Origin of the sequence: Streptomyces violaceus (assembly GCF_036014075.1) — a bacterium.
Classification (GTDB): Bacteria; Actinomycetota; Actinomycetes; order Streptomycetales; family Streptomycetaceae; genus Streptomyces; species Streptomyces violaceus.
Window position 1 is genome coordinate 1,019,433 of sequence record NZ_CP107911.1, and the last position, 230,686, is coordinate 1,250,118.

Sequence of the window (230,686 nt, forward strand, 5' to 3'; positions counted from 1 at the left end):
ATCGACGGGCTGAAGTTCGACACCCGCTTCTTCGACGAGAAGTGCGCGCCGCGCGAGGGCCACCAGGCCACGGACTACCAGAAGCTCGGCACACAGCTCGCCGACGAGTTCGACCTCCAGGGCGCGGGCATCCGGGTGCACTGGAACCAGACGGCCCACGAGGCCGGCTTCGTCACCCGCCAGGTCGACAAGGGCACCGGCTGGGACTCCCTGCGCGCCTCCGCCACCCAGAACCTGGCGATCTCCACCATCGGCTACCCGTTCGTCGAGTCCGACATGATCGGCGGCTCCGGCGGCCAGCCGGCGCCGACGAAGGACGTGCTGGTGCGGTGGGCGCAATCCGCCTCGCTGATGCCACTGATGTACGCCTCGACCTCCCCGGTCGACACCAACGACACCACCACCGGGCAGAAGGTGGACTACGACCAGGAGACGGTCGATCTCTACCGGCAGGCGATCAAGACCCACGAGAAGCTCGCCCCCTACATCTGGGACCAGGTGCAGAGCACGCTGAAGACCGGCGATCCGATCATGCGGCCGCTGTTCTTCGACTTCCCGAAGGACGAGGCGAGTTACACGGTCACCGACGAGTGGATGCTCGGCCCGGCCGTGCTGGCCGCGCCCAAGCTGAGCACGGGCGCCACCCGCTCCGTCCATCTGCCGCCGGGCACCTGGTACGACGTGAACCAGGGCACCGTGATCCGTGGCCCCAAGACGCTGAAGGGGTACGCGGCGCCGCTCGGCGTCACCCCGGCCTTCGTCAATCTCAAGGCCGAGGGCGCGGACAAGGCCATCAAGGCGCTCAAGCGCGACAACGCTCCGGCCGCCTCCGTCCTGATCACCCCGGACGCCCCGTCCACCGACGCCGGCAAGCCGTTCGAGGTGACCACCGAGGTGACCAACTGGGGCGCCCGGACCATCGAGAACGCCAAGGCGGCGCTGGACCTGCCCGAGGGCTGGACGGCGAAGGCGACCGGCCCGACCACCGCGGACTCGCTCAAGAACGGCGCCAGCCTCACCACCACCTGGACGGTGACCCCGGCCGATGACGCCCGATGGGGCAGCCACAACCTCACCGGCACCGCCACCTACAACGGGTCGACGAAGGTGTCCGACACCGTGCAGGCGCAGGTGAAGGCCGCCCCGGGCAGTGTGCGGGAACCGTACCTGACAGCCGATACCACCTCCGAGGACCCGCAATACGCCCAGGCCGGCGACCAGTTCGCCATCTGGGCGGGCGGCCAGGACCTGTCCGGGTGGAAGGACGAGAAGGGCGTCATCTACCGCGACGACGCGGCCGGGGAGAAGGCCACGGTGCAGGCCCAGCTGGTCTCCCAGGACAGCGCCTCACCGGTCGGCAAGGCGGGCATCGCCCTCGCCAACGACCTGACGGCGCCCGAGAAGGGCGGTTACGCGGTGCTGGTCATGACCCAGAGTTACGGACTGGAGTTCATGACCGACAGCGACGGCGACGGGAAGCTCGACACCTGGGCGGGCGGTGGCTCCACGTACCACCCGGCGTATCTCAAGCTGACCCGGGACGGCGCCACCTACACCGCCTACTCCAGCAAGGACGGCGAGAACTGGTCGCAGGTCGGCACCGCCCAGGTGCCGTCGGCCACCGGCACCGGTGACGCCGGGATGGTCGCCAGCGCGGCCAACGTCAACTACCCCGGCGAGAACATCGAAGCCGTCTTCAGCGGATTCTCCGTCACTTCCTGACGCCAACGGCATCACCCCGCTTCCCGGCAGGCCTTCCTCCCTTGAGGGCCTGCCGGGGACCCGACCCGTCCTTGCACGGTCGTAAGAGAGGGAACCCACCCATGGCACGTACATCCTCAGCCGTCGCCGGCTTCGTGGCGGGCGTGGTCGTGGCCGCCAGTACCACCGCGATCGCCGTCACCGGTACGACGACCACCGACAACGACGTCAATTCCAAGGCCACCACCACCTGGCTGACCGTCAAGGTCGCCGACGCCATGGGCACCAGGGACACCATCACCTGGGTTCCCACCGGCTCCTTCGCCGGCTCCGCGGAGGAGCGGGTCCCGCGCTACCCGATGACCACCATCCAGGGCAAGGACACGAAGGAGCTCAAGCTCTCCGCCGTGCGCAACGAGCAGGTCTCGGCGCAGCTGGCGATCGCCTCCGGCCAGAACCTCGACGACGTCAAGGCCGCGGTCGGCGACCTCACCGGGCCCGGCGGCGCGAAGCTGTCAGGTGCCGACACCCAGGTCCGGTTCGTCAAGTACGTGCCCGTGCAGCGCTCCAAGAGCGAGGTCGACTGGTCCGCCACGATCGACCAGGTCAGCTCCGGCAAGGAGGTGTCCGGCGACCGCAACCCCGACGTGGTCGGCGACGCGCTCGAGGAGCGGTCCTCCGTGGACGTACCGGCGTACGCGGCGCAGCCGCTGTGGTTCACCTTCCACATCCCCGAGACTGCCAAGCCCGGCACCTACACCGGCACGGTCAAGGTCAACGCCGACGGCCGCACCCAGACCACTTACCCGCTGACCATCGAGGTCGCCGACGCGAGCGTGCCCGCCCCGAAGGACTACAAGTTCTTCCTCGACGTATGGGCACAACCGGAGACGATCGCAAAGAATCACGGCGTCAAGCTCTGGTCCGACGACCACTGGAAGCTGATCGAGAAGTACAACCGCGACCTGGCGTCGCGCGGCCAGAAGGTCATCAACACCACCATCGTCGACAACCCCTGGCACCACCAGTGGTCACTCGGCACCCGGGAATCGCAGACGGCCACGCCGTACACCAGCATGGTGGGCTGGAGCTGGAACGGAAAGACGTTCTCCTTCGACTTCAGCCGCTGGGACAAGTACGTCCAGACCGCCAGACGCGCCGGTCTCGGGCCGGACATCGGCGCCTTCTCCATGCTGGCGTTCCAAGACCAGGAGCACCTCACCTACACCGACACCAGCACCGGCAAGACCGTCTACGAGAACGTCGATCTGGGCGGCGACCGCTGGCGGGAGGCGTGGGGAGCGTTCCTTCCCGCCTTCGAGAAGCACCTGAAGGAGAAGGGCTGGCTGGAGAACACCTGGCTGTCCTTCGACGAGCGGCCCATCAACACGATGACGGTCGTCAAGGACTTCGTCCACGAGGTCGCGCCGACCTTCGACAGCCGTATCTCCGTGGCCGGTTCGATCAGCACCGAAGGCGTCGCGTCCAACCTGTCCGTCGACTGGGGCGGCATCGACGCGATGACGAAGGAGAAGGTGGCGGAGCGGCGCAAGGCCGGCAAGATCACGACCTTCTACGTGTACGGCGCGCCGGCCCACCCCAACACGCTGTCGTTCTCGCCCGCGATCGAGTCGCGGATGCTGCCGTGGATCTCCGCCCAGCGGAACCTGGACGGCTTCCTGCGCTGGTCGTACAACAGCTGGACCAGCGACCCCTTCAAGCAGCCGGTGCACATCTTCACGCAGGGCGACGAATACCTGGTCTACCCGGGCAAGGACGGCCCGATGTCCAGCATCCGCTGGGAGCAGCTGAAGGAGGGCATCGAGGACTACGAACTCATCGCCCAGCTGCGGAAGAAGGACGGCGGCGCCGACAGCGACGCCCTGACCGAGGCACTCACGACCGCGACCCGGAACCTCGACGGCCGGACGAAGGACGTGGGCGACATCGAGACCGCGCGGGCGGCAGTCGTGAAGGGGCTGACCTCATGAAGGGCAAGTGGAGATCTCTGCTGCTCGCCGGAGCGCTGACTGTCATGCCTCTGGCCGGCGCGGGGGTAGCGGCACCGGCCGAGGCCGAGCCCAAGGCCCCGCACACCGTCACCTACGACCAGTACTCCGTACGGGTCGACGGCAAGCCCCTGTACATCTGGGGCGCCGAGTTCCACTACTTCCGACTGCCCAGCCCCGACGCCTGGCGCGACGTCCTGCAGAAGATCAAGGCGGGCGGATTCAACGCGGTCTCGCTCTATTTCGACTGGGGCTACCACTCCCCCAAACCCGGCTCGTACGACTTCACTGGTACCCGTGACGTGGAGCGGCTGCTCGACGAGGCCGAGCGCGCGGGCCTGTATGTGATCGCCCGCCCGGGCCCGTACATCAACGCGGAGGTCTCCGGCGGCGGCATGCCCGCCTGGCGCAAGACGCAGGCCGGTGTGAACCGCACCTCCGAGCCGGAGTACCTGAAGGCGGCCCGGGAGTGGATGAGCCGGATCAACCCGATCATCGCGCGCCACCAACTCACCCGTGGTACCGGGTCGGTGATTTTGTACCAGGTCGAGAACGAGTACCAGGGCGGCCGACAGGACGCCGACTACATGCAGACCCTCATCGACTGGGCGAAGGAAGACGGCATCGATGTGCCCACCTTCGTCAACGACGGCGGCGCCAACAAGAACTGGGTGAACGGCAAGGGCGCCCCCGACATCTACGGCTTCGACGCCTACCCCCAGGGCTTCGACTGCAAGGACCCCGACACCTGGAGGAACCTGCCCGACTACTCGTACGTCAACGAGTGGAAGCCCGAGTCCCCGCTGATCATCCCGGAGGCACAGGGCGGCGCCTTCGACCCCTGGGGCGGCACCGGATACCAGGACTGCGCCAAGCTCACCGGCACCGACTTCACCCGCGTGTTCAGCAAGATGAACATCGCCGCCGGGGTGAGCGGCCAGTCCTTCTACATGACGTACGGCGGCACCAACTGGGGCTGGCTCGCCGACCCCAACGCGGTCTACACGTCGTACGACTACGGCGCTCCGATCAACGAGTCCCGTCAGCTGACGGACAAGTACCAGGAGTTCAAGCGCCTCGGATACATGGTCAACTCCGTCACCTCGCTGGCGCGCACCGACAAGGCCGAGGCCCCGACCCCGTCCGATGACGCCCTGCGCATCGACCGGCGCGTCAACCCCGACGACGGCACCCAGTTCTTCACCGTGCGGCACGCCGACACCCGGGTGAAGGACAAGGACGAGACCACCCTGTCCCTCTCGGGCAAGGACGGCGACTACCCGCGCGTACCGCAGCAGGGGGCGATCACCGTCGACGGCCGGGACGCCAAACTCCTGGTAGCGGGATACGACTTGGGCGAGAAGCAGCGCCTCGTCTACTCCACCTCGGAGATCATGACGCACGCCCGGATCGCCGGCCGGGATGTGGCGATGCTGTACGGGCGTGCTGGCGAGGCCGGCGAGACCGTGCTGCGGTACGCCGAGCGGCCTGAGGTCAAGGTCCTCGACGGCGATGCCACCAGCACCTGGGACGCCGTTCGCGGTGACCTGCGCCTGAACTACACGCACAAGGGCCTGGCCCGGGTGCTGGTGAACGGCATGGAACTGCTGATCGCCGACACCGCCGAGACCGCCCACTGGTGGCGGCAGGACACCGCCTCGGGACCGGTCCTCGTACGCGGACCGTCCCTCGTCCGTACGGCCGAACTGGCGGACGGCACCCTGAAGCTGACCGGTGACTCCACCAAGGCCGCGAAGATCGAGGTCATCGCGGACGCCAAGAAGGTGACCTGGAACGGCAGCGAGGTCGCCGTCACCCAGGCGCCGCGCCCGGTTCAGCTGCCCGCGCTGACGACGTGGAAGTACAAGGAGGAGGCACCGGAGTCCGCTCCCGGCTTCGACGACTCCACCTGGACCACCGCCGACCACCTCACCGCCAACAACCCGGAGCTGGCCGGGTCGCTGCCGGTCCTCGCGATGGACGAGTACGGCTTCCACCACGGCAACGTCTGGTACCGCGGCCGGTTCAAGACCACCGGTGCCGCGACCGGGCTCGCACTCGACGCCAAGACCGGTAACACCGGCCAGTACGCGGTCTGGCTCAACGGCCGCTACCTCGGCAGCTCCGGCAACGGCGCGCACACCTTCGACATCCCGGCGGGCACGCTGAAGTCCGCCGGAGACGGCGGGGACAACGTCCTCTCCGTCCTGGTGGAGAACGCGGGCCACAACGAGGAATGGGGTCACGACTACTCCAAGGAGCCGCGCGGTCTGCTCGGCGCCGAGGTGATCGGCGGAGCCTCCACCCTCACCTGGAAGATCCAGGGCAGCCGCGGCGGCGAGGACCCGGTCGACACCGCCCGAGGCGCGTACAACAACGGCGGGCTGTACGGGGAGAGGGCCGGCTGGTCGCTGCCGGGATACTCCGAAAGCAGTTGGAAGAGCACCACCCTCTCCGGGCAGACCGGGAAGACCGGGCCCGGCGTGCGCTGGTACCGCACCTCCGCGCGGCTCGACCTGCCTCAGGGCCAGGACAACGCGGTCGCGCTGGACCTGGCCGAGGCCGAGGGCGGCAGCACCGGCTACCGCGCCCAGATCTTCGTCAACGGCTGGCTGATCGGCCGCTACCTGCCGGACACCGGACCGCAGACACGGTTCGTCGTCCCCAAGGGCATCCTGCGCGAGCAGGGCACCAACACCATCGCCCTGGCCGTGTGGTCCACCAAGGCCGGCGCGGGCCCGGGTTCGGCGAAGCTCGTCGGCCTCGGCGCCTCGGCGGGCGGTATCAAGGTCGGCACGGTGGCCGCGCCCTCGTACAACGCCACGACGTACGCCATGCCGGAATCCGGCGCCCGTGTCACCGTCGACGCCGAGCCGTTCCTGGGCACCGGCACCGCCGCGAAGGTCCCCGTCACCCTCGGCGTGCCGAAGGACGCGCCGACCGCCTCGAAGGTCGAGCTGGCGCTGAAGGTCCCGGACGGCTGGACCGCGACCACCGACGACACCACCCGTTTCGACCAGGTGCGGCCCGGCGACACCGTGACCGCGGACTACGCCGTCACCCCACCGGGCGACCCGGTCCACTACGCCGTCCTGACCGCGACCGCCAAGCTCACCCAGCCCGGCCACCCGGGCACCGTCACCGGTGTACGGGCCGTGCAGGTGCCACCGCCGGGGCTGTCCGCCGACGCCTATGTGAGCGACCTGACCCTGGTCAAGGCGGTCAACGGCTGGGGTCCGGTGGAGAAGGACACCTCCAACGGGGAGAACGCGGCGGGTGACGGCCGCCCCCTCAGCATCGGCGGCACCACCTACGCCAAGGGCCTCGGCGTGCACGCGAACAGCCAGATCCGGGTCTATCTCGGCGGCGGCTGCACGCGCTTCACCGCCACCGCCGGGGTGGACGACGAGGTCGGCGACGGCGGCAGCGTCTCCTTCAAGGTGATCGCCGACGGCCGCTCCCTCGCCACAACCCCGGTGGTGCGCGGCTCCGACGGCGGTACCGACATCGACGTGGATGTGACCGGCGCGCGCTGGCTGGACCTGCTGGTCGACGGGGACGGCGATGTCTCCTCGGACCACGCCGACTGGGCCGACGCCAAGCTGACCTGTGGCGGTGCCTGATGCCCAGCCTGAGCAAGGGGCGTCACACGCATGGGAGACGCGGCAGGCTCGCGGCTCTGCTCCTGGCGGTCTCGGCCGCCGTGGCGGGGACGCTGGCGCCCGCCGAGGCCGGTCAGCAGGACGATCGGCGCGCCTGGACGGGGACCTGGGCGACCGCGGCCAGCGAGCACTACGAGGTCTCGGGGATGTCCGAGGTGACGGTGCGGATGCCGGTGCACACCAGCGTCGGCGGCTCATCCGTACGCATCCGCCTGACCAACGCCTACGCCACCGACCCGGTGACGATCGGGCACGCGACCGTGGGCCTGCGCGACGGCGGTTCCGCCGTGGCCCGCCCCTACGACCTGCGGTTCGGCGGGCAGCGCGCGGTCACCATCCCGGCGGGCGGCCAGGCTGTGAGCGACCCCGTCGGACTCGCCGTTCCGGCCCTGGCCGACCTGGTCGTCAGTCTCCATCTGCCCGGCCAGGTCACGCACATCACCGATCACTGGTGGGCGCAGCAGACCGTGTACTGGACGGATTACGGGGCGGGCGACCACGCCGCCGACACCTCCGGTGACGCCTACACCTGGACCACCACGAGCTGGCCGTTCCTCAGCGGCGTCGACGTGACCGCGCCGAGAACGGGGTCGGTGGTGGCACTCGGCGACTCGATCACCGACGGGTCCTTCTCGACGGCCGACACCAACCAGCGCTGGCCCGACCTCCTGTCCGCCCGGCTGAACGCCTGCCTGCCCGGCGCCGGAGTGCTCAACGCGGGCATCACCAGCAACCGCATCACCGCCGGTACCCCGACCAACCCCTCCGCCCTGGACCGCCTCGAACGGGATGTGCTCTCCCAGCCGGGGGCGAAGACCCTGATCCTCTTCGAGGGCATCAACGACCTCGGCGGGGCGAGCGCCGAGCAGATCATCGCCGGGATGACGGAGATCGCCGACCGGGCGCACCAGCGCGGCATGCGGGTCGTCGGCGCCACGATCACCCCGTACAAGGACTTCACCTGGGGCGGTTGGAGCGAGGAGACCGAGGGGCGGCGACAGCAGGTCAACACGTTCGTCCGGGACTCCGGCGGGGTCTTCGACGATTACGCCGACTTCGACCGGGCGGTCCGGGATGCGGCGGATCCGCGCCGGCTGGGCGCGGCATACGACTCCGGTGACCATCTGCATCCCAACGACGCAGGGATGAAGGCGTTCGCCGACTCCATCGATCTGACCGCGCTCGGCCTCGGCCGCCCGTGTTCCTGAGGAGGACCCGTGTCCAGAACGCTTGAACACCTGCGTGGACGCCGAAGATGCGCGGCCCTTGCCACAGCCTTGGCGGCGACCTTGGCAGCGCTGCTTCCGGCGGCGCCGGCCGCGGCCGAGACCACGCAGCCGGGGTGGACGGGGACTTGGGCGACCGCGCAGCACGCCTCGTACGACCCGGGCACCTCGGAGGTGACGGTGCGGATACCGGTGCGGGTGAGCGCCGGCGGGTCGAGCGTACGCATCCGCCTGAGCAACGGCTTCACCACCGAGCCGGTGACGATCGGACAGGCGACCGTCGGACTTCGTGAGGGCGGTTCCGACGCCACGAAGCCGCAGAAGCTGCGGTTCGGCGGGAAGAGCGAGGTGACGATCCCGGCCGGTGAGCAGGCGGCCAGCGATCAGGTCCAGCTCACCGTGCCCGCCCGCAGCGACCTGGTCGTCAGCCTGTACTTCCCGGGCCGGCTCACCCACATCAGCCAGCACTGGATGGGCCTCCAGACCGTCTACTGGACACCCGACGGCGGCGGCGACCACGCCTCGGACGCCGACGGGGACGCCTTCACCAGAACCGATTCCACCTTCCCGTTCCTGACCGGTGTCGACGTACAGGGCGGAAACGCGGCGGGCGCCGTGGTGGCGCTCGGCGACTCCATCACCGACGGGGCGTCCTCCACGGCGAACGCCAACCGGCGTTGGCCCGACTATCTGGCGGGGCGGCTGTCGGCCTGCTCGTCGGCCGCCGGGGTGCTGAACGAGGGCATCAGCGGCAACCGGATCACGGCCGGTGTCGACGGCAATCCGTCGGCGCTGGACCGGCTGGAACGCGATGTGCTGTCGCAGCCGGGCGCCCGGACGGTGGTCCTGTTCGAGGGTGTCAACGACCTCAGCTGGGGCGGCGCCACCGGTGATCAGGTGATCGACGGCATGAAGGAGATCGTGCGCCGCGCCCACGAACGCGGGCTGCGCGTGATCGGCGCGACGGTCGTGCCGTATCGCGGCTGGGGCGACTGGTGGACCGAGGCCAAGGAGGCGGACCGGCAGAAGGTCAACACGTTCGTGCGCGACGGCAGCGTCTTCGACGACTACGCCGACTTCGACAAGGCCGTACGGGACCCGGACGACCCCACCCGCTACGCCGCCACGTTCGACTCCGGTGACCATCTGCACCCCAACGACACCGGGATGAAGGCGTTCGCCGACGCCGTCGACCTCACCACCCTCGAGGCGGCCCGCGACTGCCCGTCGGCCCGCGTACGGCTCACCCCGTACCGGCCGACCCTGCAAGCCGGCGGCGACGGCACCCAGATCACGTCGACCGTCACCAACACCGGCACCAAAACGGTCACCGAGATCAGCACGCGCCTCGACCTCCCCGACGGCTGGTCCGCCGAACCGGCCGGCAGCGCGCGGACCCGCACCCTCGCCCCGGGCGACAGCGCCACCGTCACCTGGACGGTGACCCCCGCGGCCGACGCGGCCTGGGGCACCCACGAGATCGGCGTACGCACCTCCTTCCTCCAGGACGGCCGGACACGCCACGACTCCGACAGCGTGGACGCGACGGTGACCCCCGCTCCGTCCGGGGTGCGCGCGCCGTATTTGACGACCGCCACCACCACCGAAGAGGCCCGATACGCCCAGAACGACGGCCAGTTCGCCATCTGGGCGGGCGGCCAGGACCTGTCCGGCTGGAAGGACGAGAAGGCGGCGATCTACCTCGCCGACGCCGCGTCACCGTCCGGCACCGTGACCGCCCGGGTGGCCGCCCAGTCCGGCAGCGGCCCGTCCGCGAAGGCCGGGATCGCCGTCGCCAACGACCTGACCGCGCCCGAGAAGGGCGGTTACGCCGTGTTCACCATGTCCGCGAAGTACGGACTGGAGTTCCTGACCGACAGCGACGGTGACGGAAAGCTCGACACCTGGGCCGGCGGCGGCAGTTCGTACCACCCCGCCTGGCTGAAGCTCGTCCGCGACGGCTCCGCCTACACCGCGTACGCCAGCTCCGACGGCACCGCCTGGCAGCAGGTCGCGGCAGCCATCGTGCCGTCGGCGAGCGGCACCGGGGACGCCGGGATGGTCGCGAGCGCCGTCAACCTCAACTATCCCGGCCAGACCACCACCGCCGTATTCGACTCCTTCTCCACCACGAAGTGAGAGGTCTCCCCATGGCAGTCAATCGCAGGCAGTTCATGACCACGGCGGCCGCCGTCGGCGGCGCCGTGCTCCTCGCCCCGCCCGGGACCGCCCAGGCCCTCGCCGGCGCGGCGGTGCCGGGCGGCTCCGGCATACCCGACTACCAGCCCACCAAGGCGTCCCTCGACACCCATCCCGTGGCGCGCTGGTACAAGGACGCCAAGTTCGGCATCTTCGTCCACTGGGGCATCTACTCGGTGATCGCCGGCGCGACGCCGAGAAGCGCCTCCGAGTGGTACCTCTGGTACCAGAGCACCAAGGACACCGCCGAGTGGAAGTATCACCGCGACACCTACGGCGAGGACGTCACCTACGACGACCTCATCCCTCAGTTCAAGGCCGAGAAGTACGATCCCGACGCCTGGGTGAGGCTGTTCGAGCAGGCGGGCGCCGAGTACTTCGCGCTGACCAGCAAGCACCACGACGGATTCGCCCTCTACCCCAGCAAGGTGACGGACCGTCACTCCGTGGCGTACGGCCCGAAGCGCGACCTCGTCGGTGAGCTGATGACCGCGGCCCGCAAGCGCGGCACCGTGCGCCCGGGCCTGTACTACTCGCTCGGCGAGTATTTCAACCCGGCGATCGGCCGGCCGATGCGCAATTTCTACACCGACGAGGAGATCCCGATGACCGGCTACAAGCCGGTCGAGGACTACATCGGCGACTACGAGCTCAAGCAGCTCTACGAGATCATCGACCGCTACGACCCGGAGCTGCTGTGGGCGGACGGGCAGTGGTTCCGGCCCACCGGCAACCCGCCGTGGCGCAGCGAAGAATCCATGGCCCACTACTACAACCAGGCCAAGAACCGTGAGCGCCCCAAGGGCGTGGTGATCAACGACCGGTTCGACACCCACTTCGACTTCGCGACGTACGAGCAGCGCACCAACCCCACGATGGATCCGCAGAAGTGGGAGTGCTGCATGACCATGGGCTACTCCTGGGGCTACAACAAGCACGAGCCGGACGAGGACTACAAGACCTCCGAGTTCCTGATCCAGCTGCTCGCCGACGTGGTCAGCAAGAACGGCAACCTGCTGCTCAACATCGGGCCCAGGGCGGACGGCACGATCCCCGAGATCATGCAGGAGCGGCTGCGGGACATCGGCGCCTGGCTGAAGGTCAACGGCCCGGCGATCTACGGGTCGACGCCCTGGGTGCGGGCGGAGGAGGAAGGCAGTTCGCTCGGCATCCGCTACACCGTCTCCCCGGGCAAGTTCAACATCATCGTGCTGGGCGCGCCCAGCGGCACCCTCTCGGTGCCCGGCGACATCCCCATCAGCGCCACGTCCCGGGTCCGGCTGCTCGGCACGAGCGGCAGCCTGAGGTGGACCCGCCGTGACGGAAAGATCAACATCACCGTCCCGTCCTCCCTGCCCAGCGACATCGCCAACGTCTTCACCGTCGACTGGGCCCGGTGACCGGCATGGGAATCAGTACCGGTACCCAGTTCGACACCCTGGGGCCCACGCTCACGGTCACCACGGAACCCGCCGAACCGGCCGGCGGCGACACGGTCACCGCCACCGCGGTCCTCACCAACGACTGCCCCTTCCCGCTCCGCAACGCCGTGCTCCACCTGATCGACCCCGGCGCCACCGCGGCGGCGAAGACCATCCCGCTCGGCGACCTGCGGCTGGGCGCGAAGACGACCCGGCGCTGGGAGACGGCGATGCCGGCCGACGTGGCCGGGAACGTGTCGTTCACCGCGCACGTGGTCTTCGACGTCGACGGGCGCAGCAGCGACTGCGCGCGGTCCGCGAAGACGTTCACGGTGCCCTACGAGCCCAACGTGGTGCGTGATCCGTACCGGACGTTCGCCACCACCGACGACGCCGAGTTCGGCCAGTACGGCAGCCAGTTGGTGATCTGGGCGGGCGGCCGCGACTTCTCCGGCGGCACCGACGAGAAGGGGGGCATCCTCCTGCCCGGCTCGGCCGCCGAGTCGAGCGTGGTGCAGGTCAAGACGGTCAGCCTCACCGGCAGCGACAACCCCACCGCCAAGTACGGCATCGCAGTGGCCAACGACCTCACCGCGCCGGAGAAGGGCGGCTACGCCGTCCTCACCATGTCGAAGTCGTTCGGCCTGGAGTTCATGACCGACGGCGACGGCGACGGACACCTCGACACCTGGGCCGGCGGCGGCGGTTCCACCCACCCCGCCTGGCTGCGCCTGGTCCGCGACGGCACGACGTACACCGCGTACAGCAGCACCAACAACGGCCTCTCCTGGACCGAGACCGCGCGGGCGACCGTGCCGTCCGCGAGCGGCGCCCTGGACGCCGGCGTGGTGGCGAGCGCCGTGAACCTCAACTACCCCGGCACGACGGTCCAGGCCGTGTTCGACCGCTTCACCGTGGAGGAGTCATGAACACCTACCGCCCCGAACAGGACTTCCTCCCGCCACCCGTCTCCCTCACCGTCACCCCGGCCACCCCCGAGCCGGGCCAGACAGTGACCCTGACCACCACCCTCAAGAACACCACCGGTATCACCCTGCGCGGCACCGTTCTCTACCTCGCCGTGGGCGACACCGCGGACTCGGACGACCTGGGCGGCATCGCGCCCGGACGGACGGTCACCCGCACCTGGAAGACCCGGCTCCCCGACGACGCCGAGGGAGTGGTCCCCTGCATCGCGCACGCGCTCTTCGACGTGCACGAGGACGGATCCGACTGCACCCGCACGACCTCGTCGCTGAAGCTGCCCTACAGGTCGCTGGCCAGTGCCTTCGACAACGCCGGCATCTCCTCCGACGACGCCACCACCACCGCCGACATCGACGGCTCGCGTTCCAGCCTGTCCGCCCAGGCGCTGGCCTCGGTCGGACTGACTCCCGGAGCCTCGGTCACCTACGGCGGGACGACCTTCACCTGGCCGGACACCGAGCCCGGGGCCAAGGACAACGTGGTGTCCTCCGGGCAGACCGTACGACTGTCCGGCACCGGCTCACGGCTGGCCTTCCTCTCCACCTCCACCTGGGGCGACGGCAAGGGGCCCGGGAAGGTCGTGTACGCGGACGGCACGGAGCAGGCCTTCTCCGTCGAGGTCCCCGACTGGTACTGGGCGAACCCCGCGGCCGCGGTGGTACTGCCGTACCGCAACACCCCCTCGGGCCAGGACAGGAACCCGATCAGCCTCTACACCTTCGGCGTCGATCTGGAGAACAAGGAACTGCGCTCCGTCGTGCTGCCGAAGGTCAGCGACGGCCTGCAGAGCGGTGGTCCCGCCCTGCACATCTTCGCGATGACCGTCGCCTGATCCTAGAAGTTTTGAGAGGACGTTCATGACAGGCAACCAACCGTTCCTAATGACCGAGCGGGAGTGAGTCCTGTTGCCAGGAATCATGCTCAGCCGAACGCCCCGAGCGGTGTTGGGCGTTCTGGTTGCCCGCGTTCGCTCCGCAGTCCGGTGGCACGGATCGTGTCCGTGGTCCGGGAACGGGAGGGCGGGGTCCCTCACGCCCGAGGGCACGCCGGTCGGCCTGGACGGTCCGATGCCCGTGCACATCACTCTGGTGTGCAGGGGGCGGTGTCGTCCGTCGCCGGATCGGGTGTCCTTGGGCGCGCCGTCCGATCGCCACGGCGGCAGCCTCGTGGCGAGTGGTCTTCCTGTTTTCGTGGGTGAGGGGCTTCTGCCAGTGCTGGGCGCCCCACTTCGAGGTGTAGGCCGGGTCCACCGCGATGATCGCGATGCCGGTCTGGTCGGCCATCGAGGTCAGCCGGGCGCGAAGCCGTCCGGTGGGCATGCCGGAGATCAACTGCCGGAATCGCTTGCGGCGGCCGTGCTTCTCGCGGGTCTTCTCCGCGGCGAAGTCCAGATCCTCCACCGCGATGGCCTGCACGCCGCAGGCGCGGGCCCAGTGCAGCAGCCGGGTCAGGGCGTGGCGGACGTGGGCATCACGGTGCTCGGCGGTACCGGACAAGTCATAGAAGAAGCAGCGGGGATGGCCGGTCGGGTTGCCGTGGACGTCGAGGCGCCAGGCGGCCAGGTGGTCGGCGTTCATGTCGACGCCGATCACACCGTGCGCGAGGGCGTCGGCCATCGGGACGGTCTTCGACACCGGAAGCTGCCAGCAGGCGGTCACATACCAACGCCCGCGTACCACGTCGAGGTGGATGCGGTAGGCGACCGCGCGGTTGGCCTCCACCCGGTCCGCCCACTCCTGCCCCCGGTGCGGGAAGCGCACCTGCGCGGCGAGGACGTACCGGCCATGCGGGGCATTGGCCAGCCGGGCGAGCGGCGTCGGGAGCTTGATGCTCACCTCGCCGTCCGGGCTGACGCGGATCGTCTCGTTGCCGTAGCGCTTCCCGGACTCGCCGTCCGCCTGCAGGAACCAGCGCGACGCCTCCCACCGCCGCCGCCACTGAGCCTCGGTCAGCTGGGCGGCGGGCAGTTGGTGGCGGGTGCGGGCCAGCCGCTTGTCGCCGCGCACCACGTGCACGGTCCCAGTCTCCCAATCGGCCCGCGCCCGTTCCAGCCGGTCTTCGAGGATGTGCAGGCGGCGGGTCTTCGCGTGCCACTCCCGCTTGCTGCGGTAGCCGCCCGGCACCTGTTTCGAGCCCTTCGCGCCGACCGGCAGCGACAGCCGGTGCGCGAGCGTCCGGATGCCCGCCTCAAGGGACTGGATGTGGGCGAGCTGGCCGCGCCGTGCGAGCGCCCACTGATCATGGCTGGCTTTGGTGAGCGACCCGGCCCACCGGGACGACGACATAGCAGTCAGGCCCCGCTTGCGGGCCGCCCAGGTCTGCGCGCAGTGCTCCAGACCGTCCGCGCACCGCACCTTCAAGTCCCGGGAGGCCAGCGAACCGAGGTGCGCGCCAACGAGGGCGAGGACCTTTTCATCGGCGGGCGTGAGCTGCTTGAGCCGGGTCCGGACCGTCGCGCCTGAGGGACCGGGCACCACAAACGACGCCGCAAGCTCCCGCAACCCGCCCACCCCACATCCCTACACGGTCCCTCGAAAACCCGCTCATCACACCCAACGAGCCCCACCCGGAAAGGTCACACATGCGATGAACGAACTCCCATTCCCCTCCCGAGACAACAGCACCCAGCCGCCCACCAAGCCCCTCCGCACTCACTCACACACGCCAGAACGCACTCGTACGCACTCAAATCCCAGTAGTTCCCAACCCCTCAGCCGCAGACGCCTGCTGGCCGGAGCGGCCGCGTTCGGCTCAGTGGTGCTGCTGACGCCACCGCAAGGTGCCCACGCCGCACCAGCAGCCGCGGACCAGGACGCGAAGCCGTTCGACACGGCCCCGGCATCGGTCGCGCTGCAACGGCTGCTGCCCGACCACCACCGGCAGGTGACGCTGCGCGCGCTGAGCGCCGGCAGCGCCGACCGGTTCAAGGTCACCGGCCGGGCCGGGGCGATCACCGTGCAGGGCACCAGCCCGGCGGTGCTGCTCACCGGCCTCAACACATATCTCGCGCGGGCGGCGACGGCCGACATCTCCTGGAACGGCGAACAGCTGAACCTCCCCAAGTTGCTGCCCGCCCCGAAGGGGGAGATCGCCGGATCGGCGAATGTGCCGCACCGGTTCGCCCTCAACGACACCAACGACGGCTACACCGGCCCCTACCGGCACTGGGACGCGTGGGAGCGCGAGCTGGACGTGCTCGCGCTGCACGGCATCAACCGGGTGCTTGTCTACACCGGCGGCGACGCCGTCTACTACGACACCTTCCGGCAGTTCGGATATTCGGACGCCGAAATGCGGGCGTGGATTCCGGCACCGGCCCATCAGCCGTGGTGGCTGCTGCAGAACATGTCGGGGTTCGGCGGCCCGGTGTCCCGGCAGCTCATCGAGCGCCGGGCCGAGCTGGCGCGGAAGATCGCCGACCGGGTGCGGGACCTGGGCATGACGCCGGTGCTGCCCGGCTACTTCGGCACCGTGCCGGACGACTTCGTCGCCAAACACGGCGGGGACGCGGCCGTGGTCCCCCAGGGCGACTGGGGCGCCTTCAAGCGACCCGACTGGCTCGACCCGCGCACGACGGCCTTCGACGAGGTGTCCGCCGCCTTCTACCGGGCCCAGTCGGAGCGGTTCGGCGACAGCACGATGTACAAGATGGACCTGCTGCACGAAGGCGGCAACCCCGGTGACGTTCCGGTGGACGAAGCCGCGGCAGCCGTCGAAGGGGCGCTTCAGAAAGCTCACCCGGGCGCGATCTGGGCCATCCTGGGCTGGCAGTCCAACCCGTCCAGGGAACTGCTCGACGGCGTCGACAAGTCCCGGATGCTGATCGTGGACGGTCTGTCGGACCGCTACACCACCGTCACCGACCGGGAGAGCGACTGGGGCGGCACCCCGTACGCCTTCGGCAGCATCTGGAACTTCGGCGGCCACACCCCCATCGGCGCCAACGCCCCGGACTGGGTGGAGCAGTACCCCAAGTGGCGTGACAAGAAGGACAGTTCGCTCGCCGGTATCGCGGCGATGCCGGAAGCCGCCGACAACAACGCGCCCGCCCTCGCCCTCCTCACCGAGCTGGCCTGGACACCCGGCACCGTCGACCTGGACGACTGGTTCGCCGCGTACGCCCTCTCCCGCTACGGCGGCCCGGACCGGCATGCCGCCGCGGCCTGGCAGACGATCCGCGACACCGCGTACAACATGACCCGCGCGGACGGCTGGAGCGAGGCACCCGACGGCCTGTTCGGCGCCCGTCCCGGCCTGAACGCCAACAAGGCCGCCGCATGGGGCCCGGAGAAGGACCGCTACGACACCACCGCCTTCGACACGGCACTCACCGAACTCCTCGCCGTTCGAGCGGAGTTGAGAGACAGCTCGGCCTACCGGTACGACGTCGTCGACGTGGCCCGGCAGGTCCTGTCCAACCGCAGCCGGGTCCTGCTGCCGCAGATCAAGGCCGCACACGAGGCCGGGGACAAGGCCCTGTTCGGCAAGCTGACCAAGACCTGGCTGGACTGGATGGACCTCCTCGAGGACCTGCTGGCGACCTCCGGCCCGCACCTGCTCGGGAGGTGGCTCGCCGACGCCCGCTCCTGGGGCGCCGACCGGGCCGAGAAGGACCGCCTGGAGTACGACGTCCGCTCCCTCATCACCACCTGGGGCGGACGCGCCAGCAGTGAGGAGGGGCTGCACGACTACGCGAACCGGGAGTGGTCCGGGCTGGTCGGCGGCCTGTACCGCACCCGCTGGAACACGTACTTCGACGCGCTCACCACGGGCAAGGACCCGTCGGCGATCGACTGGTTCGCCCTGGAGGACCGCTGGGCGCACGCGCACGAAACGCACCCGACCGAGTCCCAGGGCTCCCCGTACACCCTGGCCCGCCGCGTGCGCGACCTGCTCGCCGCCACTCCCCATCAGGCGGTCCTCACCGCGGGGACCGACCGGGGAGCCGTGGCCGAGGGCACACCCGCGACGGTGACGGTCACCTTCTCCAACAGGAACGGGTTCGCGGCGGCCCGCGACGTGGCCCTCTCCGTCACCGCTCCCGAGGGCATGGCGGTGAAGCCGCTCGATCCGGTGCGCACGGCGTCGGTGGCGTCCGGCAAGACGTTCGCCGCTCGCTTCGAGGTCTCCCTGGCGGGGGAGCCGACGGAACTGGTCGGCCGGGTCGTCGCGGGGGCGGCGTACGCGGGCGGCGGGAAGGCGGTGGCGCCAGTACGGCTGATGGCCGCGGCCGGGATCGGTGACCCGTACCGCACGGTCTCCTACAACGACGCGGTGTTCGGCCAGGCCGGCGACGAGATCGCCATCGAGGGCGCGGGGGCCGACCTGTGGGGCGGCACCAACGAGTTCGGGGCGGTGTACCGGGCGGGCGCGTACGGCGACAAGACGGTGGCCGAGGTCACGGTCACGTCCCAGGACATGACCGGGGGCTGGGCACGGGCGGGCCTCGTCGTCCGCAACGACCTGGGCACTCAAGGGAGCGCGGGTTACGTGAACCTGGCGGTCACTCCGTCCAACGGCTGCGCGCTGAGCTGGGACGCCGACGGTGACGGCCGTTTCGACTCGATCGAACTGTCGGGCTCCTTCACCGCGCCGGTGCGGCTGCGGCTGACCAGGTCCGGCGCCTCGTACACCGGCCAGGCCAGCACGGATGGCGTCACCTGGACGACGGTGGGCACGGCCACGCCGGGAGGCGCGGCCGCCGCACAGGACGTCGGGGTCTTCATGACCGCGGCCAACGGCTGGACCGACGGACGGGGCATCGCCACGTTCGACGGATTCACGGTGACCTGATCTCCGTGATTCTCCCTCGTGCGCCAAGTGGAGTTCACGTCGTGCCCGGGTCGCGGTCGTGGAACTCCGGAACCCCCGCGCCCCCGCCCCAGTTGGAGGGCACAGGCCGACCGACCCCCACCGCTCCTTGCGGTGGGGGCGGAGGCACGTGGCTCAGAGCCTGACCTGACCTCCTATTCGGTGCGCAGGGCCGTGGCGGTTCGGGTTCTGGCGGCCCAGCCGGCGGGCAGGAGCGCACCCAGCGTGGCGATGAGCAGTCCGCCGAGTGCGAGCGGGAGCAGTTCGGCCCCGTCGTAGACGGCGATGACGGAACCGGGGAGACGGAGCCCCACGCTGTCGCCCATCGCGGGGAGGACCCAGCCGTGCAGGGCCACGCCCAGCGGCACGCCAGAGCGCCCGCGACCAGTCCGGTCACGACGACCGAGGTGAGGACCATCGCGACGGTCTGCCGGGGGGTCATGCCGAGCGCCTTGTGGACACCGATCTCCCGCACGCGCTCGCGGGTGTCGAGCAGCACGCCGTTGAGCACACGCGCGGCGACGGCGACGAGCATCAGCGTGAGGATCGCGGACAGCGCGTTGAGCGTGACGACCATGTCGCCGCCGGCGTCGAGCCCGCCCACCTGAGCGGTGGGCCCCTGCGGTGCAAGATCCTTGTTCAGCGCGTCGACGTAGCCGGCGGCGTCAGTGCCTGGCGTGACCGCGATGTGGTGGCTCGTCTCCGTCAGGTCGGGGTGTGCGGCCGTGAGGGTCGAGGCGTCGGTGAAGACCTGCATGCCGTCGTTGCGGGGGTCGAGGACCTCACCGACGATCCGGACCGTGACCGGCTCGGCCAGGCCGTTCAGGGTGACGGTGTCGCCGATGCGGGCACCGGTGGCGGCCAGGAAGGGGGTCGGGACCACGGCCTCGCCGGGCCTGTCGATCCAGCGGCCCGAGACCAACGCGAAGCCGCCCCAGGAAGCGTCGCCGGTGAAGGCGATCACGTCGATGGTGCCGGTCAGGCCGGACACGGTCGCCCGTACCGTCGCGGCACTGTAGTACTTCCCGGTTCCGGCGGCGGCCTCGACGGCCGCGGCGACCGCGGCGGGATCGGCTTTGGGCTGCTTCTCTGGGCCGAGGCCGGGGCCTTGGGGTCCGAAGTCGGGCAGAGGCCCGGGCACGACGACATCGGCGGCGTCGTGGGCCTTGGCCTTCATCACCTGGCCGAGCGAGGCGCCCATCCCCACGGTGAACGTGACGGCGATGGTCCCGAACAGGATCGCCGTGCCCATGGCCAGCGCGCGGGCGGGCCGCGCGAAGGGCCGGACCAGGCCCAGGGCGAGGGGTTGCGCCAGCGGGAGCCGTCCGGCCAGGCGGGCCGCCCACCGGCCATGCCCCGCCGAAGCGGTACGCCCTACGGCGAGCGCATCGACCGTACGCAGCCGGCCGGCCCGCCAGGCACTCGCCCACGCGGTCGCCGCCACCAGGCCGAGCACCCCGGCGATCACCGCCAGGTCGACCCAGGGGGCGATGCCCAGGGACGAGGTGCCGTAGACCTCCTCGGTCTCGGCCAGTACGGGGACGGCGAGCAGGTGGCCGACCAGGACACCGAGGGCCGTGCCGGCTGCGGCCGGGATCAGCACCTGGCCCACGTAGGCCCGCACGACCTGGGCCGGGGTGAGGCCGACGGCCTTGAGGATGCCGATGCGGCGCGTTCCCGTGCCGGCAGCCGACGCGACGACGTTGCCGACGATGAGCACCGAGATGACCAGGCCCAGGGTGCCGAACGCGATGAGGAACGGGACGTAGACGGCGGTGTCCCGCTCGGCGGTCTTCTTGACGGAGAGCCAGGACTGTTCGCCGACGGCCGTTCCCGGCGGCAGGGATGCCGTCACGGCCTTGCCGCCGACGGTGACCTGCGCCGCGGTGCCCGCGTCGGTGAGGCGGTACAACATCTGGTAGCCGCCGTCGCCGGGCGTGGTGAGCGCGGGCATCTGGGACGGGACCACCCAGGCGTCGGCGGTCTGTGTGACCGAGCGGGCCACACCGACCACCGTCAGTGTCGGACCGCCGGAAAGACCGGGGAAGGCGATCTTCATGCCCATGGTCGGGATGAGCGAGGAGTTGGCGGACAGCACGATCTCACCGGAGCGCGTGGCCCACCGCCCGTCGAGCAGCGCCAACTCGTCCACGTCCCGGCCGGGATCGCCCCGTCCGACCACGGTCATCGGCCACCCGGGGACCGCCCCGTCCGACCGTGGGTGACCGTCGCCGTACGGAACGGCCCGGCGGCGCTGCTCACCCCTTCGTTGTCCTTGGACTTCGACAGTTGCCGGGCACTCGCCTTGCCCGCGTCGAACTGCACGGACAGGTGCGCGCCGTGCTGCTTGGCGAATGCGTCGTCGAAGGGCGCGCCGGACACCACGAGCAGCGTTCCGCCGAGGACGGAGGCGGCCACCGCCATCATCGTGGCGAGCCCGATCACCAGCGTCTGCACCCGGCGTCGTCCCACCCCCGAGCGCACCACCCTGCCGAGCGCGCTCACCGGACGGCCTGCGAGGCTACGGCGTCCGAGGCGACGGCGCGGCTGGCCTGCGACCCGAGGCCTTCGGTGATCCGGCCGTCGGCGATCCGGACCGTGCGGTTCGTGCAGGACCGAGCCAGAGCCAGGTCGTGGGTGACCACGACGATGGTCTGGCCCTCGGAATTGAGGCCGGCGAGCAGTCTGCTGACGTCCTGTCCGGCGGCCGTGTCCAGGGCCCCGGTCGGCTCGTCGGCCAGGAGCAGCGCCGGCCGGTTCATCAACGCCCGTGCCACCGCGACGCGTTGCCGTTCGCCGCCGGACAGCCGCCCCGGGTAGGCGCGGGCGTGCCGGTCGATGCCCAGCAGTTCCAGGAGTTCCGCCGCCCGGCGGCCTGCCCGGACCACGTGCACCTACCACTCGAACGCCAGGCGCTGTACTCGGGAAACGCTGTGTAGAGGCCGCCGAGCAGAGCCGAGGGGGCGGTGGCGTCCGGTGCGAGCCGTGCCAGGCGTCCCGCCTCAGATGCCGCGGAATTCCGGTGCCCAGATCAGCTTGATACCGACGGCTTTGGCGATTTGCATTGCCAGGCATGCCCGGGGAAAGCACGCGAACGACGAGGGATAGGCAACTGCGCCTGGAACCGGCAGGCCGACCGCCGGGTTCGCCCGGGTTGGCCGGCGAGCGCCGCCGACCCGCCGTCGCATGCCCAGGGGCGCGACGAGGAACTCCGGCCCCCAGAAGGCAATTTAGGTTAGGCTAAGCTAAATTTAACTCGCTGGAGTCCGGACCTTGCTGCGTGATCGGGGGAGAGTCGTCTATGGGCTTGCCGGCCATCGGCTCCTACCCCATGCCGGATCGCTCCGCGATCCCCCGGTCGCACGTCTCCTGGCGGATCGACCCGGCGCGTGCCGCGCTCCTGGTCCACGACATGCAGAACCACTTCGTCCGGGCCTTCCCCGCCGGCCGCGCCCCCGTGGTGGAACTCGTCGACAACATCGCCGCGCTCCGGGAACTCGCCGATACCCTGGACATGCCGGTCGTGTTCAGCGCTGAGCCGGCCGGACAGCCGCCCGCGCAGCGAGGGTTGGTCGGTGACATGTGGGGGCCGGGGATAGGGGACGAGCCGGACGCCGCGGCGATCGTCGCGCCCCTCACGCCCCGCCCCGGCGAGCATCTGCTGGCGAACGTGCGCCACAACGCGTTCCTGCGCAGCCACCTCGGCAGGCTGCTGCGCTCCCAGAACCGGGACCAGTTGATCATCTGCGGGGTGCACGCGCACCTCGGCGTCCTGCTGACCGCCGCGGACGCCTTCATGAACGACATCCAGCCGTTCGTCGTCGCCGACGCGGTGGCCGACTTCTCCGCCGAGGAGCACACCTTGGCGCTCCGGTGGGCCGCGCGCACCGGAGTGGTCTGTACGACGGACGGTCTGCTGCGGGCCCTGCTCCTGCACCGGGAGCGGAGGAACGCGTGACGCCCGCGGCGCGGAGCATCGGTGCCTTCCTCGACACACCCTTGAATGGAGTGACTCCGTGAGCGTGACCCAAGCCGACTCGGTCGCGACCCGCTCTCCCCGCCTTCCCCAGCCGCCGGGAGAACTCCTGGGCAGCGCCGTAGTCGTCAAGTTCGGCGGCAACGCCATGGTGGACGCGACTCTGCAGCAGGTCTTCGCCCAGGACGTCGTGGAGCTGTGGCACGCGGGTCTGCGCCCGGTCGTCGTGCACGGCGGCGGGCCGCAGATCAGCGCGATGCTCGACCGTCTGGGCCTGGAGACCCGTTTCGAGGCGGGCCTCAGGGTCACCACCCCGGAGACCATGGATGTGGTGCGCATGGTGCTGACGGGCCGGGTCCAGCGGGAGCTGGTCGGCCACATCAACGCCCATGGGCCCTTCGCGGTGGGCCTGACCGGCGAGGACGCGCACACGATGACCGCCGTGCGGCGACCGGCCCGGGTCGACGGCAAAGCGGTGGACATCGGTCTCGTCGGCGACATCGTGGACGTGAACCCGGCGATGGTGCGCGCGTTGCTGGAGCAGGGGCACATCCCGGTCGTCTCTCCCGTGGCACGCGGTACGGACGGGCAGGTCTACAACGTCAACGCCGACCTCGCGGCGTCGGCCCTCGCCGTCGCCCTCGACGCCGAGCGGCTGGTGATGCTCACCGATGTCGAGGGGCTGTACGCGGACTGGCCGCGCAGCACCGAGGTGATCGGACGGCTGACGGCCGGTGCGCTGGACGGGCTGCTGCCCGGGCTGGCGAGCGGGATGCTGCCGAAGATGGAGGGCTGTCTGCGGGCCGTCCGCGGTGGCGTGCGCAAGGCACACGTACTGGACGGCCGGGTGCCGCACGCGGTGCTGCGCGGCGTTCTGGCGGAGACCAGCCCGGGCACGACCGTGGTTCCCGACGCGGTGCCCGGCGTGCTCACCAAGTCCTGACCAGGATCCGGGCGTTGCGCTGCGGATCCAGGGACTGCGCCCAGGGCGCCGGCGCCTGACGGGCGGTCGTGTGCGTGAAGCCGTAGCGGAGGAACAGGCCCGCGCCTCCGGTCGTCGCCGTGAACAGAGCGGTGAGTGACCGGGCGTGGGCCTTGGCCAGCACCGCGCGCAGCAGCCCGGCCCCCGCCCCGCTCCCCTGCCGTTGCGCCGCCACGCAGAAGTTGTAGACGACACCCGCGGGTCCGGCGCCTTCACCCCCTTCGGGATACGCCCGCATGCCCACGCAACCTTCCAGGGTGCCGTCCGGTGCCTCCAGCACGAGGAAGTCCGCGGCATGGGCGGCGTAGAGGGAGACGGGGCGTTCGCGCAGCGCACCCGAGCGTACGAAGGGCTGGGACAGGGCCGCGAGCGCGGCAGCCTCGTCCGGGCGGGCGGTGCGCACCGAGGACGACGGCGCGAGAAGAGCGTGCGGCAGCGCGGCAGGGCGCGGCGTAGCCGTGGTCAAGGGATTCCTTCCTCGGTACCGGAGCCGGGATCAAACACGCGGACGGCGCGGGCGGCCGTCGACGTACGTCTCCACGACCTCGATGTCTCCGATGCGGGAGGTGTCGACGCGCCGGGGATCGTCGCCGAGCACGACCAGGTCTGCGCGTTTGCCGGGGGTCAGACTCCCCAGGCTGTCCTCCCAGTGGCAGGCGTGGGCGCCGGCGACGGTGTACGCGTGCAGGGCCTCGTCGACGGTGATGCCCTCGTCCGGGCCGATGACCTGCCCCGAGGTCGAGGCGCGCTCGACCATGAACTGGACGGCCCGCAGGGGCGATCCGTCGGCGACGGGACGGTCGGAGCTGCCCACCAGCGCGATGCCGTGGTCCAGGAACGCCCTGCCCCGGTACAGCCACGGTGCGCGTTCGCCGCCCATGATCGACGCGTAGTCGTCGCCGAAGTACCGCAGGAAGTTGGGCTGGACCACCGCGCTGACGCCGAGTCGTGCGAAGCGCGGGAGCTGGTCGGGCCGGATCAGCCCGGCGTGTTCGATGCGGTGGCGGGCCTCGGGCCGGGGCCGGAGGCGCTGGGCACGGTCGAGGGCGTCCAGGGCCACGTCGGCCGCGCGGTCGCCGATCGCGTGCACGGCGAGCTGCCAGCCGGCGAGGTGGCCGTCCACGATGAGGTCCGTGAGAATCTCCGGGTCGTCCTGCAACTGCCCGGTGTGGTCGAGCCCTTCGTACGGGCTGGTCAGTGCGGCCGTACGGGCCATCATGCCGCCGTCGGTGTAGATCTTCAGCGCGCCCACGGAGAGCCGGTCGTCGCCGAACCCGGTGCGCAGGCCGAGGTCGAGGGCCCGCGGGATGCCGTCGGTCTCGTGCGCGGAGACCGGCCGCAGCCGGTCTCCGGACACCATGAGCTGCACGCGCAGCGGCAGCAGCCCCTTGTCCCGGGCGAGTTGGTAGGCGCCGAGTTCGACGGGGCTGTGGCCGAAGAGCGTGCCGCCGATGCCCGCTTCGGCGCAGGCGGTGACGCCCTCGGCGAGGCAGGTGCGCGCCGCTCGGCCGATCGCCTCGGCCAGGTCCTCCTGGGAGTGCGGCAGGCGCAGGGCACGGGCGGCACCCATGGCCTGCTCGGCGAGGAAGCCGGCCTCGTGCGGGATGTCGGCGGGCAGCAGGTCCAGGACGGCGGTGTTGACGACACACCCGTGGCCGGAGTCGTGCAGCAGGAAGATCTTGCGTCCGTCGCTGACCTTGTCGAGGTCGGCGGCGGTCAGATGGCGGCCCAGGGCCCGCTGGTCGTAGCCGGCGATGCTCACCCAGTCGCCGGGCGCGCGGGTGCGGGTGACGGCTTCCGCGACGACCGCGAGTACGTCGTCGATCCGGGTGCGGCCGGCGATGCTCGGGGTGTTCTGCTTGAACCCGGTCCAGGCGAGGTGCACATGGGCGTCGATGAACCCGGGCAGCACGGTGGCGCCCTGCAGGTCGATCACCTCGCGGGCGGGCAGGGAGGTCACGGCCTCGTCGAGGCCCGCGATCCGGCCCTGCCAGATGCCCACGTCATGAGCGACCGGGTGGTCCGGGTCCATGGTGAGGAAACGGGCGTTGGTCAGCCTGGTGCACAGCATCGGTGAGGTCAGACGTCCATCGTCGCGGCGAGGGACCGGGGGCGCAGGTCCGTCCAGTGGGTCTCGACGTACTCCAGGCATGCTTCCCGGGTGTTCTCGGCGAAGGCGATCGTCCATCCCCCGGGCACCTCGGCGAACGACGGCCAGAGTGAGTGCTGGCCCTCGTCGTTCACCAGGACCAGGAAACGGCCTTCGTTGTCGTCGAAGGGGTTGGTGCTCATGCTCGATGCCTCCCTGGAAGGCCAAGATTAGGTTAGGCTCGCCTAATTGAATGGAGCTTAGCCTTTGTCCCTTCCCTCTCACAAGGAGACATTCATGCGCCTGGTCGCGGCCGACATGGAGGACGCCGACGCCTTCGCCGGGTTCGGGCTGCCCAGCGCACCCGGCACCGACGAGTTCTGGGCCGCCGCGGGCGCACCCGCCACGAAACCCGCCGAGGGCGGCGGTTGGGTGACCCTGTTCCTGTGGCGTGGGTCGGAGGCGAGGGTCGGCTTCGAGAGCTGGTCGGAGCCGGTCCCCCTGCGCCGCTGGGCCGACTCGGACTGCTGGTACGCCGAGGTGCGCATGCCCGAGCGGCTGCGGGTGACCTATCAGTTCCTGGTGGACGACGCGGCGTACGCCGACCCGCTCAACCCGGCCGGTGCGGGCGGTGACCGGTCCATCGTCGCGACGCCGGACGCCCCGGAGCAGCCGCACTGGCCGCTCATCGGCGCCGACGAGGTACTGCCACTGCCGCGTACGCGGATCCGCTGGGCCAGTGAACGGCTCGGGGGGCGGCGCACCGTGCGGGTCCATCCCGTGGGCGGCGGTGGGCCGGTGGTGCTGCTGCTCGACGGGGACGACTGGCTGTACCTGCATCCGGCCGTGACCGCGTTCGACTCGGCCGTGGCCGCGGGTGAGTTGCCGCCGGTCACGCTGGTCTTCCTGCCGGCGAAGGACAGGGAGGCGGAGTTCACGTGCCGGCCCGAGTTGTGGGAGGCGGTGCGGGACGAACTGCTGCCGCTGGTGGCGGAGTCGGGGGTGCGCGCCGATCTCGACCGGCTGGTGGTCGCCGGGCAGAGCCTCGGCGGGCTGAGCGCGCTGTACGCGGCACTGGAATTCCCGGACCTGGCGACCCGCGTCGCCTGCCAATCGGGGTCGTTCTGGTGGACACCCGACGCCCTGGGCCTGGCCGACCCCCTGGGCGGCCCGGTCGGCGGCACCATCGCCGCGCGCCTGCGGGAGCGCCCGGACCTGTCCGGTCTGCGGGTCGCGTTCGACGTGGGGGAACACGAGACGCGCATGCTGCCCCACTGCGAACTGACCGAGACCCTGGCAGAACGGGCCGGCGCCACCGTACGGGTCTCCCGGTCAGCGTCGGGCCACGACCGGGCGGGCTGGCGTCACGCCCTGCTCAGGGATGTCGCCTGGGCGCTCGCTTGAGGCGTGCGGGCCGGCGGGCAGTACGCAGAGTTCGGCAGCACGCCCGCAGCCCACGGCCCTCGTCACCCCCGCTGCTGCGGGACCAACGCTGACACGGGGGCCAGTTCCCGGCCACCGTCCTGGCCGTCGGGGAGCGCCGCGTCGTGCACCGGAGTGTCGTCCCGTATCAGGTTCTCGCGGATGAGGACGGCCGCGGTGGCGCCGCCACTCTCCGAGGGGCGCAGTTCGACTCTCAGGCCCTGCCGGGCGGCGATGCGGTTGACCACGAAGAGTCCGATCTGCTTGGCGTCGAGCAGGTCGACGTTCTCGGACTGGATCTTGCGGTTGGCCTCGGCCATCGCCTCCTCGTCCATGCCGAAGCCGCTGTCCTCGATCTCGATGAGGAGGCCGTCGCGCAGCCGGGCGGCCCGCAGCCGGACCTGGGTACTGGGCGGTGAGAACGAGGCCGCGTTCTCGACGAGTTCGGCGAGCAGGTGGATGACGTCGGCGACGGAGCCGCCGTTGACGGAGACGGGCGGTACGGGCCAGATCTGGACCCGTCCCGGCTGCTCGATCTCCGCGACGGCGGACCGCAGGACGTCCGTCAGCGGGATGGGGTCGCGCCAGCCGCGTCCGGGTGCGATGCCGGACAGGATGAGCAGGCTCTCGGAGTGGCGGCGCATCCGGGTGGCGAGGTAGTCGACCTGATACAGCTCCTGCACCTCGGCCGGGTCGCGTGGGCGCTGCTCCAGCTGGTGGAGCAGGTCGAGCTGGCGGTGCAGCAGCACCTGGCCGCGGCGGGCGATGCTGACGTACACCCCGGAGATACCGCTGCGCAGTTCGGCGCGCTCGGAGGCGGCCTTGAGCGCGGCCCGCTGCACGGCGGTGAGTGCGGTGCCCACCTGGGCGAGTTCGTCGCCGACGAGGCGGCGCATCGGGGCCTCGGCGTCGATGTCCACGCCGTGCCCGGCGTGCAGTCTGCGCATGGCCTGCGGCAACCGGCGCCCGGCGACCTCCAGGGCGGAGTTGCGCAGGTCGAGCAGTTCGACGATGAGTCCGCGGCCGACGCCGACGGACACCAGCAGCGACAGGAGCACACCCACCAGACCGAGGATGACGGCGATGCCGGAGGCGCCCAGCGTGTCCCAGCCGAACGGGTCCGCCTTGGCCGTGGCGCCCGTGCCGGCGTCCGACTGGGCCTCGGCGAGGTCCTTGAGCACGGCGTCGGCGCCCGTGTCCCAGTCCCTCAGGAAGCCCGCGGAGACGACCGTGGCGCCGGGTCCGGCGTTGCGCACCCGATCCTCACCGGCCGCGAGCCCGTCGTAAGTCCCGCTGTCCAGTACCGCGTCGTACGCGGCCCGGTGCGCCGGCTTCAGGTCGGCGACCGCGGGCTTCAGCAGCTCCCGCTGGGTGGCGACGGCCCCGACGAACAGCGTGTACTGCTCCGTGGTGAGCTTTCCCGCCCCGCTCCCCGCGGCGAGGAGGGACTGTTCCTGGGCCACCGCCTCGCGGGCGCGGGCGAGTTCGAGAACGACCCGGGCCTCGGATGCGGCGTGGGTGCCGTTCTCGCCGGTGAGCGCGCCGGTGACGGCGAAGGCGTCCTCGATGATGGTCGAGTACCCCGTGAAGGCCGTCTGGGCGGCGCCCTTCGTGTCGGTCCGCGCGCGCAGCGCTGTGAGTCCGCGTGTGCCGGCTTCCAGGCGGTCGATGCGGGCGGGCAGGCCCGCGTCGAGGAGCTCGGCGTCCGCGGCGGCGGCGTCGGCGCCGTTACGGACGGCGGTGGCGGCCTCGTCGGTGGCCGTCCGGGCCTCCTCGATCGAGTCGAGACCGGCCGAGTCCGGCGCGGCGGCGTGGCGGGTGACGGCGGTCCGCTCGGCCTGCAACGCGGTGACGAACTCGTCGACCGGGGCGAGGAGTTCGGCGTTGACGTCCTTGACCCGCTCGGTGTCGCCGATGCTCGAGGCCGTGGTCACCGCGGCGAAGCCCCACAGGGCCATGAGGGACACGATGGGCAGCATGAGCAGGGCGACGATCTTGGCCCGGACCGATCTGGGGCGCAGCCGTTCCGTTGCACGGGTGACAGGCATGGATTACCTCTTCGAGGGTGTGTGCTGTGCGGCTCTGCGGACGTACGGCTCAGACGGTCGTGGTCGCCGTGGTGGTGGGCGCGGGCGTGTCGGCGGTCGCGGTGGAGAGCTCGACCTCGCGCAGCAGTTCGGCGGCGACGGACTCGGCGCGCTTGCCGGTCGGGGAGAGCGCGACGTACGCGGAGGCGAGGAAGAGGAACGAGCCGAGCACGACGGCGAGCGGGAAGAGGAACTCGGTGGCCGTGGCCCCGGGCAGCTCCGCGCTGCTGGGCGCGAGGCTGACGTCGACGGCGTACATGGCGGTGTAGTGCATGCTGCTGACCGCGAGCCCCATGACGAGCGCGGCGACGGCTGCGAGGGCGGGGCCGCGCACGATGAGGGTGAGGGTGAGCGCGGCGGTCGCGGCGACGACGGCGATCGCGACGGAGGCGAAGACGAGGAGCGGGTCGTAGTCGACGCTGCCGTGCAGGTTGAGCGCGGCCATGCCGGCGTAGTGCATGGCGGCGACGCCCAGTCCGGTGCCGAGCCCGCCGAGCGCCACCGACGTGATGCGCGAACGCCCGTACCCGGCGGTGAAGACGCCGGCGCTGACGACGGCGATGGCCATGACGAGGCTGAGCACGGTGAGCGGAACGTCGTAGCGGATGGGGGTGCCCTCGACACTGAAGCCCATCATCGCGACGAAGTGCATGGTCCAGATGCCGGAGCCGATCGCGAACGAGGCCAGCACCAGCCAGTTCCGTTTCGAGGCGCCGTCGGCCTCCAGGGCCCTGACCGTGCACCGCAGGCCGAGCGCCGAGCCGACACAGGCCATGACGTAGGAGAGGACGGGGGTGACCCATCCGGCGCTGAAGTGGTCCATGTGTCCCACGGGGAAACCCCTCTCGCCCGCCGGGCGGAGAGCTCAGCGCGCACGTAAGTACCGCCGCTAACAGAGACCCGGGGGAACGAGATCGCGCCACTGCTTACCGAAGGTCGGTGAGGATTAAAGTACTGCCGTGTGGGTTACGGACTCGTTTGCGCGCAAGTGCTTCACATACCCCTTACGTCGCCTGTACTTTCACCGCCGATCGGCCCGTCCGCCCCGTGCACCACCGAAGCGGCTGCCACCTGGGGCAACGGAACGTCACGGGACAGCAGCGCTCCGCACGCCGCGAGCATGGCCGAAAAGTGCTCAAGAAGCGGTCACCGGGACCCGGTCGGCCGCGACGGCCGTCCGCTGCGGCGGGTCACCGGGACACCGCCAGGCAGTAGTCCTCGTCCGTGGCCAGGAGGTTGCGATGGGTGCCCTCGCCGGTGATGACTCCGTCGTCCAGGACCAGAACCCGGTCGGCGGCATCCAGGAACGCCGGGCTACTGGTGATCACTACCGTCGTACGGCCTCGGCGTAGCTTCGCCACGTTGCGGGCGATGAGCTGTTCGGTGACCGCGTCGACCGCCGTCGTCGGGTCGTGCAGGACGAGGACGTCGGTGTCGGCCGCCAGTGCCCGGGCCAGGGACAGCCGCTGGCGCTGGCCTCCGGAGAGGTTCGCGCCCCGGTCGCGGACGCCGTAGTCGAGGCCGTCGCGGTGCAGGGCGACGACATCGGTCAGCATGGACGCCTCGACGGCCTCGGGGACCGTCCGGCTGGTGCCCGAGGGGTCGATGTTGGTGCGCAGGGTGCCCGCGAAGATCTCCCCGTCGTACGGGTTCACGAGGATGTGCTCGCGGACCGCCTCGACCGACAGGTCCGCCAGCTCCTGCCCGCCGATCCGGACGGCTCCCTCGTATGTGCCGGGCGGGACGTTCACGGCCAGGACGGCCGCCAGGTCGGCCGCGGCGCGCGGCTGGTAGGCGGCGATGGCGACGAACTCGCCGGCCGCCACCTGGAACCTCACCTTGTTCAAGGACCCGTGGCGGACGCAGTCGATCTCCAGGTCCGCCCCCGGGGCCGGTCGCCCGGACCCCGGGGTCGTGACCGGCGGCGCCGACAGCACCAGCGCCATCCGCTCGGCCGACGCGCGCGCGATCATCACGTACTTGGGCATCTCCGAGAACAGCTTCAGCGGTTCCATGATGAACTGCGCCAGGCCCACGGCCATGACGAGTTCCCCGATGGTGATCCGGCCCTCGAACGCCAGCCAGCCCGCAGTCAGGGTCACGGCACCGGCGAGGACCGCGTTGAGGGCCAGCGCGGTGCCCGCGTACACGCCGTTCACCTTGGCGACGACGATCGACTGGTGCCTCGCCTCGGTGCTGACCTTCCGGTAGGAGCCGAACGCCGCGTGGTTGCCGCCGAATCCGTGCAGCGGGCGCAGGCCGGTGATCAGGTCGGCGACCTTCGCGCCCGCCCGCGCCACCCGGGCCTGCTGTTCCTGGGTACTGCTGCCGATCCGCCGGGACATCACGCTCAGGATCGACAGGATCGCGACGGTGCCCACGATCACCAGGAGGCCGAGCCGGATGTCGGCCAGGCCCAGCGCGATCGCCGCGACCAGTACCGCGACCAGCGAGCTGATCAGCAGCGGCACCACTTCGATGATGTCGGCGGTCTGATCGGCGTCCTCGGTGGCGATGGTCAGGACCTCGCCGGACTTGAGGTCGACGTCCCTGGCCACCGGTTGCAGGCCGCAGGCCGCGACCTTCACCCGCCAGCGGTGTGCCTCGGTCGTGTTGGCCTTCTGCAGGATGCGCATGCCGAACCGCCACGACAGCGACACGGTCGTGATGATCACGGCCAGTGCGGCGATCGACAGGGCGAGCGCGCCGAGGCTCCGGCTGTCCCGCATCGTGTGCTCGACGATCATGCCGAGCGCGATGGGGAAGGCCGTCTCGCCGGCCTGGTACAGGCCCATGAGGACGGTGCCGCCGGCCATGGCGCCGACGTTGCGGCGCAGGGCGGTGCGGAGGATGGCGGCCCCGGCGCGGGGCCGTTGCGTGTCAGTTGTCATCGAGGTGGCGGGCAATCGCTTCGGGGGTTCGCAGGGTGAACAGGTCTCGGATGGTGATCACTGGACCGTACTCGCGGCGGAGCAGGCCGATCAGCCGCACCGCCAGCATGGAGTGTCCTCCGAGGGACACGAAGTCGCTCACCGCGCTCACCTCGTCGTCGTCCAGGTCCAGTGCCTCGGCGAAGTACTCGCACACCACGGTCTCGGTCTCGGTCGCCGGGCCCCGCTCCCCCACCGTGGTCAGCGCGCCCAGCGGCTTGGCCTCGGGCAGCGCCTTGGTGTCAGCCTTCCCGTTCACCGTCAGCGGGATGCTGTCGACCTGGGCGTAGTGCGTCGGGCGCAGGAAGTCCGGCAGTCCGGCGCCCACTTCGGCGGCGACGGCGGCCAGATCCCCGCCGTCCAGCACGAGATACGCGGCCAGCCGGTAGGCGCCGTCGACCTGGGGGTCGGGCTGGGCGACGGCGGCGACGAACCGTACCGCCGGGTGCGCGGCGAACACGGCCTCGACCTCGCCGAGTTCGACCCGGTGGCCCCGGATCTTGACCTGCTGGTCGGTGCGGCCCAGGTACATCAGGTTGCCGTCGGGCCGGCGGACCACCAGGTCCCCCGTGCGGTACATGCGCTCGCCGGGCTCGCCGAACGGGCAGGCGACGAAGCGGTGCGCGCTCTGGGCGGGCTGCCCGAGATAGCCGCGCGCGATGCCGATGCCCGACACGTACAGCTCACCGGGCACCCCGTCGGGCAGCGGCCGCAGCCACGGATCCAGCACGTACACGTCCGTGTTGTCGATGGCGACGCCCACCACCGGGTCCTCGCACTCGAAGGTGCCGACGCCCAGGGTGTTGATGGTGTACTCGGTGGGCCCGTACAGGTTGTAGCCGACCGTACCCTCGGTCTCCGCGAGCCGCTGCCACAGCGTCGGGGTGACGGCCTCGCCGCCCAGCAGCACCAGCGCCGGCCGGCGTTCCGGGTTGTCCAGCAGGCCCTCGGCCACCAGCTGCTGCGCGTAGGTCGGGGTCACGTTGATGACGTCGATCCCGTGCTCCAGGCAGTACTCCACCAGCGCGGGCGCGTCGCGGCGCAACTCCTCGTCGCAGATGTGCACTTCATGGCCGTCGGCCAGCCACAGCAGTTCCTCCCACGACATGTCGAACGCGAACGACACGGTGTGCGCGATCCGGAAGATCCGGTGGCCGTGCTCCGCCAGCACCGGTTCGAAGATCCGGCGCTGATGGTTGATCAGCATGTTGGTGAGCCCGGCGTACTCGGTCACCACGCCCTTGGGCTTTCCGGTCGACCCGGAGGTGTAGATCGTGTACGCGGGGTGCCGCAGCCGGTCCGGGTCGTCCGGCGTGAACGTCACGTACGGCTCGGCCTCGGGAAGGGGCCGGTCCAGTTCGATGAGGTCGCCGGTCAGCCGGGGCGAGACGGCACTCACGGTGAGGATCACGTCCGGGCGGGCGTCGTCGACGATCGCGGCGATCCGCTCGTCCGGGTGGTCCAGCTCCAGCGGCACGTAGGCGGCGCCGACCCGCAGGACGGCGAACAGCGCCACGATCCAGTCCAGGGAGCGCGGGATCGCGAGACCCACGGTCGTCTCGGGACCGATGCCGCGTCCCGCGAGCACACCCGCGACCGCGCGGCTGCGGTCCCGGAGCTCGGCGAACGTCATCGTCGCGCCGTGGGCGACGAGCGCCACCCGCTGTGGATCACGGTCCGCGGCCTGGTCGAACCGGTCGACGACGGTGTCCGTACCGACATCCGTACGCTCACCCGGCGCAGGCTCCGGGCCCAGCCCCCGCAGGGCGCCCACCGGCCCGGTCGACCGGGCCAGGTCCTGGAGCACGCTCAGGAAGTCGTCGAGGAGACGGCGGGCGCCCGCGGTGTCACCGTCGCGGTACTCCAGCTTGACCGTGAGCCGGTCGCCGGGGGTGACGACCCAGGTGAACGGGTAGTGCGTGGAGTCGTCGGCCTGCACCGAGGTGATGCCGTGCCGGGCGTTCATCTCGGCGAACGCGTCCATGTCCAGGAAGTTCTGCAGCACGAACAGGTTGTCGAACAGGGTGTCGTGCCCGCTGGCCCGCTGTATCTCGCCGAGCCCCAGGTGCTCGTGCTCCATCGCCTCGACCCGTGCCGTCTGTACGGCCGACAGGTACTCCCGGACCGACTCGTCCGGCCGGGCCCGCGTCCACGTGGGCACGGTGTTGAGCAGCACACCGACGATGCCGTCCAGGCCCTCGCCGTCGCGGCCGGAGACGGTCACGCCGAACACGGCGTCGCTGCGGCCGGTGTGCGCGCCGAGCAGGAGACCGAACGCCCCGGTCAGCACCGAGTTCAGCGTGACGCCGTGCACCCTGGCCGCGTCCCGCAGCAGCTCCGACTGCTCGGCGGACAGCGTGTGCACGAGTGCGCGCGGCAGGTCGTCCGAGAGGGCCGGCGCCGGTCCGGCGAGCAGCGTCGGGCCGGGGAGGCCCGCCAGGTGCTCCGCCCAGAAGCGTTCCGATACGGCGGGGTCCTTGGCGTCGAGCGCCCGGGCGTACTCCTCGAAGCTCGGCGTGGCCGGCATCGGGTCGAGCGGCTCGCCCGCGAGGACGGCACGGTAGGCGTCGAACAGGTCCCGCAGGACGATCTCGCGGGACCAGCCGTCCCACAGCAGCAGGTGGTAGCTGAGCAGCAGGCCGTCGCGGTCGTCGGGCAGCCGCACCACGGTCAGCCGGATCAGCGGCGGCTCACCCGGGTCGAATCCCGTGTCGCGGTCCCGGGCGCGCAGGGCGTCGACCTCCGCGTCCGTCGACAGGGTGACCGTACGGACGTCGACGCGCCGGCCCGCCTTGAGGACCTGGACCGGGTTTCCGTCGTCGTCCGTGCTGAAGCCGGCGCCCACGACCGGGTGCCGTGCGATCACGTACGTCATCGCCTCGGCCAGCGCCTCGGTGTCCAGGCGCCGGTCGAAGGTGAACCAGCTCTGCGCGACGTAGTGTCCGGCCGTGCCCGCCATCTGGGCCTGGAAGAACAGGCCGCGCTGGAGCGGGGTGACCGGTGCGGTGCGCTCGGCCGTCGTGGCGGCGTCCGCGATGTGCTCCAGCGCGCCGCGCCAGTGCTGGGTGATCTCGTCGGGTATGCCCTCGGCGAGGGTGAATTCGGCGAGCAGGCTGCCGGTCGCCTCGTCGGTCCAGGCGTTGACCTCGACGGCGTACGGGCTGCCCTGGTCACCGCCGGTGAGGTGCAGCGCCTGGGACTCGCTGCCCCGGCCGAGGTAGTTGAACAGCACCTGCGGGCGGGCGGTGAGCAGCGGGGCCGTCTGCGGGTCGAGGTACCTGAGCTGTCCGTAGGCGACGTGGGCGCGCTCGTCCGGCTGGCGTTCGGCGACCTCGCGGGCCGCGGCGACCGGGTCGGTGTGCGGGGTGAGCCGTACGGGTGCGATGGAGGTGAACCAGCCGACCGTACGGGTGTAGTCGTGCTGTTCGAGGACCGGGACCCGGCCGTGCCGCTCCAGTTCGATCGCGAGATCGGTGGGCGACTGCTGGACGCGGGTCAGCGCGGTGCGCAGCGCCCCGCACAGCAGCTCGGTGAGACCGACGCCGAGTGCGGCGGGCGCGGTGCGGGTGAGGCGGTCGCTCACGTCGGGGGCGAGCACGACCGTGGTCTCGCGCAGTCGGCCGACCGTGGGCAGCAGTTCGGGCGCCTGGAGCGTGGTGGTCCAGTGGCCGAGGTCGTCGAGCGCGTGGGTGGAGTGGAGCTTCAGTGCTTCGGCGTACTCGGCGTACGACGTGGTCGGCGGCGCGAGCGTGTCGCCGCGGAGGGCCACGGCCAGGTCGTCCAGCAGGATCAGCCAGGAGACCGAGTCGACGGCGAGGTGGTGCACGGTGACCACGAGGGTGCGGGTGGCTTCCAGCCAGGCGAAGGCGATGACGTTTCCGGACTCGGGGTCGAGCTGTGCGGCAGCGTCGTTCGCCACGGCCGTGGCGTCGGTGGTGTCCGGTCGTACGACGGTGACTTGGTGGGCCGGTTCGGTGCGCAGGGCCCATACGCCGTGCGTGGTGCGCAGGCACAGGCGCAGGGTCGGGTGTGCTGCGACGACCGCGTTCGCGGCGCGCTGGACGTCCGTGAAGGCGGTGCCTTCGGGGGCCTGGAGGGTTCTGGCCTGGGCGAATCGGGTGAGGGAGCCGCCGAGTTCGCGTTGGCGCAGGATGATCGGGGTCGGGGTGAGGGGGCCGTCCTCGCGGCGGGCGGGGGCGGGGGCGGATGTCTGCGGTGTGCTCGTCGCCAGGTTGTCGGCCAGTGCGCGGGGGGTCTTGAACAGGAAGACGTCCCGGGGGGAGATCTGCAGGCCGAGGGTTCGGGCCCTGTTCACGACCGTGATGGCGACGATGCTGTCGCCTCCGGCGTGGAAGAAGTCGGTGTCGGCGTCGACGGCTGTGCCGGGCAGTGTTTGAGTGAAGATCTCGATGAGTGCGGTGACTGCTGAGTTCTTGTCTACGGGTGCGTTGGGGCTGGTCGCGCCCCGCGGCGGAGCCGCATATGGATACAGCCCCGCGCCCCCAGAGGGCATGGCCGCACGCTCGGTCAAGATCTTCCGGTCCAGCTTGCCGTTCACCGTCAACGGCAGCGCGTCAACCGACAGCACCCGGCCCGGGACCATGTGCACGGGAAGCTTCGTGGACAGCAAGTCGACGAAGTCGCCCGGCACGCTGCCCACCACATGCGCGACCAGGTGATCGCCGCTCTCCGCCACTGTGACGGCCACGTCCACCACACCGTCGAGTTCCCGTACGGCGGACTCGACCTCGCCCAGCTCGATGCGGAAGCCCTTCAGCTGTACCTGGTCGTCAGCGCGGCCGGTGAACTGGAGCTCGCCGTCGAGGGTGCGGATGGCCAGGTCGCCCGTGTGGTACATGCGGGAGCCGTCATCCGCGAACGGGTTCGCCACGAAGCGGCCGGCGGTGAGTCCGGGCCTGCCGAGGTAGCCGAGCGACACCTGGTCGCCGGCGACGTAGATGGCACCGACCTTGCCGGGCGGCACCGGGCGGAGCCGGTCGTCGAGCAGGTAGGTGACCAGGCCGGGGATCGGGCCGCCGATCGGGCTGGCGTCGTCGCCGGGGCGGAAGTCCTCGTCGGTGAGCACCCGGTGGGTGACGTGGACGGTCGTCTCGGTGATGCCGTACATGTTGACCAGCTCGGGCGCGCCCGTGCCGTGCCGCTCGACCCAGCCGCGCAGCCGCCCGAGGTCCAGCGCCTCGCCGCCGAAGATGATCCGGCGGAGTGCGGGCAGCGGCTCGTCGGCGAGCCGGTCGGCCTCGATGAACTGGTAGAACGCCGACGGGGTCTGGTTGAGCACGGTGACTCCGCGCTCGCGGACCAGCCGGTGGAAGTCGACCGGGGAGCGCGTCAGCCCGTACTCGGGCACCAGCAGCTCACCGCCGTGCGCCAGCGCGCCCCACAGCTCCCAGACCGCGAAGTCGAAGGAGAAGGAGTGGAACTGGACCCACACGTCCTGCGGGCCGAAGTCCATGTCGGGCTGGGTGTTGGCGAGCAGTGTCACCACGCTGGAGTGCGGGACGGCGACGCCCTTGGGCCTGCCGGTCGACCCGGAGGTGTAGATCACGTAGGCGGGGTTGTGCCAGCTCACCTCGGGCTCGGTGGTGTCCCCCGCCGGCGGTTCGTCGCCCTGCACGAGCACCCGGGCCGGGACGCCTGCCCTGGCCAGCAGCTCCGTGAAGCGGTCGCGCTGCTCACGGTCCACCAGGACGACCTGGGGTGCGGCGTCGGCGAGGATGTACTCCAGCCGGTCGTCCGGGTAGGCGAGGTCCAGCGGGACGTAGGCGCCGCCCGCGCTGACGATGGCGACCAGGGCGACGACCTGTTCCAGGGAGCGCGGGACGGCCACGGCGACCCGCGTGCCCGGCCCGACCCCGGCCGCGCGCAGGGCGGCGGCCAGTTCGTTCTTGGTGTCGGCCAGTTCGCCGTAGGTCAGGGACCGGGTGCCGCCGTCGAGGTCGCACTGGGTGACGGCGGTGGCGGCGGGGTCGCGGCGCGCGGCGGCGTCGAACAGGCCGCCCAGCGTCGTCGGGGTGATCGGTGCGGGACGCCGCTCGCTCTCGGGTGCCAGGTCGTCGACCAGGGCGTCCGGCCGGGTGAGCAGGCCGGTGAGGGTGTGGGTGAACGTGTGCAGGATCGACTGTGCGGTTGTCTCCCGCAGTAGTTCGCCGTCGTAGATCAGGTTGAAGCGCGGCCTTCCGTCGAGCGCGCGCTCGACCACCAGCGTGAGCGGGTAGTGCGGGGCGCCCTCGTTGACGAGGTCGGAGACGACCAGCGTGTCGTCGGGTCGTCGCAGGGCGGCGACATCGGTCGCCACGTCGAAGACGACGAGGGTGTCGAACAGGGAGCCGGCGCCGGACTGGCGGCCGATCCTCGCCAGGGAGACGTGCTGGTGCGGCAGGACCGCGCTCTGGTGCTCGCGTACCGAGGCGAGCAGGTCGGAGGAGGTGGTTCCACCGGCCCAACGGGCGCGTACGGGGATGGTGTTGATGAACAGGCCCACCATGTCCCCGATGCCGGGAACCTCGGCGTCGCGGCCGGAGACGGTGGAGCCGAACACCACGTCGCTGCCGTGCAGGATGCCGCCGAGCGTCACGGCCCAGGCGCTGTGCACGGCCACGCTCAGGGGCACGCCGGCTTCGCGGACGGCGGCGTCGAGGTCACCCTCAGGCTCCGCGGCGGTGTCGGCGAAGCGGTCGGACGGGATGTGGTCCTCGGCGACCAGCGAGGGGCCGGGCAGGCCGGCGAGTTCGGCGTGCCAGACGCGGTCGCTCTCGTCGTCGTCGCGTCCGGCGTGCCAGTGCACGTAATCGGTGAAGCCGCCGATCGGGTAGACGGTCCCCGGGGCGTGGTATTCGGCCAGCAGTGCGCGGAGCATCGGCGGCACGGACCAGCCGTCGGCGATGATGTGGTGCACGGTCTGCACCAGGACGTTTTGGCCGGAGCCGGCGCGGACCAGCGTGTACCGCATCAGCGGGCCGGTGGCCAGGTCGAAACCGGCGCGGCGGTCCCGCTCGGCGAGGGCGCGTATCTCCTCGTCGGTGATGCCGGGGCGGTCCAGTGTGGTGAAGGGGGCCTGGACGCCGCTCTCCAGCACGGAGACCACGCGGCCGTCGGCGAGGGCGGTGAACCGGGCGGCCAGGTTCGGGAAGAGGGTGAGCAGGCGGGTGGCGGCCGCCGCGAGCCGGTCGGCGTCCACCTCGCCGTCCAGGGTCAGGAGTTGCTGCTCGACGTAGGCGCCCGCCGAGTCGTCGTCGAAGACCGAGTGGAAGTACAGGCCCTCCTGCAGCGGGGTCAGCGGCAGGATGTCCCGCAGCGCCGGGCCGTCCAGGGCGTCGACGTCGGTCTGGGTGAGAGGCACCAGGGGGAAGTCGCTGGGCGAGTGGCCGCCCTGGTCGAGTGCGGCGAGGGAGGCCAGGGCCGACCGGAAGTAGTCGCCGAGGGCCGTGATGTCCGCGTCGGTGAACAGGCCATCGGGCCAGGAGATGGTGGTGACGAGCTCGTACTCGCCGGTGGCGGCGGGTTCGGCGATCGCGTTGAACTCCAGGGCGCGCGGCAGGCGCATCTCCGGGTCGCGCTTCTCGCCCAACTGGCCGGTGGTGCCAGCGAGTTGCCAGTCGCCGGAGGCGCCTGCGGCGAAGCGGCCCAGGTAGTTGAAGAGCACCTGCGGTGCGGGGGCGTCGAACTCGCTGCCGGTGAGGTAGCGCAGGGCGCCGTAGGAGACGCCGTTGTCCGGTACCCGGGCGAGGTCCTCCTTGACCGCCTTGAGGGCGGCGGTCAGATACGCCGGGGTGGTGAGGTCGGCCGCCGTGCCGGGGTCGACGGTCACCGGGAAGAGGGTGGTGAACCAGCCGACGGTGCGCGACAGTTCCGGATCGAAGCCTGCGGAGCCCGCGACGAACTGTCCTTCGCGGCCGTGGCCTTCGAGTTCGATGTGGGCGAACGTCTGGTCCTGGCCGAGGTCGCGGCGCCGGCGGGCGAGGGCGACGGCGAGCGCGGTCAGCAGGACGTCGTTGACGCCCGCGTGGAACTTCGCGGGGATCTCGCCCAGCAGGGCGGCCGTGATCTCGGGGCCGACCGAGACGGTCCGCAGCCGCTCGTGCGCGACGGTGTCGGCCGCGGACAGGGCGCGCCTGCCGACCAGTTGGTCCTCGCCCGGCAGGGGGCGCCAGTAGTACGAGGCGTCCGCGTCGAACGCGGCGCGTTCCAGCAGCTGGGTCCAGCGCCGGAACGACGTGCCCACCGGGGGCAGTTCGATCGGTGTGCCCGAGGTGAACTGCCGCCAGGCGGTGGCCAGGTCCTCCATCAGGACCCGCCAGGACACGCCGTCGATCACCACATGGTGGGCGACCAGGACCAGTTGCCGTGCCTCACGGCGCCAGACGGCACGCAGCATCGCGCCGGCGTCCGGGTCCAGCCCCTCGGTGGCGAGCCCGACGCACTCCTCGACCGGCAGATCACTCTCCTGCCAGGTCACGAACGCCCCGTCCGCCTCCGGGATGTCGAAGCTCCAGTCGTCTCCGCGCACCAGCTTGGCGCGCAGCATGTCGTGGTGCCGGACGAGGGCCGAGAGGATCTCGTCGAGGGCGTCCGCCGTCAGGTCCGCCGGGGTGTTGAGCACGACCGACTGGACGAAGCCGTCGACGGCGTCCGTGGTCTCGCCGAGCCACTGCACGATGGGCGATCCCACGACGGTCCCGGTGGCGACGTCGCCGTGGTCCGCGGTGGAGACGTCCTCACGGCTCGCGACCGCGGCCAGTGCGCCCACGGTGCTGTGGGTGAAGATCTGCCGTGCCGTGACGTGGAGGCCCTCGTCGCGCAGGGCGCTCAGCAGGGAGATCGCCAGGATGCTGTCGCCGCCGAGCTGGAAGAAGTCCTGGTCGACACCGACCTCGTCGAGCCGCAGGACCTGCGCGACCGCGGCGCACACCGCGCGCTCGTCGTCGGTGGTGGGCCGGACGAGCGAGCCCGTTTCGATCGTGGGCTCGGGCAGGGCGTTGCGGTCGAGCTTGCCGTTGGCGGTGAGCGGGAACTCCTCCATCACGACGAGGTGGGCGGGCACCATGTACTCGACCATGTGCTCGGCGGCCCACGCCTTGACCTCGTCCGCCCGCAGGTCCTCGCCGCCGGCGGCCGGGATGACGTAGCCGACCAGGTAGGTGCCGCCCGCCGTGTTCTTCTTCGCGACGACGCAGGTGTGCCGGACCCGGGGGTGTTCGGCCAGGCCGGCCTCGACGTCCTCGATCTCCAGCCGCATGCCGCGGATCTTGATCTGGTTGTCGGCCCGGCCGAGGAAGTCCAGTGATCCGTCCGGGGCGAACCGCGCGAGGTCACCGGTCCGGTACAGCCGGGAGCCGTCGTTCGCGAAGGGGTTGGCCACGAACCGGGAGGCGGTCAGGCCGGGGGCGCCCACGTATCCGCGGCCCAGCAGGAAGCCGCCCACGTACAGTTCGCCGCCGACCCCGACCGGTACCGGGCGCAGCTCCTCGTCCAGGACGTACAGCTGGGTGTTGGGGTTGGCCTTGCCGATCGACGTCGACAGGCGTTCCGCGGCGCCCCGGTAGATGACGTGCGAGACGCCGATCGTCGTCTCGGCGGGGCCGTAGCCGTGGTACATGGGGATGTCGAGCTTGGTGCGGAACCGCTCGTACAGCTCGGGGGTGAGCACCTCGCCGCCGCACCACACGTGCCGCAGGCTGTCCAGACGGCCGGTGTCGCCCGCCATCTCCAGCAGCACGTCCAGCATGGACGACACCAGGTAGGTGAAGGTGACGCGCTGCTCGGCGATGACGCTCAGCAGATGGTGCGGGTCGCGTTCGCCGCCGGTGCGCAGGACCACCAGCCTGCCGCCGGAGACCAGGGGCAGGAAGATCTCGTTGATGGATATGTCGAAGGACAGCGGCGCCTTGAACAGCGACGCGTCGTCGTGGCCGAAGCCCAGGATCTCGTTCACCTGCCACAGCAGGCGCTCGCTGATCGCCTCGTGCCGGATCATCGCGCCCTTGGGCCGCCCGGTCGAACCGGACGTGAAGATCACATACGCCAGGGCGTCGCCGAGGACGGTGACGCCGGTGCCCTCGGCCGGGTAGGAGGCGTACCCCCAGTCGCCGAGGTCGACGGCGACGGCCTCCGGTTCGGCCGGGTCGTGTTCGCCCGAGGCGTTGAGCTGCAGGACGACCCGGGCGTCCTCGATGACGACGGCCCGGCGCGCGGCGGGCCACTGCGGGTCGAGCGGCACGAACGCGCATCCGGCCTGGAGTGCGGCGAGCAGCCCGATCACCATGTCGGCGGAGCGGGCCAGGGAGATACCGACGACCTGTTCGTGGCCCAGTCCGCGTGCGATGAGGTGATGGGCCAGCTGGCTGGAGAGCTCGGCCGCCTGGCGGTAGGTCAGCGACCGGTGCTCGTCGACGACGGCGACGGCGTCCGGTCTGGCCAGCGCCTGTTCCCGGAACATCTCGACGATGGTCGGGCGGTCCCGGTCGGACTCGTTGTCGTTCCACTCGGCCAGGGTCCGGAGCCTGGCGGCCACGCTGGACGGGCCGATGGTGCCGAGGGGCCGGTCCGGGAAGTCGGCCAGGTCGTCGAGCGCGAGCTGCGCGTCGGCAGGCGCGACACCGTCCGGGACGGTGATGCTCCGGCCGTCCGGGCTCACGTCCCAACCGCCGGGCACCGTACCGCCGTTGTCGACCCATCCGAGGACGTCGGCGAAGAGCGTGCCGGGCGCGAGGTCGATACCGTCGGGGCTCTGCCCCGTGGCCCAGTACGACAGACCGATGGCGCAGGCTTCGGCGATGGTCCTGTCCGGGTAGTCACCTGCGCGTCGGCGGACATCTGCCAGGCGGGTGGGAGAAAGCAGTGCGAGACGAGCGCGCGGTTCCAACATCGAAGACTCAGCGTCCCTTCCAGAATGTGGAGTTAGGCTAACCTAAATAAGGGTTGCCTAACTACCCTCTCGCCAGGCCCGCCACAGTCGCGCGTAGCGGCCGCCCAGAGCCACCAGTTCCTCGTGCGTGCCCTGTTCCACGACGCGTCCCGCGTCCAGCACGGCGATCCGGTCGGCGGCCATCGCCTGCGTCAGCCGGTGCGCCACGAACAGTGTCGTCCGGCCCGCGCACGCGGCCAGTACGGCCCGCTCCAGCTCGGCGGCTCCCTCGCTGCCGGCCTCCGCGGTCGACTCGTCGAGCACCACCACCGGCGCCCGGCCCAGCACCAGCCGGGCCAGGGCGATCTGGGCGACCTTGGTGACGTCCAGGCGCTCGCCGCCCTCGCCGACCGAGGTGTTCAGCCCGTCGGGCAGCGCGTCGACCCAGCCGTCGGCACCGACGGTGCGCAGGGCGTCCATCAGTTCGGCGTCGGTCGCCTCCGGCGCGGCCAGCCGCAGGTCCTCGGCGAGCGGACCGGAGAACACATGCGTCTCCTGCGTCAGGATGCTCACCAGGGCCCGCGCTCCGGCCTCGTCGAGGTCGGCGAGATCGGTCGGCCCGACCCGCACGGACCCGGCTTCCGGGGTCCCTATGCCGGCGATCAGCGCGGCCAGGGTCGTCTTGCCCGCGCCCGTCGCCCCCACCAGGGCGAGCGAACCACCGGCGGGAATGGTCAGGTCGACGTCCCGCAGCACCGGATCCTCGGAGCCGGGGTAACGGAACGTCAGCCCCCGCACCGCCACCGGGTACGAACCGGCCTGTGCCGCCGGCACGGACTCGTCGCCCACCAGCCGCTCCTCGGCGGCCTCCCCCAGCACCCCGACCAGACGGGTCAGGCTCGCGCCCGACTTCTGCGCCTCGTCGAAGGTGAACATGATGGCGCCCAGCGGGGTGAACAGCCGGTGGAACAGCAGCGGAGCCGCCGACACCTCGCCCAGGCTGGCGGCGTCGGCCTCCAGCAGGGCGTATCCCACGAGGAGGATCAGGACGAGACCGATGAACTCGGCGCGGTTCTCCCGGCCGACGAACCGGCCGAAGAACCGGAACACCTCGATGCCGAGGTCGCGCACCCGCCACGACTCGCTGGTGACCTTCTCGCGGAAGGCGCCCTCGAGGCGGTACGCCCGGACCGTGTCGATGCCGTTCAGGCCGCTGATGAACGCCTGCGCCCGGTCGGCCTGGGCCACCCGCTGCTTCCGGTAGAGCGGAGCGGACCGGGGCAGATACCAGCGCAGGGCCAGGGCGTAGGCGGGCAGTGCGCCGGCGCCCGCCAGGCCGAGCCGCCAGTCCAGACCGAACATGCCGAGGGTGGCGATGACGACCAGCACGCCCGCCGAGAACACGGTGGGCACGGCCGTGCGGATGCCCTTGGACAGCACGGCCACGTCGTCACCGACCCGGGAGAGCACGTCTCCCCGGCCGACCTGCTCGATCCGGGCGCTCGGCATCCCGAGCACCGCCCGGACTGCGCCTTCGCGCAGCCGGGCGAGCAGATCCGCGCCCAGCCGCCCGATCAGGTAGGTCGAGACCGCGGTGGCCGCCGCGCCGAGCAGCGCGGCGGCACCGATCAACACCCCGATCGTGACCAGGATCGATCGTTCTTCGCCCCCGACGACCCCGTCGACCACCCGGCCGAGCAGGAGCACCGGGAGCACCTGGAGCGCCGCCCCCGCGACCGTGGTGAGCACGGTGGCGGCCGTCAGCCAGGGCATCTCACGGCAGTGCGCCGTGACCCATCGAGTGGCCTCGCGTCCGGTCGTCGTGCGCAGGGTCGCCGGGGCGAGGCGCGTTGCGGTGGTGCTCACTTACTGATCGACCGACTTGACGAGCTCGTCGATCGCGTACGGCATGGACAGCAGGGTGCCCTGGGAGATGGCCGCGCCGACCGCAGGCCCTTCACTGTCCAGCAGGTACGACACGTTGCCCTTCTTCACGGCGTCCAGGTTGGCGAAGAGCTTGAACTTCTTCAGCGCCTCGGTGTCGGCCTTGTCGTTGATGACGAAGATGTGGTCGACGTCGACGAGGTCGACGCGCTCCGGCGAGAGCCTGGTGTAGAAGCTGCCGCCCGCGACCTTGTCGATCTCGGTCTGGTACTTGAAGCCGATACCCGTCACGAGCCGGCCGCGCACGTCGGTGGAGGTGAACGGCGCCACGGAGTCCTCGTACCAGGACAGCGCGACAGCGGTCTGCTTGCCGAGCTCCGGGTGGTCCTTCTTGGCCGTGTCGAGCTGGCCCTGGATGTCCTGGACCATCTTCTCGCCCTCCTTCGCCTTGCCGAGGGCCTTGGCGATGTGGAGCGCGTTGTCCTGCCAGGGGGCGCTGAAGGGCTCCTTCTCGGCCTTGGTGCGCGCCACCGTCGGGGCGATCTTGGACAGCTTGTCGTAGGCGGCCTTGTCGATCTCGGAGTAGACCCCCACGATCAGGTCCGGGCGCAGGGCGGCGATCTTCTCGTAGTTGGGGCCGGAGTCGCCGTTCTTCATGACGACCTCGGGCTTGGTGTCGCCCCACTTGTCCTTCACCCAGGGCCACTGGGTGTTGATGTCAGGGCTCTTGCCCGGAGGGTTGGGGTACTGGTCGACCATGCCGACGGGCTTGATGCCGAACGCCAGGATGGTCTGGTCGTCGGTGTAGCCGACGGAGACGACCCGCTTGGGCGCCTTGTCGACCGTCGTGGATCCGAAGGCATGCTCCACGGTGACCGGGAAGGCACCGGCGGCCGCGGCCTGCGTGCCGTCGTTCTGCTGGTCCGTCTTGTCCGCCGAGTCGGAACCGCATCCCGTGAGGAGACCGACGCCGAGGGTGGCGGCGGCCAGTGTCGCCGCCATACGCCGCCAGGGCCTTCTGAGCGTCGTTCGATGGAGGAGCATCCAAAACCCCTTGCTTTCGCGCTAGTTCGCTGCACCCTCGCCTAAGGGCAGGCAAACCTTACCGTGAGGGAATGAGGTTAGCCTAGCCTTACTTCTCCGTCTTTATCGGGATGTGTCCAACTGGACGTGCGTGCGACCGATCGGCACGATGAGCGGCCGGTCCCCCACCGGGTCGTCGATGACCTGTGCGCGCAGCCCGAACGCCTCGTGCAGCAGCTCGGCGGTGATCACGTCGCGCGGGTGGCCCTGCGCCAGGATCGAACCCTCCCTCATCACCACGAGGTTGTCGCTGTAGCGCGTGGCCAGGTTGAGGTCGTGCAGCACCATGACGACGGTGCAGCCCGACTCGTGCAGGTCGTCCACCAGGTCCAGGACGTCGATCGCGTGCGCCAGGTCCAGATAGGTCGTCGGCTCGTCCAGCAGCAGCAGATCGGTGCCCTGAGCCAGCGTCATCGAGATCCAGACGCGCTGGCGCTGCCCGCCGGACAGCGCGTCGACCGGGCGGTCCGCCAGATCGGACACGCCCGTCATGGCCAGCGCGCGTTCCACCACCTCGGCGTCGTCCGAGGACCACTGCCGCAGCCAGCTCTGGTGCGGATGGCGGCCCCTGGCGACAAGGTCGGCCACCGTCAGCCCCTCCGGCGCGACCGGCGCCTGCGGCAGCAGGCCGAGCTTCTTCGCCACGTCCCGGGTCCTGAGCCGGCCGATGTCCTCGCCGTCCAGGACGACGGTTCCCCCGGTCGGCTTGAGCAGCCGCGACAGCGTCTTCAACAGGGTCGACTTGCCGCAGCCGTTGGGGCCGATGATCGTGGTGACCACCCCTGGCGGTATCGCCACGTCGAGCCCGTCGATGACGACCCGGCCGCCGTACCCGACCGTGACACCCCTGGCTGCCAGCCGCGAGGCGTCATCGACCCCGGCCTTCGCCTCGGTGATGGACTGTGCGACCACAAGCCCCCCTTACTTAGGTATGCCTGACTCTTGTACACCTATCTGAGGTTCGCCCGCACCAGCAGATAGACGAGGAAGGGGCCGCCGATCGCGGCGGTGACCACGCCGACCGGGAGCGAGACCGGCAGTGCCGTACGCGCGACCAGGTCCGAACCGATCAGCAGCAACGAGCCCACCAGACCCGACGCCACCATCGGCGGTGTCGGGCACCGCGCCAGACGCATCGCCACCTGCGGCGCCACCAGCGCGACGAAGGGGACCGGACCCGCCGCGCTCACCGCCACCCCGGCCAGCAGCACCGCGCACAGCAGCAGGACCGCCCGTACCGCCGCGTACCGGACGCCCAGGCCGGCGGCGACCTCGTCGCCGAAGTGCATCGGCTTGAACTGGAACGCGACGAAGGACACCACGACGAGGAGGACGAGCGAGCACCACAGCGCCACCCGGACCTCGCCCCACGCGCGGTCCTCCAGCGAACCGACGAGCCACGCCTGGGCCTTGGCCACGTCCCTGATGTCGGCCGTGACGAGCAGCCAGGTCGTGATCGCCTGCATCACGGCGCTCACGGAGATGCCGATGAGGATGAGCCGGAAGCCGTCGATCCCGCGCCGCCAGGCCAGGAAGTACACCAGCAGGCCCGTGCCGAGCCCGCCCGCGAGCGCCGCCGCCGACAGGCCCACGGAGTTGACGATCGCGGCGGCGGTGCCACCCGACACGGTCACCAGGAACACCGCGACCGCGCTGGCGCCCGAGGTGATGCCGAGAACATCCGGGCTGGCCAGGGGATTGCGGGCGATGGACTGCGTGATCGCCCCGGAGACCCCCAGCGCGATGCCCACGACGAGCCCGGCCAGGGCCCGCGGCATCCGCAGGTCCATGATCACGAACTGGTCGACCTGCTCGCCCCGCCCGAGGATCGTCGCGATCACCCGCGACAGGCTGATGGGGAAGTCCCCGACGCCGACGGACAGACAGAACACCAGGAAGGTCGCCGTCGCCAGCAGCAGCGTCACGCACAGGATCCAGGGCCGCCAGACGAACGACACACGGCCGAGCCGCACGCCCGGCATCACCGACGGCTTCACATCTGTCACGTTCATGCTTTCCTGAACTTTCCGCGCCACACCAGAACCGCGAAGAACGGCGCGCCGAGGAGCGCCACGACGACACCCGCGTCCAACTCGCCCGGCCGCACCACCAGTCGGCCCACGATGTCGCAGACCAGCAGGACGACGGCCCCGAGCAGACCGGCGTACGGCACCAGCCAGCGGTAGTCCGGCCCGGTCAGGTACCGGGCCACGTGGGCCACCATGAGCCCGAGGAACGCGATGGGTCCGCAGGCGGCCGTCGCCGCGCCGGCCAGCAGGGTGATGGCGGCGATGCCGACGGTCCGGCTCAGCGCGATGTTCACGCCCAGTCCCCGCGCGACGTCGTCACCCAGGTTCATCAGGTTCAGGGAAGGCAGCGTGGTCAGGGCCAGCACGAGACCGGCGGCGATGAAGGCGGTGACCGGCCAGATGACGTCGAAGCCGGTCCCGTTCAGCGAGCCCGAGTTCCAGAACCGCAGGGCGTTCAGGGCCTGCTGGTCCGAGAGCGCGACCGCCGTGGTCATCGCCGCCAGGAACACCGTGACCCCCTGTCCGGCCAGTGCGAGCGTCAGCGGGTTGCCGGCCCCCCGGCCGATGCTCGCCAGCCCGAACACGACGACACCGGCGATCCCCGCCCCCAGGAAGGCGAACCAGACGTACTGGAACGGGTTGCCGAACCCGAACACGGAGATCGCCACCACGACCGCGAACGAGGCTCCGGAGTTCACGCCCAGCAGGCCCGTGTCGGCGATCGGGTTGCGCGTGTATCCCTGGATCAACGCCCCGCCGACGCCAAGGGCGATGCCCGCCACGACCCCGAGAACCGTCCGGGGCACCCGCACGGTCCGCACGATGAGCCGGATCTCGGTGAGCCGCTGGTCGGAGTCCGGGTCCGCGAACAGCCCGTGCCACACGTCGGCGGGACTCAACGCGCGAGCGCCGACGGCCAACGACAGCACCGTGGCGATCACCAGGAGCGCCACGAGGGTGCCCAAGCCCACGGCCCGCCGCCGACGGGCCTTCGACGTGCCCCTGGGCGTGGGGCGCTCAACTGCAGCAGTCGTGCCCATGTCGACGTACGTTATCCCTTGTGCGGTCGGCGACTTGACCTGGCGGTGTCTGTTCCCGCCCTGAAGTGGCGCGGGGCTGTGTCGATATGCGGTCCGCCGCGTGGGCGCGATCGGCCATGGCGGCGGCGCGGCCGGTCGACGACCGGTCTCGGCCCCCGCGGCGGAGCGCCTAGCGGGCGGGGCTGCCGGTGTCGTCGGCGAGCGTCCGGGCGTCCTCGGCGGCGGGTCCGGAGCCATGGCCGAGGAGCGAGTCCAGTATCTCGCCCACCCTGATGGCCGTGTTGGAGAGCAGGGACGACGTGATGCCGTGGGTGTGCTCGGTGCCGCCCTGCAGGTAGATGCCGCAGCGCAGGCCGGGGTCGGTCGCGATGCGGTAGTCGCGCTCGACGCGCACGCGGCCCTCGTCGTCGCGGGCGCAGCGGTCGGCGACCTCGCCGAGCAGGCCGGTGGGGTCGGCCTGGCTGTAGCCGGTGGCGAAGACCACGACGTCCGCGTCCAGGTCGGTCTCCTCGCCGGTGACGAGGGACGTCACGGTGGCCCGGGCGCCGGTTGGCGTCTCCTTGACGCCGGTGAGCCTGGAGACGTTGAGGAAGCGCAGGCGCTCGGCGCCCAGGACCTTCTCCCGGTACGACTGCCGGTAGAGGTCGTCGATCAGGTCGATGTCCACCACGGAGTAGTTGGTGTTGCCGTGGTAGTCCATCAGCCGGCGCTTGACGTCCTCGGGTGCCGAGAAGTACTCGTCGACCGCCTGGGGGTCGAAGATCCGGTTGGCGAAGGCGCTGTCGTCGGCGGGGCTGTAGCCGTAGCGGGAGAAGACCGCGCAGACCTCGGCCTCGGGGAAGCGACGGTGCAAGTAGGCGACGTTCTCGGCGGCGCTCTGTCCGGCGCCCACGACGACGAACCGGGAGGGTGACGTGCCCTCGAGCTCGTCGACCTTCGCCAGCAGTTCGGAGTTGTGCCAGACGCGGTCGCCGCGCTCCACACCCTCGGGCATGAGGGGGCGCAGCCCCGTGCCGATGACGAGGTTGCGGGCCCGGTGGACCTCGAGCCCCTCCCCCGACCGGACGGTCACGTCGAGGTACTCCACGACGCCGTCTCGGGTCACGGGCGCGACGCCGACGACCTCGTGGCCGTAGGAGACCATGTCGTCGACCTGGGACGCGGCCCACTCGAAGTAGTCGTGGAACTCCACGCGCAGCGGGAACAGGTTCTTGTGGTTGATGAAGTCGATCAGCCGGCCCTTGCTCTGCAGGTAGCAGAGGAAGCTGTACTCGCTGGACGGGTTCCGCAGCGTCACCAGGTCCTTGAGGAAGGAGACCTGCATGGTGGCGTCGTCGATGAGCATGCCGCGGTGCCAGCCGAAGCGGGGCTGCTGCTCGAAGAAGTGAGCGGTGACTGCCTCCTGCCTGCCGACGCGCGCGTTGTGCTCGCGGAGCGCGATAGCCATGGCCACATTGGACGGTCCGAAGCCGATGCCAATGAGGTCGTGGACCGGTTGTGCGTCACCAGGAAGAACCTGCGACATGTCACTCCCATCGTGCGGGGCAGCCGCGTGTCAGGTGTGGAGAGAACGAAAGGCGGGCATGCCAACGAAACGGCACGCCAGGGAACTTAGGTGAGCCTAAGCTAAACCCATCACGGTGTCGACTGGACAAAACGGACAGCCTCCGGATGGCACCTCACCAACTGGGGCACTATGCACACCCGTTGCAAACTAAGGTAAGGCTTGCTTTACTTACGTCGGCCATACCCTTGCTCTGAGGAGGAACCCCATGCGGGTCGTCATGTTCGGTTACCAGACCTGGGGGCATCGCACCCTGCAAGCCCTCCTGGAGTCCGAGCACGACGTCGTGCTGGTCGTGACGCACCCCAAGAGCGAGCACGCGTACGAGAAGATCTGGAGCGACTCGGTCGCCGACCTCGCCGAGGAGCACGGCGTGCCCGTGCTGATCCGCAACCGCCCGGACGACGACGAGCTGTTCGAGCGCCTCAAGGAGGCCGACGCGGACATCATCGTGGCCAACAACTGGCGGACGTGGATCCCCCCGCGCATCTTCGACCTCCCGCGCCACGGCACGCTGAACGTGCACGACTCGCTGCTGCCCAAGTACGCCGGCTTCTCCCCGCTGATCTGGGCCCTCATCAACGGCGAGCCCGAAGTCGGCGTCACGGCGCACATGATGAACGACGAGCTCGACGCCGGCGACATCGTCCGGCAGGAGGCGGTGCCGGTCGGTCCCACGGACACCGCCACCGACCTCTTCCACAAGACCGTCGACCTCATCGCCCCCGTAACCATCGGCGCGCTCGGCCTCATCGCCTCCGGCCAGACCGAGTTCACCAAGCAGGACCGCTCCCAGGCGTCCTTCTTCCACAAGCGCGCCGACGAGGACAGCCGCATCGACTGGACCTGGCCGGCGGCGGATCTGGAGCGCCTGGTCCGCGCCCAGTCCGAGCCGTACCCCAGCGCCTACACCTTCCACCGCGGCAAGCGGCTCGACGTCCTGGCCGCCTTCGTGTCCGAGGGCCGCTACGGCGGCACTCCCGGCCGCGTCTTCTACCGCGAGGGCGACGGCGTGGTGATCGTCGCCGGTGCCGACGCCCGCACCGGCCGCAACCAGGGCCTCGCCATCACCCGCGTACGGACCGAGGACGGCCGGGAACTGCCCGCGGCCGAGTACTTCACCTCCATGGGCGGCTACCTCACCAACCGCCCCTGACGTGCCGGCCCCGGTACGGTCCCGGGGCCGGCCACACATCGCCGCCGCGCGGACTTCGGTCCGCGCGGCGGCGATCGCGTGCTCCCTCCGGGTCACAGGACGAGGCTCCTGAGGCAGTCGCGCCACGCCAGGACGAGAAGCACCAGCAACACGGCGTAGCAGACAGCGGGGACGGTGATCCAGGCGTCCATGTGACGGGTCGCCTTGGCGAGCAGCAGGGCCGTGTAGGCGAGGTATATGAGGCCCACGCCTCCATAGGCCAGGAGGATCACCGCGCGCTGCGAGGTCGTGGCGGTGTGGAGGTTGGAAGCTCGTTCGCTCGCCGCGACACCGATGACGTCACGGTCCAGCGTGCTGCCGGGCGACTCGACCGCGTCGAGGAGGGTCCGTTCGAGGATGAGGATGGAACGGGCCCGGACTGCGGCGAGATTGACCAGGTGGGCCTGGAAGGCGGCGACACAGAAGAGCGGGGACGGCAGGAGGCAGATGGTCCACCCCAGGAGGTCGAGTTTGTCGTAGAACGCGATGGTGCCGATGAGGTAGGTGACGGCGGCGGCGACGGTGGCGAGGCTCACCGTGAGAGCGGTGGAGCGGTCGGAACGGTCCGACTGGTAGATGGCGGTGAGTACGTGCAGACGGTCGGACAACTCCACTCCTTGGCTGACCGGCGGTCGGGGCGCCGCGGCGGCCCCGTGTGAGCTCACTCCTGGTCGGACGGGTCGCCCAGCACGTCGATGAGGGCGTTGATCGCGGCCACGTGGTCCGGTGCCGCGCGCGCCGCCCAACGGGCCAGGTTCACGGCCCGCGCCCGTCGCTGGATCGGCGTGGCGACGGCCGCACCGGCCCGCATCTCCTGTACGGCCGACTCGAGATCCCCTTGGTCCAGGTCCAGAGCCGCCCGCAACACGAAGCCGGCGCCTGGTTCGTCCAGGGCGGCCGGGTTGGCGTCGGTGAGCAGCCTCAGCCGCGCCGGATCCGCCCGCTCCAGCGCCTCAAGGGCATGGTCCGCGGCTGTCGCCGCGTGGGTGACGAGTCCGGCCACCGTCTGCATGGACATCGTCCTGGCCAGAGCGGCCACCGCCGCGTGTTCTCCCGCGGAAGGGGCGGTCGAGGCGGCGAGGACCTCGGCCGCCGCGTCGGCGCACAGGTGCCCGCGGTGCCTTTCGAGATATCCGAGCCACTGCTCCCGGGTGGGCTGGTCCATCCAGGCGCGTACGAGCTCCTCGACGGCGTGCCGCTCGCGGCGTTCGGCGAGTACGGCTTCGAGGCCCTGGCGTTCGACGGCGCACACGAGCTCCCGCAGCTGCCGCAGACTGTCGTCGTCCGGGCGCAGCATGACGTGAATGTCCACGCCGGCGGCGACGGTGGAGCCCGTGACCACATCGGCCCGGGCGCGCAGCACTGTCTCGGCGTCCGGCCAGTCCGGGGCGGCCCGCCAGGAGCGGATCAGTTCCAGGTCGGCGTCGGGGACCGGGCTCACCGCCCACTCGGGCAGTCCGGACGGTGGAGCTTCGAACGACAGCGCGACAGTGCGGATCTGCTGCCGGACCCGGCGGGTCAGATACGCGGGTGCGAGGTCGTCTTCACGGTGGGCAAGCTCCGCGGCACGGACCAAGTCCTCGGCCGCCGCGGGCCCCTCGCCCCGGCTCGCGTACCAGTCGGCCGCGCCCGCCCGGACTTCCGCGCGCCCGTGGCCCTCGGGAACGGCATCCGCCGAGGCCTCCCAGACGGCGGACGCCTCGGCGGGCGACCGGATCATGAGCAGCTCCGCCAGGTCCCAGGTGGCCACGGCCAGTTCCGGAGTGAACGACGCCGGATCGTCGCCCGCGAGGTCGCGAAGAAGCTCCACGCCCTCCTGGCCGGCCGCCAGCGCTCCCTCGAAGTCCTGTGTGAGGTAGAGCGCCGAGGCGAGGGTGCCCAGCGTGACGGCCAGGTCGAAGGCGAAGGCGGGCTCGGCCAGGACCAGGGCGCGAAGCAGTTCCGCCGCCTCCCGGACCGCTTCCAGTGCCCCGCCGCGGTCCCGCAGGGCCAGTCGGGCGGAGGAGACGTTGTTCAGCGCCTTGCACAGGTCCGGCACGAGGGCCGTCGGGTGGGCCGCCATCGACGCGCGATACAGACGCACCGCTTCCTCCGCCGAGTCGAGCGCCCCCTGGTGGTCCTCGGTGTCCGCCCGGACAGCGGACAGGTTGTTCAACGCCCTGGCCAGATCGGCGGTGAACGCGTCGCCTCTCTCCGTCACGGCCTCCCGGTACAGACCGACCGCCTCCTGAGCCGCGGACACCGCCTCGGGGAGGTTCTCCGACTCGTAGCGGCACCGGGCCAGGTTGTTCACCGCCATGGCGAGGTCAGGGAGGAATCCCTCGCGGTTCACCGTGGCCAGTTCGCGGTAGAGGCCGACGCTCGCCTCGGCGGCTTCTGACGCCCGCTCGTGGTCACCGGCTTCGGTCAGCTTCACGGACCGGTTGTTGAGCGCGCCGGCGAGACCGGGATTCCAGGCGTCCCCGTTGATCCTGGCCAGCTCGCGGAAGAGCCCGATCGCCTCCTCGTCGAGGATCAGGGCACGTTCGCGATCGCCGGCCTCGCCCACCAGAACCGACAGGTTGTTCACCGCGGCGGCCAGATCCGGCAGCACGGCCGCCCTGTTGACCGCTGCCAGGCGGCGGTACGACGCGACGGCCTCCTCCCCCGCCTTCGCCGCCCCCGGGCGATCGCCCACCAGCCAGAGGCGGTGGGCCAGGTTGTTGAGCGAGATCGCCAGCTCACGGGTGAAGGCACCGGGTTCGGCCGATGCCAACTGCCGCCGTATGGCGACCGCTTCCCGGGCGACGGCGAGCGCACCCGTCTGATCGCCCGCGTCCGAGCGCCGGAGGGACAGCGTGTTCAGCGCCCGGGCCGTTTCGGCGGCGAAAGCGCCGCCCTTCGTGTCCGACGCGTGCCGGCACAGCCGGGCGGCCTCCTCCGCCGCCTCCAACGCGCCGCCGGTGTCTCCGTCCGCCGCCCGGCCGGCGGACAGGTTGCCGAGCGCCCCGGCGAGGTCGAGGACGTACACGTCCTGGTCCTCGTCGAACAGGCCCCGGTACAGGTCCACCGCTTCGCCGGCCGCCGCCACCGCCCCCTGGCGATCGCCCGTCTCGGCACGCCGGTTGCCCAGTGTGTTCAGCGACATCGCCAGGTCGGCGGCGAACACGTCCGCGTCGTCCGCGGCCAGGGCGCGGTACAGCGCGGTGGCCTCCTCGGCGTCGTCCAGGGCCGCTTCCGAATCGCCGGTGCGGGAGCGGCACACCGACAGGTTGTTCAGTGATGCCGCCAGCTCCTCGGTGAAGACCGCGCGGTTGACGACCACCAAGTGCCGGTACAGGGCGGTGGACTCAACGGCCGCCTCCAGAGCGGCGGCGTCGTCACCGGCAGCGGAACGGTGTCCGCTCACATTGTTCAAGGCGTGCGCCAGGTCGGCGGCGGTGTCGTCGGTCTGCCCGGACAGCAGCCCGCGCCGCAGGGTGACCGCCTCCTCCCCCGCGGCGCGTGCTCCCTCCCGGTCCTCCATCGCCGAGCGGCAATGGGAGAGGTTGCCGAGGGACACCGCCAGATCGGACACGTAGGCGTCGCGCAGGCCCTGCGAGGTGGCCGTGCGCACGAGGTTCCGGTGGATCCGCACGGCCTCGTCGGCTGCGGACAGCGCGCCGGCCCGGTCGTCGGTCGCGGCCCTGCTGGTCGCCAGGGTGTTCAGCGATCTCGCCAGGGACTCCTCGTGTTCCGGCCCGAGTTCGGCCACGAGCCTGCGCTGCAGCCGCACGGCACTCTCGGCCGCGTCCACGGCACTGTACCGATCGCCCGTGGCGCCACGGTGGGTGGCCAGGTCGTTGAACGCGCCCGCGAGGTTGGGGAGATGCAGTCCGGGATCGAGGAGAGCGAGGTCGCTGTAGAGGGGAACGGCCTCCTCGATCGCCTCCAGGGCGCCGGAACGGTCCCCTGCGTCGTCACGGCGCCGGCTGGCCAGGAACAGCAGTTCCCCCAGCTCGTCCGGCTCCGCGCCGCCGGCCCGGCCGTCCTCCAGCCTGCGTTCCTCGACGATCAGGGCCAGCCGCCACAGGCTGGCGGCCCCGAACGGAAGGGCCGCGGAGATGTCGTCCAGAGGGAGAGGGGTGTCGGAGGCGGCGGCGAGTTCCTCGAGCACGGTGCGCGCGGCGCCTCCCAGCGCCGCGGCCACGGTGGCGGCCAGCGGCCAGCGCCCCGGCTCGGACCGCAGCAACGCCTCGATGTGGGCGGCGGCGGCCGGTTCGTCGTTGCGTCCGGCGCGCGTCAGCACGGTGAGGGCGCTGCGCAGCCCCTCTCCGAGGTCGTCCTCGTCGAGCAGCGAGCCGACACGCAGGCAGCGCTCCAAGAGGTCCGGACGTTGTTCGAGGGTGGTCAGCAGATGGTGGTCTCCCACCGGATCGGGCCGGATCGCGACGTACTCCCCCGGCCCGGGGTCCATACAGGTGACGAGGGTCTCGGCGATCTGCTGCCGGAGGGCGTCGGCTTCGGCGAGCCGGGCCACGGCGGTCAGGGCTTCGGCGGCCCGGTGCGGGGCGGGGGTGAGGAGGGTCAGGCATGCCGCGGCCTCGGCGATGAGGCCGGTGTACCGCAGGGGCGTGCCGGTGCGGTGCTCGAAGGTGGTGTTCCAGTACCGGCGTTCGTGGCGCAGCACCTCGTCGTACAGGGCGGCGGAGGTGACCGGCAGCGTGTCCTGGCCGCGGGCCGCGAGCCAGCCGAGCAGCACCAGGTCCAGGCTGGTCCACCGGGTTCCTCTGTCCGGGTCCGGCAGGCGGGGCGGGCCTGCGTGGGGGCCTTGCCGGACCGCCGCGCACGTGTGCCGGAAGAGATCCTCGGGCCGCGGGTGGGCGTCCGGCAGTTCGATGTTCTCCAGCCGGTGGGGGTGGGCGTCGGACTCCAGCGCGTCGGTGATCCGGGTCAGCCACTCCCCTTCGCGTTCCCTCGCGGTGAGCACGACGACCGCCGGGCGGGGTCGGCGCGCCACCACGCGCAGGAGGTCGATCGTGGAGCCGGCTCGGGCGTCGGCGTAGTCGACGAGGACGAGCAGGGGTGCGGTGACCTCGGCCAGCCACTCCCACGAGCGGCCCGACCCGGCCTGCTCCCGCAGGACGCCCGCGTACCAGCCGGCTCGGGCCGTCCGGTCGACCAGCTCCAGACCGAGCCGGGTCTTCCCGGAGCCGCCGCGACCGGTGATGACGGCGATCGTGGTGTGCGGACCGCGGAGCGTGTCCTCGCACAGCCCAGACAGCACGGTCAGCTCGTCACGGCTCTGGAAGGGCGTGACCTGGAATTCGGCCCTCAGCAGGCGCAGTGCCGACTCGGCCGTGCCCGGTTCACGGTACGGGTCCCGCAGCGGCAGCACCGCGGGCAGCGCCGCGGGGGTGTAGGGCGTCACGTCCGGATCGGCGGGCACACCGACACGCCAGCGGTAAGCGTTCGAGGTGAGCTGGGCGTATCCCGTCGCCGCGGCTGTGGCGAGGTCGGTGTCCGTCCCGGGTCCGGCCACGCCCACGGGGTGGGAGATCCCGTTCGGGTCCAGGACCAGCATGCTGCGTGGCGGGCCGTCCAGCCCGGTCTGTACCTCGTCCGGCAACTCCCGTGGTGGAGCGGACCATACGCCCTCGCCGGGCAGTCCGGCCGGCCACGTACCGGCCGGCGCGACCGCCACCAGGGCATGCCCGGGCCGCCCCGGTTCGGCCGCGTCCAGGACCACGACCGCCGTCCGCAGCCCCGCGTGCCGGAAGGCGCCGGCGAGCAGGACGGCGAGGTCGAGACACGTGCCGTTGCGGGGCGCTACGAGCACCTCGGCCGGGGGCCTGATCCACTGCCCGTCCGGCCCGCTGTCGACCGGCTCGTGCGCGTAGCCGATCCCGGCCTGTCGCAGCCGGTCCCAGACGACCCGCACCCGCTGCAGGACCGGAGCATCCGAAGGCCCGGGAATCCGCGCGTGCATGCGTACGGCGTGGGGCACGACGTAGCGGGCCAGGTCGGCGGGAGCCGCGTCGGCCGACCAGGGCGGCCACGCGGTCCGGCGGTCACTCGAGGCCGGTGTCATCGAGCACCTGCACCGTCTGAACGGCGGTCGCGTCGGTCAGGTCCCGGGCGACGACGCTCACCTTCACCAGGCCGGGCGGCAGTCCGGGCAGCCGGCCGTGGAAGGCGCGCTGCCCGGCGTCCCACTCCAACCGGACATCGATGCGGGCCCAGGGCGGCCGCCCGTCCTCCGTCACCGGTTCCGCTCCGGCCCACACCGTGGCCCGTGCGGCGTCGACACGTTCTCCGGCGAGGGTCAGAGGGGTGACGGCGACGGTGATCGGCCGGTCGCGCAGCTGCAGTTCGTCCAGGTCCAAACCGAGGGCGACCGGGCTCTCCCGCCGGGCCCGGTACGCGGAGAGAGCCGCATCGCTCCGGAAGGCGTCGAGCAGCTCCGCGGTCTCCCTCAGTTCCGCGATGGGGCCGTGACGTCGGTGGACGTGCAGATGGGTACGGGGGTAGTTGTCCATCTCCACGGGCAGGCCGCAGAACGCGGGGACGGTGCCGTCGCCGAGCCCGGTACTCCAGCCGCCGAGCTCGGGGCCCGGGGGGACGTCCTTGGTGACGGTCACCTCACTGCCGTCCCAGGAGCAGGACCGCAGGGTGGCGTGGCCGAATCCGATGCGGGGCATGACCGCCGGCGGGACACGGAGGTTCTGCCAGCCCTGTTCGATCTTCCGGTGCATGGTGTGGGCCCGTCGGGCCGGCTCGCGCAGCCAGGGCAAGGGCAGTTGGTGCGGCCGGAGCAGGCGGGGCGGGCGAGGAGGACCGTCGCCGCTGGACGGGCGCACGGCGTCGAGGGCGCTTCGGTCGTCGACGGCGCGGTAGCGCGGCAGCAGGTCCGCCAGTCCCTGCCAGCCGCGCACCACCTCGACGGGCCGTGTGATGCGGAAGGGTCCGACGGGCAGTCCGTGCGCCATCACCTCGAGGGCCTTCGGTGCGCCCCGGTGGGGAGTGCCGAGGGTGATGACGCCGCGGCACCAGCGGGCACCGCCGAGTACTGCGGCCCAATAGCGGGCCACCAGGCCGCCCATGGAGTGGGCGACGATCACGACGCGGGCCTCGCGGGCCTCCTCGTCCGGCCAGAGGTGCTCCAGCCGTGGGAGCAGTTGGGCGTCCAGTGTCCGCGCGGCATCGGCGACTCCGAGGCGGAAGTCGTAGCCGACGGCGACGATGCCGGCGTCGAGGTCGGGTTCCGGCGCGGTCCCGTCGTCGACGACGGCTCCGGCTCGCGTCCCCAGCCGGGCAAGGAGGCGGTCGTAGCCGGGAACCACGGTCCACAGCCCGAACGCCCTGGTGGCCCGGACGAGTCCCGCGGGGGCGAGCCGCGGGTACCTGTCGGTACTCAGCTGCTCCGGGTCCCGCAGCACGTCGAGGTCCTTCCCGAGAGTGCCCCAGACCGACTCCCCGCTCGGGCGCCCGCGTCGGTCGGGGACGGCGAGGACCGTTCCCCCCAGCCCCGGCAGGACGACGACCAAGTGATCGCAAACCCCCAACGCGCTCCCCCTCGCTACGAGTCACCGTCCTCCAGGACTGTACGAATGGTAATCGGACCGTCGCCCACCGTGCCGCGCCTTCTGCTGCGGCACCGGATCACAGCCGGCGGCCGTAGCGGCGTTCCGGCCGCCCCGCCGCGCCGTACCGCAAGCTCACCTCCACGCTCCCGGTGCTGTGGAAGTACTCCAGGTAGCGGCGGGCGCTCACGCGGGAGATGCCGGTCAGGGCCGCGCACTCGGTCGCGGACAGGGTGCCGTCCGTCTCGCGCAGGGCCCGCTCGACCAGTTCCGCGGTCTCCACACTCATGCCCTTGGGCAGAGTGAGGGCAGGGGCGGGGACGATCGCGCCGGCCAGGACGCGGTCCACGTCGGCCTGGCCCCGTACGACCGTCGTCAGCAGGCGGCCCCGCTGGGCGGCGTAGCGCTCGAGGCGGGGGCGCAGGTCCTCGAAGTCGAAGGGTTTGAGGAGGTAGTCGACGACGCCTCGGCGGACGGCGCCGCGGACCGTGCCTGCCTCCTGCGCGGCGCTGATGACCATGACGTCGCAGTCGTGGCCTGCGGTGCGCAGCCGGGGGATGACGTCGAGGCCGAAGAGGTCGGGGAGATACAGGTCGAGGAGGACGAGGTCGGGGCGCAGTTCGCCCACGGCCTCGATCGCCTGCCGGCCCGTGTGGGCCACGCCGACGACACGGAACGGCTGGACGCGTTCGACGAAGGTGCGGTGGACGCGGGCCACCATGAAGTCGTCGTCGACCACCAGGACGTCGATCGTGCCCGCCTTGTCGCGCGTCCCGGGGATCATGGGGCCGCTCCTTCCGTCAGTGTGCCGGTGAGCCGGCCGACGGTCATGCGTGCGGTGAACACCGCTCCGTCGGGGGTGTTGGACACCGAGATCTCGCCCCCGTGCCGTTCGCAGACCAGCTTGGTCAGGGCCAGTCCGATGCCGCGCTCGCCCTCGCGCGCGGCCTTGGTGGTGAAGCCGTGGGAGAAGACCTCGTGGGCCAGTTCGGGAGCCACGCCAGGACCGGAGTCGCGCACCACGATCTCCACGCTGGAGGCGTCCTGCCGCAGCGCCACCTCGACCCAGCGCTGCCCGTCGGGCGCGGCGGCGTCGACGGCGTTGTCGACCAGGTTGCCCACCACGGTCGCGACGTCGGCGGCGTCCTCCGGGGCCAGCCGTTCCAGTGCGGTGTCGTCGGAGATCCGCAGGCTGACCTTCCGTTCGGCCGCGAGGGACGCCTTCGCCATCAGCAGGGCGGCCACCGCCGTGTCGCGGACGCGGCGGCTGAGGGTGACGTCCAGGGACTGGCGGCGCTGGTTCAACGCGCGGATGTAGCACACGACTTCGTCCTGCTCGCCGATCTGGATCAGTCCGGAGATGGTGTGCAGCTGGTTGGCGAACTCGTGCGCCTGTGCGCGCAGCAGCTCCGAGGAGCTGCGGAAGGAGCCGATCTCCCGCTCCAGCCGGGCCAGTTCGGTGCGGTCGCGCAGGGTGGTGACGGAGCCGAGGAGCCGGCCGTCCTTGGTGACGGTCATCCGGTTCATCACCAGCACCCGGCCGCGGCGTACGACGACCTCGTCCCGTTTACCGGCGGTGGTTCCGGCCAGCACGTCGCGCAGCCGTCCGTCGATGCCCAGGCCGTCCAGGCTCTGGCCCACGCAGTCCTCGGGCAGATCGAGCAGGCGGCGGCCCATGTCGTTGACGAGGGTGAGCCGGTGCTGCGGGTCCAGGGCGATCACACCCTCGGCGATCCCGTAGAGCATCGCCTCCCGGTGCTCGGCGAGCCCGGCGATCTCCCGTGGTTCCAGCCCGAGGGTCTGCCGCTTCACGCGCCGCGCGAGCAGCCAGGAGCCGGCCACGCCGAGCCCGCTGGCGATGCCCAGATAGGCCAGCAGGTACGAGGAGGCGCCGCTGAGCCGCTGCCACACCGTCGGATCGGCCTCGCCGATCATCACCGTCCCGAGGATCCGGCCGAGGTTCTCCTCACTCGCCCCGAGGACGGGGACCTGGGCGGCCAGCTGGCGGTTGCCGTCCAGTGTCAGCTGCCCCGACCAGCCCCGCTCCCGGGTGGTGCCCGGCCCGAGCGGCAGCCGCTCGCCGACGACCGTGGGGTTCGTGGAACTGACGATCCGGCCGGCGGCGTCGGCCACCGTCACCGAGGTCACCCCGGACTGCGCCTGCGTGGAGTGCACCAGCGGGGCGAGCGTCTCCCCCGATGCGGGACGCACCAGCTGGCTGCGCACCAAGGGGTTGGCGGCCAGTTGTTCGGCCAGCGCGCTCACCCGGCGTCCCTCGACCCGGGTGAAGGTGGCCTGCGACTGGGCGAGGGAGACCGCGGCGACCGCCAGCAGCACCACCACGACGATGGCGAGCTGGAGCACCAGCATCTCGCCCGCGAGCGAATGGCGACGAAAGGTGGCGACCACAACGAACTCAATCTTCTATGCCGACACAAGCGGGGCGGCTCAGGTGCCGAGTCGGACAATCATGACGCCCACCAGTGGAAATCGAAAGGGAGGCGTCATGAGGGGCCCGGCACGCGCCTTACCCGGCGCCTTCGCCGTCCTGGCGCTGCTGGTGGTCTGCGCATGCGGGGCGTGGCCGGGCGGCGGCAACGCCGCGAACCTGCGGCTCATGGTGCCCAACACGCCCGGTGGCGGCTACGACACGACTGCCCGTACCGCGGCCCGGGTGCTGGAGGAGACCCAGATCGCGTCGGGCGTGCAGGTGTTCAACCTGCCGGGTGCCGGCGGCACGGTGGGTCTGCAGCGCATCGTCGACGAGAAGGGCAACGGCGAGCTCGCGCTGCAGATGGGGCTCGGGGTGGTGGGCGCGTCACACGCGGCGGGCTCGAAGGTGGCCGTCACCGACACCACCCCGATCGCCCGGCTGATCGAGGAGGCCGGCGCGGTCGTGGTCCGCGCGGACTCGCCGTACCGGACGATCGGTGCCCTGGTGGCCGCCTGGCGCGAGGACCCGGGGCGCCTCAGGGTGGGCGGCGGCTCCTCCGCCGGCGGCCCCGATCATCTGCTGCCGATGGAGCTGGCACAGGCGGTCGGCATCGACCCGCGGAAGGTGGCGTACGTCCCGTACGACGGCGGCGGCGATCTGCTGCCCGCGCTGCTCGACGGCAGGGTCGACGTCGCCACCAGTGGGTTCGGCGAGTTCCTGGACCAGAAACGCGGCGGCCGGCTGCGGGTCCTCGCCGTCACCGGAGAACGGCCGGTCGGTGTCCTGCCCGGTGTCCCGACCCTGAGGTCCTCCGGGATCGACCTGGTCTTCGACAACTGGCGGGGCATCGTGGCCCCGCCCGGCATCAGCGACACCGAGCGGCGGCGCTGGGTCGACGCGCTGACCGAGCTGCACGGCTCCCGCCGGTGGCGGGCCGAACTCCGCCGGCACGGCTGGACCGACGTGTTCGCCACCGGCCGCGCCTTCGAGACCTTCCTCGCACGGCAGGACGCACAGGTCGCCGGCCTCGTCCGCCGTCTGGTCCCGGAGTGACGTCAGGAGGGGTTCGCGGAGGGGCCGATGCCCTGCAACTCCTGAACGGTGCCGCCGAGTTTGGCGCGGAGGTGCTCGTACATGCCCGGCTTGGCGCTGACCACCCAGCGCATGCCGACGAGGTACTTGCCCCCGTACACACGGGCCGACTCCAGCCAGGTCTCCTTGAGCTTCTCCTCGGGGAAGGTGGTGATGAGGAAGTCGCCCTTCTTGGTGTGGCACACGCCTTCGCGCAGCTCGTCCGCCTCGGTGCGGATCTTCGCCTTGCAGCCGGCCAGCCCGGCGATGACCTCCACCTTCGCCGGGGCGACGACACCGGCGGCGGGAGCGGCGGACCCGCCCGGCGTCGCCGCCTCGCCGCTGCCGGCCGGCTTCCTGTCGTCACCGCCGCCGCAGGCGGTGACCAGGGGGAGCACGACCAGGGCGCCCACCGCCGCGGCGGCGCGCAGCCGGTGGGCGCGGGACGGGGTCCGGCGGTTGGATGGTGCGTGCGGTTGCTGCTGGGACACGTGCCTCTCCGGATGCGCGCTGTTCTGCCCTGGTGGGCAGGCTGGAGTACTCGGAAGAGGTACGGACGCGCGCCCGGAGCCGTTCACACGCTGTCGACGACCGTGCGCTCCGTCTCGCTGAACTGCGTGCGGTACAGCTCCGCGTACCGTGCGCCCGCCGCCAGTAGTTCCTCGTGCGTGCCCCGTTCCACGATCCGGCCGGCCTCGACGACCAGGATCTGGTCCGCCGACCGGACCGTGGACAGCCGGTGGGCGATCACGACCGCCGTCCTGCCTTCGAGGGCTTCGGTGAGTGCCTCCTGCACGGCGGCCTCGGAGGTGTTGTCGAGGTGAGCGGTGGCCTCGTCGAGGATGACGATCCGTTGGCGGGCCAGCAGCAGCCGGGCGATGGTCATGCGCTGGCGTTCGCCGCCGGAGAGCCGGTAGCCGCGTTCGCCGACCACGGTGTCGAGGCCGTCGGGCAGGGACCGTACGAGGTCGTCGAGGCGGGCCCGGCGCAGGGCGTCCCACACCTCCTCCTCCGCCGCCGCGGGGCGGGCCAGCAGGAGGTTGGCGCGGACGGTGTCGTGGAAGAGGTGCCCGTCCTGGGTGACCATGCCGAGGGTCTCCCGCAGGGCCCGGGCGCTCAGGTCGCGGACATCGACGCCGCCGACGCGTACGGCGCCCTCGTCGGCGTCGTACAGGCGGGGCAGCAGTTGCGCGACGGTCGACTTGCCCGCGCCGGAGGACCCGACGAGCGCCACGGTCTGCCCCGGTTCGGCGCGGAAGGAGATGCCGTGCAGGACCTCGTCGCCGCCCCGTCGGTCCAGGGTCGCGACCTCCTCCAGGGAGGCCAGGGAGACCTTGTCGGCCGCGGGGTAGCCGAAGCGGACCTTCTCGAACTCGACCGCCACGGGCCCGTCGGGCACCCCGCGCGGGTCCGGCTTCTCCTCGATGAGCGGCCGGAGGTCGAGCACTTCGAAGACCCGCTCGAAGCTGACCAGTGCGCTCATCACCTCGACCCGGGCACCGGCCAGGGCGGTCAGCGGCGCGTACAGCCTGGTCAGGAGCAGTGCCAGCGAGACGACCGCGCCCGGTTCCAGGGCGCCGCGCAGGGCGAACCAGCCGCCGAGGCCGTAGACCAGGGCCAGGGCGAGGGCGGAGACCAGGGTGAGGGCGGTGATGAAGGCGGCCTGGGCCGTGGCCGTCCGGACACCGATGTCCGCGACGCGGCGGGCGCGTTCGGCGAACTCCCGCGACTCCTCCTCGGGCCTTCCGAAGAGCTTGACCAGGGTGGCGCCGGGTGCGGAGAAGCGCTCGGTCATGCGGGTGCCCATCGCCGCGTTCAGCGTCGCCGCCTCCCGCTGCATCCGGGCCATACGGCTGCCCATGCGCCGGGCAGGGATCACGAACACCGGCAGCAGCACCAGCGCCAGCAGGGTGATCTGCCAGGACAGGGTCAGCATCACGACGAGGGTGAGCACGAGCGTGACGAGGTTGCTGACCACGCCCGACAGGGTGTTGCTGAAGGCGCGCTGGGCGCCGATGACGTCGTTGTTGAGCCGGGAGACGAGGGCGCCCGTACGAGTGCGTGTGAAGAACGCCACCGGCATCCGCTGCACATGGTCGAAGACGGCGGTCCGCAGATCGAGGATGAGGTGCTCGCCGAGCGTCGCCGACAGCCTCCGGCCGAGGATGCCGAGCGCCGCCTCCGCCACCGCGATCAGCGCGATGAGCAGGGCCAGGCGTACGACTCTGTCCTCGTCACCGGCCGAGACGATCACGTCCACCACGCTCCCGGCCAGGACGGGGGTCGCCACGGCGAGCAGGGCGGTCCCCACGCCGAGCAGGACGAAGAGGGCGATGCGGCGCCGGTGCGGGCGGGCGAACGCGCCGATACGGCGCAGGGTCGCCAGGGCGAAGGGGCGGCGTTCCTGCTCGGCGTTCATGACGCTGTGCAGCTGTGTCCACGCTGTGGTCTCCATGCTCATGGCACAGAAGGTAGAACCTCAAGCAATCTTGAGGTCAAGGCGCTCGCGCATCGCCCCCGACATCCCGCACAATCAGCCCGATCCCCCTCTTCCCGTCCCCAGCGCGAAGGCCCCGATGACGATCTCCTCCCAGCCGCTCCCCGCACGTAAGCCCCAGTCCCCGCTTCCGCAACCCGCCGTTGGCACGGCATGGGAAGCCTCTGCGGATGTGACAGCGGTACAACTCCCCGAACTCCGCCCGGGACGACTCCCCCGTCGCGTCCCGGTCCGCCGCCTGCGTCAGATCCTGTGCCTGCTCCCGCTCCTGCTCGTCACCGTGGTCGCGGTGCAGCACCGGTCGGTGCTGGCCGAGGGCTTCGCGCACCTGGGCACCGCCGAGTGGCCATGGCTGCTGGCCGCGGTCGGCGCGACCTGTCTGACCTGGGTCGCCGCCGCCTGCACCCGGCAGGGCGCGGTCGTCGAACCACTGCCCAAACGGCGGCTCCTCGCGACCCAGTTCGCGGCGGGCGCGGCCAACCACCTGCTGCCGACCGGGCTCGGCGCGAGCGCGGTCAATCTGCGGTTCATGACGGTGTGCGGGCTGCCGCTCGCCCGCTCCTCGGCCGCCCTCGCCCTGTACCTGCTGGCGGAGAGCATCGGCCGGGTGGCCCTGCTGGGCGCCCTGTTCCTCGCGTTCCCCGACGCGCTGAGGCTGAGCACCCTAATTCCGGAGACGGCGTTCGGCCCGCTGCTGGCCGGTGCCGGCGTGGTGCTCGTGGTCGCGGCGGCCGTGGTCGCCCTCGTCCGGCGGGTGCGCTCGGCCCTGGTCTCCTTCCTGCGTACGGCACTCGGCGAGGCGCGCTCGGTGCACACCCGCCCGGCCCGGGCCCTGGCCCTGTGGGGCGGGTCCTTCGCCTTCCCGGCGTTGCAGGCCTCCGTGCTGGTGCTGGTGGGGCAGTCGCTCGGGCTGGACGTGCCGCCCGCGCACATGGCGGTGGCCTACCTGGCGGCCACCGTCGCCGTCGCACTGGTGCCCACCCCGGGCGGGCTCGGCTCGGTGGAGGCGGCGCTGGTCGTGGCGCTGGTGGCCGCGGGCGGCCCGGCCGCGGTGGCCACGGCCGTGGTCCTGGCCTTCCGGGTCATCACCGTCTGGCTGCCGCTGCTGCCGGGCGCCGTGACGCTGGGGGCACTGGTGCGGCTGAAGGTGATCTGACCCGGGTGGCGTGCGGCTGTCGTCCGCCTGCGGGCCGGTGGGGGCTGTTCGCGCAGTTCCCCGCGCCCCCAGAACGGATCGTTCACGGACCTGTGAGCGAGGCGGATGTGCGCGAGGCGGATCCGGCGCACGCGACGGCACGTCATGTGCAGTAACTCACCCCCCGCTCACCCCTGTCTCCGGTACGAAGCCCCGTGCGGGATGCGGCAGGATGAACGATTGCGCCGACCCCGGGTCAGGGTGGTCGGGCGCGATCGGACTTCCCCCCGAAAACGAGCAGGTGACTACGTGACGAGACTTCACATCCGGCCGTCGACGAAGGCGTTCGCCGCGGTTCTCCGCCCCGGAGGTGACCGGTGAACCGGGCGCTCACGGTGGACGACCTGGTCTTCGCCGGCATCGCCCTGGCGTCGGGCCTGCTGGCGGCCTTCGCGCTGCGCATCCTGCTGCGCTGGCTGGGCGGACACGCAGACCGCACCCGCTGGAGCGGGGACGACGTCATCGTGCACGCGCTGCGGGCCGTGGTGCCGTGGGCCGCGGTCGTGGGCGGTGCGGCGGGCGCGGCGGCGGTGCTGCCGCTGACCCGGACGGTGCAGCACCACACCAACCAGGTGCTGACCGTGCTGCTCATCTTCGTCGCGACGGTGTCGGCGGCCCGGGTGGTGGCCGGCCTGGTGCGCACGGTCACCCAGTCCCGTTCCGGTGTCGCCGGATCGGCCACGATCTTCGTCAACATCACCCGGATCCTGGTCCTCGCGATCGGCTTCCTGGTGGTGCTCCAGACACTGGGCATCTCCATAGCCCCGATGCTCACGGCCCTGGGCGTCGGCGGTCTGGCGGTCGCGCTGGCGCTTCAGGACACGCTCGCCAACCTCTTCGCGGGCATCCACATCCTCGCCTCCAAGACCGTCCAGCCCGGTGACTACATCCAGCTCAGCAGCGGCGAGGAGGGCTACGTCGAGGACATCAACTGGCGGCAGACGACGATCCGCAACCTGTCCAACAACCTCATCGTGCTCCCCAACGGTCAGCTCGCACAGGCGAACATGACCAACTTCATGCGCCCCGAGGAGCAGCTGACCATCCTGGTCCAGGTCGGAGTGGCCTACGACAGCGACCTGGAGCACGTGGAGCGCGTGACCAACGAGGTCATCGCCGAGACCATGACCGAGGTCGAGGGCGCCGTGCCGGACCACGAGCCCATCATCCGGTTCCACACCTTCGGCGACTCCCGCATCGGTTTCACCGTCATCCTGGGCGTCGGCGAGTTCAGCGACCAGTACCGGATCAAGCACGAGTTCATCAAGCGCCTGCACAAGCGCTACCGCGCGGAGGGCATCCGCATCCCCGCCCCGGCCCGTACGGTGGCGCTCCAGCAGGGCGCGGTCGCCATTCCGCAGCAGCGGAACGGCGAGTTCGAGCCGGGCGACATGACGTCCGCCCGGCTCGACTGAGACATCTCGCCTGAGATCTCGGCTGAGACATCCGGCCTGAGACATCTCGGGTGAGAGCTTCTCCGCCGCGGCTCCTACAGCGTCGCGGAGTTGTCGTGGTGGCGGCTGTCCCTCCGGCTGCGCGGTGCCGCGAGGGACGGCTTCACGGGCGTCACGGTCCAGTCCGGGTGGCCCGGCATCCGGGGCGTCTTCGTCCCGTACAGCCAGTCCCGCAGGAAGCCGGTCAGGTCCTGGCCCGAGACCTCCGAGGCAACGGCGATGTAGTCATCCGTTGACGCCGAGGAGTCGCGGTAGCGCTCCAGGAAGGTGCGCTCCAGGGCTGTGAAGGCCGCCTCGCCGACCTGCTGGCGCAACGCGTACAGGACGAGCACGCCGCCCAGGTAGCGCTGGCTGTCGAACAGGGTGGCCGCGGTGGGTGCGGCGACCGGCCCGGAGGTGTGGCGCCACTGGTCGCCGAGGGCGTAGGTGTCCTTCATCCGGGCTTCCATGGTGGTCATGCCCTTGGAGTCGGGCCAGCCGCGCTCGTAGCGGTACAGCAGCCCGTAGAAGTCGGCGTGGCCCTCGTTCAGCCACAGGTCGGCCCAGGTGGCGGGGCTGACGCTGTTGCCGAAGTAGGAGTGGACCAGCTCGTGCATCATGTGCGAGCCGATCTTGCTCTCCTCCTGGAGGAGGTAGTTCGGCTTGTAGATCGTGAGGGTCTGGGTCTCCAGGCCCGTGAAGTCGAAGGCGTCCGGGGCGTCGTTGTTGCAGGGCAGCAGGCCGTACGTCTCGAAGGGGTACGCGCCGAGCCGCTGCTCGACCCACGACACCAGCGCCGGGGTGAGCGCCAGGGCGGGCTCCAGGGCGGCGGCCCGGGCGACGGGGACGACGTCCCGCAGCGACAGGCCGTGCGGGCCCTGCCGGTCCTTGATCACATAGTCGCCGACGGTGATCTGCACGACCTCGGTGGCGATCGGCGAACGGGAGCGGTACGTGTACGCGGTCCGGTCGCCGGACAGCTGCTCGGTACGCACCAGGCTGCCGCTGGCGACGCCCCGCAACCCGGCGGGCACGGTGAGGCGGAACGTGAAGTCGGCCTTGTCGGAGGGGTGGTCGTTGCAGGGGAAGACGGTGTGCGCCAGGTCCGGCTGGCAGCACACCGCGAATCCGTCCGGGGTGGCCACCCAGCCGCCGGCGGGCGGCGGGGTCCGGCGCGGGTCGGCGCCGTAGGCGACGCACACGGTGACCCGGGCCTTCGCCGCGAGCTGACGGGCGGGGGTGATCCGCAGCTTCTCGGCCACCTGCTCGAAGGCGGCCGGGCGGCCGCCGACCCGGACGGAGCGTATGTCCAGGCCGCGCGCGTCCAGGGAGAAGCGGCTCAGAGCCTGGGTGGTGCGGATGGTCAGGGTCGCGGTGGCCTCGACGAGCTTGGTCGTGGCGTCGTAGGCGAAGTCGAGGTGGTAGGCCGAAACGCGGTATCCGTCATTGCCGAGGGCGGGGTAGACGGGGTCACCCAGGGTCTCGGCGCCCGGGGTGGCGCCGGTGCCGGGGGCCGCCTGGGCCGGAATCCCCGTGGTGAGTGCCGCCGCCGTGCCGATCAGGGCGGCCGCAGGGGCCGTCACTCTGGTGCGATATCTCATGGTCCGCTTTCGCTCGGACGGCCGGGTGGTCAGGTCCGGCCGTGTCATGGAGTGAGTGATCTCTCTCCATGACAAAGGAGCGGGCCGATCGGTTGCCCGAAACTGGCGGCGGACCCCTGTCGAGACGAGGCCGGTCAGGAGATATCTTGATGTCGAGCAATGTTGCAGACGTGGAGCGGAGCACCCGGTGACTGACTCGACCATCATCTATACGCACACTGACGAGGCCCCCGCACTGGCGACGTATTCCTTCCTGCCGGTGGTCCGGGCGTACGCCTCGCAGGCGGGTGTCGCTGTGGAGACCCGCGACATCTCGCTGGCCGGGCGCATCATCGCCGTGTTCCCGGAGTACCTGACCGAGGACCAGCGCATCCCGGACGCCCTGGCGGAGCTCGGCGAGCTGGCCAAGACGCCCGCCGCCAACATCATCAAGCTGCCGAACATCTCGGCGTCCATCCCGCAGCTCAAGGCCGCGATCGCCGAGCTCCAGGGCCAGGGCTACGCGCTGCCGGACTACCCGGACGACCCGAAGACCGACGAGGAGCGCGAGATCGGCGCCCGCTACGACAAGATCAAGGGTTCCGCCGTGAACCCGGTCCTGCGTGAGGGCAACTCCGACCGGCGCGCCCCCGCCTCGGTGAAGAACTACGCCAAGTCCCACCCGCACCGCATGGGCGCCTGGACCTCCGAGTCCAAGACGAACGTGGCGACCATGGGCCAGAACGACTTCCGCTCCACCGAGAAGTCCGTGGTGATCGCCGAGGACGGCGCGCTGCGCATCGAGCTCGTCGGCGACGACGGCTCCACCACCGTGCTGCGTGAGTCCGTACCGGTCCTCGCCGGTGAGGTCGTCGACGCCTCCGTGATGCGGGTCGCCGCGCTGCGCGAGTTCCTGACCGCGCAGGTCGCCGAGGCCAAGGCCCAGGGCGTGCTGTTCTCGGTGCACCTGAAGGCGACGATGATGAAGGTCTCCGACCCGATCGTCTTCGGCCACGTGGTGCGCGCCTTCTTCCCGAAGACCTTCGCGCAGTACGGCGACAAGCTCGCCGCGGCCGGTCTGACCCCGAACGACGGTCTGGGCGGTATCTACAAGGGCCTGGAGGCCCTGCCCGAGGGTGCCGAGATCAAGGCCTCCTTCGACGCCGAGCTCGCCGAGGGCCCGGAGCTGGCGATGGTCGACTCCGACAAGGGCATCTCGAACCTGCACGTCCCGTCGGACGTCATCGTCGACGCCTCCATGCCGGCCATGATCCGCACCTCCGGCCACATGTGGGGCCCGGACGGCCAGGAGGCCGACACCCTCGCGGTCCTGCCGGACTCCTCCTACGCGGGTGTCTACCAGGCCGTGATCGAGGACTGCCGGGCAAACGGCGCCTACGACCCGTCGACCATGGGCTCGGTGCCGAACGTCGGTCTGATGGCGCAGAAGGCCGAGGAGTACGGCAGCCACGACAAGACCTTCGAGGTCCCGGTCACGGGCACGGTCCGGCTGGTCGACCAGAACGGCACCGCGCTGATCGAGCAGACGGTCTCGGCCGGTGACATCTTCCGCGCCTGCCAGACCAAGGACGCGCCGATCAAGGACTGGGTGAAGCTGGCCGTCACGCGCGCCCGCGCCACCGGTGACCCGGCCGTGTTCTGGCTGGACGAGACCCGTGCGCACGACGCCAACCTGATCGCCAAGGTCAACGCCTACCTCGCGGAGCACGACACCGAGGGCCTGGACATCCGGATCCTGTCCCCCGTCGAGGCGACGAAGCTGTCGGTGGAGCGCATCCGCCGCGGCGAGAACACGATCTCGGTGACGGGCAACGTCCTGCGCGACTACCTGACCGACCTGTTCCCGATCCTGGAGCTGGGCACCAGCGCCAAGATGCTGTCGGTCGTCCCGCTGATGGCGGGCGGCGGCCTCTTCGAGACGGGCGCCGGTGGCTCCGCCCCGAAGCACGTCCAGCAGCTCGTCAGGGAGAACTACCTGCGCTGGGACAGCCTGGGTGAGTTCTTCGCCCTCGTGCCGTCCTTCGAGCAGCTGGCGAAGGTCACGGGCAACGCCCGCGCCCAGATCCTGGCCGACACGCTCGACCGCGCCACGGCGACCTTCCTCAACGAGGACAAGTCCCCGACCCGGCGCGTCGGCGGCATCGACAACCGCGGCAGCCACTTCTTCCTGTCCCTGTACTGGGCGCAGGAGCTGGCCAAGCAGACCGACGACGCGGACCTGGCGAAGACCTTCGCCCCGCTCGCCGAGACGCTCTCGGCCAACGAGCAGAAGATCGTCGACGAGCTGATCGCCGCCCAGGGCAAGCCGGTCGAGATCGGCGGCTACTACCAGCCCGACCCGGCGAAGGCCGCGCAGGCCATGCGCCCGTCCGCCACGTGGAACGAGACCCTGGCGTCCCTGTCCTGACGCCCGGGCCCGCATAGATCCACTGACTCCGCCCCGACCGGCACTCCTGCCGGCCGGGGCGGAGTTCTGCATGGGTCAGGCCTTGATCCTTCCGCACGCCGCTGACAACCCCCTGGAGCCGCCCCATGACCGACGCCCCGCACTCCTTCGAGCTGCTGGCCGGGGCCGGCCGCTCTCCCGTGATCCTGCATGTCCCGCACTCCGCACGGGTGATACCGGATGACGTGCGCGCGGGCATCGTGCTCGGCGACGAGGAGCTGGAGCGGGAGCTCGGGCACATCACCGACGCGCACACGGCGGAGATCGCCGAGGTGGCGGCCGGGCTCGCGGGGGTGACGCCCTGGCGGTTCGTCAATCGGCTGTCGCGGCTGGTCGTCGACCCGGAGCGGTTTCCGGACGAGCGGGAGGAGATGCGGGCCGTCGGTATGGGCGCGGTGTACACGAGGACCACGCACGGCGGTGTGCTGCGGCCTGCGGACATCGATCCCGAGCCGCTCGTCGAGCGGTACTTCCGGCCGTACGCGCGGGCGATGACCCAGGCCGTGGCGGACCGGCTGGCGGCCACCGGGCGGGCCGTGATCATCGATGTGCACTCCTACCCGAGCCGGAGGCTGCCGTACGAACTGCACGGGGGCGGACCCCGGCCGGCGGTCTGCCTCGGAACCGACCCGTTCCACACCTCGCCCGGCCTGCTGGACGCCGCCCGGGAGGCGTTCGGGGAGACAGGGCTCGACAGCCCGTTCAGCGGGACGTATGTCCCCCTGGAGTTCTACGGGAAGCAGCCCGAGGTCAGCGCGCTCATGGTGGAGATCCGCCGCGACACCTACATGACCGAGCCGGGCGGTCCCGCCGGTGCCGGGCTGGAGCGGCTGGCCGGCGCGCTGGCCCGTCTCGTCGACGCCGTGTCCCGTTGAACGCCGCACGTCACCGGCTGGAGCACTCCCGCGCGACAAGCGGCAGGGGCCCGGCGAGGGTGGGTGCATGACGGAGGAGACCACCACGCTGACCGGCCAGTCACCGCCCCCGGTGCGGGACTGGCCCGCCCTCGACCTGGACGGAACGGAGTTCGACCCGATCCTCGCGGAGCTGATGCGCGAGGGGCCACTGACCCGGATCCGGCTGCCGTTCGGCGAGGGATGGGCGTGGCTGGCCACCCGCCACGACGACGTGAAGCTGATCACCAACGACCAGAGGTTCAGCCGCGCGGAGGTGACCGGACGTCAAGTGACGAGGATGGCACCGCACTTCAAGCCGCGGCCCGGTTCGCTGGCCTTCGCCGACCAGCCCGACCACAACCGGCTGCGCAAGGCGGTGGCCGGGGCCTTCACCGTCCGTGCGATGAACCGGCTGCGGCCGCGTGCGCAGGAGATGCTCGACGAGCTGGTGGACGGGGTCGTACGGGACGGGCCGCCGGCCGACTTGATCGAGCGCGTGCTCGAACCGTTCCCGATCGCCCTGGTCAGCGAGGTGATGGGCGTGCCCGCCGCCGACCGGGAACGGGTGCACACCTGGACCCGGCAGATCATCTCCACCTCGGGCGGGGCCGAGGCCGCCGACCGGGCCAAGAACAGTCTGTACGGATGGATCACGGACACGATCCGCTCCCGCGCCGGCAGCACCGGCGAGGACGTGTACTCCCTGCTGGGCGCAGCCGTGACGCGTGGTGACATCAGCGAGACGGAGGCCGTCGGCCTCGCCGGTCCGCTGCAGATCGGCGGCGAGGCCGTCACCCACAACTGCGGGCAGATGCTCTGTCTGCTGCTCACCCGGCCCGAGTTGCGGCAGTGGTGGCACGAGCGGCCCGAGGCACGCGACGCGCTGCTGGACGAGCTGTTGCGCTTCATCCCCCACCGCAGCTCCGTGGGCTTGGCGCGGATCGCCCTGGAGGACGTCGACCTGCACGGCCACCGTATCCGCGCGGGCGACCCGGTGTACGTCTCCTACCTCGCGGCCAACCGCGACCCGGACGTCTTTTCCGAGCCGGACCGGATCGACCCCGGCCGCGACTCGAACCCGCATCTGGCCCTCGGCAACGGACCGCACTATTGCACCGGCGCCGTCCTGGCCCGCCTGCAGACCGAACTGCTGCTCGGCACCCTGCTGGACCGGCTGCCGGGCCTGCGGCTCGCGGTCCCCGTCGACCAGGTCGAGTGGCGGCGCAGGACGATGATCCGGGGGCCGCGGACACTGCCGTGCACCTGGTGACCCACGGCGGCCTTCGCGATGGGCGCCGAGGGCGTCGCGTGGGCGGCAGCGCGCCGACCCTCCTGCGCCTCGGGCAGGCGCCCGCGGTGCGGCATCGCACCGGGGCTCACCCCCGGTGCCCGGCCCGCCCGCCGGGTGGGCGCGCCCGGCGGCCGGTGGCCTTAGCCCCCGGTCCCGGCTTGGCTTTTCAGACGAGCGGCCATTCCGTCCCCACCACGCTCCGATAGGTCCGCCGCCGCGGCTCGTCCCCCGGCGGCCGATCCGGCGAACCCGAGAAGACACCCAGCGCCCCGTCCTTCAGCGCGCCCGGCGGCCAGCCGCCCAGGCTCGCCCGCAACCGGATGGCTAGGCCCGCAGCCACTCCGTCACCACCACGCTCCGGCCGGTCCGCCGCCGCGGCTCGTCCCCCGGCGGCCGGCGGCCGATCCGGCGAAGCCGAGAAGACGCCCAGCGCCCCGTCCTTCAGCGCGCCCGGCAGTCAGCCGCCCAGGCGCGCGCCCGCAACCGGATGGCTAGGCCCGCAACCACTCCGTCACCACCACGTCCCCGCCGGTCCGCAGCCGTAGCGCGAACGGGCCGGAGAGCGGTACGTCGCCGGTGAAGCGACCCAGGTCGTCGGCCGTGAGCGTGGAGCCGGGCCGCGGGCCGCCCAGGACCTCGATCCGGGCCGGTTGCGGGGGCAGCACCTGTCCCAGGAGTCCGTGCGTGGTCACCTCGACGTCGACGGTCACCTCGCCCGCCCGGAAGGTCAGCATCCGGGGCGTGTCGGTGACGCCCCGGACCGGGAGGGCGTCGACCAGAGAGTCGAAGGTCAGCTCGGCGATGCGGGCGTCGAGGTCGTGCAGCGCGTACGCGTCGACGGCGATCTGCTGGAGCTCCGCCGGCACCGGGTCCAGGACGGCGGCGGCCTGCCGCAGCTCCTCCTCCAGCAGCCCGGCGTCGAACTCGTCGTCCTCCCAGCCGTCCTCGTCGAACGCGTCGTCATCGTTCATGCCGTTCATGCCGTTCACGTCGCTCATATCGCCCCCCGTGCCTCGAGCCGGGCCCGCAGACGCCGCAGACAGCGCTGGCGCAGCGGCCCGATGCTGCCCACCGCGATGCCGAGCGCGGCGGAGACGTCCTGATAACTGGGCGGCGGCGTGGCCATCAGCACGCGCAGCAACTGCCTGCATCGCTCGCCCAGTTCCTCGAACTCCTGCCACAGCCGCCGTACACGTTCGCTCTGGGCGGCGGCCTCCTCGGAGTCGAGCAGCGACTGTTCCGGCGTGCCCTCCTCGCTGACCCGGTCCAGGAGCCGCGGATCGTCCGTCAGGGTCAGCCGTTGCGAACTCCGGATGACCTTCAGGCACTCGTTGCGCGCCGTGCTCGCCAGCCACGCGCCCGCCTTGCCGGGTTCGCGGATCCGCCCGAGGTGCTGGGCGAAGCGGAACCACGCGGTCTGGTACACCTCATGGGCGTCCGCGTCGGAGAGCCGGTGGGCCCGCACCACGGACCACACCAAAGGGCTCAGCCCCTCCACGAGCGCCTTCCAGGCCGCCGCGTCGCCGTCGGCGGCGGCCTGGACGAGCGCGCCGGCATCAGTACGGTCCACGGCAGCCCCACCCCTCGAGTACGGCAGGTCATGGTACGCCGTGGAGGGGGCGGCTTCGGCCCTCACGAGCCGGGGACCAGGCGCACGACCGGGACCGGGCGCCAGGTGGGCGGACGCAGCGCGGGAACGGGCGCCCCGCGCACTTCGGCGAGCCCGGTGTTGGCGTCGAGCAGTTGCTGCCTGGCCGCGCGCGGGTCGGTCTCCTTGTGCGCCGTCATATGGGCGGCGACCATGCCCGCGGTCACGGGGGTGGCGAAGGAGGTGCCGCTCCACTGCGCGTACCCCTCGAACATCACCTGGTCCGGCTTCGCGGCGCCGTTCTCGTCGCTCAGCACTCCGGTGTGGCGGGGGTGCCGGCAGGTGCAGCCGTAGCGGAAGCCGTAGCGGCAGGCGTCGTACGTGGAGTGCTGGTACACGTACGGGACGGGTGTCTCGAAGCCGGTGAGGGCGCTGGTGAGGCGCTCGCCGGGGGCGTAGACCCGTACCCAGGAACCATGGTTGGTGAAGCAGGCGCCGAACTCGCCGTCGCTGCGCAGCGCGCCGACCGACAGCACGGAGTCCTCCCAGCCGGGCAGGTCGGCGTAGGCAGCGGGCCAGAACGGCGTGGCGCTGCCGTTGTTGCCCGCGGCGGCGACCAGCAGGGTGCGCTGCTCGCGCAGTTCCCGCATGAAGTTCTCCACGCCCAGCAGGCCGTCGGTACGGCCGTTGGAGGTGCCGGCGGAGAGGCTGAGGACGTCGGGCCAGCCGCCGGCGTCGACGGCCTCGAAGAGCTTCTCGCCGAACTCCGACTCCAGGATGGCGCCCGCGTCGTTGAGGCTGCCGCGCACGGTGATGTCGGTGTTGGGCGCGACGGCGGCGACGAGTCCGGCGATGAACGTGCCGTGCCCGACGTACTGCTGGAGGATGCCCTGGTCGTCGCACTCCTGTACCTGGGCGTCGCCGCCGGTGTGGGACAGCAGGCCGCAGGAGCGGTAGTCGTTCATCAGCCCGGTGTCGACGACGAGGACGCCGACGGCGGTGTCCGGGTCGTACGCCGTGTCGGCGGCCGCCGGGTTGGGGGGCTCGCTGAGCGGGACGGGGACCGGTTCGTCGCCGGGGCAGGCGTTGACCGCGATGTGGACGACATGGTTGCGGGCGGCCATCCGGTGCCCGGCCCGGACCTCCCGTTCGCGTACGGACCGCAGCGCCCGTGCGACGGCGCGGTCGGCTTCCCGGCCGCCCTCGCCGGGGTCGCCGACCCGGATCCGGATGATGCCGCTGCGGTTGGTCTGCGGTCCGGCCCGGCGGACCTGGTCCTGGTCGAGGTCGGGTGCCGCCGTGAAGTGCGCCCGTACGGTGTCCTCGACGATGCCGGCCTCCTCGCCGTCGCGGACGAGGACGACGCCCTTCTCGTACATGAACTCGGCCGAGTCGTCCGGCCCCATCGCGAGGGGGACGTCCGGCATCGAGCGCTGGATCTGGTCGAACTGCTCGTGGAATCGCTGAGGTGCCATGGCGGGTCCTCCCACTGGGCGACGGCGTCGATCGGTGCGGCGGAGCGGTCGTCGGTACGCGCCGATCCTCCTCGACATGAGCCGCCGGGCGGTCATTTGATACAGCGCCGAACCTGTGTGGTGTGGTCGGGGGCCACTACCATCCGAGGAGTGACAGCGGGAAGCGACTCGGTGGCGGCGCTGCTGCCGATGGTGTTCGCCGATCCGGGCGAGGCTCTCGCCAGGGCCCGGGCGCTGCTCGACGCCGATCCCGACCCGCTGCACGCCTCCGTCGCCCACCAGGTGATCGGCATCTGGCAGCGGGACTTCGGCGATCTGCGGCTCGCGCTGCACCATCTGCGACGCGCCCGGGAGTTGGCGGCGCGCGCGGACTCGGCCGACCGGGAGGCGGACGTGCTGGCCACGCTGGGCGTGGCGCTGGTGCACGCGGGCCGCACCCGGGAGGGCCTGGCGGCGTTCGAGCGGGGGGCGGCGCGGGGCGGGGGGCACACGCGGGCGCGGGTGCTGTACCGGCGGGCCTACGTGTGGTGGGTGCTCGGCCGGCATCGCGAGGCGCTGGAGGACGTACGCCGGGCGGTTCCCGTGCTGCGGCAGGCGGAGGACGTGATCTGGACGGCGCGGGCGCTGACCCTGCGGGCGACGGTGCATCTGGCGCTGGGGGCGGTGGAGCGGGCCGAGGCGGACTTCACCGCGGCCGAGGCGCTGTGGGAGACCACGGGCCAGGAGCACGACAAGGCGGACGCGGTGGAGAGCCGGGGGCTCGCCGCTTTCCGGTCCGGTGACGTGCCGGTGGCGCTGCGGCTGCTCGACGAGGCGGAGGAGCGGTACGCGCGGCTCGGCACGCCGACGTTCATGCTGAACATCCGGCGCTGCGAGGTGCTGATGGCGGCCGGTCTCGCGCCCGAGGCGCTGGCCGAGGCGGACGCGGCGATCAAGAAGCTCGACGGGATCGGCGGGCAGTCCACGCGCAAGGCGGAGCTGCTGCTGGCCGCCGCGCGGGCCGCCCGGCTGGCCGGGGATCCGCACACCGCGATCGCCCGTGCCGCTCTCGCGGTACGGCTGTTCGCCGGGCAGCGGCGCACGTGGTGGGAGACGCACGCCCGGCTGGTGCTGATCGAGGCGCGGCACGCGGCGGGGCGCGGGTCGGGCCGGCTGGTCGCCGACGCCGCCGCGGTGGCGGAGAAGCTGGCCTCCTTCGGCGCACCGGCCGCGCCGGAGGCGTCGCTGCTCGCGGGCCGGATCGCGCTGGGCCTGGGCTGGACGGCGGACGCGGAGCGGCATCTGGCCGTCGCCGCCCGCAGCAGGCGCGGCGGTCCGCCGCTGGCGCGGATGACGGGCTGGGCGGCGCAGGCTCTGCGGGCGCGGGCCGCCGGGTCGGGCCGTGGTGTGCTGGAGGCCTGCCGGCGGGGTCTGGACGTGCTGGACGATCACCGGATGACGCTGGGTGCCTCGGAGCTCAGGGCGCGGGCCACCGAGCAGGGCGCGGAGCTGGCGGCGCTCGCCCAGCGGGCCAGTCTGGTCTCGGGCGGGCCGCGACGGCTGCTGGTGTGGAGCGAGCGCTGGCGGGCCACCGTGCTGTCCACGGCGCCGACCCGGCCGCCCGCCGACCCGGAACTGCTCAGCGGTATGACCGCGTTCCGCGAGATCGCCTCCCGTGCGGAGGCCGCCCGGATGGAGGGGCGGCCGGTTGTGGCGCTGGAGCGTGAACAGCGGCGCCTGGAGCGGGAGATCCGGTCCCGCACCCTGCACATGCGGGGCGAGGCGCCCGGGGACGGGGACCGGTTCGATGTCGGCCGGCTGCTGGAGCGGCTGGGCGACGAGGTACGGCTGGTGGAACTCGCCGTGCTCGACGGGCGGGTGCAGGTGCTGCTGTGCGGGCAGGGGCGGGTACGCAGGTTCGAGGCCGGGCTGCTGGCCGAGGCGGAGACGGAGGCCGAGCACGTACAGGCCGGGCTGCGGAGGCTGGCCCATCCCGGGGCCGAGGCGCGCCTTCCGGTGGTGGAGGCGGCCGGGCGCCGGCTGGAGGAGCTGCTGCTCGGCCCGGCGGCGGCGCAGCTGGGCAGCGGCCCGGTGGTGGTGGTGCCGCCGGGGCGGCTGCACCGGGTGCCGTGGGCGCTGCTGCCGTCGCTGCGGGAGCGGGTGCTCAGCGTGTCGCCGTCGGCGGGCAGTTGGCTGCGGGCCGGGGAGACCGCGCCGCCGCCCGACGGCTGCCATGTGCTGGTACGCGGCCCGGGCCTGGCGACCGGCGGCGCCGAGGTGCCCGAACTGGCCGGGCGGTACGGCTGCGCGACGGTCCTGGAGGACGGCGAGGCGCGCGTACCGAGGGTGCTGGAGGAGCTGGACGGGGCCGCGCTGGCGCATATCGCCGCGCACGGCACGTTCCGAGCGGACAGCCCGCTGTTCTCCTCCCTGCGGATGGCCGACGGGCCGATCGTCGTGCACGACTTCGAGCGTCTGGACCGCAGCCCGTACCGGATCATCCTGTCCTGCTGCGACACCGCCCGCCTCGCCTCCGTCGGCGCCGACGAACTGCTCGGCCTGGTCACCGCGTTGCTGCCGCTGGGCACGGCCGGGGTGGTGGCGTGCAGCGCGCCCGTCAACGACGCCGCGGTGGTGCCGCTGATGCTCGCGCTGCACAAGGGCCTCGACGCCGGCCTGTCCCTGGCGGAGGCACTGCGCGACGCCCGGTCCGCCCTGCCGGGCGACGCGCTGCACCAGGCCACGGGGTGGGCGTTCTCTGCGTTCGGGGCGGCCTGACCCGTCCCCTGTGCGGGTCAGGCCGCCGGTCCGGGACGGCTCAGGCGGGCTGGGCCTCCGGCATTTCGGTCAGCCACGGCAGGGCGCCGCGGTCGTTCGCGCCGAGCCGGGCGTAGGCGCTGTACAGGTGGTTGCCGACGGTGCGGATCGACAGGGTGAGGCGTTCGGCGATCTGCCGGTTGCTCAGTCCCGCCGCCGCGAGGGTGACGATCTGCCGCTGCCGGGTGGTGAGTTCGCCGAGGACCAGCCCGGACAGCGCCGGTGTGCGGGCGCCCTGGCAGCGCCGGGCCAGGGCCACGGCCCGGGTACGGGAGTGCCGGGCGGCACGGGGATCGCGGTGTGCCCCCACGGCCTGGGCGTGCGCCTCGGCGGCGAACAGCGCGAAGCCGCGCCGCTCCAGCTCCTCGGCGACCTCGTCCAGGGCCGGGCCGTCGGCGCGGGTGAGCGCGTCGGCGTGCCGGGCGAACACGCCGGTGAGCCGGTCGATGACCTTCTCGGGGGCGCCGAGGCGGACGGCGTCGTAGGGGTCGGCGAGGTTCGCGAGGGCGTCGAGGTCACCCCGGATGTCGACTGCCGGTTCTCCCAACCAGGCGGAGGCGCGGTCGAGTTCGTCCTGGCACGACGCGTCCGAGGGGGTGCCGCGCAGCCCCTCTCTCGCCCAGGCCGCCGCGTCCCGCAACTCCCCGCGCAACCGCGCGAACCGGGCGCGTACGGCGGCGTACCCGCACGGCAGCGTGCACCCCTCGGCGACCAGCCACTCCCCCACCGGCGTGGGCACGGCCCGTACGTCGGCCAGGTCGATCCGGTGCGCCAGGGCGGCCGACTCGGCGTCGAGGGCGGCGGCGTACACGTCCGGTGTCCGGGCCAGCCGGCGCGCCCGCAGCCGGCCGGCCGCGGCCCTGAGCACCGGGCCGTGCAGGGGGTGCGCGAGGCGGACGGTGCCCGCGTCGTCGACGCGGATCAGGCCGTCGGACTCCAGGACTTCCAGGGCCCCGATGTCCGCGTCGTCCAGATGCAGCGGCAGGGGTTCGGCGAAGGCGACGCGGTCCAGGGTCTCGCGTTCGCGGGGGCAGGCGCGGTCGAGGACGCGGGCGGTGCGCTCACGCACGGCCGTGGTCAGCGGCACCGGGCCCCGCCACGCGCGTTCGCCGGTGCCCGGGACGTGTGTGAGCCGCCCCCGCACCGCGCCCAGCAGGTCGCGCAGCAGCCGCAGATCGCCCTGGCTCAGGCGGTGCAGCCGGCCGGCCGTGAGCGGGTCGAGAGGGCCGGCACCGGCCGTGAGGAGCTGTGCGATCTCCTCTTGGGCCGGCGGCTCCAGGGTGAGGCGCGGCAGGAGCTCGCCGGTCCACAGCCGGGAGACCGCGCCGGGCGCCGGGGTGCCGTCCGTGGCGACGACCAGCAGACGGGTGCGGCCGTGTACGGCGAGTTGGTGGACCAGGGCGGCGGAGGCGTCGTCGAGGAGGTGTGCGTCGTCCACGACCAACGTACGTACGCCGGCCAGGAGCTGGACCGCGCGGTGCAGGGTGACCGTCTCGGGCAGCAGATGGGCGAACGCGGCGAAGGGAAGGGCGCGGCTCTCCGGCGTACCGGCCGCCCGGGCGCAGTCGGTGCCGCGGACCGCCTCGGTGACGAGGCGGGTCTTGCCGCAGCCCGCCGGGCCCGTCACCACGATGCCGCGGCGTCCGCCGGTCAGGGCCCTGCGGACCAGCTCCAGTTCGTCCTCCCGCCCGGCGAACGGCCAGGGCAGCTCCAGGGGCGTCGCGTCCCTCTCGTAAGTCGTCACACAGACATGAGCGCGGCTACTCACTTCTGATACAGGGCGACTTGAGTAGTCCCCGACTCAGGCGCCCGGGAGGGTCCGCGGGGCAGGCTGTGGCCATGACCGCACGCTACTGCTCGCTGGCTCAGGCGCCGGCGCCCGCCCTCGCACCGGGGCTGGCGGCCGAGCGGCTCAGCGCGCTCGCGAGCGGGCGGCGGATGTGGGTCAACGGCACTGTGCTGCACTACTGGTTCTTCGACGGCGACACCGACGCGTCCGTCATCCCCGTGCCGGGGAGGGGGATGACGCGACGCGTGTCGTGGGCCGGCGCCGAGGAGCAGCGGGACGTGGTGCGCGCGTGCTTCCGGGAGTGGCAGGGCCTCGGCGCGGGGATCTCCTTCGCCGAGGTCGACGACCGCTCGGAGGCCGAACTGCGCATCGGCTTCCAGCTCGGCGACGGCTCCTGGTCGGCTGTGGGACGCGACGCGCTCCTGGCCGGCCGGCACGAGCGCACCATGAACTTCGGCTGGGACCTGACCGCGCCCGGGGAGCGCGGGACGGCCCTGCACGAGATCGGGCACGCGCTCGGCATGCTGCACGAGCACCAGAGCCCGTTCGCCGGCATCCACTGGGACGACGAGGCGGTGTACGCCGAACTGGCGGGCCCGCCCCACCACTGGAGCAGGGAGAGGACGCACTACAACATTCTGCGCAAGCTCGATCCGGACGAGGTCAACGGCTCCGTCTGGGACCCGCAGTCGATCATGGAGTACCCGTTCTCGTCCGGGCTGGTCCTGGAGCCGGAGCAGTACCGCGCGGGTCTGAACCCGCCCGGCACCCTGTCCGCCGCCGACAAGGAGTTCGTGCTCCGCTGGTATCCGCCGGCGGATGTGCCGGGGCCGCCCGCGCTGGTGCCGTTCTGCTCGGCCCCGCTCGGTCTCGGCCCGGGCGAACAGGCCGACTTCGTCATCGATCCGCCGGAGACCCGCACCTACACGCTGGGCACCTTCGGCGACAGCGACGCCGTCGTCGTGGTCTTCGAGGAGCGGGACGGGGAGCCCCGTTACCTCGCCGGTCAGGACGACGGAGGGACACCGCAGAACGTCACGATCAGCGCCCGGCTCGTCAAGGGCCGCCGCTACCACGTCCGCGTACGCCTGTACTCCGCCTGGGGTTCCGGCGAGACGGCGGTGATGTGCTGGTGACAGCACCGACGCGCCGCGCGGACACCTGAGCCACAGTCCGGCACCGGGGGAGCGGTCGAGGACGTCGCCCATGGGGGTGGGTGACGTCCTCGACCACGCCATGTCCTGGTTCACGGCCGGGGCGGGGGCGCACGATCGACAGACGCGTTGCCGTCGAGGGTCTCGCCGAGGGCGGCGGGGCGGACGCGGGGCGCACCGGCCCGGCGCCGTGGATCCACCCCAGGGGTGAAGAGCGTTCATCGGCAGCCGACATGGGGCATCGTGCAAGGGAACGGCTGGCAATGGCGTTACGCCGTCCGAGTATTGATGCCTACGCTTGATTGCTCTCGCGGCTGCACGTCCGTACCGGAAGACCCACGAGGTGCCGGCGGCCCGACTACGCTCGCGGCGTAACACCGGGGGATGGGGGGGAGCAGGTGGAGACGTCCCGACGCGACCGTGCCCGGCGGCCGAAGCTGCCGGCGGCGGTTCCTGCCGTCCTGCTCTGGGCGCTGGGCGCTCTGGTTCTGGGAACGGTGATCGGCCTGGCGGCGGACCCGTCGCGCCTGGTCGGCACCACCGGGTACGTCTTCGCCACCGGACTGCTGCTGGCCGTGGGCCTGTACGGCAGCACGTACGGCATCGACCTCGCCGATCTGCGCCGTGACCTGCGCGGTGTGGTGGCGGCGGTCACGCTGGGAGTCGTCCTGAAGGCGGGGATCGTCTCCGGCGTCATGGTCTGGGCCTTCGACCGCCCGGAGTATCTGATCCTCGGCATCGTCGTCGCCCAGATCGACCCACTGTCGGTGGCCGCCCTCGGCAGGGACGGGCACATGTCGCAGCGCGCCCGGTCGCTGCTCACGGCGTGGGCGTCCTTCGACGATCCGATGACGGTCCTGCTGACGCTGTACGTCGCCGGGTACGCCTACACGGCCGCGGGGCACCCGGGTGCGCCGTCGGTGGTGGGCGGCGGAGCCCGTGGCTACGCCGTGGGACTGGCGTTCAACGCGCTGCTCCTGGCCGGTGCCCTGGTGCTGTGGTGGGCGGGCGGCAGGCTGTGGCCGGCACGGGCCCGAAAAGAGTCCGCGGAGCCCGGCGAACTCGACGGCCCCCGGCGGCCGGTGACGCCGCTCGGTGCTCTGCTGGTCGTGGCCATGCTCGTGCTCGCCGCGGCGAACATGCTGATGCTCGCCGTGGCGGTGGCCGGACTGTTCCTCCGCACGCGGGCGTTCGCCCGTCCGCTCGCGCGAGCGGTCACCAGCGCCTTCGTGCTCGCGACCGTTCTGCTGGGCCTGTTCGCCGCCCAGGGGGTGTCGCTCGGCCCGGGGGTGCTGCTCGGCGCCTCGGCGTTCGGGGCACAGGCGGTGGTGGCCGTGCTGCTGATGCCTCTCTTCGTCCGCGGCCTGTCCCGAAGGGACCGGATCCTGCTGGGGATCGGCCAGCAGAACGGCCTGACGGCGGTGCTGCTCGCCCTCACACTCGAACGCGACTTCCCGATGACGGTCGGCATCGTCGCCCCGGCCGTGGTGACCGTCAACCTGCTGCACTACGGGGCACAGATCGCGTTCGGCTGCTGGTCGCGCCACCGGTCCCGCACGAACCGGCAACCCTCGGGCGGGCAGCAGCGTCTCCCCCGGCATCCGGCGGCCGACGACGGCAGGGCGAGCGAGGCACCGACGGCCACCGACGGACTGCGGTCCTCCGCGTAGCCGAATGTCGTGCGGCGGCCCGGACGGGTCGCGGCCAGGGGAACGGGGGAGGCCGGATGGATGAGCGGAGAGAGAGCCGTGCCAGGCGTCCCTGTAAGGGACCGCGCTGGAAGCCCGTGCTGCTGCTCGGCGCACTGACGCTCCTCCCCGCGACCGCCGGGCAGGCCGCCGCTGACACGGGCAGGAGCGATGTCCGGCTGGTGTACTGCCTCGCCGACGAGCACCGGGGCGACCTCGGGGACGCGGCGGTGCGGCTCGGTGTGGTGCGGCGGGCCCCGGGTCCGGTCGGCGGTGCGGACGCCGTACGGGTGCCCGGCCGCAAGGGCGGCGTGATGTCGCTCGACGACTGGGCCGCCCGTCGCCCGGGCGACTTCGAACGGGTCTGCGACGCGGTCATGGCCGCCGCGGGCGACCCGCCGGGGGCGTCCGCGGACAAGGGCGGCGGTGGGCTGGGCGGGTTTGCCGACGGTGCTCTCCTGCTGGCGACCGGCGCCGTGCTCACCGTACTCGGACAGAAGACAGAACGGATCTCGGCGGAGCGGCGCACACACGGCCGGCAACTCGCGGCGGCCGTGCTGGAATTCCGGAGGATCGCATGGCTGTATCTCGCGGAGTACGAGCAGGTGGCCGAGACGGACCACGCCGAGGTGTCGCGGGCCCGGGAGACGCTCAGCGGCCTCCTCGCTCTGGTGCCCGGCCCGGCCCCACGCCGCTCGGCGGCCCGGCTGCTGGCGGGCTCCCTGCCCCTGGCGGACAGACTGCCGCGCAGCCGGGACGGGCAACTCCTGCAGCCGCACGACAGAAAGAGCGAGGCGGACGCCGTGCGCACCACCCTGGAACGGCAGACACGGGAGGTGGGGGATCTGCTGCGCCCCGCACCCGTCTGGTGGCTGCGCGGATCACGACACAGCGGCCGTCCCACAAGCGCCGGAGGGCAACACGGATGACCAACTCCGACTGGGCTAACCCCTACGGAGTGCGCAAACCGTACGGATCGAACGGCGCGGGCACGGGCGACGGCCGTGACAACAGCGCGAACGGTTCCGCCGCGCTCAGCGCCGACCACCCCCTGGTGCCGTGGAAGCAGCCGGACCACATGAATCAGTGGGTCGATGTCGACCACTCCCGTGACGAACTGGACCGCTTCGAGGAGGACTGGCCCACCCTCGGCGAACTCCTCGACTCGAGCTCGGGGCACGGCCGGGTGGTGGTCGTCAGCGGACAGCCCGGGATGGGCAAGACCTCGCTCATCCACCGGTGCATCCACGAGGCACGCCGGCGTGTGGCAGCGGCCGCGCCCGCGGCCGGGAACCCGCTCGTGCTGTTCGCGCCGACCGCGGGGCTCGACAACGACGGCCGCCGGATCAGCGTTGACCCGGACGGCCGGTCGTTCGCGCCGACCCGGCTGATCAACGCCCGCATACGCCGCGAGATCGCCAAGAAGCTGCTGCTGCACGAGTTCTCCGAGTCCCGGGTGCAGGCGATCATCGCGGAAGAGGACCCGTTCCAGGCCTACAGCGAGATGAGCGACCTGCTCATCCAGCACAACGCGCTGCTCTTCGTGGTGATCCCGCACATCCGGTGGAACGACGCTCATCTCCGGGCGGCATTTCTGCGCACCTGTCTGAGCCCCGCGCACCCCAGGATCGTACTTTTCGTCGAAGTGAGCCACGGCGCCGCGGAGACGCCGAGGGAAGTGACCGCCGCCCTCAGCGGATCGGCGGCGGTCACCCATCTCGCGCTGCGCGAGCTGGACTCCGAGGACATCTGGAGGTTCAGTCACAGCGCCCGGGCCGCCGACGGCGGACCGCACGGCCTGGTCGAACCCGACAGGAGTTCCCTGATGGCAGCACACGACGAGTGGAAGCCCTCCGACGTACGCGAACTGCGGAAGGTCTTCCACTCGGCGGCGAACGCCCTGCGCAGCGCGCCTCACCCCTGGCCGATCGACGCCGACGCGCTCAGACCCCACTGGGAGAGCCGGCGGGCACGCCGTGACGCCCTGCTCCGTGAGCCGATCCTGCCCCGCCCCGGCGGCTGATGCCCGCCGCCACCCCGACCGCGCCTCTCCGGACCCGCAAGGAGTGCCATCGTGGCCGCAAGCAGCGCAGACACCTGGTACAGCAACCCCTTCCCCCTGGTGCCGGTCGTGCGGCTCGGCCCGTCGGCAGACCTGGGTGAGGCACCGGTCGAGGCCGCGGACTCGGGCAACGCCCATGTCTCCACCCAGTTCCTCGGGGACCTCGAGGGCCTGGTGCGCGACTACCTCCGGGACCGGACCCGGGGCGGCCGGCGCGGCCGGGCGATCGCCGTGGTGGGAGAGTTCGGCCTGGGCAAGAGCCACGCGGCGCGCGAGGTCTGCAACGGGCTCGCCCGTCCGGACGGCCCTGCCATGTGGATCGTCGACGAACCGGTGCAGGACTTCGGCCGCATGTACCGCGACCGGCTGCGGGGCCCCGCCGACACCCCGGAGGGCAGGGCCGCGTTCGAGGAACTCGTCCGGGACTACTACGCCTATGTGACGGCGGCCCGGGTCGGCGAGCAGAGCTCCGATTCGCGGCCGGGCCGGGCGGACGACATCCCGCTCGGCGACATCGCCCTCGACGACATCGCCACCGGGCTGCGCGACCGCGTCCTGGACCCGGACAAGGTGGTCTCCGCCCTGCGCTACGACCCCGAGGTGATGCACGCCGATCTTCGGGTCACCCTCGGCGAGGTCACTGAGCACAGGAGGTTCGCCACCGCGTTCGCCCTGCTGCAGGACCCCCGGTTCAGCTCGATGGTCTGGGCGTGGCTGACCGGTGACGAGCCCGCCCCGCAGTTGCGGGAGCGCGGCATCAAGGACGCCGTCACGGGTATCGACCCGGTCTTCGACGCGCTGGCCGTCCAGGGCTTCCTGCACGGCCGGGTCGGCAAGCCGTACGTCCTGCTGATCGACTCGCTGGAGAAGGTGCTGGACTGGCCGGAGGACTCCCGGCGTACGTTCGTCGACGCGTTCGAGCGCCTGGTCAACGTGTATGTGAGCCGGGGCGGGCTGCTGGTGTTCTGCACCTCGCCGAGCGGGCTCAACGCGTTCCGCCCGAGCCTGCACGAGCGGGTGGTGCAGCTGTGGCCGAACCGCTTCACCGCGGAGCTGACGGCGGATCTCGTCGCCGAGTACATCGGTTCGGGTGCCCGTCCGGGCCCTGCCCTGGACGCGGGCGCGATCGAGCGGTGGCCCGCGCCCTTCGGCTCCGAGTCGGTCGCGATCCTCCAGGAGCTCAGCGGCGGGGTGCCGCGGGAGATCCTCAAGGCCTGCCATCATGCCTGGCAGTTGAGCGAGGACGGCGGCGGGGCGGTCCGGGAGGTGACCGCGGCGACCGTGCTGCGAGCCGTGCGCGATCTGCACGACAACGTCTCCGAAGACCAGGTGCTCTCCACGATCCATGACGCGCTGGCCCTGGGGCAGTGGCGCATCGCCTCGGTCGACCCGGTCCCGGCGCGGGGGCCGGCCGCGGACGGGCCGCTGGTGGTGGCGTACTGGCTGGAGCCCTTCCCGAACGCCTACATCGCGATCGTGGTCACCCCGTCGGTGCTGGTCGCGGACGACCAGGAGCGCATCACCGCGCGCGTCCGGGCGCTGCGCGGCGCACTGCATCCGGCCCGGGCCGAGGTGCTGCTGGTGGTCAACGGCCTTGTGTCGCGGACCATGCGGGACCGGCTGGCACGCTCGCTCGGCTCACAGCCCCTGCTGTACCGCCCGGGTGACTTCGAGCGGGCCGTGAACGAGGCCCTGGACCGGCTGCGCGCCCGGCTCACGCAACTCCGCCAGGAGGCCGATCTCGCGGAGCTGACCAGCGAGCTGCGCGGTGCGCTCGGCGAGCACAGTTCCCAACTGGGCCGGCTGCGCCGGACGGTGAGCGATCTGGCCCGGCGTGATCTGGTCGCGGCCGCGCCCGGCCCCGCGCGCACGGCACTGCCGGAGCCGGTCGAGGGCCGGTTCGAGGAGGTGTTCTCGCTGCTCGACGCGGCCGTGGAACGGCTGGCCGCCCGTTCCTCCGGCGGTGGCACGGGCGAGAGCCCGCCCCTGCGGGCGGGGCGGGCCGATCTGACGGCGCTGGGCTGCGCCACCCTGGTCCGGCAACTGACGGAGAGGTTCCGCACGGGCGCCGACGCCTGGTTCCGTGCCGCCTCGCCCGGCGCGCCGTCCGAGGAGCAGTGGGCGGGGCTGCGCCGGGTCTGCCGGGAGTACGAGACGGCGGTCGAGGTGCTGCCCGTGCAGTCCCTCGGCAGTTCCGGCCCGGCCCACCGGCCGAGCGCGGCGCGTGCGGTGGAGGCGCTCGCCGACGAGGTCTGGGGCGGGCTGGTCAGTGCGGTCCGGGCTCCGTGATCTCACGCAGGGCGCCCGCCAGTCGGTGCAGCCGGCTCTCCGCGTGGGCGACCTGCCGCTGGTCGAGCGTCACCCCGAGGACGTAGTCCCGCGGCGACAGCCAGGTCACGTACACGGCTCCCTCCTGGACGTCCAGGACCAGACGGTCGGCGGGCGGCTGCACCACCAGCCGCAGCGCGTCGGTCAGCCGGGCGAGATGGCCGCGCAGGCCCTGGGCGAGGTCGCGGTACCCGGTGCGGCGTGAGCGCACGCTGGTCTCGAGGAAGCGAGGGCCGAGCTCGGCGTTCTCGAAGACGTCTCCCGCGCAGACGAGTTTCCAGTCCCGGTAGAAGGCGGCGTAGTGCAGGTCGAGGGTGTTGAGGTGACCGCCCCACACGGCCCGCAGTCGCATTTCGGACAGGTTCTCGTGCTCGGCCGCCGCCGTACCGAAGTCGATGCGCAGCTTCTCCTTGTGTTCCGGCAGCGGGTCCGGAGGGTCCGTCATGCCACCGGGCAGTTCGTCGGGCAGGTGGTGCACCTGGGTGCGGATGGTGGAGACGAGGGTGTTCATGGCCGCGTCGGCGGCGGGCATCCCGCCGGGCGTGTCGGTGAGCGCGGCCAGGTACTCCCCCGGTTTGACGCGACCGCCCCACAGGCCGCCGCGTGCGTTGGCGACCACGACGCGCATCAGGTCGCCGGTGCCCAGCGGCCGCATCAGCGCGCCCAGGTCCTGGGTGCACAGCAGGAGCCGGCTGCCGGGCAGGGCCTCGTTGGCGATGTCCTCGCCGCCCACGGTGACCAGGCTGGACAGCGGGGCGCAGCCGCTTCTGCGGAGGACGAAGTCGATGATTCCGCTGCTGTAGTGGGACACCGACCTGAGAGCGGGGACGCCTGCGAAGGCCCCTTGGCACAGCTCGGTTATTCGGCCGTGGCCCTCCGGGAACCAGTGGGACTCGGTGAAGAGCTCGGTCTCCGGGTGCGGGGCTGCTGCCACGTACGCTCACCTTTCCGTCGGGGGAACCGTCCGGGTGCCGGGGCCGGTGTCCGGCCCTAGATGCCGGGCAGTTCCAGATCGATGTCGAAGTCCCTGGCCGTTGCCGTGCGGGCCGTGGGGCGGGAGGTGAGCCAGGCGTGGTGCGCGCGCACCCGCCGGCCATCGGGCCGATGCCCCATGTCCAGGTCCCGCAAACGGCGCAGGGCGCGCTCGGCGAGTCCGGTCGCCTCGTCCACGCGTCCGGCCGCGGCCAGGGTGGCCGCGAGGGAGTTCTCCGCGGCGGAGATCCAGGGGTGGCTGTCGCCGAGCCGGTCCTCCAAGAGGTGCAGGGCGGCCCTGCCGGTGGCCTCGGCCTCTTCCAAGGCGCCGGTGGCCCGCAGGTACACCGCGTGCCGGACCCCGGCCAGTCCGGCGTAGGGGTGCCAGGCGCCGAGGGTGCTCTCCAGGGCGTGGCCGCACTGGCGGGCCTCGTGTTCGGCCTCGTCGTGCTTGCCGAGCGCGTGCAGGTCGGCCGCCAGACTGAAGCGGCAGCGCAGGGTGTCCAGGTGGTCGGCGCCGAACCGGCCGGTGGCTTCGGCGAGCACCCGCCGGTCGCGCTCCAGTGCCTTCTCGTAGCCGTAGACCGTCTCGTGCGAGCGGGCGGAGTTGTAGGTGATGCGCCGTTCGCTGACGGCCAGGCCGAGTTCGATGCTCAGCCGGGTGCCGGTCGCGACGTCGCCGTGCCGGTGCAGCCACTGCCGCAGCAGGTCCTGGGACTCCGCGTCGCGGCCCAGCGTGCGGTAGACCCAGGCGAGCAGGTCGGCGGACCGCCAGACGGCCGGGTCGTCCTCGCCGCCGACGGCCTGGCGGTAGCGGAACCGGGCGAGGAGCCGGGCCAGCGAGTCGGGAGCGCGTCCGCTGAGCGCCTCCGTGAACGCGAGGTTGTGCTCGGCCTGCACGGTCGCGCGGTGCCGCGGTCCGAGCAGCAGCGTCAGGCCCTCCAGCACCGGCCTGGCCTGGAAGAGCGCGTCGGAGAACCTGCCGAGGGAGCGCAGCACGGCGCCGTAGGAGTCGGCGGACAGCAGCGTCCTCGGGTGCAGGGGGCCGAGCAGTCTGCGGTGGCCGCGCAGGGCCTGTTCGGAGAGCCAGCGGGCGTGTTCGTAGGCGCCGTCGAGGCGGTGGGCGCGGGCGGTGAGGTTGAGCAGGCGCAGATACTCGGGTGACGGGTCGTCATCCTGCGGGCTCCAGGCCTCCTGCGCGCGTTCGGAGATGTCGAGCAGCCGGGCCAGGTCGGCGGTCTCGCCGCGCTGGCTCAGGGCGTTGAGATGGCGCAGCAGGGAACGCCGGACGCGGGGGCGGTCGTCCTCCCACAGACGCAGCGAGTACACCTCGCGTGCCCAGTCGGCGGACAGGCCGCGGTTCTCGTCCGGGGTGAACTCGGCGAGGGTGCCGCGCAGCACCTGCTCGATGCGGGCGCGCTCGGCCGGTTCCATGCCGTCGCGGAGGGCGTCCCGTACGGCGTGGTGCTGCCCGAGGGGCTGGTCGGGCCGGTCGAAGTCGACCTCCAGGAGCCCGACCCGGGACAACGCCCACAGGGCGACGCTCACCATGTGCTCGTCGGGCAGCCGCAGGTCGGCCGGGGTGCGGCGCGCGCCGGGGTTCCGGGCGCTCGTGTCGTCGCGGGCCAGCTCCGAGAGGATGTGTCTCGACCTCAGCAGTTCGAGTCCCATGCCCCGGCCGGTGAGCAGCGAGGCCGCGTTCAGCAGCCAGCCGAGGGCGTCGCTGGTGCGGCTCTCGGCGCGCCAGGCGGCGGCTCCCGGGGTGTGCAGCACGGTCTGCCGGGCCACGCGCACCATGACCGCCACGGGCGGGGCCGCGCCCTCCCGTTCGAGCAGGGCCTCCTGGGCCGTGCGGTATTCGGCGAGCAGGTGTGCGACGGCGGCACGGGCCGCTGTCTGGTCGCCCATGCTGTCGTCGCGCCGGTGTGCCGCGGCGCGCTCGGCGAGGCAGAGGGCGGCGATGCGCACGGCGAGCGGGACGAAGCCCAGGACCTGCCCGACCCGCTGGGCCTGCTCCTCGTCGATCTCCGCGAGCCGTTCGCCCAGGACGGCCCGGCATTCGGCGGGCGACATGGGCGGCAGGGCGAAGGCCGCCATGTCCTCCGTGGCGGGGGCGGTGCGGCTGGTGATGAGGACGTGCCCGCGGGCGTGGGGCGTGGGCAGCAACTCCCGCAGCCCGTCGGGGGACTCGGCCCCGTCGTACACGAGCAGCCAGCTCTGCGTGTCGGCGCGGGAGAGGTGGTCGAACAGCGCCGGGGAGGCGCCGTCCCCCGTCGTGGCCAGGTCCAGCCGGCCGGCGAGCCGGTTCAGGCCGCGGTGGGCGCGGGGGACCTCCCAGGAGCGCACCCACCACACCACGTCGTAGGCGGAGCCGAAGCGGTGGCACAGCTCCCGCACGGTCTCGCTCTTGCCCCAGCCGCTCGCGGCGTGCACGACCAGCGGGGTGTGGTCCCGGCCGGCCGTGTGCAGTTCCTCCCAGAGACCGCCGAGGACGTCGTCCCTGCCGACGAAGCCGCTGTAGCGGGGGGCCACGTTGGTGACGGCGGGCAGCCGCGGGAACCGCGCGCCGGGCGGGCCGTCCGCGGGTGGCGGGGCGCCGAGGCCGAGTCCGGCGTACAGCCGCCGCACGGCCTCGTCCTCGTCCGTCCCGCGCAGGTCGATGCGTTCGTGGTGGGCGGCGCCCGCGTCCGGGAAGGGCTCGTCGGCCAGGACGATCCGGACGTCGGGGTGGGACAGCGAGGCGAGCTGGGCCAGCGCCGCGTGGTCCATGTCCGCCGGAGAGAGGAACAGCAGCGCCGTGCCGGGGGCCGGCCGGTCGCCGGAGTAGGCGTCCTGGGCGCGCAGCTCGGTACGGATGCCGCCGCGCCGGAACTGGTCCTCCAGCCAGGCGGCCCAGGGGGCGTGGCGCTGGGAGTGGACGAGGGTGACCCGGCTGAGCGGCACCGGCCGCCGGTTGCGGAGCCAGTCGGCGAGCCGTTCGTAGTAGGGGCGCAGCCCGGTCACCGAGCCTTCGGGCTCGCTCTCGACGGCGAGTTGCCGGGTGTCCAGGTAGAGCGGGTGGTACGGGATCTCCAGGAAGGCGACCTCGGATGTGCGGGAGGTGCGCGAGAGAGGGCCGAACTTGCGGCGGACCCGTTCGCGGGCGCCGCGCAGCCGGTCGTGCGACTCGACGTTGCTCTTCAGGCCGAGGGCCAGCAGCGGAACGGGCCGGTCGGCGCGGCCGCCGCTCAGCTGCTCGGCGAGGGCGGCGGCGCCGTCGATGGACCAGGCCGTCATGGCGAAGCAGAAGACCAGCGAGTCGGCGAGGGACCCGAGTCTGCCCTCGGGCGGTGCGCCGGGCGCGTCGGGCAGCGGGGCTTCGACGAGGACGTGGTCGTGGCGCAGGGCGTCGGGGTCCGAGGCGAGGGCGAGGAGGGAGGCGGCGTCCGGGCGGGTCACGGAGGCGATCCGGCCGGGCACCGGCTCGGGCACCGGTGCGCCCGGCGGTGCGCCGGTGGCGCGGCCGTCCACGATGAGCACGCTGCGGTTGCTCGCGGCCAGCAGGTCGGCGACGTTGCGTACGGTCGTGCTGACGCCGAGGTTCTCCGCGGTGGAGCAGAAGAGGGCGAACCGTCCCGAGCGGTCGGCTGCGTGGGTGTCGGGCATGGCCACTCCGCTTCGGACGGCAGGTGCTGGACGGTGGTGCACGACAGTCAGGGACGGTCAGTATAAGGCGAGTTGCCCCTGATCAGGCGGTTTCGCGCTCGACGGTGGCGTCGCCACGCGGTGCCGGTCACTGGCTCTCGCTGAACCCGGTGACGAAGGGATCTCCCGCCGTGCGCCCGGTGCGCAGCCGGCGCAGGGTCTCCCCCAGCACCGAGGGCGGCAGTGCGGCGAGGTCGTCCAGCGGCACGTCGGTGAGGTCCAGCACGACGGACTCCAGGGTGGCCTCGCCCTGCTCGGCACCCGCTTCCTCGAGCTCTGCCATGGCCCATCCTCCGCGGATTGTGTCCAGTGTTGACGTCCCCACCGGGTGGCTTCCGAAACCGGCTACTTTCGGGCGGGGGCCGCGGGGACGACGGAATCTCGATGTTGACGGTCTGTCACCGGCACCGAATACTGGGCCAAATGGCGTGGCCGGCCGGGTGGGCACCGGGCCGGCCGGCATGCGAACCGGGGGGTACGTATGAATCGACTGCGCCATGCGGAGCCGCCGTGGCCGGTCGCGGCCGACGTCGTGGCGAGGGAAGCCGCCGGATGGGTGCCCGCCCCGTTCCACTCCTTCGTGCTGAAGACGCACAGCCGCTGCGACCTCGCCTGCCGCTACTGCTACATGTACCGCTCGCACGACACGAGTTGGCGTGAGCAGCCGCGCGTCATGGCGTCGGACGTCCTCGACCGTACGGCCGAGCGCATCGCCGGACATCTGGCGGCGCACGGGGTGCGCGAGGCCGGGGTGGTGCTGCACGGAGGCGAGCCCCTGCTCGCCGGGGAGGCCGCGCTCGGCCGTGCCGCCTCGGTCCTGCGCGCCGCCGTCGGTCCCGGGGTACGGCTGCACCTCGCGCTGCAGACCAACGGCGTACGGCTGACCGAGCGCTGGCTCGACCTGTGCGCCGCGCACGGCATCCGCGTCTCGGTCAGCCTGGACGGCGACCGCGCGGCGCACGACCGGCACCGGCGCGGCGCCGACGGGCGCGGCAGCCATGCCCGGGTCGCCGCCGCCCTGCACCGGCTGGCCGACGGGCCGCATCGCGAGCTGTTCGCGGGCCTGTTGTGCACCATCGACCTGCGCAACGACCCGGTCCGCTGCTACGAACACCTGCTGACGTACCGGCCGCCGGCGGTGGACTTCCTGCTGCCGCAGGGCAACTGGCACACTCCCCCGCCGGGGTTGCGGCCCGGCCTGCCGGGCACGCCGTACGCGGACTGGCTGTGGCGGGTGTTCGAGCGGTGGTACGGGGCCAGCCGGCGGGAGACCCGGGTGCGGCTGCTCGAGGACATGATGGCGCTGCTGCTCGGCGGCGCCCCGGAGACGGAGGCGCTGGGCCTGGCCCCGGTGCGGTACGCCGTGGTGGAGACGGACGGCTCCCTCGCCCAGGACGACACGCTGCGCACCGCCTATCACGGCGCCGCGCGGACGGGTCTGCACGTCGGGCGTGACTCCTTCGACGCGCTGCTGCGCCATCCGGGCGTCGCGGCCCGCCAGTGGGGCGCCGACGGACTGTCCAAGCAGTGCCGCGACTGCCGGCTGCTGCGGGTGTGCGGGGGCGGCCACTACGCCAACCGCTACCGGCCGGCCACCGGGTTCGCCAACCCCAGTGTCTACTGCGCCGATCTGACCGCTCTGATCGACCGGGTCAGGGAGCGGCTGGCCGGGGACCTGGACCGGCTGCGCGGCGCCCCGGCGGAAGCCGCATGAGGCCCGTGCCGCTCCGTGTGCCCGGCAGGGTCTTCACCGCGGTCGCGACGGGCGGCGGCGGGGCCGAGGCCCTGGAGCTGCTCGCCCGCGCGGAGTACAGCCGCCGTCTGGCCTGCGCCCACGCGGTCACCGAGGCCGCCCGTGACATCGGCGGCCGCGTGGCCGATACGGCCGGACAGGCCTGGGAACTCCTCGCCGCCGCCCACCGGGCCGATCCCCGGGAGGTGTCGGCGGTCCTGACGCACCCGTCGGCGGGCACCGCGCTGATCGGCCTGCTGGCCCGTCTCGACCGCGTCGTCGAGGGCGAGGCCGAGGCCGGTGCGGCGGGCGGGCTTCCGGTCCACCGGTTCAGCGCCCTCGCCGCGGCCGCGGCGGTGCGCGCGGGGGTGTCCGCACGGGTGCGGTGGTCCCTGACGGCGGACCGGGTCTTCCTGCCCTCGCTCGGTGGCGCCCGCTTTCCCGGTGCCTGCCCGGATGACGTGGCCGAGGTGGTGGTCGGTGCCGACGGAGCGGCCCGGATCGGGGTGGCGGGACGGAGTTCCGTGCCCGGTCCGGTCGACGTGCCGGAGGCCCCTGACGCATCCGAACCGACGGGACGGTGGCAGTCGGCACACCGGCTCCTGGTACTGGACACCGGCGCGCCGCTGCTCCTGGACGACGTCGACCCGCTGCGCTTCCCGGGCGTCCCGGAACAGCCCCTGGGCCTAACGGCGGACGATCTGCGCTGGTGGAAGGCCACGACCCGGGAGGCCTGCGACACACTTCGGTCCCATCACCCGGGGACCTACGCCGAACTCGCCGCCGGCCCCCGCACCCTGGTCCCCCTCGACAGCACCGGCAGCTTCAGCGGCAGCAGTGCGGAGGCGTTCGGCTCCATGGCGCTGTCCCGGCCGCGCACCGGGCGCGGTCTCGCCCTGTCCATGACCCACGAATTGCAGCACAGCAAGTTCGCCGCCGTACTCCACCTGTTCGATCTGTTCGAGCCCGGCGGTGAGGAGCGCTACTACGCGCCCTGGCGTCCCGACCCCCGGCCGTTGCTCGGACTCTTCCACGGGGCGTACGCCCATCTTGGCGTGACGGACTTCTGGAACCGCCACCGGGCCGTGGAGCAGGACGCCGAGGAACTCGCCCGGGCCGAGGCCCAGTTCGTCCGCTGGCGCACGGGCGCCCGGGAAGCCACGGAGGTCCTGCTGGCCTCCGGCCGCCTCACGTCCCTGGGGCAGCACTTCGCTGGGACCATGCTGAACACCCTGGACGGCCTGTGCCGCCTCCCGGTACCGGCCGAGGCCCGGCGCCGGGGGCTGGCCCTGGCGGCGGAGCACCGGGCGGAGTGGGTACGGAGGAACGGGGTGCCGGAGGCGCTGCTGATCTGAGGGGACGACCAAGAGGCCGTATCGGAACTTTCCGATACGGCCTCTCCGACCTGCTTTCGCCGGCGCGCCCGCAGGGCTTCCTCAGGACTGCGGACGGCTGCCGTGGTTCGCGCCGTTCTTGCGGCGGGCCTTCTTCTTGCGACGTCGCTTCGAGGACATCGAACCTCCTCTTTCTGGCTTCTCGGTCACTATCCACCGGATTGTCGCATCCGGTGATCACAGAGCGCCTTTCCAGCCGTCACTACGGCAAACACACCCGCTGCGCATGCACATGGGTGGCCTACGTCACGGTGGTGGCGTGGGCGGGATCGCGCCCTGTCGGTGCCTCGTCAGTCCGCCCGCACTGGATGCGTGAGGTTCGCTCCGGTCGCCGGGTCGAACACGTGAGCCTTGGCCATGTCGACCCGCAGCTCGACCGGTTCTCCCTCGCGGGCACGCGTGGCGGCGTCCAGGCGGGCCACGAGGTGACTGGTGTCGGCGCCGGTGTCGCGCAGGCCCGACTCCTTGGCGAGCTCCTCCAGTTCGGTGGTCGTCGCGGGCCCGCCCTCCGCGGCGAAGTAGACATACGCATCGGAGCCCAGCGACTCCAGTACCTCCACGGTGGCGGTGAAGACCGGGCCCGTCCGGGCCCGGTCATGTGACAGGGCCACGTCCTCGAAGGCCTCCGGCCGCAGCCCGACGATGACCTCGCGGGGCGCGTTCTGGCGTTCCAGCGCCTGCCTCGTACGGTCGTCGAGGGTCAGGTCGCCCAGGGACGAGCGCAGGGCACCGCCCTCCAGAGTGGCGTTCAGGAAATTCATCGCCGGGGAGCCGATGAAGCCGGCGACGAAGATGTTGCGCGGCAGGTCGTACAGCTCGGCGGGTGTGCCGATCTGCTGGACCAGGCCCTGTCTCATGACCACGACGCGGTCGCCCAGCGTCATCGCCTCGGTCTGGTCGTGGGTGACGTACACGGTGGTCGTGCCGAGGCTCCGCTGCAGCCGGGAGATCTGGGTGCGCATCTGTACCCGGAGTTTGGCGTCCAGGTTGGACAGCGGCTCGTCCATCAGGAACGCCTTGGGATCACGGACGATCGCCCGTCCCATGGCCACCCGCTGGCGCTGACCGCCCGAGAGGTTGGCGGGCTTGCGGTCCAGGTGCTCGGTGAGGTCGAGGATCCGGGCGGCGTGCGTCACCTTGGCGTCGATGGTGTCCTTGTCCACCTTGGCCAGGCGCAGCGGGAAGCCCATGTTCTCCCGGACGTTCATGTGCGGATACAGGGCGTAGCTCTGGAACACCATGGCGACGTCGCGTTCCTTGGGAGCCAGGTCGTTGACGACTCGGTCTCCGATGCGCAGGGTGCCCTCGGTGATGTCCTCGAGTCCGGCGATCATGTTCAGGGTGGTGGACTTGCCGCATCCGGACGGACCGACCAGGATCACGAACTCGCCGTCTGCGATGTCGAGGTCCACGTCCTTCACGGCGAGGGCCCCGTCGGGAAAACGCTTGGTGACTCCCTCGAGGATGATCTCGGCCATGGGTGGTGCCTCCTTGCCTTCCCCGTTCAGCCCTTGACTGCCCCGGAGGTCAGTCCGGCGACGATCCGCCGCTGGAAGAGCAGGACGAAAACGATGATCGGGATGGTGATCACCACAGCGGCGGCGGCGATCGACCCTGTGGGCTGCTGGAACTGGGAGCTCCCGGTGAAGAACGCGATAGCGGCCGGCACGGTGCGCGCGGACTCGGTGGAAGTCAGCGAGATCGCGAACAGGAAGTCGTTCCAGCAGAAGATGAACACGAGAATGGCCGTGGTGAACACGCCGGGCGCGGCCAGCGGCGCGATGACCAGCCGAAAGGCCTGCGCGGGTGTCGCCCCGTCGACCTTGGCGGCCTTCTCCAGATCCCAGGGGATCTCCCGGAAGAACGCCGACAGGGTGTAGATCGCAAGCGGCAGGGAGAAGGTCATGTACGGGATGATCAGCCCGATCCAGGTGTCGAAGATCCCGATGATCCGCTCGATGTTGAACAGCGGTGACACCAGGGAGATCGGCGGGAACATGGCGATCAGCAGTGACATCCCGATGAGTACCCGCTTGCCGGGGAACCGCAGCCGGGCCACCGCGTAGGCGGCCATGGTGCCCAGTGCCACCGCGATCACCGTGGCGATCAGGGCGATGCCGATCGAGTTGATCAGCGCGCGGGTGAACTCGGCGGTCTCGAAGATGCCCCGGTAGTTCTCCCAGGTCCAGTCCCTGGGAATGTAGTCGCCGTCCGTGAGGGTGCCGGGGTCCTTGAACGACAGCGCGGCGATCCACCACACCGGGAACAGGGCGTACAGCACCACCACCACGTTCAGGACACCCCATCGGGCGGCATGTGTCTTTCCCACCGCGGCCATCAGCGCTTCACCTCCGCGCCGGGTGCGGCGGTGCCGAACAGTTTGACGAAGGTGAAGGCGATGATCCCCACGCAGATGAAGATCAGGACCGAGATCGCCGACCCGATACCCAGGTTCAGCGCGGTGAACAGGTTGTCGTACCCGAGGATCGACAGAGAGCCGGTCCCCTGGGCGCCCGCGGTCAGGATGTAGATGTTGTCGAAGATCCGGAACGCGTCCAGGGTGCGGAAGAGCAGTGCCACCAGGACGGCCGGCTTCATCAACGGCAGCATGATCTTGGTGAAGCGCTGCCAGGCGGTGGCACCGTCCACCATGGCCGCCTTCAGGGTCTCCTCGGGAACCAGCGCGAGTCCGGCGAGCAGCAACAGGGCCATGAACGGCGTCGTCTTCCACACCTCGGCGAGGATGATCAGCCAGAGGGCGGGCCACTGCTCGGTCAGCGGAGCCTCCCCGCTGGGCAGCAACTCGGCGAGGTATCCGAGATCAGGGGTCCAGGCGTACTGCCAGGAGAACGCCGCGACCACGGTGACGATCCCGTACGGAATGAGGACCGACGTGCGGACGACGCCGCGCCAGAAGATCGTGCGGTGCATCACCAGGGCGAGCCCCATGCCGAGGACCAGCTCGATCGCCACGGACACGGCGGTGATGAAAAGCGTGACCCAGAACGCGTCCCACCAGAACGGGGAGGACAGCACCGCCCCGTAGTTGCTCAGGCCCACGAACTCCGCCCGTCCGGGAAAGCGCAGGTCGTACCGCTGGAGGGACAGATAGACGGCGTACCCGATGGGGTAGGCGGTCACGGCGGTCATGACGACGACGGCGGGCGCGCAGAGCAGCCAGCCGAGCCGCCGCTCCTGCCTGGCGCCCGCCGAGAGTGCCGCCCGGTCCGGCCCCGCCTCCGTCGCCGGCTCGGGGGGCGGCGGGGCTCCGGCCGCCTGTGCCCTCGTGCTCATCTCGGGCCGCCCGAGGACGAGGCCCGCGCACTACGGCGCCGGCCGACGGGGTGCTGCGGGAAGAGATGGCTCACGGGATCACACCCTCGGATCGCAGGGCATCGTCGATCTGCTCCCTGATGGTGTCGACGGAGCTCTCCGGTTTGATCCCGGACGGCGGAGACAGAGTGTGGGAGACCGCGATCGACACGTTCTGGTAGACCGGAGTGATCGGGCGCACGCTCGCCGACTCCAGGGCGGCCAGCACGTCCTTGGAGAAGGGGTACTCCTTCATGAACGCGGGCTCGTCGTACAGGGCGCGCAGGGTGGGCGGCAGACCGCCCTCGAGCGCGGCGGTGAGCTGGTTCTCCCGGTTGCGCAGGCACAGCGCCGCCTCGAAGGCCAGGTCGGGGTAACGCGAGTAGGCGCTCACCGCCAGATCGATGCCGCCGATGGTGGGCCGTGCCGGGCGGTTCGCGTCGACGCGGGGGTACGGCGCCCAGCGGAAGTTCTTGAACAGCTCCGGGTTGTTCGCCTTCATCGACGGAAAGACGAACGGGTAGTTGAGTTCGAACGCCGCCACCCCCGACTCCATGGCGAGGCGGTTCTGGTCCTCCATCTGGTTGGGCAGGGAGGGGTCCGCGGCCGGGGACTTCGCGAGATCACGCATGATCCCGGCGGCCCGCACGGCAGGAGGACCGAGGGAGGGCTCGGTCGCGCTCGCGTTGAGGATGGAGCCGCCCGCGCTGTTGATCAGCGTGTTGAACCAGGCGGTCAGGCCCTCGTACTGGGCGCCCTGGATCTCCACGAAGTGCGGTTTGCCCTGCCGCGCGAGGGCGCCGGCCATGTCCAGCATCTCGGCCCAGGTCCTGGGCGGGGTGGGCACCAGGTCCTTGCGATACCACAGGAGCTGGGTGTTGGTGTTGTACGGGACGGCGTACAGCTTGCCCTTCCAGGTCGAGGTCCGCAGCGGTACGCGCAGGGTGCCCTCGACTGCCTGCCGCTTCGCCGTCCCCGTCCACTCCCGGATCCAGCGCGCCTCGGCGAACTCCGCCGCCCAGGTGACGTCCAGGCCCAGGATGTCGAGCGAGTCGTCCTCGGCGGCGAGCCTGCGGACCATCTGCTGACGCTGGCCGTCGGCGGCGCGCGGAAGCTTGTTGTAGCTGATGCGGTAGCGGCCGCCCGACGCCTGACCGCACCGGTCGGCCGCTTTCTGGAGCGCACCGGAGTCGTCCGGGAAGTTGTACCAGTTGAGGGTGGGCCTGCCGGAGCCCTCGTCACCGCCACACGCGGCGAGCACGGACGCCAGCAACGGCAGTACGGCGAACGCCCGCAGCCATCGCGTCCCTCGGGGACGTCCTTTCTGACCCGAAACGGGCCGGCAGCCGCACCTCGCGTGCACGCGCTCCACACCTCGCTTCCGGACGGTGGCACGGACTCGGACCTCGCAGCATTTCCCTCCCGGCGAACACTAAAGACCACATAAAGCAACATCAAGGACATATCGCATCTAATCGTTCACAGCCCCGCTAGTGGCGGCCCGGCCCGTTGTCCGTGCTCAGCCGGCGCCACGCGGGGCGGCTTGTGCGAGCAGGCCGTAGACGAACGTGCGGAGCCCCTCGGGGTAGATGTCCCGTGCGGCCAGCGCGGCCCATCGGACGCCGATGGCGGCCAGGTGGGGCACATGGGACGGGTCCAGGTCGTCGCGGTAGGCGAAGGGCCGGCCCTCGCCCAGCCGGCGGGCGGAGTGAGCGCGGACGAGGACCTCACCGACGGTGTAGTACCAGATGTTGCGGAAGACGTCGACGCTCTGTTCGGGTGTGCATCCGTGGTCGCCGGCGCCGGCCACGATCGCTTCGACCATCCACATCGCCGATTCGTCGAGGAGACCGACGAACCCGTCGGCCGAGAGAACCTCCGCGGCCCATGGCCACGCCGCGAGGGCGTCGTGCAGCGCGGTGGCGGCCGTAATGACGCGCTCCCGTGGGTCACCGGGCAGTTGCGGGCGTTCGATCTGCTCGATGTGGTGATTGAGCAGGAGGAGCAGCAGGTCGTCCTTGTTCCGGATGTGGTGGTAGAGGGTCGTCGTCCCGATGCCGATCTCGGCGGCCAGGCGGCGGATCGTCAGCTTCTCCCAGCCGTCCTGGTCGATGAGCCGCCGGGCGGCCACCAGGATCTGCGCACGGGAGGTCAGGGGTGGCCGGCCGGTGCGGCCGTGCGGTGCGGGCGCTCGGGACATCGTCCCATCATGCCGCCCCACCGCCCTCCGCCTCGAAACGGGTGCGGTTCGGCTTTCGTGTTCACGGCGGCCTGACCCGTGCTACTTTCGGAACGTGTTCGAAAAGTCAAAAGGCAGCGTCAGGAGGGGAGTTCGTGATGACGAACAGTTCCGGTGCTCGGCCAGGTCTCACGCTCGGCGCGGTGGCCCTCGTGCAGTTCATGGTGTCGCTGGACCTGTCGGTCGTGAACGTCGGACTCCCGCAGATCGCCGCCGGTCTCGGCTTCAGCGCGGTGGGCCTGACCTGGGTGATCCACGCCTACGCCCTCACCTTCGGCGGGCTGCTCCTGCTGGGTGGCAAGGCCGCCGACCGGTACGGCCGTAAGCGGATCCTGCTGCTCGGGCTCGGCCTGTTCGGGCTCGCCTCCCTCGTCGGCGGCTTCGCCCAGGAACCCGGCCACCTTGTCGCCGCCCGAGCGGCACAGGGCATCGGGGCCGCCGCGCTGGCTCCGGCCGCACTGGCGCTGCTGACCACGACGTTCCCGGCGGGCAGGGCCCGCATCCGGGCCTTCGGGGTATGGAGTGCGACGAACGCCGCCGGAGGCGCCCTCGGCGTCCTGTTGGGCGGCCTGCTCACCGAGTACGCCAACTGGCGATGGGTCATGTTCGTGAACGTGCCGATGGCCGCTTGTGCGCTGGCGCTGGCCTGGCGCGGCGTCGCCGCCGGCCCGCCGGCCGCTCGCGGTGGCCGTCCGGACGTGCTCGGTGCAGTCCTGGTCACGGCGGGCATGACCCTGCTGGTGTTCGGCGTCGTCCGCACGGATCAGTATGCGTGGACCTCGCCGGTCACCCTGACGACTCTGGCGGTCGCCGCCGCACTGCTGGCCGCGTTCATCCATGTCGAGCTGACCACCGCCCGCGAACCTCTGGTCCGGCTCGGCCTGTTCGCCAACCGCTCGGTCACCGGCGCGAACGCCTACACGCTCCTGATCGGCGCGGCCATGACCCCCTGCTTCTACTTCGCGTCCCTCTACCTCCAACACGTCCTCGGGACGGGGCCGGCCCGGACCGGGATCATGTTCCTGCCGTTCGCCCTCGCAGTGGTCGCCGGCTCCGTGCTCGCCGTCACATTCGGCTACCGTCTCGCCCCCCGCACCCTTCTGGTCATCGGTGGACTCCTGGCTGCGGCCGGGCTCGCCTGGTTCGGCCTGATCAGCCCCGATGGCGCCTTCACCACCGACGTCCTCGGGCCCTCGATCGTCACCGGCGGCGCCTTCGGGCTCTGCCTCGGACCGGTCGCCTCCCTCGCCACCGCCGGCGTCGCACCCCACGAGACCGGCACCGCCTCAGGCCTGCTCAACAGCTCACGCCAGATCGGCGCCTCACTCGGACTCGCCGCCCTCGGCGCCGCGGCTCACCACCGCACCGGCCGGACCGCCACACCCGAGGCACTCAACGACGGATACGCGCTCGGGCTGACCCTCAGCGCCGCGCTCCTGGTCGCCGCGGTCATCGTCGCCCTCGCCGTCCTGCCTCGAACAAGTCCACCGTCACGGGTCGAGCGGACCGATGACCTCGGCTCGGCTCCGGGCCCCGTCGCGAAGAGAGAGTCGAAGACAGGAGGATCATGACATCACCACCCGATGCCGATTCCACGGTGGGACGGAACATGGCGGGGCTGCTGCGCCCCTATTACTTACGCTTCGCTGCCCTGGTGACCCTTCAGGTCATAGGCGCCCTCGCGGGTCTGATGCCGCTGCTGGCGGTCGTCGAACTGGGGCGCTCTCTGCTGGCGCCCGGCCCGGTCGATCACGGTCATGTCTGGTTCGTCGTGACCGCGGGTGCGGTCGGCTTGTTCCTCCGACTGCTGTTCACGGCCGCGTCGTCGGGAATCGGGCACATCCTCGACGGTCAGGTGCAACTGACGTTCCGCCGGCAACTGGCCGCGCAGCTGGGGCGCGTACCGATCGGCTGGTTCTCCCGGCGCGGGACCGGCGAGCTGGCAAAGGTGGTGGGCGAGGACGTCAGCGCCGTGCATCCGTTCATCGCCCACACCCCCGGCGAGCTCGTCTCCGCCTTCGTGGTGCCGCTGGTGTCGCTGATCTACCTGTTCACCATCGACTGGCGGCTCACACTGGTCACGCTGATACCGGTCCTGCTGGCAGTGGCGCTGGTCCCCCTGATGATGACCCCGACGCGGCTGCGTGAACAGGAGGAGTTCGACGCCGGCATGGGGCGGATCGCGAGTTCGGTCGTCGAGTTCGTCCAGGGCATCTCGGTGGTCAAGGCGTTCGGCGGAAGCGAGCGGGTCCACCGTAGGTTCCTCACGGCCGTGGACGATTTCGTCGGCAGCTTCTTCCGGATGGTGCGCGGGCTCGCCGGGATCGCCGCCGGGATGCAGGTGGCGCTGTCGCCGCCGTTCGTGCTGCTGGTCGTGCTGATCGGCGGTACGGCTCTCATCACCGCCGGTGACCTGGCCGCGGCCGATCTGCTGCCCTTCCTGCTGCTCGGATTGGGCCTGACCGCTCCCGTGGCGGCCCTGGGCCACGGCTTCGACGACATGCAGGCCGCCCGGCGCGCGATCGGCCGGATCCGGGACGTGCTCGAGGTGCGGCCGCTGCCCGAGCCCACGCACCCGGCCACGCCCCAGGGGCACCGCGTGGAGTTGCGTGACGTCCGATTCGGCTACGAAGCCGGTCACGAGGTGCTGCGCGGGATCGACCTGGTGCTCGAACCGGGGACGGTCACCGCGATCGTCGGGCCGTCGGGGAGCGGGAAGTCCACGCTGGTGCAGCTGTTGCCGCGGTTCTTCGACCCGACCCACGGTTCGGTCGCCCTCGGCGGCGTCGATCTGCGCGAGCTCGGCAGCCGGGAGCTCTACCGAAAGGTCTCCTTCGTCTTCCAGGACGTCCGGCTGCTGCGCGCGTCGGTCGCGGACAACATCGCGCTGGCAGTACCGCACGCCGACTTCGACGACGTGGTGCGCGCCGCCCGGCTGGCGCACATTCACGATCGGATTCTCACACTGCCCCGCGGCTACGAGTCGGTGATCGGCGAGGATGCCGGGCTGTCGGGTGGCGAGGCACAGCGGATCTCCCTCGCACGCGCACTGCTCGCCGACACGCCGGTTCTCGTGCTCGACGAGGCGACCGCCTTCGCCGACCCGCAAACCGAACAGGCGGTGCGCCGCGCACTGGCGACGCTGGAGGGAACCCGGACGATCCTGGTCATCGCCCACCGCCTGGAGACGATCGCTGAGGCCGACACCGTCGTGATGCTGGACAACGGGTCGATCGTCGAGCGCGGCAAGCCCGCCGAACTGCTGGCACGGAACGGAAGGTTCGCCGCGTTCTGGCAAGCCCAACGGTCGGCGATCGCCGACCGGACCGAAGCCCACAGTGGCGTACAGCGAGGAGGTGAGCCCCGATGATTCGCATGCTGCTGCGCGTGCTGGGGCACGAGTACGCCCGGCCGGTGCGTCGCACCGTGGCCCTGATGACGACGACCGCCCTCGTCGAGGGTTTGTCCTACGCCCTGCTGGTTCCCGTGCTGCGGGCGCTGTTCGGGAACACACCCGAGGACGCCTGGCCCTGGCTGGTCGCGTTCGGGGCCGCGGTCGCCGTCTACGCGGTGCTGCGCTATGTCAGCGATCGGTTCGGCTTCCTGGCCGGGACCACGCTGTTGCGCGGCACGTACCACCGACTCGGCGACCATCTGGCCCGACTGCCCATCGGCTGGTACGACGCAGGCCGCCTCGGGGAGGTATCCGTCCTGGCCAGCCGCGGCGTCCTCCAGGCGATGAGCGTGATCGCGCATCTGTTGGCACCGTTCATCTCCGCCTGTGTGACCCCCCTGACGATCGTCGCCGTCATGCTCGCCTTCAACTGGCAGCTGGGCCTGGCCGCGTTGGCCGCCGTTCCGGTCGTGGCGGCGATCCAGATGCGGACGGGACGCTCGATGGCCGCCACGGACATGGAGCGCCACGAACGCGACCACGAGGCCACCGGGCGAGTCATCGAATACCTCCAGGCCCAGCCGGTGCTGCGCGCCGGCGGCCGGACCGTCGAACGCTTCCGGGTGCTCGACGACTCGCTGCGAGAAGTCCGGCGCGCCTCCCGCCGAACCGCGCTGTCGGCGCTGCCCGGCGTGGTGGGTCTGGCACTCGCGGTGCAGACGATGTTCACCATCGTGCTGGCCCTGGGCGCCCATCTCGCACTCGGCGGGAACATCGGTGCGGCGGAGGTCCTGGCGATCCTGGTGCTGGCCGCCCGCTGCGCGGATCCGCTGCTGTCGCTGTCGGACATCGGCGGCCAACTCCGCGGCGCTCGACACCAGTTGGCGCGGCTCGACACGGTATTGCGCACCGAGCCGCTGCCGGAACCAGCCGAACCGATCCAGCCGGTACGCCATGACCTGGAGTTCGAGTCCGTCGTCTTCCGGCAGGGCGACCGCACGGTGATCGACAACGCGTCGTTGTCCGTGCCGGAGGGACAGCGGCTTGCCGTTGTCGGACCGTCGGGTGCGGGCAAGAGCACACTGCTGCAACTGATCGCGCGGTTCCACGACGTGCACTCGGGTGCTGTGCGCGTGGGAGGGGTGGACGTGCGCGCCATCGACACGGAGGTGTTGATGGCGCGGATCGCCATCGTCTTCCAAAACGTCTATCTCTTCGACGGCACGATCGAGGAGAACGTACGCCTCGGTCGTCCCGACGCCGACGAAGCCGAGGTGCGGGCGGCGGCGACCGCTGCGCGACTGGACGAGGTGATCGAGCGGCTGCCGGGCGGATGGGCGGCGCATGTCGGCGAGGGCGGCGCACTGCTGTCGGGCGGTGAACGCCAGCGTGTCTCGATCGCGCGAGCACTGCTGAAGAACGCGCCCATCGTGCTGCTGGACGAGGTGACCTCCGCATTGGACCCGGTGAACGAGGCAGCCGTCCACGAGGGCATCGAGCGCCTGATGGCCGGCCGGACGGTGGTGATCGTCGCGCACCGGATGCGGACCGTCCAACGCGCCGATCACATCGTCTTTCTGGACGGCGGCCGGATCGTGGAGAGGGGCACCCACGACGAGTTGCTGCGGCGCGGCGGCCGCTACGCCGATTTCAGCAAGGCGGACGGCTCGGTCTTGTCGTAGCGACCGGCCAGGCCGCGCCACTGCTCGAGTCGTCGTCGGGGTGCGGCGGAGCTCGGTGCTGTCCGGCTGGTTCGGCTGGGAGATCGCCTCACCCCGCATCGAGATCATCAGGGCATGAGGCCAGTCGCCACCCGCGTGGAAGGCATGGCAGGATCGCGGCCATGTCTCTCAGCGTTCCTCGCCTCTGGATCGGCTCGACCGAGATCATCGCCCTCGCCGACGGCGAGGGCCCGTTCTTCTCCCCGCGCGCCGAGGCCTTCCCCGAGGCCACGGCCGCTCAGTGGGCCGAGGCCGACCGCTACGACCCGGGCTCGGTCGACGCCGAGGGCCGCTGGCGGCTCCAGTTCCGCGCGTACGCGATCCGCGGTGACAAGGGCCTCACCGTCGTGGACGCCGGGATCGGTCCGGCGGACAGCCCGGCCGGCTCGTGGGCGCCCGTGCCCGGTGTGCTCCCCGAGTCGCTCGCCGCCGCGGGCATCGACCCGGCCGAAGTCGACACCGTGGTGCTCACCCATCTGCACACCGACCACGTCGGGTGGGCGGTCGTGACCGAGGCGGCCGTCCCGTCAGCGGGCGGCGCGGTGGACGGAAACACTTCGGCCGGCGGCCGCCGCCCTTACTTCCCGAACGCCGAATACCTGCTCCAGCGGGCCGAGTTCGACGCCCTCGACGCGCTCAACCCGCAGCTTCGCGAGACCCTCACCGACCCGCTCGCGGCCGCCGGCCGGCTCCGGCTCCTCGACGGGGACACGCCGCTGCGCGCCGGGCGCGCGGTCGCCACGCCCGGTCATACGCCCGGACACCAGAGCGTGCTGGTCTCCGACGGGCGTGAGCTGGCGCTCGTCACCGGCGACCTCCTGGTGCACGCGCTCCAACTGCTCCACCCCGAGCTCGCCTACGCGCACGAGTCCGACTTCGAGCAGGCCAGGCACTCGAGGCAGCGCATGCTCGGCCGCGAAACCGGCACCACGCTGCACCTGGCGACGCCGCATTTGACGGAGCCGTTCCACTCGGCGTGATCGCGGAGTTCGGCTGGTCACGGCTCAGCGCGAAGACGCGAAGAACAGCTGCAGAAACGATCAAGAGGTCGTGCCGGATTCCTCCGATACGACCTCTGACCTGCGACTCTTACGAGTCGGGACGACAGGATTTGAACCTGCGACCCCTTGACCCCCAGTCAAGTGCGCTACCAAGCTGCGCCACGTCCCGATGCGTCTCGAGCGGGTGAACCGCGTGATCACGCAGGTCAACCCTACCGCACCTGGGGAGGAGTCTCAGCCTCGCGGCCCTCGCACCGGCAGGTGCTCGGGGTGGGCCGCGCGGTGCGGGTGCGTGCCGAGCATGTGCTCACCGGAGTCCGGGGGCTCGTCCCGGGGGCCACGGCCGATCTGGGCCCCGGTCCGGCCGGCGAGGCCCGCGGTCGAGACGGCGACGGCGAGGACGGCCCACCAGGGGATCTCCGCTTTGGTCGCGTGTCCGGCGCAGGCCGCGACGGCCAGGAGCGCCGGGACGGCACCCCCGATCAGTCCGGCACGCCGGACGGGCCGGTGCCGCGTCTCGTCCACGTCGTGGTCCCCCTTCGCCTGCGCGATCGCGCGCCCTGGGAAGCTCAACCCCCGGGCATATGCCGCAAACAATACGCTAAGTCGACGGCAACTCCGTACCAGGGCATACGGGTTGAGACGGACACCGGGCAGGTACTCAGTCAAGGAGGGCTTCGGTGAGCACGGTCGCCAGGGTGAACCTCGTGATGTCGGCGAGATAGCCGTAGTCGAGCGTGTCCGGAGCGTCGGAGGTCCGGTGGTAGTGCGGGTTGCCATCCCCCTCGTAGGCACCGATCGCCACGTCGCCCCGCGCTTCGAAAGGCATGTAGTCACTGGCGTAGATGGGCCCGAGGCGCACCGGCAGCGCCGTGTGGTCCGCCGCCGCCTGCGCCATGACCGCGCCGAAGGCGTGCGAGGCGGCGTCATTGCCCGGCACGGCGTTCCCCAGGTCGCGCTCCACCGTCACGGTGCCGTCCGCGGGAGGTCTGCCCACCATGTCCAGGTTCACCACCCGGCAGGCCGAGGCCCCCGCGGCCCGCAGCGCCGCCGCGTACGCCGTGGCTCCCCACAGTCCCTGTTCCTCGCCCGAGAAGGCCACGAACCGGACCGTGCCGGCCAGGGCGACAGGGGCGAGCAGGCGGGCGATCTCGAGTGTCGCGGCCACCCCGCTGGCGTTGTCGTCCGCGCCCGGCGCGCGGGCTGTGGCATCGTCCGGGTCCTGCATGCGGCAGTCGTAGTGGGCGCACAGGATGATGACGGGCCCGTCGGCCGCCGTGCCGGGCTTGGTGCAGATCACGTTGTCGGCGCTGTGACCGGCATTGGTCCAGGCGCGTCTGGTCACCTCCGGGTATCCCGCCGCCGACAGCCGGCCGACGACCTCGTCGGCCGCCGGTGCGATGAACGGCGAGAAGGTGTGCCGTGTCGGGAAGTTCGCCAGTGCCTCCACGGTGTCGCGCAGCGCGTCCGCCGACACCGACGCGACGAGCGGGGCGATCGACTCGTCCGCCCGCTTGCCCGTCAACCCGCGTTCCGCCGGCACGAAGGGTTCGGCGGGGCTGGGCGGGTGCCCCTTGAGCGGTGGCGCCAGGGGCAGGCCCTCGAGTACGTCGCGGTCCATCTCCTGCCTCCTCAGCCGGCGTGGAGGGCGGGCTGGCAGTAGGCACAGCCGTTGTAGCCGCGGGCGAGTGCGTCCTCGGCGCGCAGGAAGGGCACCTTGCTGCCGGCACCGAGCCTGGACCAGTGCGGGCAGGTGGAGACGTGCAGTTCGCCGCTGCGCGGGTTGCCGAAGAAGAAGTCCTCCAGTTCCCTCACGGCCGTGATCTGGATGGTCATCCGCCCCGCGATCAACCCGTCCTGGTACTGGGTGGCGACGAAGGGATAGAGCCGGAGGTGCTCCGCGTGCTGGGAGAAGTCGATCGTGATGTCGGCCGCCACCCGGTCGTCGGGCTCCAGCGTGAACCCGTCGACGACGGCCGTCCCGCCTCCGGGCATCTCCAGCGTGGAGCGCACCGCGCCCGTCTCGCTCACGGTGCAGCCGGTCAGCTCCGCGTCCTGCGTGACGCGGGTCAGCGTGCGGATCGAGACCCGGGTGTCGTCCGGCAGGGCGGTCGCGTCCAGCTGCCAGGAACCGGTGGTCTTGGCGAGACCGCCGCGCAGCGTGATCGACATGTGGGTCTTGCCGCCCGGTGCGGCCAGCTGCGGCGCCACGTTCCGCTGCGCCACGTTGTTGTCGAACCGCACCAGGAGACCGTGCGGCACAGGGCCGTTGAGGGTGGCGGTGATGGCGGGGTCGGGGGCTCCGTGCACGACGGCGACCAGGCATTCGTGGTGGGCGATCTGCGGGGTCCACGCCAGCGGCCCCACCCGCACCGCCCCGCCCGCGGGGATCGGCTGGTCGATCACCACAGTGCCCAGCGACCGGAAGTGCGTCGGCCAGAGCATCCCCGTGCCCGGATCGCACCGGAACGCCTCCACCTGGAACGCTCCGCTCGCGGCCTCCTGGGTCCCTCGGTTGTGCACCCGCACATAGAGGTAGTTGGGCCGGTCGTTGACGGGCGGCTCGTGGCCGAGCTCGGGATTGTCGCCGGTGCTGATGTCGTTGTTGCGGACCCAGATGTCCGGCGACGTCCAGTACGGGACGCCGCTCGGCACTGTGCCGAGGTCGGCGGGGTTGTCCCCGATGTAGACGTCCACCGGCCGCGGCGCCCACAGTCCCTGGTTCACGAAGGCCTCGTCCATCACCTTGCTGTAGAGGCCGCCGGTGAGCGTGGAGTCGGCGGTGATGCAGCCCCTGGCCATGCTCACGGCATGGCTGCGCGCCGAGGAGGTGTCGTCCGGCACGATGAGCAGCATCTCCAGCATCGTCCTGTTGATCGCGTCGGCCGCCGCGATCCGTACGGCGGCATCGGGCGAGTCGCCTCCCATACCCAGGTAGCACCGCCACAGCGCGGTGCCGAGCATCGAGTTGCGCAGGTTGAAGTCGAAGCCGTTGAACGCCGGTGCGTCGAAGCGCTGGGGGAGGTCGAGCCGTCGCACGGCGCTCCACCGGTCGGTCGCGTTGTTGTCGAAGGGGAACGTCTCCGTGCGCCGGTGCCCGTCGGGGTTGAACCGGTCGCGGTAGATGGCGGGCAGGGCGTCGCAGACGCTGTGCTCGTACGACGAGGAACCGCCGTGCTCTGCGCCGAGCCACTGGAACACGCCGTGGGTGTACTCGTGGCCGATGACCCCGAGGTCGCCCGAGTCGGGTGCGCCGCCCTCGCCGAAGCGGATCCGCGGGGGCGTCGCCGAGCCGAGCCACGAGCTCTGGTCGGCGCCGTTGTGGGCCTGGGCGTCCACGTCGACCTTGACCATGTTGGTGTTGAGCGCCGTGTTGCCCAGACTGCGCAGATAGCGCGCGAAGGAGTCGAGCCAGTAGTAGGCGTTGGCGCTCAGGAAGGCACGGTCGGCGGGGTAAGTCTCGTAGGAGAAGTCCGGCGACGTCTCCTCCGGCTGGGGGAAGGTCGGGCTGTCCCGGTCGATACACCTGAACCAGTCCCCGTCGAGCCGGAACCTGCCACCGACGGCGGGAGCGACCTCCGCCCGGACGTCGTGGCAGAGGGCGTCGAGGGTGGCCGTGCTGGAACGGCCGTGCACCGTGCCGTCGTCGGACTCGGTCACGGGGTCGGGCATGAAGACTCTGAGGCCGGCTGTCACGTATTTCCCCGCGAGGGCGAGCCAGAGCAGTTTGCCCGAGACGGCGTCCATGACGACCCGGAAATGTTCGAAGGGGCCGGTGGTCTCGACGAGCAGATCGTGGACGAGATGGAGGGCGCCGTCGGGCTTCTGCCCCTTTTTCAGCAAGGCGATCGACGCTGTGGGATAGTCGGTTTCCGGCAACGCGGGCCTGGCCGTGTCCCGCAGGTACACCAGCTCGTCCCCGACGATTCCGGCGGATGCGAAATCGCCCTGGAACGGCGCGAGGGCGTTCTTCCGCACGGCTTCGAGCGGCTGGGCCGTGCCGGGGTCGGGGGCATCCGCGACATCGACCTCCGCCGTGTGATCGACCTGGATGACGGCGGCCTGTTTCACATCGGCCACGGCCTGAACGGTGGCGCCCACGATCGGCAGATCGTGGTGGAACTGCTGGTAGCGCACGCGCAGTGTCGCCGCGCCTTCGGCGGAATCCACCTCGCGCAGGTCGATGCGGTCGGTCCTGAGGTCATGGGAGCGCGCCTTCATGAAACGGTCGATCGCCTTGCGAGCCGTCGGCGCGCGGGTCAGGGTCGCCCCGGGATCCACGTAGGCCCGCAGGACACCGTCGGCGTCCGCGTGTTCACCCACATCGGGAGCCATTCTCAGCGGCTTGTCGGCCTCCGGGCCCGGCATGTTCCTCTGCTGTCCGGTGTGGTGCGCATTCATGAGATGCCTCCTCCAGCGAACGTGGAGGGAAAGAGAAGAAAACGCCAAGCCGCCTTGGCACTCTCGGATTTGGGGTGTCGGGATAAATTCTAGTCCCGCGTACCAGGGGCGGCGACTTGGGAAATCCCGCCGGAATCAGCCTCGTTGAAAACGAAACGTCGTCCCCCGGACTTCCAGCGTCGGCGTCGCGAGGTGTACACGCCCCTCTCCCCCGGGCCGTTCGAACCGGTCGAGGAGGAAGCGGGCGGCGCGGCGGCCGACCTCGTGGCCGGCGTTGTCGACGGTGGTGAGCCACAGATGGCGCAGCCGGGAGATGCTGGTGTTGTCGTAGCCGACGAGGGACACGTCGTGCGGGACGCGCAGGCCGAGTTCCTCCGCCGCCGAGAGGGCGCCGACGCAGGTGATGTCGTTGACGGCGAAGACGGCCGTGGGCCGGTCGGGGCGGTTGAGGAGGCGGACGGCGGCGCGGTAGCCACCCTCCTCGGTCATGTCGCCGGTCTCGACGACGGCCCGGTCCGCCAGGCCGTGCTCCCGCATCGTCGCCTCGAAGCTGCGGCGGCGCAGTTCGCCGACGGCGCCGTAGCCGGCGAGGTGTGCGATGCGGCGGTGGCCGAGGCCGATGAGGTGCTCGGTGACCAGCCGGGCACCCTTCTCGTCGTCGCCCGCGACCTGGTCCACCCCGGGCGGCACCGGCTCGCGGGCGCCCGCCAGGACGACCGGCATCCGCGCGGCGACCGCGCCGAGGGCCGCGGGGTCGGGCAGGGTACCGACCACGATCAGACCGTCGACGCGCAGGTCCAGCAGCGGGTCGGCCGGGTCCTGGCCGGTGCGGCGGTTGAGGCGGGCGTCGGCCAGCAGCATGTGCAGGCCGTGGGCGTGCAGCAGGGAGTTCAGGCCGTCGAGGAGGTCGACGAACCAGGGGTTGCGCAGGTCGTTGAGGAGGACGCCGACCGTGCGGGTGCGCTGTTCGCTGAGACTGCGGGCGGCGGCGTTGGGCCGGTAGCCGAGCTCCCGGGCGGCCCGGAGCACGGCTTCCCGCTTCTCGGGTCGTACCTGGTCGGAGCCGCGCAGCACCAGGGAGACCAGCGACTTGGAGACGCCGGCCCGTTCGGCCACGTCACGGATCGTCGGCGGTCTCATGACATGGACCGTTCCATACGGGTCGGCGGCTTGTCAAAAGCTTGACATCCAGGGGAAACCGCGCTCAGGGTGGGCTGGATAGGTTCTGGAACGGTCCAAAGAGGGGCTCTCATGGTGGACACGCTCGGCGTCGCCGTCATCGGATTCGGCTGGATGGGACGGGTGCACACCCAGGCGTACGCGCGCGTGCGGCACCACTACCCGCGGCTGTCCCTCGTTCCGGAGCTGGTGACGGTCGCCGAGGAGGTTCCGGGCCGGGCGGAGGAGGCCGCCGCGCAGTTCGGGTTCGCCTCGACGACGCGGGACTGGCGCGAGGTGGTGGCCGACCCGCGGATCAAGGCGGTCAGCATCACCGCGCCGAACTTCCTGCACCGCGAGATCGGCGTCGCCATGGCCGAGGCGGGCAAGCACATCTGGATCGAGAAGCCGGTGGGTCTGACCGCCGAGGACGCCGGTGCGGTGGCGGACGCGGTGACCAAGGCGGGCGTGCAGGGCACCGTCGGCTTCAACTACCGCAACGCGCCAGCCGTCGAAGCGGCCCGCGAGCTGATCGCCTCCGGGGAGATCGGCACGGTCACGCATGTCCGCATCCGGTTGTTCAGCGACTACGCGGCTCATCCCGAAGGTGCGCTGACCTGGCGGTACGAGCGGGAGCGGGGCGGCAGCGGGGTACTGGGCGACCTGGCCTCGCACGGCACCGACCTGGCCCGGCATCTGCTCGGTGACATCACCTCCCTCACCGCCGACACCGCGATCTTCCTGCCCGAGCGGGCCCGCCCGACCGGCGCCACGGCGGGCCACAGCCGCGCCTCCGGCGGGGAAATCGGCCCCGTCGAGAACGAGGACTACGTCAGCTGCCTGCTGCGCTTCGCGTCGGGGGCGCGCGGTGTCCTGGAGGCCTGCCGGGTCTCGGTCGGCGAGCAGAACAACTACGGCTTCGAGGTGCACGGCACGAAGGGTGCGGTGTTCTGGGACTTCCGCCGCATGAACGAACTGGGCATCAGCCGCGGCACCACGTACCAGGACCAGTCCGTCACCACGGTGTACGTCGGCCCGGGCCACGGCGAGTTCGCCGCGTTCCAGCCCGGTGCGGCGAACTCGATGGGGTACGACGACCTGAAGGTCATCGAGGCGTACCGCTTCCTCCGGTCGGTCGCGGAGGGCACCCCGCACGGGGCGACGCTCACGGACGCCGTGCACAGTGCGGCCGCGCTGGACGCGATGGCGCGGTCCGCGTCGAGCGGTGCGTGGGCGGAGGTGACCGTGGGTGCCTGACGTTCAGCCGGCCTTCTCGAGGCGGCGGCCCAGGACGAACCTCACCGGGACGAGGACGAGCCACAGCCACATGGCCGGGGCCCCGGTCACCAGGGCCAGCGGGACGGTCACGGCGAACACCACCACCATCGTGGCGCTCTCGAGGAGGTAGGGCGTGCTGCCGGTATCGGAGGGGGTGCCGTCGCGGAGCCAGGGGCGCTTCGCTAGGACGGCGGCCAGTGCCAGATGGCAGGCGCCGAGGGCGGCGACCGCCGCCGCGTAGACGGCGACCGACACGGGCTCGTCGCCGTACTCCGCCAGCAGCCTGGTCGGGAAGGGCACCAGGGCCGCGACACCCAGGCCGGTGAGGGACAGGATGATCACGTGCCCGTCGACCTCCCGTACGTCACGGAAGATCCTGCGGTGGTCGCGCCAGAAACTGCCGAGCACCGCGACGCTGAGCGCGTAGGCCCCGAGGTCCGGGAGCAGCCGGTGCAGGGCCGCCTGGTACCGGTCCGCGTCCAGTCCCCGCGGGACGTAGAGGTCCAGGACCAGCAGCGTGATGGCGATGGCGAACACGCCGTCGGCGAGTGTCAGCAACCGGTCGGGCCGGCCGTCCGGGCGCGATGTCCACATGAGGACGACGGTAGGGGGCCGTGGCGCACGACGTTCCGGATACACGCCGGGGCCCCGCCCGCGACACCGCCCCGGCTCACACGGCCGTCGCCTGCGGCGGCATGTTGTACGGCGTCACCACCTGGATCGCCGACGGCAGGGTCGGTCCCGCCGGCGGCAGCGCGTCGTGCGCCCGCATCACGGTGTGGCAGGCCTCGCGTACGTCCTGGCGCAGGTCGTGGTGGAGCACGGCGGACAGACGGCGCTCGCGCAGCAGCCGGGTGTTGTCGTGGTCGAGGTCGTGGGCGACGAACACGGCGCACTCGCGGCCGAGGTCCTCGAACGCCCTGAGCGTGGCGATGTTGCCGCCGCCGATCGAGTACACCGCGCGGATGTCCGGGTCGCGTTCCAGCGCGGCCCGCACGAGGTCGTACTGGGTGGCGTCAAGGCCCTGCCCCTCGGCGATCTCGACCAGCGTGCGCTCGGGGTGCCGGGCGCGCATCCCACCGCGGAAGCCCATCTCGCGCTCCTCCTCGTTGCGGAAGAAGCCGCTGCTGAGGCTGGTGAGGATGTTGCCCGGGCGGTCGCCGAGCCACTGGCCCATCAGATACGCGGCCGTCGCCCCCGCCGCCCGGTCGTCTATGCCGACATAGGCACGGCGGGCGCTGGCGGGCAGGTCGGTCACCAGGGTCACGACCGGAATGCCGGCGGCTTCGAGCCGGCCGACGGCCGCGGTGATCTCGGGGACGTCCGGGGCCTTGAGGATGACGCCCTGCGAGCCGCGCCGGGCGATCCGGTCCAGGGTCCGCACCAGTTCCCCGACCGGGCCGGTCTCGCGGAAGTGGAAGCGGGAGCGCAGTACCGCCGGGTGCAGGGACGGCAGCTCGGCCTCCAGTGCGGCGCGGATCGCCGTGGTGAAGCGCTCGGGTGCCTGCATCACGATGTCGACCATGAACGTCCGGCCGACGAGCCGGACCTGCGTGCGCTGCCGGTCCAGGTCGGCTATCGCCCGGCGTACCTCCCGCGCGGTGCTCTCCCGCACCCCGCCCCGGCCGTTGAGCACCCGGTCGACGGTCGCCTCGCTCAGGCCCGCCTGACGAGCGATCTCCCGGATCGGGAAGGGGTGGCCCATGCGCCGGCTCCTTGAGGGGTTTTTGATGGCTGCCTGCTGGTTGTTCGAGGGGTTTGTACTGACAAGAATGACAGGGCTGCGTCGCTCCGTGACCCCGAAGGGACGACGATGTCCTTCACTTCCGTACACCCCCGTGCCTGGCTGTCCGAGCACGACTGCGATCTCGACGCGTTCCGCGCGCTGGTCGAGCAGTCGACGGACCCCGCCGACTATCCGCACGCCTCCGCCGTGGAGCGGAACGTGCCGGTCTACGACACCGGCCTGCTCGAGGGCGACCGGGTGGTCCAGGCCGAGCTGGTGCGCGCGCTCGCCGACGGTCCCGGCATCGTCGTCTTCCGCGGTGCCTTTCCCGACTCGGACGTCGTGGACCGGGCCACCGCCGTGTTCGACGCCCTGATCGCCGAGCAGCGCGCCTCGGGTGCGACGGCCGGTGACCATTTCGCGCAGCCCGGCGCCAACGACCGGGTGTGGAACGCGCTGGAGAAGGCGGCCCTGTACGACGCGGAGGCCTTCGCCGACTACTACGCCAACGAGGTGCTCGCGCTGGTCGCCACGGCCTGGCTGGGCCCCGGCTACCAGGTCACCTCCCAGCTCAACGTGGTCAACCCGGGCGGCGCCGCGCAGAGCGTGCACCGCGACTACCACCTGGGCTTCCTGTCGAACGAGGTCGCCGCCGCCTACCCCGCGCACGTGCACCGCCTCTCCCCCGTGCTGACCCTCCAGGGCGCGGTCGCGCACTGCGACATGCCGGTGGAGTCCGGGCCGACGATGTACCTGCCGCACTCGCAGAAGTACGAGCCGGGGTATCTCGCCTGGCGGCTTCCGCGGTTTCGGGCGTACTTCGAGGCGCACCAGGTGCAGCTGCCACTCGCGAAGGGCGACGCGGTGTTCTTCAACCCGGCCCTCTTCCACGCCGCCGGCACCAACCGCTCGGCGGACATCCGGCGCATGGCCAACCTGCTGCAGGTCTCGTCCGCGTTCGGGCGCGCGATGGAGACGGTGGACCGGGAGGCCGTGGCGAACGCGGTGTACGCGGTGCTGCTCAAGCGCGGGGCCGAGGGTGCCGACCAGGCGTGGCTGGACCGGGTGATCGCGGCGAGCGCCGAGGGCTACCCCTTCCCCACCAACCTCGACAGCGACCCGCCGGTCGACGGGCTGGCCCCGCCCTCACAGGCGGATCTCCTGCGGCGGGCGCTGCGCGAGGAGTGGACACCGGAGGCGCTCCGCGCGGAGCTGCGTGCCGGTACCGAACGGCGAGAGAGCTGAGGAACTCGATGGGACTTCTCGACGACAAGGTCGTCCTGGTCAACGGCGGCAGCCAGGGGGTCGGCGCGGCGATCGCGCGGGCCGCGGTCCGGGAGGGGGCGGTCGTGGCCGTCACCGGGCGGCGCCCCGAGCCCGGCGAGGCTCTGGTGGAGGAACTGATCGCCACGGGCGGCAAGGCCCTGTACGTACGGGCCGACCTGTCGGACGCCGAGCAGGCGAAGGCCTCCGTGGCCCGGGTCGTCCAGGCGTACGGCCGCGTCGACTGCCTGGTGAACTCCGCCGGGCTGACCTCCCGCGGGACGCTGCTGGACACCACGCCCGAGCTGTTCGACCAGCACATCGGGATCAACCTCAAGGGACCGTTCTTCGCCATGCAGGCGGCGGTCGCGGACATGGTGGGGCGCGAGGCGCCCGGCACGGTCGTCAACATCATCACGTCGTCGGCGCACGGCGGGCAGCCGTTTCTCGCGCCGTACGTCGCCGCGAAGGCGGGGCTGATCGGGCTGACCCGCAACGCCGCGCACGCGCACCGGTGGGACCGGGTCCGGATCAACGGGCTGAACATCGGCTGGACCGCGACGGAGGGCGAGGACGCCACGCAGCGGGCCTTCCACGGGGCCGGGGACGGCTGGCGTGAGCAGGCCGCCGCGAAGCTGCCGATGGGCAAGTTGGGTCAGCCGGACGAGATCGCCGAGTTCGTGGTGTTTCTGCTGTCCGATCGGTCCGGGGTGGTCACCGGGTCGATCATCGATTGGGATCAGAACGTGCTCGGTGGACTCGACTGAGGAACAAAGCGCGTAGCAGCACCCCCCGTTTACACCTAGGAGCAATACCCATGCGTATCGGAATCCTCGGCCTCGGCCGTATCGGCGCCTTCCACGCCGAGACCCTCTCCGGGCTCGATGCCGTCGAGTCGCTCGTCGTCACCGACCCTTTCGCGGGTGCCGCCAAGGCCGCGGCCGAACGGTTCGGCGCCGAGGTCGTGGACTCGCCCGAGGCCCTGCTGGCCGCCGGCGTGGACGGCATCGTCGTCGCGGCGGCGACCGACGCCCACCCGGCGCTGATCCTGGCCGGGGTCGAGGCCGGTGTGCCCGTCTTCTGCGAGAAGCCCGTCGCCAAGACCATGAGCGAGGGCGTCGAGGTGCTCAAGGCCGTCCGGGGCAGGGACGTGCCGATCCAGATCGGCTACAACCGCCGTTTCGACGCCGGGTTCGTCGCCGCGCGGGCCGCCGTCCAGGCCGGTGAGCTGGGCAAGCTGCACACCGTGCGGTCGACCACGCTGGACCCGGCGCCGCCGCCGGCCGCGTACATCGCCGCCTCCGGCGGCATCTTCCGCGACTGCTCGGTGCACGACTTCGACATCATCCGCTGGGTGACCGGCCGTGAGGTGACGGAGGTGTACGCCGTGGGCGGCAACCGCGGCGCCGACTTCATCAAGGAGGCCGGCGACGCCGACACCACCGGTGCGATCCTCACCCTCGACGACGGCACGATCGCGGTGGTCTCCAACTCCCGCCACAACGCCCGTGGTTACGACGTCCGCATGGAGATCCACGGCTTCACGGACTCGATCGCCGTCGGCCTGGAGGACAAGCTGCCGCTGCGCTCGGTCGAGCCGGGCGTGACGTTCCCGGCGGGGACCCCGCACGACTTCTTCATGGACCGCTTCACCGAGGCCTACCGCGCCGAACTGACCGCGTTCACCGAGGTCGTCGCCGGCACCCGCCCCTCCCCCTGCACGATCGAGGACGCCCTGGAGGCGGGCTGGATCGCCGACGCGTGCACCCTGTCGCTGCGCGAGCACCGTCCCGTGACCATCGAGGAGGTACGGGCGGTCTGACATGGAGGCCGCCGCGGCTCACACACCGCGCCAGACGTTGGCGAACGCCTCGTCCTCGATGGTCCGCCGACGGCGGACGGCGTCCAGCTCCGTCACGGCGTCGACCACCGCGGCGAACACGGCCTGGGCCGCGTCGTCGGGCACCGGAAGGTCCTCGGGCACCTCGTCGCGCACCCCGACGGCGGCCGCGAGTGTGGCGAGCACCGGCTCGTCGGTCGCCCGGCGGTGCCAGGCGCGCTGCCGGGCAGGGGACTCGACCGGTGTCGGCCAGGTGGCGCGGCGGAAGGGGAGCCAGGAGGCCCGGGGCCGTGCGACGAGCCCCTCTTCCTGGAGGACGGTCATGTACTCCTCGGCCAGTCCCCGGCCCCTGCGCCACAGCCAGTCCTCGATCGGCTCGTACGGCGCGTCGCGCACGAGCGCCGCCGCGGCCTGCTCCAGCAGGGGGTCGTCGAGCGGCGGCGCCGGGCGGGACACGATGCGGTCCCCCTCCAGCGTCACCACTTCGGCACCGAGCAGGTCGATCACCTCGGCACCGGCCAGCCCGAGCGACAGGTCGCCCTGCGTCACCGGCCGGCCGGTGGCCGCGTCCATCGCCACGATCATCAGGTCGCGTGCTGTGCCCATGGCAGCTCCCCTCGAAGGCACTGATCACGCTACGCCGCTGCCGCCCGCGGGGCGACCAGGATCTTTGTGCACACTGTCGACGCACGAGCACCGTCCCGTGACGAACGAGGAGGAATGGCGGGCATGAGCGAACCAGGCCGGGAACCCCTGCGCATAGGACTGCTGGGAGCCGCGCGGATCACCGAACGCTCCCTGATCGACCCGGCCCGGGCGACCGGCCACCGCCTCGTCGCGGTGGCCGCCCGCGACCGCGCCCGCGCCGGGGCGTTCGCCGCCGGGCACGGCGTGGAGCGGGTGGCGGGGTCGTACGCCGAGCTGGTGGCCGATCCCGAGATCGACGTCGTCTACAACCCGCTGGCCAACGGCCTGCACGGCCCGTGGAACCTGGCCGCCCTCGCGGCGGGCAAGCACGTCCTGTCGGAGAAGCCGTCGGCGAGCAACACGCAGGAGGCGACGGAGGTACGGCAGGCCGCCCGGGAGGCCGGGACGGTCTTCATGGAGGCCTTCCACTACCTCTTCCATCCCGTCACCCGCCGCCTGCACGAGCTGCTGGACTCGGGCGAACTCGGCGCACTCCGGCACGTGGAGGCCATGGTCGCCATCGCCGCGCCGCCGGACACCGACCCGCGCTGGTCGCTGCCGCTGGCCGGCGGCGCCCTGATGGACCTGGGCTGCTACAGCCTGCACGCGCTGCGGATGCTGGCCCCCTGGGCGGGCGGCGCACCGCGTCTGGCCGGGGCCCGGGGCGGGGAGCGGGCGGGCGCGCCCGGGGTCGACGAGTGGCTGGACGCCGATCTGGAGTTCCCCGGCGGTGCGACGGGCTCCGCCCGCTGCCACATGGCCTACGACGGGCTGGAGATGAGCATCCGGATCGTCGGCTCCCGGGGCGAGGCGACGGCCCCGAACTTCGTGCTGCCCCAGCTGGACGACCGGATCGTGGTCCGCACTGCGGAGGGCGAGCGCACGGAACGGCTCGGGACGCGCTCGTCGTACACCTACCAGCTGGAGGCGTTCGCCGCCGCGGTGCGGGACGGTGCGGCGTTGCCGCTGGACGCGGACGACGCGGTGACGACGATGGCGCTCATCGACGACTGCTACCGCGGGGCGGGGTTCGAGCCGAGGCCGCGTACCCGGAGCTGACAGCACTGAAGCCGTGCCGCCTCGCGGCGGCACGGCTTCGGCACATGCGCTCACGCGTACAGCGCGGGCTTCTCCACCAGTTCGACCTCGACCCGGCCGCCGTCCTCCAGCGCCCGTACGCCCGCCTCGCACACGGCCGCCGCGGCGTAGCCGTCCCAGACGCCCGGGCCGGTGACCTCTCCGCGCCGGGTGGCGTCGACCCAGGCCTGGATCTCGTGGTCGTAGGCCGTCTCGAAGCGCTCGGTGAAGTCCTGGGCGATGGTTCCGCCCCAGCGGCCGGCCATGTTGGTGACCAGGGCGTGGCCGTCGCCGATACGGGCGGTGCCGCGTTCGCAGACCACCTCGGCCTGGACCTGGTAGCCGAAGCCGCAGTTGACGAAGATCTCCACGTCGGAGAGGGCGCCGCCGTCGGTCTCGAAGACGACGAACTGCGGATCGCGCAGCCCGTCGGGGGCGTTGGCGGAGGAGGTCGGGCGCAGCACCGTGACCGCCGTGATCTCGTGGTCCAGCAGCCAGCGGGTCGCGTCGGCCTCGTGGGCGACGGAGTCGGTGACGAGCATGGTGCTGGTGAAGAAGGGCGGGCTGGCCGCGTTGCGGTGCCGGTTGTGCACCATCAGCGGGCGGCCCAGCTGGCCGGTGGCCAGCAGCGCCTTCAGCTTCGCGTACTCGGGGTCGTAGCGGCGCATGAAGCCGACCTGGACACGGCGGTGGCCGAGGCGCAGTTCAGCTTCGAGGACGCGCAGGGCGGAGGCCGCGTCGGGGGTGAGCGGCTTCTCGCACAGGACGGGCAGGTCGTGCTCGAAGGCGGCGAGCAGTGTGGCCTCGTGGGCCGGGCCCGGTGAGGCGATCAGGACGGCGTCGACGTCGGCCGCCGCCATCGCGGCGGCCGGGTCCGTGTAGGCGGTGCAGCCGTCGACGCGGGCGGCGACGGCCTTGGCGCGCTCCGCGTCGACGTCCACGACGGCTGTCACCCGTGCTCCGCTGGTGACTTCGTGGATGCGGCGCACGTGGTCGGCGCCCATCCTTCCGGTACCGATGACCGCGACTCCAAGGGTGGTGGCGCGCTCAGTCATGGCCGTCCTTTCGGGTCGTCAGGCGCCGCAGGACCTCAGGAACTTACGGGTGCGCACCGCGATCGGCAGCGGCTTGTCCGGCTCGCAGGGGTACATGTCCTGCTCGACGATGGCGAAGAGGTCCACGCCGAGCTTCTGCGCGGCCGTCAGGACCGGGCCCAGCTCGGGGACACCGGCGGGCGGTTCGCACATCACGCCGCGCTGCACGGCGGGGCCGAACGGGATCTCGTTCTTGACGACGTCGGCGAGGATGTCCGGGTCGACCTGCTTGAGGTGCAGATAGCCGATGCGCTCGCCGTACGTCTCGATCAGCTTGACGCTGTCGCCGCCGCAGTAGGCGTAGTGCCCGGTGTCCAGGCAGAGGTTGACCACGTCGGAGTCGGTCGAGTCGAGGAACTGCTCGACGTGCTCCTCGGTGTCGATGTGGGTGTCGGCGTGCGGGTGGACGACGATGTCGAGGCCGTACTTGTCCTTCACCTCACGGCCGAGGCGCTCCATGCCCGTGGTGAGGTTGCGCCACTGCTCGGTGGTGAGCTCCGGGGGCTCCAGGATCTCGGCGGTCTTGTCGTCGCGCCAGAAGGACGGGATGACGACGAGGTGCTCGGCGTTCATCGCCTGGGTGAGGGCGGCCACGTTGCTGACCTGCTCCCAGGTGGAGTCCCACTCGGAGGGGCCGCGGTGCAGACCGCAGAAGATCGTGCCGGCGGAGACCTTGAGGTTCCGCTTGGTCACCTCGTCGGTGAGCCGGGCCGGGTCGGTCGGCAGGTAGCCGTACGGGCCGAGTTCGATCCACGAGTAGCCGGCTTCGGCGACCTCGTCGAGGAAGCGCACCCAGGGCACCTGCTGGGGGTCGTCGGGGAACCAGACGCCCCAGGAGTCGGGGGCGGAGCCGACCCGGATGCGGTCGAGCGCGAGGGCCATGTCAGGACTTTCCTTCCGAAGACGAGGCTACGGTGGCGGTGAGGTCTCCCGCCTCGGGGAGCTCTTCGACGTCGACGCCGCGTACCTGCGCCAACTCGTGCTTGAGGGAGGCCAGTTCGGTACCGCCGGCCATGTGGTTGGTCAGCTCCTCGAGGCTGACCTCGCTGCGGGAGGCGGACAGTTCCATGGTGCCGAGGCGCAGCACGCTGAAGTGGTCGCCGACCATGTAGGCGTGGTGCGGGTTGTGGGTGATGAAGATGACGCCCAGGCCCTTCTCGCGGGCGGCGGCGATGTACTTCAGCACGACACCGGACTGCTTGACGCCGAGGGCGGCGGTCGGCTCGTCCAGGATCAGGACGCGGGCGCCGAAGTAGACGGCGCGGGCGATGGCCACGCACTGGCGCTGGCCGCCGGAGAGCGTGCCGATGGGCTGCTCCATGTCGTCCAGGACGATGCCCATGTTGCGCAGCTCTTCGTCCGCGGTCTTCTTCATCTTCTCGATGTCGAGACGGCGGACCGGCCAGCGGCCCTTGGTCATCTCGGAGCCGAGGAAGAAGTTGCGCCACACCGGCATCAGCGGGACGACCGCGAGGTCCTGGTACACCGTGGCGATGCCCCTGTCGAGGGCTTCGCGCGGGGTGGAGAAGCGCACCGGTGCGCCGTCGACGAGGAACTGGCCCTCGGTGTGCTGGTGCAGCCCGGAGATGATCTTGATGAGGGTGGACTTGCCGGCGCCGTTGTCGCCGAGGACGCAGGTCACCTTGCCGGGGTGGACGGTGAGGTCGACGCCGTGCAGGGCGCGGATGTTGCCGTAGGACTTGCCGGCGCCCTTGAGTTCGACGAGAGGAGCGTCCTTGGTGGCGGCCTCGTCGGTGGCGGTTGCTTCGCTGGTCATTGCGGTCACCTCCGGGTCGCCGTGCGCTGGACCCACAGATTGATGAGGACGGCGCCGAGGAGCATCACGCCGAGGAAGGCCTTGAACCAGTCGGGGTTCCAGCCGGCGTAGACGATGCCCTGCTGCACCATGCCGAACATGAAGGCACCGAAGACCGGGCCGATCGCGGAGCCGTAGCCACCGGTGAGCAGACAGCCGCCGATGACGGCGGCGGCGATGTAGATGAGCTCCTGGCCCACGCCCTCGCCGGACTGCACGGTGTTGAAGGAGAACAACTGGTGCATGCCGACGAACCAGGCGCCGAAGCCGACCAGCATGAACAGGGAGATCTTGGTGAAGGTCACGGGCACACCGACGGCCCGCGCGGAGAACTTGTTGCCGCCGACGGCGAAGATCCAGTTGCCGTACTTGGTGCGCAGCAGCACCCAGGTGGCCAGGGCCGCGAAGACCAGCCACCACACCACGGTGATCTTGACGTTGACCCCGCCGACGTTGAAGGTCGAGGCGAAGAGCTTCTGCGCCTGGGCGAAGCCGTCCATGTCGCTGATGTCGTCGGTGGCCACGTTCCCGGTGACCAGCTTGGTGACGGCGAGGTTCACGCCCTGCAGGATCAGGAAGGTGCCCAGGGTGACCAGGAAGCTCGGCAGGCCGGTCTTGACCAGCAGCCAGCCGTTGAACGCGCCGATCGCGAGCGATACGAGCAGGGCGACGATCACGCCCACCCAGACGTTCAGGGTCAGCTGGTAGCTGAGCATCGACGCGGTCAGCGCCGAGGTGATGACGGCGACACCGGCCGACAGGTCGAACTCGCCGCCGATCATCAGCAGGGCCACGGGCAGCGCCATGATCCCGATGGTCGACGACTGGTACAGGATGTTGGCCATCGAGCTGCCGTCGCGCACCGGCGGCGCCGTGAACAGGAAGAACACGAGCACGGCGACGGCGCCGAGGAAGACGCCGACCTCGGGCCGGGCGAGCAGCCGCAGCGCCAGCGGGCGCTGCCGCGTCCGGCCGTCGGACTGCTTCTGGCCGGGAGCCGGCGGTGTGTCCACCGCCGGCGTGGCCTGCTGGGTCATGCTCATCACCGGTTGCCCTTCGCGGCGAACTCCCCGATCTTGTCGACGTTCGACTTGTCGACGAAGGCCGGGCCGGTCAGCACGGGCTGCTCACCGCCACCGCTGTAGTTGCCGTTGTTCTTGTAGAGCCACAGGCCGTCCACCGCCAGGTAGCCCTGGAGGTAGGGCTGCTGGTCGACGGCGAACTGGATGTCGCCGCCCTTGATGGACTTGATGAGGTCCTTGTTGAGGTCGAAGGTGGCGACCTTCGCCTTGCTGCCGGCGTCACCGGCCGACTGCACCGCGGTCAGCGCGAAGGGGGCGCCGAGGGTGACGATGTAGTCGATGGAGGGGTCCTGCTTGAGCTTGGCGGTGATCGTCGACTTCACGGCGGGCATGTCGGTGCCGTTGACGTTCTGAGTGTCGAGCTTGCCGTCGAAGGTCTTCTCCACGCCGTCGCAGCGCTGGGTCAGGCCGACGTTGCCCTGCTCCTGGACGACACAGAGGGCGTGCTTGGCGCCGACCTCGTTGAGCTTCTTGCCGAAGGCCTCGCCGGCGACGGACTCGTCCTGGCCGAAGAACTCCAGCATGTTGAACTTCTTCCAGTCGCTCAGGCCTGAGTTGAGGCCGACGACTGGTATGCCGGACTTCTCGGCCTTGCCTATGACGCCCTTGAGCGCGTCCGGCTTGGCGAGGGTGACGGCGATGCCGTCGACCTTCTGGTCGATCGCGTTCTGGACCAGGTTGGCCTGGTTGCCCGCGTTCGGGTCGGCGGAGTAGACGAGCTTGATGTTGTCCTTGGCGGCCGCGGCCTCGGCACCCTTGCGGACGGTGTCCCAGAAGGTGTCGCCGGGTGCCTGGTGGGTGACGAGGGCGACGGTCATGCGCGGCGTGGTCGCCTTGCCGGCGGAGGCGTTCGCTGCGCCTTCCTCGGCACCCTTGCCCCCGGAACTGCTGGAGCAGCCGGCGAGAGCCAGGGCCGCTGCCGCGGCCACGGCGACGACGGGCGCGATTCTGCGGGAGCGGGGGTGAGAAGAGCGGTCCATCTTTCCTGGCACCTCACTGTGCTACTGCGGGGGAAAGGGGAGGGATCACGAAGGGATCCGTGGTCCCGGAGCCTTACGGAGTCCGGATCATGATGCCGCAAACAGACTGTGGCGATGCCACGGGATACAAGTCCCTGCCGCGCCCGCTGTCAATACTTTGTTAAGACATCATTTCACAAGCAGGTCCGAATGTAAGTACAAACTATTGACAGCGCCGCCCTCCGAGACCTACACCTGAGGGGCGGCAGGTCCCATGGATCCACGCCCCCACCGTGTCAGGGCGCCCCGGGACCCGCATCCCCAGCTTCCCGAGGAGGTCGCGCATGGCCGGGCCAGCCCAGTATTTCGACTTGATCACGATGGGCCGCATCGGAGTCGACCTCTATCCCCTGCAGACCGGCGTCTCCCTGGACCGTGTGGAGACGTTCGGGAAATTTCTGGGAGGTTCGGCGGCCAATGTGTCGGTCGCGGCGGCCCGCCTGGGACGCCGTACGGCGGTGATCACCCGCACCGGCGACGACCCCTTCGGCACCTACCTGCACGAGGAGCTGAAGTCCTTCGGCGTCGACGACCGCTGGGTCACCCCGGTCGAGGCGTACCCCACTCCGATCACGTTCTGCGAGATATTCCCGCCGGACGACTTCCCGCTGTACTTCTACCGCCGCCCCAAGGCCCCGGATCTGGAGATCCACACCGACGAGCTGGACTTCTTCGCGATCCGCGGGGCCCGCATCTTCTGGATCACCGGCACCGGCCTGAGCGAGGAGCCGAGCCGCTCCGCCACGCTCGCCGCCCTCAAGGCCCGCGACAAGTCCGGCATCACCGTCTTCGACCTCGACTGGCGGCCGATGTTCTGGCGCGACCCCGACGAAGCCCGCCCGTACTACCGCGAGGCGCTGCGCCACGCGACCGTCGCGGTCGGCAACCTCGACGAGTGCGAGATCGCCACCGGCGTGCGCGAACCGCAGGCCTGCGCCGACGCGCTGCTGGAGGCGGGCGTGGAGCTGGCCGTCGTCAAGCAGGGCCCCAAGGGCGTGCTCGCCGTGCACCGTGACGGCACCCGGGCCGAGGTGCCGCCGGTGCCGGTCGAGGTGGTCAACGGCCTGGGTGCGGGCGACGCCTTCGGCGGCTCGCTCTGCCACGGTCTGCTCTCCGGCTGGGAGCTGGAGAAGATCATGCGCCACGCCAACGCCGCCGGCGCCCTCGTCGCCTCCCGCCTCGCCTGCTCCTCCGCGATGCCGACCGAGTCCGAGGTCGCGGACCTCCTCGCCGAGGCGCCGTCGCCGAGCACGAGCCTCTGAAACGGAGCCCGCATTGAACATCGGCATCCCCGACCTCACCACGGTCAGAGCCCGCAACCCCGAGGCGGTCGCCGAAGCGGCCGCCCGCCGGGTGCGCCGCCCGCTGATCGGCGACAGCGGCCGGCTGATGATCGTGGCCGCCGACCACCCGGCGCGCGGCGCCCTCGGGGTCGGCGACCGGCACCTGGCCATGGCCAACCGTGCCGATCTGCTGGAACGGCTGTGCGTCGCGCTCTCCCGGCCCGGCGTCGACGGGGTGCTCGCCACCGCCGACATCCTGGAGGACCTGCTCCTGCTCGGGGTGCTGGAGAACAAGGTCGTCATGGGCTCGATGAACCGGGGCGGACTCGCCGGGGCCTCCTTCGAGATGGACGACCGTTTCACCGGTCACCGCGCCGAGGACATCGCCCGGCTCCGCTTCGACGCGGGCAAGCTCCTGGTGCGCATCGATTACGACGACCCGGGCTCGCTGACCACCCTGGAGTCCACGGCCCGTGCCGTCGACGCCATGGCGGCACACCGGCTCCCCCTGTTCGTCGAGCCGTTCATCTCCCGGCGGGTCGACGGAAAGGTCCGCAACGACCTGTCCGCCGACGCGGTCACCCGGTCCGTCGCCATCGCCTCGGGCCTGGGCGGCACCTCCGCCTACACCTGGCTGAAGCTGCCCGTCACCGACGACCCGGACGACATGGCCGAGGTGCTGGAGAGCTCCACACTGCCCGTCGTCCTGCTCGGCGGCGAGGTGGGCGAGGACCAGGACGGCGCCTACGAACGCTGGCGCAAGTCCCTGCGTCTGCCCACCGTCCAGGGCCTGGTCGTCGGGCGTTCGCTGCTCTACCCGGCCGAGGGCAGCGTGGAACAGGCAGTGGACACGGCCGTCGGCCTGCTGTGATTCAAGTGGCACCTGCTGTGATCCGAAAGGGACACGATGACCTATCACCTTCCCGCGGGTAAGGCCCTCGGCGGCCCCTACATCGTCGACATCACGCCCGAGAAGGCCGGCTGGGGCCACTCGAGCCTGCGGATCCTCGAGCTGCCGCCGGGCGGCACGCACTCGTTCGAGACCGGCGACAGCGAGTGGATCGTCGTCCCGCTGAGCGGCGGCTGCACGGTCGCCGCGGCGGACGACTTCAGCGAGGACACCTTCGAACTCCAGGGTCGCCGGGACGTCTTCAGCGGCGTCAGCGACTTCGCCTACGTGCCGCGCGACGCCCGGGCGACCGTGACCTCCGCCGCCGGCGGGCGGTTCGCGCTGACCGGCGCGCGCTGCTCCCGCCGGCTGCCCGCCCGCTACGCTCCTGCCTCCGACGTGCCCGTGGAGCTGCGGGGCACCGGGAACTGCTCCCGGCAGGTCAACAACTTCGGCGCGGCGGGTGTGTTCGAGTGCGACAAGCTCATCGCGGTCGAGGTGATCACGCCGGGCGGCAACTGGTCGTCGTTCCCGCCGCACAAGCACGACGAGCACCGGCCGGGCGAGGAGTCCGTGCTGGAGGAGATCTACTACTTCGAGTTCGCCGGTCACGACGGCACGCCTGGCCTCGGCTACCAGCGGGTCTCGCCGTCCGGGCAGGGCCAGGGCACGGATGTGCTGGCCGAGGTCCGCGACGGTGACGTGGTCCTCATCCCGGACGGCTGGCACGGCCCGTCGATGGCCACGCCCGGCCACCACATGTACTACCTCAACGTCATGGCGGGCCCGGAAGCCGATCGCGCCTGGCTGATCTGCGACCACCCCGACCACGCCTGGGTCCGCGACACCTGGCCGGACCAGCCGGTCGACCCCCGGCTCCCCCTCTACACCGCCCCGGAGACCTCCGCATGAACGCCCGCACCCGCCGACTGACGACCGCCCAGGCCCTGGTGCGGTTCCTGTCCGCCCAGTACACCGAGCGGGACGGCGTGCGGCGCCGGCTGATCGCCGGGACCTGGGGCATCTTCGGCCACGGCAACGTGGCGGGCGTCGGCCAGGCCCTGGTGGAGGCCGGTGAGGACGTCATGCCGTTCCACCAGGGCCGCAACGAGCAGTCCATGGTGCACGCGGCGGTCGGCTACGCCCGGCAGCTGAACCGCCTGTCCGCGCAGGCGGTGACGACCTCGATCGGCCCGGGCGCCACGAACCTGGTCACGGGTGCGGCCCTGGCGACCATCAACCGGCTGCCGGTGTTGCTGCTGCCCGGCGACTACTTCGCGTCGCACGCCCCCGACCCGCTGCTCCAGCAGCTGGAGCACCCGGTCGAGGCGGATGTGTCGGTCAACGACACGCTGCGCCCGGTGTCGCGGTACTTCGACCGGATCACCCGTCCCGAGGCGCTGATCCCCTCGGCGCTCCAGGCCATGCGCGTGCTGGCCGACCCGGCCGAGACCGGCGCCGTCACCCTCGCCCTGCCCCAGGACGTGCAGGCGGAGGCGTACGACTGGCCGGAGGAGTTCTTCACCGAGCGCGTCTGGTACGTACGGCGTCCCGCGCCGGACCCGGTGGAGCTCGCGGCGGCCGTCGAGGCGATCCGCTCGGCCGGGCGGCCGCTGATCGTCGCGGGCGGCGGCGTCCACCACAGCGAGGCCGAGGAGGCCCTGAAGGCGCTCGTGGAGGCCACGGGCATCCCGGTCGCCTCGACCCAGGCCGGCAAGGGCTCGCTGCGCCACGACCACCCCGCCGACCTCGGCGGCATCGGCCACACCGGCACGGCGGTCAGCGACGACCTCGCCCGGACCGCCGACCTCGTGATCGGCGTGGGCACCCGCTACACGGACTTCACCACGGCCTCCGGCACGCTCTTCCAGAACCCGGAGGTGCGATTCCTCAACCTCAACATCACCGGCTTCGACGCGCACAAGCTGGCCGCCCGCACTCTGGTCTGCGACGCGAAGTCCGGCCTGGAGAAGCTACTGGAGGCGCTCTCCGGCCACCGGGTGGGCCAGGAGTACGAGGCGGAGTACCGCTCCGGCAAGGACCGCTGGGACGAGGTCGTCGATGCCGCCTACCGCGCCGACGACGAGAACGCCGTGCCGACCCAGACACAGGTGCTCGGCACACTGGACGCGGCCGTCGGCGACGACGACGTGGTGATCAACGCCGCCGGCTCGCTCCCCGGCGACCTCCACAAGCTGTGGCGCTCCCGTAGCCCGCGCCAGTACCACCTGGAGTACGGCTACTCCTGCATGGGCTACGAGATCCCGGCCGGCATCGGCGTCCAGCAGGCCGCCCCGGGCACCCCGGTCTGGGCGCTGGTCGGCGACGGCACCTACCTGATGATGCCGACGGAGATCGTCACGGCCGTCCAGGAGGGCCTGCCCGTCAACATCGTCCTCATCCAGAACCACGGCTACGCCTCCATCGGCGGTCTGTCGCAGGAGACCGGCGGTGAACGCTTCGGCACCGCCTACCGTTTCCGGGCCGCCGACGGCACCTTTTCCGGCGCCCCGCTCCCCGTCGACCTGGCCGCCAACGCCGCCAGCCTCGGCATGGACGTGCGGCGCGCCAAGACCGTGCGCGAGCTGCGTGAGGCACTGGCCGCGGCCCGCGCCTCCGACCGGCCCACGTGCGTCTACGTCGAGACCGACCCGGCCCCGACCGCTCCCCCGGCCGAGGCCTGGTGGGACGTGCCGGTGGCCGAGACCGCCTCCCGCGCGGCCGCCGTCGAGGCCCGCGAGCGCTACGACCGCCATGTCGCCGGACGCCGCCGCCACCTCTGAACTCCCCGCTGACATCAGTTCCACGAAAGGCCCGTGCACACGATGAACACCATCACCCACTGGATCGACGGCAAGCCCGTCGAGGGCACCTCCGGCCGCTACGGCCCCGTCTACAACCCGGCCACCGGCGCCCAGGAGAAGCAGGTCGCGTTCGCGACCGTCGACGAGGTGGACGCCGCGGTCGCCTCCGCCAAGGCCGCCTTCGAGTCCTGGGGAGAGTCCTCGCTGGCCAAGCGCACGGCGATCCTGTTCAAGTACCGCGAGCTGCTGGACGCCCACCGCGACGAGATCGCCGAGCTGATCACCGCAGAGCACGGCAAGGTGCACTCCGACGCGCTCGGCGAGGTCGCGCGCGGCATGGAGATCGTCGAGCTCGCGTGCGGGATCTCCGTCCAGCTCAAGGGCGTGCTGTCGACCCAGGTCTCCACCCGGGTCGACGTGGCCTCGATCCGCCAGCCGCTCGGCGTGGTCGCCGGCATCACGCCGTTCAACTTCCCGGCGATGGTGCCGATGTGGATGTTCCCGCTGGCCATCGCCTGCGGCAACACCTTCGTGCTGAAGCCGTCCGAGAAGGACCCGTCGGCCTCCTTCAAGCTCGCCGAACTCGCCACCGAGGCCGGGCTGCCCGAGGGCGTCCTGAACATCGTGCAGGGCGACAAGGTCGCGGTGGACCGCATCCTGGAGCACCCGGACATCGAGGCGGTCTCCTTCGTCGGCTCGACCCCGATCGCCAAGTACATCCAGCTCAAGGCCGTCGAGCACGGCAAGCGGGTGCAGGCCCTGGGCGGCGCCAAGAACCACATGCTGGTCCTGCCCGACGCCGACCTGGACCTCGCCGCCGACCAGGCGATCAACGCGGCGTACGGTTCGGCGGGCGAGCGCTGCATGGCCGTGTCGGTCGTGGTCGCGGTCGGCGACATCGGTGACGAGCTGGTCGGCAAGATCACCGAGCGCGCCAAGAACCTCAAGATCGGCCCCGGCAACGACCCGGCCAGCGAGATGGGCCCGCTGATCACCCGCGAGCACCGCGACAAGGTGGCCTCGTACGTGGCGAGCGCGGCCGAGCAGGGCGCCGAGGTCGTCGTCGACGGCACCGGCTACTCGGTCGAGGGCCACGAGGACGGCTTCTTCCTGGGTGTCTCGCTGCTGGACCGGGTGCCGCTGACGGCGGACGCGTATCGCGACGAGATCTTCGGTCCGGTGCTGGCCGTGGTGCGCGCGGAGACGTACGAAGAGGCCATCAAGCTGATCAACGACTCCCGCTGGGGCAACGGCACCGCGATCTTCACCCGGGACGGGGGCGCCGCCCGCCGCTTCCAGCTCGAGGTCAAGGCGGGCATGGTCGGCGTCAACGTGCCGATCCCGGTCCCCGTGGGCTACCACTCCTTCGGCGGCTGGAAGGACTCGCTCTTCGGCGACCTGCACATCTACGGCAACGACGGCATCGCCTTCTACACCCAGGGCAAGGTCATCACCACCCGCTGGCCGGACCCGTCCGACGGCGGCATCAACCTCGGCTTCCCGAGCAACTCCTGACACCCAAAGGGGGGTTCATCCATGGCGAAGGCCGGTGACCGGGCCCGCACCACGGCCGCCCCGGCGCTCAGCTCACTGGACTTCGCCCTGGACCGGGGCAGTCCCGTGCCGCTGTACCACCAGCTCGCGCAGCAGCTGGAGGCCGCGATCGAGCACGGGGTCCTCACCCCGGGCAACCTGCTGGGCAACGAGGTCGACCTCTCCGTGCGCCTCGGGCTGTCCCGCCCCACCGTCCGCCAGGCCATCCAGTCCCTCGTCGACAAGGGGCTGCTGGTCCGGCGGCGCGGGGTGGGCACGCAGGTGGTGCACAGCCAGGTCAAGCGCCCGCTGGAGCTGAGCAGCCTCTACGACGACCTGGAGGCAGCCAAGCAGGGGCCCACCACCGAGGTCATGCGCAACGAGGTCGTCCCGGCGTCCTGCGACGTTGCGGCCGCGCTCGGCGTCGCGGAGGGCAGCGAGGTCACGGCCCTGGAACGGCTGCGCCGCACACACGGCCAGCCGGTCGCCCTGCTGTGCAACTACCTGCCGTCCGCCCTGCTGGACCTCGACAGCACCCGCCTGGAGTCGACGGGCCTCTACCGGATGATGCGCTCGGCGGGTATCACCCTGCACAGCGCCCGCCAGACCGTCGGCGCCCGCGCCGCGACCGCGGAGGAGGCCGCCCGCCTGGACGAGCAGGAGGGCGCGGCGCTGCTCACCATGCAGCGGACGGCATACGACGACACCGGGCGCCCCGTCGAGTACGCGACGCACATCTACCGGGCGTCGCGCTACACGTTCGACTTCCAGCTGCTGGTGAGGCCTTGAGACGGTCTTACGAGCGGCCCTTGCGCAGCATCCGGCTGAAGGGTGTGTCCGGGCGGTCCAGACGCTCGCCGTCCAGTGTGATGTCCACGGCCTCGTTGAAGAAGGCGACGCGCCCCCGGACCGCCGCCACCGCGGGCAGCGGGGCGGCGTAGCTCCAGAGGATGTTGGGCGGCACCTCGCCCTCGCCGCGCCAGGACCAGTACTCGGCGGTTCCCTTGTAGGGGCAGCCGGTGCTGTGATCGGTGGCGTCGAACAGGTCGAGGCGGACGTCCTCGCGGGGGAGGTAGTACCGGGTCGGCAGGGAGGTCTCGAAGAGCAGGACGGGATCGCGGGTGTCCGCGACCACCTGCCCGTCGATCTCGACCCGGACATGGCGGCTGCTCGTTAGCGCGTCCACGCGTTTGTGCGGGTCACGGGGGTGGATGAAGATCTCCTCGTCCTCCTCGTACCAGTGGTCGAGGCCCGTGTCGGTGCGCAGGAACCACTCGAAGGCGATGTGACCGGCCAGGTCGTCGGCGGGGAACGTCCAGGCCGCGTTCTCGCGCACCTCGCCGTCCGCGTCGAGGTCGTAGAAGATCCGGGAGCCGGTGTGCTTGCCGGTGGGCGGGTTCTTCGCCGGGCGGAGGAGGTCGGTGCGGACGTCCGCGTGCGGGAAGACGTACTGCGGCACGGGCAGGTGGGGTTCCCAGACGAGCACGGGGTGCCGGCTGTCGACGACGGTGACGTCGCCCTTGCGGCCGCGCACCCAGCGCTCGCTGGGTTCCCACAGGAGGCCTTCGGGGGTGGTCCTGATCGACGGGGCGGCGGGGTGGGCCGGGCGTGTGGTCATGGCCGGTGCTCCTCGGGGAGGTCCGGATGTCCGTTCCCCTCCACGGTCCCACGGCCGCGGGGGACGGCGCCGAGCCGGGCGGGAAAGCCGCACCAAGCCCAAGTGCGCCGGCCCCGGGGTGCCCCGCTGTCCCGATGGGTGGAGGGGATCCTGCTCGTGGCGGTCACGAGCTGCGTCGGCTTCGTCGAGACCGGCACCACGCCGCTGCTGTTCCTCGGCTTCCCGCCGCTGATCTGGGCGGTCTTCCGCTTCGGGCCGGCCGGGGCCGCGCCCTGCGCTCTCGCCGTGTCGACCTACGCGATCATCGCGGCCGCGCAGAGCACCGAAATGACGAAGGGCCCCGCCCCACCGAAGTGAGGCAAGGCCCTGCCCGGGGAGAATTCCCAGGCACTCTGTCGGGACGACAGGATTTGAACCTGCGACCCCTTGACCCCCAGTCAAGTGCGCTACCAAGCTGCGCCACGTCCCGATGCGCTCCCACTCGCGGTAGAACCGCGTGATCGCGCGAACGAACAGCACCTTACCCCACACCCCTGGCCGCGCCGAAAACGGCCCGGGCGGGACAATCGGCGTATGGGCAGCACAGGAAGCACGGGACAGACGGGAAGCACCTCCGCGGACCGGTCGGGCGACGCCCGGGACCGCGACAGCGAGGGGCGGGCACGCAACGCCCGGCCGCGGGACGGTCTCGGGCGGCCCCTGCCGTACGGCACGGACGGCGTGCCCCGGCAGCCCGAGGGCGTGGTCCGCACGCCGGAGGAGACCGTCGCCGAGGCGCAGCGGCTGCTGGACGAGGGGAAGCCGTTCCACGCGCACGAGGTCTTCGAGGACGCCTGGAAGTCGGGCCCCGACGCGGAGCGGGAGCTGTGGCGCGGCCTCGCCCAGCTCGCCGTGGGCCTCACCCACGCCGCCCGCGGCAACCTCACGGGCGGGGCACGGCTGCTGCGACGCGGGGCGGGCGCGACCGAGACGTGGGCCTCCGGCTCCGGGCGGCCGCTGCCGCACGGCATCGATCTCGAGGGCATCGCCACCTGGGCCCGGGAACTGGCCCAGGACGTGGAAGTCCACGGCCGCGCCGTGGACGCGGGGGCACGGGCGCCTCGGCTTCGGGGAGCGGGCGCGGGGCCCTGACCAGGGGTGCTGAGGCGGGGCGTGGTGCCGGCACTGTCAGTGGTGTGCGGCAGACTCGGGGTGTGCGAAAGATTCATGTCATCGGTATCGGCGCGGGCGACCCCGAGCAGCTGACCCTGCAGGCGGTCAGGGCGCTGCGGAGCACGGACGTGTTCTTCATCCTGGACAAGGGCGAGGTGAAGGCGGACCTCACCCGGCTGCGCCGGGACATCCTCGACACGCACCTGCCGCAGGGGACGTACCGCGTCGTCGAGGCGCGTGACCCGGAGCGGGACCGGGCCGCCGACGGGGCGGCCTACTCCCCCGCCGTCGGGGACTGGCGCAGCGCCCGCGCCGGCATCTACGAGCGGCTGATCGCGGAGGAACTCGGCGAGGAGGAGACCGGCGCGTTCCTGGTGTGGGGAGACCCTTCGCTGTACGACAGCACGTTGGGGATCCTGGAGGAGGTGCTGGAGCGGGACGCGGTGGCGTTCGAGTACGACGTCGTCCCCGGCATCAGCAGCGTCTCGGCGCTCGTCGCCCGGCACCGGACGGGGCTCAACCGCATCGCCCGGCCCGTGCAGATCACCACCGGGCGGCGGCTCGCGGAGGGCTTCCCGGCGGGCGTGGACGACGTGGTGGTGATGCTCGACGCCCAGCAGACCTTCCGGCAGTACGCGCGGGAGGACGTCGACATCTACTGGGGCGCCTACATCGGCACTCCGGACGAGATCCTCGTCTCCGGCCCGCTCGCCGAGGCCGCGCCCCGCATCGAGCGGTTGCGTGCCGAGGCCCGTGAGCGCAAGGGCTGGATCATGGACACGTATCTGCTGCGCCGGCGCCCTCGCGACTGACACGACCGGGCGGGTATTCCTGCGGCTGCCGGACAGTCCTGCGGTGGTGCCCGCCACCGGCGGCTATCGTCCGGACATGGAGTCCGTGCGTGCCGTACTGATCGACATCGACGGGGTGCTCACCGTGTCGTGGCGGCCCTTGCCCGGGGCCGTGCAGGCACTGCGGGAGATCCGGGAAGCCGGGCTCGCCGTCCTGCTGGTCACGAACACGACCTCCCGTACGCGGGCTTCGATCGCCGGGACTCTGGCGGACGCGGGATTCCCGGTGTCCGCCGAGGACATCCTGACCGCCCCCGCGGCCACCGCCGCATACCTCGCCGAGCACTGTCCCGGCGCCCGGTGCGCCCTGCTGAACAGCGGTGACATCGAGGAGGACCTCGACGGCGTGACCCTCGTGGACGCGGCGCACACCGGGACCGTGCCGGATGTCGTGCTGGTCGGCGGGGCCGGTCCCGAGTTCGGCTGGGCGGCGCTCGACCGGGCCTTCGGGCACCTGCAGCGCGGGGCCCGGCTGGTGGCGATGCACCGCAACCTGTACTGGCGTACGGACGAGGGGCTGCGGCTGGACTCCGGTGCGTTCCTGGCCGGTCTCGAGCAGGCCGCCCGGGTGGAGGCCGAGATCACCGGCAAGCCGGCGCGGGCGTTCTTCGAGGCGGCGCTCGCCCGGGTGGGCGCCGGTGCGGGCGAGGCCGTGATGGTGGGCGACGACGTCGAGTCCGACGTGCTCGCGGCGCAGCGGGCCGGTGTCACCGGCGTCCTCGTGCGGACCGGCAAGTTCCAGCCGGAGGCGCTCCGGGCCGCCGACGGCACGCCCGACCACGTGATCGACTCCTTCGCGGACCTCCCGGCGCTGCTGCGGAGCCGCACGCAGCGGTAGGCAACCGTCAGCGCAGCAGGAGTTGCAGTCCGCCCACGATCGTCGCCGCGATGACCAGCTGCTCGAACAGCCGCTGGTTGATCTTGTGCACCGCCCACTTGCCGAAGAGCGCGCCGGGCACGACGAACACCACGAGCGCCAGGTCGAGGAGCAGCGAGCGGCCGTCGATCAGGCCGAGGCCGGCGCTGAAGGGCAGCTTGGAGACGTTGACGATCAGGAAGAAGAAGGCCGACGTGCCGAGGAATCCGAGCTTGCGGAAGCCCGCGGACAGCAGGTACATCGACATCACCGGGCCGCCCGCGTTGGCGACCATGGTGGTGAACCCACCGAGGACGCCGTAGGAGCGGGCCTTGACCCGGCCCGCCCGGCTGGTGACCGAGTCCGGTTGCCGCTCCGCTTCCGCCGTACGCCGACGCCACACGGTCACGGCCGCCATCAGCAGCAGGATCGTGCCGATGGAGGTCCGTACGATCGCGTCGTCCGCCCACATCAGGAACACCGTGCCGACGACGACGCCCGCGGCGACCGCCGGGAACAGCCGCCACAGGGTGGGCCAGTGGGCGTGCCGCCGGTAGGTGGCGACGGCCAGCAGGTCGCCGGCGATCAGGACCGGCAGCAGGACGCCGGTGGAGGCGCGGGCGGGCAGCACCGCGGCGAAGATGGCGAGGCTGACCGTGTTGGCCCCGCTCACGGCGGTCTTCGAGAAACCGACCAGGAGGGCCGCGAAGGCGAGTGCGGCGAACTCCCAGCCGGTGATGTTCCAGAGCGTCATCGTGTTCATGCGAACACTGATGCTATGTGCAACGAACCGGGCGCCGTAGTGCCGTCTCGCCTGGTGGCCCGGGGGGCGTTGGCCTACCCCCGCTCGACCAGAAGCGCACTCCCCTGCCCGACCCCCACGCACATCGTCGCCAGCCCGCGCCCCGCACCCGTGCGCCGCATCCGGTGGAGCAGCGTCGTCAGGATCCGGGCGCCCGAGCAGCCCAGGGGGTGGCCGAGGGCGATGGCGCCGCCACTCGGGTTGACCAGGTCGGGGTCGATGCCGAGCTGGTCCACGCAGGCCAGGGCCTGCGCCGCGAAGGCCTCGTTGAACTCGGCCTCCTCGAGGTCGCCGACGCTCCAGCCGGCGCGGGTCAGTGCCTTGCGAGTGGCGGGGACCGGGCCGATGCCCATGACGTCGGGGTGGACACCGGCGGAGGCGCCGGCGACGTAGCGGCCCATGGACTGAAGGCCCAGTTCGTTGAGGGCCTCCTCGCTGACCAGGAGGAGACCGGCGGCGCCGTCGTTCATCGGCGAGGCGTTGCCGGCGGTGACCGTGCCGCCGTCCCGGAAGACCGGCTTCAGCCGGGACAGCTTCTCGTAGGAGGTGTCCTCGCGGACGCACTCGTCGGTGTCGACGACCACGCCGTCGGGGCGTTCCACGGGCAGGAGTTCGTCGTCGAAGTGGCCGCGTCTGCGGGCGAGGGCGGCCCGCTGGTGGCTGCGCAGCGCGAAGTCGTCCTGGCGTTCGCGTGCGATGCCGTACCGCGCGGCGACCTCCTCCGCTGTCTCGCCCATGGACAGCAGGCCGTGCAGATCCCGCATCGCGGGGTTGACCAGGCGCCAGCCGAGGCGGGTGTCGACGGTCTCGATGCGGTGCGGCAGGGCCTCGTCGGGTCGGGGCAGGACGAATGGGGCGCGGCTCATCGACTCGGAGCCGCCCGCGATCACGATGTCGGCCTCGCCGGCGGCGATGGTGCGGGCGGCCATGGTCACGGCCTCCAGGCCCGACGCGCAGAGGCGGTTGACCGTGGCGCCGGGGACGGACTCGGGGAGGCCGGCGAGCAGGGCGGCCATGCGGGCGACGTTGCGGTTGTCCTCGCCGGCCTGATTGGCGGCCCCCCAGTAGACGTCGTCGACGCGGGCCGGGTCCAGCGCGGGCACGTCGCCGGCCAGGGCGCGGACCACGGTCGCGGCCAGGTCGTCGGGCCGCACTGAGGAGAGGGCTCCCCTGAGCTTGCCGATGGGGGTGCGGCGGGCGGCCGCGAAGTGGACGGGACGCACGAGAGGCTCCTCACATCGCGCATTAATTAGCACTGCTAGTTTCGGACTATAGACCCTCGTCCCGCCGCCTGTGAAGATTGCGCGGGCGCACCGGTTCGGGGCGGGCATTACCGCAGGTCGGCACGTGGCTCCGGGGCCGATCAGCGAGCGTGACGGGTCGCGTTTGCACCAGTGCGCCCGGGGCACCCGCGCGTTCATGGAGTGGTTGCGGAGCGCCGCCTGCGTGGACGAGGACCCCGAGTTGTTCTTTCCCGTGGGCACCGCGGGCCCGGCCCTGCGGGACGTCACGGCCGCGAAGCGGATCTGCTCGCGCTGCCCGGTGACCGACCAGTGCCTGAGCTTCGCGCTGAGCAGCGGCCAGGCCTCGGGCGTGTGGGGCGGGACCTGCGAGGAGGAGCGCGACGCACTGCTCCGGAGGACGAAGAACGACGCGAGGAGGAGAAGCGCCCTATGACGGCCGTGAGGAGCACACTGCCCGACGAGGCCCGCCGGGTCTCCTGCGAGGCACTCCAGGACACCCTGGTCGATCTGCTCGGACTCTCACTGATCGGGAAGCAGGCCCACTGGAACGTCGTCGGACCGCGCTTCCGGTCGATCCACCTCCAGCTCGACGAGGTGGTGACGGCCGCGCGGAACTTCGCCGACACGGTCGCGGAGCGGTCCGCGGCGCTCGGTGTCCCGCCGGACGGCCGGCCGGAGACCATCGCCAAGACCTTCACGCTGCCCGCCCCCAAGGAGGGCTGGGTGCGTGACTCGGACGCCGTGCGGGTGCTGGTGGAGTCGCTCCAGGACGCCATCAGGCGGCTGCGCGAGCGCATCGACGCGACCGAGAAGGCGGACCTGGTCACCCAGGACCTGCTGATCAGCATCACCGCGGAGCTGGAGAAGCAGCGGTGGATGTTCGACGCCGAGAACTTCCCCCGTGAGGGCTGACCGGCGCGCACATACGCACGAAAGGGGCACACCCCATGACCGACGCCCTTGAACTCGACGCGCTGTGGGAGGACTTCCACCGCGTGGTGAACATGACCTCGCAGGAACTGGCGGCCTGGTTGCGGATGCGCGACGCCGACGAGAACGCGGAGCCGCTGCCCGACCAAGCGGGAAGCGAGACCGGACAGCACGTCCTGGCGATCCTCCAGAAGCGGCGCACCGACCTGACCGAGGACGATCTGCGGGTGATGCGGAACGTCGTGGACCGGGTCACCTCCCAGGTGGACCTGGAGAACGAGCCGATGCCCGAGGTGACGGCCGAGGACACGCGCCGTCGGCACCGGCTGATGACAGTCGGCCACGACCCGCTGAAGGCGTAGCCATGAGCCGCCAGGAGCGCGTCATACGCGAACTCGTCGGCGCGCACGGCCGGACCTACGCGGACGAGGCGGGCATCCGGCTGAAGGACACCCCGCAGCCGCTGTACCGGCTGCTGGTGCTGTCCCACCTGCTCAGTGCCCGCATCCGCGGCTCGATCGCGCTGGCCACCGCCCGTGCCCTGCACGAGGCGGGGCTGCGCGATCCGCGCCGTATGGCCGAGGCCGACTGGCAGGAACGGGTGGACGCGCTCGGGCGTGGCGGCTACCGGCGCTACGACGAGCGCACGGCCACCCAACTCGGCGAAGCAGCCGAGCTGTTGACCGAACGGTGGGGCGGCGACCTGCGGCGACTGCGCCGGGAGGCGGACGGCAAGGTGTCCGAACTGCGCCATCTCCTCCAGGAGTTCCCCGGGATGGGGCCGGCCGGCACCGACATCTTCCTGCGCGAGGCGCAGGGCGTCTGGCCCGAGGCGGCCCCCTACCTGGACAGCAAGGCCCTCCAGGGCGCCGAGCGACTGAAACTGCCGAAGGACCCGGAGCGGCTCGCCGAACTGGCGGGGAAGACGGACCCGGCCGTCCTCGCCGCGGCGTTGGTGCGGGCGGCGGTGGACAAGGAAGTGGCCGAGGACACGCTGCGCCGGGCCGGGTGACCTACGCGGGCTCCGCACTCACCCCAGCAACCAGCCCCCGTCCACGGTCAGTTCCACCGCGTTGACCGAACGGTTGCGCAGCAGGAAGTCGACCGCGTCCGCCACGTCCGCCATCGTGGCGAGATTCCCCGTGGGCGTCTCGGTGCGCAGCACGTCGAGCACCTTCTCCGGCTTGGCCTGCCAGTACGGGCTGTCGCCGACGACACCGGGATGCACGGCGTTGACCCGGACGGGGGCCAGCTCGACGGCGAGGGAGTGCATCAGGCCCCGCACGCCCGCGTTGACCGTCGCCACCGTCGTCGCGCCCGGGTAGGGGCGCTCCTTGGCCTGTCCGCCGAACAGCACGATGGCGCTGTCGTCGCACAGCCGGGTGCGCAGTGTGTGCACGACCTCGGTGTAGCCGACGAGCTTGAGGGTGACCAGCCGCAGGGCGGCGTCGATGTCGTACTCGGTCACCTTGTTGTCGTCCCGGGAGACACCCGCGAGCACCAGATGGTCGACGCGTCCGACATCGGCCAGGGCCGCGGTGATCTCCAGCGGCCGGCCCAGGTCGAGGGCGAGGCCCCGGGCGCCGATCTCCTTGGCGACCGTGTCGGCGCGCTGGGCGTCGCGGCCGGTCAGGACGACGTCGTCCCCGCGCTCGGCGCGTACCCGCGCGAACTCGCGGCCCATTCCCGATGTGCCGCCGACGACAAGGACAGTGCTCATGACTCCTCCTGAAGCGCCTGGCGCAGGTAGTCCCAGTCCCGGGTGAACCGGTAGGAGTGCCGTGACGGCGGCTGCGGCGCCTGTGTCTCCAGCCACCGCAGGGGCCCCTGCCCGGCGTTGACGAACCCATGCACACAACCGGCGCCCGCCCACGCGAGGTCCCCGGGTTTTAGCCGGTACCGCTCGCCGTCGAGGGTGGTCTCCGCCACGCCCTCGAGGATCAGATACGTCTCCTCGAAGGGGTGGTCGTGCGTGCCGATGACGCCGTCGGACGCGTACCGCACCATGAACATCGTCGAGGCGACCGCGCCCAGGTCGCCGTCGACCATCATCTTCACGGTGATGCCGCTGTAGACCAGCAGCGCGGTCCGCATGCTCGCCGTGGCGGCCAGCAGGTCCTGGGACTGTTTGCCGGGATCCATCTGGTCGGGCTCGAAGTGCCCGAAGGTCCGGGTGCGCGGGTCGCGGACGTCGATCCGGACCGGGGCGCGAGCGGGCAGCTCCGGCACCGCCTGGGTGTCGTGTCCGTAGCGCGCCCGCGGCACGGGGGCCAGCATGTCCGCCCAGCGCCCGCCGGTGCCCCCTGCCCCACGCCAGGCGTGCGGAACGCCGGTCGGCAGGAGGCCGTAGTCGCCCTCCTCCAGGAGGTACGACCCCTCGGGCACGTCGAGGATCACCGCCCCGTCGAGGATGTGGAAGGTCTCCTCGTACGAGTGCACATGGGCGGGCACGCGGCCGTCCGGCCGCAGTTCGCAGAGGCCGAAGCCGGTGTGCACACTGCCGTCGTCCTCGCCGACCAGCGTCCGCCGCCGGTGGCCGTGGCCGTCGTACGGCGGATCGGGCTGGTCGGCGGCGCGGCGCACCACGTGGTTCGTCATGCGGTGGCCCTCTCCCCCTTCGCCTCCTTCGCCGCGAGGAGCCGGTCGCGGGACTCCTCGACGAGCCGGCGGGCACGCCCGGTGTCGGCGAGCAGCCTCCCGTCGCGCTTGTGGACCACACCGTCGACCAGGACGGTGTCCACGTTGGACACGTCCGCGCACAGGGTCACCACGGCTGCCGCGTCGTGCACGGGGGCGGTGTTCGGCGCGGTGGCGTCGATCGCGACGATGTCGGCGCGCTTGCCGGGGGTCAGTGAGCCGGTGCGGTCCTCGAGCCCGGCGACATGAGCGCCGTTGAGGGTGGCGATCTCCAGCATCCGGCGTGCTGTCAGCATGGTGCCGGGCACCGGCATGTTGGCCTGCCAGCAGTCGGCGTTGACGCGGGCGCGTTCGGCGCCGAAGGCGGCGCGGATCTGGGTGAACATGTCGCCGGGCACGGTGGTGACGACGTCGATGCTGAGCGAGGGCCGCAGGCCGTGCTCGATCGCCAGCATCACGGGCGGCCAGCCGTGCCCCATCTGGAGCTCCACCTGCGGCGCGACGGACACCGTGCCGCCACTGTCGGCGACCATCCGCCACTCCTCCTCGCTGAGATAGCAGCAGTGGACGTAGGTGGTGTCCGGGCCGAGGAGCCCCATGCCGTGGAGCTGCTTGACCATGCCGAAGCGGCCGGCGAGGCGCCCCATGGCGACGTGCACGGTGATCGGGATGCCCAGCTCGCGCGCCATGGCCCACTCGGCGGCGACGACCTCGTCGACACAGAAGCCGGGGCCGCGTGTGGCGAGGCCCATGGTCAGCAGACCGTCGTCGGACGCGAAGTGCCGGGCGCGGATCCGCCGTACGTCGTCCGCCGGGATGGCGATCGTGCTCTCGAACCAGTAGTCGGCGAGAGAGGTGTTGGCGCTGCCGTACGCGTACTGCGCCCGGATGCCGGACTCCGCCAGGCCCTGGATCGCGGCGTCCGGGTGCTCGGGGGTGTTGTTGATGTGCGACCAGTCGACGAGCGTGGTGATGCCGGCGTTGAGGCATTCCAGCGCGCCCGCGAGGTTGCCGACGTAGACGTCCTCCGGGGTGTACAGGGGTGCGAAGCTGTCGAGGACGTCGACGAAGTAGTCGTCGAGGGTGGCGTCGGGTGCAACGCCCCGGATCGGGGCCTCCCAGGTGTGGCGGTGGGTGTCGACGAAGCCGGGGATGACGATGCGGCCTGTCATGTCGAGGACCTCGGCGTCAGCGCTGATCTCGGGCCGCACGGCCGCGATCCTGCCGTCCTCGACGAGGACGTCCCCCTGGGGCAGGTCCCCGATGCCGGGGTCCATCGAGATCACGTGACCGGAGCGCAACAGTGTCCTTGTGGTCATCGCGCTTCCTCCCATGGGGTGTGCGGTACGGGGACCAGCGAACAGCTCAGTAGGCGGCGAGTCTTCGGACCGCCGTGACGACCTTGTCGACGGTGGGGATGACCTGCTCCTCCAGCGCGTCGGCGAACGGCAGCGGGACGCACTCCCCCGCCACCCGCCGCACGGGCGCGTCCAGCAGGCCGAAGCCCTCGTCGGCGACGACCGAGACGACGGTGGCGCCCCAGCCGCCCTGGTACGGGTTCTCCTCGACGATGACGAGCCGCGAGGTCCTGCCCAGTGAGGCCAGGACGGTCGCGGTGTCCAGCGGGACCAGACAGCGCAGGTCGATCACCTCCGCCTCGATCCCCTCCCCCGACAGCGCGTCGGCGGCCCGCAGGGCCAGCGGCACCATCGAGGCCAGCGCGACGAGCGTGACGTCCGCGCCCTCGCGCACGACGGCGGCCCGTCCCAGCTCGACGACGTGACCGGGCGGTGGCGGGGCCCCCTTGGTGGCCAGGAGGGCCTTGTGCTCGAAGAAGACCACGGGGTCGTCGCTGCGGATCGCAGCCGCCATCATGCCGATGACGTCGGCGGGCGTCGCCGGTGCCGCGATCTTCAGGCCGGGGACGGTCAGCGCCCAGTTCTCGGTGGCCTGGGAGTGCTGGGCGCCGAAGCCGAGTCCGCCGCCGTTGGCCGTGCGCACCACGAGCGGCACGGTCACCTGACCGCCGGTCATGTAGCGGACCTTGGGGATCTCGTTGGCGAGGTAGTCCCAGCAGCAGGCCAGGAAGTCGGAGAACATGATCTCCGCGACGGGCCGCATCCCGGTCATGGCGGCACCCATCGCCGCGCCCACGATGGCCTGTTCGGATATGGGCGTGTCCCACACCCGCTCGGACCCGAACTCCTTGAGCAACCCCACGGTCGTCTTGAACACCCCGCCGGCCGCGCCGATGTCCTCCCCGAGGCACACCACCGACGTGTCCCGGCGCATCTCGCGTGCGATGCCCTCGGCGACCGCCTCCCGGTAGGTGATCACGTCCGCCATGCGGCACCTCCGTCCGCCCACACGTCGGTCAGTGCCTCCCGCGGGTCGGGCGGCGGCGCGGCCTTGGCCGCCTCGACGGCCTGCTCCACGACGGCCCGGGCCCGCTCGTCGGCCTCCGCGACCGCCTCAGCCCCGACCCCCAGCTCGGCGAGCCGTCCCCGCGCGAGGTCCAACGGGTCGTGCTTGAGCCACCGTTCGACCTCCTCGGCCGGGCGGTAGGTCCCCGGGTCGGTGCGGCTGTGCCCGAAGTGGCGGTAGGTCTCGGCCTCCAGCACGGCGGGCCCGTCTCCGGCCCGGGCCCGCGCCGCGAGTCGCCCGACGGCCTCCGCCACGGCCACGACGTCGTTGCCGTCGACGACCTCGCCCGGGATGCCGTACGCGGGCGCCCGGTCGGCGGCGGGCCGGGGCACGGCCGTGACGTCGGCGATCGGCGTGTACTCCATGTACAGGTTGTTCTCGCAGACGAACAGCACGGGCAGTTTCCACACGGCGGCCAGGTTGAGCGACTCGTGGAAGGCGCCGATGTTGGTGGCGCCGTCGCCGAAGAAGGCGACCGCGAGCTGTTCGGTCCCCCGCAGCCGGGCCGACCAGGCCGCGCCGACCGCCATCGGCAGGTGGGAACCGACGATGGCGTACGAGCCGAGCATGCCGGTGGCCGCCTTGGTCAGGTGCATGGAGCCGCCCTTGGCCCGGCACAGCCCCGTCATCCGGCTCATCAACTCGGCCAGGCACTCCTCGGGGGTGGCACCCCGGGCGAGGGCATGGTGGTGGCCCCTGTAGGTGGCGAACACATAGTCGTCCGGGCGCAGGGCGGCACTCGCTCCCACGGCGATCGCCTCCTGCCCGGCGGCGAGGTGTGTGGTGCCCTTCACCAGGCCCTGCAAGAACAGGTCGTGGGCGGCCTTCTCCGTACGGCGGATGACTGCCATCCGCTCGTAGGCGTCGAGGAGTCCGGCCGGTTCCATCAGTCCGCCCCGTCGCCACGAGAGGAGTTGAGGTGGGACTGCGCCTCGCGGCGGGTGTTCAGCTCGCCGCCCACCGTCCAGTACTTGCGCCCGGCCACCAGCAGTTCCTCGGCGGGGAACTTGGTGATGACCTCGCAGCCGTCGGCGGTGACGACCAGTTCCTCCTCGATGCGGGCGGCGGACCAGCCGTCGGCGGCCGGCCAGTAGGTCTCCAGGGCGAACACCATGCCCTCTTCCAGGACTTCGGGGTGGTCGAGGGAGACCAGGCGGCTGAAGATCGGCTTCTCCCAGATCGACAGACCGACGCCGTGGCCGTACTGCAGGGCGAAGGCGGCGGTCTCGTCGGCGAAGCCGAACTCCTCGGCGCGCGGCCAGACCTGGACGATGTCGGCGGTGGTGGCACCCGGCCGGACGAGCGCGATCGCCTGGTCCATGTACTCCCGGCAGCGCACGTACGCGTCCCGTTGCGCGCGGGAGGCGCTGCCCACGGCGAAGGTGCGGTAGTAGCAGGTGCGGTAGCCGAGGTGGCTGTGCAGGATGTCGAAGAAGGCGGGGTCGCCGGGGCGGATCAGGCGGTCGCTGTAGACGTGCGGGTGCGGTGAACAGCGCTCGCCCGAGATGGCGTTGACGCCCTCGACGTACTCGCTGCCGAGGTCGTACAGGACCTTGGCTACGACTCCGACGCACTCGTTCTCGCGGACACCCGGGCGCAGGTAGCCGTACAGCTCCTCGTAGGCCGCGTCGACCATGGCGCAGGCCTGGGTGAGCAGGGCGATCTCGTCGCCGGTCTTGATCCTGCGGGCCTCCAGGAAGACCTGCTGTCCGTCGACGACGTCGATGCCCTCGGCGCGCAGGGCGGCGAGGACGGGCATCTCGGCGACGTCGACACCGAGCGGTTCGTTCGCCAGCCCGTGCTCGCGCAGCTCGGCGGCGATCTTGGCGCCCACGTCCTCGGCGATCTGGGCGTCCGGGTGGAAGGCGCCGCGCAGGGTGGAGATACCGGCGCGGGCGCCGGTGGGCGGGCCGCCCTTTCCGTCGCTGTAGTCCAGCCACGGGTTGTACAACTGGTGGTGGCGGGCGGCGGAGCCGAAGTCCCAGACGACCGGTTCGCCGCCGCGCACCAGCAGGGCGAAGCGGATCAGCTTGTCGATCGCCCAGGTGCCGATGTGCGTGGCCGTCATGTAGCGGATGTTGGCGAAGTCGAAGCTGAGCACCGCGCCCAGCCCGGACCGGTTCAGGGACTCGTGCAGCCGGGCCAGCCGCTGTCCGCGCAGCCGGTCCAGGTCGACGCGCTCTTCCCAGTCGACGGCGTTGGGTCCATATGTGCGGATCGCCATGGCGAGCACCCCCACTTCGGAGTGAACGCCCGGGTGGCACGGGTGTCAAGTGTCACTGAACACCGCCGGTCACGAACCAGACGCCCACAGCGGGTACCTCTCCATCGTTGCGGTAGCGGTGGGGAGTCGTCGACTCGAAGCTGACGGCGTCGCCCGGGCGCACCGTGTACTCGTCGAAACCGAGGGTGAGGATCAGCTCGCCGGAGGTCAGACAGCCGTACTCGGTGCCCGCGTGCCGCATGAGTCCGCCGGAGCCCGCGGAGGAGCCGCCGGGCCGGTAGGTCACCAGCAGGAAGTCGACATCCGCGCCCGGCACCCGGCCGAGGCGCTCCCACACGACCCCCGAGTCCAGCTCCAGCGTCTCGCGCTCACCCGCGCCGACCAGCGGGCCGATACGCCGGCCCGGGTCGGCGGCGAAGGCCGCGAGGGCGTGCGGGAGGGAACCGGCCGGGCTCGCACCCACCAGGGGCGACGAGGCCCGTGCGTCGAAGAGGGACTCCACGGAGATCCCGAGGGCCGTCGTGATCGCGTACAGCGTGCTGACCGAGGGCTGGCTCTTTCCGGTCTCGATCTGCGACACGAGGCTCGCCGACACGCCGATCTCCCGTGCCAGCGCACGCAGACTCGTACCGCGCTCCAGTCGGGCCTGCCGGATACGCGCTCCGACGGGCGGCACGACGACGGGGGACACGGGCGGCTCCTCTCTCGCTCGGCGGTGTACAGCTTCATTGAACAGTGCGCGGGAGCCCGGAAGCCAGGTCGCTCACCGCTTCCCCGCCGGAACATGGAGGCCAGGGCCTCGGTCGCCGTGCGCTCGATACCGGCCAGGACGGGGTCCAGGTCCTGCGACCGCTGGACGTGGTCCGCCTGGTCGCCCTCGGCCGAACCAACGCCGAGATCGCGGCCTGGGCCTGGCAGAACGGGCACGCACGGGCCGGAGCGTGAGGCGTCCGCGCTCCGGGCGCCGCTCACCCGAACAGTCCGGTGCCAGTGGTGGGCCGTCGGTGCCGGTGGTGCGCTGAGGACCCGCGTCACGTTCTCAGGAGGCACTCCCGATGGCCCGTCGTCCGTCCCCGCTCGCCCGCGTTCTCTCCTCCGCCCTGGCGGCAGGCACATTGCTGAGCACCGCCGCCTGCTCGGACGACGGCGACAGAGACGGATCGCGAGCGTCGGGCATCACCGCGACACAGGTCGCCGGGAAGCAGCAGACCACCTCTCCCACCGCCGACCTCACCACGGAGGCCGCACGGACCGCGCTGATCACCGAGGCGGACATCGAGGACGACTGGAGCCAGGTCAAGGACACGGAGGCCGAGAACTGGCACGACAGCCTGTTCATCGGCACGGTCGACGTCTCCGACTTCCTCACCGCCAAGGCCGACGCCGCCGACTGCCAGCGGCTCCTCGACTCCCTCTTCGACGACGATCTGCTGGGCAGACCGTCGGGATCGTCCGCGCTGCGCGGCTTCGAGGAGGGCAACTCACGCCTGCTGTACCAGGTCGCCTCCTATGACCGGACCGACCCGCAGGGCCCCATGAACTGGATGGCGACCCTGCCGGAGAAGTGCGACCAGTTCACCGCGACCGACGGCGGCGAACAGCGCACCGTCCAGGTCGTCGACACCTCGCTGCCCAAGGTGGGCGACGCGCGTGAAGGCCTGCGCGTGACGGTGCGGGGCACGACCGGGGGCACCCAGGCCACACTGACCGTGGACGTCGCCGCCGTACGCGTCGGCAACGACGCCATCACCGTCACGGCGGGCGGGCTCGACGGGGGCGAGACCGACTCCGTCGAGCAGGCGGTGAAGCTCGGCACCCAGCGCCTGAAGGACGTGCTGGCCGGCAAGACGCCCGCTCCGGACCCCAGCGAGGTCGAGTAGCACGGCCCACCGCTCTCTCCCACGCCGACCCGCCCCGCCGCCCGCCTTCCCGCCTCCGCCGATTCCCGGGACAACGTGATCACCGGAACGGCACAATGGCGGCGATGGCCGGTCTTCCGGTCGCCCGTGCGAGGAGAGGAAGAGACGTGAGTGAGAGCCACACCCCGCCGAGCGGCTCGGCGCGGCTGAACACCGGTGTGGCGCACAACGCGCGCGTGTGGAACTACTGGATCGGCGGCAAGGACAACTACGAGGTCGATCAGCAGGTCGGCGAGCACGTCGCCGGCATGTTCCCGATCATCCGGGACATCGCCCGGGCGGACCGGGAGTTCCTGGGCCGAGCCGTGTCGTTCCTGGCCGGCGAGCGCGGAGTGCGGCAGTTCCTCGACATCGGCACGGGGCTGCCGACGGCGGACAACACCCACGAGATCGCCCAGCGGATCGCGCCCGACTCACGGATCGTCTACGTCGACAACGACCCGATCGTGCTGGTGCACGCCCGCACCCTGCTGACCGGCACCCAGGACGGCGTCACCGCCTACATCGACGCCGACGTGCACGACCCGGACGCCATCCTCGAACGGGCCGGGCACACCCTCGACCTCACCCGGCCCGTCGCCGTCATGATGCTGGGCATCCTCAACTTCGTGCTGGACACCGAGAAGGCCCGGGACATCGTGCGCCGCGTGATGGCCGCGGTCCCCTCCGGCAGCTTCCTGGTCCTCACCCACCCCACCTTCGACGACGAGCTCGGCGGCGCGGGCCAGATCCCGGCCATGAAGTTCTGGAACGAGAACGCCACTCCCCCGATCACCGCCCGCAGCGGCACGGACATCGCCGCGTTCTTCGACGGTCTCGAGCTCCTGGAACCGGGCCTGGTGTCGTGCGGGCAGTGGCATGCCGGGGCCGGCTCGGCCGTGCTGGTACCGCAGTTCGGCGCGGTGGCCGTGAAACCCTGACCCTGGGCGCCGCCCGGTCGTGGAGACGCGGAGGACGAGGAGGACGTATGACCACCCTGCCCGATCCCGTGCCCGGCGGCCGCCCCGGCGACGTCGAGCGGGCCACCGCGCTGAGCGGCGAGCTCTCCGGGCGGGGCGTGCACGGCGTCGTGCTGGCCTATGTCGACACCGCGGGCATCGGCCGGGTGAAGACCGTCCCGACGGCCCGGCTCGCCTCCGCCGCGGCCTGGGGCGTCGGCATGTCCCCGGTGTTCGACACGTTCCTGGCGAACGACTCCATCGTGACCACCGACGTCCTCGGCTCGCCCGACGGCGACCTGCGCCTCTACCCCGACCTCGACCAGCTGGTGGTGCTGGCCGGGCAGCCCGGCTGGGCGTGGGCGCCGGTCGACCGGATCACGCAGGACGGGGAGCGGCATCCCGGCTGCACGCGCACGTTCCTGCGCCGGATCGTCACCGAGGCGGCCGAGCGCCACGGTCTCGCCTTCCGGGCGGCCATCGAGATCGAGTGGACCGTGGCCCGGGGCGACGCGCCCGGCGACACGTTCACGCCCGCGACGACGGGACCGGCGTACGGGGCCGCCCGGCAGGTCGAGCTCGGCGACTACACCGCCGACCTGCTGGCGGCCTGCGCGGCGCAGGGCATCGACGTCGAACAGCTCCATCCCGAGTACGCCGCCGGGCAGTTCGAGATCTCGGTGGGCGCGGTCGATCCGGTGGCGGCGGCCGACCGCAGCGTGCTGGTGCGGCAGACCGTCCGCGCGGTGGCCCAGCGGCACGGGTTCCGGGTCTCCTTCGCCCCCGCCGTCGTGGGACAGGGCGTCGGAAACGGCGGCCACGTCCACCTCTCCGCCTGGCGTGAGGGCGTCAACCTGCACTCCGGGGGCGAGGGCCGGTACGGCACGACGGCCGAGGCGGAGTCGATCACGGCCGGCATCCTCGCCCACCTGCCCGGCCTCACGGCCGTGACCGCCCCGAGCCCCGCGAGCTATCTGCGGCTCAGGCCCTCCCAGTGGGCCGGCGTGTTCACCGCCTGGGGCCGCGAGACGCGGGAGACCGCGCTGCGCGTCATCACCGGCACCGCGGGCCTGCGCGACCAGGCGGCCAACCTGGAGATCAAACCCGTCGACCTGGCCGCCAACCCCTACCTCGCGATCGGCTCCCTGATCGCCGCCGGTCTTGACGGCCTGACGTCGTCCGCCGCCCTGCCCGGGGAGACCACCGGCGACCCGGCACGGCTGGCCGAGGCGGAAGCGGCGGCCCGGGGCGTGAGGCGGCTGCCGGTCTCGCTGCAGGAGGCCGTCGAGGAGTTCCGCGCGGACGAACCGCTGCGGGCGGCACTCGGACCGGTCCTGGCCGACGCGGTGATCGCCGTACGACGGGGCGAACTGGCGTCCGTGGCCGGGCTGGACGACGACCAGACGGCGGCGGCGTACCGCTGGAAGTACTGACGTGAGCGCGGTCCGCGAGACGCTCGACGCCCTGAGCCTGGTCGACCACCACTGCCACGGCACCGTCACCGCCGACCTCGACGGCGCGGCCTTCGAGTCACTCATCACGGAGGGCGACGCCTGGCCTGGCATCTCGCCCTTCGACAGCCCCGTGGGCGTGGCCGTGCGCCGCCACTGCGCTCCCCTCCTGGACCTGCCCCGGCACGCCCCGGTCGAGGAGTACCTCGCCCGCCGCTCGGAACTGGGGTGGCACGAGGTGCAGCGGCGCTTCCTGCGCGCCTCGCGCACGGACGTCCTCTGCGTCGACACCGGCTTCGCCCCCGACCGGCTCACCACCCCGCCCGAACTCGCCGAGGCCGCGAGCGGGTCCGCGTACGAGATCGTACGACTGGAGGGGGTCGCCGAGTCGGTACATGCCACCGGGGTCGAACCGGACGCGTACGCGGACGCCTTCCGCGCGGCCGCGCTCGACGCCGTGCGGCGGCCCGGCGTGGTGGCCGTGAAGTCGGTGGCGGCCTACCGCACCGGCTTCGACCTGGACCCGGCCCGCCCCTCGGACACGGAGGTCACCGAGGCCGCCCGGGGATGGTCGAACCGCGGCGGCCGCCTGGCCGACCAGGTCCTCGTACGGCACCTGCTGTGGACCGCCGTCGACCTGGGGCTGCCGCTCCAGTTGCACACCGGGTTCGGCGACAACGACATCCGGCTGCACCGGGCCGACCCCACGCACCTCACGGACTGGCTCCATCTGACCGCCGGCACGATCCCCGTACTGCTGCTGCACTGCTGGCCCTACCAGCGGCAGGCCGCCTACCTCGCGGCGATCTTCGAGCAGGTGTACCTCGACGTCGGTCTCACCCTGCACTACGTCGGCCCCGCCCGGGCCGGTGCGGTCCTCGCGGAGGCCCTGGAGATCACACCGTTCCGCAAACTGCTGTACAGCTCCGACGCGTACGGTGTGGCCGAGTTCTTCCACCTCGGGGCGCTCGCCTTCCGGCACGGGCTCGCGGGGCTGCTCCAGGAGCGGGTGGACGCCGACGAGCTGTCCCTGCCGGACGCGCTGCGCATCGCGCGGTGGGCCGGGCGGGACAACGCCCTGCGGGTCTACCGGCTGCCGGACGACAGGCCGGAAGGGGATTAGGACGGCGTGGGGCCGGTCACAGTTCCCCTGGAGCGGCTATCCAGGAAGTCCGAACGGCTGAAAGTATGATCAATCAATGTCTGACATGACCGAAACCACGCCCGGCTGGCTGTCCTCCGACGAACTGGAGATGACACGCGCTCGCATGCCGATCCTGTACGTCGACGCCGTTCCGGTACGCGTCGACGACAGCGGCGAAGTCACCAGTGTCGGCGTGCTGCTGCGCATCGGGCCCGACGGAACGGTCAGCCGGACGCTGGTCTCCGGCCGCGTCCTGCACCACGAACGCGTCCGTGACGCCCTCCTGCGCCACCTGGAGAAGGACCTCGGCCCGGTCGCGCTCCCCCGCGTGCCCGCGTCGCTCCAGCCCTTCACGGTCGCGGAGTACTTCCCGACGCACGGCGTCACGCCGTACCACGACCCCCGCCAGCACGCGGTGTCGCTGGCCTACATCGTGCCGGTGACGGGCGACTGCCGGCCCCGGCAGGACGCGCTCGACCTTGATTGGTTCAGCCCGCAGGAGGCCGTCTCGGAGGCGGTGCAGAGCGAGATGCCGGGCGGACACGGCGTGCTGCTGAAGCAGGCGCTGGCCCACGCGGGCTGTGTGATCTGACGGGCGCGGGCCCTCACGAAGGGGAACCGATGCGGCTTCCCGGCATGCCGCTGCACGATCCGTTCGTCGTCGCCGACGGCGAGACCCGCACCTACCACCTCTACACGTCCAACGTCCCGTCCGTGTCGGGCGTGGACGGCACCGGCACGATGGTCTACCGCAGCCACGACCTGCGCGACTGGACGCGCCCCGTCGTGGTGTTCCGGACCGCCGAGCAGGAGGGAATCTGGGCGACGGACGGTGCGTGGGCGCCGGAGGTGCACGCGTGGGACGGCAGGTACTACCTGTTCACCACGCTGCACAACGAGGACAGACCCCTCCCGGTCCCACCGCCCAACCAGTGGGGTGTCCCGTTCGGGACCCCGACCCATATGCGCGGCACGATCACGGCGGTCTCCGACTCACTGCTCGGCCCCTTCACCGTGCTCGACCCCGCACGCCCCGTCCCGCCCGAGCACCTCATGACCCTCGACGGCACGCTGTACACCGACCCGTCCGGGCAGCCCTGGATGGTGTACGCGCACGAGTGGCTCCAGACCATCGACGGAACGATGGAGGCGATCCGGCTGTCTCCGGATCTGTCCCGGACGACCGGCGACCCGGTCTACCTCTTCAAGGCCTCGGACGCGCCCTGGACCGCCGAGCAGATCCCCGCCGGCGTACCGCACCAGCTCCCGCCCTACATCACCGACGGCCCCCAGCTGTACCGCACCCCTGACGGGTCCCTGCTCATGCTGTGGTCGACCTACGAGAAGAACGCGGCCGGCCGGGACGGCACCGTCAGCGGCGGCTACGTACAGACCTACGCCGTATCGAGATCCGGGCACGTCCAAGGGCCGTGGGAGCAGCACCGGCCGCTGGTCCGCGGCGACAGCGGCCACGGCATGCTGTTCCACACCTTCGACGACCGGCTGATGATGATCCTCCACCGGCCCTTCGAGAACGCCCGCGGGAAGCTGTACGAGATGCGGCTGCGCGATCACGAGCTGGAGGTACTGCGCCGGCGCGACGACCTCGACGGCGGCGGCTGACGCCACAACGCAATCAGCGGGCCCGCCTTCCGGCAGACCCGCTGGTCGACTCTGTCGGGACGACAGGATTTGAACCTGCGACCCCTTGACCCCCAGTCAAGTGCGCTACCAAGCTGCGCCACGTCCCGTTGCCCGTCTGACCTGGGGGTTCCCCCGGCCGAACGCGCAGGGAAACAATACCGCACTCGCGCCGGTGACCGCGCATCCGTTTCCGGGGTCCGACCCCCCGAGGACGTCACGCTTCCGTCGGGAGTCCCAGCCGGGGATGCGCCTCCAGGAGCCGGTTCGGGGCCGCCTGGCGCCAGGAGTCGGCGAGGATGATCCGCAGTTCACCCTCGTCCTCCAGCGCGTCGAGCCGGGCCCGCACCCAGGCGAACGACGCCTCGTGGTCGGCGATCCAGAATTTCTTCGGCTCGGCGAGCACCAGTTCGTCCCGCTCCACCTTGGGGCAGCGCACGGCGACGGACGTCTCTTCCTCGGGCAGCGTCGCGAACATCTTTCCCGCGACCCGGAACGTGGGCATGCTCCAGGCGATCTTCTCCGTCGTGTCCGGCAGGGAGAGGGCGATACGTCGTACGTCTTCGGCATCCGGCATGGCAGGCACGGTAGCCGCTCCCACTGACAGTCACCTGGTGAGAGCGCCTGCGGGTACGTGCTTGTAGTAGATCGTCGTCGGCCGGAGCACTCCGTCGGGGCTCGCCGCATAGTCCGGGATCGCGCCGATCGCGGTCCAGCCGGCGGACCGGTACAGACGCTCGGCGGGGCTGCCGGTCTCGGTGTCCAGGTGCAGGAGGGTGACCCCGGCCGCCGCGGCGGCCTCCTCCGCCGTCGCGAGGAGCCTGCGGCCGAGGCCGCGTCCGCGGGCGTCCGGGTCCACCATGAGCTTGACGAGTTCGGCGCGGTGACGGCTGTTGGCCTTGCCGGGGAAGGCGAGGCTCACGGTGCCCAGCACCCGGTCCCCGTCGTACGCGGCCCACACGACGAGCCGGCCCGCGGCCACGTCGGCGGCCCGCTCCTCCCACCAGGCGAGAGCCTCGGCGCGGTCGAGCGGAGCGAGGAAGCCGACCGAGGCACCGGCGTTGACGGTATCGGCCAAGAGACCCGCCAATCCCCCGGCACCCTTGCGGAGTTGAGCTTCGTCGAGACGGTTGACGATCATGGCCGCACCACCGCCAGCAGATACCGCACGCCGTCGGGAGCGGCGCACCGGAACCGGGTCGGCCCCCACACACGCATGCGCAGGCAGTCGCCGGTGCCGAGGTGGTGCTCGGTGTCCTGCGCGGTCACGTCGAGGGCGCCTTCCAGGACCCAGATGTGCTGCTCGAGGCCGGCGACGGGCGGACGGTCGTAGGCGATGTCGGCGCCGGGCGAGAGGCGGGCCTCGACGAGTTCGCCGCGCAGGGCGGAGTGCGGCGGGGACACGGACCGTCGGACGAAACCGGAGGCCTGGTCCTGCCACAGGGGCTGGTCGGTCGCGCGCACCACGGGTGCCGGTTCGGCCTCGACCTCGCTGAGCAGCTGGGACATGGTCCGCCCGTAGACGGCGCACAGACGGTTCAGGAGCGAGGCCGTGGGGCTGATCTCCGCCCGCTCGGCCCGGGACAGGGTGGACCGGCTCACTCCGCTGCGGTCGGCCAACTCGCCCAGGGACCAGCCGTGTTCGGCCCGCAGCTCGGCCAGGCGGACGCCCAGCCGGGTGTCGACGGGGTCCACACCATCATCATCGATTCTCACATCCGGGACGCTATCCCGGATATGAGACACCGAGGTTTCGCGGTCCTCACACCGGTAGCGGCTGCGCCTGGGCCGCCGCGCCGAGCGCGTCCAGCACCGGGCGGATCAGGGGATGCTCCTCGGCTCCCCGGCGTACGGCGGCGAAGACGCGCCGGGTGGGGGCGGTGCCGTCGACGGGGCGGACGACCACGCCCGTGAGGTCCATGCCGCGCAGCGCCGAGCGCGGTACGAGGGCGACGCCGGCGTCGGCGGAGGCGAGGGCGACGACCGCGCGGAAGTCGTCCGAGGAGTGCTCCATGCGGGGCTGGAAGCCGGCGTTCTCGCAGGCCAGGACGACCACGTCGTGGCAGGGGTTGCCGGGGTACGGGCCGATCCAGGGGTCCTTGGCCAGTTCGGCGAGCGGGACCTCCGGCGCGCCGGACAGACGGTGGGTGACCGGCACGACCGCGTCGAAGGGCTCGGCGTATAGCGGGACGTGGGCCAGCCTCGGGTCGTCGGCGGGCGGGGCACCGCGGTACTCGACGGCGACGGCGACATCGACCTGCCGGTCCAGCACCATCGGCAGACTGGCGTCGCCCTCGGCGTCCTGGACGCGGAGATGGATCCCGGGCGCCGACTCGGCGAGCCGGGCCACCGCGGGCGCCACGACCAGGGCGATGCCGGTCGCGAAGGAGGCGACCGTGACGGTGCCCGCCGCTCCCGAGCTGTACGCGGCCAGCTCGGCCTCGGCCCGCTCCAGCTGGGCGAGGACCGCGTTGGTGTGGTCGAGCAGGATCTCGCCGGCGGGGGTGAGCCGTACGCCCTTGGCGCCGCGCTCGACGAGCCGGTGCCCCGTCTCCTGCTCCAGCGCGGCGAGCTGCTGGGACACGGCCGACGGGGTGAGGTACAGCGCGGCGGCAGCCGCCGTCACCGTACGGTGGTCCGCCACCGCACGGAGGATGTGGAGCCGCCGCGCTTCGATCATGCGATCGATTGTCTCAAATGCGCCGCTCAGGCCTGCTCGGCGTCCAGCTCGGCCCGCGCCGCCACGAACGCGTCCACCGCTCGGTCGACGTCCTCCGTCGAGTGCGCGGCCGACAGCTGCACCCGGATCCGGGCCTGCCCCTGCGGCACGACCGGGTAGGAGAAGCCGATCACGTAGACGCCGCGCTCCAGCAGCAGCTCCGCCATACGGCCGGCGACCGCCGCGTCACCGATCATCACCGGTGCGATCGCGTGATCGCCGGGGAGGACGTCGAAGCCCTCCTCGGTCATACGGCCGCGGAAGAGGGCCGTGTTCTCGGCGAGCCGGACCCGCAGGTCGTCCGCCGACTCCAGCAGGTCGATGACCTTCAGGGAGGCCGCCGCGATCACCGGGGCGAGCGTGTTGGAGAAGAGGTACGGCCGGGAGCGCTGGCGCAGCAGGGCGACGATCTCGGCGCGGGCCGCCACATAGCCGCCGGACGCGCCGCCGAGCGCCTTGCCGAGGGTGCCGGTGATGATGTCGACGCGGTCCATGACACCGTGCAGCTCGGGCGTTCCGCGCCCGCCGGGGCCGACGAAGCCGACGGCGTGCGAGTCGTCGACCATGACCATCGCGTCGTAGCGGTCGGCCAGGTCGCAGATATCGCGCAGCGGCGCCAGGTAGCCGTCCATGGAGAAGACGCCGTCGGTGACGATCAGCCGGCGGCGCGCGTCGGACGCCTCCTTCAGCCGGGCCTCCAGCTCGGCCAGATCCCGGTTGGCGTAGCGCAGGCGGCGGGCCTTGGACAGCCGGATGCCGTCGATGATCGAGGCGTGGTTGAGCGCGTCGGAGATGACCGCGTCCTGAGGACCGAGCAGTGTCTCGAACACGCCGCCGTTGGCGTCGAAGCAGGAGGAGTACAGGATCGTGTCCTCCTGGCCGAGGAACGCCGACAGCCGCGCCTCGAGTTCCTTGTGCACCTCCTGCGTGCCGCAGATGAAGCGGACGGAGGCCATGCCGTAGCCCCAGCGGTCCAGGGCCTCGTGGGCGGCGGCGACGACCTCGGGGTGGTCGGCGAGGCCGAGGTAGTTGTTGGCGCAGAAGTTGAGGACCTCGCCGGGGCGGCCGCCGGCGGTGACGTTGACGGTGGCGGACTGCGGGGTGCCGATCACGCGCTCGGGCTTGTGCAGGCCTGCGGCGCGGATCTCGTCGAGGGTGGCGCGCAGGTCGTCGCGCACGGAGTCGAACATGAGGGGCTCCTGAAATGCTTGCGGGACAGGGGGGTTTACGCGGTCCAGTCGAGGATGACCTTGCCGCCGCGGCCGCTCGCCGCGTCGGCGAACGCCGCCTCGAAGTCGCGGAAGCCGTACCGGCCGGTGATCACGGGCGAGAGGTCGAGGCCGCCTTCGAGCAGCACGGACATCGCGTACCAGGTCTCGAACATCTCGCGGCCGTAGATGCCCTTGACGGTGATCATCGAGGTGACGATCCGGGCCCAGTCGACGGGGAACTCCTCGGCGGGCAGGCCGAGCATCGCGATCCGGCCGCCGTGCGTCATGTTGGCGATCATGTCGCGCATGGCCTCGGGGCGGCCGGACATCTCCAGGCCGATGTCGAAGCCCTCGCGCAGACCGAGCGCGCGCTGCCCGTCGGCGATGGTGGCGCCGGAGACATCGAGCGCGAGGCTCACACCGATCTTGCGGGCCAGCTCCAGCCGCTCCTCGCTGACGTCGGTGATCACGACGTTGCGGGCGCCGGCGTGCCTGGCCACGGCGGCGGCCATCAGACCGATCGGACCCGCACCGGTGATCAGGACGTCCTCGCCGACGAGCGGGAACGACAGCGCGGTGTGCACGGCGTTGCCGAACGGGTCGAAGATCGCGGCCACGTCGAGGTCGACGGGCACCCGGTGCACCCAGACGTTGGCGGCGGGCAGAGTCACGTACTCGGCGAACGCCCCGGCCCGGCCCACACCCAGCCCCACGGTGGCACGGCACAGATGGCGGCGGCCCGCCTGGCAGTTACGGCACTTGCCGCACACCAGATGGCCCTCGCCGCTCACCCGGTCACCGATGCCGATGTCGGTGACGTCCCGCCCGGTCTCGACGACCTCGCCGACGAACTCGTGGCCGAGCACGAGCGGGGTGCTGATGGCCTGCCGCGCCCAGCCGTCCCAGGCCCTGATGTGCAGGTCGGTGCCGCAGATCCCGGTGCGCAGCACCTTGATCAGTACGTCGCCGGGCCCGACGGCGGGCTCCGGGACGTCCGTGAGCCACAGCCCGGGCTCCGCCTTCTCTTTGACCAGCGCCTTCACCGCTAGGGCTCCTGTGGGTGAGTCCCGGCTCCGGGCATGCCGAACAAGCCCCTGGGCCGGGAGAGGAGTGGGATCGCACAGCAATCTGCCGTACGGCGGCCGCACTGGTCCATCGAGGATTTCTTAAGCGCCGTCGCAGCTTTCCTTCACGCCCTCAGTAAGGCAGCGAGCCGTCCAGACCCTCCAGCCGCAGGACGAGGTGCGCGGCGTGTTCCTTGATGGCCGTCAGGCCCGGCTTCCCCCAGGGCCGCGGCTCGACGTCGGCGACACTGACCGTGCCCAGCACCAGCCCCGTGCCGTCGAGGAGCGGTGCCCCCAGATAGGAGCGGATGCCGAACTCGTCGACCACCGGATTGCCCGCGAACCGCGGATAGTCGCGGACGTCCTCCAGGACCAGGGCCTTGCGTCGCGCCACCACATGGGGGCAGAAGCCATGGTCGCGGGGCAGGGCACGGCCCACCTGAGGGCTGGTGCCGTCGCCGCGCACCACCGGCGCGACAGCCGGGACGTACAGGCCCGCGTAGAACTGCCGCTGCTCGTCCGGGAAGTTGACCATGGCGTACGGCGCCCCGGTGAGCTCGGCGAGACGGCGCGCGAAGGCGTCGAGTGCGGGTTCGGGGCGTTCCCCCAGACCCAGCCTGCGCAGTCGGTGGGTGCGGGCGGGGGCCTCCTTGTCCTCGGGGGTGAGCAGCAGACGACCGGCCGGGCGCGGCGGGTCGTAGCTCATGGGCGAACTCGCGAAGTGTGGGCATGCGTCATATAGGGGCTCCGTGGCAGGCGTTGAGGGGTCACATGTGGGCGCCGTAGCCCGTCGTGGGGGCCGGGGTGTGGGCAATGAGGTGGCGCACGAGGGTCAGCAGGGTCCGGACACCGGAGCTGGAGATCCGGGCGTCGCAGCACACGACGGGGACGTCCTCGGTCAGGTCGAGGGCCCCGCGCACCTCCTCGGGGTCGTAGCGGTGGGAACCGTCGAACTCGTTGACGGCGACGATGAAGCCGAGGCCGCGCTGCTCGAAGAAGTCGACCGCCGCGAAACACTCCTCCAGACGGCGGGTGTCGGCGAGGATGACCGCCCCGAGAGCGCCTTCGCACAACTCGTCCCACATGAACCAGAACCGCTCCTGGCCGGGTGTGCCGAACAGGTACAGCACGTGTTTCGGGTCGAGGGTGATGCGGCCGAAGTCCATGGCCACGGTCGTCTCGACCTTGTTCTCGATGCCGTCGAGGTTGTCGGTCGCGGCACCGACGGTGGTGAGAAGCTCCTCCGTGCTGAGCGGCGCGATCTCGCTGACCGCGCCGACGAAGGTCGTCTTGCCCACGCCGAACCCGCCCGCGACCAGGATCTTGAGCGCGGTGGGGAACGGATCGGCGCTGTCGCGCGGTCCGTCGGCGTAGTCAGAGCTGTCGTCGTAGTCCATCGAGCACTGCCTCCAGAAGAGCCCGGTCCGTCGGGTTGTGGTGGAACGCGGGGGGCTTGGTGGTCAGCGCCCCGCAGTCCACGAGGTCCGCCAGCAGCACCTTGGTGACGGCCACCGGCAGTTTCAGATGGGCGGCGACCTCGGCGACCGCGACGGGCACGCGGCACCGCTCGAGCGCCTGCGCGTGTTCGGGGCCGAGGTAGCCGAGGGGGGTCGCCCCGGTGGCCATCAGCTGCGACACGAGGTCGAGCGCGACGGTGGGACGGGTTCGGCCGTTGCTGACCGTGAACGGGCGCACCAGGCGCCCGGCCGCGTCGTCGAGCCAGGGCCCGTCACCGGCCGCCGTCATGGTCAAGGCCTCATCGCCGGGGATTCGACGGACTGCTGCCGGGGAGCGGTGACCAGGTAGGGGCGGACGCTCTTGACGAGCATCGCCATCTCGTAGCCGAGCACGGCCGCGTCGGCCTCGCGGCCGGCGAGCACGGCCAGGCAGGTGCCGGAGCCGGCGGTGGTGACGAACAGCAGGGTCGAGTCGAGTTCGACGACGACCTGCCGAACGTCACCGCCGTCGCTGAAGCGGACACCGGCGCTGCGGCCGAGGGAGTACAGGCCGGAGGCCAGGGCCGCCATGTGGTCGGCGCTGTCCGGGTCGAGGCCGTGCACGGACTTCACGAGCCCGTCGCAGGACAGGAGCACCGCAGCGTTCGTGTGCGGTACGCGCTGCACGAGGCCGCTCATCAGCCAGTCGAGATCGGATACCTGGGCGGTCGGCGCATCGCTCGCCATGGTGGATCGACTCCTTGGGGTACGAAGGTCTGCGGGAGCGCTGGGGGTGGGGGTGGAAACGGGGGTGGTCATCCGGCGGGTGCGCTCCCGTCCTGCCGGGTGGCGGTGCTGTGGTCGGTGTGCGCCGGCTCCAGGTGCGCCGGCTGCTCCCTGTCGCCCCGGCCCATGTCCCCGGAATCCATGTGCTGTTGTGCCTCGGCGAGGCTGATGCCGCGCTGGAAGGCCGCCATCAGACCGGGGTCGTGACCGACGAGGTACTCGGGGTCCTGGCGCGGCGTGGGACCGTCGCGCAGCTGGGGTGCGATGTGCTCCTGGGCGCGACGGCGGGGCAGTTGGGGTTTGCCCATGGTGCCGCGCACGGCGCCGTTGCGGGGGGTGGGCGGCTCGGTCACGTTCCCGGCGAGGACGCGTCGGTCGTCCGGGCTGATCCCGGGCCGTGCCTCGGCCGGGGTGGGACGCTCCCGACGGGCCCCGCGTACGGGCAAGGGCGCGGGGTGGCCGTTCCTCGGGGTATCAGCACCCGAGTCCGGTTCGGCTTCCCGCTGGTGCGCTCGGAACGCGGCGGGTGCGGAGGGCGGGATCGACGGCCGTGCCTCGGAAGCGGCACCCGACACGGACGAGAATCCGTACCCCGTCGAGGACCCTGAGGACCCTGACGCGGGCGCGGAGCCGGAATCGGGCGAGCCTCCAGGGCCGCCTCCGCCGGGCACCGCCCCCTCGGCCGAGGACGACCTCCGGGTCTCCGCTCGGGCTCCGCCCTCGGGCACCGTCCCGGCACCGGCACCGGCTCCCGCCCCGGCCTGTCCGCCCTCCGGCTGCCCGGCGCCCTCCGGCGCATCCGCCTCCGCCCCCAGCAGCGCCTGCGGCACGACGAGCACCGCCTGCACTCCGCCGTAGATGTTGGTCTGGAGGCGGACGTTGATGCCGTGCCGCCGGGCGAGCTGTGAGACCACGAACAGGCCGATACGGCCGTCCGCGAGGAGCCGGGCGACGTTCACCTGGTCCGGGTCGGCGAGCAGGGCGTTCATCCGGATCTGCTCCTCGACGGGCATGCCGAGTCCCCGGTCCTCGACCTCGACGGCGAGCCCGGAGGTGACGAGGTTGGCGCGCAGCAGCACCTGGGTCTGCGGGGCGGAGAACACCGTGGCGTTCTCGACGAGTTCGGCGAGCAGGTGGATGACGTCGGCGACGGCGTGGCCGCGCAGGGTGCCGTCGATCGGCGGCACGAGCTTGACCCGCGAGTACTGCTCGACCTCGGCGATGGCAGAGCGCAGCACCTCGGTCATGGAGACCGGGTTGCTCCACTGGCGGCGGGAGACCGCCCCGCCGAGCACGGCGAGGTTCTCGGCGTGCCGGCGGATGCGGGTGGCGAGGTGGTCGACGTGGAAGAGCCCCTTCAGCAGCTCGGGGTCCTCCATCTCGTTCTCCAGCTCGTCGAGGATGGAGATCTCTCGGTGCACCAGTGACTGCAGGCGCCGGGCGAGGTTGACGAACACCTCGAGCTTCTGTTCGCTGCCCGCCTGGCTGGAGAGCTGCGCGGCCTCGACGACGGCGGTGAGGGCGCCGTCGTGCGCACGGGTCAGGTCGGCGGCGAGGAGGTCGAAGTCGTCGGCGTCCTCGGCGGGACCGCCACGCTGATCGTCGGGACCCTGCTGGGGCGGGCCGTCGCCGCGGCGCAGCGTCTCGACCAGGGCGCGCAGGTCGGCCTCGCGCCGCGCGGTGGTGCGGCGCAGGACGCCGATGCGGTCGTGCACGGACCGGGCGGCCCGGTTGGCGGCCACCGCGGCGACGACGATGCCGACGAGGGTCACCGAGACCGCCCCGGCGAGCACGGCCCACAGTGTGAGGCCCGGCCGCGCTCCGGTGGACCGGACGGTGAAGAGGACGGCGGCACAGCCGCTGAGGGCGACGGCGACGGGCGGCAGCACGGCGAGACGCAGCAGTTGGGGCCGTATGTGGGTCTCGGGCAGCGCGGGTGCGGTGCGGGCGGCCGGCCGCCCGTGCCGCCCGCCCTCACGGCGGTCTGCGCGGGTGGCCGGGGCGCGGAGGTGAGACATCGGTGTCCTCGTGCTGGTCCGTCGGTCCGGGGTGCCAGGGGGGCTCGCGGCCGTGCGATCGGGCTCGCGTGGCCGCTTCCGCGCCCTCCGGGCCGTCTGGCCGGAGGCCACGGCCCTAGCCGTACCGGCGTCGGTGGTGCGTGGGCGGCGGGGATCCCCGTCGCGTCGACTCCCTCGTCCGCCTTGCGCCTGCACGTGCCGGTCCCCGCTCCCTGATCCGCCCTGTTTCCCGACGGCCACTGACAGTAGTCGCCAGCGCATCATGTGCGGTGGGCAGTTGACAAACTCATACGCTGAGCGTCCTGCTCTGGCATGAGGTCTCGTACGACAGATCGATAACCAACTCGCCCATCCGGCCACGAACGGAAGCGACTCGATCCGACCTGGTCAGAAGCGGTCACACGCAAATGGCGAGGGTCGGGGAGCCTCTAGCTCCCGACCCTCGCCGACTGCCTTCCGTCTGCCCCCGTCAGCCCGCCGGGAGCGTTTCGGGGTCTTCAGTACCCTTGGCCGACCCGCCCCGGTCGTCACTCATCGTATCGGCCTGGGCCATGGCTGCCGCGTCCGACCTGCCCCCGATCGTGGCGTCGGTCCATGCCCGCGCAGGAGGGCCGCCCGCAGGGCGAGCGCGGGCAGCCAGCTCCGCCGCCGCTTCCGCCGCCGCCGGAGCCGACTTGAAACCGGAGCCCGACCAGCCCGCCGCCACCACGGTGTGCGGAAGGCCGGGCACGGGTCCCAGCAGAGCTGCCGGACTGACGTACAGATCGCGGCCGCGGACGCTGGTGAGCGCCCTCGCCGCGGTCAGGAACGGCAGCCGCGGACCCACCCGTTCTCGGAGAAGGCCGACCTGGGCAGCCGTCAGGGCGGTGTCGGTGGTGGGCGGCACGTCCCACTCCTCGACCGGAAATCCGGCCAGTACCGCGTCCAGGCCGTCGGGCCGTGCCCACATCCCGGTGGTCAGGTCGACCAGCGCGGGGAACGGGGCGCTCCCCGTCCCGTCCGGCCGCTCGAATATCACGTACTGGATGCGTTTGGTGCGGGCGGTGTGCCCGGCCGGCCAGTGTTCACCGAGCAGTTCGGGCGTGCCGCAGCCCGCAGCCAGCACCGCCGCCGCCGCGTGCAGCCGACCGTCCACGTCGACTCCGGAACCGGCGTCGCCGGCCAGCGTCCGCGCCGCCGGGCCGGGCACGATGTGCGCCCCGGCACGGCGGGCCCGGTCCGCCATCGCGGCCAGCGCCACGGCCGCCACCGCGTACCCGCCGCCCGGCTCCCACACCGCGCCCTCGAGACCTTCGCCCTCGATCAGGGGCCAGCGGCGGGTCACGTCGTCGATGTCCAGGACCTCGGCGGCAAGGCCCCCGGCGACCAGGTCGGAGACTCCCTCGTCCGCGGCGGCCCTGCCCCCGGGCCCGAACAGGACCAGCGAGCCGGTCCTGCGGAACCCATGGGTGGCCGCCCGCTCTTCGCGACCCCACAGAAGCTGGAAGGATCTGATCCCCCGGGCCCGTTCGGCGGTGTCGGCCTCGTAGGCTCGCACCAGTGCCCCGGAGACCGTGCTGGCGGCGTCTCCAGCGCCGTCCAGCAGCGCCACCGACCGTCCCCGCTCCGCGACTTCGGCCGCCGTCGCCCTGCCGACCACGCCCGCGCCGACCACTGCCACGTCGAAGGAATCCCGGGGCGTGGGAGGGACGGCGACGGGCAGCACCTCCCAGCCGGCGCCGGGCGAGCCGTTCACCGGCTCACCTCGGGCGTCCAGCGCACAGGCCAGTTCGCCCCGCACGGTCTCCACCAGCCGCTCACCACGGCGCTCCGGATGCTTGCCGAGGGCTCCCGCCAACGCCGCGCAGGCCGCCACGACCCGTGCCGCGGGTCCTCCGGTCAGCCGCGCGACCCGTACGCCCTCGACCGCGGCCCCGGCAAGCTCGGCGAACTCGGGTATGTCGCAGTCGTCGGTCGCGACGATCCACTGTCCCGGATCCACCGGCGCCCGGCTCCGCAGCAGTGCGGCCGCCCCGTGGTGGACACCGCACAGCGCGACCGCCGCCCCCGGGGTCGTACGCCACTCGGAGTGGACACCCACCGACAGCTCCGGCTCGGCGGCCTCCCGAAGGAGTCCGGCGAGCCGCAGCCCGTAGCCGGTACCGTCGTGCACCACGTCCAGGCACTCGTACCCCTGCTCGCGGCAGGCCGCCACCACGGCCGCGGCCTGCCCGGCATCGTCGGAGCACAACCTCAGCGCGAGGCCGTCGGACCCGTCGAGCAGTCCGGGGGCCGTGGCGAGCGGCAGCAGCACCGGCAGCCGGTGCTCCCGGTAGACCGGCAGGGCGTCGCGGGCACCGAGGCTGTTGAAGTGGCCGACGACCGCGGCGAACCCGCCGTCGGTGACGACCTCGCACGCCCTGACTCCGCCCTGCTCCGCGTCACCCCGGTCGTCGAAGAACTCCCACTCGACCGGGGCCCGGCGCACCGAGTCGACCGCACCGCTCAGGAGTTCGCCCCAGGCGGCGCGCGGCCCGCTGAAGGGGCCCACCACGGCAACCCGGGGGCGCCGGCGCACTTCCCGTGTTCGCATCGGCCGTCAGCTCCCGAACACCGGGCCGTCCGGCAGCGTGAGCACCGTCCCCGCCGGGGGCGGGGCCAGCGCCGCCGCGTCCACGCGCCGCGCGGGGTCCCACCCCAGGGCCTCGCTCAGCCGGGCGGCGCCCACGGGGACGACCGGGGCCGCCCAGGCGGCCAGCGCCGATGCCACGGCGAGTTCGCCGCTCAGGGCAGCCCGATACGCGTCGCGGCCCGCGGGGCGTTCCCGCTCGTGGCTGTGGACATGTCCGAAGTCCGCCCCGCAGCGTACGACTTCGTCGAGGAGATCGACCGCGCGGCGGGTGTCGAACCCCTCGACGGAGTAGGCCTCGCGCAGCTCGCCGCAGAGACGGGTGAGGCGCGCTTCGAGCAAATCCCAGCCGCCGGCCCCGGCCGGTCGCTGGGCCGGGACGACGCCGCCCGTCTCCGCGCGCAGGGCCTGGACCAGGCGGTTCAGCCAGTCGTTCCACACGGTGTCGAGGTGCTCGCGAGCCCGGACGAGGTCGCCGCGGCTGAAGTTGGTCTGGCGGCCGTTGGGCCGGTCACGGAGCACGTGGAAGCGCAGGGCGTCGGCGCCGCCCTCCTTCAGCGCCTCCAGCGCCCACACCGCGTGGCGGCGGCTCGTGGAGAACTTCTTTCCCTCCAGCCGGTAGAACTCGTTGACGACGAACGCCCTGGCCAGCGGCATCTCCGGGTCCCAGGCCATGAACAGCGCCGGGAAGAGGACGGCGTGGAAGTAGCCGTTGTCGAAGCCGAAGAACTGGACGGGCCCGACACCGGGCCGGGCGGAGTCGGGATCGCACTGCAGGAGGTACCCCGGCGCCATCTCGAACCAGACGAAGATCCGCTGGTCCTCGAAGCCGGGCACGGTCACCGGGACACCCCATTGGGAGGGGTGACTGACCGCGATCTCCGGCATGCCGTCCCCGAGCATCCGCTCGCACAGTGCGCGCAGGTGCGGAGGCATCGGCGTGTCGCGCCAGAAGCGGGCCAGGCGGTCGGCGAAGGGCGCCAGCGGCAGGTAGAGGCGGGTCTGGGGGCGCAGCTCAGCCGTCGCGCCGCACACGGCGCAGTGCGGATCGATGAGGTCACCGCAGTCGTTGGGCCGGCCGCACGGCTCGCAGGCGTTGCCGCTGGAGCCGCTGCCGCAGTGCGGGCAGCCTCCGGAGACGTACGCCTCGTAGAGCCAGCGGTCGCAGGGCGCGCAGTAAGGGAGCGGCCGGGTGCGGGGCACCAGGACTCCGGTGTCGTACAGCTTCTGGAAGAACGCCTGGACGAACTCGGCGTATCCCGGGTCGCGGCGCGGCGCGATCAGCCGGTCGAAGTCGGCTCCGGCGAGTTCCCAACCACGGGTGATGCGCTCGCCGTTGATGTCCGCGACCTCCTCTCCGGTGTGTCCGTCGAGTTCCCCGCGCACGGCGACGTAGCTCTGGTGGTCGTCGAGGCCGCTGGTCATCAGGACGCGCTCGCGCTCGGCGAGAGTGAAGCGGCGCAGCACGTCGGCGGCGAGATAGGGGCCCGCCATGTGACCCACGTGGAGTTCGCCGTTGGGCGTGGGCGGGGTCGCGGTGATCCAGGTAAGGGTGGAGGCGCTCATGCCTCCTCCCCGTTCTTCGGCTCGTGCAGGGGCCAGTAGAAGGAGACCCAGCTGAGGCCGGTGTCACCCAAGTTGTGCACGACGTGGGCCTGGTTGCGGGGAATGACCAGCACCGTGCCGGCGTCGATGGCGGCGCTCTCCTCGCCGACGTCGACCGTGCCCCGGCCGCCTAAGGTGATCATCACCTCGTCCTGATCATGACAGTCGGGTGCGGATCTGTCCCCCGCGGAAAGGAAGCAGGCCATGGCGCCGAAGGGCGGCTCCTCGTCCTGTCCGGCCCAGGGCACCAGGCGCTGGCAGGCCATGCCGAACTCCGGGGCCGCGTTCTCTTCGTGGATACGGTACGTCCTGATCATGTGCCTCTCGTTCTCTCAGCACGCGCTTGTGGGGCGTCCATCGGTCCTGGTCGGCTGTCAGTACGCCTTGACCGGGGCGGAGTCCTGCCGTGCGACGGCCGGGTCCGCTGCGCGTCCGGCGTGTTCCAGCACGGAGTCGAGGATCTCGCCGGCGCGTACGGCGGCGTTGGACAGCAGTGAGGAGGTGATGCCGTGGGAGTGCTCGGTGGCTCCGCAGAGGTACACGCCCGCGTCGGCCTCGGTCGCGGTGGCGACCCGGTAGTCGCGCTCGACGAGCAGCCTGCCCTCCGCGTCACGGCGCAGCAGGTCTCCCGCGGGGCCGAGCAGGTCCAGCGGGTCGGCCGCCCGGTAGCCGGTGGCGCACACCAGCAGATCGGCCTCCAGGTCGGTGGTACGGCCGGAGGGAAGGTGATGGACCGTCAACTTCACGGAGTCGTCGGACTCCTGGACGTCGCATATCTCCGAGACGTTGTGCAGGCGCAGGCGCTCGACACCGGCGATCTTGTCCTGGTAGATCCTGCGGTACATCTCCTCGATGAGGTCGACGTCCACGACGGAGTAGTTGGTGTTGGCGTGGTAGCCGAAGAGCGAGCTCTTCACCTGCGGCGGCGCGCTGTGGAAGTCGTCGACGGCCGAGGGGTCGAAGATCCTGTTGGCCAGGGGGCTGTCGTCGGCCTGGCTGTAGCCGAACCGGGAGAAGACCGCGTGTACTTCGGCGGCCGGGTAGGCGCGGTGCAGATGGTCGGCGACCTCGGCGGCGCTCTGCCCCGCGCCCAGGACGACGAACCGGCGAGGCAGGCGCGTCGACGCGTCCAGCCTCGCGAGGTCGTGCAGCGTGGTCGAGCTGTGCCGCACGTGCGCGGAGACCTCGAGCCCGCTGGGCATGCGAGGCACCAGGCCCGGGGCGAGCACCAGGTTGCGGGCCTTCCTGACGACCAGTTCGCCCTTGTCCTCGTCGCGGGCGATGACCTCGAAGTGGCTGACGACCCCGTCCTCGGCGACCGGCCGGGCGGAGAGCATCTCGTGGCCGTAGCGGACCAGGTGGTCCAGTTGGCCCGCGCACCAGGAGAGGTAGTCGTGGAACTCCACCCGTGACGGGTACAGGACCTTGTGGTTGATGAAGTCGACCAGCCTGTCCCGGGCGTGCAGGTAGGGGACGAAGCCGAAGCGGCTGACCGGATTGCGCAGGGTCGCCAGGTCCTTGAGGAAGGCCACCTGCATGGTGGCGCCCTCGATGAGCATGCCGCCGTGCCAGTCGAACGCGGGTTTGCGCTCGATGAACTCGGCGGTCAGCGGCGCTCCGCCGCCGGTCTCGTTGTGCTCCGTTACCGCGATCGCGAGTGCCAGGTTGGCCGGGCCGAACCCCACACCCAGTACGTCCACGACAGGGCTGTCCGTCCGCGACGAATCCATGTGTTTCCCTTTCAGTCTTGTGCCGGACGCCCCACGAGTTCGGAGCCCTCCCCGTCGAGCGCGGCCCGTTCGCGGGCGCGCGCGACCAGAACGGTGCGGTACTTGAGGATGATCACGACGCCGAAGACGCCGTACAGCGCCGCGATACCCCAGCGCGAGACGACCGCTCCGAGGGTCATGCACAGGGAGGCGATGAGCAGGGCGAGGCGGACGTTGAGGTTGAAGACCGCCATGTACTTGGTGCGCGCCTGCTCGGGGACCAGGTCGGCCAGCATGGTCTGCTGCACGGGTACGTTGAGCAGCTCGCCGACGGTGAGGACAAGCATGGCCAGGAGCAGCAACCAGCCGTTGCCGGACACGGCCATCACCATGTAGCCACCGGTGAACAGGATCACGCCGGCGTACAGCCGCGGCCCATCGCTCATCCGCCGCAGCAGCCGGTGGACGACCAGGGCGAGCAGGACCACCAGGAGCGTGTTCTCGGCGCGCAGGATGCCGAGGATCTCCACTCCGTTGACGGTCGCGTCCCAGGAACCGAAGCTGAACAGCCGCTGTTCCTCGAAGGTCTCGCTGACCCGTACGTTGATGTAGTAGTTGATCTGTACTTCGATGGCCATCCGCAGGGTGGCCGCGATCAGCAGCGCCGAGAAGAGCCGGTCGGCGAGGACCGCGCGGTAGCCGGAGGCGAAGCTGCGGACGTAGGCGCGCGCCGACTCGCTCTTCTGCGAGACCGCACCGGCCGGAGCCGTCTCGTCGATCTTGAAGAAGGTGACCAGGAGCACGGCGAGCGACCCGACGGCGACGGCCGCGAGCATCTGGGGGAAGTAACCCCCGTACAGGAAGCCGCCGATGAGAACGCCGCAGGCGAGGGCGAGGTTGATCGACCAGTAGTTGATCGTGTAGACGAACTGCCGTGACTCGGGGGTACTGACGTCGACGACCATCGCGTCGTTCGCCGGCACCGCGAGGTTGGAGGCGAGGCTCCCGGCGAGGAAGCCGGCGTAGATGACGCCGGCGTTCTCCCACCAGGGCATCGCGGCGGCCGCCATCGTCACGTACGCGACGACGACACCCGCCTCGCCCGCCAGCAGCAGCGGACGGCGGCCGTGGATGTCGGCCAGGTAGCCACCGATCAGCGATCCCGACACCTCGCACACCGCGATGGCCAGGACCAACGCACCCGCCACCGCAACACCGAACCGCTCGGCCAGGAACACGGTCATCAAGGGCATGACCATGACGTGGAGGAAGCGCTGCACGGATCCCACGACGATGCGGATGCGGAGGTTGGGGTGCAGAGACCGGAATTTCATGTCAGGTACGCACTCCGGTGTAGATGTCGTAGTACTCGCCGGCGACGGGCGTCTTGCGCACGTCGGCGAGGCCGCAGCCCTTGAGGATCTCGATGAGCTGGTCGTGGCGCAGGTAGCGGGACCGCCGCTGGAACTCCCACGGGGTACCGTCCACCGTCAGCCTGCTCGACCACGTGCGGATACCCGTGGACCGGTCGATCGAGATGGTCTCGGCGATGTCGACGGTGTGCTGCCCGATCAACAAAGTCGGGTGGACGACCGACTGGTCCTCGCGCCGCTCCAGGTCCGCCGCGCGCGTGATGTCGACGTAGAAACGCCCGCCGGGACGCACGCAGGCCACCCACTGTCCGATGGCCTCGGCCATCGCGGCCTGGTCGGCCAGCCCTTCGTCGTCCCAGGCGCCGGCGTAGATGTAGTTGCCCCCACCGCGGTTCATCACCACGTCGAAGCCCTCGGCATGCCGGCGCGGGAGGTCCTCCCACAGCATGAGCTCGGGCCGCACGTCGAGGCCCTCGAGGCGGGCGTTGCGACGGAAGTGCGTCAGCATCAGTTCGCTGCCGTCGGTGCAGGTCACGTCATAACCGCGGCGGATGAGCTCCAGGGCGGGAAAGCCGCTTCCGCAGGCGCAGTCGAGAATGCGGAGGCCCTCCGCCGGGCCCAGCCACTTGGCTATTCCGTCGGCAGTCTCCTCGCGGTCGAACTCGAAGAGCATGCACAGTTCCCACAGCGTGCCGATATCCGGATCACCGGCATCCAGGGCCGCCTCTATGCGTGCATCGGAAACTGACACGACTTCACTGTTCGACAGAGCTGATGCTTTTCCCACACCCCATCCTTCCCATGCCATATGAGACTTTTACTGTGACCTTCGCAGCGCGAAGAGCTCCCTGTCAAGCGGTTCCTGAAAACAGCTCACCTCGCCTGATCGCGCTATAGAGCCGCGTTATGAGCTGATTAGGAGAAGGAATTGGACAGGGCCTCGGCTTTCGTGCGCCACTGGTTAAGTGCACTCCCGAATGAGAAACGTGCACATTGCTCCGTACCGGAATTTCGTAAGCACGCCGGAGGCAGCCCTGATGCTCGATCAGCACTCGCGTGTGTTCCGCAGGCGGCGATACCTCATGTGTCCGCCGACCCATTTCGACGTCACCTACTCGATCAATCCCTGGATGGACCTCAGCAAACCGGTCGACCAGCGGCTGGCCGTCACGCAGTGGGAGGAACTGCGTGACCTGTACGTCACGCTGGGACACACCGTCGAGTTGATCGATCCCCTGCCCGGTCTGCCGGACATGGTCTTCGCCGCGAACGGGGCCACTGTCGTGGACGGCCGGGTGCTGGCCGCTCGTTTCCGCAACGCGGAGCGCGCCGCCGAAGGGCCCGCCTACACCGCGTGGTTCCGCGCAAACGGCTTCCCCGAGGTGCGCGAGTCCGACCACGTGAACGAGGGCGAGGGCGACTATCTCGTCACCGGCCGCTGGCTGCTGGCCGGCAGCGGCTTCCGCTCCGATCCGGGGGGCCACCTGAAGGCTCAGGAGTTCTTCCAGCGCCCGGTGGTGAGCCTCACGCTGACCGATCCGCGCTACTACCACCTCGACACCGCTCTCGCCGTGCTCGACGACGACCAGATCATGTACAACCCCTCCGCGTTCTCCCCCGGCAGTCTCGCGGTGCTGCGCGACCTGTTTCCCGACGCGCTGACCGCGTCCGACGCCGATGCGGCGGTCTTCGGCCTCAACGCGGTCAGCGACGGATACAACGTGGTTCTGGCACAGGCCGCGACCGGACTGATCGAGCAGTTGCGCGCCCACGGTTTCCACCCCATCGGCGTGGACCTGTCCGAGCTGCTGAAGGCCGGCGGCGGAGTCAAGTGCTGCACACTGGAGATCCGCCCGCCGTTCACCGCCGGGCACCGGACGGCCGCAGTTCCCGCATAGCCGGGGTGTGGGGGATCCGGGAAACCTTCGGACCGTCCGACGGCCGGCCGTGTCTCCCCCGCGCGGCACCGACGGCGTCCGGAGGGGACGAAGCAGGCACGGCCGGTGCGACGGCACCGTGAACGAACGACACGAAGGTGTGCAGGGCGGCATTGGCGTTGTCCTTCCGCCAGGCCAGCGCCATCGGAACGACGACCGGCACGGTGAAGGACCTGAACACCACGCCCGGCACGGCCAGCAGCGCCGCCGACGGCTCAGTGACCAGCGTGATGCCCGCGCCCTGTGCCACGGCCGCCAGCATGTGGGCCTCGTCGGGTTCCAGGCGGCTGATCTCCGGCGCGGCACCAGGTCCGTACACCGCGCCGAGGATGGACTCCCACAGGCCGCTGCGCTCACGCGGGAAGAACACCAGCCGCTCCCCGGCGAGGTCCGCCGGTGAAACGCCCGGCCGGTCCGCGAGAGGGTGGCCGACGGGAAAGGCGACGACCACCTGGTCGTAGGCGATGACGGAGCACTGGAGGTCGTCGCCGTCGATCGGTGGCCGTATGAAGCCGACGTCGATCGTGCGCATCCGGATCCGCTCGACGTTCGAGTGGGTGTGGCCCGTCGCGGTCTCGACCGTCATGTGGGGGTACTGCTCACGGAATCGGCTGGTCAGTTCGGATGCCAGTCCGATGCCGCCCGAGCGGGAGTAGGAGAGGGTGAGCTTCCCGTTGTGACGGCCTGCCAGAACACTGGCGAAGCGATCGAACTCCTCTGCGTGGGCCAGCAGTTGCCGGGCCTTCGGCTCCAGCACCCGGCCCGCCGCCGTCAGGGCGACGCCCTGCCGGTCGCGCTCGAACAGCGGCATGCCGAGCCGGCGCTCCAGCGCCTTGATGCCCTGGGAGAGTCCGGGCTGCGTCATGTGCAGTCGCACGGCGGCCCGGCCGAAGCTCAACTCGTCGGCGACTGCGAGGAAGTAGCGCAGGCCGCGCAGGTCTCCGGCGGTGATGCCCTCACTCTCGAAGACGTTCTGACCGTTCACGGCGCACGCTCCAGCAGCCCGCGGGTACGCAGCACGTACCGTTCCAATGGTGCGAAGACAAGGAGGTCGACACTGATGCCGACGCACAGGATCAGCAGAATCGTCGCGAGGACCAGGGGCATGTCCTGCGCCACGCGCCCGTTCTCCAGCATCTGACCCAGGCCGTATCCCATCTCGGGTGATCCCGCGATGAGTTCGGCGGCCATCAGGGAACGCCAGGAGAACGCCCAGCCCTGTTTCAACCCTGCGAGGTAACCGGGCAGGGCGGCGGGCAGCAGGATGTGACGCACTCCCCGCAGGCCCCGTGCGCCCAGCGACCGCCCGGCGCGCACGAACAGCGGCGGCACCTGGTCCATGCCTGCCACCAGCCCGTTGGCGACGGACGGTACGGCACCCAGCAGCACGACCGCGTAGATGGCCGTGTCCGTCAGGCCGAACCAGATGACCGCGGCCGGGACCCAGGCCACCGAGGGCAGGGACTGCAACCCGGTCAGCATCGGTCCGATCGCGGTCCTGACGGGGCGCACACGCCACACGAACAGCCCGAGCGGTGTACCGATGGCGACCGCCGCCAGGAAGCCGAGGGCTCCGCGCGAGACGCTCTGCCCGATCACGCCCAGGGTGGTGCCCAGGTACCACTGCTCCACCAGGGCGTCCCACACCGCGCCCGGGCCGGGCAGGACGTAGTCCGGCTTGACCCCCGAAAGGTGGACCAGTTCCCAGACCGCCAGGATCAGGACAATGGCCACCACGGGGGGCAGTACGCGCGCCAGCAGCAGCCCGCCCAGTCGGGCGCCGCCCTTGTGCTGTGTACTCTGCAGAGCGTCCAGCCCGGTGCTCAGCCCGTCCAGGTCGACGCCGTCCCGCGGGGCGTCCGGCAGGACGGTCCGGGCGTCGGCCGCCTTCCGCGACCGTCTGGTGTCAGCTCCGGGCATGACGGCTGATTTCCTTGCGTAACTCTTCGGTGATTTCCTTCGCCTTCTCCGCCACTGCCTCGTCCTCCAGACGCCTGGGGTAGGTCAGGTCGATGCGCCACTGGCGGGCGATCCGGCCGGGCCGGGAGGCCAGCAACACCACCCGGCCGCCGAGCCGCACCGCCTCTCGGACGTTGTGGGTCACGAAGAGCACCGACAGACTGCGGGAGTCGGTGGCGGGCTGGTTCCACTCGTGCCAGACCCGGATCAGCTCCTCGTGCAGCAGGTCGCGGGTGATCGCGTCCAGTGCCGCGAACGGCTCGTCCATCAGCAGGACTTGTGACGCCTGGGCCAGGGCGCGGGCCAGCGCGACGCGCTGGCGCATGCCGCCGGACAGCTCGTGCACCCGTTTGCCGTACGCGCCGCTCAGGCGCACGAGCCCCAGCAGGCGTTCGGCCTCGGGCCGGCGCTCGCGCCGGGGAACTCCTCTGAGCCTGAGTGCCAGTTCGATGTTCTTCCCGGCGGTCAGCCAGGGGAACAGGGCATGCTCCTGGAACATCAGCGCGGGGCGCGGGCCCACCGCCGAGACCGCTCCGGCGCTGGGCTCGTCGATCCCCGCCGCCAGGGCGAGCAGGGTGGACTTGCCACAGCCGGAGGCGCCCAGGAGGCACACGAACTCGCCGGGCGCGACGGCCAGACTGATGTCGTCGAGCACGAGCTGATCGCCGCCGGGGTGGCCGAAGGACTTGGACACCCCCCGCAGTTCCAGCGCGGGCGGGACGGCGAAGGCGCGCACCAGGTCCGGCGGCACGCCGGCCGTCGTGGTGGACTCGGACGCCGTCGCGGACTCGGCCGTCGCGGTGGACTCGGCCGTCGCGGTGGACTCGGCCGTACGCGGACTGTCGTACACCGGCCGGGTCACAGCCCTCCCCCGCAGCCGTCCGTGAACGCGGCGCCCGCCATGCCCGCGGCCAGCGTGGTCCCGTCGGCCGGGTCGATCAGCAGGAAGGATCCGGTGCGGCGCGAGTGCGCGTATCCGTCCATGGCGAGCGGCTCGGAGGTGTGCAGCACGACCGTCGCGATGTCGTTGGCCGTCAGGGACTCCGGCCGGGGGCGGCGCGCCAGGCCGTGCGCCGTGTCGATCCGGTAGGGAAGGTCCTTGACTACCGCCTTGACCGTACGCGTGGTGTGCTTGAGCAGCACGTGAGCCCCCACGGCCAGGGGCCGCTCATGCAGATGGCACACCGTCGCCTCGATGCGGCGTGTGAGTTCGGGGGCCGCCCCGGTCGGCACGAGCAGGTCACCGCGCGAGACGTCCAGGGCGTCGGCGAGCAGGACGGTCACGGACTCGGGCGCCGAGGCGCACGGGACGGGGACGCCCAGGGCGTCGATCGCCGCGATGGTCGTCACGCTCCCGGAGGGCAGCAGGGTGACGGACTCTCCGACGCGGAAGCTGCCGGCGGCGATCTGGCCCGCGTACCCGCGGTAGTCGGGGTGCTCGGCGCTCTGCGGCCGGATCACGTACTGCACCGGGAGGCGCGCCTGGTGGCCGGACGGGTCGCGGCTCACCGGAACGCTCTCGAGGTGTTCGAGGACGGTGGGGCCGCCGTACCAGTCCATGTTCGCGGACGGCTCGACGACGTTGTCCCCGGCCAGCGCGGAGATCGGGATCGCGGTGATCTCCGGCAGGCCCAGCTCGGCCGCGTACGCGGTCAGCTTCACCGCGATCCGCGCGAACACCGACTCCTCGTATCCGACGAGGTCCATCTTGTTCACCGCGAGCACCACGTGCGGGACCCGCAGCAGAGCCGCGATGGCGACATGGCGGCGGGTCTGCTCCACCACCCCCTTGCGGGCGTCGACGAGGACGACGGCCAGTTCGGCGGTCGAGGTGCCGGTGACCATGTTCCTGGTGTACTGCTCGTGGCCCGGGGAGTCGGCCAGGATGAACCGGCGCCGCGGGGTGGCGAAGTAGCGGTACGCCACGTCGATGGTGATGCCCTGCTCGCGCTCGGCGCGCAGACCGTCGGTCAGCAGCGCGAGGTCCGGGGTGTCCCGGCCGCGATTGCGGGACGCCTGCTCGACGGCCTCCAACTGGTCGGCCAGCACACTCTTGGAGTCGTACAGAAGCCGTCCGACCAGCGTGGACTTGCCGTCGTCGACGGAGCCCGCGGTGGCGAAGCGCAGCAGGGTGGTGGTGTCCGCCGGCCTCTGGGCGGTCTGCTCGGTGGTCGTCCCCATTTCTAGAAGTACCCTTCGCGCTTGCGGTCTTCCATCGCCGCTTCGGAGAGCTTGTCGTCGGCGCGCGTGGCGCCTCTCTCGGTCACCCGGGTGGCAGTGATCTCCGTGATGACCTGCTCGACGGTCGTGGCGTCCGAGTCCACCGCGCCGGTACAGGACATGTCCCCGACCGTCCGGTAGCGGACCAGACGCTTCTCCACCGGTTCCAACGCGGTGGGCCCGCCCCATTCCCCCGCTGTCAGCCACATCGCGGAGCGCCGGAACACCTCCCGCTCGTGGGCGAAGTAGATCTCCGGCAACTCGATCCGCTCGCGCTGGACGTACTGCCACACATCAAGCTCGGTCCAGTTGGACAACGGGAAGATCCGCACGTGCTCGCCCGGGGCGTGACGGCCGTTGTAGAGCTGCCACAGCTCGGGACGCTGGCGGCGTGGATCCCACTGCGAGAACTCGTCCCGCAGCGAGAACACCCGTTCCTTGGCCCGCGCCTTCTCCTCATCCCGGCGTGCGCCGCCGAACACCGCGTCGAAGCGGTGCTGCCGGATGGCCTCGGTCAGCGGGACGGTCTGGAGAGGGTTGCGGGTGCCGTCCGGGCGTTCGCGCAGGACTCCGCGGTCGATGTAGCCCTGCACGTCGGCCACGAGCAGCCGCAGCCCGTGCCGGGCCACCGTCCGGTCCCGGTAGGCGACGACCTCCGGGAAGTTGTGCCCGGTGTCCACGTGCAGCAGCGGGAACGGGACCGGCGCCGGGGCGAAGGCCTTCAGCGCCAGGTGCAGCATGACGATGGAATCCTTGCCTCCGGAGAAGAGCAGCACCGGGTTCTCCAGCTCGCCCGCCACCTCACGGATGATGTGCACCGCCTCCGACTCCAGTGAGTCCAGGTGGCTCCAGAACCGCGACACCGGCATGTGCGAGTGCGCTGCGGTCGCCCGCGTCACAACAACCCCCTCACGATCAGCAAAGCGTGGAGCATCACGGCGGACTCCTGCACGGTCTGCTTCTGGGTCTCGATGCGCAGGTCCGGGGACTCGGGCACCTCGTAGGGGTCGTCCACCCCTGTCAGACCGGTCAGTTCGCCCGCTGCCTGCTTGGCGTACAGCCCCTTCACATCGCGCTTCGCGCACACCTCCACGGGCGTGGCGACGTGGACCTCCAGGTAGGGGGTCCCGCTCTGCTCGTGGCGCTTGCGCACGGCCTCACGGCTGTTCCGGTACGGGGCGATCACCGGGACCAGGGCGGTGATCCGGTTCCGGGCGAGGATCTCGGCGACCAGACCGATGCGCTGCACGTTCGTGTCGCGGTCCTCGCGGCTGAAGCCGAGGCCGGCCGAGAGGAACGAGCGGATCACGTCACCGTCGAGCACCTCGACGCGGTGTCCGTCGCCGCGTAATCGTTCGGCGAGCGCGGTGGCGATGGTGGTCTTGCCGGAGCTCGGCAGTCCGGTCAGCCAGACGGTGCAACCCTGTTGTACGACGGCCGTCATACGCCCGCGCCCTCCTCGGCGACCGGCCAGTCGGGGCAGACCCGGGCGAACGCCGCCCGGAACGGCTCGTGCAGCTCCGGTGCGCAGACGGCCAGGTCGGGCAGCATCGGGTCCGGCCGGTTGTAGCGCGGCACGCTGCCGTCGAGCCTGAGAACGGTGCAGCCGTAGTGGGCGGCGACCGCCGCGGGTGCCGCCGAGTCCCATTCGTACTGGCCGCCGGCGTGCACGTACAGCTCCGCCTCGCCGAGCACGACGGACGCGGTCTTGGCCCCGGCCGAGCCCTGGGGTACGACGTCCGCGCCCAGTTCCTCGGCCAGCCGTGTAACGAACTCGGGCGCCCGGGTGCGGCTGACCAGCATCCGGGGACGACGCCGGACGGGCGCGCGGGGCGGCACCGGGTCGTCGGTGCACAGGACGGTGCCGCGTGCGGGCAGCGCGACGGCTCCCGCCCTCAGCTCGCCTTCCTCCCACAGGGCCACGTGCACGGCCCAGTCCTCGCGCGGAGGTTCGGCGAACTCGCGGGTGCCGTCGAGCGGATCGATGATCCAGACTCTGCGCGCACGCAGACGACCGTGGTCGTCGGCGGCCTCCTCCGACAGGGTCGCGTCGTACGGCCGGTGCCGCTTGAGCAGGTCGGCCAGGACGGACTGGGCACCACGGTCCCCGGCGGCCTTCAGCTCGCGCGGGTCGGTGTCCGGGGCCGCCGCGGCTCTGATCTCCAGGAGCCGCGCGCCCGCTTCCTCGGCGCAGGCCCGCGCGAAGGCGTGGTCGTCGTCGTGCGCCTCACCCGTGTTGTGTGTGGCAGTGGTACTCATGTGTTCTCCCCGTGCTGGTCGAGCCCGGCCCCGGCACCGCAGAGCCCTGCGGTCCGAGAACTCTTTGAAGGAAGGTGCGAGTGCGTTCGTGGCGGGGATCATCGATGACCTGCGACGGCAGGCCCTCCTCGACGATCACTCCGGCGTCCATGAAGACGACCCGGTCGGCCACGTCCCGGGCGAAAGCCATTTCGTGTGTGACGACGAGCATCGTCATGCCGTCCAGCCCGAGGTCGCGAATGACGGTGAGTACCTCGCCGACGAGCTCGGGATCGAGGGCGGAGGTCGGCTCGTCGAACAGCATCACGCCGGGGTTCATCGCCAACGCGCGGGCTATGGCCACGCGCTGCTGCTGACCGCCCGACAGCTGCTCCGGGTAGACGTCGGCCTTGTCCTCGACGCCGACGCGGGCCAGGCAGTCACGCCCGACGCGCTCCGCCTCGGCGCGGTCCCTCTTCAGTACGCGCCGCTGGGCGATGGTCACATTGCCCAGCACCGTCAGGTGAGGGAAGAGATGGAACATCTGGAAGACCATTCCCATGCGCCGCCGGGCCGCGTCCAGGTCGGTGTCGGGGTGGTTCATGCGGACACCGTCGACCAGGACGACACCCGAGGTGGGCTCCTCGAGCATGTTCACGCAGCGCAGCAGGGTGGACTTGCCGGACCCGGAGGGGCCGATGACGCACACGACCTCGCCCGGCGCGATGCGCAGGTCGACTCCCTTGAGGACGTCGAGCCCTCCGTACGACTTGTGCAGTCCGACCACTTCGACGGCTGGTTGAGCCGTGGTCATGCGTCAGCCCCTTTCGGCACGGCGGCTCTCCAGCCGGCGCACCAGGATCCCGAGCGGGACGGTGATGAGGAGGTAGCCGAGTCCGGCCACCACGAGCGGGGTGGAGTCGGCCTGGTCGGCCGCCACATCGGAGCCGTACTTGGCGAGTTCGGTGGTGGCCGCCGTGACCCCCAGGACGAACGCCAACGAGGAGTCCTTGAAGAGCAGGACAAGCTCATTGGTCAGGGGCGGCACGACGATACGCAAGGCCTGCGGCACCACGATCGAGAACATGGCCCGGCTGTGCGACATGCCCAGGCAACGGGCGCTCTCCATCTGCCCTTTGGGCACGGCCTGGATGCCGGCCCGGAAGGTCTCGGCCATGTACGCCGCCGAGACGAGGCCCAGTGCCAGCGCCACCTGCCCGTAGATGTCCCCGGGCAGTGCGAATCCGGGGAAGGCGACCGGGACCCCGAAGCCGATGATCAGGAAGATCACCAGCGCCGGCAGTCCCCGGAAGATCTCGATGTAGAGCAGGGCGGTCCAGCGGTGCAAGGGCACGGAGGACAGGCGCATCAGGGCCAGCACGATCCCGAGCAGGAAACCGAGGACGTAGCCGGAGAGTGTGTACAGGACGGTGTTGCGCAGCGCCACCGTGAGCAGGCCGGGGAAGGTCTCGCGGGCGACGCCCAGGTCGAGGAAGTGCTCCTGGACGGCGGCCCAGTCGACCTGGAGCGCCACCGCGGCGACGACCATGACGAACAGCGCGTACTGCGCGGTCAGGCTGATGCGTCTGCGGCGGCGAGGGCTGAACCCGGCTGTCGCGGAAGGTGAGGGAACGGGGTCGAGGTTCAGGGGAGCTGCGGACGTCTTGGCCATGGCTCCTCAGGAAGTCGCGCTCTGCTCGGGTGGGACACCGAGCCACTTCTGGTGGAGCCGGGCGTAGCTGCCGTCCTGCTTCGCGTCGGCGATCACCTCGTTGATCACCTTGAGCAGGTGCTCACTGCCCTTCTTCTTCACGACGAAGCCGTAGTGCGCTCCGGTGCTGATGGGCTGTCCTGCGGTGAACTTCCCGGCCAGTTCGGGCTTCTTGAGCCAGCTGGTGACCACGGGGAGGTCCTGCACGATGACGTCGACGCTCCCCGAGCGCAGGGCGGTGAGCTGCTTGCCGGAGTCCTTGTACTCCTGAGGCTCGATGCCCTCGTCCACCGCGGCCTTCATGCTGGTCGTGCCGGTCAGCACGCCGACGCGCTTCTTGCCGGCCCTGGCCTCGTCCAGCGTGGCCACCGGCTTGCCCTCGGGGCTCATCAGGCTGAGCGCCTCGTCGAAGTACGAGTCCGAGAAGGACACGTTCTTTCTGCGCTCCTCCGTGATCGTGATGCCGGCCGCCGCGACGTCGCACCTGCCGGAGTTGAGTGCCGCGCCGCTCCGGATCGGGTCGAAGTCGATGTCGACGATCTCCTGCTTCACTCCCAGCCGCCGGGCCACCTTGTCCATGAGCGCGATGTCGAAGCCGACGACCTCGCCGTTGCGGGTGAAGGAGAACGGCTCGTAGGGCACGTTGGTGCACACCACGATCTTCCCGGACTTCACCAGCGTGACGTTCTTGACCCTCGGTGACACGGCCTTGCCGGCGGCGCCCTCACCGCAGGACGCGGTGAGGAGAGCCACCGACAGCATCGCGCCGCCGACGGCCCAGCGACGTCTGCCGGGACGTGACGCGGTCACGGAGCCTTCTGCCCTTGCGTCTCGTCGGCCACTTCCACGTCGAGCTTCTCCGCGAGGGTGCGTGCCACGTCGTGGACGACGGCGGGGTCCTGGCCGGGCTGCCAGGGGTGCCACACGGACAGCAGGCCGGTGAAGTCGAAGCCGTTCTCACCGGAGACGACGTCCGTGCCGGGCTTGGCCACGGGAAAGTACGTACGGAGGTACGGCGAGTGCATGGCCTCACCCACGCTGTTGCGCACGACACGCCCGTTGCGGTAGATGACCTTGGCGCACACGGTCATCCGGGGCGGCTGCTTCTGGTTCTCCTGGGCGAGGATGTCCTCGACGCTCTCGCCGCACGCCGCGCGCAGGAACATACGCACGAAGTCGATGGCGTACACGTCCTTGATGTGCCGGTACACATGGCCGCCGGAGACGCGGATCGAGAACTCGATGACCCGGTACCGGCCTTCGGCGTCCTGCCGCATCTCGGCGTTGAACAGGCCGTGCTTCACGCCGAGTGCACGGGTGATGCGAGCGGCGATGCCGGCGACCTCGGCCTCGTGTTCCGGGGTCTTGAACGGCAGCGTGTACAGGTCCTCTTCGAAGTGCGGGCCGGCCGAGTGCTTCTTGTTGTGGACGCCGCCGAGGACGAACCGCCCGTCGAGCACGACGCCGTCGAGGGTGATCTCCTCGCCCGGCAGGTACTCCTCCAGGACCGCCCAGGACTCCGGGGCGCCGGAGAAGTAGAAGTTGCGGCCGCTTTCGATATAGCCCTGGATCACCTTGAGGGAGGCCCTCAACCGGTCGACGTCGCTGACGAGTTCGACGCAGTCGCTGGCGGCGGCCCGGGTCGGCTTGACCATGAGCGGCAGTCCTCGGGCGGTTGCCGCCTCGACGGCCGACTCGATGTCGGTGACCGGGTGGAACCAGACCGACGGGATGTCGTGCTCGGCCAGGAACATCCGCTGACGGTGCTTGTCGCGGCAGATGCGGGCGGCCTCGGGGATCGCCCAGTCGAGGCCGAGTTCCGCGTTGGCCTCCTCGACGATCTCGATGTCCGGCTCGATGAAGGTGACGACAGCGGAGGCGTCACGTTCCCGGGCGGTCTCGACGGCGGCCTTCACGAAGTCACGCTGGTCGGCGTCGTGCGGGAGCCGGCGCACGGAGGCGAAGCGGGGATCGTTCGCCCAGGGCTCGGTGTCGACGGTGAGGAGGTGGGTCCGTATGTCCAGGTCGAGCATGGTCTGAACGTGGTCCGGAGACGTGCTCAGCCCGCGTCTCATCACGAGCACGAGGGTGCGTGTCCGGCTGATGGCCTTGGTCATGCGGCTTCGGAGCTCCTTGGTTCGGCGTGCGAGGGGAACAGCGTCCGCGGGCGACGGCCCAGGGCGGGGGTTCAGGCCTGGTAGCCGTACAGCTCCAGGGCCTTGGCCAGGCGCTCGTGGGCCAGTTGCTCGACCCGGGGGGTGAACGCCTCCCGCCAGCTGCCGATCTGGCCCTTGAAGAAGGAGAACGAGTCCCTGCTGAAGATCCCGTCAGCGGTCTTCTCGGGGTCCGCGTCGGCACCGACGAACTCGATCACGCGCCGTACGGTGTCGAGCTGGGCCTCAGCCGAGCCACCGCCCCGTGCCCCCACCATTTCCTCGAAAGAGATGTTGCAGACCTTGGGGTGGTTCAGGAGCCAGAGCATCCGCTCATGGTCACCGCTGCCCGGGAAGGCCGGATCCGACAGCGCGTAAAGAAGGCGCTCCTCCAAGGAGCCCTTGGCCGCCAGAATGTTGTTGAAAATTTGAAACTCGCTGAAGTTGCCGAATCCCTTTGCGGTCTTCCCGAGCAGGAAGTTCACCATCGACAGGACCATGTCGCGGGGATCGCGGTACATGAAGAGGATCCGCGGCTCACCGGTGCTCGTCCATTCCTCGATGAACTTCCCGTCAACCTTTTTGATGTCGAGTTCAGGAACGATCCAGGAGGTGTTCTCCGGCGTCCAGGAGAAAGGTGTGCCGGAGGTACGCCGCAGGGCCTGATCGACGGCCTCGGTGTGAGTGAGCTGAGCGCCGTAGCGGTTGACCAAAGGCATTCCGAGACGCTGCTGCCATGCCCAGCCGAGTGCCTCCCACGCCTGGTCGGCGCCGGCCCGGAAGGCGTCTTCACCCTGCGCCCTGAGGGCATCGGCCGCCTGGTCGCCGTGCACCATGCGCACGACTCGATCACGAGTCTCGTCACCCAAAATGGGCCGGTTTTCCTGCGGAATCCTGGACTGGCCGTAAATCTTGTAGCCGAGAGCCAGCATCAGTTCCTGCACGAGATGGGTGCCGGATTTCATCAGCGAGACAACGACGACTCTTTCCGCACGTATACCGCCGACATCCGGAACCTGTTGCTGCACAGCCATCCCCTCACTTGTCCGCCGATAGCTTTTGGCACGCAGCGAACAACTCTGACTCTAATGTTGGCCAAATCGTTGCAAGTGCTTGACATCACTGTCAACCAAAGAAACTTCTGCCCCATCCGTCCAGGGCGCCTTTCAGCCAAGAATGCTTCACCCCTGACGCACCCGCCATCCTCGCGGCGCTGATAAGCGCGCCTTATCACGAAATCAGGGCGAACTGGACAATCGACGCATCTTCTGCTGCCAGGCGCCCCCGGGGGACTCGCACCCCTCATAACATTTACTTTCGCCCGGCCGCGCCCAAGAAGAGGAAGGGTGCATTCCGGGCGGCGAAGAACGGTGCACATTGCAGTTTGCGAGAGCCATCCGATTGTCCGAGAAGTCTCCTGGAGGCCCATCGACCGGCTGATTCGACCCGAATCCCCCAATCCTTGAACCCTCAACTCAACCTCGATCACGCCGAGTTGAGGACTCCCTGATCGGGCGTAAGATCGGAAATCCCCGTCAACTCGCAAAGCCTCACGTCTGAACAGGAACACCGCATGATGCACCTCACCGTCCTCGGCGGCTGCGGAGCATGGCCGGTCAAGGACCAGCCGTGCAGCGGATATCTGGTCGAGAGCGAGGGTTTCCGCCTGTTCGTCGACCCCGGCTACGCGACGTTCCCCGCGCTTCAGGAGTACGCGACGGCCGAGCAGGTCGACGCCGTCCTCGTCACGCACGGGCACCCCGACCACTGCGCCGACCTCAACCCGCTGCTGCGCGCCCGCGTCCTGAGCGAGGAGCCACCGGCACCCCTGCCCGTGTACACGCTGCCGTCCGCGCTCGACGCCGTGCTCTCCCTGGACCGGCCCGGGATGCTGGGGGACTCCTTCGAACTGCGCGAGTTCCGGGGCGGTGACAGCTTCGAGATCGGCCCGTTCCGTATCGACACGCGCCTGCTGCCGCACTTCGTCCCGAACGCGGGGGTGCGGCTGACCGCGGGCGGCCTGTCCCTGGCCTACACGGGGGACACCGGGCCCAGCCCCGAGGTGACCGCCCTGGCGCGGGACGCCGACGTCCTGCTGTCCGAGGCCACGTACGTCGACCAAGTGCCGCGCGCTGACGAGGAGTTCCTCTTGAGCGCACGTCTGGCGGGTGAGTACGCTGAGGCGGCCGGGGCAGCACGGCTGCTGCTCACCCATCTGTGGCCGGGCACCGGTCAGGCAGCCTCCGTGAGCGCGGCAGCCCAGGCCTTCACGGGGCCGATCGACGTGGCGCGCCCCGGCCTCATGGCCCACCTCCCCACGGCAGCTTCCCCGCCCTCCGCCGGTCTCCACCCCTGACCTCAAGGACCCCGCCATGCGCTCTGCCCCGTCACCGTTAGGGCCCCTGACCCGGCTGGCCGCAGCGGCGGTGGTGCTCACCGCCGTACTGAGCCTGCTGGCCGGATGCGGATACGGAAAGAACCGGCCGACCACGGCAGGGGCGGCGGGGCCACCCGCCCGGGGCCCCGAACTCTCCGTCGACACCGTGCGTATCGGCTACCTCCCCAACCTCACACACGCCACAGCGCTCGTCGGCCTCGAGCGAGGCTTCTTCGCCCGGGAGCTGAAGGGGACGAAGGTCGCTCCCCGGACCTTCAACGCCGGCCCGACCGTGATCGAGGCCCTCAACGCCGGTTCCGTGGACATCGCGTGGACCGGCCCCTCGCCCGCGATCAACGGATATCTGCGGTCGGGCGGGGACGCGCTGAGGATCGTGGCGGGCTCCGCCTCCGGCGGCGTACGGCTCGTGGTGAACCCCGACCGCATTCGCTCCCTGAACGAGGTGAAGGGCAAACGGATCGCCACACCGCAACTGGGCAACACCCAGGATGTGGCTTTCCTGCACTGGGCGGCGAGCCGTGGGTGGAAAATCGACCCGGCGACCGGCAGGGGCGACGTCTCCCTCGTCCGCACCGACAACCGGGTGACGGTGGATGCCTTCCGCTCCGGCTCCCTGGACGGCGCCTGGGTTCCCGAGCCGACCGCGTCGATCCTGGTCGCGGAGGGGGCGCGCGTGCTGCTGGACGAGGCGGACCTCTGGCCCGGTCGCCGGTTCGTCACGACGAACGTCATCGTCTCGCCCACGTTCCTGGCGAAGCACCCCGACGTGGTCGACGCCGTCCTACGGGGATCCGTCGCCGCCAACACCTGGATCGCCGACCGTCCCCGGGAAGCCAGGACCGCGGCAGGCGCCCACCTCAAGCGCTTGACGGGACAGGCGCTCCCGGCCGCCGTACTCGACGCCGCCTGGCAGGGCCTCACGTTCACGAACGACCCGCTGGCCCCGACCCTGCGCGCCCAGGCCCGGCACGCCGCCCGGTTGCGCCTGCTCGAATCGGCTGACCTGACGGGAATCTACGAACTGGGCCCGCTCAACAGGTCGTTGCGGTCGGCGGGGCTTCCGCGGGTCACGGAAGGAGCTCCGTGACCATGGCGGGCCTCCCCGCTCCTCAGGCGCGGCGACACCGCGGGATCACTTCTCGCCCGCGAGGTCGAGACCGCCCGGAGCGGCCGGCCCTGGGGCCGCTTCGGGCGGAGCAGCCGGCGGCAGGGGGGCCGGCGCGGTGACCCCCCTCGCGGAACGGCGCCACGGATGGGCAATGGGTGCGGACACCGCCCGCCACCAAGGCTGCCCGGGAAGCTTCCCAGCCGGCTCGAAGGGCTCGCCCGGCCGGGGGAACGCCACGTCCTGACCCGCCGCCCCGGCCAGGTCCTTCGTCCACTCCCCCGGCTCGGCCCAGGGATGGGTGGCAAGGTTGAACGTGGCCCAGTGGATCGGCAGCAGCACGCCGTGCGGCTTGCCTCCCTGCAGGTCGAGCTGAGCCTGGAGCCCCTCAGGGGGCGTCATGTGGATGTCGGGCCAGAAGTCGGAGTACGCACCGAGCTGGATCATCGTGGCGTCGAACGGCCCGTGCTCGGCGCCGATCTCCTTGAAGCCGTCGAAGTAACCGGTGTCCCCGCTGTGGTAGATCCGGTGCTCCTCCCCGGCGACGACCCAGGAGGCCCACAGGGTGTGCTGGGTGTTGCTCAGGCCCCTGCCGCAGAAGTGCCGGGCCGGGGTGGCGGTCAGGGCGAGGCCGCCGATCTTCGTGGTCTCGTGCCAGTCCAGTTCGCGCAGCCGGTCGGCGGACACGCCCCAGTGCTCCAGGTGCGCGCCGACGCCGAGGGGCACGGCGAACAGTGTGTCCGTGCCGGCCAGGGCCTTGATGGTGGGCATGTCCAGGTGGTCGTAGTGGTCGTGCGAGATGACCACCACGTCGACCGGGCCGAGCGCGGCCAGCGGCAGGGGCACCGGGTGCAGCCGCTTGGGCCCGGCGAAGGGGAACGGGGAGCAGCGCTCGCCCCACACGGGGTCGAACAGGACCCGCCGGCCGTCGATCTCCGCGAGCACGCTGGAGTGCCCCATCCAGGTCAGCCGCAGCCCCGTGGCCGGGGGCCGGGCGATGTCGGCGAGGGTGGTGGAGTGCACCGGCACCGTGCCCTTCGGGCTGCGGCGGGGCCGGGTCTCCTTGTCGAAGAAGACCTTCGCGAAGTCCAGGGTGGAGCCCGAGGGCCGGGTCCGCGCGGGGCCGCCGGGGTTCTGGAAGACCCCGTCCTTGAAATGGGGCGATCTGCGGATGCGCGCCATGCGCTCACCGCGCGGATCCGCACCGAACGCCCCGGGCCGCAGCGGGCGGAGCCCGGCGCTCAGGGAACGGAAACCGGCCACGGTACCTCCAAGTGGAGTCGGTCAGGCTTTCCATTATGGTCGGCCCCTCCGACAACACCGGGGCACAGGGGTCCTCCGAGGGTGATACTGACCGGTGATTCAGTAACCCGGCGAAGGAGCCCGCATGGCCAGCCCCCTGCTGTCCCTCACCTGGACCGACCACCTCACCGGCCACCAGGGCTTTCTGGTCGTCGACCGGCTGGTGCGCGGTGTCACCAGCGGCGGTCTGCGGATGCGCGCGGGCTGCACCCTGGAGGAGGTCACCGGTCTGGCCCGCGGGATGACCATGAAGGAGGCCCTGCACTACGACCCCGGGAGCCGCTACGTCCCGCTCGGCGGCGCGAAGGGCGGCATCGACTGCGACCCCCGGGACCCGGAGGCGTACCCCCTGCTCGTGCGCTACCTGCGCGCGGTGCGGCCGTACATCGAGAGCTGCTGGACGACGGGCGAGGACCTCGGGCTCACCCAGGACCTGGTGGACCGGGCCGCCGCCGAGGCGGGGCTGGTCTCCTCCGTACAGGCCGTCTATCCGCTGCTGGACGACGAGGCCGAGGCGCGGCGGCGGCTCGAGGACGCGTTCGCGATCGAGGTGGACGGCATCGGTCTCGACGAGTTGGTCGGCGGCTGCGGTGTGGCCGAGGCGGCCCTCACGGCCCTGGACCGGGCCGGCGTGCCGTACGCGGGGACGCGGGTCGCCCTCCAGGGACTGGGCACGATGGGCGGGGCGACCGCCCGCTTCCTCACGCGCGCCGGGCTCACGGTCGTGGCCGTCGCCGACCTCAAGGGCACGATCGCCAACCCGGCGGGCCTGGACGTCGAGGCGCTGCTGGCCGCGCGGGACGCCCACGGCACCGTGGACCGCTCCGCGCTGCGGCCCGGCGACCGCGACCTGTCCGGCGACGCGTGGCTGTCGGCCGACACGGACGTCCTGGTACCCGCTGCCGTCTCATACGCGATCGACGACGAGAACCAGGAGCGGATCACCGCCCGCTGGGTCGTCGAGGCGGCCAACATGCCCGTACGACCGGAGGCGGAGCCGCTGCTGGCCGCGCGCGGGGTGACCGTGCTGCCGGACGTGGTGGTCAACTCCGGGACGAACGCCTGGTGGTGGTGGACGCTCTTCGGGGATATCGGCGCCGACGCGGAGGAAGCGTTCGCCCGCACCCGCGGCTCGATGCGGGCCCTGGTGGAGCGGATGCTGGCCCGCGCGCAGGCCGACGGGACGACGCCGCGCGCGGCCGCCCACGCGATCGCGGCGGACCGGCTGCCGCTGATCGCGGAGCGCTTCGGCTGGTACCGGTGACGGACGGCGAACCGGCCGCGCGCCCCCTGCCGGACCGGCCGAATCCACACGTCAAGAGGGTGCACCCGCCTGTGTAGGGTGACGGCGTGACGAGAGTCCGGTTGAGCGTGGCGGAACGGCGCGGGGACCTGCTGCGGGCCGCCGTCGAGCAGATCGAGGCCCGAGGTGTGACGGCGGTCCGCATAGCCGACATCGCCTCGGTGCTCGGTGTGAGCAACGCGCTGGTCCTCTATCACTTCTCGACGAAGGAACAGCTCGTGGCCGCCGCGTTCCGGCACGCGGCGGAGGGGGACCTCGCGCAGCTGCGCAAGCTGCTGGGCCGCCGCACGTCGGCGCTGCGCCGGCTGCGGTCGGCCGTACGGTGGTACGCCCCGACGGGCCAGGCCAAGGGCTGGCGGCTGTGGATCGAAGGCTGGGCGGCGGCACTGCGCGAGCCCGCGCTGCGGGAGGTCGCCCAGGACCTCGACCGGCAGTGGAAGGCGTCCATCGCCGAGGTCATCGCGGAGGGTGTGGCGGCCGGGGAGTTCCACTGCCCCGACCCGCACGGCACGGCCCTGCGCCTCACCGCCCTGCTCGACGGGCTCGCCGTCCAGCTGACGTCCTACGAGGGCGCGGTGCCGCGGGCGCGGGCGCAGGAGTGGGTGGAAAAGGCCCTGTCTCGCGAACTGGGCTTGGAATCAGCGGCCTTGCCATAAGCCACCCAGCATCGGTGCTGGGGCCGGGTGGGTCCGCAGCCCGGCGTAGCGGGGTGCCTCCCCCACTCTCGGCTTCGCTCGAGCGGGGGGACCCCCACCGCCCACCCGTGCCGCCCCCAGCGGCACGCATGCCCGCAGCTGAGCGGACCCGCACCCGCCGACGCACGGAAGGGGCCGTGTCGGGGGGTGTCCGCCCGCAGCGGTTGGCGCGTCAACGAACAGCGAGTCGGTATCCGACCCCATCGCGCCGTTCCGAGGACGGACACCCCCCGACACGGCCCCGACCCACACCCGGCGAACAGGCGCAGACGCGCACCGTCACGCCACCGAACCGATCCGCAGCCTGATGTCCTCCGGCGACAGCGCCCCCTTGGCCGTCACATGGTCCCCCGACGACTCCCCGCGCAGCCGGCGCCCGATCCATGGCACCAGGAACTCGCGTGCCCAGTGGACATCGTCCCGCCGGATGTCGAGGGTGCCGCGCACCGGCAGCGGAGGCCATTCCTGCTCGGGATCGGCCGGCACGTCGAGGCCGAGCACCTGCCCCGCGCGGAGCGCCACGCGCGTGTGCCCCTCGGGCGACAGGTGCAGCCGGTCGGCGTCCCAGGCCCGACGGTCCTGGACACTGCGCAGGGACCACAGGTCGAGCACCGGGCAGCCGTACCGGTCGGCGACGGCCCGGACATGCCCGTTGTACGTGGCGATCTTGCCGCGCAGGTGCTTGAGCACGGGCATGCGACGGGTGTCGAACCCGGTCGTCACCATCACCGTGCCGGCCACGGCGGTGAGCTCGGCAATGGCCCGCTCGAAGCGCTCGGCCACCTCGTCCGGGTCGGTGCCGGGCCGGAGGATGTCATTGCCCCCGGCGCAGAACGAGACGAGGTCCGGGGCCATGTCGACGGCCCGCGGGAGCTGGTTCGCCACGATCTGGTCGAGGAGCTTTCCGCGTACGGCAAGGTTGGTGTATTGGAAGTCGCCTTCGGGCCTGCGGTCGGCGAGCAGGACGGCGAACCTGTCGGCCCAGCCGACGAACGCCCCGTCGGGGCCGGGATCGCCAACGCCCTCGGTGAAGCTGTCCCCCACCGCCACGTACGACCCGATCACCGCTCTGCTGTCACTCTTCGAATCGTCTGCCACAGCCGCTCATAATTCACCCTCGAATGTGACCTACGCGACCGTAGGAAGGGGTTGACGGACGGTGAGATAAGCCACTGCTAAAGTGTTCGCCAACTTCGGAATAGGCCGCCCGTCAGAGATGTTGCGGGGTCAGTCGCCAGACCCGGAAGCCCGTGATCCGGAAGTGACTCCACACGGTCCGGAAGGCGAAGTGCCCGCTCGTGTACGGCTGTGGGTCGGTGTAGTCGAAGACGAGGCGCCCGTTGTTCCACCATCGCACCGTCGACCCGTCGGAGACGATCCGGACCCGGTTCGGCTCGCCCGGGACCAGCAGCGGCTCTGTGTAGTCGTAGATCAGGGGACGCACACCGGCCAGGCCCACGTAACGCCGAAGCCGGGTCGTGCTGTTGTAGTTGGCCCCGTACCCGGCGTAGTACGTCGTCAGGTGGTCGTACTCCTCCAGCGCCCCGCCACGCGACGTCGCGAAGAGGTCGTCCGGGGAGCGGACGTCGGTCGCGTTCCAGAAGTTGTTGAGGTCCGAGACCCGGTCGTTGACCCCACCCTCGGAGACGGGCGTGGCGGTGTACTCGAGGACGTACGGCCCTTCGATCCGCTGCCGGAACCAGACGGTCGCTCCGCTCGGTACGTCGATCTCCAGGACCCCGCGGGAGGCGGTGACGGTGCCGCCGTCCTGGAGTTCGGTCGCCCACCTGCCGAGGCCGTGGCAGAAGTCGTCGTGGGCGATCAGGCGGCGGTGACGGGGAGCGGCGTTCGCGGTCGCCGCCGGGGCGAGGGCGGCCAGGGCGGCTCCGGCGGCCAGGGCTCCGAACGTTCTCCGGGTGGTCGGCACGGGACACAACTCCTTCGGAAAGCGCTTGCACTCACGACGGGATCACTGTGTCCCAACTGCCGCGTCCTGTCGATCCCTTGAGACGATCGGCGGCCGCGCACACACCGAAGGCCGGACCCGGGGATCAGGGTCCGGCCTTCGGCCGCGTGTCAGGCAGGTGGTCGTGCGGTCGGTCAGCCCACGGAGACGCCGTGCGAGCGCAGGTAGGCGACCGGGTCCAGGTCCGAGCCGTAGTCCGGCGTGGTGCGGATCTCGAAGTGCAGGTGCGGTCCGGTCACGTTGCCGGTCGCACCGGACAGGCCGATCTGCTGCCCGGCGGTCACAGTTTGGCCGGCCGAGACGGAGAGCGAGGAGAGGTGGGCGTACTGCGCGTACTTGCCGTCCTCGAGCTGGATGACGACCTGGTTGCCGTACGCGCCGCCCCAGCCGGCGGAGACGACCGTGCCCGCGCCGACGGCCTTGAGCGAGGTGCCGGTCGGGACGACGAAGTCGACACCGGTGTGGTAGCCGCTGGACCACATGTTGCCGGACATGTGGTACGGCGTGCCGACAGAGGCGCCGTCCACCGGAAGGCTGAAGCCGGAAGCCTCGGCGGCCGGCTTGGCGGCAGCCGGCTTCGCGGCGGTGTCGGCCTTGGAGGACGACTCGCCGGCGGACGACTTCTCGGCCGAAGCCTTCGGCGCCTTCGGCGCGGACGACTGCGCCTTGGGCTCACCCGCCGCCTTCTTGCCGACCGAGAGCTTCAGGCCCGGGTGGATCAGCGACGGGTCGGCACCGACCGCGTCACGGTTGTCGGCGTAGAGCTTCTTCCAGCCACCGCTGACGTTCTGGTCTTCGGCGATCTTCGCGAGATAGTCGCCGGCCTTCACGGTGTACGTGCGAGCGCCCGTGGCCTTTTCGGCGGCCTTCTTCCCGGCGGCCGGAGCGGACTGGACGGCCTTTTTCGGAGCCGACTGCGGGGTGGCGGCGTGGGCGCCGGCGGCCCCCATGAGCGGAAGGGCGAGGGCGGCCCCGCCGGTTCCGGCGACGGCGATGGAGCGGGTGAAGCGCTGGGTCTTCGGGCGGCGGTGCTTACCCTTCGCGGGCATGGCGATTTCCTCTCCGTCGCCTGCGAGGTGAGCTGTCGGGTTCGGGCTGGAGATGCCCGGCCGCGCCGAGGCGCGGCTTAACCCCAAGCCGTTCCGGGAACCGGAACAGGCGTCTTACCTGTGGGTCCCCCGCTCCTGCCGTACGTCGGGTCAGCGTGTGGGGCTCCGGGCGGCGGCAGGATTAGGCGTCCGTCCGGATTGGTGTGGAACGTAAGCGACCAAGACGCAATGGGACAAGCTTGCGGTTGCCGGTGAGAGCGTTTTTCTTGACGCGTCGGCACATTTCCCGTCACCGAGCGTGGATTACCGATCTCCGACTTTCCTCAATGTCCCTGAATAACGCAGGAATTACGTGAACATGACGACAACAGATCGTCACGAATATGACGATGGTCACGCACCCCGACCTCATCTCCTTTACGATCGGGGCACGTTATACCGAAGCACCTTAAGTGCCCTATTCGCCTTATTCGGACAGAACGACTACTTGAGCCTAAGGCGGACGACCGCGGCATCCAGGTCGCCCCGCAGGCCGACTCGCAGCCCATGATGGGCGAGTACGACCCCTCGGTGAACTTCGCCCGTTTCAAGGCATTCGTACGTCGCTGTCGGGTCGAGGCCTCGCAGCCGGAGCGCCGGAACAGGCTCGCCGTAGCGCTGCGCCTGGAGCCAGGCGAGGACGACGGTCTCGTCACCGAGGACGTACTGGACCGCACTCAGGCCGCCCTCCGGGGGCCGCAGCCGGTACAGGTCGCCGCGCTGCACCACGGGCCGGATCTCCTTGTAGAGCCCCACCCACTGCCGCGCCTCGGCGAGCTCCTCCGCCGTCCACTTCGTGAGGTCGCCGCCCACCCCGAGCACCCCGGCCATGGCACTGACGAACCGGAACCGCAGGGAGCTGGCCCGCTGGTTGAGCATGGCGTTCGGACTGTCGGTGACCCAGGCGGCCATGACCCGGGCCGGATGGATCTGGCTGAAGCCGTGCTGGATGGCGAGCCGGTCGAGCGGGTCGGTGTTGTCGGAGGTCCACACCTGGTCCGTACGGCCCAGCACCCCGAGGTCGATCCGGCCGCCGCCGCCCGAGCAGGACTCGAAGGCCACGCCCGGGTGGGCCGCCCGCAGTCGGTCCAGCAGGCCGTACAGGGCGCGGACGTGGTCGACCCACAGCCGCTGCGGGTAGGGGTCGTCCGGCCAGCCGGCATCGGAGAAGCAGCGGTTGAAGTCCCACTTGACGTAGTCGATCGGCGCACCGGAGAGCAGCCCGTCGAGCCGCTCCCACAGGTACTCCTGGACGTCCTCGCGGGCGAGGTTCAATACGAGCTGATTGCGGAACTCCGTCCGCTTTCGTCCCGTTTGGTGCTGCACCCAGTCGGGGTGCGCGCGGTACAGGTCGCTGTCCGCGTTGACCATCTCCGGCTCGACCCAGATCCCGAACTGCATGCCGAGACCGTGCACATGGTCGGCGAGCGGCTTCAGCCCGCCCGGGAAGCGGTCGGGGTTGGGCGTCCAGTCACCGAGCCCGGCCCGGTCGCTGGTCCGGGACCCGAACCAGCCGTCGTCGACCACGAACAGCTCGACGCCCATGGCCGCGGCCCGCGCGGCGAGCGCCCGCTGCTGCTCCTCGGAGATGTCGAACTCGGTGGCCTCCCAGGAGTTGAACAGCACCGGCCGGTCCCGGTCCGCGTCCGGGACGACGTGGGTCCGCTGGTAGGCGTGCCAGGAGCGGCTCGCCCCGCCGAAGCCGCCGTCGCTCCAGAGCCCGGCGAAGACGGGGGTCGTGTACGACTCGCCCGTGCCCAGCATCAGCAGGCCCGAGTCGTCGTAGCCGGCGCCGCCGGTGATCTGCACACGGGCGTCCGGGAGCTGGGCCACGGCGACGCGCCAGGACCCGGACCAGCCCAGTGCGCAGCTGTAGACCTCGCCGCGCTCCTCGGTGGCGTCGGTGTCGAGGGCGACCCACGGCAGGTGCTGGTGGGAGGTGTGGCCGCGGCGGCTGCCGATGACCTTCTCGCCGTGGGTGAGGGCGGAGCGCGTCAGCCGCGACTCGGCGCCCCAGCGGCCGTGCAGCTGGGACAGCCGCCAGGTATCCCGGTCGGGCAGGGTCCAGGTGGCGGAGTCGGCGCGCAGCAGCTCGACGGCCGGCCCCCGGTTGTCCAGGGTCACCCAGCGCTCGACCACATCCGTCGAGGAACGCATCCGGTAGTGCAGCGTGACGGCGAGGTCGCCGTCACGGAACCGCAGCCGCAGCTCTCCGTCCTCGGTGTCGTGCCCCTCGAGCACCCACTCGGTGCCGCGCCGCTCGGGCGTGCGTACGGACAGGGCGGGGCGGACGAAACGGGGGCCGCCCTCGACCGGGTACTCCTCGCGCCCGTCGAGCGGGGCCTCGAAGGGCCAGTAGTCCGGCAGCGGCCGGACGGCGAGGGCCTCGGCGTCGGCGAGGCCGATCCGTGGGCCCCAGTGCAGGTGCAGCAGCTCGTCCCGGTCGGTGACATGGACGGCGTAGCTGCTGGCCGGCCCGGAGAGCACCCACGTACGACCGTCTTCGGAGATGTCCACCATCATGCCCTCACAGATTCGAACAAGCCCGATCAGGTGCGACCAGACGGCAACATCATCAAGGGCTGTGGGGGCTCCGGGCAACGTCTGTGGACAACTCATTGCCCCAGGCAGGCATGTCGTATCGTCGAGTGGTGCCCGCCGACGAGCCGCGGCGGGCGGCGCCGAAGGGGAGGAGCCCTCGTGACACAGCAGGTCCCGTCGACCGAGCCCGAGCTGGCCGGAGTGCGCAACTTCCGTGATGTGGGCGGACTTCCGACCGTGGACGGACGGCGGGTGCGCCAGGGAGTGCTGTTCCGCAGCGGCCACCTCGCGCACGCGACCGGTGAGGACGCCGCCTTCCTGACCACCCTGGGCCTGCACACGATCTTCGACTTCCGCAACGGGGCCGACCAGAAGCTCGAGGGGCCGGACGTCGAGCTGCCGGGCGTGCGCAATGTGAACCTGCCGCTGAGCGACCCCGCCGAGGGCGCCGAGTTCTGGAAGATGGTCCGCGACGGCGACCTGGACCAGCTGCGCGAGATCCTCTCGGACGGCAAGGGCGCGGGCCGGATGATCGCCTCCTACCGCACGATCATCAAACACCGCACCGCCGAGCACTCGAAGGTGCTGCACGCGCTCGCCGAGGACAGCGTCCCCGCGCTGATGCACTGCGCGGCGGGCAAGGACCGCGCGGGCCTGTCGGTCGCGGTGACGCTGCTCGCGGTGGGTGTCGAGCGCGAGGCGATCGTCGAGGACTACCTGAAGTCGAACGCCAAGCACCGCCGCTACAAGGTGCGGCGCAGCGGCTCCGCCGACTCGGCCTACTCCCCCGAGGTCATGGAGCTGCTCAGCCCGCTCTTCGACGCGCGCGCCGAGTACCTGACGGCGGCCTTCGACACCATCGAGGAGGCCTGGGGCGGCGTCGACGCCTATCTGGAGAAGGGGCTCGAGATCACTCCGGAGACCCGCGAGCGCCTGCGCGAGCGGCTCCTCGACTGAAGGCCTCCAGGGAGTGTCCGCTAGCGGGCCCCCGCCTCGAACAGGAAGTACACGAACGCGGCGAAGACGTGCCCCATCACGAGGTAGATGAACAGCCGCACCCACAGGGCGCGCGGGAACTTCTCCTCCATGTCGCTCAAGGCGTCTCTCCAGGGGTGGGGCCCAGGCACAGGGTTGCCGTGGGGCTCTGCAGCAGGGTATGGACGAAGAGCAGCTCGACGCCGTCGTGGTCCTCGGCGGCGATCCGGTGCGGGGTGAGCGAGTCGAAGTGGGCGCTGTCGCCGGGCGCCAGCCGGTGCGTGGTGTCCCCGAGGCGCAGCCGCAGCCGGCCCCGCAGTACGTGGAGCCACTCCTCGCCCGGGTGCACGCGCACGACGTCGCCCTGGGAGCCGTGGGGCACGTGGACTCGCAGGGCCTGCATCCCGCGGCCGGAGGCGCCGGCCTGCCAGTACGTCCAGCCGCCCGCCGTGGTCGGTTCCATGTCGGCAGCGCGGACGACGGCGTCCCGGTCGGCGATCGTCTCACCGAGCAGCTCGGCGACGGTCGTACCGTAGACGCGGGCGAGCGCGAGCAGCATCGGCAGCGAGGGCTGGCGCTGTCCGGTCTCCAGACGGGAGAGGTGGGCGGGCGACAGCCCGGCGGCGCGGGCCGCGGCCTCCAGCGTCAGGGAGGCCTGGTGCCGCAGCGCGCGCAGCTGGGGCGCGACGGCGGGCAGCGCACCGGGCTGGTCGGCCGGCGAGTCGGCCCCGGAGGACCGCTCGGTCTCGGAGGAGCTCATGCCTCCATTCAGCCGGAGCCTTGCCCTACTGGCAAATTTCTTGCCTCACAGGCAAAACAGGTAAAACGAACGGCTCATCGGTTGGCCACCGCCTGCTTGACCAGGGTCTTTCCGAAGTCCCACACCAGACCGCCGTTGTGCGCGTCGTCCATCACGGCGGTGAAGGCGTCGACGAACCGGTCCACCTCCCGCTCGCCGATGATCAGCGGCGGGATCAGTTTGATCACCTCCATGTGGTCGCCGGAGACCTGGGTGAGGATCCGGTGCCGCTGGAGCAGCGGGACGACGACCATCTGCGCGAACAGTCCCTTGCGCGCGGCCTGGAGCATGGCCCAGCGGCTGCGCAGCTTCAGCGACGTCGGGCGGCCGAACTCGATGCCGATCATCAGGCCCCGGCCGCGGACGTCGGCGAGCATCTCGTACTTGTCGGTGAGCGCCGCAAGCCGTGACCTGAGCTGTTCCCCGGTGGCGCGGACATTGGCCACGACCTGCTCGTTCTCCATCACCGACAGCACCGCCAGGCCCGCGGCCATGGCCTGCGCGTTGGACCCGAAGCTCGCCGAGTGAACCAGCACCCGGTCCATGGACGAGTAGACCTTCTTGAAGATCCAGTCCTTACCAAGGGTGGCGCCGACCGGTACATAGCCGCCGGAGAGCGCCTTGGCCACGCACACCAGGTCGGGTTCCACACCCTCCTCGTGCTGGTAGCCGTAGAAGTCGCCGGTCCGGCCGAGGCCCGTCTGCACCTCGTCGGCGATGAGCAGCGCCTTGTGCCGGTGCAGGAGTTCCTGCGCGGCGAGCAGATAGCCGGGCGGGGCCGCCAGCACGCCCTTGCCCTGGATCGGCTCGACGATCAGGGCGGCGACGTCGCCCTTCTTCAGCTCCCGTGCCAGCGCGTCGAGGTCGCCGAGGGGTACGGCCGTGTCGGGCAGCAGCGGGGCGAAGCCGTCGCGGAAGCCGGACTCGCCGTTCACGGAGAGGGAGCCGGTGGTGAGGCCGTGGAAGGCGTGCGCGCAGTACAGCACCCTGGGTCTGCCGGTGACGAACCGGGCGAACTTCAGCGCTCCCTCGACCGCCTCCGTGCCGCTGTTGCCGAAGAACACCCGGTCCAGGTGCGGGCTGTGCGCGAGCAGCTTCTCGGCCAGCAGGCCGGGCAGCGGCTGGCAGTCGAACCGGGTGAGATCGGCGAGCCGGGCGTCCAGGACGTCGTGCAGGGCCTTGCGTACGACGGGGTGGTGGCGGCCGATGCCCATCACCCCGAACCCGGCGAGCATGTCGAGGTAGTCGTTGCCGTCCGCGTCGTAGAAGTAGGCGCCCTCGGCGCGCTCGTAGACCTTGTCGAAGCCGATGGTGTGCAGCATGCGCGGGAGCTGGTGGTTGAGGTACCTGGTGTGCAGCTCGTAGCGCTCGGCCGCGCGCTCGGCCAGCAGCTTGCCGAGGTCGAACTCCCCGGCCTGCGACGACTGAGACGCGGACTCGGCGGTTGTCATTCCAGTGGCTCCTTGGACAGCTCTTGCTTGACGGCCAGGCTCGCGCTGATCCGTCCGGCGATCTCGACGGGTGTCAGGCCGATGTCGGCGAGCACCTCGCCGCGCTTGGCGTGCGCGAGGAACTGCTCCGGGATGCCGAAACGCCGTACCGGTACGTCGACGTCGGCGTCGCCGAGGGCCAGCGCCACGGCCGAGCCGACCCCGGCCGCCCGGCTGTTGTCCTCGACGACGGCGACCAGGCGGTGTTCGGCGGCGAGGCCCGGGAGCGCCGGGTCGACGGGCTTGACCCAGCGGGGGTCGACGACGGTGCAGCCGACGCCCCGGGCTTCGAGCAGTTCGGCCGTTTGGAGGCAGACGGGCGCCATGACGCCGACTGCGACGAGGAGCACCTCCGGCCGGTCTGCCCGGTGCAGCACGTCCAGTCCGCCCACCCGGTCGAGAGCCGGGACCGACGGGCCGACGGACTCCTTCGGGAAGCGCAGCAGGGTCGGGGCGTCGTCGACGGCGACCGCCTCGCGCAGTTGGGCGCGCAACTGGTCGGCGTCGCGCGGCGCGGCGATCCTCAGGCCGGGGACGACCTGGAGGACGGACATGTCCCACATGCCGTTGTGGGAGGCCCCGTCGACGCCGGTGACTCCGGCCCGGTCCAGGACGAAGGTCACCCCGCAGCGGTGCAGGGCAACGTCCATCAGGAGCTGGTCGAAGGCGCGGTTGAGGAAGGTGGCGTAGACGGCGACGACCGGGTGCAGACCGCCCGTCGCCAGGCCCGCCGCGGACACGGCCGCGTGCTGCTCGGCGATGCCGACGTCCCACACCCGGTCCGGGAACCGCTCGGCGAACCCGCCGAGGCCGACCGGATGCAGCATGGCGGCGGTGATCGCCACCACGTCGTCCCGCTCCTCGCCGATGCTGACGATCTCCTCGCCGAACACGGAGGTCCAGGAGGGGCCGCCCGCCGGTGAGAGCGGCACGCAGGTCAGCGGGTCCATGACGCCGACGGTGTGGAAGTGGTCCTCCTCGTGGGCGAGGGCGGGTTCGTAGCCGCGGCCCTTCTCGGTGAGGCAGTGGACGAGGACCGGTCCGTGGAACCGTTTCGCGCGCCGCAGGGCGGACTCCACGGCCCCGATGTCGTGCCCGTCGATCGGGCCTACGTACTTCAGGCCGAGGTCCTCGAACAGGCCCTGCGGGGCGAACGCGTCCTTGAAGCCCTTCTTCGCGCCGTGCAGGGCCTCGTAGAGGGGGTGGCCGACCAGCGGCGTGCCCTGGAGCACCTCCTTGCCCCAGGCCAGGACCCGCTCGTAGCCGTCGGTCGTGCGGAGGGTCGCGAGGTGGTTGGCGAGGCCGCCGATGGTGGGGGCGTAGGAGCGTTCGTTGTCGTTGACGACGATGATCAGCGGCCGGTTCTTGGCGGCCGCGATGTTGTTCAGGGCCTCCCAGGCCATGCCGCCGGTCAGGGCGCCGTCGCCGATGACCGCGACGACATGGCCCTTCTCCCCCTGTACCTGGCGGGCCTTGGCGAGCCCGTCGGCCCAGCCGAGTGCCGTGGAGGCGTGGCTGTTCTCGATGACGTCGTGCTCGGACTCCTCGCGCGAGGGGTAGCCGGACAGGCCGCCCTTGCCGCGCAGTTTGGAGAAGTCCTGCCGTCCCGTCAGAAGCTTGTGGACATAGCTCTGGTGGCCGGTGTCCCACAGGATGCGGTCGACCGGTGACTCGAAGACCCGGTGCAGGGCGATGGTCAGCTCCACCACGCCCAGGTTGGGTCCCAGATGGCCGCCGGTCCTGGCGACCGCGTGCACCAGGAACTCCCTGATCTCGTCGGACAGTTCACCGAGTTCCGCCTCGGACAGCGCCTTCAGATCGCGTGGTCCCCGGATGCTCTCCAGAATCGTCACGTCGGGCCCCCTTCGGTTCCGTGCTGCTCAGCTCACGGTGACGGCGGGCTCCCCCGGCCCCGTGCCGTCCTGCTCCATCTGCTCGGCGAGCTTCATCGCCTCTTCGATCAGCGTCTCGACGATCTTCGACTCGGGGACGGTCTTGATGACCTCGCCCTTCACGAAGATCTGCCCCTTGCCGTTGCCGGAGGCCACCCCCAGATCGGCCTCCCGCGCCTCGCCGGGTCCGTTGACCACACACCCCATGACGGCCACGCGCAACGGCACTTCCATGCCCTCGAGTCCGGCCGTGACCTCGTCGGCGAGCTTGTACACATCGACCTGGGCGCGTCCGCAGGACGGACAGGAGACGATCTCCAGCCGGCGCTGCCGCAGCCCCAAAGACTCCAGGATCTGGATGCCGACCTTGACCTCCTCGGCCGGCGGCGCGGACAGCGACACCCGGATCGTGTCGCCGACGCCCCGGGACAGCAGCGCCCCGAACGCCACCGCGGACTTGATCGTGCCCTGGAACGCCGGGCCCGCCTCCGTCACCCCCAGGTGCAGCGGGTAGTCGCACTGCTCGGCGAGCTGCTGGTACGCCTCGATCATCACGACCGGGTCGTTGTGCTTGACGGAGATCTTGATGTCCTGGAAACCGTGCTCCTCGAACAGCGAGGCCTCCCACAGCGCGCTCTCCACCAGCGCCTGAGGGGTCGCCCTGCCGTACTTCTGGAGCAGCCGCCGGTCCAGCGACCCGGCGTTGACGCCGATCCGGATCGGGGTGCCGTGGTCCTTGGCGGCCTGCGCGATCTCCTTGATCCGGTCGTCGAACTGCTTGATGTTGCCGGGATTGACGCGGACGGCCGCGCAGCCCGCCTCGATCGCCGCGAACACGTACTTCGGCTGGAAGTGGATGTCCGCGATCACCGGGATCTGCGACTTGCGCGCGATGGTCGCGAGCGCGTCCGCGTCGTCCTGGGTCGGGCAGGCGACCCGGACGATCTGGCAGCCGGACGCGGTGAGTTCGGCGATCTGCTGCAGGGTGGCGCCGATGTCCGACGTACGGGTCGTCGTCATCGACTGCACCGACACCGGGGCCCCGCCCCCGACCGCCACCGGACCAACCTGGATCCGGCGCGATGCGCGCCGCTCGGCGACCGGCCGGGCCGGCACCTCGGGGACACCCAGCGAAATGGCGGTCATGGCATCTACTCCCGGTTCCCGGAGACCGTCTCGCGCAGGGCGCGCAGGGACTCCTTCAGCGATCCCATGGTGGCGAGCACGGCGGTGGGCTCGTAGCCGCAGTGCGCCATGCAGTTGGCACAGCGCGGGTCCTTGCCGCGTCCGTACTTGTCCCAGTCGGTGTCCTCGACCAGCTCCCGGTACGTCGGCACGTACCCGTCGCTCATCAGGTAGCAGGGGCGCTGCCAGCCGAACAGCGAGTAGTTCGGGATCGCCCACGCGGTGCACGGGAAGTCGACCTTGCCCTCCAGGAAGTCCAGGAAGAGCGGGGAGTGGTTGAGCCGCCAGCGCCGCCGGTTGCCGCCCGCGAACGCCTTCTTGAACAGCTCGCGGGTCTGCTCCACGCCGAGGAAGTGTTCCTGGTCGGGAGCCTTCTCGTAGGCGTAGGCGGGCGAGATCATCATCTCGTCGACCTTCAGGTCGTCGTTGAGGAAGTTCAGCACCTCGATGATGGTCTGCGGGGTGTCGGTGTTGAAGAAGGTCGAGTTGGTGGTCACCCGGAAGCCGCGCTGCTTGGCCTCCTTGATGGCCTCCACGGCCTCGTCGAAGACGCCCTCCTTCGCCACCGACTCGTCGTGCCGCTCGCGCAGCCCGTCGATGTGCACCGCGAAGGCGAAATAGGGGGAGGGCTTGAACTTGTCCATCTTCTTGCGCATGAGCAGCGCGTTGGTGCACAGGAAGACGTACTTCCGCCTGGCCACCAGCTGACGCACGATCTCGTCGATCTGCGGGTGCATCAGCGGCTCGCCGCCGGCGATGGACACCATGGGGGCACCGGACTCCAGCACCGCTCCGACCGCCTGCGCGACCGGCATCCGCTGCTTGAGCACCCCGGCCGGGTGCTGGATCTTGCCGCACCCCTCGCACTTGAGGTTGCAGGCGAACAGCGGCTCCAGCTCGACGATCAGCGGGAACTTGTCCCGCCGGCGGAGCTTCTGTTCAGCCAAATATGTAGCGACCTTGATGGACTGTCGAAGCGGCATGGCCATCTGGCTCACCTCCTGGGGAGCAGCAAGGAACGGTGCCATTCGAAGAAAGCGGGAAGGACGGAACGAAGGACCCGGAAAGCTGATATTCCACCGCGCACCGTGCCGATCCGGACGAGTTCATGTTCTGGAGCGTCCACGACCACCCGGACGGCCGCAACAGGGCGCTCGCCCGCGCGCACGGCGCTCAGGAGCGTGACGGCGGACTCCATGTCGACCGCGATCGCGCCGGTGGCGAGGAGATCGGACCGTTCGGGACCGCGTACGACGTGGTCGGAGCCGGTGAGCGGCCCGGTGTGCACGGTCCGCCCGGGTACGGCCCGGGCCAGCTCCTTGACCAGCAGCTCGGTTCCGACGCAGGCGGTCGTGCCACGCGGGTCACGGGTCTCCTCGGCGACGACCAGGTCACCGGGGTGCATGCCTGGTGCGAGGCCCGCGCAGAAGCCGGTGGCCAGGACGGCGGCGTCGCGCAGGGCCGGATCGGCGAGCATCCGGGTCACGGACCGCTCGGCCGCCGCCGGCCCCATGCCCGTGCGCAGCACGGTGACCGGACCGCCGGCGCCGCCCCGGTCGCCCGCGCGCAGGGCGAGCTGCTCGATGCCGAGCGCGCAGGCGATCAGCAGCGGGGCCGGGGCGGGCTGGGTGCTCATCAGCTCCCCTTGTGCCGGTCGGCGAAGGGCTCCCCGTGGACGTACCGGCCGAGCGCGGTGAGCGGGAACACCTGCCGGTAGAGGTGGTAGTTGATCGAGAAGTCCCACGGGAAGCCCGTCCCCGTGAAGTACGGCTCGTCCCAGGAGCCGTCCTCCCGCTGGGTGGCGGCGAGCCATTCGACGCCGCGTTCGACGGCCTTGGATTCCCGCTCCCCCGCCGCGAGCAGGGCCATCAGGGCCCACGCCGTCTGGGAGGCGGTCGAGGCGCCCTTGCCGCTCCACTCCTTGACGTCGTGGTAGGAGCGCAGATCCTCGCCCCAGCCGCCGTCGTCGTTCTGGACCGCCTCCAGCCAGGCCACGGCCCGCCGGATCGCCGGGTGCGCGGCGGGGATGCCCGCGGCCACCAGGGCGGGTACGACGGATCCGGTGCCGTAGACGTAGTTGACACCCCAGCGCCCGAACCACGAGCCGTCCGGCTCCTGTTCGGCCAGCAGCCACTCGATGCCGCGCCGGGTGCGCGGGTGGTGGGCGAGTCCTTCCACCGCGAGCATCTCCACGACGTGCGCGGTGACGTCGGCGGAGGGCGGGTCGATGACCTCGCCGAAGTCGCAGAACGGCAGCCGGTTCGGGAACGGGCTGGTGTTGTCGACGTCGAAGGCGGCCCACGCGCCGTTCTTCGACTGCATGCCGAGGGTCCAGCGCATGCCGCGCCCGATGGCCTTGTCGATCCGCTCCGGGTCGTGGTGAGTGATCCGGCGCAGCGCGAGGATCACCTCGGCGGTGTCGTCGATGTCGGGGTAGTTGTCGTTGTGGAACTCGAACGCCCAGCCGCCGGGCGGCAGTGCGGGCCGCTTGACGGACCAGTCGCCGGGTCTGACGATCTCCTCGCCCAGCATCCAGTCCGCGGCCTTCACCAACTGGGGGTGGTCGGCGGGCAGTCCGGCGTCGACGAGCGCGATGGCGGCGAGGCAGGTGTCCCAGACCGGTGACTGGCACGCCTCGACCATCCGGGCCCCGTCCTCGCGCCACACGGCGAACCGGTCAAGGGACGCCAGTCCCTCCCGCATCACGGGGTGCTCAAGGTCGTAGCCGAGCAGGTGCAGGGCGATGATCGAGTACACGGCCGGGGGCTGGATGCCGCCCCAGCAGCCGTCGTTCTCCTGGCGTTCGACGATCCAGCGGGCGGCGCTGTTCATGGCGGCTCTGCGCAGCCGGCGCGGCGCGACCTTCCGCAGGGCGTGCAGGCCCTTGTCCATCCGCTGGAAGGCGCCGTCCCAACTGACCATCGGTGCCAGGGGCTTGGCGGGGTTCGGGGCGGCCGGGTCGGTGTGCAGCTCGTCGAGCGGGAAGGGCGCGGGGCGTACCGGCCGCTTCGCGGAGACGATCGTCAGCGGCACGATGGTCTGCCGGGCCCAGCAGCCGAAGTCGTAGATGTTGAGCGGCAGCCACTTCGGGAACCAGATGAGTTCCGGCGGGAGTTCGGGCAGGTCCTCCCACTTCCACCAGCCGAACAGCGCGAGCCAGATCCGGGTGAAGACCCGGGCGGCTGCGATGCCGCCCCGCTCGCGGATCCAGGCGGAGGCCTTGGCCATGTGGGGCGCGTCGGGCGCGTCGCCTGCCAGGCGGAGGGCGACGTAGGCCTCGATGCTGGCGGAGAGCTCGCCCGGGCCGCCGTAGAAGGTGGCCCAGGCGCCGTCCTCGCGCTGCTCGCCGCGGATGAAGAGGGCCGCGGCCTGGGTGGTCTTCTCGTCGCGGATGCCCAGGAACTGACGGAGCAGCAGGTCCTCGGCGTCCATCGTGACGTTGGTCTCGAGGTCGCCCTTCCACCAGCCCTCGGCGTCCTGGCGGGAGAGCAGGAAGTCGGTGGCGCGCCGGGTGGCGCGTGCGGCGGCTTCTGGTACCCCGGCCGCCGCGGGGATGTCGGTGTCGTGTTCGCTGGCCGCGGCGGCACGGGGAGGCAGGGCCCCGGTACTTCCGTCGGTCGTCGCTGTCATGGCTTCCCCTTCGTGCAGTGGTGCAAGGTGTGCAGCTGCTGTGGGTCCGCCGTCGGCCGGTGCTCCGTGCTGTCTCGCGGCACCGGCCGGCGACTACGCGAGGGCTATTCGACCGATAGTGATCATCTCTTTCGTACGACGACGAAGTCGGCGAGCGCCGCGAACTGGTCCCGCACCCGGTCGGGCATGTCGACGGCGTCGAGGGCCTCGATGGCGATGGTGTGCTGACGGCGTGCCTCGTCGGCGGTCCACTCGCGGCCGCCCGCCTCCTCGATGAGGGCGGCGCGGGCCGCGAACTCCTCCTCGGAGAAGTTCTCGAAGTCGCTGCTCTTGGCGTCGGCGGCGAGGATCTCGCCGAGCCGCTCGGAGGCGGAGCCACCCGCCGCGAGGGCGGCCACGACCGGCAGCGACTTCTTGCGCTGGCGCAGGTCGCTCCAAGTCTGCTTGCCGGTGGAGACGGGGTCGCCCCAGATGCCGAGGAGGTCGTCGACGGCCTGGAAGGCGAGGCCCAGGTGGTAGCCGTACTTCTCCAGCGTGTCGGCGGTACGGTCGTCGGCGCCGCCGAGCACCGCGCCGATGGAGCTGGCGCAGGCGAGCAGGGCGCCGGTCTTGTTGCCCTCCATCTCCAGGCACTCCTCGACGGTGACGCGGTCGCGGTGCTCGTAGGAGATGTCCTGGGCCTGACCGTCGATCAGGGCGCGGGTGGCGGTGGTCAGACGGCGGGTGGCGCGGCCGGCCTCGACGGTGCCGAGTTCGAGGAGCACCTCGTTGGCGAGGGCGAACAGGGCGTCGCCGACCAGGATGGCCTGGGCGGGGCCGTGCACCTTCCAGACCGTGTCGCGGTGACGGCGCTGCTCGTCGCCGTCCATCAGGTCGTCGTGGAGGAGGGAGAAGTTGTGGACGAGTTCCACGGCGACGGCGCCGGGGATGCCGGTCTCGGGGGCGGCGGACATGACCTCTGCGGACAGCACCGCGAGGGCGGGGCGCACGGCCTTGCCGCCGTCCCCCGCCGTGGGCCTGCCCTGGGCGTCGATCCATCCGAAGTGGTAGGCGGCAACAGTGTCCATGGGAGGTGCCAGGCGGTCGATGGCCGCCCGCAGTACCGGCATGGCCAGGGTCCGACCGCGCTCCAGGAGCGCGGTCACGTCCACCGCGGTCTCTCGAGCGGCCTTCGAGGCCGGGGGCACAGTGGGCACAGTCTCTCCTCTTGTTGCGGTACCGGAGGTGCGGGGGCCGCCTGCCGTGTGGTGCTGGTGATCGAGCATCACGCCGCCTCCTCGAACTCGAAGAGGTGGCGTGGGCGGGGCCGGCCCAGGGCGCCCAGCACGGCGTCCGCCGCGCCGACTCCACTGCGGACCGCACTCTCCATGGTCGCGGGCCACCCGGTGGCGGTCCACGCTCCGGCCAGGTAGAGGCCGGATGCCTTGGTGCGGGCACCGGGCCTGAGGCGCCCGACGCCGGGGGTGGGAGCGAAGGTCGCGGTGCGCTCCCGGGTGACGAAGAAGTCCTTCACCTCGGCGCCACGGGTCAGCGGCAGCAACCGCTCCAGCTCGGGCAGGTACCGCTCGCGCAGCACGGCCACGGGCTCGTCGATCTCGTCCTGCGCCGCCGACTGGGACAGGGCGAGGTACTGCCCCTCGCGCAGCCCGGAGGCCTCGGTCCGGTCGAAGACCCACTGCACCGGGGAGCCGAGGGCGGTGAAGAACGGCCGGGCGAGCACCTTTCGGTCGTACACCACATGGACGTTGAGGATCGGCGCGGTGCCGATCTCCAGGAGCCGCTCGGGGGCGTCCAGGGCCCCCTCGGGCAGCAGGTCGTGGGCCTCACGCTGCGGTACGGCGAACACCACCGCGTCCGCCTCCAGCGTCTCGCCGGGTACCTGGACGCTCCAGCCGCCGTTCACGTTCCTGGAGACGGCGGTGACTCGGGTACGGACCTCGGTGCGGACGCCCGCGGAGTCGAGCGCCTTGCGGGCCAGCCGGTCGTGCAGTTCGCCGAGCGGGACGTGCGCCCAGCCGATGTCGGCCGCGCCCGGGTCGGACAGCAGACCGGTCTTGAACACCATCGCGGCGAGCCCCAGGGAGGCGTCACCCGCGACCGCGTTGAGGGTGGCGACCCCGACCAGGTCCCACAGGGCCTCGACGGCACGCTCCGACTGGCCGTGCGCGGCCAGCCAGCTGCCGAAGTCCTGCGTGTCCAGCGCCGGATCGGCGAGGTCGAGCCCCTTGAGCGCGAGCGCGGCCCGGCCCACCTTGGCGCGGTCGGCGAGCGACAGGTGCGGGTAGGTGGCGAGGCTGCGCCCCAGATGCAGGGGCACGGGCAGCGCGTCGCGGCGCAGCCTGCCGAGCCGGCGTCCCTCGGGCCGCGCGACGTCCAGGACGGGTACGTCCAGCCGGTCCTGCAGCGGAGCCAGCGCCGCGCCCTCGACGCGGTCGAGGAACCAGCGGTAGGCGGTGCAGCAGCGCAGGTACACGTGCTGTCCGTTGTCGACGGTCAGATCGCCGCGCTGGAAGGAGAAGGCCAGTCCGCCGAGTCGCGGCCTGCCCTCGAGCAGGGTGACGCGCACTCCGGCGTCGGCGAGCGCGAGCGCGGTGGTGATGCCGGCGAGCCCGCCGCCCACCACTACGGTGTGCCGCCCGTCCGCGACCGGTCCCTGGGACCGCGTGCCGTGGGTCATCGCGCACCCTCCTCTGCGCGGCGGCCGTGCGCCGAGAGCGGTGCGGGACCGGCCGTCTCCGTCTGGGACGCGACGACGCGACGGAGGGTTGCCCACCGCTTGTCTCCGACGGTGTGGCGGAGGGGGGTGTCGTCGCCGCGCCGGGCCGCCACCACCTCGGCGGAGCCGCCCAGGCCGACGCCGACGAGCGGGCGGAGAGCACCGTCGTAGCCGCGCTGCACCGCCACCACACCGGAGCCACCCGGCCCGGTGCCCACGACCGTGACGCGTCCCCGGTGGCGTGGGGAAGGCGCCGGCCGAGCCACCCCGCAGGCGCGCGGAGTGCGCGCCGGGATGGCGCCGATGGTGTCCGGCCCGTCGTGGGCCTCCCCGCAGGCGCGCGGAGTGCGCGCCGGGATAGCGCCGAGGGTGTCCGGCTTGTCGTGGACCTCCCCGCAGGCGCGCGGAGTGCGCGCCAGAATGGCGCCGAGGGTGTCCAGCCCGTCGTAGGCCTGCCGGCAGGCGCGCAGGTCGCGCGCAGGTACGCCCGCCCACGCCGCATGGCAGACGTGTGCCTCGTCGCCGGCGGCCTCCTCCTGGCCCCGTTCCTTTGTCACGCACGCCTCCTGACGGCCCGTCGGGTCACATGCCGGGCGTCCAGACCGGACAGACCGCGCACGGCGACGTACGCCTTCTCCCGCCCGGGGAGGGAGACCCGGCCGCGCAGCACGGCCTCCGGGTCGCGCTCGATGCGGTCCAGGAGACGACGGTAGATGCCGGCCATGGCGGCGACACAGGCGCCGCTGCGCCGGTCCAGCATGGGGAGCAGCCGGTAGCCCTCGGCGAACAGAGCGCGGGCCCGTCGCACTTCGAAGTGCACGAGGCCCGCGAAGTCGGAGCCCTCCGGTGGCCGTGGCCCGCTGAAGCCGGCCGAGCAGCCGAACTTGGCGAGGTCGTCGGCCGGGAGGTAGGTACGCCCGCCCACGGCGTCCTCGCGCACGTCTCTGAGGATGTTGGTGAGCTGAAGCGCGAGCCCGAGCGTGTCGGCATACTCGGGCGCGCGGTCGACGCCGCGCGCCCCTGGCTCCGTGCCGAACACACCGAGCGAGAGGCGGCCGATGGCGCCCGCGACACAGCGGCAGTAGACCTTCAGGTCGTCCCAGGTCTCGTAGGTCTCGCCGCGGACGTCCATCAGGACGCCGTCGATGAGTTCATCCAGGCCGCCCAGCGGGATCGGGAAGGCCCCGGCGGCGTGCGTGAGCGCGACGGCGACGGGGTCGATGTCGTCCTCGTCGACCTCGCCCTCACGGATCCGGGTGAGCAGCGCCCGGGTCTCCTCCATCCTGGCGACCTTGACATCGTGGGCGAGCGCGCCGTCGCCGATGTCGTCGACCCGCCGCGAGAACGCGTACAGCGCCGACATCGCACGCCGCTGAGACGTCGGCAGCAGCCGGATGCCGTAGGCGAAGTTACGGGCCTGCCGCCCGGTCACGGCCTCGCAGTAGCTGTAGGCGGCGAGTACCGGTGGGGACGCGTGTGGTTCCGACTCCACGGTCCGGATCACCCCTCTCCTCGCAGAGTCACGCCCACCTCACGCAGCAACTGGACCTTGCCGGGCTTGGGCGGGCCGGGAAGTACGTCGTATTCGGCGGCGGCGATCGCGCGGACGGCCGCCCTTCCTCCCGCCACGAACCCTGCGAGCAGCAGCTTCAACCTGCCGTGGACGCTACCCACCAGGGGGGCGCCTTCATTCAGGAGATCCCGGGCCCTTTGCGCTTCATACGCAATCAGCGCACGGACCGACGCTCCGGCGGTTTTCGTGGCGAGATCCGCCTCCTGGACGTGAAAACGCCTCATGTCGGCGGCGGGCAGGTACACGCGGTCGCGGCCGAGGTCCTCGGCCACGTCCTGGAGGTGCTCGACGATCTGCAGGGCCGTGCAGATCATGTCGGAGCGGCGGATCCGCTCGGGCGTCGAGGTGCCGGTGACGGAGAGGACGAGACGGCCGACGGGGTTGGCCGAGAGCTCGCAGTAGGCGAGGAGATCGTCGTACGTCTCGTACCGGGTGACCAGTTGGTCCTGGCGGTTGGCGGCGATCAGGCCGAGGAACGGCTCCGGGGTCAGCGAGCGGCGGCGGACGGTCGGCTGGAGGCGGCGCAGCAGTGGGTGGCGCGGGGTCGAGTCGAAGACCCTGCGCAAGTCGGCCTCGAAGGCGTCCAGCAGGACCAGCCGGTCCTCGGCGTCCTGCGGGGACACGCCGAGCAGCCGGGCGTCGGCACCACCGGGGGCCAGGTCGCCGTCACCGATGTCGTCGACCAGACGGGCGAAGCCGTAGACGGCCATGAGGTCGGTGCGCCAGGCCCGGGGCAGGAAGAAGGGGGCCACGGGGAAGTTCTCGCCCGCGGCCTTGTCGAGGGTGCCGCGCTCCGGATCGAGGGCGCGCGCCGTGCCGGTTCCCGTCACCGCCGGCTGCCCGGCGCGGGGACGGCACGTGCTGCGTGGAGCTGGGGAGTATCCGTAGCCATTGCCGTCACATCTCCCGTTCTACACTGCCGACCCAATACACACTATTTCGGACACGCCGCCCAGCCGTCCGCACGGCTGCCCGACGGGCGGTGTCGCGCATTATCGCCCTGATTGCCGTGTTTCGGGACCTGTACAGCTTACGTTGTACAACGTGTCGGGGTTCGCCAGGGTGTCCCGCACATCACGAGAACACACCGATTGGCCCCAAGCTTCCTGAGATGGACCGGAGTTGACGTTTCCTTTGCAGACGCGGGGCCCCGCCGGAACAGTTGCGGCGGGGCCCTGGCCGATCCGGGCTACTTACCGGTGAACTTCTCGTACTCCTTGAGCACCTCGTCGGTCGGGCCGTCCATCCGCAGCTCGCCGCGCTCCAGCCACAGGACACGGTCGCAGGTGTCGCGGATCGACTTGTTGTTGTGGCTGACCAGAAACACGGTGCCGGCTTCCTTGCGCAGCTCCCGGATGCGGTCCTCGGAGCGCTTCTGGAACTTGCGGTCGCCGGTGGCCAGGGCCTCGTCGATCATCAGGACGTCGTGGTCCTTGGCCGCGGCGATGGAGAAGCGGAGCCGGGCCGCCATGCCGGAGGAGTAGGTCCGCATGGGCAGGGTGATGAAGTCGCCCTTCTCGTTGATGCCGGAGAAGTCGACGATCTGCTGGTAGCGGTCCTTGATCTCCTCGCGGGACATACCCATGGCGAGCCCGCCCAATATGACGTTCCGCTCGCCGGTGAGGTCGTTCATCAGGGCCGCGTTGACGCCGAGGAGCGAGGGCTGGCCGTCGGTGTAGACCTTGCCCTGCTCGGCGGGCAGCAGACCGGCGATGGCACGCAGCAGCGTCGACTTGCCGGAGCCGTTGGAGCCGATCAGGCCGATGGCCTCGCCGCGGTACGCCACGAAGGAGACTCCGCGTACGGCGTGCACCTTGCGCACGCCCCGCGCCGCGTCGTCGGAGCCCCGCTTCAGGATGCGGCTGAGGGCGGCGGTGGCGCTGCCTTTCCCGGACTTGGTGCCGTTGACGCGGTAGACGATGTGCAGGTCGTCCGCGACGACGGTGGGGATCCGCGCGTCCTGCTTCTGCTCAGCCACGGCCGTACCTCTCCTCCGCCTTCCAGAAGTACACGAAGCCGCCGAGGGCGAAGAGCACGGCCCAGCCGCCCGCGGCCGCCCACACGTGGTCGGGGAGGTACTCGGAGCCGTAGTCGTCGATGAGGGCGAAGCGCATCAGGTCCATGTAGATCGCTGCCGGGTTCCACTGCAGGACGTTCGCGATCCAGTCCGGCTTGTCCTCGAGGAAGATCGGGATGGAGAACATCACCCCGGACGCGTACATCCACGTCCGCATCACGAACGGCATCAGCTGCGCGAGGTCGGGGGTCTTGGAGCCCGCCCGGGCCATGATCAGCGCCAGGCCGGTGTTGAAGCAGAACTGCAGGACGAGCACCGGCACGATCAGCAGCCAGGACAGGTCGGGGTAGTGGCCGAAGCCGATCGTGATGGCGAACAGCACGATCATCGAGAACAGCAGCTGCTGGAGCTGCTGCAGCGCGAAGGAGATCGGCAGCGAGGCCCGCGGGAAGTGCAGGGCGCGGACCAGACCGAGGTTGCCGGAGATGGCGCGCACGCCCGCCATCACCGAGCTCTGCGTGAAGGTGAACACGAACACGCCCGTCACCAGGAACGGGATGTAGACCTCGCGGGACATGCCCCGGTCGGCCTCCAGGAGCAGGCCGAAGATGAAGAAGTACACGGCCGCGTTCAGCAGCGGCGTGGCCACCTGCCACAGCTGGCCGAGCTTGGCCTGGCTGTACTGGGCGGTCAGCTTCGCGCGGGAGAAGGCGAGGATGAAGTGCCGCCGGTCCCAGAGCTGACGGACGTACTCGATGAGGGACGGCCGGGCGCCGCTGACGCTGAGCCCGTGCTTTTCGGCGAGCTCCCTCGCCGTGAGTCCCTCGTCGGGCGCCGCGGACGCGCTCACCGCGACCGGGGCATCGTGCGTTGTCTCACTCACTAGTGGAAACTTTCGTCTTCGAGATGCGCGGCCTGTACGGGCCTGCATGAGCCGGGGGCCAGAGTACGGCCCCTCCCGGATACTCCCGGATACGAGCTTGTCAGATGACGGGGGGCCGGCCCAGTCGGGTCAGCCGCCACACCGTACGCCACTTCATGGGCCGGCGGGGTCCGCACGGGGTCGTCCAGCCTTCGCGGAATCCGCCGAACCAGGCCCGCAGGGCGGGGCGGGAGGGGCGGCGTACAAGGGTGAGCAGCAGCCACACGCCGAGATAGACCGGGACCAGCGGCGCGGGGAGGTTTCTGCGGGCCAGCCAGACGCGGTTGCGGGCGACCATGCGGTGGTAGACCGCGTGCCGCGAGGGAGCGGTCGTCGGGTGGTAAAGCACCATGTCGGACCGGTAGTCGATCATCCAGCCCGCGTCGAGGGCCCGCCATGCCAGGTCGGTTTCCTCGTGGGCGTAGAAGAACTCGTCCGGGAGTCCGCCGACATCGGCGAAGACCCGGGTGCGGACGGCGTTGGCTCCGCCGAGGAAGGTGGTGACGCGCGAGGAGCGCATCGGGTCGGCGGCGCGCAGCCGGGGCACGTGGCGGCGCTGGGTGATGCCGTTCTCCGGGTCGGCTATGCGAAAACTCACGATGCCGAGCTTCGGGTCGGCCTCGAAGGCCTTCCGGCACAGCGCGGCGGTGTCGTGGCTCGCGAGCAGCCCGTCGTCGTCCAGGAAGAGCAGGATGTCGACGTCCCGGCCGGCCGGGCCGAAGGCCTCGATGCCGACGTTGCGGCCGCCGGGGATGCCGAGGTTCTCGGGCAGCTCGATCGTGCGGACGCCCTCGGGGACGTCCGGGACGGGCGAGCCGTTGCCGACGACGACCACCTCGACCGGGTCGCCGTCCTGCTTGGCGACCGAGTCGAGGAGGGCGCGCAGTTCGTCGGGGCGGTTGCCCATGGTGATGATGACCGCGCCGACCTTCATGCCGCTCACTTCAGCCTGCTCGAAGCGAGGATGGACACGAGGTGCAGGAGGGTCTGCACCAGCGCGATACCGGCCAGCACCGCCACGCCGAGCCGGGAGAAGAACAGGTCGCCGCGGGCCTGGTCGACGATCGCCAGCACCAGGATCAGCAGGGACGCCTCGATGCCGAGGATCAGCCGGTGGAACCTCAGGGCGCCGACGGCCTTGCGGGCCAGCGCCATGCCGGAGGAGCGCATCTCGGAGGCGGTCTCCTGGACCGGCGGCTTCCCGGTCTGGTGCCGGGCGACGCCGACGAGGTCGGTCTCGGCCTTGATCAGGATGGCGCCGAGGGCGGCCAGGGTGCCGAGGAAGGCCCACAGCCAGTCGATCCGGCCGCTGCCCCACAGGTCGGCGGCGCGCAGGCCGAAGCCGACGAGGACCGCGGCGTCGGTGAGGTAGGCGCCCACCCGGTCGAGGTAGACGCCGTTGAGCGAGTACTGCTTCTTCCAGCGCGCGATCTCACCGTCGACGCAGTCCAGCAGGAGGTACATCTGGACCATGACGACGCCGAGCACCGCGCCCGCGATCCCCGGCACCAGCAGGGCCGGGGCCGCGAGCACACCGAAGACGGTCATCAGGTAGGTGAGCTGGTTGGGCGTGACCCTGGTGTTGACCAGGTAACGGTCGACCCGCAGGGACACCTCACGCATGTAGAGGCGTCCCATCCAGTGCTCACCGCTGCGCCGGTCCTTCACCCCCGCGGGGTGAACGACGGGGCGTAGTTCAGCTACCGATGGCCTTGACATAGTCGGCGTAGATGTCCTTGATCTGTTCGGTGTTCAGGTCGAGGTGTTCGAGGATGGTGTAGCGGCCGGGCCGGGTCTCCGGGGCGAACTCGACGGCCTTGACGAACTCGTCCGTCGTGAAGCCGATCTCGTCCGGCAGCACGGGCAGCCCGTGCCGGCGCAGTACCTCGGCCATGTACGCCGATTCCTCGTGGGCTCCGCGCAGCCACATCGCGAAGGCCGCGCCCAGTCCGCACTGCTCGCCGTGGGCGGCGGCCCGCTTCGGGTAGAGCAGGTCGAAGGCGTGGTTGATCTCGTGGCACGCCCCGGAGGACGGCCGTGAGTCGCCCGACACCGACATGGCGATGCCGCTGAGGACCAGCGCCTCGGCGAGCACCTGGAGGAAGTCGTTGTCACCGATGCCGCCGGGATGCCGGAGCACGGCCTCGCCGGCCTGCCGGGCCATGGCCGCGGCGAGGCCGTCGATGCGCTCGCCCTTGACACGGTTGGCCAGCTCCCAGTCGGCGATCGCCGAGATGTTGGAGACGGCGTCGCCGATGCCGGCGCGGACGAAACGGACCGGGGCCTCACGGATGACGTCCAGGTCGATGACGACCGCGATCGGGTTCGGCACGCCGTACGAGCCGCGGCCCGCGTCGTTGTCGAGGGTGGCGACCGGCGAGCACAGGCCGTCGTGCGCGAGGTTCGTCGGGACGGCGACCAGCGGCAGGCCGACGCGCGCCGCGGCGAACTTGGCGCAGTCGATGATCTTGCCGCCGCCGAGGCCGACGACCGCGTCGAAGTGGCCGGCCTTTATGTCGCTCGCCAGCCGGACCGCGTCGTCGAGGGTGCCGCCGCCGACCTCGTACCAGGTGGCGCCGGGCATGCTCGGCGAGATGCGCTCGCGCAGCTTGGCGCCGGAGCCGCCGCTGACCGCGACGGCGAGGCGGCCGGAGTGCGAGATGCGCTCGTCGGCGAGGACACAGGCCAGGTCGTCGAGGGCACCCGGGCGGATGTCCACGACGAGCGGGGAGGGGATGAGCCGGGTCAGTACTGGCACGCGATCTCCCGTCCACGGGCGAGATCGTCGTGGTTGTCGATCTCCACCCACTTGACGTCGCCGATCGGCGCCACGTCGATACGGAAGCCGCGGTTCACCAGCTCCTGGTAGCCGTGCTCGTAGAACTGCTGCGGGTCGGTCTCCCACACGGTCTTGAGCGCGTCGGCCAGCTCGGGGGCCGCGTCGCCCTCGATGAGGGTGACGCCGATGTACTCGCCGGTGGCCTCGGCGGGGTCCATCAGCTTGGTGATCTTCGTCATGCCCTTCTCGGGGTCGACGACGACCTTCATCTCCTCGTCGGCCAGGTCCTTGACCGTGTCCAGGGCGAGGATGATCTTCTTGCCGTCGCCGCGGGCGGCGAGCAGCGTCTTCTCGACGGAGACCGGGTGGACGGTGTCGCCGTTGGCGAGGATCACCCCGTCCTTGAGGGCGTCACGCCCGCACCACAGGGAGTAGGCGTTGTTCCACTCCTCGGCCTTGTCGTTGTCGATGAGGGTGAGCTTGACGCCGTACTTCCGCTCCAGCGCTTCCTTGCGCGCGTACACGGCCTCCTTGCGGTAGCCGACGATGATGCCGACCTCGGTGAGGCCGACCTCGGCGAAGTTGGCGAGGGTCAGGTCGAGAACCGTCGGTTCGCCCTCTATGCCCGCAGGACCCACCGGCACCAGAGCCTTGGGAAGGCTGTCGGTGTAGGGGCGCAGACGCCGTCCGGCGCCGGCCGCCAGCACGAGGCCGATCATGCGGGTTCTCCTTCATCGTGTACGGCGGGTGCCCCTGCGGACACCCAGAAGCGGATGCTCTCGACGAGCACCACCAGGGCCACGGCCACGGCCAGAGCCGTGAGCGCGACCGTGAACTGCGAGGCGGTGAGCAGCGCGGCGAGGACGGTGACGAGCAGCGTCCGTCCTTCGTGCCCCCCGATGGAACGCACCAGCCAGGCCGGGGGCGCTCCGGCGTTTCCGCGGATGCGGTACACCGTGTCGTAGTGATGGTAGGCGACCGCGGCCACCAGCCCGAAAGCCGCAGGAAGGGCTCCGTTCACGTCCGCCCTGGCCGCGAGGACGAGGACCGTGCCGTACTCGGCGGCGCGCAGGAACGGGGGGACCAGCCAGTCGAGGGCGCCCTTGAGGGGGCGGGCGACGGCAAGGCCCGAGGTCAGGACGTAGACGACGGCCGCGACGATCACCCACGGTGCGCCGAAGCCGGTCAGGGCGCCCGTGAGGACGACGGCGAGGCCTCCGAGGAGGGCGACGACGGGGGCCGTGAAGCCCGGCAGCCCGCGGGCGGGCTTCTTGAGCGCCTCGGCGAAGCCCTGGGCGAGCGGTCCGCTGTCCGCGAGGTCGGCCAGCGCCCCGGCCGCCCGGTCGGTCCGCCGGGCCTTGCGGGTCAGGGAGCGCAGCACCCGGCCCGCCGTGGTGTACGTCGCCGCGAAGGCGCAGCCGATGAGCAGCGCGTAGAAGGTGATACGGGGAGTCGTGGCCGCCGTCAGGACCGCGATCATCGCCCAGCGCTCACCGATGGGCAGGACGATCATGCGGCGCACCCAGACCGTCCAGCCGACGCTGTCGAGCTTGTCGGAGAGGGCGGCGGTGGGACTGGTGTTGGCGGTGGCGTCGTGGTTGGCCTCGTTGAAGGAGAAGTCCACGACGTGCCGGCAGGTCTGCAGGACCATGGCGCCGAGGGCGAGGCCCCATACGTCGTCACCGCCGCGGGCGGCGCCGAGCGCGAGACCGGCGTAGTAGGCGTACTCCTTGGCCCGGTCGAAGGTGGCGTCCAGCCAGGCGCCGAGCGTGGAGTACTGAAGGGAGTAGCGGGCGAGCTGGCCGTCGGTGCAGTCCAGGACGAAGGACGCGATCAGCAGGACGCCGGCCGCCACGAAGCCGCCGCGGGTGCCGGTGGCCGCGCAGGCCGCCGCTATGAGGGCGGTGATGAGCGAGGCGGTGGTGACCTGGTTCGGGGTCAGGCCGCGGCGGGCGCACCAGCGGGCGATGTAGCGGGAGTAGGGGCTGATGCAGTAGGTGGTGAAGAAGCCGTCGCGGGACTTCACGGCCGACTTCAGACGTACGGCCTCGTCGTCGACCTCCGTCAGGGCCTGTCGTGCCTCGTTGCGGGCCTGCGGGTCCGCGGGGACGGTGGCGACGAGGCTGCCCAGCTCGGGGCGGTGCACCTCGGTGCCGTCGGTGTCCAGGGCGGTGAGGATGCGGTCGGCGAGGCTGTCGACCAGGGTGGTTCCGCCGCCCGCGGAGTTCTCGCGGGCCATCGCCCGGGTGAGGGCCTGGCGGCCGGCGGGCTGGGCGGTGACGGCGCCGGGGATCGCGGCGAGCGGGAAGCGGGGGTCGGTGAGGCCGAGCCGCAGCGCGTGCACGTGCCCCACGAACCGGGCGTCGACCAGGGCGACCCGCTCCTCGCCCGGCACCGCGGCGAGCAGGGTCTCGGCCTCGGCGGTGTCGGCCGCGCTCCGCACGGCGAAACCGAGGGAGCGCAGATCGGCCTCGATCGACGAGCCGGGGACCGGCTGACCGGTGAGGATGGCGGTCGACAACCGAATTCACTCCCTGGTACCGACGCGTCCGCGCCAGTGCTGTGCTGGGTGGGGGCGCCCGCTCCGGTGGCTCCCGGGCGGCATGTCGGCAGAGGCTATCGGATACCGGGAAGGCCACGTTCACCGCCTGTTCGGCAGATCGATCAACGTGGTTCGCACAAGCCTTTGCCGCGATCATCATCGTGGATTCGGGGCCCGCCCCACAAACCGCGCCTCCCAGACCGGACATCGAGGACATTGCGTGGGTCCCGGCCGTGGCGGCATAGGGTGAGCGACCATGACTTGGCTGATCACAGGCGGGGCCGGCTACATCGGGGCACATGTGGCGCGGGCCATGACCGAGGCCGGGGAGCGCGTCCTCGCGCTGGACGACCTCTCGGCCGGCGTGCCCGCGCGGCTTCCTGGCGACGTCCCGCTCGTGGAGGGGTCGTCGCTCGACGGTGAGCTGCTGAAACGGGTGTTCGCCGAGCACGGTGTGACGGGTGTGGTGCATCTCGCGGCGCGCAAGCAGGTCGCCGAGTCCGTCGCCCAGCCGACGCGGTACTACCGGGAGAACGTCGGGGGCCTGGCGACCCTGCTGGACGCGGTCGCCGGAGCCGGTATCGAGCGCTTCGTGTTCTCCTCGTCGGCGGCCGTGTACGGCGACCCGGGTGTGGACCTCATCACGGAGGACACGCCCTGCGCGCCGGTGAACCCGTACGGCGAGACGAAGCTCACCGGTGAGTGGCTGGTGCGGGCGGCGGGCCGGGCACACGGGATCTCCACCGTATGTCTGCGCTACTTCAACGTGGCGGGCGCGGCAGCGCCGGAGCTGGCGGACACGGGTGTCTTCAACATCGTCCCGATGGTCTTCGACCGGCTGACGCGCGATGAGGCGCCGAGGATCTTCGGCGACGACTACCCGACGCCGGACGGCACCTGCGTCCGTGACTACATTCACGTCGCCGACCTGGCCGAGGCCCATCTCGCGGCGGCCCGGCGGCTCGCCGACGGGGACGTCACGGGCGATCTGACGGTCAACATCGGCCGCGGCGAGGGCGTCTCGGTGCGCGAACTCATCACGGTCATCGGCGAGGTCACCGGCGACCGGCGGCCACCGCTCGTCGAGGAGCGCCGCCCCGGGGACGCCCCGCGGGCGGTGGCCTCGGCGGCCCGGGCGGCCGAGGAGCTCGGCTGGACCGCGCGGCGCGGGGTGCGCGAGATGGCCGAGTCGGCCTGGCGCGGCTGGCTGCTGCACCACGGCTCCTGACGCACTGAGGGCCCTGACCTGCGTATCGTTTGCGCAGGTCAGGGCACATGACAACGGTGTTCAGTGCCGCGTTGCACATACCCCCTCCCCGTAGTTCACTGGGGTGCCCGGGCACGATCGGACGGACACAGGAGGCGGCTTTTCATGGGGGCTGGACACGATCACGGGCACGCACACGGGGCGCCGGCCGGAGGTACGGCGACCTCGGCGTACCGCGGCAGACTGCGGATCGCGCTGGCGATCACACTCGGCATCGTGGTGGTCCAGATCGTCGGCGGGCTGCTCGCGGACTCGCTCGCGCTCGTCGCGGACTCGGCGCACATGGCGACGGACGCGCTGGGCCTGGGCATGGCGCTGCTCGCGATCCACTTCGCGAACCGCCCGCCCAGCGACCGGGCCACGTTCGGCTACGCACGCGCCGAGATCCTCGCCGCCCTGGCCAACTGTCTGCTGCTGTTCGGGGTCGGCGGGTACGTCGTGTACGAGTCGGTCCAGCGCTTCATCACACCGGCGGACACCGAGGGCGGGCTCACCGTCGTGTTCGGTGTGATCGGCCTGGTCGCGAACATGGTGTCGCTGGCGCTGCTGATGCGTGGCCAGAAGGAGAGCCTGAACGTGCGCGGCGCGTTCCTGGAGGTGGCGGCGGACGCGCTGGGCTCCGTCACGGTGATCGTCGCCGCCACAGTGATCATGCTCACCGGCTGGCAGGCCGCCGACCCGATCGCCTCGCTCGTCATCGCCCTGATGATCGCGCCGCGCACCTGGAAGCTGCTGCGCGAGACGCTCGACGTCCTGCTGGAGGCAGCGCCCAAGGGCGTCGACATGGCGGAGGTACGGGCCCACATCCTGGCGACCCACGGGGTGGAGGACGTCCACGACCTGCACGCCTGGACGATCACCTCGGGCATGCCGGTGCTCTCGGCACACGTGGTCGTCAGCTCGGAGGCCCTGAGCGCGATCGGCCACGAGAAGATGCTGCACGAGTTGCAGGGCTGCCTCGGTGACCACTTCGACGTGGAGCACTGCACCTTCCAGCTGGAGCCGACCGGGCACGCGGAGCACGAGGCGCATCTCTGCCACTGACGCGGTGGCTCATGAGGTGCCTGAGGCTGGTGGGGCGCATTCCGATGTGAGTGCGCCGGGGGACGCAGCCCTCGGCGCACGTCTGCGCCCCGCTGCCCCTCGCCGCACCGGCAGGGACGATTTTCGGCCCACCACGCCGGGCACGATCAGCTACTGGGTCCCTCTTCCGGCGTCCGAGCGCCGCCGTCCGCTCTCTGCGCGCCATCGCGCGGGACATGCGGGCGGGCCGCGAAGTGCCGGGAGTGCCGGATTCGTACGGCAGACTTGGGGCGCGAAGACCGATGTGAAGGATGGGTATGCCGATCACACCTGCCACCGCGACGCACAACCCGTCGAACGGCACCGCAGACGCGATTTTGCTGGAGCTGGTCGACGAGGACGGCGTCACGATCGGCACCGCGGAGAAGCTCGCCGCCCACCAGCCGCCCGGACAACTGCACCGCGCGTTCTCCGTGTTCCTCTTCGACGAGTACGGCCGGCTGCTGCTCCAGCAGCGCGCGCTGGGCAAGTACCACTCCCCCGGTGTGTGGTCCAACACCTGCTGCGGCCACCCCTACCCCGGCGAGGCTCCCTTCGCGGCGGCGGCGCGGCGGACCTTCGAGGAACTCGGCGCCTCCCCCTCCCTGCTGGCCGAGGCGGGCACGGTCCGCTACAACCACCCGGACCCGGAGTCCGGGCTGGTGGAGCAGGAGTACAACCACCTCTTCGTCGGCATGGTGCAGGCCGTGCTGCGGCCGGATCCGGAGGAGGTGGCGTCGACGGCGTTCGTGACCCCGCCCGAGCTGGCGGAGCGGCACGCCAAGGACACCTTCTCGTCCTGGTTCATGACCGTCCTGGACGCGGCCCGGCCGGCGGTCAGGGAGCTGACGGGCACGTCGGCCGGCTGGTGACGAAGGCCGTGACGGCGGGGGCCACGGCTGGCGACGACGGCCCTGGCGGCAGAACCTAAGAGAAGTGTGCGGGCTTGAGCGGCAGGGCGGCCCAGATCACCTTGCCGCCACTCGCGGTGTATTCGACCTCACACCTGCCGCCCGCCTCCCGGGTGACCTCGCGCACCAGGAGCAGTCCGCGGCCCCCGGTCCGGCCGTGGTCGGTCTCCAGGGCGGTGGGCCGGTACGGGTGGTTGTCCTCCACGGAGACGCGCAGCCACTCCGCCCCGACGGCAACTTCGACCGCGACCGTCGGCGACAGCACCGCCGCGTGCTTCACGGCGTTCGTCACCAGCTCGGAGACGATCAGCAGCAGCCCCTGGGCCAGGTCGTCCGAGACCGGCACGCCCTGACGCAGCAGCAGGTCCCGTACGGCGTGCCGCGCCTGCGGGACGGAGGCGTCGACCGCCGGCGCGGTGAACCGCCAGACCCCCTCGTACGGCAGCGGATCCGCGGGCCCGAGAGGCACCGCGCCGCCCTGTGGACGTGGGCCGGACCCACGCCCCTCGTCGTCCATCGTCCGGTCGCCACCCTCGCGCTCGATTGTCGCCACATCTCGAGTGTTGGTAATGATGCGCTCCGCACCCCAGGGCTGAACAGAAGTCAGCAAGTATCGAGCGCTTCTGACCATTGGCGTATGACACGGTCAGTTGTGGGACTGGTCCTGTCCCTGTTGTGCCATCTCGGCGAACTATTCGGGTTGTACGGGTTTGCCTTGCGGATAGCATCCGGCGCATGGAGCCGCAGCTGCTGTACAGCGTGACCCACTCGGTCGCGACGGTCGTCATCCGCCATCCGGCCAAGCGCAACGCCATGACGGCCGCGATGTGGCGCTCGCTGCCGCCGCTGCTGGAGGGGTTGGCCGGCGATCCGGCCGTGCGGGCGCTGGTGCTCACCGGCGAGGGCGGGACGTTCTGCGCCGGGGCCGACATCTCGACGCTCCGGGGCTCGCCGGAGGAGGCGCAGGGGCTTGCCGTGCGGGCCGAGGAAGCGCTCGCCGCGTTTCCGAAGCCGACGCTGGCCGCGGTGCGCGGGCACTGTGTGGGCGGCGGGGCCCAGCTGGCGGCGGCCTGTGATCTGCGGTTCGCCGAGGAGGGCGCGCTGTTCGGTGTGACGCCCGCGAAGCTCGGCATCGTGTACCCGGCGTCCTCGACCAGGCGGCTGGTGTCCCTGGTGGGGCCGGCCACCGCCAAGTACCTGCTGTTCTCCGGTGAGCTGATCGACACGGAGCGGGCGCTGCGCACCGGTCTGGCCGACGAGGTGCTGCCCGTGGGCGAACTCGGCGAGCGGGTCGCCGAGTTCACCCGGATCCTGGTGTCCCGTTCGCAGCTGACGCAGGCGGCGGCGAAGGAGTTCGCGAACGGCGGTACGGACCGGGACGCGCACTGGGCGGGCCAGGCGCGCGCGAGCGGCGACACCGCGGAGGGCGTCGCCGCGTTCCTGGAGCGCAGGCAGCCGCGATTCGGCTGGAGTACGCCTACGTCAGGATGATGCCGGCGTGCGACCGGAGCAGTTCGACGACGCGCGCGGGCGCCTTCCCGGGTGATCCGGCGTCGTAGGGCGGCTGCGGGTCGTATTCCATGGCGAGCTGGACGATCTGGGCGTGTTCATCCCCCGCGATCCGGCCGAGGAGGGTCAGCCCCATGTCGATGCCGGAGGAGACGCCGGCCGCGGTGACGTACTTTCCGTCGGTGACGACCCGTTCCCCCGTGGGCTCGGCGCCGAAGCTCTTCAGCTCCTCCAGGGCCAGCCAGTGGGAGGTCGCGCGGCGGCCCCGGAGGAGTCCGGCGGCGGCGAGCAGCAGGGAGCCGGTGCACACGGACGTCGTCCAGGTGCTGCCGGCATCTGCGGCGCGCAGCCAGCCGAGCAGGGGTCCGTTTGCCGCCAGCGGGAGCGGGCCGGGGCTGCCGGGGACCACGATGATGTCGGGGTTCGGTACCTCGGCCAGGGTCCGGTCGGCGACGAGCGCGAGGTTGCCCGTGTCGTTCCGTAAGGGGCCGGTCTCCTCGGCGACGAACACGGTCTCCGCGCCCGGGAGCCGGCCGAGGGTCTCGTACGGGCCCACGGCATCGAGGGCGGTGAAGCGGTCGTAGAGGACGATGGCGATCTGCATGGGGCCCTTTCCGTCGGTTGATGGGGATCAAGGCGTGGTCGCGGGGCGGAAGCGGCGGCGGTATTCGGCCGGGGGCGTTCCGAGGGACTTGACGAAGGCGCGGCGCATGGCCTCGGGGGTGCCGTAGCCGCTGGTGCGGGAGATCTCCTCGATGCCGTCGGCGGTGTCCTCCAGGAGGCGGCGGGCGTGTTCGAGGCGGACCCGGTCCACGTACCGGCCGGGCGTCATGCCGGTCTCGGCCCGGAAGGCGCGGGCGAAGTGGCGGGGCGAGAGGCGGGCGCGGTCGGCGAGAGCCTCGACGCAGAGGTCGGCGTCCGGGCGTTCGGTGATGAACCGCTGGACGTCCCGGAGGGGCTCGCGGTGTGCGGTCTGGGCGGCGAGCTGGGCGCTGAATTGGGCCTGGTTCCCCGGCCTGCGCAGGAAGACCACCAAGTGGCGGGCGATGGTGAGGGCGGCGTCCCGGCCCAGGTCCTCCTCGACCAGGGCCAGGGCGAGGTCGATGCCGGCGGTGACACCGGCCGAGGTGGCGATGTGTCCGTCGCGGACGTAGACGGGGTCGGGGTCGATCTCGACGGCCGGGTGGTCGCGGGCGAGCCGGTCGCAGTACGCCCAGTGGCTCGTGACACGGCGGCCGTCCAGGAGGCCGGCCTCGGCGAGCACGGCCGCGCCGGTGCACACGGAGACCAGACGCCCGGCGCGCGGCCCGTGCTCGCGCACCCAGTCGACCAGACGCGGGTCGGGCCGCAGACTTCCCGTTCCGCCCGGGACGAGAAGGATGTCCGGGTCGGGTGTGGCGGTCAGGGGCCCGTCGGGTACGAGGGTCAGGCCGCTCGTGGTCCGCACGGGCGCGCCGTCCAGGGAGGCCGTGCGGATCCGGTACGCGCCCGGGGAGAGCACATCCGCGCCCGCGAAGACCTCCACGGGCCCCGTGACGTCGAGACTCTGCACGCCGTCGAAGAGGACGGCGAGAACGGTTCGCTGGGCCATGCCGTCGATTCTTCGCGAGCCGGGAGCATGGCCGCAATGACCTCCTCCCCACCTTTCCTGCCATGGGAAGTGCGGCCATGGAGGCCATACCAAGCGGTTGGTAACCTGCCGGGCATGACGACTGCCGCCCTTGAGCCGCTCGCCGGCCGCCGCTGCCAGAACGTGCTCAACTCCCTGCACGCGACGCACTACTTCTCGCCGGATCTGGGACGGGAAGTGGGTGCTGCCGGGATCACCCATCCCCACGCCGTGAACTTCGCCGTGCGGGCCGCCGCACTGGGACCGGTCGGGCCCGGTGCGGTGACGGCGGCCTTCTACAACTACAAGTACGAGCTCGTGGCCCGGCACGTGCCGGCGGTGTGGGAGAGCGCCACACCCGGCCAGGTGCTGACGGCACGCGCGCGTGCGGTCGACGCGACCCTGCGTCGCCTGCTGGGCGAAGAGGCCCTGGCGTCGGCGGAGATGGCCGAGGCCGCGCGGCTCGCGCTGCGCGCCACCGAGGCCTGTTCGCGCGGCGCGAGGCCGCTGTACGCCGCCCATGCCGATCTGCCCGTCCCCGAGGAGCCGCACCTCGCGTACTGGCACGCGGCGACCCTGCTGCGCGAGCACCGGGGCGACGGGCACCTGGCCGCCCTGATGTCCGCGGGGCTGGACGGCCTCGAGGCGATGGTGACCCACACGGCGACGGGCAAGGGCATGGCACCGAAGTGGGTGTTCACCACCCGGGGCTGGAACCAGGAGGACTGGGACGCGGCGACGGACCGGCTGCGTGAGCGCGGGCTGCTGGACGAGGCCGGAGAGCTCTCCGAGCGGGGTGTCGCCCTGCGCGAGGAGATCGAGCGGGAGACGGACCGGCTCGACAGGGCCCCGTACGAGCACCTGGGCCCGGAAGGCGTGGCCCGGCTGACTGGGCTCGGTGCCGGTTTCGCGAAGGCCGCGCTCGTGGCCGGGGCCTTCCCGGCGGATCTGATCGGCAAGGGCTGAGCCTGCCCCCGCGGCCGTGCCCCCGCACGTGTGTTCTGCTGTGATGCATGGTGAGGCGTGGGTGAGGTACCCGGCCTCTCCCGACCGGTGCGGTCGGGAGAGGAAAGGGGAATCGCTGTGTTCCGTGCTATCGCAGACGTGCTGCGCCAGATCGGCGGCGCCATCGCCACCGTCGTGACCCTGCCCTTCCGGGCCCTGGCCCGGCTCTTCGGCGGGGCCTCGTCCTCCACCCGCAGCCGCAGGGTCTGATCGGGGGCCACCGGCGACCTGCCGGGCCGCCCTGGACCCCGAGTGTCGGTGCCACCTGCCACAATTGCCGCGCAACCCCAGTGGAGAAGGCGGTACGGGAGTGACGACACCCGGGTCCCTCGAAGTAGGGTCCATCGAAGGCAGGATCGCCGAGGAACTCGGCGTACGGGAGCGGCAGGTCAGGGCCGCCGTGGAACTGCTCGACGGCGGTTCTACGGTGCCCTTCATCGCCCGCTACCGCAAGGAAGCGACCGAGATGCTCGACGATGCGCAGCTGCGCACGCTCGAGGAGCGGCTGCGCTATCTGCGGGAGCTGGAGGAGCGGCGGGCGGCGATCCTGGAGTCGGTGCGCGAGCAGGGCAAGCTCACCGAGGAGCTGGAGGCGCGGATCCGGGGCGCCGAGACCAAGGCGCGCCTGGAGGACATCTACCTCCCGTACAAGCCCAAGCGGCGCACCAAGGCGCAGATCGCCCGCGAGGCGGGTCTCGAGCCGCTGGCGGAGGGGCTGCTCGGCGATCCGGGCGTCGAGCCCCTCGCCGCGGCCGCAGCGTTCGTCGACGCCGACAAGGGCGTGGCCGATCCGCAGGCCGCCCTCGACGGCGCCCGGGCGATCCTCACCGAGCGGTTCTCGGAGGACGCCGACCTGATCGGCGAGCTGCGCGAGCGCATGTGGGTGCGCGGGCGGCTGGCCGCCAAGGTGCGGGACGGCAAGGAGGAGGCGGGAGCGAAGTTCGCCGACTACTTCGACTTCGCCGAGCCGTTCACCGAGCTCCCCTCGCACCGCGTTCTGGCCATGCTGCGCGGCGAGAAGGAGGACGTCCTCGAACTGGCCCTGGAGCCCGAGGAGGCCACGGACGGCCCGTCGTCCTACGAGGGGATCGTCGCGAACCGGTTCGGGATCTCCGACCGGGGCCGCCCCGGGGACAAGTGGCTGAAGGACACGGTCCGCTGGGCGTGGCGCACCCGCATCCTCGTGCACCTCGGCATCGACCTGCGACTGCGGCTGCGCACGGCCGCCGAGGACGAGGCGGTGCGGGTCTTCGCGGCGAACCTGCGCGACCTGCTGCTCGCGGCCCCGGCGGGCACGCGCGCGACGCTCGGCCTGGACCCCGGCTTCCGTACGGGTGTGAAGGTCGCCGTGGTGGACGCCACCGGCAAGGTCGTCGCCACGGACGTCATCCACCCGCACGTCCCGGCCAACCGGTGGGACGAGGCCGTCGCCAAGCTGGCCCGGCTGGCGAAGGAGCACGCGGTCGAGCTGGTCGCCATCGGCAACGGCACGGCGTCCCGCGAGACCGACAAGCTCGCCGGGGAGCTGATCACCAAGCATCCGGAGCTGAAGCTCACGAAGGTGATGGTGTCCGAGGCCGGCGCGTCCGTGTACTCGGCGTCCGCCTTCGCCTCGCAGGAGCTTCCCGACATGGACGTGTCGCTGCGCGGCGCCGTGTCGATCGCGCGCCGGCTGCAGGACCCGCTGGCCGAGCTGGTGAAGATCGACCCGAAGTCGATCGGCGTCGGCCAGTACCAGCACGACCTGTCCGAGCTGAAGCTCTCGCGTTCGCTGGACGCGGTGGTGGAGGACTGTGTGAACGGCGTGGGCGTGGACGTCAACACGGCCTCGGCCCCGCTGCTCGCCCGGGTCTCGGGCATCACCTCCGGGCTCGCGGAGAACATCGTGGCGCACCGGGACGCCAACGGGCCGTTCACGTCCCGGGGCGGACTGAAGAAGGTGGCGCGGCTCGGCCCCAAGGCGTACGAGCAGTGTGCGGGCTTCCTGCGGATCCGCGGCGGTGACGACCCGCTGGACGCGTCCAGCGTGCACCCGGAGGCTTATCCGGTCGTGCGGCGCATGGTCAAGACCAGCGGCCAGGAGGTCGCCGCGCTCATCGGCAACACCGGTGCGCTGCGCTCGCTCAAGCCTCAGGACTTCGTGGACGAGACGTTCGGTCTGCCGACCGTCACCGACATCCTGAAGGAACTGGAGAAGCCGGGCCGCGACCCGCGTCCGGGCTTCAAGACGGCCGCCTTCCAGGAGGGCGTGGAGAAGATCTCCGACCTGTCGGCCGGGATGGTCCTGGAGGGCGTCGTGACGAACGTCGCCGCCTTCGGGGCGTTCGTCGACGTCGGTGTGCACCAGGACGGCCTGGTGCACGTCTCCGCGATGTCGAAGACGTTCGTCAAGGACCCGCGGGACGTGGTGAAGCCCGGGGACATCGTCAAGGTGAAGGTCCTCGACGTCGACATTCCGCGCAAGCGGATCTCGCTGACGCTGCGGCTGGACGACGAGGCGGCCCCGCAGGGCCAGGGCGGCGACTCCGGCGAGCGCCGGCAGCGTGGCGGGCGTCCGCCGCAGCAGCGGCAGGGCGGCCGTGGCGGTGGCGGCGGCGGTGGCCGTGGCGGTGGTTCGCGTCAGGCGCCGCCGCCCGCCAACAGCGCGATGGCCGACGCGTTGCGCCGCGCGGGCTTGGCCGACCCGAAGAACGGCCGTCGCTGACGGCTTCGCCGGGGGGTCGTGGGGAGCTGTGGGGCCGTTGTGGCCGGTCGCGCCCGCGCGGCGGAGCCGCAGATCGAAACGGTCCCGCGCCCCTGGAAAGAGGCGCTTCGCGCCCTTTCCTCACCAGCACCATGCCGGTGTTCCGGCACAGGCTGGTCTGACGGTCCGTCAGCGCTCGGTCACCTTGCCGTCCGCGACCTCCAGGCGGCGCGTCACATGGACGGCGTCCAGCATGCGGCGGTCGTGCGTGACCAGCAGGAGCGTGCCCTCGTAGGCGTCGAGGGCCGACTCCAGCTGCTCGATGGCGGGCAGGTCGAGGTGGTTGGTCGGCTCGTCGAGGACGAGGAGGTTGACGCCCCGGCCCTGGAGCAGCGCCAGGGCGGCTCTCGTGCGCTCGCCCGGGGAGAGGGTCGCCGCGGGGCGCAAAACGTGCTCCGACTTGAGGCCGAACTTGGCCAGGAGGGTGCGGATCTCCGCCGGCTCGGTGTCCGGGACGGCCGCGCGGAAGGCCTCGAGCAGGGGCTCCTGGCCGTGGAACAGCTTGCGGGCCTGGTCGACCTCGCCGAGCAGGACGCCCGAGCCGAGCGCGGCGTGCCCGGCGTCGAGCGGGACGCGGCCGAGCAGGGCGGCGAGCAGCGTGGACTTGCCGGCGCCGTTCGCGCCGGTCACCGCCACCCGGTCCGCCCAGTCGATCTGGAGGGACACCGGGCCGAGGACGAAGCCGCCGCGGCGCACCTCGGCGTCCCGCAGCGTCGCGACGACGGCGCCCGAGCGCGGAGCCGACGCGATCTCCATCCGCAGTTCCCACTCCTTGCGCGGCTCCTCGACGACGTCCAGCCGCTCGATCATGCGCTGGGTCTGCCGGGCCTTCGCGGCCTGCTTCTCGCTGGCCTCGCTGCGGAACTTGCGGCCGATCTTGTCGTTGTCGTTGCCCGCCTTGCGGCGCGCGTTCTTCACGCCCTTGTCCATCCAGGACCGCTGCGTCTGGGCGCGATCCTGGAGGGCCGCCTTCTTGTCGGCGTACTCCTCGAACTCGTCGCGGGCGTGCCGGCGAGCCACGTCCCGCTCCTCGAGGTAGGCCTCGTAGCCGCCGCCGTAGAGGTTGATCTGCCCCTGGGCGAGGTCGAGTTCGAGGACCTTGGTGACGGTGCGGGCTAGGAACTCGCGGTCGTGGCTGACGACCACCGTGCCGGCGCGCAGGCCTCTCACGAAGCGTTCGAGGCGTTCCAGGCCGTCCAGGTCGAGGTCGTTGGTCGGCTCGTCGAGGAGGAAGACGT

Annotated in this window: 184 protein-coding genes, 3 tRNA genes, 3 pseudogenes and 1 riboswitch (2 of these 191 only partly in view); of the genes and pseudogenes, 70 read left to right on the forward strand and 120 right to left on the reverse strand. The window is 71.4% G+C overall.

Features of this window, described 5'->3' with window-relative positions; genetic code table 11:
- From OG542_RS04700 to OG542_RS04735, 8 genes are all read left to right on the forward strand, one after another.
- Positions 1–1,722, forward strand: partial view of a TIM-barrel domain-containing protein gene (locus OG542_RS04700; protein ID WP_328408467.1) — the 3' portion only. 1,299 nt of this gene lie to the left of the window's left edge; 1,722 of the gene's 3,021 nt are visible here — the last part of the coding sequence; the start codon falls outside the window, past its left edge; its stop codon occupies positions 1,720–1,722.
- 101 nt (positions 1,723–1,823) lie between these two features.
- Positions 1,824–3,692, forward strand: a complete 1,869-nt coding sequence (locus OG542_RS04705) for a DUF4091 domain-containing protein (protein ID WP_328408470.1) — start codon at positions 1,824–1,826, stop codon at positions 3,690–3,692.
- A complete protein-coding gene (locus OG542_RS04710; protein ID WP_328408472.1) occupies positions 3,689–7,333 on the forward strand; it encodes a beta-galactosidase in 3,645 nt (1,214 codons plus the stop codon). The genes OG542_RS04705 and OG542_RS04710 overlap by 4 nt, the downstream gene beginning before the upstream one ends.
- On the forward strand, positions 7,333–8,580 hold the full coding sequence (locus tag OG542_RS04715; protein WP_328408474.1) for an SGNH/GDSL hydrolase family protein: 1,248 nt from the start codon (positions 7,333–7,335) through the stop codon (positions 8,578–8,580). Before OG542_RS04710 ends, OG542_RS04715 begins: the two co-directional genes overlap by 1 nt.
- Before the next feature lie 81 nt (positions 8,581–8,661).
- Positions 8,662–10,737: a GDSL-type esterase/lipase family protein gene (locus tag OG542_RS04720; RefSeq protein WP_328408476.1), complete on the forward strand. Its 2,076-nt coding sequence runs from the start codon at positions 8,662–8,664 to the stop codon at positions 10,735–10,737.
- Between the two features lie 11 nt (positions 10,738–10,748).
- A complete protein-coding gene (locus tag OG542_RS04725; RefSeq protein WP_328408478.1) occupies positions 10,749–12,197 on the forward strand; it encodes an alpha-L-fucosidase in 1,449 nt (482 codons plus the stop codon).
- 5 nt (positions 12,198–12,202) lie between these two features.
- Positions 12,203–13,147, forward strand: coding sequence for a hypothetical protein (locus OG542_RS04730; RefSeq protein WP_328408480.1), 945 nt, complete (start codon positions 12,203–12,205; stop codon positions 13,145–13,147).
- Complete coding sequence (locus OG542_RS04735) at positions 13,144–14,037, forward strand: beta-glucosidase (protein ID WP_328408482.1); 894 nt, start codon at positions 13,144–13,146, stop codon at positions 14,035–14,037. The genes OG542_RS04730 and OG542_RS04735 overlap by 4 nt, the downstream gene beginning before the upstream one ends.
- 46 nt (positions 14,038–14,083) lie before the next feature.
- Here OG542_RS04735 and OG542_RS04740 read toward each other — a convergent pair.
- A pseudogene (locus OG542_RS04740) lies at positions 14,084–15,715 on the reverse strand (IS200/IS605 family accessory protein TnpB-related protein).
- Between the two features lie 76 nt (positions 15,716–15,791).
- On the opposite strand from OG542_RS04740, the gene OG542_RS04745 reads away from it, so the two are divergent.
- Positions 15,792–18,998 (forward strand): alpha-N-acetylglucosaminidase, encoded by a 3,207-nt coding sequence (locus OG542_RS04745; RefSeq protein ID WP_408057718.1) that lies wholly within the window; start codon positions 15,792–15,794, stop codon positions 18,996–18,998.
- 173 nt (positions 18,999–19,171) lie between these two features.
- On the opposite strand, the pseudogene OG542_RS04750 reads toward OG542_RS04745, so the two are convergent.
- Positions 19,172–21,473 (reverse strand): annotated as a pseudogene (locus OG542_RS04750) (ABC transporter permease).
- 44 nt (positions 21,474–21,517) lie between these two features.
- Positions 21,518–21,895: pseudogene (locus OG542_RS04755) on the reverse strand (ATP-binding cassette domain-containing protein); the annotation flags it as partial.
- Positions 21,896–22,317: 422 nt separating this feature from the next.
- Here OG542_RS04755 and OG542_RS04760 point away from each other — a divergent pair.
- Together OG542_RS04760 and argB are read left to right on the forward strand one after the other, a co-directional pair.
- Positions 22,318–22,974 (forward strand): isochorismatase family protein, encoded by a 657-nt coding sequence (locus tag OG542_RS04760; RefSeq protein WP_328408486.1) that lies wholly within the window; start codon positions 22,318–22,320, stop codon positions 22,972–22,974.
- Positions 22,975–23,140: 166 nt separating this feature from the next.
- Positions 23,141–23,935: an acetylglutamate kinase gene (gene argB / locus OG542_RS04765; protein ID WP_311130465.1), complete on the forward strand. Its 795-nt coding sequence runs from the start codon at positions 23,141–23,143 to the stop codon at positions 23,933–23,935.
- On the opposite strand, the gene OG542_RS04770 is transcribed toward argB, so the two are convergent.
- The 3 genes from OG542_RS04770 to OG542_RS04780 are packed head-to-tail and all read right to left on the reverse strand — an operon-like array spanning position 23,922 to position 26,266.
- On the reverse strand, positions 23,922–24,440 hold the full coding sequence (locus tag OG542_RS04770; protein ID WP_328408488.1) for a GNAT family N-acetyltransferase: 519 nt from the start codon (positions 24,438–24,440) through the stop codon (positions 23,922–23,924). The genes argB and OG542_RS04770 overlap by 14 nt on opposite strands.
- A 30-nt stretch (positions 24,441–24,470) precedes the next feature.
- Positions 24,471–26,045, reverse strand: a complete 1,575-nt coding sequence (locus OG542_RS04775) for an amidohydrolase (protein WP_328408490.1) — start codon at positions 26,043–26,045, stop codon at positions 24,471–24,473.
- 8 nt (positions 26,046–26,053) lie between these two features.
- Positions 26,054–26,266, reverse strand: a complete 213-nt coding sequence (locus OG542_RS04780; RefSeq protein WP_184587839.1) for an MbtH family protein — start codon at positions 26,264–26,266, stop codon at positions 26,054–26,056.
- A gap of 94 nt (positions 26,267–26,360) precedes the next feature.
- On the opposite strand from OG542_RS04780, the gene OG542_RS04785 reads away from it, so the two are divergent.
- Positions 26,361–27,467: an alpha/beta hydrolase-fold protein gene (locus OG542_RS04785; protein WP_328408493.1), complete on the forward strand. Its 1,107-nt coding sequence runs from the start codon at positions 26,361–26,363 to the stop codon at positions 27,465–27,467.
- 62 nt (positions 27,468–27,529) lie between these two features.
- Here the strand turns inward: OG542_RS04785 and OG542_RS04790 are convergent, their stop codons facing one another.
- From OG542_RS04790 to OG542_RS04835, 10 genes are all read right to left on the reverse strand, one after another.
- Positions 27,530–29,533 (reverse strand): sensor histidine kinase, encoded by a 2,004-nt coding sequence (locus tag OG542_RS04790; RefSeq protein ID WP_328408495.1) that lies wholly within the window; start codon positions 29,531–29,533, stop codon positions 27,530–27,532.
- 49 nt (positions 29,534–29,582) lie between these two features.
- Positions 29,583–30,404, reverse strand: coding sequence for an MHYT domain-containing protein (locus tag OG542_RS04795; RefSeq protein WP_193477296.1), 822 nt, complete (start codon positions 30,402–30,404; stop codon positions 29,583–29,585).
- 358 nt (positions 30,405–30,762) lie between these two features.
- Positions 30,763–32,463, reverse strand: coding sequence for an ABC transporter ATP-binding protein (locus OG542_RS04800; RefSeq protein ID WP_328408498.1), 1,701 nt, complete (start codon positions 32,461–32,463; stop codon positions 30,763–30,765).
- The gene (locus OG542_RS04805; RefSeq protein ID WP_328408500.1) at positions 32,453–43,387 is read right to left on the reverse strand and encodes a non-ribosomal peptide synthetase; all 10,935 of its coding nucleotides are present in this window, start codon (positions 43,385–43,387) and stop codon (positions 32,453–32,455) included. The genes OG542_RS04800 and OG542_RS04805 overlap by 11 nt, the downstream gene beginning before the upstream one ends.
- A gap of 57 nt (positions 43,388–43,444) precedes the next feature.
- The gene (locus OG542_RS04810) at positions 43,445–45,232 is read right to left on the reverse strand and encodes an ABC transporter ATP-binding protein (RefSeq protein ID WP_328408502.1); all 1,788 of its coding nucleotides are present in this window, start codon (positions 45,230–45,232) and stop codon (positions 43,445–43,447) included.
- On the reverse strand, positions 45,233–46,294 hold the full coding sequence (locus tag OG542_RS04815; RefSeq protein WP_328408504.1) for an iron-siderophore ABC transporter substrate-binding protein: 1,062 nt from the start codon (positions 46,292–46,294) through the stop codon (positions 45,233–45,235).
- A 102-nt stretch (positions 46,295–46,396) separates the two neighbouring features.
- Complete coding sequence (locus OG542_RS04820; RefSeq protein WP_328408506.1) at positions 46,397–47,245, reverse strand: ABC transporter ATP-binding protein; 849 nt, start codon at positions 47,243–47,245, stop codon at positions 46,397–46,399.
- 38 nt (positions 47,246–47,283) lie between these two features.
- A complete protein-coding gene (locus OG542_RS04825) occupies positions 47,284–48,345 on the reverse strand; it encodes a FecCD family ABC transporter permease (protein WP_328408508.1) in 1,062 nt (353 codons plus the stop codon).
- Positions 48,342–49,403, reverse strand: coding sequence for a FecCD family ABC transporter permease (locus OG542_RS04830; RefSeq protein ID WP_328408510.1), 1,062 nt, complete (start codon positions 49,401–49,403; stop codon positions 48,342–48,344). The genes OG542_RS04825 and OG542_RS04830 overlap by 4 nt, the downstream gene beginning before the upstream one ends.
- 169 nt (positions 49,404–49,572) lie before the next feature.
- Positions 49,573–50,928, reverse strand: coding sequence for a lysine N(6)-hydroxylase/L-ornithine N(5)-oxygenase family protein (locus OG542_RS04835; RefSeq protein WP_328408512.1), 1,356 nt, complete (start codon positions 50,926–50,928; stop codon positions 49,573–49,575).
- Between the two features lie 247 nt (positions 50,929–51,175).
- On the opposite strand from OG542_RS04835, the gene OG542_RS04840 reads away from it, so the two are divergent.
- A complete protein-coding gene (locus OG542_RS04840) occupies positions 51,176–52,123 on the forward strand; it encodes a methionyl-tRNA formyltransferase (protein ID WP_261679606.1) in 948 nt (315 codons plus the stop codon).
- A gap of 92 nt (positions 52,124–52,215) precedes the next feature.
- Here OG542_RS04840 and OG542_RS04845 read toward each other — a convergent pair whose 3' ends face one another.
- The 5 genes from OG542_RS04845 to OG542_RS04865 form a co-directional block, all read right to left on the reverse strand.
- The gene (locus tag OG542_RS04845) at positions 52,216–52,770 is read right to left on the reverse strand and encodes a hypothetical protein (protein WP_184587865.1); all 555 of its coding nucleotides are present in this window, start codon (positions 52,768–52,770) and stop codon (positions 52,216–52,218) included.
- Between the two features lie 53 nt (positions 52,771–52,823).
- Positions 52,824–58,211 (reverse strand): tetratricopeptide repeat protein, encoded by a 5,388-nt coding sequence (locus OG542_RS04850; RefSeq protein WP_328408514.1) that lies wholly within the window; start codon positions 58,209–58,211, stop codon positions 52,824–52,826.
- Positions 58,192–59,685 (reverse strand): lipase/acyltransferase domain-containing protein, encoded by a 1,494-nt coding sequence (locus OG542_RS04855; protein WP_328408516.1) that lies wholly within the window; start codon positions 59,683–59,685, stop codon positions 58,192–58,194. Before OG542_RS04855 ends, OG542_RS04850 begins: the two co-directional genes overlap by 20 nt.
- Positions 59,686–59,782: 97 nt before the next feature.
- The gene (locus OG542_RS04860; protein ID WP_311128925.1) at positions 59,783–60,487 is read right to left on the reverse strand and encodes a response regulator; all 705 of its coding nucleotides are present in this window, start codon (positions 60,485–60,487) and stop codon (positions 59,783–59,785) included.
- Entirely contained in the window at positions 60,484–62,112 is a 1,629-nt protein-coding gene (locus tag OG542_RS04865; protein ID WP_328408519.1) for a sensor histidine kinase, read from the reverse strand. The genes OG542_RS04860 and OG542_RS04865 overlap by 4 nt, the downstream gene beginning before the upstream one ends.
- A gap of 97 nt (positions 62,113–62,209) precedes the next feature.
- Between OG542_RS04865 and OG542_RS04870 the strand changes: the two genes are divergently transcribed.
- Complete coding sequence (locus tag OG542_RS04870) at positions 62,210–63,190, forward strand: Bug family tripartite tricarboxylate transporter substrate binding protein (RefSeq protein ID WP_328408521.1); 981 nt, start codon at positions 62,210–62,212, stop codon at positions 63,188–63,190.
- Between the two features lie 2 nt (positions 63,191–63,192).
- On the opposite strand, the gene OG542_RS04875 is transcribed toward OG542_RS04870, so the two are convergent.
- Entirely contained in the window at positions 63,193–63,699 is a 507-nt protein-coding gene (locus OG542_RS04875) for a hypothetical protein (protein WP_328408523.1), read from the reverse strand.
- Positions 63,700–63,782: 83 nt separating this feature from the next.
- Complete coding sequence (locus tag OG542_RS04880; protein WP_328417768.1) at positions 63,783–65,663, reverse strand: ABC transporter ATP-binding protein; 1,881 nt, start codon at positions 65,661–65,663, stop codon at positions 63,783–63,785.
- 214 nt (positions 65,664–65,877) lie between these two features.
- On the opposite strand from OG542_RS04880, the gene OG542_RS04885 reads away from it, so the two are divergent.
- Positions 65,878–66,861 (forward strand): lysylphosphatidylglycerol synthase transmembrane domain-containing protein, encoded by a 984-nt coding sequence (locus OG542_RS04885; protein ID WP_408057719.1) that lies wholly within the window; start codon positions 65,878–65,880, stop codon positions 66,859–66,861.
- 356 nt (positions 66,862–67,217) lie between these two features.
- Entirely contained in the window at positions 67,218–68,315 is a 1,098-nt protein-coding gene (locus OG542_RS04890) for a mechanosensitive ion channel family protein (protein ID WP_193477279.1), read from the forward strand.
- 74 nt (positions 68,316–68,389) lie between these two features.
- Here OG542_RS04890 and OG542_RS04895 read toward each other — a convergent pair whose 3' ends face one another.
- Positions 68,390–69,934 (reverse strand): M1 family metallopeptidase, encoded by a 1,545-nt coding sequence (locus OG542_RS04895; RefSeq protein ID WP_328408526.1) that lies wholly within the window; start codon positions 69,932–69,934, stop codon positions 68,390–68,392.
- A 187-nt stretch (positions 69,935–70,121) separates the two neighbouring features.
- On the opposite strand from OG542_RS04895, the gene OG542_RS04900 reads away from it, so the two are divergent.
- The 3 genes from OG542_RS04900 to OG542_RS04910 all read left to right on the forward strand — a co-directional run bounded on the left by OG542_RS04900 (position 70,122) and on the right by OG542_RS04910 (position 74,546).
- Positions 70,122–72,341: an NADP-dependent isocitrate dehydrogenase gene (locus tag OG542_RS04900; RefSeq protein WP_328408528.1), complete on the forward strand. Its 2,220-nt coding sequence runs from the start codon at positions 70,122–70,124 to the stop codon at positions 72,339–72,341.
- 125 nt (positions 72,342–72,466) lie between these two features.
- Positions 72,467–73,255, forward strand: a complete 789-nt coding sequence (locus tag OG542_RS04905) for an N-formylglutamate amidohydrolase (protein ID WP_328408530.1) — start codon at positions 72,467–72,469, stop codon at positions 73,253–73,255.
- Between the two features lie 67 nt (positions 73,256–73,322).
- Positions 73,323–74,546 (forward strand): cytochrome P450, encoded by a 1,224-nt coding sequence (locus OG542_RS04910; protein ID WP_328408532.1) that lies wholly within the window; start codon positions 73,323–73,325, stop codon positions 74,544–74,546.
- 512 nt (positions 74,547–75,058) lie between these two features.
- On the opposite strand, the gene OG542_RS04915 is transcribed toward OG542_RS04910, so the two are convergent.
- The 3 genes from OG542_RS04915 to OG542_RS04925 form a co-directional block, all read right to left on the reverse strand.
- On the reverse strand, positions 75,059–75,538 hold the full coding sequence (locus tag OG542_RS04915; protein ID WP_311130462.1) for a hypothetical protein: 480 nt from the start codon (positions 75,536–75,538) through the stop codon (positions 75,059–75,061).
- A gap of 23 nt (positions 75,539–75,561) precedes the next feature.
- Positions 75,562–76,137: an RNA polymerase sigma factor gene (locus OG542_RS04920; RefSeq protein ID WP_184587888.1), complete on the reverse strand. Its 576-nt coding sequence runs from the start codon at positions 76,135–76,137 to the stop codon at positions 75,562–75,564.
- Positions 76,138–76,199: 62 nt separating this feature from the next.
- Positions 76,200–77,630 carry a S8/S53 family peptidase gene (locus tag OG542_RS04925; protein WP_328408535.1) on the reverse strand — a complete coding sequence of 477 codons (1,431 nt, stop codon included), beginning with the start codon at positions 77,628–77,630 and terminating at the stop codon, positions 76,200–76,202.
- Between the two features lie 189 nt (positions 77,631–77,819).
- Between OG542_RS04925 and OG542_RS04930 the strand changes: the two genes are divergently transcribed.
- Positions 77,820–80,387 carry a CHAT domain-containing protein gene (locus OG542_RS04930; protein ID WP_311130461.1) on the forward strand — a complete coding sequence of 856 codons (2,568 nt, stop codon included), beginning with the start codon at positions 77,820–77,822 and terminating at the stop codon, positions 80,385–80,387.
- Positions 80,388–80,427: 40 nt separating this feature from the next.
- On the opposite strand, the gene OG542_RS04935 is transcribed toward OG542_RS04930, so the two are convergent.
- Positions 80,428–82,170 carry a LuxR family transcriptional regulator AbsR2 gene (locus tag OG542_RS04935; protein ID WP_328408537.1) on the reverse strand — a complete coding sequence of 581 codons (1,743 nt, stop codon included), beginning with the start codon at positions 82,168–82,170 and terminating at the stop codon, positions 80,428–80,430.
- A gap of 95 nt (positions 82,171–82,265) precedes the next feature.
- Here OG542_RS04935 and absR1 point away from each other — a divergent pair, with 95 nt between their 5' ends.
- From absR1 to OG542_RS04960, 5 genes are all read left to right on the forward strand, one after another.
- A complete protein-coding gene (gene absR1, locus OG542_RS04940; RefSeq protein ID WP_311128916.1) occupies positions 82,266–83,351 on the forward strand; it encodes a beta-glucuronidase AbsR1 in 1,086 nt (361 codons plus the stop codon).
- A gap of 416 nt (positions 83,352–83,767) precedes the next feature.
- Complete coding sequence (locus OG542_RS04945; RefSeq protein WP_328408540.1) at positions 83,768–85,039, forward strand: cation:proton antiporter; 1,272 nt, start codon at positions 83,768–83,770, stop codon at positions 85,037–85,039.
- Positions 85,040–85,095: 56 nt separating this feature from the next.
- On the forward strand, positions 85,096–85,986 hold the full coding sequence (locus OG542_RS04950; RefSeq protein WP_328408542.1) for a hypothetical protein: 891 nt from the start codon (positions 85,096–85,098) through the stop codon (positions 85,984–85,986).
- The gene (locus OG542_RS04955) at positions 85,983–87,080 is read left to right on the forward strand and encodes an AAA family ATPase (protein WP_328408544.1); all 1,098 of its coding nucleotides are present in this window, start codon (positions 85,983–85,985) and stop codon (positions 87,078–87,080) included. The genes OG542_RS04950 and OG542_RS04955 overlap by 4 nt, the downstream gene beginning before the upstream one ends.
- Positions 87,081–87,131: 51 nt before the next feature.
- The gene (locus OG542_RS04960; protein ID WP_328408546.1) at positions 87,132–89,408 is read left to right on the forward strand and encodes a magnesium transporter CorA family protein; all 2,277 of its coding nucleotides are present in this window, start codon (positions 87,132–87,134) and stop codon (positions 89,406–89,408) included.
- On the opposite strand, the gene OG542_RS04965 is transcribed toward OG542_RS04960, so the two are convergent.
- The 3 genes from OG542_RS04965 to fxsA all read right to left on the reverse strand — a co-directional run bounded on the left by OG542_RS04965 (position 89,386) and on the right by fxsA (position 94,386).
- Positions 89,386–90,381: a hypothetical protein gene (locus tag OG542_RS04965; RefSeq protein ID WP_328408548.1), complete on the reverse strand. Its 996-nt coding sequence runs from the start codon at positions 90,379–90,381 to the stop codon at positions 89,386–89,388. The genes OG542_RS04960 and OG542_RS04965 overlap by 23 nt on opposite strands.
- Before the next feature lie 56 nt (positions 90,382–90,437).
- Positions 90,438–94,064 carry an FxSxx-COOH system tetratricopeptide repeat protein gene (gene fxsT / locus OG542_RS04970; RefSeq protein WP_328408550.1) on the reverse strand — a complete coding sequence of 1,209 codons (3,627 nt, stop codon included), beginning with the start codon at positions 94,062–94,064 and terminating at the stop codon, positions 90,438–90,440.
- A gap of 127 nt (positions 94,065–94,191) precedes the next feature.
- Positions 94,192–94,386, reverse strand: coding sequence for an FxSxx-COOH cyclophane-containing RiPP peptide (fxsA, locus tag OG542_RS04975; RefSeq protein ID WP_311128909.1), 195 nt, complete (start codon positions 94,384–94,386; stop codon positions 94,192–94,194).
- 198 nt (positions 94,387–94,584) lie between these two features.
- Here fxsA and OG542_RS04980 point away from each other — a divergent pair, with 198 nt between their 5' ends.
- Positions 94,585–95,817, forward strand: a complete 1,233-nt coding sequence (locus OG542_RS04980) for an FxsB family cyclophane-forming radical SAM/SPASM peptide maturase (protein WP_328408553.1) — start codon at positions 94,585–94,587, stop codon at positions 95,815–95,817.
- A complete protein-coding gene (locus OG542_RS04985) occupies positions 95,814–97,190 on the forward strand; it encodes an aKG-HExxH-type peptide beta-hydroxylase (RefSeq protein WP_328408555.1) in 1,377 nt (458 codons plus the stop codon). The genes OG542_RS04980 and OG542_RS04985 overlap by 4 nt, the downstream gene beginning before the upstream one ends.
- Before the next feature lie 81 nt (positions 97,191–97,271).
- Here OG542_RS04985 and OG542_RS40665 read toward each other — a convergent pair whose 3' ends face one another.
- The 6 genes from OG542_RS40665 to OG542_RS05010 all read right to left on the reverse strand — a co-directional run bounded on the left by OG542_RS40665 (position 97,272) and on the right by OG542_RS05010 (position 102,741).
- The gene (locus OG542_RS40665) at positions 97,272–97,349 is read right to left on the reverse strand and encodes a 50S ribosomal protein bL37 (RefSeq protein ID WP_370443954.1); all 78 of its coding nucleotides are present in this window, start codon (positions 97,347–97,349) and stop codon (positions 97,272–97,274) included.
- Positions 97,350–97,519: 170 nt separating this feature from the next.
- A complete protein-coding gene (locus OG542_RS04990) occupies positions 97,520–98,707 on the reverse strand; it encodes an ABC transporter ATP-binding protein (RefSeq protein WP_311128906.1) in 1,188 nt (395 codons plus the stop codon).
- A 26-nt stretch (positions 98,708–98,733) separates the two neighbouring features.
- Positions 98,734–99,567, reverse strand: coding sequence for a carbohydrate ABC transporter permease (locus OG542_RS04995; protein ID WP_142156932.1), 834 nt, complete (start codon positions 99,565–99,567; stop codon positions 98,734–98,736).
- Positions 99,567–100,523: a carbohydrate ABC transporter permease gene (locus OG542_RS05000; protein WP_311128905.1), complete on the reverse strand. Its 957-nt coding sequence runs from the start codon at positions 100,521–100,523 to the stop codon at positions 99,567–99,569. Before OG542_RS05000 ends, OG542_RS04995 begins: the two co-directional genes overlap by 1 nt.
- 70 nt (positions 100,524–100,593) lie before the next feature.
- Positions 100,594–101,802 carry an ABC transporter substrate-binding protein gene (locus OG542_RS05005; protein ID WP_328408560.1) on the reverse strand — a complete coding sequence of 403 codons (1,209 nt, stop codon included), beginning with the start codon at positions 101,800–101,802 and terminating at the stop codon, positions 100,594–100,596.
- Positions 101,803–102,060: 258 nt separating this feature from the next.
- On the reverse strand, positions 102,061–102,741 hold the full coding sequence (locus tag OG542_RS05010; RefSeq protein ID WP_328408562.1) for a TetR/AcrR family transcriptional regulator: 681 nt from the start codon (positions 102,739–102,741) through the stop codon (positions 102,061–102,063).
- Between the two features lie 137 nt (positions 102,742–102,878).
- On the opposite strand from OG542_RS05010, the gene OG542_RS05015 reads away from it, so the two are divergent.
- The 4 genes from OG542_RS05015 (at position 102,879) to OG542_RS05030 (ending at position 108,875) form a co-directional block, all read left to right on the forward strand.
- Positions 102,879–104,351, forward strand: a complete 1,473-nt coding sequence (locus OG542_RS05015) for an MFS transporter (protein WP_328408564.1) — start codon at positions 102,879–102,881, stop codon at positions 104,349–104,351.
- On the forward strand, positions 104,348–106,150 hold the full coding sequence (locus tag OG542_RS05020) for an ABC transporter ATP-binding protein (RefSeq protein WP_328408566.1): 1,803 nt from the start codon (positions 104,348–104,350) through the stop codon (positions 106,148–106,150). Before OG542_RS05015 ends, OG542_RS05020 begins: the two co-directional genes overlap by 4 nt.
- Positions 106,147–107,856: an ABC transporter ATP-binding protein gene (locus OG542_RS05025; protein WP_328408568.1), complete on the forward strand. Its 1,710-nt coding sequence runs from the start codon at positions 106,147–106,149 to the stop codon at positions 107,854–107,856. The genes OG542_RS05020 and OG542_RS05025 overlap by 4 nt, the downstream gene beginning before the upstream one ends.
- A gap of 161 nt (positions 107,857–108,017) precedes the next feature.
- Positions 108,018–108,875 carry an MBL fold metallo-hydrolase gene (locus OG542_RS05030; protein ID WP_328408570.1) on the forward strand — a complete coding sequence of 286 codons (858 nt, stop codon included), beginning with the start codon at positions 108,018–108,020 and terminating at the stop codon, positions 108,873–108,875.
- 116 nt (positions 108,876–108,991) lie between these two features.
- Here the strand turns inward: OG542_RS05030 and OG542_RS05035 are convergent.
- The 5 genes from OG542_RS05035 to OG542_RS05055 all read right to left on the reverse strand — a co-directional run bounded on the left by OG542_RS05035 (position 108,992) and on the right by OG542_RS05055 (position 114,437).
- A tRNA-Pro gene (locus tag OG542_RS05035) sits at positions 108,992–109,065 on the reverse strand.
- A 65-nt stretch (positions 109,066–109,130) separates the two neighbouring features.
- Entirely contained in the window at positions 109,131–109,469 is a 339-nt protein-coding gene (locus OG542_RS05040) for a hypothetical protein (protein ID WP_328408572.1), read from the reverse strand.
- A gap of 88 nt (positions 109,470–109,557) precedes the next feature.
- Positions 109,558–110,517, reverse strand: coding sequence for a M28 family metallopeptidase (locus tag OG542_RS05045; protein ID WP_328408574.1), 960 nt, complete (start codon positions 110,515–110,517; stop codon positions 109,558–109,560).
- An 11-nt stretch (positions 110,518–110,528) separates the two neighbouring features.
- The gene (locus OG542_RS05050) at positions 110,529–113,297 is read right to left on the reverse strand and encodes a hypothetical protein (RefSeq protein WP_328408576.1); all 2,769 of its coding nucleotides are present in this window, start codon (positions 113,295–113,297) and stop codon (positions 110,529–110,531) included.
- A 135-nt stretch (positions 113,298–113,432) separates the two neighbouring features.
- Positions 113,433–114,437, reverse strand: coding sequence for a LacI family DNA-binding transcriptional regulator (locus OG542_RS05055; protein WP_311128896.1), 1,005 nt, complete (start codon positions 114,435–114,437; stop codon positions 113,433–113,435).
- A 111-nt stretch (positions 114,438–114,548) separates the two neighbouring features.
- Between OG542_RS05055 and OG542_RS05060 the strand changes: the two genes are divergently transcribed.
- Positions 114,549–115,712: a Gfo/Idh/MocA family protein gene (locus OG542_RS05060; protein ID WP_328408579.1), complete on the forward strand. Its 1,164-nt coding sequence runs from the start codon at positions 114,549–114,551 to the stop codon at positions 115,710–115,712.
- A gap of 3 nt (positions 115,713–115,715) precedes the next feature.
- Here the strand turns inward: OG542_RS05060 and OG542_RS05065 are convergent, their stop codons facing one another.
- A complete protein-coding gene (locus tag OG542_RS05065; protein WP_328408581.1) occupies positions 115,716–116,327 on the reverse strand; it encodes a TMEM175 family protein in 612 nt (203 codons plus the stop codon).
- Between the two features lie 76 nt (positions 116,328–116,403).
- Entirely contained in the window at positions 116,404–117,438 is a 1,035-nt protein-coding gene (locus OG542_RS05070) for a LacI family DNA-binding transcriptional regulator (RefSeq protein WP_328408583.1), read from the reverse strand.
- A 108-nt stretch (positions 117,439–117,546) separates the two neighbouring features.
- Here OG542_RS05070 and OG542_RS05075 point away from each other — a divergent pair, with 108 nt between their 5' ends.
- The 3 genes from OG542_RS05075 to OG542_RS05085 are packed head-to-tail and all read left to right on the forward strand — an operon-like array spanning position 117,547 to position 120,544.
- Entirely contained in the window at positions 117,547–118,704 is a 1,158-nt protein-coding gene (locus OG542_RS05075) for a phytanoyl-CoA dioxygenase family protein (protein WP_328408585.1), read from the forward strand.
- Positions 118,705–118,712: 8 nt separating this feature from the next.
- Positions 118,713–119,489, forward strand: a complete 777-nt coding sequence (locus OG542_RS05080) for an SDR family oxidoreductase (RefSeq protein ID WP_328408587.1) — start codon at positions 118,713–118,715, stop codon at positions 119,487–119,489.
- A 50-nt stretch (positions 119,490–119,539) separates the two neighbouring features.
- Entirely contained in the window at positions 119,540–120,544 is a 1,005-nt protein-coding gene (locus tag OG542_RS05085) for a Gfo/Idh/MocA family protein (RefSeq protein WP_328408589.1), read from the forward strand.
- An 18-nt stretch (positions 120,545–120,562) separates the two neighbouring features.
- Here OG542_RS05085 and OG542_RS05090 read toward each other — a convergent pair whose 3' ends face one another.
- On the reverse strand, positions 120,563–121,168 hold the full coding sequence (locus OG542_RS05090) for a GOLPH3/VPS74 family protein (protein ID WP_328408591.1): 606 nt from the start codon (positions 121,166–121,168) through the stop codon (positions 120,563–120,565).
- Between the two features lie 123 nt (positions 121,169–121,291).
- On the opposite strand from OG542_RS05090, the gene OG542_RS05095 reads away from it, so the two are divergent.
- Positions 121,292–122,308 (forward strand): Gfo/Idh/MocA family protein, encoded by a 1,017-nt coding sequence (locus tag OG542_RS05095; RefSeq protein ID WP_328408593.1) that lies wholly within the window; start codon positions 121,292–121,294, stop codon positions 122,306–122,308.
- Between the two features lie 50 nt (positions 122,309–122,358).
- Here the strand turns inward: OG542_RS05095 and OG542_RS05100 are convergent, their stop codons facing one another.
- From OG542_RS05100 to OG542_RS05120, 5 genes are read right to left on the reverse strand one after another with little or no spacing between them, the layout of a single operon-like run.
- Complete coding sequence (locus OG542_RS05100; protein WP_328408595.1) at positions 122,359–123,381, reverse strand: Gfo/Idh/MocA family protein; 1,023 nt, start codon at positions 123,379–123,381, stop codon at positions 122,359–122,361.
- A gap of 18 nt (positions 123,382–123,399) precedes the next feature.
- Positions 123,400–124,302: a sugar phosphate isomerase/epimerase family protein gene (locus tag OG542_RS05105; RefSeq protein ID WP_193477242.1), complete on the reverse strand. Its 903-nt coding sequence runs from the start codon at positions 124,300–124,302 to the stop codon at positions 123,400–123,402.
- A gap of 1 nt (position 124,303) precedes the next feature.
- The gene (locus OG542_RS05110) at positions 124,304–125,197 is read right to left on the reverse strand and encodes an ATP-binding cassette domain-containing protein (protein ID WP_328408598.1); all 894 of its coding nucleotides are present in this window, start codon (positions 125,195–125,197) and stop codon (positions 124,304–124,306) included.
- A gap of 5 nt (positions 125,198–125,202) precedes the next feature.
- Entirely contained in the window at positions 125,203–126,279 is a 1,077-nt protein-coding gene (locus OG542_RS05115) for an ABC transporter permease (RefSeq protein WP_328346162.1), read from the reverse strand.
- The gene (locus tag OG542_RS05120) at positions 126,279–127,298 is read right to left on the reverse strand and encodes a sugar ABC transporter substrate-binding protein (protein ID WP_311128886.1); all 1,020 of its coding nucleotides are present in this window, start codon (positions 127,296–127,298) and stop codon (positions 126,279–126,281) included. Before OG542_RS05120 ends, OG542_RS05115 begins: the two co-directional genes overlap by 1 nt.
- Before the next feature lie 323 nt (positions 127,299–127,621).
- Here OG542_RS05120 and iolC point away from each other — a divergent pair, with 323 nt between their 5' ends.
- From iolC to OG542_RS05150, 6 genes are read left to right on the forward strand one after another with little or no spacing between them, the layout of a single operon-like run.
- Entirely contained in the window at positions 127,622–128,599 is a 978-nt protein-coding gene (gene iolC / locus OG542_RS05125; RefSeq protein WP_328408600.1) for a 5-dehydro-2-deoxygluconokinase, read from the forward strand.
- Between the two features lie 13 nt (positions 128,600–128,612).
- Positions 128,613–129,491, forward strand: coding sequence for a Cgl0159 family (beta/alpha)8-fold protein (locus tag OG542_RS05130; RefSeq protein ID WP_328408602.1), 879 nt, complete (start codon positions 128,613–128,615; stop codon positions 129,489–129,491).
- Positions 129,492–129,527: 36 nt separating this feature from the next.
- Complete coding sequence (iolB, locus tag OG542_RS05135; protein WP_328408604.1) at positions 129,528–130,421, forward strand: 5-deoxy-glucuronate isomerase; 894 nt, start codon at positions 129,528–129,530, stop codon at positions 130,419–130,421.
- Entirely contained in the window at positions 130,418–132,292 is a 1,875-nt protein-coding gene (gene iolD / locus OG542_RS05140; RefSeq protein ID WP_328408606.1) for a 3D-(3,5/4)-trihydroxycyclohexane-1,2-dione acylhydrolase (decyclizing), read from the forward strand. Before iolB ends, iolD begins: the two co-directional genes overlap by 4 nt.
- 42 nt (positions 132,293–132,334) lie before the next feature.
- Positions 132,335–133,828, forward strand: coding sequence for a CoA-acylating methylmalonate-semialdehyde dehydrogenase (locus OG542_RS05145; RefSeq protein ID WP_328417773.1), 1,494 nt, complete (start codon positions 132,335–132,337; stop codon positions 133,826–133,828).
- A gap of 21 nt (positions 133,829–133,849) precedes the next feature.
- Positions 133,850–134,635, forward strand: coding sequence for a GntR family transcriptional regulator (locus OG542_RS05150; RefSeq protein ID WP_328408608.1), 786 nt, complete (start codon positions 133,850–133,852; stop codon positions 134,633–134,635).
- A 7-nt stretch (positions 134,636–134,642) separates the two neighbouring features.
- Here OG542_RS05150 and OG542_RS05155 read toward each other — a convergent pair whose 3' ends face one another.
- A complete protein-coding gene (locus OG542_RS05155) occupies positions 134,643–135,464 on the reverse strand; it encodes a DUF427 domain-containing protein (protein ID WP_311128880.1) in 822 nt (273 codons plus the stop codon).
- A gap of 156 nt (positions 135,465–135,620) precedes the next feature.
- Here OG542_RS05155 and OG542_RS05160 point away from each other — a divergent pair, with 156 nt between their 5' ends.
- Positions 135,621–135,821, forward strand: a complete 201-nt coding sequence (locus OG542_RS05160; protein ID WP_328408611.1) for an MASE1 domain-containing protein — start codon at positions 135,621–135,623, stop codon at positions 135,819–135,821.
- Positions 135,822–135,859: 38 nt separating this feature from the next.
- Here OG542_RS05160 and OG542_RS05165 read toward each other — a convergent pair.
- A tRNA-Pro gene (locus OG542_RS05165) sits at positions 135,860–135,933 on the reverse strand.
- A gap of 104 nt (positions 135,934–136,037) precedes the next feature.
- On the opposite strand from OG542_RS05165, the gene OG542_RS05170 reads away from it, so the two are divergent.
- The 3 genes from OG542_RS05170 (at position 136,038) to OG542_RS05180 (ending at position 138,305) form a co-directional block, all read left to right on the forward strand.
- Positions 136,038–136,595, forward strand: a complete 558-nt coding sequence (locus OG542_RS05170; RefSeq protein WP_311128879.1) for a DUF309 domain-containing protein — start codon at positions 136,038–136,040, stop codon at positions 136,593–136,595.
- Between the two features lie 62 nt (positions 136,596–136,657).
- Entirely contained in the window at positions 136,658–137,428 is a 771-nt protein-coding gene (gene cobF / locus OG542_RS05175) for a precorrin-6A synthase (deacetylating) (RefSeq protein ID WP_328408614.1), read from the forward strand.
- Between the two features lie 76 nt (positions 137,429–137,504).
- Positions 137,505–138,305 (forward strand): HAD-IIA family hydrolase, encoded by an 801-nt coding sequence (locus OG542_RS05180; RefSeq protein ID WP_328408616.1) that lies wholly within the window; start codon positions 137,505–137,507, stop codon positions 138,303–138,305.
- 7 nt (positions 138,306–138,312) lie between these two features.
- On the opposite strand, the gene OG542_RS05185 is transcribed toward OG542_RS05180, so the two are convergent.
- On the reverse strand, positions 138,313–139,086 hold the full coding sequence (locus tag OG542_RS05185; protein ID WP_328408618.1) for a sulfite exporter TauE/SafE family protein: 774 nt from the start codon (positions 139,084–139,086) through the stop codon (positions 138,313–138,315).
- A 74-nt stretch (positions 139,087–139,160) separates the two neighbouring features.
- Positions 139,161–140,348 (reverse strand): thiolase family protein, encoded by a 1,188-nt coding sequence (locus tag OG542_RS05190; RefSeq protein ID WP_328408620.1) that lies wholly within the window; start codon positions 140,346–140,348, stop codon positions 139,161–139,163.
- Positions 140,349–140,544: 196 nt separating this feature from the next.
- Here OG542_RS05190 and OG542_RS05195 point away from each other — a divergent pair, with 196 nt between their 5' ends.
- The 4 genes from OG542_RS05195 to OG542_RS05210 are packed head-to-tail and all read left to right on the forward strand — an operon-like array spanning position 140,545 to position 142,311.
- Positions 140,545–140,802 carry a WhiB family transcriptional regulator gene (locus tag OG542_RS05195; RefSeq protein ID WP_184587975.1) on the forward strand — a complete coding sequence of 86 codons (258 nt, stop codon included), beginning with the start codon at positions 140,545–140,547 and terminating at the stop codon, positions 140,800–140,802.
- Positions 140,799–141,281 (forward strand): Dps family protein, encoded by a 483-nt coding sequence (locus tag OG542_RS05200; RefSeq protein ID WP_311128873.1) that lies wholly within the window; start codon positions 140,799–140,801, stop codon positions 141,279–141,281. Before OG542_RS05195 ends, OG542_RS05200 begins: the two co-directional genes overlap by 4 nt.
- Before the next feature lie 35 nt (positions 141,282–141,316).
- Positions 141,317–141,661 carry a DUF3140 domain-containing protein gene (locus tag OG542_RS05205; protein WP_193477222.1) on the forward strand — a complete coding sequence of 115 codons (345 nt, stop codon included), beginning with the start codon at positions 141,317–141,319 and terminating at the stop codon, positions 141,659–141,661.
- 2 nt (positions 141,662–141,663) lie between these two features.
- Positions 141,664–142,311: an HhH-GDP family DNA glycosylase gene (locus tag OG542_RS05210; protein ID WP_328408623.1), complete on the forward strand. Its 648-nt coding sequence runs from the start codon at positions 141,664–141,666 to the stop codon at positions 142,309–142,311.
- An 18-nt stretch (positions 142,312–142,329) separates the two neighbouring features.
- Here OG542_RS05210 and OG542_RS05215 read toward each other — a convergent pair whose 3' ends face one another.
- The 7 genes from OG542_RS05215 to OG542_RS05245 are packed head-to-tail and all read right to left on the reverse strand — an operon-like array spanning position 142,330 to position 149,275.
- Entirely contained in the window at positions 142,330–143,019 is a 690-nt protein-coding gene (locus tag OG542_RS05215) for an SDR family NAD(P)-dependent oxidoreductase (RefSeq protein ID WP_328408625.1), read from the reverse strand.
- Complete coding sequence (locus OG542_RS05220) at positions 143,016–143,897, reverse strand: cupin domain-containing protein (protein WP_328408627.1); 882 nt, start codon at positions 143,895–143,897, stop codon at positions 143,016–143,018. Before OG542_RS05220 ends, OG542_RS05215 begins: the two co-directional genes overlap by 4 nt.
- The gene (locus OG542_RS05225; protein ID WP_328408629.1) at positions 143,894–145,255 is read right to left on the reverse strand and encodes an amidohydrolase family protein; all 1,362 of its coding nucleotides are present in this window, start codon (positions 145,253–145,255) and stop codon (positions 143,894–143,896) included. The genes OG542_RS05220 and OG542_RS05225 overlap by 4 nt, the downstream gene beginning before the upstream one ends.
- Before the next feature lie 46 nt (positions 145,256–145,301).
- Positions 145,302–146,282, reverse strand: a complete 981-nt coding sequence (locus OG542_RS05230; RefSeq protein ID WP_328408631.1) for an alpha-ketoacid dehydrogenase subunit beta — start codon at positions 146,280–146,282, stop codon at positions 145,302–145,304.
- Positions 146,270–147,247: a thiamine pyrophosphate-dependent dehydrogenase E1 component subunit alpha gene (locus OG542_RS05235; protein ID WP_328408633.1), complete on the reverse strand. Its 978-nt coding sequence runs from the start codon at positions 147,245–147,247 to the stop codon at positions 146,270–146,272. The genes OG542_RS05230 and OG542_RS05235 overlap by 13 nt, the downstream gene beginning before the upstream one ends.
- Positions 147,247–148,584: a Xaa-Pro peptidase family protein gene (locus tag OG542_RS05240; protein WP_328408635.1), complete on the reverse strand. Its 1,338-nt coding sequence runs from the start codon at positions 148,582–148,584 to the stop codon at positions 147,247–147,249. The genes OG542_RS05235 and OG542_RS05240 overlap by 1 nt, the downstream gene beginning before the upstream one ends.
- Positions 148,585–148,636: 52 nt before the next feature.
- On the reverse strand, positions 148,637–149,275 hold the full coding sequence (locus OG542_RS05245) for a helix-turn-helix domain-containing protein (RefSeq protein WP_328408638.1): 639 nt from the start codon (positions 149,273–149,275) through the stop codon (positions 148,637–148,639).
- A 44-nt stretch (positions 149,276–149,319) separates the two neighbouring features.
- Here OG542_RS05245 and OG542_RS05250 point away from each other — a divergent pair, with 44 nt between their 5' ends.
- The 7 genes from OG542_RS05250 (at position 149,320) to OG542_RS05280 (ending at position 155,659) form a co-directional block, all read left to right on the forward strand.
- Complete coding sequence (locus OG542_RS05250; RefSeq protein WP_328408640.1) at positions 149,320–149,529, forward strand: helix-turn-helix domain-containing protein; 210 nt, start codon at positions 149,320–149,322, stop codon at positions 149,527–149,529.
- A 110-nt stretch (positions 149,530–149,639) separates the two neighbouring features.
- On the forward strand, positions 149,640–150,464 hold the full coding sequence (locus OG542_RS05255; RefSeq protein ID WP_328408642.1) for a hypothetical protein: 825 nt from the start codon (positions 149,640–149,642) through the stop codon (positions 150,462–150,464).
- Between the two features lie 146 nt (positions 150,465–150,610).
- Positions 150,611–151,423 carry an SAM-dependent methyltransferase gene (locus tag OG542_RS05260; RefSeq protein WP_328408644.1) on the forward strand — a complete coding sequence of 271 codons (813 nt, stop codon included), beginning with the start codon at positions 150,611–150,613 and terminating at the stop codon, positions 151,421–151,423.
- A gap of 47 nt (positions 151,424–151,470) precedes the next feature.
- On the forward strand, positions 151,471–152,874 hold the full coding sequence (locus OG542_RS05265) for a glutamine synthetase family protein (RefSeq protein ID WP_328408646.1): 1,404 nt from the start codon (positions 151,471–151,473) through the stop codon (positions 152,872–152,874).
- A 1-nt stretch (position 152,875) separates the two neighbouring features.
- Entirely contained in the window at positions 152,876–154,015 is a 1,140-nt protein-coding gene (locus OG542_RS05270) for an amidohydrolase family protein (protein WP_328408648.1), read from the forward strand.
- Positions 154,016–154,100: 85 nt separating this feature from the next.
- On the forward strand, positions 154,101–154,628 hold the full coding sequence (locus OG542_RS05275; protein WP_184590121.1) for an NUDIX hydrolase family protein: 528 nt from the start codon (positions 154,101–154,103) through the stop codon (positions 154,626–154,628).
- A 29-nt stretch (positions 154,629–154,657) separates the two neighbouring features.
- The gene (locus OG542_RS05280; RefSeq protein ID WP_328408650.1) at positions 154,658–155,659 is read left to right on the forward strand and encodes a glycoside hydrolase family 43 protein; all 1,002 of its coding nucleotides are present in this window, start codon (positions 154,658–154,660) and stop codon (positions 155,657–155,659) included.
- A gap of 54 nt (positions 155,660–155,713) precedes the next feature.
- Here the strand turns inward: OG542_RS05280 and OG542_RS05285 are convergent.
- The 18 genes from OG542_RS05285 to OG542_RS05370 form a co-directional block, all read right to left on the reverse strand.
- Positions 155,714–155,787, reverse strand: a tRNA-Pro gene (locus OG542_RS05285).
- 107 nt (positions 155,788–155,894) lie between these two features.
- Positions 155,895–156,254: an MmcQ/YjbR family DNA-binding protein gene (locus OG542_RS05290; protein ID WP_184588006.1), complete on the reverse strand. Its 360-nt coding sequence runs from the start codon at positions 156,252–156,254 to the stop codon at positions 155,895–155,897.
- 30 nt (positions 156,255–156,284) lie between these two features.
- Positions 156,285–156,818 (reverse strand): GNAT family N-acetyltransferase, encoded by a 534-nt coding sequence (locus OG542_RS05295; protein WP_328408652.1) that lies wholly within the window; start codon positions 156,816–156,818, stop codon positions 156,285–156,287.
- On the reverse strand, positions 156,815–157,372 hold the full coding sequence (locus OG542_RS05300) for a helix-turn-helix domain-containing protein (RefSeq protein WP_408057722.1): 558 nt from the start codon (positions 157,370–157,372) through the stop codon (positions 156,815–156,817). The genes OG542_RS05295 and OG542_RS05300 overlap by 4 nt, the downstream gene beginning before the upstream one ends.
- 67 nt (positions 157,373–157,439) lie before the next feature.
- Complete coding sequence (locus tag OG542_RS05305; RefSeq protein WP_261679527.1) at positions 157,440–158,357, reverse strand: LysR family transcriptional regulator; 918 nt, start codon at positions 158,355–158,357, stop codon at positions 157,440–157,442.
- Positions 158,358–158,383: 26 nt separating this feature from the next.
- Positions 158,384–159,586: a glycine C-acetyltransferase gene (locus tag OG542_RS05310; RefSeq protein WP_328408656.1), complete on the reverse strand. Its 1,203-nt coding sequence runs from the start codon at positions 159,584–159,586 to the stop codon at positions 158,384–158,386.
- Between the two features lie 35 nt (positions 159,587–159,621).
- Positions 159,622–160,650 carry an L-threonine 3-dehydrogenase gene (tdh, locus tag OG542_RS05315; protein WP_311128855.1) on the reverse strand — a complete coding sequence of 343 codons (1,029 nt, stop codon included), beginning with the start codon at positions 160,648–160,650 and terminating at the stop codon, positions 159,622–159,624.
- A 154-nt stretch (positions 160,651–160,804) separates the two neighbouring features.
- Entirely contained in the window at positions 160,805–161,377 is a 573-nt protein-coding gene (locus OG542_RS05320) for a GAF domain-containing protein (RefSeq protein WP_184588017.1), read from the reverse strand.
- A gap of 61 nt (positions 161,378–161,438) precedes the next feature.
- Positions 161,439–162,068 carry a GTP-binding protein gene (locus OG542_RS05325; RefSeq protein ID WP_311128854.1) on the reverse strand — a complete coding sequence of 210 codons (630 nt, stop codon included), beginning with the start codon at positions 162,066–162,068 and terminating at the stop codon, positions 161,439–161,441.
- Positions 162,046–162,417, reverse strand: a complete 372-nt coding sequence (locus OG542_RS05330) for a DUF742 domain-containing protein (RefSeq protein ID WP_184590123.1) — start codon at positions 162,415–162,417, stop codon at positions 162,046–162,048. Before OG542_RS05330 ends, OG542_RS05325 begins: the two co-directional genes overlap by 23 nt.
- Before the next feature lie 2 nt (positions 162,418–162,419).
- The gene (locus tag OG542_RS05335; RefSeq protein ID WP_193477201.1) at positions 162,420–162,854 is read right to left on the reverse strand and encodes a roadblock/LC7 domain-containing protein; all 435 of its coding nucleotides are present in this window, start codon (positions 162,852–162,854) and stop codon (positions 162,420–162,422) included.
- Positions 162,855–162,922: 68 nt separating this feature from the next.
- A complete protein-coding gene (locus OG542_RS05340; RefSeq protein WP_328408659.1) occupies positions 162,923–164,911 on the reverse strand; it encodes a sensor histidine kinase in 1,989 nt (662 codons plus the stop codon).
- 469 nt (positions 164,912–165,380) lie between these two features.
- Positions 165,381–167,483, reverse strand: a complete 2,103-nt coding sequence (locus OG542_RS05345) for an FAD-dependent oxidoreductase (RefSeq protein WP_328408661.1) — start codon at positions 167,481–167,483, stop codon at positions 165,381–165,383.
- A gap of 6 nt (positions 167,484–167,489) precedes the next feature.
- On the reverse strand, positions 167,490–169,085 hold the full coding sequence (locus tag OG542_RS05350; protein WP_328408663.1) for a class I tRNA ligase family protein: 1,596 nt from the start codon (positions 169,083–169,085) through the stop codon (positions 167,490–167,492).
- Entirely contained in the window at positions 169,082–169,441 is a 360-nt protein-coding gene (locus OG542_RS05355) for a cupin domain-containing protein (RefSeq protein WP_328408665.1), read from the reverse strand. Before OG542_RS05355 ends, OG542_RS05350 begins: the two co-directional genes overlap by 4 nt.
- 57 nt (positions 169,442–169,498) lie before the next feature.
- The gene (locus OG542_RS05360) at positions 169,499–170,854 is read right to left on the reverse strand and encodes a lysine N(6)-hydroxylase/L-ornithine N(5)-oxygenase family protein (protein ID WP_328408667.1); all 1,356 of its coding nucleotides are present in this window, start codon (positions 170,852–170,854) and stop codon (positions 169,499–169,501) included.
- Between the two features lie 11 nt (positions 170,855–170,865).
- Complete coding sequence (locus OG542_RS05365) at positions 170,866–172,167, reverse strand: MFS transporter (RefSeq protein ID WP_193477195.1); 1,302 nt, start codon at positions 172,165–172,167, stop codon at positions 170,866–170,868.
- Position 172,168: 1 nt separating this feature from the next.
- Positions 172,169–172,957, reverse strand: a complete 789-nt coding sequence (locus tag OG542_RS05370) for a class I SAM-dependent methyltransferase (protein WP_311128848.1) — start codon at positions 172,955–172,957, stop codon at positions 172,169–172,171.
- Positions 172,958–173,243: 286 nt separating this feature from the next.
- Between OG542_RS05370 and ddaH the strand changes: the two genes are divergently transcribed.
- Entirely contained in the window at positions 173,244–174,104 is an 861-nt protein-coding gene (gene ddaH, locus OG542_RS05375) for a dimethylargininase (RefSeq protein ID WP_311128847.1), read from the forward strand.
- On the opposite strand, the gene OG542_RS05380 is transcribed toward ddaH, so the two are convergent.
- From OG542_RS05380 to OG542_RS05435, 12 genes are all read right to left on the reverse strand, one after another.
- A complete protein-coding gene (locus OG542_RS05380; RefSeq protein WP_328408670.1) occupies positions 174,067–175,128 on the reverse strand; it encodes a LysR family transcriptional regulator in 1,062 nt (353 codons plus the stop codon). The genes ddaH and OG542_RS05380 overlap by 38 nt on opposite strands.
- On the reverse strand, positions 175,125–176,063 hold the full coding sequence (locus OG542_RS05385) for an ABC transporter permease (RefSeq protein ID WP_311128845.1): 939 nt from the start codon (positions 176,061–176,063) through the stop codon (positions 175,125–175,127). The genes OG542_RS05380 and OG542_RS05385 overlap by 4 nt, the downstream gene beginning before the upstream one ends.
- On the reverse strand, positions 176,050–176,853 hold the full coding sequence (locus tag OG542_RS05390; protein WP_311130459.1) for an ABC transporter ATP-binding protein: 804 nt from the start codon (positions 176,851–176,853) through the stop codon (positions 176,050–176,052). Before OG542_RS05390 ends, OG542_RS05385 begins: the two co-directional genes overlap by 14 nt.
- Positions 176,854–176,960: 107 nt before the next feature.
- Positions 176,961–178,283 (reverse strand): sulfate adenylyltransferase subunit 1, encoded by a 1,323-nt coding sequence (locus tag OG542_RS05395; protein WP_328408672.1) that lies wholly within the window; start codon positions 178,281–178,283, stop codon positions 176,961–176,963.
- Between the two features lie 2 nt (positions 178,284–178,285).
- Entirely contained in the window at positions 178,286–179,191 is a 906-nt protein-coding gene (cysD, locus tag OG542_RS05400; RefSeq protein ID WP_328417775.1) for a sulfate adenylyltransferase subunit CysD, read from the reverse strand.
- A gap of 26 nt (positions 179,192–179,217) precedes the next feature.
- On the reverse strand, positions 179,218–179,766 hold the full coding sequence (gene cysC / locus OG542_RS05405; protein ID WP_184588046.1) for an adenylyl-sulfate kinase: 549 nt from the start codon (positions 179,764–179,766) through the stop codon (positions 179,218–179,220).
- Positions 179,763–180,581 (reverse strand): 3'(2'),5'-bisphosphate nucleotidase CysQ, encoded by an 819-nt coding sequence (locus OG542_RS05410; protein WP_328408674.1) that lies wholly within the window; start codon positions 180,579–180,581, stop codon positions 179,763–179,765. The genes cysC and OG542_RS05410 overlap by 4 nt, the downstream gene beginning before the upstream one ends.
- Positions 180,550–181,374, reverse strand: a complete 825-nt coding sequence (locus OG542_RS05415) for an amino acid ABC transporter ATP-binding protein (protein WP_328408676.1) — start codon at positions 181,372–181,374, stop codon at positions 180,550–180,552. The genes OG542_RS05410 and OG542_RS05415 overlap by 32 nt, the downstream gene beginning before the upstream one ends.
- Before the next feature lie 3 nt (positions 181,375–181,377).
- The gene (locus OG542_RS05420; RefSeq protein WP_328408678.1) at positions 181,378–182,232 is read right to left on the reverse strand and encodes an amino acid ABC transporter permease; all 855 of its coding nucleotides are present in this window, start codon (positions 182,230–182,232) and stop codon (positions 181,378–181,380) included.
- Between the two features lie 6 nt (positions 182,233–182,238).
- Positions 182,239–183,081, reverse strand: a complete 843-nt coding sequence (locus tag OG542_RS05425) for an ABC transporter substrate-binding protein (protein ID WP_328408680.1) — start codon at positions 183,079–183,081, stop codon at positions 182,239–182,241.
- A complete protein-coding gene (locus tag OG542_RS05430) occupies positions 183,078–184,388 on the reverse strand; it encodes an ATP-grasp domain-containing protein (protein WP_328408682.1) in 1,311 nt (436 codons plus the stop codon). Before OG542_RS05430 ends, OG542_RS05425 begins: the two co-directional genes overlap by 4 nt.
- 71 nt (positions 184,389–184,459) lie before the next feature.
- Complete coding sequence (locus OG542_RS05435; RefSeq protein ID WP_328408684.1) at positions 184,460–185,458, reverse strand: sulfotransferase family protein; 999 nt, start codon at positions 185,456–185,458, stop codon at positions 184,460–184,462.
- Positions 185,459–185,997: 539 nt separating this feature from the next.
- Here OG542_RS05435 and OG542_RS05440 point away from each other — a divergent pair.
- On the forward strand, positions 185,998–186,780 hold the full coding sequence (locus OG542_RS05440) for an MBL fold metallo-hydrolase (protein WP_328408686.1): 783 nt from the start codon (positions 185,998–186,000) through the stop codon (positions 186,778–186,780).
- Between the two features lie 16 nt (positions 186,781–186,796).
- Positions 186,797–187,909, forward strand: coding sequence for an ABC transporter substrate-binding protein (locus OG542_RS05445; RefSeq protein ID WP_328408688.1), 1,113 nt, complete (start codon positions 186,797–186,799; stop codon positions 187,907–187,909).
- Positions 187,910–187,954: 45 nt separating this feature from the next.
- On the opposite strand, the gene OG542_RS05450 is transcribed toward OG542_RS05445, so the two are convergent.
- Positions 187,955–189,190 carry an MBL fold metallo-hydrolase gene (locus OG542_RS05450; RefSeq protein ID WP_328408690.1) on the reverse strand — a complete coding sequence of 412 codons (1,236 nt, stop codon included), beginning with the start codon at positions 189,188–189,190 and terminating at the stop codon, positions 187,955–187,957.
- A 124-nt stretch (positions 189,191–189,314) separates the two neighbouring features.
- On the opposite strand from OG542_RS05450, the gene OG542_RS05455 reads away from it, so the two are divergent.
- Together OG542_RS05455 and OG542_RS05460 are read left to right on the forward strand one after the other, a co-directional pair.
- Complete coding sequence (locus OG542_RS05455) at positions 189,315–190,493, forward strand: glutamate dehydrogenase (protein WP_328408692.1); 1,179 nt, start codon at positions 189,315–189,317, stop codon at positions 190,491–190,493.
- Between the two features lie 86 nt (positions 190,494–190,579).
- Positions 190,580–191,188 carry a TetR/AcrR family transcriptional regulator gene (locus OG542_RS05460; protein WP_328408694.1) on the forward strand — a complete coding sequence of 203 codons (609 nt, stop codon included), beginning with the start codon at positions 190,580–190,582 and terminating at the stop codon, positions 191,186–191,188.
- A 318-nt stretch (positions 191,189–191,506) separates the two neighbouring features.
- On the opposite strand, the gene OG542_RS05465 is transcribed toward OG542_RS05460, so the two are convergent.
- From OG542_RS05465 to OG542_RS05480, 4 genes are all read right to left on the reverse strand, one after another.
- Positions 191,507–192,292, reverse strand: a complete 786-nt coding sequence (locus OG542_RS05465; protein ID WP_193477534.1) for an SGNH/GDSL hydrolase family protein — start codon at positions 192,290–192,292, stop codon at positions 191,507–191,509.
- Between the two features lie 145 nt (positions 192,293–192,437).
- Complete coding sequence (locus tag OG542_RS05470) at positions 192,438–193,154, reverse strand: DUF6250 domain-containing protein (RefSeq protein ID WP_328408696.1); 717 nt, start codon at positions 193,152–193,154, stop codon at positions 192,438–192,440.
- A 173-nt stretch (positions 193,155–193,327) separates the two neighbouring features.
- Positions 193,328–194,242 carry a M23 family metallopeptidase gene (locus OG542_RS05475; protein WP_328408698.1) on the reverse strand — a complete coding sequence of 305 codons (915 nt, stop codon included), beginning with the start codon at positions 194,240–194,242 and terminating at the stop codon, positions 193,328–193,330.
- A 2-nt stretch (positions 194,243–194,244) separates the two neighbouring features.
- Positions 194,245–194,408: riboswitch (cyclic di-AMP (ydaO/yuaA leader) on the reverse strand.
- Between the two features lie 317 nt (positions 194,409–194,725).
- A complete protein-coding gene (locus OG542_RS05480; protein ID WP_328417778.1) occupies positions 194,726–196,801 on the reverse strand; it encodes an alpha-galactosidase in 2,076 nt (691 codons plus the stop codon).
- Between the two features lie 180 nt (positions 196,802–196,981).
- On the opposite strand from OG542_RS05480, the gene OG542_RS05485 reads away from it, so the two are divergent.
- A complete protein-coding gene (locus OG542_RS05485) occupies positions 196,982–197,779 on the forward strand; it encodes a tyrosine-protein phosphatase (RefSeq protein ID WP_311128830.1) in 798 nt (265 codons plus the stop codon).
- A gap of 20 nt (positions 197,780–197,799) precedes the next feature.
- Here OG542_RS05485 and OG542_RS05490 read toward each other — a convergent pair whose 3' ends face one another.
- The 20 genes from OG542_RS05490 to OG542_RS05585 all read right to left on the reverse strand — a co-directional run bounded on the left by OG542_RS05490 (position 197,800) and on the right by OG542_RS05585 (position 219,321).
- Positions 197,800–197,919: a DUF6126 family protein gene (locus tag OG542_RS05490; protein ID WP_037834720.1), complete on the reverse strand. Its 120-nt coding sequence runs from the start codon at positions 197,917–197,919 to the stop codon at positions 197,800–197,802.
- Positions 197,916–198,557, reverse strand: a complete 642-nt coding sequence (locus OG542_RS05495) for a helix-turn-helix domain-containing protein (RefSeq protein ID WP_328408705.1) — start codon at positions 198,555–198,557, stop codon at positions 197,916–197,918. The genes OG542_RS05490 and OG542_RS05495 overlap by 4 nt, the downstream gene beginning before the upstream one ends.
- A 74-nt stretch (positions 198,558–198,631) precedes the next feature.
- Positions 198,632–200,047 carry an aspartate aminotransferase family protein gene (locus tag OG542_RS05500; protein ID WP_328408707.1) on the reverse strand — a complete coding sequence of 472 codons (1,416 nt, stop codon included), beginning with the start codon at positions 200,045–200,047 and terminating at the stop codon, positions 198,632–198,634.
- Entirely contained in the window at positions 200,044–201,939 is a 1,896-nt protein-coding gene (dxs, locus tag OG542_RS05505; RefSeq protein ID WP_328408709.1) for a 1-deoxy-D-xylulose-5-phosphate synthase, read from the reverse strand. The genes OG542_RS05500 and dxs overlap by 4 nt, the downstream gene beginning before the upstream one ends.
- A gap of 27 nt (positions 201,940–201,966) precedes the next feature.
- Positions 201,967–203,124: a flavodoxin-dependent (E)-4-hydroxy-3-methylbut-2-enyl-diphosphate synthase gene (ispG, locus tag OG542_RS05510; RefSeq protein ID WP_311128827.1), complete on the reverse strand. Its 1,158-nt coding sequence runs from the start codon at positions 203,122–203,124 to the stop codon at positions 201,967–201,969.
- Positions 203,125–203,129: 5 nt separating this feature from the next.
- Positions 203,130–204,152 carry an adenosyl-hopene transferase HpnH gene (hpnH, locus tag OG542_RS05515; RefSeq protein ID WP_311128826.1) on the reverse strand — a complete coding sequence of 341 codons (1,023 nt, stop codon included), beginning with the start codon at positions 204,150–204,152 and terminating at the stop codon, positions 203,130–203,132.
- A gap of 5 nt (positions 204,153–204,157) precedes the next feature.
- Positions 204,158–204,799 (reverse strand): phosphorylase family protein, encoded by a 642-nt coding sequence (locus tag OG542_RS05520; protein ID WP_261678260.1) that lies wholly within the window; start codon positions 204,797–204,799, stop codon positions 204,158–204,160.
- A complete protein-coding gene (shc, locus tag OG542_RS05525) occupies positions 204,799–206,793 on the reverse strand; it encodes a squalene--hopene cyclase (RefSeq protein ID WP_328408711.1) in 1,995 nt (664 codons plus the stop codon). Before shc ends, OG542_RS05520 begins: the two co-directional genes overlap by 1 nt.
- A gap of 122 nt (positions 206,794–206,915) precedes the next feature.
- Positions 206,916–207,980, reverse strand: a complete 1,065-nt coding sequence (locus OG542_RS05530) for a polyprenyl synthetase family protein (RefSeq protein ID WP_184590135.1) — start codon at positions 207,978–207,980, stop codon at positions 206,916–206,918.
- 77 nt (positions 207,981–208,057) lie between these two features.
- Entirely contained in the window at positions 208,058–209,470 is a 1,413-nt protein-coding gene (hpnE, locus tag OG542_RS05535; protein ID WP_328408713.1) for a hydroxysqualene dehydroxylase HpnE, read from the reverse strand.
- Positions 209,467–210,066 carry a DUF6380 family protein gene (locus tag OG542_RS05540; protein WP_328408715.1) on the reverse strand — a complete coding sequence of 200 codons (600 nt, stop codon included), beginning with the start codon at positions 210,064–210,066 and terminating at the stop codon, positions 209,467–209,469. Before OG542_RS05540 ends, hpnE begins: the two co-directional genes overlap by 4 nt.
- On the reverse strand, positions 210,063–211,013 hold the full coding sequence (hpnD, locus tag OG542_RS05545; protein WP_193477169.1) for a presqualene diphosphate synthase HpnD: 951 nt from the start codon (positions 211,011–211,013) through the stop codon (positions 210,063–210,065). The genes OG542_RS05540 and hpnD overlap by 4 nt, the downstream gene beginning before the upstream one ends.
- A complete protein-coding gene (gene hpnC / locus OG542_RS05550) occupies positions 211,010–211,912 on the reverse strand; it encodes a squalene synthase HpnC (RefSeq protein ID WP_328408717.1) in 903 nt (300 codons plus the stop codon). Before hpnC ends, hpnD begins: the two co-directional genes overlap by 4 nt.
- Before the next feature lie 359 nt (positions 211,913–212,271).
- Positions 212,272–213,060, reverse strand: coding sequence for an ABC transporter ATP-binding protein (locus OG542_RS05555; RefSeq protein ID WP_311128820.1), 789 nt, complete (start codon positions 213,058–213,060; stop codon positions 212,272–212,274).
- Positions 213,053–213,982: an ABC transporter permease gene (locus OG542_RS05560; RefSeq protein WP_311128819.1), complete on the reverse strand. Its 930-nt coding sequence runs from the start codon at positions 213,980–213,982 to the stop codon at positions 213,053–213,055. The genes OG542_RS05555 and OG542_RS05560 overlap by 8 nt, the downstream gene beginning before the upstream one ends.
- Positions 213,983–214,082: 100 nt before the next feature.
- Positions 214,083–214,955, reverse strand: a complete 873-nt coding sequence (locus tag OG542_RS05565; protein WP_328417781.1) for a glycosyltransferase family 2 protein — start codon at positions 214,953–214,955, stop codon at positions 214,083–214,085.
- 5 nt (positions 214,956–214,960) lie between these two features.
- The gene (locus OG542_RS05570; RefSeq protein ID WP_328408721.1) at positions 214,961–215,740 is read right to left on the reverse strand and encodes a CDP-alcohol phosphatidyltransferase family protein; all 780 of its coding nucleotides are present in this window, start codon (positions 215,738–215,740) and stop codon (positions 214,961–214,963) included.
- On the reverse strand, positions 215,718–216,779 hold the full coding sequence (locus OG542_RS05575; RefSeq protein WP_261678253.1) for an iron-containing alcohol dehydrogenase family protein: 1,062 nt from the start codon (positions 216,777–216,779) through the stop codon (positions 215,718–215,720). The genes OG542_RS05570 and OG542_RS05575 overlap by 23 nt, the downstream gene beginning before the upstream one ends.
- A complete protein-coding gene (locus OG542_RS05580) occupies positions 216,767–217,519 on the reverse strand; it encodes a phosphocholine cytidylyltransferase family protein (protein WP_184588104.1) in 753 nt (250 codons plus the stop codon). Before OG542_RS05580 ends, OG542_RS05575 begins: the two co-directional genes overlap by 13 nt.
- Positions 217,516–219,321 (reverse strand): DUF5941 domain-containing protein, encoded by a 1,806-nt coding sequence (locus OG542_RS05585; RefSeq protein ID WP_328408724.1) that lies wholly within the window; start codon positions 219,319–219,321, stop codon positions 217,516–217,518. The genes OG542_RS05580 and OG542_RS05585 overlap by 4 nt, the downstream gene beginning before the upstream one ends.
- A 277-nt stretch (positions 219,322–219,598) precedes the next feature.
- Between OG542_RS05585 and galE the strand changes: the two genes are divergently transcribed.
- From galE to idi, 3 genes are all read left to right on the forward strand, one after another.
- Positions 219,599–220,570 (forward strand): UDP-glucose 4-epimerase GalE, encoded by a 972-nt coding sequence (gene galE, locus OG542_RS05590; protein WP_328408726.1) that lies wholly within the window; start codon positions 219,599–219,601, stop codon positions 220,568–220,570.
- A 144-nt stretch (positions 220,571–220,714) separates the two neighbouring features.
- On the forward strand, positions 220,715–221,653 hold the full coding sequence (locus OG542_RS05595; protein ID WP_261678250.1) for a cation diffusion facilitator family transporter: 939 nt from the start codon (positions 220,715–220,717) through the stop codon (positions 221,651–221,653).
- Positions 221,654–221,949: 296 nt separating this feature from the next.
- Positions 221,950–222,543: an isopentenyl-diphosphate Delta-isomerase gene (idi, locus tag OG542_RS05600; protein WP_311128815.1), complete on the forward strand. Its 594-nt coding sequence runs from the start codon at positions 221,950–221,952 to the stop codon at positions 222,541–222,543.
- Between the two features lie 55 nt (positions 222,544–222,598).
- Here idi and OG542_RS05605 read toward each other — a convergent pair whose 3' ends face one another.
- Positions 222,599–223,099, reverse strand: coding sequence for an ATP-binding protein (locus tag OG542_RS05605; RefSeq protein ID WP_184590140.1), 501 nt, complete (start codon positions 223,097–223,099; stop codon positions 222,599–222,601).
- A 218-nt stretch (positions 223,100–223,317) separates the two neighbouring features.
- Between OG542_RS05605 and OG542_RS05610 the strand changes: the two genes are divergently transcribed.
- On the forward strand, positions 223,318–224,073 hold the full coding sequence (locus OG542_RS05610) for an enoyl-CoA hydratase/isomerase family protein (RefSeq protein ID WP_328408729.1): 756 nt from the start codon (positions 223,318–223,320) through the stop codon (positions 224,071–224,073).
- On the opposite strand, the gene OG542_RS05615 is transcribed toward OG542_RS05610, so the two are convergent.
- Both OG542_RS05615 and OG542_RS05620 read right to left on the reverse strand, forming a co-directional pair.
- A complete protein-coding gene (locus tag OG542_RS05615) occupies positions 224,060–224,695 on the reverse strand; it encodes a DJ-1/PfpI family protein (RefSeq protein WP_311128813.1) in 636 nt (211 codons plus the stop codon). The two genes, OG542_RS05610 and OG542_RS05615, sit on opposite strands and share 14 nt — an antisense overlap.
- Positions 224,696–224,722: 27 nt before the next feature.
- Entirely contained in the window at positions 224,723–225,682 is a 960-nt protein-coding gene (locus tag OG542_RS05620) for a GlxA family transcriptional regulator (protein WP_328408731.1), read from the reverse strand.
- A gap of 114 nt (positions 225,683–225,796) precedes the next feature.
- On the opposite strand from OG542_RS05620, the gene OG542_RS05625 reads away from it, so the two are divergent.
- The 3 genes from OG542_RS05625 to OG542_RS05635 all read left to right on the forward strand — a co-directional run bounded on the left by OG542_RS05625 (position 225,797) and on the right by OG542_RS05635 (position 229,409).
- Positions 225,797–226,666, forward strand: a complete 870-nt coding sequence (locus OG542_RS05625) for an SCO6745 family protein (protein WP_328408733.1) — start codon at positions 225,797–225,799, stop codon at positions 226,664–226,666.
- Between the two features lie 117 nt (positions 226,667–226,783).
- Positions 226,784–226,915, forward strand: coding sequence for an LPFR motif small protein (locus tag OG542_RS05630; RefSeq protein ID WP_010042827.1), 132 nt, complete (start codon positions 226,784–226,786; stop codon positions 226,913–226,915).
- A 100-nt stretch (positions 226,916–227,015) separates the two neighbouring features.
- A complete protein-coding gene (locus OG542_RS05635; RefSeq protein ID WP_311128810.1) occupies positions 227,016–229,409 on the forward strand; it encodes a Tex family protein in 2,394 nt (797 codons plus the stop codon).
- 168 nt (positions 229,410–229,577) lie between these two features.
- Here the strand turns inward: OG542_RS05635 and OG542_RS05640 are convergent, their stop codons facing one another.
- On the reverse strand, positions 229,578–230,686 hold the 3' portion of the coding sequence (locus OG542_RS05640; RefSeq protein WP_328408735.1) for an ABC-F family ATP-binding cassette domain-containing protein. Its footprint extends 532 nt past the window's final position; only the last 1,109 of its 1,641 coding nucleotides appear in the window; the start codon falls outside the window, past its right edge; it ends in the stop codon at positions 229,578–229,580.

Bases quoted from the DNA above. Each gene is read 5' to 3' on its own strand.
- argB (WP_311130465.1), top strand. From the start codon at position 23,141: ATGGTGGACGCGACTCTGCAGCAGGTCTTCGCCCAGGACGTCGTGGAG.
- OG542_RS04995 (WP_142156932.1), bottom strand. From the start codon at position 99,567: ATGGCCGCGGTGGGAAAGACACATGCCGCCCGATGGGGTGTCCTGAAC.
- fxsA (WP_311128909.1), bottom strand. From the start codon at position 94,386: ATGGCAGAGCTCGAGGAAGCGGGTGCCGAGCAGGGCGAGGCCACCCTG.
- OG542_RS04715 (WP_328408474.1), top strand. From the start codon at position 7,333: ATGCCCAGCCTGAGCAAGGGGCGTCACACGCATGGGAGACGCGGCAGG.
- OG542_RS04880 (WP_328417768.1), bottom strand. From the start codon at position 65,663: ATGGAGACCACAGCGTGGACACAGCTGCACAGCGTCATGAACGCCGAG.
- OG542_RS05145 (WP_328417773.1), top strand. From the start codon at position 132,335: ATGAACACCATCACCCACTGGATCGACGGCAAGCCCGTCGAGGGCACC.
- hpnE (WP_328408713.1), bottom strand. From the start codon at position 209,470: ATGACCCACGGCACGCGGTCCCAGGGACCGGTCGCGGACGGGCGGCAC.
- OG542_RS05220 (WP_328408627.1), bottom strand. From the start codon at position 143,897: ATGACGAACCACGTGGTGCGCCGCGCCGCCGACCAGCCCGATCCGCCG.
- OG542_RS05580 (WP_184588104.1), bottom strand. From the start codon at position 217,519: ATGATCGGCCTCGTGCTGGCGGCCGGCGCCGGACGGCGTCTGCGCCCC.
- OG542_RS05625 (WP_328408733.1), top strand. From the start codon at position 225,797: ATGACGACTGCCGCCCTTGAGCCGCTCGCCGGCCGCCGCTGCCAGAAC.
- OG542_RS05050 (WP_328408576.1), bottom strand. From the start codon at position 113,297: ATGAATGCGCACCACACCGGACAGCAGAGGAACATGCCGGGCCCGGAG.
- OG542_RS04950 (WP_328408542.1), top strand. From the start codon at position 85,096: ATGGATGAGCGGAGAGAGAGCCGTGCCAGGCGTCCCTGTAAGGGACCG.
- OG542_RS40665 (WP_370443954.1), bottom strand. From the start codon at position 97,349: ATGTCCTCGAAGCGACGTCGCAAGAAGAAGGCCCGCCGCAAGAACGGC.
- OG542_RS04815 (WP_328408504.1), bottom strand. From the start codon at position 46,294: ATGCTCCTCCATCGAACGACGCTCAGAAGGCCCTGGCGGCGTATGGCG.
- OG542_RS05085 (WP_328408589.1), top strand. From the start codon at position 119,540: ATGCGTATCGGAATCCTCGGCCTCGGCCGTATCGGCGCCTTCCACGCC.
- OG542_RS05305 (WP_261679527.1), bottom strand. From the start codon at position 158,357: ATGATCGAAGCGCGGCGGCTCCACATCCTCCGTGCGGTGGCGGACCAC.
- OG542_RS05290 (WP_184588006.1), bottom strand. From the start codon at position 156,254: ATGCCGGATGCCGAAGACGTACGACGTATCGCCCTCTCCCTGCCGGAC.
- OG542_RS05430 (WP_328408682.1), bottom strand. From the start codon at position 184,388: ATGACCAAGGCCATCAGCCGGACACGCACCCTCGTGCTCGTGATGAGA.
- OG542_RS05180 (WP_328408616.1), top strand. From the start codon at position 137,505: ATGGAGTCCGTGCGTGCCGTACTGATCGACATCGACGGGGTGCTCACC.
- OG542_RS05295 (WP_328408652.1), bottom strand. From the start codon at position 156,818: ATGATCGTCAACCGTCTCGACGAAGCTCAACTCCGCAAGGGTGCCGGG.
- OG542_RS05205 (WP_193477222.1), top strand. From the start codon at position 141,317: ATGACCGACGCCCTTGAACTCGACGCGCTGTGGGAGGACTTCCACCGC.
- OG542_RS05150 (WP_328408608.1), top strand. From the start codon at position 133,850: ATGGCGAAGGCCGGTGACCGGGCCCGCACCACGGCCGCCCCGGCGCTC.
- OG542_RS05495 (WP_328408705.1), bottom strand. From the start codon at position 198,557: ATGAGCTCCTCCGAGACCGAGCGGTCCTCCGGGGCCGACTCGCCGGCC.
- OG542_RS05310 (WP_328408656.1), bottom strand. From the start codon at position 159,586: ATGTTCGACTCCGTGCGCGACGACCTGCGCGCCACCCTCGACGAGATC.
- OG542_RS05195 (WP_184587975.1), top strand. From the start codon at position 140,545: ATGGAGTGGTTGCGGAGCGCCGCCTGCGTGGACGAGGACCCCGAGTTG.
- idi (WP_311128815.1), top strand. From the start codon at position 221,950: ATGCCGATCACACCTGCCACCGCGACGCACAACCCGTCGAACGGCACC.
- OG542_RS04735 (WP_328408482.1), top strand. From the start codon at position 13,144: ATGAACACCTACCGCCCCGAACAGGACTTCCTCCCGCCACCCGTCTCC.
- cysC (WP_184588046.1), bottom strand. From the start codon at position 179,766: ATGACGGCCGTCGTACAACAGGGTTGCACCGTCTGGCTGACCGGACTG.
- OG542_RS05330 (WP_184590123.1), bottom strand. From the start codon at position 162,417: ATGACGGCGGCCGGTGACGGGCCCTGGCTCGACGACGCGGCCGGGCGC.
- OG542_RS05420 (WP_328408678.1), bottom strand. From the start codon at position 182,232: ATGGCCAAGACGTCCGCAGCTCCCCTGAACCTCGACCCCGTTCCCTCA.
- hpnH (WP_311128826.1), bottom strand. From the start codon at position 204,152: ATGGCCATGCCGCTTCGACAGTCCATCAAGGTCGCTACATATTTGGCT.
- OG542_RS04805 (WP_328408500.1), bottom strand. From the start codon at position 43,387: ATGTTGGAACCGCGCGCTCGTCTCGCACTGCTTTCTCCCACCCGCCTG.
- shc (WP_328408711.1), bottom strand. From the start codon at position 206,793: ATGACAGCGACGACCGACGGAAGTACCGGGGCCCTGCCTCCCCGTGCC.
- OG542_RS05065 (WP_328408581.1), bottom strand. From the start codon at position 116,327: ATGTGGACATCGCGCCCGGACGGCCGGCCCGACCGGTTGCTGACACTC.
- iolC (WP_328408600.1), top strand. From the start codon at position 127,622: ATGGCCGGGCCAGCCCAGTATTTCGACTTGATCACGATGGGCCGCATC.
- OG542_RS05500 (WP_328408707.1), bottom strand. From the start codon at position 200,047: ATGACAACCGCCGAGTCCGCGTCTCAGTCGTCGCAGGCCGGGGAGTTC.
- OG542_RS05080 (WP_328408587.1), top strand. From the start codon at position 118,713: ATGGGACTTCTCGACGACAAGGTCGTCCTGGTCAACGGCGGCAGCCAG.
- OG542_RS04990 (WP_311128906.1), bottom strand. From the start codon at position 98,707: ATGGCCGAGATCATCCTCGAGGGAGTCACCAAGCGTTTTCCCGACGGG.
- OG542_RS05320 (WP_184588017.1), bottom strand. From the start codon at position 161,377: ATGAGCTACGACCCGCCGCGCCCGGCCGGTCGTCTGCTGCTCACCCCC.
- OG542_RS04915 (WP_311130462.1), bottom strand. From the start codon at position 75,538: ATGAACGATGACGACGCGTTCGACGAGGACGGCTGGGAGGACGACGAG.
- OG542_RS04850 (WP_328408514.1), bottom strand. From the start codon at position 58,211: ATGACACCGGCCTCGAGTGACCGCCGGACCGCGTGGCCGCCCTGGTCG.
- OG542_RS04980 (WP_328408553.1), top strand. From the start codon at position 94,585: ATGAATCGACTGCGCCATGCGGAGCCGCCGTGGCCGGTCGCGGCCGAC.
- OG542_RS05110 (WP_328408598.1), bottom strand. From the start codon at position 125,197: ATGACCAGCGAAGCAACCGCCACCGACGAGGCCGCCACCAAGGACGCT.
- OG542_RS05200 (WP_311128873.1), top strand. From the start codon at position 140,799: ATGACGGCCGTGAGGAGCACACTGCCCGACGAGGCCCGCCGGGTCTCC.
- OG542_RS04860 (WP_311128925.1), bottom strand. From the start codon at position 60,487: ATGATCCCCGGGACGCGCGACAAGGCGGGCACGATCGACGTCCTGGTG.
- OG542_RS05360 (WP_328408667.1), bottom strand. From the start codon at position 170,854: ATGGATTCGTCGCGGACGGACAGCCCTGTCGTGGACGTACTGGGTGTG.
- fxsT (WP_328408550.1), bottom strand. From the start codon at position 94,064: ATGCCCGACACCCACGCAGCCGACCGCTCGGGACGGTTCGCCCTCTTC.
- OG542_RS05415 (WP_328408676.1), bottom strand. From the start codon at position 181,374: ATGACCACGGCTCAACCAGCCGTCGAAGTGGTCGGACTGCACAAGTCG.
- OG542_RS05070 (WP_328408583.1), bottom strand. From the start codon at position 117,438: ATGGGCCACCCCTTCCCGATCCGGGAGATCGCTCGTCAGGCGGGCCTG.
- OG542_RS04895 (WP_328408526.1), bottom strand. From the start codon at position 69,934: ATGAGATATCGCACCAGAGTGACGGCCCCTGCGGCCGCCCTGATCGGC.
- OG542_RS05280 (WP_328408650.1), top strand. From the start codon at position 154,658: ATGCGGCTTCCCGGCATGCCGCTGCACGATCCGTTCGTCGTCGCCGAC.
- OG542_RS05455 (WP_328408692.1), top strand. From the start codon at position 189,315: ATGGCCAGCCCCCTGCTGTCCCTCACCTGGACCGACCACCTCACCGGC.
- OG542_RS05090 (WP_328408591.1), bottom strand. From the start codon at position 121,168: ATGGGCACAGCACGCGACCTGATGATCGTGGCGATGGACGCGGCCACC.
- OG542_RS05350 (WP_328408663.1), bottom strand. From the start codon at position 169,085: ATGAGCGCCTCCACCCTTACCTGGATCACCGCGACCCCGCCCACGCCC.
- OG542_RS05610 (WP_328408729.1), top strand. From the start codon at position 223,318: ATGGAGCCGCAGCTGCTGTACAGCGTGACCCACTCGGTCGCGACGGTC.
- OG542_RS05120 (WP_311128886.1), bottom strand. From the start codon at position 127,298: ATGGACCGCTCTTCTCACCCCCGCTCCCGCAGAATCGCGCCCGTCGTC.
- OG542_RS05075 (WP_328408585.1), top strand. From the start codon at position 117,547: ATGTCCTTCACTTCCGTACACCCCCGTGCCTGGCTGTCCGAGCACGAC.
- ddaH (WP_311128847.1), top strand. From the start codon at position 173,244: ATGCTCGATCAGCACTCGCGTGTGTTCCGCAGGCGGCGATACCTCATG.
- OG542_RS04830 (WP_328408510.1), bottom strand. From the start codon at position 49,403: ATGGGCACGACTGCTGCAGTTGAGCGCCCCACGCCCAGGGGCACGTCG.
- OG542_RS05015 (WP_328408564.1), top strand. From the start codon at position 102,879: ATGACGAACAGTTCCGGTGCTCGGCCAGGTCTCACGCTCGGCGCGGTG.
- OG542_RS05055 (WP_311128896.1), bottom strand. From the start codon at position 114,437: ATGAGACCGCCGACGATCCGTGACGTGGCCGAACGGGCCGGCGTCTCC.
- OG542_RS05595 (WP_261678250.1), top strand. From the start codon at position 220,715: ATGGGGGCTGGACACGATCACGGGCACGCACACGGGGCGCCGGCCGGA.
- OG542_RS04800 (WP_328408498.1), bottom strand. From the start codon at position 32,463: ATGACAACTGACACGCAACGGCCCCGCGCCGGGGCCGCCATCCTCCGC.
- OG542_RS05210 (WP_328408623.1), top strand. From the start codon at position 141,664: ATGAGCCGCCAGGAGCGCGTCATACGCGAACTCGTCGGCGCGCACGGC.
- ispG (WP_311128827.1), bottom strand. From the start codon at position 203,124: ATGACCGCCATTTCGCTGGGTGTCCCCGAGGTGCCGGCCCGGCCGGTC.
- OG542_RS05620 (WP_328408731.1), bottom strand. From the start codon at position 225,682: ATGGCCCAGCGAACCGTTCTCGCCGTCCTCTTCGACGGCGTGCAGAGT.
- OG542_RS05105 (WP_193477242.1), bottom strand. From the start codon at position 124,302: ATGGCCCTCGCGCTCGACCGCATCCGGGTCGGCTCCGCCCCCGACTCC.
- OG542_RS04825 (WP_328408508.1), bottom strand. From the start codon at position 48,345: ATGAACGTGACAGATGTGAAGCCGTCGGTGATGCCGGGCGTGCGGCTC.
- OG542_RS05445 (WP_328408688.1), top strand. From the start codon at position 186,797: ATGCGCTCTGCCCCGTCACCGTTAGGGCCCCTGACCCGGCTGGCCGCA.
- OG542_RS04930 (WP_311130461.1), top strand. From the start codon at position 77,820: ATGGTGTTCGCCGATCCGGGCGAGGCTCTCGCCAGGGCCCGGGCGCTG.
- OG542_RS04955 (WP_328408544.1), top strand. From the start codon at position 85,983: ATGACCAACTCCGACTGGGCTAACCCCTACGGAGTGCGCAAACCGTAC.
- OG542_RS05570 (WP_328408721.1), bottom strand. From the start codon at position 215,740: ATGTCAAGGCCATCGGTAGCTGAACTACGCCCCGTCGTTCACCCCGCG.
- OG542_RS04910 (WP_328408532.1), top strand. From the start codon at position 73,323: ATGACGGAGGAGACCACCACGCTGACCGGCCAGTCACCGCCCCCGGTG.
- OG542_RS04760 (WP_328408486.1), top strand. From the start codon at position 22,318: ATGGGCTTGCCGGCCATCGGCTCCTACCCCATGCCGGATCGCTCCGCG.
- iolD (WP_328408606.1), top strand. From the start codon at position 130,418: ATGAACGCCCGCACCCGCCGACTGACGACCGCCCAGGCCCTGGTGCGG.
- OG542_RS05365 (WP_193477195.1), bottom strand. From the start codon at position 172,167: ATGAAATTCCGGTCTCTGCACCCCAACCTCCGCATCCGCATCGTCGTG.
- OG542_RS04780 (WP_184587839.1), bottom strand. From the start codon at position 26,266: ATGAGCACCAACCCCTTCGACGACAACGAAGGCCGTTTCCTGGTCCTG.
- OG542_RS05255 (WP_328408642.1), top strand. From the start codon at position 149,640: ATGGCCCGTCGTCCGTCCCCGCTCGCCCGCGTTCTCTCCTCCGCCCTG.
- OG542_RS05030 (WP_328408570.1), top strand. From the start codon at position 108,018: ATGTCTCTCAGCGTTCCTCGCCTCTGGATCGGCTCGACCGAGATCATC.
- OG542_RS05225 (WP_328408629.1), bottom strand. From the start codon at position 145,255: ATGACCACAAGGACACTGTTGCGCTCCGGTCACGTGATCTCGATGGAC.
- OG542_RS05335 (WP_193477201.1), bottom strand. From the start codon at position 162,854: ATGGCGAGCGATGCGCCGACCGCCCAGGTATCCGATCTCGACTGGCTG.
- OG542_RS05020 (WP_328408566.1), top strand. From the start codon at position 104,348: ATGACATCACCACCCGATGCCGATTCCACGGTGGGACGGAACATGGCG.
- OG542_RS05010 (WP_328408562.1), bottom strand. From the start codon at position 102,741: ATGTCCCGAGCGCCCGCACCGCACGGCCGCACCGGCCGGCCACCCCTG.
- OG542_RS04730 (WP_328408480.1), top strand. From the start codon at position 12,203: ATGGGAATCAGTACCGGTACCCAGTTCGACACCCTGGGGCCCACGCTC.
- OG542_RS05440 (WP_328408686.1), top strand. From the start codon at position 185,998: ATGATGCACCTCACCGTCCTCGGCGGCTGCGGAGCATGGCCGGTCAAG.
- galE (WP_328408726.1), top strand. From the start codon at position 219,599: ATGACTTGGCTGATCACAGGCGGGGCCGGCTACATCGGGGCACATGTG.
- OG542_RS04905 (WP_328408530.1), top strand. From the start codon at position 72,467: ATGACCGACGCCCCGCACTCCTTCGAGCTGCTGGCCGGGGCCGGCCGC.
- OG542_RS05395 (WP_328408672.1), bottom strand. From the start codon at position 178,283: ATGGGGACGACCACCGAGCAGACCGCCCAGAGGCCGGCGGACACCACC.
- OG542_RS05340 (WP_328408659.1), bottom strand. From the start codon at position 164,911: ATGTCTCACCTCCGCGCCCCGGCCACCCGCGCAGACCGCCGTGAGGGC.
- OG542_RS04785 (WP_328408493.1), top strand. From the start codon at position 26,361: ATGCGCCTGGTCGCGGCCGACATGGAGGACGCCGACGCCTTCGCCGGG.
- OG542_RS05155 (WP_311128880.1), bottom strand. From the start codon at position 135,464: ATGACCACACGCCCGGCCCACCCCGCCGCCCCGTCGATCAGGACCACC.
- OG542_RS05275 (WP_184590121.1), top strand. From the start codon at position 154,101: ATGACCGAAACCACGCCCGGCTGGCTGTCCTCCGACGAACTGGAGATG.
- cysD (WP_328417775.1), bottom strand. From the start codon at position 179,191: ATGCCGGTGTCGCGGTTCTGGAGCCACCTGGACTCACTGGAGTCGGAG.
- OG542_RS05025 (WP_328408568.1), top strand. From the start codon at position 106,147: ATGATTCGCATGCTGCTGCGCGTGCTGGGGCACGAGTACGCCCGGCCG.
- OG542_RS04710 (WP_328408472.1), top strand. From the start codon at position 3,689: ATGAAGGGCAAGTGGAGATCTCTGCTGCTCGCCGGAGCGCTGACTGTC.
- OG542_RS05060 (WP_328408579.1), top strand. From the start codon at position 114,549: ATGGTGGACACGCTCGGCGTCGCCGTCATCGGATTCGGCTGGATGGGA.
- OG542_RS05605 (WP_184590140.1), bottom strand. From the start codon at position 223,099: ATGGACGACGAGGGGCGTGGGTCCGGCCCACGTCCACAGGGCGGCGCG.
- OG542_RS05410 (WP_328408674.1), bottom strand. From the start codon at position 180,581: ATGAGTACCACTGCCACACACAACACGGGTGAGGCGCACGACGACGAC.
- OG542_RS04790 (WP_328408495.1), bottom strand. From the start codon at position 29,533: ATGCCTGTCACCCGTGCAACGGAACGGCTGCGCCCCAGATCGGTCCGG.
- OG542_RS05325 (WP_311128854.1), bottom strand. From the start codon at position 162,068: ATGGACTACGACGACAGCTCTGACTACGCCGACGGACCGCGCGACAGC.
- OG542_RS05520 (WP_261678260.1), bottom strand. From the start codon at position 204,799: ATGAGCACCCAGCCCGCCCCGGCCCCGCTGCTGATCGCCTGCGCGCTC.
- OG542_RS04925 (WP_328408535.1), bottom strand. From the start codon at position 77,630: ATGGCACCTCAGCGATTCCACGAGCAGTTCGACCAGATCCAGCGCTCG.
- OG542_RS05215 (WP_328408625.1), bottom strand. From the start codon at position 143,019: ATGAGCACTGTCCTTGTCGTCGGCGGCACATCGGGAATGGGCCGCGAG.
- OG542_RS05615 (WP_311128813.1), bottom strand. From the start codon at position 224,695: ATGCAGATCGCCATCGTCCTCTACGACCGCTTCACCGCCCTCGATGCC.
- OG542_RS05100 (WP_328408595.1), bottom strand. From the start codon at position 123,381: ATGACTGAGCGCGCCACCACCCTTGGAGTCGCGGTCATCGGTACCGGA.
- OG542_RS05475 (WP_328408698.1), bottom strand. From the start codon at position 194,242: ATGCCCGCGAAGGGTAAGCACCGCCGCCCGAAGACCCAGCGCTTCACC.
- OG542_RS05480 (WP_328417778.1), bottom strand. From the start codon at position 196,801: ATGGTGGACATCTCCGAAGACGGTCGTACGTGGGTGCTCTCCGGGCCG.
- OG542_RS05235 (WP_328408633.1), bottom strand. From the start codon at position 147,247: ATGGAACCGGCCGGACTCCTCGACGCCTACGAGCGGATGGCAGTCATC.
- OG542_RS05185 (WP_328408618.1), bottom strand. From the start codon at position 139,086: ATGAACACGATGACGCTCTGGAACATCACCGGCTGGGAGTTCGCCGCA.
- OG542_RS05095 (WP_328408593.1), top strand. From the start codon at position 121,292: ATGAGCGAACCAGGCCGGGAACCCCTGCGCATAGGACTGCTGGGAGCC.
- OG542_RS04775 (WP_328408490.1), bottom strand. From the start codon at position 26,045: ATGCTGTGCACCAGGCTGACCAACGCCCGTTTCCTCACCATGGACCCG.
- OG542_RS05265 (WP_328408646.1), top strand. From the start codon at position 151,471: ATGACCACCCTGCCCGATCCCGTGCCCGGCGGCCGCCCCGGCGACGTC.
- OG542_RS05565 (WP_328417781.1), bottom strand. From the start codon at position 214,955: ATGAAGGTCGGCGCGGTCATCATCACCATGGGCAACCGCCCCGACGAA.
- OG542_RS05385 (WP_311128845.1), bottom strand. From the start codon at position 176,063: ATGCCCGGAGCTGACACCAGACGGTCGCGGAAGGCGGCCGACGCCCGG.
- OG542_RS05230 (WP_328408631.1), bottom strand. From the start codon at position 146,282: ATGGCGGACGTGATCACCTACCGGGAGGCGGTCGCCGAGGGCATCGCA.
- iolB (WP_328408604.1), top strand. From the start codon at position 129,528: ATGACCTATCACCTTCCCGCGGGTAAGGCCCTCGGCGGCCCCTACATC.
- OG542_RS05115 (WP_328346162.1), bottom strand. From the start codon at position 126,279: ATGAGCATGACCCAGCAGGCCACGCCGGCGGTGGACACACCGCCGGCT.
- OG542_RS04870 (WP_328408521.1), top strand. From the start codon at position 62,210: ATGAGGGGCCCGGCACGCGCCTTACCCGGCGCCTTCGCCGTCCTGGCG.
- OG542_RS05345 (WP_328408661.1), bottom strand. From the start codon at position 167,483: ATGCGAACACGGGAAGTGCGCCGGCGCCCCCGGGTTGCCGTGGTGGGC.
- absR1 (WP_311128916.1), top strand. From the start codon at position 82,266: ATGACCGCACGCTACTGCTCGCTGGCTCAGGCGCCGGCGCCCGCCCTC.
- OG542_RS04840 (WP_261679606.1), top strand. From the start codon at position 51,176: ATGCGGGTCGTCATGTTCGGTTACCAGACCTGGGGGCATCGCACCCTG.
- OG542_RS04745 (WP_408057718.1), top strand. From the start codon at position 15,792: ATGAACGAACTCCCATTCCCCTCCCGAGACAACAGCACCCAGCCGCCC.
- OG542_RS05435 (WP_328408684.1), bottom strand. From the start codon at position 185,458: ATGGCTGTGCAGCAACAGGTTCCGGATGTCGGCGGTATACGTGCGGAA.
- OG542_RS04835 (WP_328408512.1), bottom strand. From the start codon at position 50,928: ATGTCGCAGGTTCTTCCTGGTGACGCACAACCGGTCCACGACCTCATT.
- OG542_RS05170 (WP_311128879.1), top strand. From the start codon at position 136,038: ATGGGCAGCACAGGAAGCACGGGACAGACGGGAAGCACCTCCGCGGAC.
- OG542_RS04705 (WP_328408470.1), top strand. From the start codon at position 1,824: ATGGCACGTACATCCTCAGCCGTCGCCGGCTTCGTGGCGGGCGTGGTC.
- OG542_RS05000 (WP_311128905.1), bottom strand. From the start codon at position 100,523: ATGAGCACGAGGGCACAGGCGGCCGGAGCCCCGCCGCCCCCCGAGCCG.
- OG542_RS04985 (WP_328408555.1), top strand. From the start codon at position 95,814: ATGAGGCCCGTGCCGCTCCGTGTGCCCGGCAGGGTCTTCACCGCGGTC.
- OG542_RS05240 (WP_328408635.1), bottom strand. From the start codon at position 148,584: ATGGCGATCCGCACATATGGACCCAACGCCGTCGACTGGGAAGAGCGC.
- OG542_RS05355 (WP_328408665.1), bottom strand. From the start codon at position 169,441: ATGATCAGGACGTACCGTATCCACGAAGAGAACGCGGCCCCGGAGTTC.
- OG542_RS05045 (WP_328408574.1), bottom strand. From the start codon at position 110,517: ATGGACCGCGACGTACTCGAGGGCCTGCCCCTGGCGCCACCGCTCAAG.
- OG542_RS04725 (WP_328408478.1), top strand. From the start codon at position 10,749: ATGGCAGTCAATCGCAGGCAGTTCATGACCACGGCGGCCGCCGTCGGC.